We start from the raw sequence: 230686 nt of genomic DNA, 5'->3' as shown, positions 1-230686 counted from the left end.
TAGGGGAATCTCGGTTGATTTCTTTTCCTAAGGGTACTTAGATGTTTCAGTTCCCCTCGTTTGCCTCATACAGCTATGTATTCACTGTATGATACCGCCGAAGCGGTGGGTTTCCCCATTCGGACATTTGTGGATCAAAGCATTTTGTCGGCTCCCCACAACTTTTCGCAGACTTACACGTCCTTCATCGCCTCTAACTGCCTAGGCATCCACCGTATACGCTTAGTCACTTAACCATACAACCCCAAATAACCTTTAATATTTGACGTATAGACGTTACTCATAACCGAAGTTATCAGTATATCTACTCTGCATGCGTGACAAGTATTCATTTTCAAATCAGATAGAGTAACCTCTTAAAGAGTTCTCTTAGTTTTGATTACTTTTATCAGCTTTCCATATTGTTAAAGAACATGTGTTTGCGTTTGCACGCATTCACGTAGGGTTTAAAAAACCCTAATCAATAAATACTGAATCAGTACACATTGATTAAGGCTAATCTTTTCTACTAAAACCGAGTCTCCTATGCCGCTGCAATCTTTTCTAATCAAGGCATGTAGTGAGGACGTTTAGCCTGCTAAACGACGAATTACATAACGCAGAGTAGGAAAGATTTGGTAGGCTTGGGCAGACTTGAACTGCCGACCTCACCCTTATCAGGGGTGCGCTCTAACCAGCTGAGCTACAAGCCTATTATTGCGCAAGCAATTTGGTGGAGCTAAGCAGGATCGAACTGCTGACCTCCTGCGTGCAAGGCAGGCGCTCTCCCAGCTGAGCTATAGCCCCTCTTAAATCGACATCAGTCTTTTTAAAGAGTCTCTCGGTTCTTCTTTACTAACAACAAAACAATCTGTGTGAACACTCAGCCTGATGAGGCCTAACCTAATAGTAAGGAGGTGATCCAACCCCAGGTTCCCCTAGGGTTACCTTGTTACGACTTCACCCCAGTCATGAATCACAAAGTGGTAACCGTCCTCCCGAAGGTTAAACTAGCTACTTCTTTTGCAACCCACTCCCATGGTGTGACGGGCGGTGTGTACAAGGCCCGGGAACGTATTCACCGCAACATTCTGATTTGCGATTACTAGCGATTCCGACTTCATGGAGTCGAGTTGCAGACTCCAATCCGGACTACGACGAGCTTTAAGGGATCCGCTTACTCTCGCAAGTTTGCTTCCCTCTGTACTCGCCATTGTAGCACGTGTGTAGCCCTACTCGTAAGGGCCATGATGACTTGACGTCGTCCCCACCTTCCTCCGGTTTGTCACCGGCAGTCTCCTTAGAGTGCCCAACTTAAGGCTGGCAACTAAGGACAGGGGTTGCGCTCGTTGCGGGACTTAACCCAACATCTCACGACACGAGCTGACGACAGCCATGCAGCACCTGTATCTAGATTCCCGAAGGCACCAATTCATCTCTGAAAAGTTTCTAGTATGTCAAGAGTAGGTAAGGTTCTTCGCGTTGCATCGAATTAAACCACATGCTCCACCGCTTGTGCGGGCCCCCGTCAATTCATTTGAGTTTTAACCTTGCGGCCGTACTCCCCAGGCGGTCTACTTATCGCGTTAGCTTCGCTACTCACGGATTAAATCCACAAACAGCTAGTAGACAGCGTTTACGGTGTGGACTACCAGGGTATCTAATCCTGTTCGCTACCCACACTTTCGCACATGAGCGTCAGTTACTGACCAGGGAGTCGCCTTCGCCACTGATGTTCCTCCAGATATCTACGCATTTCACCGCTACACCTGGAATTCCACTCCCCTCTCCAAAACTCTAGCCTGCCAGTTCTAAATGCAATTCCCAGGTTGAGCCCAGGGCTTTCACATCTAGCTTAACAAACCGCCTGCGTGCGCTTTACGCCCAGTAATTCCGATTAACGCTCGGACCCTCCGTATTACCGCGGCTGCTGGCACGGAGTTAGCCGGTCCTTCTTCTGTTGCTAACGTCACAGCTAACGGGTATTAACCGTTAACCTTTCCTCACAACTGAAAGTGCTTTACAACCCGAAGGCCTTCTTCACACACGCGGCATGGCTGCATCAGGGTTTCCCCCATTGTGCAATATTCCCCACTGCTGCCTCCCGTAGGAGTCTGGACCGTGTCTCAGTTCCAGTGTGGCTGATCTTCCTCTCAGAACAGCTAGAGATCGTCGCCTTGGTGAGCCTTTACCTCACCAACAAGCTAATCTCGCTTAGGCTACTCTTTGCGCGGGAGCCGAAGCCCCCTTTGGTCCGAAGACGTTATGCGGTATTAGCTATCGTTTCCAATAGTTATCCCCCACACAAAGGCATATTCCTAAGTATTACTCACCCGTCCGCCACTCGTCATCTTCTAGCAAGCTAGAAATGTTACCGTTCGACTTGCATGTGTTAGGCCTGCCGCCAGCGTTCAATCTGAGCCATGATCAAACTCTTCAATTAAATATTTATCGAACATGAATTTTTTTTGGTAGACACTCATCAAGTGAGTGCCCACACAGATTGTCTTGTTATTAATTGTTAAAGAACAGTGCTACCGAAGTAGCGTGCTTCCTTGGAAGCGGCTTAAGATTCTGTCCGTGGACCCTTTTAAGCGGGAGGCGTATAATACGCTCTCAAGTTTCGATGTCAAGGCGTTATTTTTATTTAATTTTAAATCAATTTTTGACGTGGATCACAAACTGAAAAACCAAACTAAACCGCCTTACATCACGCTGATTAAAGTCTTCATAAAAGGCTTAAATCACCTGGTGAAAACCAGTGTCGGGCAGCTGTTTTAGCGGCTGTCCCGAAGCGAGAGGCGCATTATAGAGATCCCTTTTTTGATCGCAAGTGTTTATTTCAAAAAAATGTTCAACTGCTGATTAATCAACCAATATGTTTAGAATAAGGTCTATCTGGTGCTTTTTACACCGGATCAATTGATTTGAAATTATCAAAAGCCGATCGAATAAGATCTGTCAGCTGTAGATTATGCTTTTTAGTACGCTGCTTTACTTAGCAAACATTACTTAACAAACATTTTGTTTGGTAAACACAAACGTCGCGACAGTCATAGATATCGTTCTATATCTGTTATCTATCGCTATTTTAGGAACTAAAATAGCAACTTAAGCTCTTTTATCTATATAGCTGTGAAAGATCCACCAGTAACAATCTTGATTGAAGATTAAAGATTAGTAATCACCACAAATCACTAACACGACTGCGCCGGCCCGGTGTGGCCGCGAATTCGCATACGCACTGACGGTATCAATGAGCATCCGATATCCCACAAAAGACCATACATATTCCCGCTTCTACATTAGCGCTCTTGCACTTGTCACTCGCTCTAACTTGCCTGCTATTCGCCGTCATAGGTTAGAGCGAATAACTTAGCACTATATTTAGTTATCCCATTTAGCTATTCCGATGATATGTGAATCGCAACAACTTCATCAGAAATACTTGCTAAAAATCATAACGTTACAATCAGAAGAGTAGCGGAAGGTTATAGATAAGTGCTGGGTATAGAGTATTAACGTCGATTAACGCAGCATTTACACATTGAGTTTTAGTAAGTAGCAGCCGCCGCGCTTACTAAGATACAAAAGGAGCTCACATGAAAACTTTCTTACTTTTACATATCGCTTTACTTTGCGCATTGGGTTACGTCAGTCAAAGTATATTTTTTGGAACACTGGGTGACATTTTGTTTACGGTTGCTAGCGTAATATGCATACCGATCGTGAGTGCCTATGCACTGAAGTGCTACTTTAGTTTTACCGCAATACGCCAACGTAATCACAAGTTGCAATAAACAATTGGGGCTTCACCTTACGTTCTTATTTTGCTTTTCATCTCACTGATTAAAAACCTATTTTTGTGACCCTGTCTTTATTCAGGGTAAGCGAGGGAATGCTCTCTGGCTAAACTTTCGAGTCAATTGATTAAGCGCGCTATTTATAGCGCGTTTTTGTATGACGGGTATTTAACATGCAAAAAATCTCATCGTGAATCGTCATTAATTGTTTTGTCCCCCCGTGTCGCAAAATAATTTAACCATTAAAAAACAGATACTTACAAACAGAAGGTTAGCAGAAGGTATTAGAGACTTTAGTTTAATACAGTGTCCCCACTATAAATCAACGAGAACAGTTGAAAGGACACTCAATGCCGGATGCAAACCAACCAAAAAACAAAAACGTAAATAGCTCATCATTGTTAGAAGCGCTCTCTTTACCATTACTCAATGAAAAAATGCATGCCTTTAGCAAAATGGTTAACGTCATTGCTGAAGCGATATTTATCGTTAATGGAGATGGCGTAATCGAGGTAATAAACCCTTTAGCAGCCAAGTTTTTCGGCGCCCCCCAAGAAGCACTAATAGGGCAAAAGTGGTTTCAGTTTTTACATGAGCGTTATCGTGAGCAATATGAATATTTGTTTATCAATTGGAATAAAACCTCAGGCCTACCGTTAAATCATGGTCCTAAAGAGGTACTGATCAACCGACACGATAATACTTGGTTAGAGGCAGATTTATCAGTGTCATGCCTGCCAACATCCTTAACGGCTTCAACTCCTTTGTTCGTCGGTGTTATGCATAACCTGACCAAACATAAAAGTGAATACAGCGAGCTAAGACGACTTGCCTCGACAGATCACTTAACTGGGCTCGCAAACCGCCACAATCTCGAAAAAACATTACAAAAGAGTTGGCTAGATTGCGTTAATACCGAACAAGCCATTAGTCTTATTCTTATCGATGTAGATTATTTCAAATTGTTCAACGACCAATTTGGACACGTCAATGGCGATAAGTGTCTGCAGAAGATAGCCAGAACGATTGAGCAGTGCCTACCGTCAAATGACAGTTTAGCGGCGCGCTATGGTGGTGAAGAGTTTGCAGTCATTTTGCCGCGCTTACGCTCTGTTAGTGCTGAAATAGTAGCAAAAGACATTCAACAGCAAATAAACACTCTAAATTTTAGCGATTTGGGTCTACCGTCCAGCTTTAGAGTCAGTGTGAGCCAAGGAATTGCCACCGAGCTAGGAGGGCAATTTCGCACATCCGAAGCTCTCATTTGCGCTTCGGATACCGCATTGTATCGAGCAAAATCTGACGGACGTAATCGCATTAGCATTAGCCCTTAGTATTCTCAACATGAGGTAGTCTTGTGATACTAAACGCACGCTTGGTGGCCAGAAGAATAAGTAAGCACAGCAACGTCACCATCGCACTGATGCTAAATAGCCAGTTAGGCGGCATAAGCTCAATGGTTCCACCCGCGGCAAACCCAGCGAATAGCATCCCCACGGCAAAAGCGTTTTGATACAAAGTGGCGCCGAAGGTCGGTTCGTTGGGCAACAAATGCTGTAATAGATTAACCCCTAATCCAGCCATTAAGCCGTACATCAGCGCCTTTAGTACCTGAATCAAGAATAAATAAGTCATGCTTTGGTTAAGTGGAAGCAATAAAAAGAACGCGATACCGCTAACGCTCGCAATGATGAATAACTGAAAATACGTAAAGCGAGACAATAGATTTACACAACGAACAATTAACACAATTTCAGCAATAGCGGCACACATAAAGAGCGTACCTACCAAACTGACAGGCAGTGCTTGTTCCACAAAATAAACTGGCAAGATATGTTGGTATAAATTTATCGCAAAACTGAGCAATGCGAAAAACAGTACGGGAGGTAAGAGGCGCAGGTACAGCCCTAAACGATTTTTTACTTTCGTTTTTGGGGCTAACAAGCCTTTGTTTTTTATTACACCGAGTTGTCCCCTAGGCTGATGTATTTCTGCGTCTGATTGAATTGTTTTTTCATTTGAGGCGGGTAAAGTACAAAACATCAAAGTAAGCAAGGGCATGACTAAGGCCAGAGCATATAAAAACACAGAGAAACCAAATTCCTCGACCGTGTAAAACGCCATACTCGGACAAACAACCCAAGCGGCACTGACTGTCGCCATTACCCTCGCGTTGACCCGCTTAATCTGTGTTTTACGAAAATAACGAAATGCTAGGCCCATTAACAAGGCTGTTGATGCATGAAAAGGGGCAAATACGCCAAGCATCACCACACATACAACCAGATAATTTTGCGTGTTAGCCAGCACAACCAATGCACCTGCAGCTAAAAAACTAATCCCTAATAGCCAATGTTTATGCTTACCAACTTGCTCCACAATACGCGCAATGAGAAACGCGTACATAATGCTGCTCAACGCATACCCCCCCAGTAGCGTGCTTAGTTGAGTAGCAGTAGTATCTAAATAACGATATGCATATAAAGACAGAACAGGCATCAGACTCGCCATAATGCAGGCATTTAAAAAACCCGCTAGATAGTAGCGGCTGTCTTTATCCACTAAGCTCATGCCATTTTATATCCTCTTATTGTGGTTTAATGATGACAATAAAATATTTCTCGAAGTTCGGTTATTAAGCAATCAATAAAATGTTCACGCTTTAAAATTAGATTCTACCTACATTCTAGTTAGCTTATAACATATTGTTTATTATGATTTTTAATTAGAAAATTTACGCTAACATAGGCATTGTCGGCAATACATTAGAATGAAAACAAACTATTCAGGCTGTAATGCGTAAAAATTTGAATCTTGAATCCAATACAAAACCATTCATTGGAATATTCGTGTAATAAAAACTGTCGCCGATAGGTCTCTTGGCACAGAATCATTTTAAAAGGAAAAACCATGTCGATTTTACCGCACAGCTTGTTTGTTAGCGCGAGCTTAGCGATGGCATTCACTGTGAGCGCCCAAGAACAGAGTCGCCCTGCTCAAGTTGGTACTGAGGCAAATACCAGTAATGAACAAGATAATAACCTTGAACACGTCACTGTCACTGGCTCTGCCCAACCTACTTTAATCATGTCACCTAAAAATGCAGTGATCGACGGCCCGTTCGGTAAAGACAAAAACTTAACGGAAATAGCCCGCACCTTAACGTCTATTTCCAGCGACATGTTAGAACAGCTATCTATTGATGACTTACAAGACGTACTCACCTTAGTGCCCAACACGTATTCAGCCAGTGGCTTTGGTGCGCCTAGTCTACCAACCATCCGCGGCCAATTAGGCGAATTATTTCAACAGGGTATGCGTCGTCAAGCAGGCAACAATGGTTTTGGGATCCCGTTGTCGTTTAACAGCGTTGGGCAAATTGATGTAGTGAAAGGCGCGCCTTCGGTCATACTTGGCACCACCCAGCGTAATGGGGGCTTTGTTAATTTAAATAACAAGACCGCAACCCTGTCAGGAACAGATTTAAAGCTGCAAGCTAGCGCAGGTAGTTGGGAGCACTATCGTGGTCAAGTTGACGTAAATACCACAATCGAAGAAGGTAGAAGCGGTATTAGGGTCAGTGCTGAATACATTGACAACAACAGTTACTACGACTTTACCGAATTTCAAAGCGAGGATTTATTCATTGCCTATAAAATTCTGCCAGATGATAAATCTAGCTGGGATATTAGCTTTGAATACTACGATGTGGAGTTTACAGATAACGCTGGCATTAACCGCCCTACACAGAATCTAATCGACAACAGTTTATATATTACTGGTCAAGGCGTGCAGCCAAATGGCTCACAAGTGCCGGGCGCTTTTGCCGTGGTGTCCCCTACCGGCGAAGTGCGTATTCCTCGCAGCACAGTGCTTACCGACCCAGACAACATAAATAATGCACAGACTTACGTATTTCATAGTACCTACGAGCGTCAGCTAAATGCTGTGCATACTCTGACTAACCGCAGTTACTTTCAATATTTAGATCGTGAAGAAATCGCACAAAACAGCTTTGTTGAAATCATCGATGGGGCGAAAACCGCGCAAAATCGGCTTGAGCTGACTTCAGCTTGGTCTGGCGATCAGCAAACCACCTGGGGAATAGACCTAAGGTACAACGACGTACTCGGCTATAGTCAGTTTACGACAGAAGCTGACTTACCTATCGATTTGCTTGGCAGCATAGAGCAAAGACGTATTCCTCTGACTGAAGCCCAACAGGCGCGCTTAGTCGAACTTCGCCCTGGGGTTTTCGTGTCACCGGGCGCTAACTACGACATCGATGGCGATGGTAACAACGACTTTTCATTGTCCGACACCACAGATTCAACCACGTGGCAAACGGGTTTATTTGCCGAACAAGACAGTGACTGGACCAGCCGATTTAGCACCACTGTTGGCTTACGTGCTGACCACTATGACGTGACCGCACGGGATGCGTTACCACCACAAGGTCAGGTGGCGGCAGAAGACAGCTTCAGCAAATGGTTATACTCCGGCTCAGCCAGCGCCCGCTTTAAAATCAATAACGATATCGTGACCTATGCTACGTATAGCTACAGTGAAGCGACCTCTAACAGCATGGGCGGCGGAACAGTATTAGGCGCTGAGAATAAAATAAACCCTCTGAATTTTGCCACTGAAAACGAGTTATACGAATTGGGTGTGAAGTTCTCACCTGTAGGCTCTCCTTGGTACGCCGATGCATCTGTATTTGAGCAATCCCGTAGCTTGCGTAATCGCGATGGCAGTAACACGGGCATTATCGCCAAAGGCTTTGAAGCGCAAGTTTTTTATCAAGGCAGTAGTTTGTGGGCCAATCTTGGTTACAGCTACTTAGATGCCCGTTACGACGACTCAGCCAGCGCACAAGACTCACAACAAGTGGCTGACGCATTTGATAATTCGCGCCCCGACATTATTCAAGGCACAGGTATCGGTGCGCCTAATTTTGCTGGCTTTGCGCCCTCAAATGAGCGCGTGCAAGGTATACCACAACAAACGGTTTCAGCCAGTGCTGGCTATCAAATATGGGATAACTGGGATGTATCTGGCTCGGCCATTTACAGTAAAAGTTACCCTCTAGATTACCTTGCCACTGTGTTAATCCGTGATCAAATTACCATTAATATTAATACCAATGTTGCCCTAACCGATCAGTCAAGCTTGCGCCTTGAAATACGCAACCTGACCGATGAAAACAACTGGCGCCCCGTATTTGAGGGCGGTTATTTTGGCTCAACCTTGGTTTTCCCTGAACTACCACGCAATGTTCAGTTAACTTACACCTACAACTTTAAGGCCTAGCTCCTAAGGATTCACCTCAAAATGAATAGTAAACGTGCAATATTAGTCATCGTCATTGCTGCGCTCATCGCCAGCTTTTTTGTCTTTGACCTGAATCAATACCTCACACTTGAGAGCCTTAAAAACAATCAGCAAGATCTTGCGCAATATATTGAAGCGAACTGGTTGGTCGCATTTGTTGGCTACTTGGCCATTTATGCTGCAGCCACCGCCTTGAGTGTACCTGGGGCAGCTATTCTTACATTAGGCGCAGGTGCCTTATTCGGCTTCGGCTGGGGCTTATTATTAGCTTCATTCGCTTCAAGCATTGGTGCAACGTTGGCCTTCTTAGCGTCGCGTTTCTTATTGCGGGATTGGGTAAAAAGTACCTTCTCGAAAAAGCTAGAATCTATCGATAAAGGCATCGAAAAAGACGGTGCATTCTACTTATTGAGCTTACGTTTAGTGCCTATCTTCCCGTTTTTTATCATCAACCTAGTGATGGGTGTGACGGGTATAAAAACATGGACTTATTACTGGGTTAGCCAACTAGGCATGTTGATTGGCACTGCCGTTTATGTGAATGCAGGTACTCAATTAGTCGAAATCAACCAGTTGTCAGACATTATCTCAACGGATTTAATCCTTTCGTTTGTCCTGTTAGGCATATTCCCGATTTTGGCTAAGTTTATTTTAAGTGCGCTGCAACAACGCCGTGTTTACAAAGGCTGGAAAAAACCCAAGAAATTCGATCGTAACCTAGTGGTTATCGGTGCAGGTTCGGCTGGTTTGGTAACGGCTTATATTGCCGCGGCCATTAAATCTAAAGTGACCTTGGTTGAGCGTCATAAAATGGGCGGCGACTGTTTGAATACGGGTTGCGTGCCTTCTAAAAGTATATTGCACGCCAGTAAGCTAGCGCATATTCATCACACTTCGCAAAATGCGGGTGTCACCTATGATGCCCCAAAAATTGATTTTAAAGCGGTCATGAACAAGGTTCACAGCGTGATTAAATCCATTGAGCCGCACGATTCTGTTGAGCGTTATGAATCGCTGGGAGTGAATGTCGCCATAGGTAATGCTACCATCGTGTCGCCTTGGCAGGTGGATATTCAAACCGAGAACGGTGTTGAATCATTAACCACGCGCAACATTGTTATTGCCACAGGCGCCCGTGCATTTGTACCAGATATTCCAGGTTTGAAAGACATCGACTATTTAACCGCTGATAACCTTTGGGAAATCACCGAGCAGCCTAAACGTATGATAGTACTAGGCGGCGGCCCAATTGGTTGCGAACTGTCTCAAGCATTTGGTCGTTTAGGCACCCATGTCACGCAAATCGAACGCGGCGACCAAGTATTGAGCAAAGAAGACCCAGATGCAGCGAAGCACTTACAAATTCAACTCGAAAAAGACGGCATCGACTTGCGCCTGAACACCAGCGCCATGGCAGTTGAAACCACCAGCGAAGGCAATGTGTTGGTGGTTGAGTTTGAAGGTAAAGAAGAGCGTATCCCGTTCGATAAGATATTGGTGGCTGTGGGTCGCCAAGCGAACCTAACGGGCTTCGGTTTAGAAAAACTTGGTATCGAGACTGACCGTACTGTTATCACCAATGACTTTTTACAAACCAAGTACCCAAATATTTTGGCGGCAGGCGATGTCGCCGGGCCTTATCAGTTTACTCACACCGCCAGTCACCAAGCTTGGTATGCAGCGGTCAACGCGTTATTTAGACCCTTTAAAATATTTAAGGTGGACTACAGTGTTATTCCTTGGGCAACCTTTGCGGAGCCAGAAATTGCCACGGTAGGGTTAAATGAAATGTCTGCTAAGCAACAAGGCATCGAAGTAGAGGTCACACGTTACGATATTGGCGGTCTTGACCGTGCATTAGCTGACGATCATGCACGGGGTTTTGTTAAAGTGCTCACTAAGCCTGGTAAAGATAAGATTTTGGGTGCCACCATAGTCGGTGCCAATGCGGGTGAATTACTGGCAGAGTTCGTTTTAGCCATGAAACACGGCCTTGGTTTAAACAAGATTTTGGGGACTATCCATATTTACCCGACTATGGCTGAAGCGAATAAAAACGTCGCAGGGAACTGGAAGAAAGATCACGCACCGCAAAAAGTACTCGACTTCCTTGAACGCTTCCACACGTGGCGTCGCAAGTAAGGCATCGATTGCTTAGAAGTTACTTATAAGATAACGGGCGTGCTGCAATTATTAGCGTACGCTCCGTAATTTAAATAAATCTAACGGGGAAGTGTATGCATACTCCATCAAACCAAGTTACACGTTTGATTCGATATACCCTAACGGCAGGTAGTTTGCTACTTGCCTCATTTTCGTTCGTGTTACACGCTGCAGAATTCGATCACAGCTATGCTAATTTTGATCAACTATTAACCCAAGTAGTGCAAACGTCTGACGATAAGAAGCAAACCCGAGTGGACTATCAACGATTATCAGTACAAAAAGATACTTTGCACATATCGTTAAATGCATTTTCTGCTGTCAGTAAAAGCCAGTTTGACGGATGGGATAAGCAGCAACAACTGAGCTTTCTAATCAATGCATATAATGGTTTTACCCTGAAGCTGATTGTCGATAACTGGGAAGAGTTTAAGCAAGGGGATGCTGACTCAATTCGCGACCTAGGTAGTTTATTCACCACTCCGTGGGAAAAGAAGTTCTTCACTTTGTTTAATGAAAAACACAACTTAGACGATATCGAACACGAAATGGTGCGTAAATGGTTCAAAGAGCCACGTATTCATGCCGCCCTAGTTTGTGCGGCTGTTTCATGCCCACCACTGCGTAATGAGGCTTTTGTGCCCAGCGAGTTAACAGCTCAGCTTGATAGTCAAATGCAACTGTTTTTAGCAGACAATAGCCGCAATGAGATAAAGGTACATGGCCAAAAGGGTGAAGCGTCTTTATCGTCAATATTTAAATGGTATCGCAGCGACTTTGAAAAAGGCGACCAGGGTTTCAATTCATTATTCGATTTGCTCAATGACTACAGCGATGCACTCGTCGAGGGTGACAGTAATCCACAAGAGCAGCGCAATCTAATCAAGAGCGCTGACTACCCTATTACTTTCAAGGATTACGACTGGCGTTTAAATGATGTGGCTAACTTCTAAATTGACGCGCTTTTTTACCCACCTTAAAGTACCTGTTGGGGCCAAGATAGTACTGCTATTGGCAGCCTTGGCAGCGCCATCTGTGGCGATAGGAAATGACGCGTTAAACGACCTTAAGGGTAATCAAGCTAGCCCGCGCGAAAGCAGCAAGCAGTGGCAGCAAACCTTAGCCACTGCCCGCGGCGAAACAGTGTACTTTTATGCTTGGGGTGGCTCAAAACCCGTCAATAACTATTTACGCTGGGCAGCCCGGGAAATTGCCAGTCGCTATCAGGTACGTTTGCGTCACGTTAAAGTAGCCGATATCAGCGAAGCGGTTAGTAGGTTAAAAGCAGAAGATGGCAGCAAAAGTGCTATCGATTTGCTGTGGATAAATGGTGAAAACTTTAGCTACCTAAAAGAACAAGAATTGTTATTAGGGGGGCTGACAAACGCCGTCCCCAATAGTGCACTGCTGGCTACTGAGCAGCTGTCGTTGGGCAACGACTTTGGTGTCCCTATGGATGGCTTCGAAATACCTTGGGGCGTAGGGCAATTCAATATTATTGCCAATGAAAACGCCTTTGCTCAGATAAGCATTACCCCAGCTGATATTCTTAGCGCAGCGAAGCAACAACCCGGCCGCATGAGTTACCCGCGCCCGCCTGAATTTCATGGCACTACTTTTTTGAAACAGCTTTTAGTGGCGCTTAGTCATAATGATAAACGTTTATTCGAGCTTGCTACACCTGAATCCCAGCAGCAGTTGCTGCCTGCATTATGGGATTACCTTGATAAACTGCACCCACTATTATGGCAAAAAGGCAGTGCATTCCCTAGCTCAAACACAGAGCAACTGGCACTTTTTCAACAAGATCAACAGACAATCGCCGTTAGTTTTAACCCCAATCAAATAAGCAAAGAGCAAGATGAAATGCGCATTCCTCAATCTGCAAAACGCGTGTACTTTGCGGGCGGCGCTATTACTAACAGCCATAACCTTGCCATTCCCAAAGGGGCGCAAAGTCCAGCAGGCGCGAAAGTGGTGATCCATTTTCTATTGAGCGAGTTAGCCCAAGAGCGCAAGCTTAATGGTACCTGGGGGGACCCTGCAGTCATAACGCCATTACTGGATAAAGCCTCAACATTACCCTCTCAGCAAGAGTTACACAGTTCTTGGCAACAAATCATTGAAGATACATGGCAACAACGATACGGCGCTTAACCCTTGTTGTTGGCTGGCTGCTTGTTGCATTAGTCGCAGGGCTGCCCGTTTTTGGTATCGTGCTGGGCTTATGGCTCTCGCCGCCAATTTCATGGGAGCACGTTAGCGTATTTTTTGATTACAACGGCCTCCTGTCATCAGTTTTAAGTTCTCTGCTGCTTTCATTGCTCGCGCCGATCATTGCGCTGTATGTGGCATTTACCGTATACAGCCAGTATCGTTTTAACCCCCGCTGGCAAGCCTTAGAGCAACGCCTCGCCCCTTTGCTGTCACTCCCTCATTTAGCGGTAGCTCTAGGCATAGTCTACCTCTTTAGTTCAGGGGGAATGTTGTGGAGTGCACTTTGGGAGCTCGCTGGGAGCACACCACCTGAGTGGCTTGGCGTTGGACGTAAAAGTATGTTGACCATGTTAATTGCTATCAGCATAAAAGAAGTGCCCTTCTTTTTATTTATATTCAGCGCTCTGGGTCGCCAGTTGGCGATTAAAGATTGGTTACTGCAAGGTCGAGCACTTGGCTACAGTGAAAGTGCCAGTTGGTGGTTGTTGGTGTTCCCTACCGTATTGAAGCAGTCTCGGTTGGCCTTGCTTGCAGCGATGGCTTTTACCTTGTCGGTACTGGACATTAGCCTACTGATTGGCCCCAATATTCCCGAACTTTACGCGGTCGTATTATATAACTGGCAAACTGGCTTCACCGCAGCTGAGCAAGCAATGGCCTTTCTTGGCAATCTGCTTTTATTGGTCATGCTTGGCGTGTTGGTCGCGGCTATTTATATTCATGAATGGTTCGCCACAAAGCGAATTCGCACGCTTGCCATTATGGCCAACCCATTGAAAATCACTCGCTTTGCTCGGGTATTCACTGCGTGGTTGGGGCTTTTTAGTTTATTAACCTTAGCGATATTACTCACCTTTTTACTTTGGTCCCTAGGCTGGAATACGCAAAATCCCTTTAACGCAACGAGTTGGTCTACCGCGTTATGGCAAGATGAATGGTTTTTCATGCAAGCGCCATTGCTGAACAGCTTAAACATTGCTTTTTTTAGCAGTATTGTGGGTGTCGCAATGACCTTAATTGCCCTAGAGCTTCAGCGACAAAGCAAACGCTATTTACCCGATTATGTGTGGTTACTGGCAATACTATTGCCCCAGCTAAGCATGGTGTACGGGTGGCAAATTGCTCACACCGATATGAGCGCGAGTTACAATACGGCTTGGATAGTCCTCTCACATTTACCCTTCACCTTTGCTTACAGCTACTTAGTGCTTCGCGGGCCGTTTCAAAGTCTGGATCGGCATTATGAGTTGGTTGCTGCCAGTTTCGGCTATTCCTATTGGCAACGTTGGTGGCAAGTACGTTTCATGTTGCTTCGCCCTGCTCTGATAAGCGCATTAGCCATCGCGTTTTCGGTCAGTGTTGCGCAATACATTCCCACCCTAATGATGGGAGCCGGGCGAGTATCCACCATCACCACTGAGGCAGTCGCAATTGCTTCAGGAAACGAGCAGAGCATCACGGCGGTCTACCTGTTAGTGCAAGCTTTACTGCCGTTTGTAGCCTTTTTCATCGCCAGTGTGCTGGCTCAACGTCTTCGAGGAAGTTTCGATGCTGCGCATCAATAATTGCCAAATAAACACTGTTAGTGGGCAGATTTCCTTGCCCGATATAACACTCGAGCAAGGTGAGTTACTGGTACTTACTGGCCCAAGCGGTATGGGCAAGTCGACATTTTTGCACTGGTTGTTAGGTGATAAGATTCAGCATGCCAACATCAGTGGTGAAATTATCCTGAACGAACAAGCGATTAACGACCTGAACGTTGAGCAGCGGGGCATCGGTTTATTAATGCAAGACGTGCATCTTTTTCCCCATTTGAATGTGGTAGACAATATCTGCTTTGCACTGCCCACAGCGGTTCAAAATCAGCAAGGTAAAAAACAGAATAAACAGCAGCGCCGTAAAACCGCAATAAATATGCTCGATAAGATTGAGCTGGGTTATGTGGCTGAACATTTCAGCGATCAATTAAGTGGTGGCGAGCGCTCTCGCGTTGGCTTGGTGCGTGCGCTGGCAAATCAACCACAAGCCTTATTGATGGATGAACCCTTCGCTGCACTTGACCCAAACACGAATGCTAAGGTAAGTCAGTGGGCATTTGAGCAATTGCAACAGCAAGGAGTGCCTAGCATCATGGTGAGTCACGATATCGACAATATTCCTGCTCATGCTCAACATATAGATTTAGGGGCCTATTTTCAAAGCGCATCACACGCTAAAAGCGACTAATAACGTATACTCGGCTCTATGGGTCTGCCCTCTAGCGGCCCATAAACATAAGGTAAAGCATGCTAGACCCTATTTTAAATAAACTGTTGAAAAAGCCTCTGTGCAGTGCGGCCAAACAATTAATCAAACGCGGAGCAACCGCCGATTCGGTGACAGTAGCCGGCTTTGTTATTGGCATACTTGCGGTGCCGGCCATTATTTATGGTCAATATGTATTGGCGTTGTGCTTGATCTTACTAAATCGCCTTGGCGACGGATTAGACGGCGCAATCGCCAGAGAGACATCCCCTTCAGACGCAGGGGGCTTTTTGGATATCACCTTAGATTTCATATTCTACTCAGCCATTGTGTTCGCTTTTGTCTGCGCCAACCCGGTGGACAACGCCATAGCTGGCAGCTTTTTGATGCTGTCATTTATGGGCACAGGTGGCAGCTTTTTGGCCTTTGCCATTATGGCCAGCAAACATGGCATCGACAGCCCTAACTACCCACAGAAAAGCTTGCACTACATGGGCGGTTTAGCAGAAGGCTTTGAAACCATTCTAGTGCTGTGCTTATTTTGCTTATTCCCGAGTCAATTTGTATTGATAGCATCGGTATTTGCGGCAATCTGCTGGCTTACCGCGATCATTCGAATTTGGGTGGGTTATCACACCTTAGTGGCCACTAAAGACAGCTAGCTCTTTTTAGCGGCGCTCTTTTTGGCGACGCTCTTTTTGGCAACGCTCTTTTTCAGGTGTGTGTCTAAATGGCATCATGAGTACGGTACCGATGCCCGTATTATTACTTTCTTTGTCGTACTCATTTAAGCCAATCGTTAAGCCGTCATCACCGGCTTTAGCTTCGCGTGTGTAGCTGTGGAATAGTCGATCCCAAATAGACAAACAAAAACCAAAATTACTATCGGTTTCCTTTACTACCTGGCTATGATGAATCCGATGCATGGCTTGAGTCACAATCACCTTTCGCAACGGCGTTTCCAACCAGTTGGGCAGCTTTATGTTGCTGTGATTAAAAATAGCACTGGCATTAAGCACAATCTCAAAAATTAAAATGGCTATGACCGGCACACCTAATAAAAGGATACCAAGTCCCTTAACCGATAAACTCAAGGCTATTTCGATAGGGTGAAAACGTAAGCCTGTTGATGCATCGAGATGGGGGTCAGCATGATGTACCCGATGTAAACGCCACAACAATGGCACCCGATGAAAAACGCGGTGCTGCCAATAAATCAGGCAATCAAGGGCGATAACCGCTAAGGTAACAGCCGCCCATTCAGGCACAGGCAATATATTCAATACGCCGAATTGCCGCTCATCGGCATAAATTGCCACGACAGCTAGGCCTGCTGGTGCCAATAACCTGCCGGTTAGCGCGCCGCAAAGAACCAAGAAAAAATTACTCGACCAGCGTTTGTAGCGCGCGACAGGTGACACCCGATTTGGCAATAGTGCTTCCCAAATCATCATGACGGCCAACACTAATATAAAGGTGCCCATCCGCAACCAGGCTTCATTTTGCATACTTATCCACTTTAATATTTATTAGAAAGTTAAGTCCAAAAACTGTTACTGATAGTATTAGGTTGTTCATATATCATGAGTTCATAAATTTACGGTACTATAATAACAACGGAGAACACCCTATGAAGACCTTGGTTAGCTTAGTTAGCTTCCTGGCTATTTTGCTTGTCGCCCTTCCTGGCCCCCTTTACAAATTTGGTATACTCGAGTTAGGCACTGCTTTTGCTGCATTACGCTTCGGTGTATACGCCGGTATCGCTGCATTAGTTTTGATCCTAATCCAGATTATTTTTATGCGTAAAAATATTAGCTGGGCAGGTGTTGCTGTGTCAGCGGTGTTGGCATTAATCGCTGTAGGTTTACCTATGAGCATGATGAGTAAAGCGAAATCAGTCCCACCAATTCATGATATTTCTACAGATTTGGTGAACCCACCTAAGTTTGTAGCAATTGTTGCTTTGCGTGCAGACGCGCCTAACCCGGTCGAGTATGCAGGTGAAGAAACTGCTAAACAGCAGCGTGACGCTTACCCAGAACTGACAACGCAAAAATATAGCCAAAGCACCGAACAGTTGTTTGATGCAACACAAGCTGCGATCAATGATTTGGGTTGGGAATTAGTCAACTCAGACAAATCACTAGGGCTTGTTGAAGCAACAGATACCACTGGCTGGTTCGGTTTTAAAGATGACGTTGTTGTACGTATTCGTACCACAGGCGAAGAAAGCTTCCTTGATGTACGCAGTAAATCCCGTGTAGGTAAAAGCGATTTGGGTAAAAATGCTGAGCGTATTCACTCGCTAATCGATGCTATAAACAGCAAGCTTTAATTCTTGCCCTCTCATCTGCAGACGCATGATAATGCAAGATGATAAAAAAACGCTCAGCGATGTGTTTTCATCGCTGAGCGTTTGTACAACTTAACAATATTTCGAAGCAGTTTAGTTACCAAGTAAACCTTTCATCACATTATTCAGAATTTGCTTCTGTGCTTCAGTGGCATTTTGGCACTCTTCGGTTTTCACTTCTTCACCTTTCATGAGTTTCTCAGTGCACGTTGCGAGTACTTCGCTTAACAGTTCAGGATCATCGACTAAATCCTCTACTGACGGTGTACCGCAAGCGGAAAGACCGCACACTAAAGGCAGTATCAACATATATTTTTTCATTTTTTCTTCCTTAAATTCCCGATGATTAAAACGCTGTACGTTCGGGTTTAACGCCAGCTTAGGTTCACAACTAATTGAAAAATCGAGCGTTACATATCCCTTAACAATTCTTCACGTTTAGATACTAAAAAAACATCTAAAAAATTACAACGTTTTCTATTGAAAATCAGCTGCTTAACATCATCTATTAAGCGCAGGACAGAAGTAGTTTTTATTGTCTGATTAGATGTCTCTAATCCACTACTTTTGTTGCTCACTCAGTTAATTTTTATTAAGGAATTTCAATGAAAGCTTCAAAAATTGCTTTATTAGCAGCGACCGTTATTTCCGTTCCTACTGCTTACGCAGCCTCTCCTGACTTCAACTATGTTGAAGGCGGTTATGCAAAGATTGATGTAGACAACAGCGACTACGAGCCAGATGGCTTCAAAGTTTCTGGTTCTGCATTGGTAGGTAAAAATGTTTTTGTGAATGGCTCGTACACAGACACCTCTGATGAAATCAACAACAGTGATATTGACTTTAACCAGCTTAGTTTAGGTATTGGTTATCGTATGGCAGCATCAAGTAATACGGATGTATACGGTGTTGTCAGTTATGAAGAAGCTGAACTAGAAGATTATGATGAAAATGGATACGGCTTAACAGCGGGCATTCGCTCACGTGTAACACCAAATATCGAATTAGATGGCGGCGTATCCTATATCGATTTAGACGACGATGATGATACGTACCTTAATTTAGGCGCCAGTTACTACTTCACTCCCGAAGCAGCGGTGAGCGTGTCTTATCGTACGTCCGATGACAACGATATTATGGGTGTCTCTGCTCGTTATTCATTCTAATTAGAGGACTTTTTCTTTCTGACGTCACAGCGACAGGGATCCTGTCGCTGTTTAAATCAGTACAACTGGCTATACAGAGGCTTAGAAATTCTCTAACACGTAATCTGGCAATTCGTCTTCTGATGGCAATGGCATCGGTACACCTTTATCATCAATCGCAACAAATTTAAATTGTCCTTGGGTGACCTTCTCTCGCAAACCAATTCTATCGCGTCTTACCCATGCTTCAACGTTGATCACCATAGATGTGCGCCCTAACTTAACAACCCGAGTATACAAACCTAGAATATCCCCGACGTGCACAGGGCGGATAAAACTCATGCTCTCTACTGACACTGTGACTACGCGCCCTTGAGCTCGTTGCCCAGCACATATGCCTGCCGCAATATCCATTTGGGATAATACCCAGCCACCAAATATATCCCCAGCTGCATTCGTATCAGCTGGCATAGCGAGAGTTCGAGTGGTGAGTTTACCGAGAGCCTGTTCTTCTTGCGCTTCTTCTTGCATTTCGCTGCCTGTATCAAGATTTAATGGGGATTTTAGTCAGATTGTAGCATTAAATTACGGTTCAATTTGATACCAAAGAGCGGCATTTTTCAACGGTGTGCGTGCAGGCAATAAAGGGTTTGGTAAATCAATCACAATTCGCTCAGACAAATTAGATTTATCAATTAACCATTGATTGTGCTTTTCAAACATCAGGTCAAAGGAGCCATCTTCAATGGCGATTTGTAAACCACGCTCTATGTCTGCAGCAAGTTCCTTATTATTCGGATTAACGAAATAATAAAGCGCAGCGGGATAACGCAGCAATAAGCGTTTCTCCACTGCAAGGTTGTATTGAGGTCTAGCATCTAATTCACTCCAGATTTCGATAAGCGAACGCGGGAAAAAATCGAATCGCTCACCGTCTAACATCACAAACAGGCGCTCATACATAGAAGACGACATCACATCTATCCCGCTGCTGTTCATAATATAGGTGTCTGGCCAATCGTGTACTTGCCCTGCAGTGAATTTTTGTAAACCAGCTAAACTATTGATCTGCTCAAATCGTCTCTCGTTTCCGGCATGAACCAAAAATAAACGCCAACCAATTAAGCCTTTATAAATAGGAATTCTAACGGGCTCGAAAGCCTCTTCTCGCTCTTTGCTGGTCATGGTCCACACAATATCAGGCGCATTTTGAGAACCGACCATACGTAATGCTCTGCTTTGGTTCATTAACCCTTTGCTCGGTTTCAATCTATAAGGTTTGCCCAATTTGCTTATCGCTAGCTCTAATAACCGCACAGGGTAAATAGGACGATGATCATCTACTGACAGTGGCTTAGGGTACAAAATGGTTGTTTCGGGTTCGGCGAGTGCATCACCATCAAAAAATAATAAGAGTACACACTGCACAGCCATACACAGCAATTTCTTATTCAGCGTGTAAAACAAACAAAGCCTTTCTAGGTAATTAAATATAGCCATTGATAGTAAGGGGATCGTAAAAAACATCGTAGTGTTTATTCCCTGATTACGCAGTACGTTTGCGGCTAATAAAGCCTAAGAAGCAGAATAAATAGTACATATAACAACCACAAACCTTGAGAATACACTACTTTTTAATTTAGTCGTTTTAATCGAAATATCAACTTCATGACTATGAGTAATTATCTATTGGTGATAATGGATTAACCCTCAAAGTGGCAATGCCAGTTAGTGGGATTCGGTACTAATGATACTTAGTACATTGGTTTAGATTCCGATACAGAGCCACCAATGGATGAAAGTAAGGCTTAGAAGATAAAAAGGTATATCACACAAGAAGAAACATCACCGTGTATGAGATTTATTGTCAGATTTTATAATCCTTCCATCATGCATTAGGGTCGGTACGACACCATTGAGATCAAACCTAAATATTTAGGGGTAATACATCCTTTTGAGTGATGTCTAACTCGCAGCTAGTCCAAGGTATTTTCTTTTTATTCAAGATGGTACCCCTGATTAGTCAGTTGGACACCCGGCCTGGTACGCAGGTAAACAGTTGGGCGCCAGTACTGCTTTATTAACAGGAATTACATACCCGATGGTGATACCTGAATAAGCAGTAATCCTACCTGTGTTCCTAATTTGCCAAGGTACCTTTTTTCTCGATTATGCATTCTTTCGGCGTTTTCATATTTTTGTCTGAAATGATCACTCCGGTGTTTGCTGCAAAGGTATCCCAGCGGGCGATCATTTCTTGCAACTTTTTAGGGTTATCTCCCGCCAAGTCATGAGTTTCACCTAGGTCTTCATCGAGGTTAAACAGTTGCCACTTTCCATGCTCATAGGGCGCTGGCAGCCTGACTAATTTCCACTGATTATACTGTAGCCCTTGCCTGCCATGCACACTGAATCCGTACACTTCATCTTTGTGTACAAAATCTTGTTCGCCATATAAATAAGGTAAAATCGATTTGCCAACAATAGGTAATACCTTTTGGCCTTTGTATTCTGAACCTGGCAATTCAGCCCCCGCGACGTCCAAAAATGTAGGGAGTAAATCCATCACTGATGCGAACTCGGTTAAAGTCTGAGCTTCGGTTTGACTGCGGTTCTCTGCTTGGCCTTGGTTATTAGGCAGGTGGATAATGGCAGGTACGCGAATGCCGCCCTCTGTGACCATGCCTTTATGTAAACTAAAGGGGGTATTGCTCACTTGAGCCCATGCACCGCCGTAAGAAACGAAAGAGCCGGCTGCACCCATATTCTGCAAACTGTTATCGAACGTTTCTTGCACGTACTTCGCTTCCTCTGCTAGCCCCTGCTCGGGACGAGCGTCAGCGCCGTTATCTGAGATAAACACTATTAAAGTATTGTCATACTGGCCTATGTCTTTTAAGTGCTGTATCACTCGGCCAATGTTTTCATCTAGGGCATCCACCATGCCTGCGTATATTTCCATCATACGGGCTTGCTTTCCTTGCTCTTCAGTTGAGAGTTGCTGCCACTTGGCGTAGCAAGCATTGCCCTCACTGTGGGTAGCGTGCTCATCAATTAGGCCTAAATCCGCTAACCTAGCTAGTCTCGCGTCTTTAATTTCCTCGTAACCAATGGAGTACTTACCTTGGTATTTATCACTGTATTTCTTATCTACCTGTAAAGGCCAGTGGGGTGCCGTGTAAGCGAGGTAACCAAAGAAGGGTTGGTCTTTGTTTGTTACCGCTGAATCGATATATTGAATTGCTTTGTCGCTGTAAAAGCGGGTTGAATAAAAATCGTCAGGTAAGGTGACTGCTTTACCATTTTCCCGATACGGGGTTTTGGCCATAAAAGGGAAAAGGCCTCTATCAGAATAGTGATCGCCAGCGCCAGGCAACATGGCGAAAGAGTTGTCAAAGCCGTGACTGTCTGGTCCTTGACCATCTAACATCCCAAGGTGCCACTTACCTGCCATGAATGTGCGATAACCTGCATCTTGAAGTAGCGCAGGTAATGGGGCGACTCGATCATTTAAGTAGCCTTCGTAGCCGGGTTTATCGCGCTGATTATCCGCGACCCACTCAGCCATAGCGCCGAGACCAGCTAAATGATTATAAGTGCCCGACATCAGCATTGATCGCGTTGGTGAACAGGTGGGAGCAACGTGAAAATTAGTCAACTTGCTGCCACCATCTTTCGCCAGCTTATCTAAATTAGGCGTGGCGATTTCTCCTCCAAAACTTCCGAGATCCGAGTACCCTAAATCGTCTGCCACAATCAATAGAATGTTAGGTCTGTTTACGCTTCTTTGATTTTGTTGCTGTGCTTGCTGTTCATTACAAATTCCAAACACTGAATAGACTGCGCTTGCTAGTAAAACCGTATTGAGCAGCTTTGTGGCAGCAAAGCGGTTTGAAATAGAGCTATTCACAAATAATTACCTCGTGATAGATAGCAGGATAGCCCCGCCCAAAGTGTTGCAATAATGTAAACGGTACGCTGTTTTCTAATTTTGACAATACAGCTGTTTCGCTATACAAAACAGACAAGTTAAATAAAGTATGAACAAAGAGAAAGGTGCCTAATAGATTTTAGTTTATTGTTTTTTAAACACGTTCTTGTTTGCTTTTATGCAGACGGGGTATAAAAACAAAAATGAAATCATCAGCAAGCAGCCGGCTGTGATCCCGACACTGATCAAGCCAAAAGCATTTACCACTGAGCTCAGTATGAGCGGTCCCAGACCTGAGCCAATCGAAATAGCCCCAGGCCCCAAGGCTGCCAACCTACCAGTATCATCAAGCTGGCCTAACACGCCGAATTGCAATGGCTCAATAAACATAATAAGGGGTGTAAATAACGCCACAGCCACAAGATAAATAAAGGTAGTTTGCATTAGTGAAAGGATTATCGTTAGCCCCACTATCAGGGTGTAGGCAGGCAACAATAGCACCAAATTATCTTTACAGCGGCCTATTAACCAAATCAACAAAAATGGCGCAACAATGGCAATACACCACCCCCATCCTAGCGATGTTGCGATCACATTTAAAGCCGCTCCGTGCCAATATCCTAAACGCTCAATGAACGTTTGCGTACCCGACAATGCCACACCAAAAAGTATAAGCGCGATGAATGCATACGTCCCCGCTCGCGTGAGCGGCGTGGCGCGCGCAGAAGAAGATGCCTGCCTAGCCTGCAGCGTAAAATCGGGCAAGCCAAAGTAAATGAAAGCTAAAGCCAACGTATCCACCACGACAAACAGAACAAACACCCCTGCATGACCAAACAATGGAACTACCAGCGCCCCAACAAAAAGAAACACCACGGCGAAAATGGCAAGCGTGGCATTATAAAATGCAAAGGTTTTTTCTGTTCTACGGCTCAAAGCGGCACATGCGCCAGCAGCCGCTAATAAATGGCCTTGAGCGAATCCTGAAGCCCCCCGCAGCACGATAAGCTCTGAGAATGAGGACGACACTAGGGTAGCAGCATTAAGCAACAACTCGCTAGCTATCGCCGCCAGTACGATCCGCCGACAGCTGGTTCGCGCTCCTATAATGGTAAACGAAAACGCCCCAAGGGCAGTTGTGGTCAGTTGGATTGAGGCGATACTGCCAAGCGACAACGTTTGCGCAGAAAAATCACTCACGAACGCTCCCATCACCAAGGGCATCATGGGCAGGAAGAACAAGCCAGCAACATGACAAGATATCATCGCAGTCATCGCCGCTCTTGATGAAAAGGCTGCTGCATCTACAATATGCGAGGCTCTCATGACTTAAAGCAAATCAAGAACGTTGCATCGGGTCAAACCGAAATGACGCGTTGGGTAAACTTTTTAACTCCGTTGAAATCGCATTTGCGGTACGTTTTAAACACCTTACCGCTTCGGCTTCTTTTTCTGGCGTCATACGCGTCGCAGGCATCACCATACATACGGCAGCAACGGGTTTGCTTAACCGGTCAAAAACCGGCACCCCAATAGCATAAATACCGAGGTGTAATTCTTGGTTATCAGTAGCATAGCCTTGGCGATTAAACGTCTCCAAGCGCCTTAGCAATTCACTCTTTGAGGTCAACGTGTTTTTTGTCAGGACCTCAAATTCATAATCGAGCATTTTGATGACTTGCTCACAATGCATAAATGACAAGATAGCTTTAGCGCCTGCAGGAGCATGCAGGGGTAGTATTTCAGCTTGAGCCATAGACACCCGTAAGGGATCTCTGCTTTCAGCAAAATAACAGGCTATCGTGCCCGTCCCACTCCACACTTCGAGGGAAATAGACTCGTTGGTGCTGTCTCGCAATCGATCAATATAGGGGGATGAAACCTCGACAAAATGCTGAATCGACTGGCTCACGCGCGACAGGCCAAGCCGATACGCCAATGGCCCTAGGGAGTACTTTCTGCTCTGGTCATTATGAGCAAATAGACCATATTCCACTAAAGTAGATAAAATCCGCGATGTGGTCGCTTTATGAAACCCTGTTAGCTTACTGATCTCCCCAGTACTCAACTCATGATTAGTATTGGTAAAGGTTATGAGGATCTCTAATGACTTCTCGATGGCATTTAATTTATCTTTCTTAATGCTCTTTTTCACTTGTCGACTCTGTACATGTGCTGCCTGCGCAGGTTTGAGAGGGTGTCGCTTGTGCCGGCCTAAACTTAATCCCTTGGGGAACAATATCACACGCCGTATTAGCAAACAGGACTACCGTGGCTACAAGCACTCGGTTCACTTGTCTAATGTACCTACGAATTGGGTAAATGTGCATTAAAAAATTCCTTTTGGTTAGCCCCAGGACGTGGTGGGCAGCATCGCCTTATCTGGCGTTAAAGTAATGGCATCCACTGGGCAACTTAAGCGACACAAATGACAAATTTGGCAATCTTGTTGATAAGCAATAAACGCCTGCCCCGATTCAGGATCCATTCTTATCACGTCAGTTGGGCACGCTTGAACGCACTTTTCACACCCTATACAGCCATGTATTTTTTCAATTGGCATAACTTCACACCTCTTCTATTTTTATGGTTAACATATTTGACTAATCGTTCACTACTCATCGGCGGGTAAACTGTGGATTATTAGCGAGGAAATCCATTTCTCCTGGGAACTCCCGAGGATAGTTTTCCCGGTAACTTTTGCTCTGGTCCGGCTTCCACGATTCAGGCAACATGTGCTTGCCCATCAACATTCCGTCTTTTTGTTTTTGTACCGTCACCCAGCAATGCCAGTCGTTATCATTCCTAGCTGGAAAATCTTCTCGAAAATGCGTGCCACGGCTTTCCTCTCTATATAAGCCAGTACGCAATTTCATTTCCGCATTCAACAACATGCTTTTAACCTCATGGGCCATACGCAGCTCGTGGCCATCTCTGGCAATCATCTTGGGTATACATTGGGTACGTAAGAATTCGATTGAAGCCAGCGCGCCATCTAATCTGCGCGGTTCTTTGATATACAAAATATGTATCGGGGTCATGGTGTTTTGCAGTGTCGCGGTTATCCATTCAGGGCTGTAACCTTGTTCGACATTACGCGGAGCCCACATTTCGGCTAACTTGGCTTGAATTTGTTGTTGGCTGATTTTCGGACGCCTCGCTAAAGATTTTACGTATTTCACTGCATTTCGAGCGGCTATTCGCCCCTGAATAGCAGAACCGTAAGAGGAAAATCCTCGCCCTGGGTATAGTGAACCACACAGCATCGAGCCCAATGCATCACCAGCAGCATACAAACCTTCAACACTATCAGCTGCTCCGCTGTAATCGGAACAGAAAACACCTTCACTTTTATGCACGCCCATACCTGCAGTCGCCCCACCCACTCGGTGGCCAAAGCCGGCGTCTTCACCCGCACCTTCAGGCGGCCCACCTAAGTCCAATATTAAATCTGGCTGTGTTAAGTAACCCTTTCCTAAATATTTACGGTTGTCTTTTACTATGAGCGATTCAGGCCTTGGGCCGTCTTTTGGTGGGGGTGGCTCCCCACCAGGGCCCACGCCTAATTGGCGGTTTACCCCATTTTGATAAACACCTAACGCACTGCCAAGGGTTAAGCCCCCGTCTAGCTTATCTGGCGGGCCTACCATTACGTACGCCCCTTTAACACTTTGTGCCCAGCGCCAGCCCTCATAGGCAGCGGCAGGGGCAAAGGCGAACGTAGGGTGTGTGTCATTGTATTCTTTACCAACAATTTTGGCCCCAGCATTAAACGCGAGCGCATCGCCATCAAAGGTTTGCCCCCAAATTGGAAACCCTGGGCTTTTATAGGAACCTGCACCTGTGCAAAGCAATACTGCGTCAGCTCTGAGCACCACCGCTTTTGACGGCTCAGCAGTATCGTCGTAAGTGAAACCCACGGCACCACACACTTTGCCCCCATCTTCTTGCAGCAAACTCGTTATCATGGTGCGTTCGACAAGTGATACTCCTGCGTCTTCTAATTCTTTACGAAACACCACTGAGCCACGCTCAAATGGTCGCGTATTGTGGGCTCCCATTTCATGCAAGATATTAAAGATATCTAGTGACTCGTCCATAAAGATGTCTAACCATTTTCGGTCGTTAACATATTCGGTGTTCATGGCCATGTTTTGTTGCCATTCGTCTCTGTCATAAATGTCTGGGTCGAAGGGGCGGCTATCGGATGCCCATGGTGACATGCCTGACCAGCCCACCACGCCTTTATCCACCATCACAACACTTAGTCCTTGTTTGCGAGCTTCTAGCGCGGCAAAGGTGCCAGCAAAACCGCTCCCTATCACAATCAAGTCGGCTTTGCGTACCGGCTCTGTGGTAGAGGCTTCCACCCTCGCGCCGGTGTTGACAATAAAAGGCGCAGCTAAGGCCGCTGCCGTATATGCCCCTGCTCTTAAAACATCACGCCGGGTGACGCCTTCTTTAATTTTTTCTGATGCACTTTCATTTTGATTGACACTTTTACTGCTGCTTTTCTGGTATTTGATATCTTTTTCATCAGTCATAAGATAGACCTTCTACTTTTCGCTATGCATTAAACACTAAGGTTTTTCGGTATCTGTAGTCCCTTATCAGAACCCCAACTGTTCATATAGAATTCGCGATTGCGGTATCTCAAGCTGCTGCAACGTCCTCTCAACGGCTTTAACCATTGGCTGGGGGCCACAAATGTAATAGTCCCAATTTTGGGTGTTGTAGCCCTGCCCAGTCGCTTCGATTACACTTTGGTTAATAAAGCCTTTATGCCCTTGAAAACCAGTTGGGGGGAAGTCATCTGGCGCGTCATTAAGTACTAAGGTCGTTACTAGGTTCATGTTTTTTGTCATGTCGATAAGCTCATCCAAAAACATCATTTGCGCCATATTGCGGTTACCATAGATCAACCGAATAGGTCGGGTATCGCCGCGATCATTAAGGCCACGCAATATTCCAATGATAGGGCCGATGCCTGCGCCACCAGCGAGCAACACTATGCCTTGGGCATTTCTAGCGTTTAAGGTAAATACACCGTGAGGTCCATCAACCCATACACGCTGACCAAACTGTAATTTTCCTAATTGCTTGGTGTAATCCCCTAGGTTACGAATAACGAAGCTTAGTTCCGGTAGCGAGCGAGGGCTTGATGCAATTGAAAACGGATGTTCATTGCGCTTAAACGCACTCCCTGAAGTGTTGATCCATACAAACTGGCCTGCATCAAACTCAAATTGAAAATCAGCATCTTTTTTAATGGTCAAGTACCAGTCATCGGCGCTGCCTTTTTGACAGTCGACTACAGTGAAAGGTCTTTTCGATACAGAGCGAGGACGAATGAAATAGACATAACCCACCACGCTAACAGCGACTGCGCAAAGGGCAATCCATAACACGTCAAACCATAAGTTATATCTGCCATGTCGCCCAACCGTGACTGCATGATGGGTAGCTAAAATAATAACGGCTACAAACCCCACACTATGAGTGTAGCGCCAAGCCTCGTAAGACAAGCCAACTTTGTTCTTTTTAATCGCCATCAACACCAACACAATCAGCAATGACCAAGCATATACGCCCGTAGCAGACTCGGCGCTGGTGAACATGATCCACAAATTGTCCAAAGCAAAAGATGGCGCAACAATAAAGCGCGGTAATCCAATCAAAAAAGGATGTAGGAAAAACAAAATTGCGAGGTATTCACCTGCCTTATTGTGCACGCGCATGGAGTTATCGACACCGATTCGGCTGTTGATAGCATCTACTCGGCCATTAAGTAAGGTAAATTGACACAACATCATAGCCATACCGCTGATGCTGAGTAAGGTAACGAGCTCTTCATACCAACCACGGATTTGCAGCCCCTCAATGTACGACAATGCCCATGGGGCAAGAATTAATATGATGTAAATCGCCACCAATGAGTAAAAACTCATAGGTGAGCGTTTTACTGCAGGTAGCTGCCCTACAGCCCTTGATAAAAGTTTGCTGTTCATTTGAATACCTATTTTCAAAGGTGTTTTTAACATCGGATTTGGCAATTTATTAAGGCGAGCACAGTCCTAAAGGTAAATAGACTGTAACCCGCTAGCGCAATGAAACGCCCGCTAAACCTAATTCATGCCGAGCTAGAAACGCGCGCCGACTGTGACCCCATACGTTCTAGGCGCCCCCACGTTCACCGTACGACAACCACAGGTAAATGGCGGGTTGATCACCTGACCCGTCACGTAGTCTTCGTTGGTTAGGTTTTTAGCCCACAGATCGATGTAGTATTTCTCGGTGTCATAACGTACGCGCGCGTTGAACAAGCTATAAGCTTCTTGCATGTCTAGGTCCGTGTTTGCACGGTCGAAGTAAGTGTCTGAACGGTATGACCAATCAACTCGAGTAATTAGGTCGCCCTCACCTATGGTTTTTACATATTCTGCGCCCATGTGGCCGGTCCATTCAGGGGCGTAGTTCAAGCGATTACCGGAAAAGTCAGTTGGCGGGATATCAATAGAATACTCATCGTATGTGGCATCCAAATAGCCTACTGAGCCATCAAACTTAACATTATCTGTGGGCTCAATTTTGAGCTCCAGCTCAACACCTTGGATCGTTGACTGGGCTGCGTTATCGGTAACCGGCCCGGTTGCTAACAGTCGAAACACCTGTAAGTCTTCATAGTCATAACGAAAAGCCGTTAAGTTGAGTATCATCTTGTTATTGAAGAACTTGTTCTTCGAGCCTATTTCAATCGCGTTAACAAACTCAGGCTCGTAAGGCACTTGCTCACCTTCATCTGTAACCTCACCACCGTTGAGATCATAACCTCCCGATTTATAACCATGGGCATAGCTAGCAAATAACAAATTGTCTGGGCTCAGTTCATAATCAGTACTGATACGATACGTCGGTTCGGTAAAAGAAGTGGTCCCGCTGTCAGGCCCTAATGGCCCGATATCACCGCTCAAAAACTGAACATTGTTAGTAATATCGACCTGGCCGCCTATTTCCCTGGATTGTGTTTTTTCGTCGCGGGTGTAGCGTAGCCCGCCTGTTACCGACCACTCATCATTTAACTCATAAGAAAGCTGAGCAAATAACGCTGTTGAATCAACCTCATGGCTGGCAATACGTAACTGTGTTATGCCGCCCCCTCCAGCGACAGCCCCTTCGCCTAATTGTGTATCGATAGGCACTAGCCCAGAAGGGGTAATGACTTCAAAGCGCTCGGTTAATTCTTCATGGTAATAGTAGGCACCTAATATCCATTGAAAAGGGCCAAGAGTTTGAGAAATTAAATTGAATTCTTGGCTGTATTGTTTAGCCATGTTGTTACGGTTACGAGTTTCAAGGGGTAACTCTGAGCTGTCCGCATCTACTAATATCTGATTATCATTGGTTTGATAAGAGGTAATAGATTTAAGCAATAAGGTGTCGGAAAGATTGATGCTAGCATCAAAATCAATCCCCTGAATTAAGGTATCAGTAAACTCAGGAGCATCTTTTCTGACTTCGTGAAGATCTGTAGGTAATGGTAAAACTGAGTCTCCTGTCGCCGTGGTCGCCAATCCAAATGCGTCCGCTAATACAGCACCACCGACTCCTGCACTAGACACCCCAATTAGATACGCCGAGGGATAGCCGTTTTCTGTGTTTATATCCGTGCCTAAATATTGCGAACCTGGGCCTGCGCCTCCAGTTTTTGAGTAGTAGCCTCTAAGTAAATATTCATCCCCAGAGTCGGCTAAATAAAGTAGCTGTGCGCGACCGCTCTGGCTGTCTTTATCGTCCACATCTCGGCCGCCTTCATATAAATTTTTAATATAACCATCGTGACTCTCTGACAGCATAGTTATGCGCGAATACAGGTTGTCACTCAAGGGCACATTGATTACGCCGCGTACGCGCGCTTCGTTGTAGTTGCCGTAGGTTAAATCAGCTGAGCCTTCAAGCTCGTCAGTTGGCTTTTTAGTAATGATATTGACAGAGCCACCCGTGGCATTTCGTCCATATAGAGTGCCCTGCGGACCGCGCAACACTTCTAGTCTGTCTACATCAAATACGTCAGCGGCAGCCGCTGAATTTCGCCCAACGTAAATGCCGTCAATGTGCAGCGCAACGCCGGGGTCTCCGCCACCGACTAAGGTTTCAGTACCGACACCACGCAATGTAACGCGCGCCACGTTTTGCCCAGCTGATTGCACCGAGAAATTTAGATTGGGTGTAGACTCTTGAATGCCCGTAAGCGATGAAGCACCTTTGATATCAAGTTGTTGCTGCGAAAAAGCGGTGACTGAAAGTGGAATATCTTGCACGCTCTCAGACCGCTTAGTCGCAGAAACCATTATCACTTCAATGCCTTGTGACTCTTCTGTTTCAGTTATTTCTTGTTTAGTATCCGTGCTTTTTTCTTGCGCATTAAGGGATAAAGGATTAAAAACGCTGGCTATAGATGTAGCTAACAATAATAATTTAAATTGGGCTTTCACCGTGTGTTCTCCTTGGATTTTATTATTAAGTTGAAGATCAATTTTTTATTCATTCTTAAAATAGCGTCCAAGTGACTCACCCAATTTGGCGCTACCGTTTTCCTCAACCAAAAAAATTACAGCTGAGTTACATAAAATTCACAAACGGACATTACGCTGGCTTCAACCGCCAATCAATACACTCGTTTCGTATTGTGAAACAGTCGAGTGTTTAATTTTTTCTGTGAAACGTTTATTAGTGAAGAAAAATGAAACCGCACAGTTTTATGTGTGAAGGAGTTTGTTGAAGCACCTGAGTGATTAAGGATATTGTCTTATAGTCCGATAGGAAGTTAATTGACGTTGGGATTTATGGCGGCAAATTTTTGGATAAGAACAAATGGAAATGTAGTAAAAATAGACAATCTAGGTCAGTGGTCAGAACAAACAGCTCTAAAATTCGAAAGGGAGATACACAAAGTCATTCCTAATATTGAGAGTGATAAATTTGCCAAACTACTATGATTTGAACATTGAGAGATCAGCATGCCATCGGTTGAATCTAAAGTAAAACGTGTCATTGGTTGGTGTGTAAGCCAAGGGATATGCGCCGCTGCAGAAGCACTCAGTACCAATGTACTTAAAGAGTACTTACTCAACAAATCAGTTTAGACGGTAAAAAACGATGTTGTTATACGACGCTTCAACAACAAAAAAGATGCGTCATTATGGTTGGCTAAAATGGGTTAGTAACAAAGGCATCTCAGCTAACCCAATTTTAAACATCGCTTGAAAACATCAAACCACCTGCCCTGCCACAAAACCTGACGACCAAGCCCATTGGAAGTTATAGCCCCCTAACCAGCCTGTAACGTCCATGACTTCGCCGATGAAGTACAGGCCTTTCACATCTTTAGCTTCCATGGTTTTTGATGATAGAGAATCGGTGTCTACGCCGCCGAGCGTAACTTCTGCGGTGCGATAGCCTTCAGTGCCATTGGGTTTTAACTGCCATTGATGAAAGGCTTGTGCAACGTCATTTAGGCTCTTACCTTGGTACTGTTTTAGGGGCTTATTCTCAATGCTTAAGTACGGCAGCACAGTTTGTACATAACGTTTGGGGTAAAACGCCGCTAGGGCATTACTAAGCAGCACATCCGGCTGACTTTGTTGAGCTTTTTGCAGCTCCTCATGCAGGTCGCCGTTGGGGTACAAGTCGAAATCTACGGCTTGGCCTGGCTCCCAAAAAGAGGATATTTGCAGCACGGCTGGGCCACTTAAGCCTCTGTGGGTAAATAAGATATTTTCATTAAAGCTAGAGTCATTACAACTAGCGCTAGCATCAAGGGAAATACCGCTTAGCTCGGCGAGTACACTCTTATCTTGTTCATGCAACGTGAACGGCACCAAGCCAGCGCGAGTCGGTTTAACGGCTAAACCAAATTGCTCAGCGACTTTGTATCCAAAAGGACTGGCACCCAGCTTCGGCATAGAAAGTCCGCCGGTGGCAATAACCAGCGATTCACATTGGTATTCACCTTTACTGGTTTGCAAGGTAAAGCCAGCATCTGTTTTATCGATTTGCAGCACATCACATTGATTGGTGACTGTCGCGCCTGCTTTATCACACTCGCTCAATAGCATGTTGAGAATGTCTTTAGCGCTGTCATCACAAAACAACTGACCCAAGGTTTTTTCATGGTAGGCAATGCCGTATTCGGCCACCAGACTGATAAAATCCCATTGAGTATATTGGCTCAAGGCTGATTTACAGAAGTGCTTGTTATCACAAAGAAAGTTCTCATGGGAGGCATACATATTGGTGAAGTTACAGCGACCACCGCCAGACATTAGAATTTTGCCACCGATGCGCTTAGCATGGTCGAGTACTGCCACACTACGCCCACGTTTGCCCGCTTGCGCTGCGCAAAATAAACCTGCGGCACCTGCACCTATGACGACTACGTCTACTTTCTTCACGTTACTGCCTGTTATTTTAGGGGATGTATTTCGCGCGGAGTATAAAGAATTTTGCTTTAAAAACCCAAATTAATGCTAAGTTGAACACTTTGTCATTTCCGGTTTTAGCCCGCCTAAGGAGTCTCATTGACTGACCCTCGATCTAACAAACGTACCTTTATCGATTTGAGCCATCGCATATACGACGGCTTAATCACGTACAAAGGTTTACCTGCGCCCATTATGTGCGACTACCTAAGCCGCGAAGAATCGAAAAAGGTTTACGGTGATGACTATCAAGTGCAAATCGGCAAAATCGAAATGGTTAGTAATACCGGCACCTATATCGACACACCTTTTCATTTTGCCGCTGATGGTGACGACCTTGCACAAGTGTCGTTAGCGCTGTTGGCTGATTTACCCACCGTGGTGATTGATGCAAAAGATAACATCGAGATTGGCCTGCACTTTTTCAAAGAGACAGATGTGGCAGATAAGGCCGTGCTTATTAATACCAATTGGAGCAAGCATTGGAACAGCGAGCAATACTTTGAAAACCATGCTTATTTGACTGAAGAAGCTGCGCAGTGGCTACTTGATAACGGCGCCAAATTGGTGGGCATTGATTCACACAATATTGATGATACCCGCGGCCGAAAACGCCCAGTACACAGCTTGCTATTGGCGAATAACGTACTGATTTGCGAGCACCTTACCAATTTGGATAAAGTGCCCACCCAGGGTGCACGTTTTTATGCGGTGCCGCCTAAAATAACCGGTGTCGGCACCTTTCCTGTTAGGGCATTTGTGCAAATTGAAAAGAGTAATAACTAACCTTTCTGCAGTGCCTCTATGCGTTTGTCCAGCGGAGGGTGGCTGGAAAACAACTTTTGCACCTTGCCTGCACTAATGGCAAACGCAGCCATTTCCTCTGGCATGGGCGGCGCATCTTGGTTTTGCTTTAAACGCTTAAGTGCAGCAATCATATTGTTGCGCCCCGCGATACTTGCACCGCCAGCATCGGCTCTAAATTCACGGTAACGTGAAAACCACATTACGATCATCGATGCTAAGATGCCGAGTATTACTTGGCTGATAATCGACACTATCCAAAACGCTGGCCCGTGACCCCGTTCGACTTTAAACACGACTCGGTCTACCACATGGCCGATAACCCGCGACAAAAACACCACAAAGGTATTCAGCACGCCCTGGATTAGGGTCATGGTTACCATATCGCCGTTGGCAACATGGCTAATTTCGTGAGCTAGCACAGCTTCAACTTCGCTTTGGGTCATGTTTTCAAGTAAGCCGGTACTGACTGCCACTAATGCATTGTTTTTGTTCCACCCAGTGGCAAAGGCATTGGGGCTTGCGTGCACGAATATACCCACCTCAGGCATGCCGATATTCGCTTGTTCTGCTTGGCGCTCAACCGTGCGTAGTAACCAACGTTCAGTGTCATTTTCAGGATGCTCAAGCACATGCACATTCATACTGCGCTTGGCCATAAACTTTGAGATTAACAAGGAGATGATCGAGCCACTAAAGCCAATAACGGCCGAGTAAACAAGCAGAGCCTGCAAGTCTAAATCAACCCCGTTTTGTGCTAACAAACCTTGAAAACCAAACAGGCTAAAGACCAAACTAATCAATACCATAACGGCAATGTTAGTGGCTAAAAACATTAGTATTCGAAACATATTTCACACTCCAAATTAGAATGCTTAATATGTGGCCAATGCTTGCGTAGCGCAATAGCAAAGGTGCGCAGTTTCAATATTTATTAAAAAATATGGCTTCGTTAGACAGAGCTACATTGACCCTGCATTGGAAAGCGAGGAATCGAAGAATGTGCTGCTAAAGATTGAGTCGCCTTACCACTTGCTTTAAACCCTGTGAGCTCAGCATCAATGAGAGCTTTCACCTTGTGTAGTGCAGGGCGCATAATAATATTCAACGGGATCGTGCTAGTTGCTTTTGGGGACTGATAAATTGTTACACCACAGAATTCGGGGCGAGAAAAAACCAGTTTAGCACTGTAATTGTTGAGCACCGCGTAATCACAACGGCCCTTTGCCAACATCGAACCCAGCGTAACTTTACTAGAGGATTCAAAACGGACCAATCTCCCAGCGTCGATTGAGGCTTGTAAACCAGTATAAACATACCCTTGTTGGGTACACACACGCTTACTATCAACGACAGCGAAGTCAAAATTGTCATCAAACGGCGTGAGACTATATAAAAAGGTCTTATGCTGAATAATCGGTATGCTGGTAATGACCTTGTTAGGCTCAGATACCCAGCCCACATTCGCAAGATATAAATCGACTTTACCTTCTTTTACAAATGTTTCACTTCGCTGTTGGTTTGAATCCACGAAGGTAACGTCTACTCGTTCTCGACGTTTTAAATTTGCAAAAAAGTCCGGCACGATCCCTTTATACGTTTGTGAAGGGTCGTCGTAATATAAATAGGGAAAAGAACCGGGAGTGTTGACCGCAAAGGTAAGTTCATAGAGTTCGGTAGCTTTCGCCAACTTCGCGTTAAGCGGTAACACAAGAAGTATTATGGCAAGTCTACACAAGCGCACTAGCGTCAAACGAAACTCCTTTACTAAGCGACTTTAAGTCAACGAGTATGAGTATTTCACGCCTGTGGGTCAACTTTGTTAATCTGGTGATTAGAGGCAGTGGACACCTGCACCCAAATGCATGAGTGCAGTACTCAGAGTTAGTCTTTTGCAGGCATATCCTGCAGTAGCTTGATAATAGTGCGGTTATTATTTAATTCCGCCAGTTCGACCAAGTAATCTTTCTCAAGACTTTGCATCGGCCCATTGGGCAGTAACTCTTTCACGGTTTGCTCTTCGCCATTGGCAATCGCGGTTTTTAAAGCGGCAAAGTGCGCGATACCATGTTCATTTTGATCCTGTTTATGAGATGTCATCATGTGTCCTCCATCAAGAATTCACCTCTAACCTAACAGTTCAACCTTGGCGGGATCAACCAGACCTCACAATTTGTAACCTTTGAGTTTGCATTATCATACTGAATACAGCGGCAGATAAAAAAGCTGATTGGAGGTGAACTAGAGTGCCGGTTTGTCGCCGTAGACAGATTATGAATAAGTAGAAAGCGTGGCAACACAGACAACTGTCACCAGTAGCAGGTGACAGTTGTGCCGTAAAAAATACATATCCGATTGAAATACCCACACCCGCCACTTATTTTGCGCTAGGAGCAAGCTTGCGCTTGGTGGGTTATATCTTCTTTTTGTTGCTCCGCTTGTTCAAATCGGCTGATCAATGCACTTCTGATCCAAAGTGTTGCTATAGCTAGAACAACCCCTTTAGCCGCCATACTTGCGCCGGCATCATCGGGCAGCAAGAACAAGTTACGACTACCAATGAAATAAATACCTAACGCAATGGCGGTAGGCCAAGCACTGACTGTATTTATTGCTAATCCCGCTAACACGTAACTCAGGCCTACGGATAACAGCGGCATGTAAATAAAAGCACTTAGTAAGGGAGAGTTCGGGTTAATGTAACCAAAAAGGCTTAAAGGCATGGCACACAGTCCAATCAACAGACCTACAAAGATTGGAGCCTTATGGATCCCGACCAAATTGGATAGCTCTTGAAAGATAACTCCTCTCCAGCAAGCCTCGAAGGGAAACACAACTAAAATAGCCATTAGCACCCCAACAACAGTGATCGTAAGACACAAGTTAAAGGCAAAGAAAGCGTAGGATTGAGGCTCGTTACCTAACAACAACGCGACATTAGTTATGTGGATTTGTTGGCGTACTGTATCTAAAAAATACACTTGATCGTTTAGATGTCCCAGTCGCCCAAAATACAAAGAGCCTTGCTCTGCGAACAATAATACGAAGCCAGTAAAAATACCTATCCCCATCCATTTAATATCGATACGTTTCACACTGTTTAGCATCAAGTGAATGCATTTTTTTCCACTTAATAAACACGCCAATAAGGGGATCCACATTAAGCTCACTATTAGCACTCCCCCAAAGCTAATAATGTCGATATAGGCAAATAAACATTGCACTGAGATACTGGTGAAAAAAATAACGGCAATAAGAAAGTTAAACTTTTTTATGGTGAGTTGCATGTACGCCTCCTTAGCTTGCTAAAGCATCGAATTGTTGCCAATTGATTTGGCGGTGAATATTCAATAAAGGCACTTGAATCGTATCAACGGCTTCTTCCCAAGTTTTCCCCGTTGTCGTTAACGCGTGGTATTGATCATAGTAAAAGCCAACTTTGCCGTCTGCTTGGCATTGTTGCTCGATAAAACGCAGAGAAAAGGTGAGGATATACTCTATATCTAAACGCCGAATATCTGGTATTTGCTCTTCTAAAGTCTTGAGCACCGTCAGTGCTAATGGCAAGTTGTAATCATTAAGCAGTCTAACCAACTGTCCTGAAGCATATGCTGCGAAGTAAGATAATGAGGGGCCTCTTGCCCATATGCTATCTATATGGGTCGCGGCGAGTCTAAATGTCATGCCCGCCACAAGCATTGTGTGGTAATGCTTGACCCACGTTTGAAATTCATCACTGGTTTCACTTAGCTTTTCGAAACCTTCTGGCTCACCTGGGCCCGGTACTATAGTGTGATCTATTAAATTCTTGTCTACCAAGTCTAATGCATACTGTAAATGCCAACGCTTGCAAAGTCCTGTCAAAATCAAACACATCAATAACTCTAACGCCAAATCTAAATTATTATTTGCCATATAGCGCACGAAAAGAGCTTCTAGAGCTTGTAACTGAAGGTGTCCGTACGTAGGCTCAAGCCCAAGAAAGTCATGATTGACCTTCATACCAGTCAAGTAAAAAATATTATGCGTTAAAGCATAAGCTTGCGCTTCATCACATTGAATCGGATCTGGCAGACGATTCATGTTGGTCAACCTATTCACCTCTTCAACTGAATACGGCATTTCAGATAACCCATACATTTTTGCGAAAAACAGGTTATCCATCAGTCGAAAAGGGGGGAGTTCTATAGATCGTAAATGAGTAGATAGGTAAGTATCTTCGAAATAAGCATCTAGTTTTTCAGTACTTTTGCCCAAGCTGTTTGCCACAGCGACAGGGAATGCATAAAGACCATATGTGGAGAGATTCCGCCTAGCTAAATCCAGGTAGTCGTTGCAAGAGATGGTTTCCCAATAGCTCTCAACTAATGCTGTTGGTGATCCAAATGCTTCATATTGTGCGGCTACATATATGTACAAGCCAGCTTCGCCGAACGCTTTACGGCGATAATCAGTCCCTTTGGGGCAGTCAGCGACTAGCGGTTGGAAGCATGACAAGTTTCTATCTACCCAGTTATCAATTTTATTAATTCTTTTTTCTAAGTATTTTAACGTCGTACTACTTTCTGCAAAATTTTGATTATTCATGATAGTCATTCCTTATTTAAGTTCGTTAATAGTAATCAAAGACAACATTAAGCGAACTGTAAGATCTATCAGTTAACCTCAATTAAACACTAAAAATAATAACCTGATACTTTTTACAGTTTCCCAAATCAAAAAAACAAACAATTATTACCCCATCAATTTCAGGGGAAACAAAATGAATAAATTGAAAAGTGAATCATTTAGGAAAGACATAGAAAACAAAATTAAAAACATAGACATTTGGATAGATGAAAATAAAGAATATTTTGATTTATATAGAATTTCAGATAGTGAAACTACATTTTTACATAGAAAGTCATTTTGCGAATATTCTCTGTATTTACTAGTGTGTAATAACCATACAATTAAATCAAAAAGCAAAATCGTTGAAAAACAATTCTTTGATCAACTGAAAGATGAAAAATTTCTTCAATTAGCTAAAGCAAATCGCGAACTTTTCCTCGCCTTTGGATTACCCATTGCAGTCGCGAAGCACCTTGGGGTTAACAACACAGAACACGAAAACTATTTTACGGACGAGCTTTATTCACAACATGCACGTTCGTTGGAGTTAGTGCCCTTTCGTATGATGGATTATATTTTTGCTACGCAGATCCACGGCGACTTAGCACATATATTCCCAGTAAAAAGTCTATATGCCATGTCAAACTTCACCCGTTTACCCGACCCTATTCACACTGATGAGTCCCAGGCATACGCTTTAACGCATAACGTGTTTTATCTGACCGGCATGCGCAAATGCCATGACTTTTTAGATGTTGGGCTGCGTTTCGACCATGGGATTGCCGGCTCTCTAGAGGCCCTGCTAATAAAATATATTGCAAAGCAAGATCTCGACGTATCGCTAGAGTTACTTGCGTCCCTCGCCTTAACTGGGCATTGCAAAGAATGGCATTTGGACTTGGTTTTTTGTGAAATCGCCAAGGTGATACAAAACGACACAATCATTCCAGGTCCGGTAGGGCGAATGGGTGATGATGTTAAGCAGCGCCACGGAGAAAAGTTCCAAACGTGGGCTAAAAATTATCACACCATGCTGGTCGCAGCGATGTGCTTGCGAATTATTTATGATCAATTAGACGACATTTTTGTTGACGCGGATCCTGTCGATTTAAAGCTCATATATTCCCTGGGTCACTCCCTAAGATTAGCCGACGAGTACAACCTTCCCCTTCTACTGACCGTTCTCAAATCACTTGAAACTGATCGTGAAGCAATTGAGACAGTCGGTTTGGGCCATGTCATTGATAACACAATTCAATTTGTTAATTCACAACGGAATGAGCGCGGCTCTATTGGCTATTTTCATGACGAAAAAATGAAGAATAAAAGTAACTGCTTCGAAACTTCAGTCCACAACACGATTAAAAAGATTGATGACTGTATCGACTGGAAGAAACTAGCAATTGCTTAAAAAATTGGATAGCTAACGCACTTATTTGCGTTAGTCATTCATAACTTGTTATCGCAACAAAAATTAGTTCGTTCGATAACGTATATAAAACGAAAGGAGAAACACCATGCAACTTAACTTCGCAACCCAAGGCGTAAATTTCATCGCATTCACTGGCTATGCACTGGTATATGACGCGCAAGAACTAGGTGACTTAACTGCCGCAGTAAACACCGATCTTATGAACGTACTCGCTGACAAAGTGGACCCTGCATTACTTGATGCAGCGACACATGCAGCCAATAGCATTAACGACATCGCTAGCAACGTATCAGTTAGCTAATCACACACTAAAAAAGGAGAAACACCATGCAACTTAACTTCGCAACGCAAGGCGTAAATTTCATCGCATTCACTGGCTATGCACTGGTATATGACGCACAAGAACTAGGTGACTTAACTGCCGCAGTAAACACCGATCTTATGAATGTACTCGCTGACAAAGTGGACCCTGCATTACTTGATGCAGCGACACAAGCAGCCAATAGCATTAACGACCTCGCTAGCAACGTATCTGTTAGCTAATCACACACTAAAAAAGGAGAAACACCATGCAACTTAACTTCGCAACCCAAGGCGTAAATTTCATCGCATTCACTGGCTATGCACTGGTATATGACGCGCAAGAACTAGGTGACTTAACTGCCGCAGTAAACACCGATCTTATGAATGTACTCGCTGACAAAGTGGACCCTGCATTACTTGATGCAGCGACACATGCAGCCAATAGCATTAACGACCTCGCTAGCAACGTATCTGTTAGCTAATAACACACTAAAAAAGGAGAAACACCATGCAACTTAACTTCGCAACCCAAGGCGTAAATTTCATCGCATTCACTGACTATGCGCTGGTATATGACGCGCAAGAACTAGGTGACTTAACTGCTGCAGTAAACACCGACCTTATGAACGTACTCGCTGACAAAGTGGACCCTGCATTACTTGATGCAGCGACACAAGTAGCCAATAGCATTAACGACATCGCTAGCAACGTATCTGTTAGCTAATCACACACTAAAAAAGGAGAAACACCATGCAACTTAACTTCGCAACCCAAGGCGTAAATTTCATCGCATTTACTGACTATGCGCTGGTATATGACGCAAAAGAACTAGGTGACTTAACTGCTGCAGTAAACACCGACCTTATGAACGTACTCGCTGACAAAGTGGACCCTGCATTACTTGATGCAGCGACACATGCAGCCAATAGCATTAACGACATCGCTAGCAAAGTTTCTGTTAGCTAATAAGTGACCTGGCGGTGCAAGCCGCCCTTAATTTAAAAAGGATTCTTTATGAAAGGCTCGGCATTTTCAGTAAACGGTGTACACTTTTATTCAATGACAAACTATTACTTCATTGTAAAAACAGATGAAGTAGAAAATATAACAGCGATTGCAAACTCCGATTTGTTAAATCAACTCTATGACAAAATCGATCCGCAAATTATGGATGCTGCTACACAAGCTTCTGATTTGATTAGTTCAAGTACTTTGGCTTAGCATATACGGCGCCAGTGGTAATTTGAATCCTGGCGCAGTCTTTCACTCATCATCACGCTTATTTTCCCCACCGAATGTATATCAGCAAACGATAATTTTTAATATTTCGTGCCACCTCAATTTTGAAACACATATCAGCACCCTGACTTATCATCATTCGCTAAAGGCTGAAGGCTGAAGGCTGAAGGCTGAAAAAGTAAACGCTCACTTACTAAAAAAACCACAGTTACTTCAATGATATAGGCGTACCTAACTCAGTCACCTTTTTGTATGCAGTAGCTTATGTTCATGAAGTCGAGCTTCGCTTGCGCAGCTGTAGATTAGTTAAAATAGCCTAGGGAACTGCATTAACCTGTTTAAAATGACAATACAAGCGCTTAACAGGATACAGACAACACTGTTCACCTATCCCTTTTTATAAGGCATAAGAGCGTTTGAGAAATGATCTAAAACACCATTTCAATAGATTATATTTATTAAGATATTTGATATCTATTTCGGGGAAAATGAGAAAACAGTTGGGAAGTAAAAAAGATGAATGTTCGGGCGACGTACAAAAAACGAGCGCCCAATAGTATAGGAATATATTGTTAATGAATAGGATTAATATTTAAATTGTTGTCCACTTTAACCCATAGGGCGACAGATTTCTCTACCCCAATTTGCATCGCCTGACCATCTCCCATTCTGCGCATATTTACGCCCAAATACCGAAGAATTCGCTCACAGGCCGTGGTGGTTACCAGTACATAATCTGTAATGCCATTTTTAATCGCAAATGAATAAAATGAACTTACTAAAGCAGCTGTATCTTCGCTTGCGACTCGAGCAGATTTCCCTGTTCTATTTTTACTAATAGCAAAGCGACTTATTTCCCAAATATTTTTTTCCTCAGGTGCTAACTCCCCTCTCAATAACTCTGGGAATATATCTTTTAGCATATAACTTTTTGTTGTTGGTATTGCACGCCATCCACCAACAATATCATCGCTCTCATTCAACATAGCAATATAACTTGGCTGCTGGTTATCAAAAAAGTCTTTTTCCAAGCCTTTATCAGATTCGACATCCCAACCTAATCGCCCTTTAAAGACTTCAGATCTTAATTTGAACATATCATTAATTAACTCTGGATTACGTCCAAATTCATTATTGTTTTTATCTATTACTTTTATTTGTCTCATTGCGTTGAACCTAGTTTAGTTAACTTGCAACTAAGCATATTCAACGAAATTCAATAAATTCAGCTATCACATTTTACAGTAGGGTTTTAATCATTGTCCCTAGCCTAATTCCAATAATTTTCTCCTGTAGTATCTGACAGTATTTTTATAAAACACCGTCAGATCTAACAGGATATATAAAAATTTAAAGCAGCTAAAATATCGAAATGGAGTTAAGTGGATACCGCAATGAACAACAATATTTTTGCCTTACGTTCTCGCTGTTTGTCGTTAGTAATAGATAAAGCAGCGTCTATTTCACATTATTGTGGCGCAGCTTGGTTATTTTGTCTTAAGGGCAAGATACTAAAGCTTCAAGGAAGCACTCAGCTGGAATCTGAAGCTCTGCTACTGAGTCAGATAAAGGCAAGTGGTGCCGGGGCAGACCTTTACTTGTCCTTGCCTCCAAATGCTTTGATTAAGGATAGTAACGCACTGGTTAAAAGTGCCACCGACGCAGGTATCGTCAACATTCTGTATCCGCGTATACCTGCTCATTTTAGGTTTAGTGACAATCATAAAACCAATTTTCTTTCTAATAATATCAACGTTATTGCTATCAACAATGCCTTGATGGATCTCGGGACGGTTATAACCATGCAGACCAACGAACAAAAGAAAAGGCCTTGGATAAGTTGTATCACGTGTGCTGATCTGTCGGGCAGAAAAGCGGATTTCTCTACGTTTGATGGGGATATAGAAGCGATCAACTATATAAAAAGGTTGGTTGGCAATATGGAGTTTGTAGCTGAAGAGCCCGGTTGTTTGCCATTCAATGTCAGCAACACAAAAAATAATGCTAACCAAGCTGTTCAACATCACACTGTCAATAGTTTACTGGACGTGAAGAAACTTTTAGCACACGCGTGCGAACATAAGATGACCTGTGGACTGATCATTGTTCACACTGATTTAGCTAAAGAAATGATCGTGAGTGGCCTCGTCGACGAAATGATTTATTATCTATGCTTACACCAGACCGAACTCGAAAATACTCAACCGATAAACTTACTGAATAACGATTGGAAAATATCCAGCAGCTATCACTTCAGTAAGGGGATAAGGTTTAACGCTCGTCCTGAATCTGATATGACTAAACAACAATTTAACAGTGAGCATCGTTTATACCTAAATTAGATATTTGGTTTAATAATGCCCTTCTTAATCGCTAGCGCGACAGCATGCTGTCGATTAATAGCGCCTAGCTTGGTGTTTGAGTTACCTAAGTGAAATAAAACTGTTCGCTCAGAAACATTTATTATCTGCGAAATTTCCCAGGCAGTTTTACCTTCACAAGCCCAAAACAGGCATTCAAGTTCTCTTTTCGTTAGCTCCCGTCTATCTGTTTCGTCGCTTGCACTTATCTCAAGCAGAACGTATCGCTCGAATAAGTGCGTTGCAAATGTGTGGCAAAACATCTGAGCGTTATCTAATACTCTATTCGCATCGGAACGTTCATCTATCGCTACACTGAATACGGCGATATTCTCAGAAGTAGATCGAATAGGGATGCTTAGCCCATTGTACAAGCCATATGCCGCTGCTTTTTCGAAAACGAGCAAACCTTTAGTAGAAGAAAAGTCTTGGTACTCAACGAGTTTGTCCCAGCGGATAGGAGATTGCTTTTCAAAGATGTATTTAACAACAGGGTCGTTTTGTTGTTCACTTTCCTTAAAGTAAAACTCGAGCCATTTCTCTGGATAATTCGAAATAACTCTAATCGTCGGTGAGTATGAGGATGTTTGCCCGATGACGCCCAATAAATAAAACGGGATATCAATTAGCTGACAGAACCTTTCGCAAGTTTCCTTTAGAGCATCAATTGAGCTACTTTCGTCTACACTTTCTAGTAATTCGTAGAATTCTTCGACTTGCATCATCCCTTCCTTGCTGGAAATGTTTTTAGATTTTAGTCACGAAGAGTGCATTTGCGTCATTAAGCATGTAGCACTCGTTCATTTAATAACCAAGCTAGCAAAAAATGGTAAGTAAAACTACCAAAAGATCACACTATTAATCTGCAAACCTGTCAAAAGTAACAAGTAGGAAGTAGCACATAAGCTCCTACAATAGGGGTTCTGTAACCTACAGAGGTCACGCAATATGTTAAACGCAAGGTTTCCAAAAAAACAAGTTCAGCTGGAAATACAAAAATTAAGCAAGTCGTACGACGAAAATCAAACAGCGCTCAATAACATAAGCTTAACGTTAACTCCTGGCATAATTGGATTAGTCGGATCAAACGGTGCCGGCAAATCGACTCTGCTTAAGTTAATTGCGCAGTTGGAGCGTCCCAGCTCTGGCAGCATCCAATTAAATGGCCAAGATGTGGCAGATTGCCCGCACTTAATCAGGCAACGATTAGGCCTGCTCCCGCAACACTTTGCTGTCTATGAAAATTTAACGGCAAAACAATTTTTGCAGTATTTAGCCGCGGTTAAACAGGTGGCCAGAACGCATGTAGAGCAAGATATCTCTGAATTGTTACATGCGCTCAACTTACATGAATTTGAAAACCAAAAAATTTCAACGTTTTCAGGTGGCATGCGTCAACGAATCGGTATCGCACAAGCGCTGCTTGGAGCACCCGACATACTGATTTTTGATGAGCCTACCGTTGGGTTAGACCCCCATGAACGAGTTGCCTTTCGCAGCCTGCTAAAGAAATTAGCCAAAGACAAAATTATTATTTTATCTAGCCATATCATTTCTGACCTCGCCTCGATATCAGATAATATCTTAGTACTCGCTAGGGGAGAGGTTTGTGCCTTCAACACACCTGAAAATTTACTTCAGCATATGAAGGGAAAGGTGTGGGACATCATGGTGGAAAACTCAGAAGTGAGGCAAATTGAGACCCTGTTTAAAGTTTGTGATACACAATCTTTTGACGAGAAAACGCGATTAAGGGTTATTCACGACACTCCCCCTAATGAATGTGCCAGTTCTATCGCCCCCAATTTAGAAGACGCGTATCTATTTTTTACAGCCCCTTGCCCTTTGCAGGAGCACTAAAATGAACTGGTATTTCTGGCGAATTGTTCGATTAGACTTATACAACAGGATCCACAAAACTAACTGGTGGTTAGCTTGTCTTTGCATGATAGCAACGACATTGTTTCTTTTTCCTGATGCGAGCGCTGGATACGCCGTCTTAGATATTAATGGCTATCGGGGAATATACAATTCGGCGTGGATGGGGGAGTCGGTAGCATTAGTCAGTTCTTCGTTCCTGCTGCTGTTTGGGTATTACTTACTATCAGGTATTGTTGCCCAAGAAAAAACATCTCAAATGCAAAGCTTACTACTCTCTTCTTCCTTCACCATCAATCAGTACTTAAGCACTAAGTTTGTAGTCAATGTTTTACTGCTAAATATCATTGGCACTTTGATGATAGCAGCTGCCATGTTGCAACAGTTAATCGCTCAAGAGCAAACTACCATATATGTTACTGCGTACCTCTTGCCCTACCTAGTGCTCATACTCCCAGTCACTATTTTGGCAAGTTGCTTTGCATTATTATTTGATATTCTCCCTGAAAAAATACGTAAATATAGCAACCTAATCTACTTTTTCGTTTGGGCGTCACTCAGTACTTTAAATATTTTTGGATTATCCGCTCACAGCGAATTTACCCGGCAAATGGAGCAAGCCGCCCCCTCACTAACCGCAGGGCAAGCCCAACATATATCGATAGGAATATCGAAGCTGAATCGCATTCAAGAAACATTTGATTGGCAAGGGGTCAATTATGACACCTTTGTTTTCATACCCGTTATTTTACAGCTATTATCAGGCTTAGTAGTTTTCGCAATCACGTTGAAGCTAGCAAATGGTTCGTGTCACCTGCTATATCAGAGTAAATCAACTCGTTCCACCACAGGTTCTACTTCGAAAAAAACGTCATCAAGTTCCTTCGCGCTCACTAATTATCTCTTTACTCTAAATACACGTTACCCACTGTTAAGCGCGGAATTAGGGATGCTGAGCACTCTTTTAAACCGCCGCTTTTGGGTGATTGCTACGTGCTTATTTTCAGTTTCTTTATTGGTTTCACTCGATACTCTACGCGCAGTCATATTAGCTATTATCTGGCTCCTTCCTGTGGTCACAGTTTGCCAATTAAGTATATGCGATGAGCGCTCTGACACCGTGGGGCTTTTATCAGCCTACCGAAATCAACTCACCTTAAAGCTGACACGAGTGCTTGGGGCAAGCATATTTACAGGCCTATGTTGCTTGGGTGCGTTAATCAGGTTTGCAATAGAAGGGGATTTTATTGCGGTACTTCATCTTCTGGGATACTGCTTACTACTCCCATTGGGATCAGTCACGAGCAGCATGATTTTACATTCGCAAAAGATGTTTCAATTGATTTTTTTGTTCTGCTGGATAACCAGTGTGGTCAACCACGCCCCTTATAGTGATCTGATTGGTGTGACAGCCAGCAGTCAAGGCTTTAGCACGACATGGATGGCTAATTTAACCCTATTTATCCTGCTCATTGGATATCATGCCAATCCTTTTACCATGCGATGCAACTTCTTGTATGGAAAAAGCAAAAAAGCAGTGGTTGAAGAGGTAAGAAGCGGTGCTAATTAGATTAAATTCTATTGCACCGCGCCAATTACCTAGCTGAATTTAGCCGTTTAATGCCGCCAACATAGTCTGCGCGTCACTGACTTCAAACTTGCCAGGGGCTTCGATGTTTAGTGCCTTAACGACACCGTTTTCCACTAGCATAGAATAACGGCCAGAGCGTAAGCCACCGAAGGTGCCTGTGTCTTTAGCAAGGCCAATGGCTTGGCTAAACGCAGCACCGCCATCAGCGAGCATAGTCACGTTCTCTGCGTTTTGTGACTTGCCCCAGGCTTCCATCACAAATGCATCGTTCACCGATAAACAGATAATGCTATCAACGCCTTTTGCCGCTAGTTTGTCAGCCAAAGCAATATAGCCTGGCAAATGGGTATTCGAACAAGTTGGTGTAAATGCGCCAGGAACAGCAAACAACACCACTTTCTTATCCGCAAATAAGTCAACGGTTGTGGGGTTACTAGCTTCGCCATTTTCGCGCAAGCTAAAAGTCACTTCGGGTAAGGTATCGCCAACGTTGATCATAATATTTCCTTGGTTAAATGAGTAATAGACATGACATTACTTAGGTTGCAGCAAATCCCACTTGTTGCCAAAACAGTCTTGGAATATTGCCACTGTGGCGTAGGGCTCATCTCTTGGCTCTTCTAAAAAGACCACTTCGCGTTGCAGCATGTTTTGATAATCACGGTGAAAGTCATCCGTTTGCAGGAAAAACGACACACTACCACCTGTTTGATTGCCCACCCATTGCTGCTGGTTAACAGCCGCTTTCATCAGCACTAAAGCGGCACCTATTTGGCCAGCATCATTGTTTGGAGCAATCCGCACCCAGCGAGAATCTGGGCCGTTTTTAATATCCTCAAGCAAAGTGAAACCCAATGACTGGGTGTAAAACTCAATGCCTTTATCGTAATCGTCGACCAATACACTTACGTTACATACGCTTTGTTGCATGTTATTCCTTTTAAGTAAAACCCAATAAATGAGGAACAGCGGTTTCGGCGCTAATTAATCAGATATACATCAAAGCGATTCGCCTTGCCTTGCATTTCGATATGGGGCTTTTGCTGTGCTAAAAAAGGGGCACCGGCTGGGCGTTTTACCACCACGCGCTTTTTGGCTAACGCGAGTGCGGGGGCGAGCAGCCCATCGGCGTCTTCGTCAGGACCAAGCAATTGCTGAAAAAGGCGCATTTCTTTTTTCACTGCAGCACTTTTTTTACGATGCGGGAACATAGGGTCAAGGTACACCACATCGGGAGCAAGATTTGCTGGTTCGTTACACCAGTTCGCCATTAAATCAACGGCGATGCCATGATGTAAGCGCATTCGTTGGGGCAGCCAAGCACTTAGCTCTGCACTGTGGTGTGCTCGCTCAAGTCCATCTGCTAACAAGGCGGCTACCACTGGGGAGCGCTCAATCATATCAACCCTGCAGCCTAGGCTTGCGAGCACGAACGCATCTCGCCCAAGGCCTGCTGTGGCATCTAAAACTCTCCATTCGCTCTGCCCTTTTAAACCAACCGCTTTGGCGACGGCTTCTTTTTTACCACCACCGTGCAGTCGCCTAAACGTCAGGGCGTCAGAGGCAAAGTCCACTAGTACCTCGCCTACTTTTGGCTCATCTAATTGCTTTAACGCTAAATGCGCTTCGCTTTGCATCAACACTAAGCCATGTCTGACATTACCATCGAAGTTCAATTGCCACACAGATGCTAAGTTTTTAGCTTTTTCAACAAGTTCGGGGCTGGCGTTTTCTGGCACAGTGACTACAGGAGCCATCTTTACAGGTGCTGTGGCTGGCGATTTTGCAACGGTATGTGTCACCGCGTTGATGTAAGAATTATCAGGCATGACCAAAATGCTCTTTGTGACCTAACCAGCGATTAATAATGGCTTGTGCATTTGCAGGATGTTGTTCCCATAATTTTACAGACAAGGTTTGTACCTGAGGAATAAGCTCGGCGTCACGCACCAAATCGGCGATACGCAAGTCAGCCAAGCCGGTTTGCTTGGTACCCAACAGTTCACCTGGGCCACGTATCTCTAAATCTTGTTGGGCAATATAAAAACCATCATGGGATTCACGCAGCACAGCTAATCGCTTTGCTGCCGTCTTTGACAAAGGGCTTTGATACATCAACACGCAGTGGCTTTCTACTGAGCCTCGCCCAACTCGCCCGCGAAGTTGATGTAATTGCGCTAAACCTAAACGTTCTGGGTTTTCGATGATCATCAAACTGGCGTTGGGCACATCGACCCCGACCTCGATTACGGTGGTAGCCACCAATAAGTCCATCTCGCCGTCTTTAAATTGCTGCATTAAACGCTGCTTTTCATCGGCTTTAAGGCGCCCGTGCACTAAACCAACCTTTAGTTCAGGCAAGGCTGTTGCTAAGGCAATAGCGGTTTCTTCTGCCGCTTGAGACTGCAACACTTCTGATTCTTCAATCAGGGTGCATACCCAATAGGTTTGCCTGCCTTGCTCTACAGTCGCCAAGCGCACCCGTTCAACCACTTCTATGCGTCTCGTTTCGGGCAATACCACAGTGGTAATAGGCCTGCGTCCGGGCGGTAGCTCGTCGATTACCGAAGTGTCTAGATCTGCATAGGCTGTCATCGCTAGTGTGCGTGGAATGGGCGTTGCAGTCATGATCAACTGATGAGGAAACGCCCCCTGCTGCACGCCTTTTTCACGCAATGCCAAGCGCTGATGCACCCCGAATCTGTGTTGCTCGTCCACAATGACCAGTGCCAAGGATTGGTATTGTACGGTCTCTTGAAACACAGCGTGAGTGCCTACCAGTAACTGCAGCTTGCCGCTGGCTAAATTTTCTAGGGTTTCGTTACGAGCTTTACCTTTTAACTTACCGGCCAGCCAGCCGACCTCGATACCTAGGGGAGCAAACCAACCTTGAAAATTGTTCATATGTTGTTCTGCCAGCAGCTCAGTAGGCGCCATCATAACCACTTGGTAGCCTGCACTGATCGCTGATAGCGCAGCCATGGCAGCGACCAGTGTTTTACCTGACCCTACGTCCCCTTGCACTAAACGCATCATGGGGGTTGGGCGCTGCATATCGTGTTGAATGTCGTTGATAACACGTTGCTGGGCACCCGTTAAATCAAATGGCAAGCTATCGAGTAGCTGTTTCAGCAGGGGCTCACTTGGGGTGATAGCAAAGCCTTTTTGCAACTGACTTTGCTGGCGTACTTTAAGCACACTTAAGTGATGGGCCAATAGCTCTTCTAGCGCTAAGCGCTGCTGAGCGGGGTGCTTACCTTCCTCAAGTAAAGCCAGCGTCACATCAGGAGGAGGCCTGTGTACTAAATGTAAAGCTTCAATTAAACCGACTTGCTGCTGATAAACATCCTCAGGTAGCAATTCAGCTAAACCGCCTTTATCAAGCAATGTGAGGGCTTGCTCGGTCAAATTACGCAAGGTAATTTGTTTGACGCCCTCAGTAGAGGGATAAACTGGCGTTAAAGATTCAGCCAACTGGGCGTTGGAATCTGCACTAATGGTTTTATATTCTGGGTGCATGATCTCTAGGCCATATTTGCCCGCACGTACCTCACCGAAACAACGAATGCGTGTACCGTTTTCTAAGCTGTTTTTTTGCGCCGCTGAAAAATGAAAAAAGCGTAATGTGATGGTGCCTGTGCCGTCGCTGATCCGCACTATTAGCATGCGTTTACGGCCAAACTGCACATCGCTAGACATGACTTCGCCTTCGACACTGGTATGCAAATGCGGCATTAGCTCAGCGATGGGATAAATGCGGGTCCGATCTTCATAACGATGGGGCAAGTGAAATAACAAGTCCTGCACTGATTGCAGGCCAAGCTTAACCAACTTTTCAGCGACTTTGCTGCCAACCCCTTTTAGCTGGGTGACTGGCGTCTGGGCTAGCCCTAACATCGAGAGTCCGAACCTTGCGCGAGCCGATTAGGGAAAGTGATTAAAAGCACAATAGATAACAAAGAAATAGCCGCCTGCCCTTCAAGTAAATCAGATACAAAATATCACTGAGTTGTTTATTATACTTCACGATTTACTCAATCGGGGCAAGAACTTAACACCATTTGTGCCTATCTTTACTCCGCATTTCGCGCATCGAGTGTTAAAGCGAATACTTAGCCGCTTGATAAAGGAATTCAGGCGATAATCGTTGTTTGTAGTCAGGGTTCACGTAACTGAATTTGATCACCCCCTGTTCATCTAGAATAAACACAGCTGGTGCTGGTAATACACCCCGCCCTGCTTCAGCTGATGCATTTAACTCTATGCCTTTCTTTTCTTTGTACTGAGCGGTTTTGTCTTCAGGCACATAATAACCAATACCAAAACCGCGTATGGTCTCTAGCTTGCTATCAGAAAGTAACTGTACGGTAAATTTGCTTTGCAGTTTTTGAGCTTGCAGTTGCGCTGGCGTTTCAGGGGATATCGCTAATATTTGATAACCCAAATCATCCAGAGATTTTTCAATGTCTTTCAGTCCAGCCAACTGACGATTACAGTAAGGACACCAGCCACCACGATAAAAAATTAACACAGTGGGCTTTTGCATAGTGATGGCTTTCAAGCTGACTGGCGCGCCATCAGCGGTTTGCAATTTGGTGTTCGGGGCAAAATGGCCGACTAGCAATGGGGTGACATCTTGGGCATCTTCAGCAATGGTAGTGCGCTCAAACGCTAACACAGTCGAGGAAAGAACAGCGAGTAAAAGAAGTAAACAACCGATTGTCGCTTTTACGTTAGTCATCATTTTGAAATCCTTTGTCGGGGTAACAATCGCGTGTACTTAACGATTACCTCTATGGCTTTTCTCGTATTCTATCTCGCTAATGGCTTCTTGTTCTAGTTGGCGCATCGCTTTTGCGGTGGTTTGCATTTTCTGCCACCAGCTTGCATCAGCCACTATGTTACCGCCTTCATCAATATGTGGGTAATCGAGGCCTTTGTTTCGACACACGTTTGATAATACAGGAAATCCGCCTTCAAATAGAACACGCTGACACTCTTCTTCGCTCAGTTGAAGGCTGTTGTACATACCAGCCACTTCTCGCTGACGCTGAGCTTCGTATAACACCACAGCAGCAGCCACCGAAACGTTCAATGACTGCACCATACCGACCATGGGAATGACGATGTTTTTGTCAGCTACGGCAATCGCTTCTTCGGTAGCACCGTGCTTCTCTTGGCCAAGAATAATGGCCGTGGGCTGGGTGTAGTCTATGTCCCTGAAATCCACTGAATCATCAGATAAATGAGTGACCAACACTTGCATGTTTTGTTGTTTTAACACGCTGACAGCATCGCCAATACTGGTGTGCATCTCGGTTTTAACCCAATGCTCTGACCCCATAGCGGTGCCTTTGCGTATCTTGGTTTTTTGATCCCATACGCCATGAATACGGTTGATCCCCACTGCGTCACAGCTGCGCAAAACAGCAGATACATTGTGTGGTTTATGAACTTGTTCTAAACAAACCGTTAAGGATGGCTGGCGGGTACTTAATAACTTACGAATGCGCTGATAACGCTCTACTGACATGGGGGCTATAGCAGTCATGGTTTATATTCTTTTTCTTATTGATGTTATATAGCCCTGTTGCCCGCGACGAAGCGTGCCGAGTAGGCTAGCATCTTTTGATCAGCGCACGGCCATTTGGACTCCCCGTGCGCAATGCGGCGCTACAACGCCAACTGTATTTTAGGGTGAATGTTGCTGTAGGTAATACCTGATATTACTCAGGTAATTCCATCACACCATCGATTTCAATTTGAGCACCTTTAGGCAATTCTTTCACGCCGATAGCAGCGCGCGCAGGGTAAGGTTGCTTGAAATGCTTGCTCATGATTTCGTTCACAGTAGCGAAGTTAGATAAATCCGTTAAGAAGATATTCACTTTAGCCAAATCGTTGGTGCTACCACCTGCTGCTTGGCAAACGGCTTGAACATTTTTAAATACTTGTTCAGCTTGCTCGGCGAAATCGTCAGAGATCATTTCCATGGTTTCCGCCACAAGAGGGATTTGCCCAGACAAATACACAGTAGTGCCAGATTTAATCGCTTGGCTGTAAGTACCAATAGCTTGTGGAGCCTTGTCAGTATGAATAACAGACTTAGACATAATATGCTTACCTTTTAAAGTTTATACGTTAGGTGATTTATTCTGCTTAGATTGGCTGTGCCTTGAAACCCTTTGAACTTCGGGCATGATGCGAATTTTTCGCATGACATCAGCGAGCTGAATACGATCTGTGATGGTCAGTTCTATATCAATGTAATAGATACCGCTTTCTTTTTCTTCGGTTTGTAAACCGACGATATTAGAGCCACACGAAGCCACATTATTGGTTAAATTGGCGAGCGTCCCTTGATGATTTATTAATTCGATTCGTAGCGCAGCTTTAAATTCACCTTGAGGTTCATCATCCCACTTCATAACAAGCACCCGCTGGGGCTCTTCTTTACTCAGTTTACGAATGTTACTGCAACCCGCTTGGTGAATCATCATGCCGCGACCTGGGCTAAGCACAGCCACAATTTCATCCCCTGGGATGGGGTGACAACAGCGTGAATAAGATACCAATAGCCCTTCAGTGCCTCGAATAGCAACGTTGCGACCACTGTCTGGAATTTCTGCCGCTTCACCGAGTAAACGCCTAGCGACGATGGCGCTGAGTTCATTGCCTAGGCCGATATCCGCCACCAAAGCGTTAAAATCAGCGTGTTTTGTTTCCTCTACCACTCGGTCGATGTCCGCTTGCGGAATTTCATCTAATTTGGTTTTACCCAGCGCATGGCGTAATAAACGATTTCCCATGCTGAATGCTTCTTCGGAGCGCTGATGTTTTAGGTAATGGCGAATATGCGAGCGCGCTCTAGCACTGACCACAAAGTTCAGCCAACTTGCGTTGGGCTTCGCTCTTGGTGAGGTAATGATTTCGACGGTCTGGCCGTTTTCAAGTGGTTTACTTAACGAGTATGTACGTCTTTCGACTTTCACCCCAACGCAGGTATTGCCTACACCGGTGTGCACTGCATAAGCAAAGTCAACCGCGGTTGCGCCGAGCGGAAGTTCAATGATGCGCCCATCTGGGGTAAACACGTAAATCTCATCTGGGAATAAATCAGTTTTTACGTTTTCGATAAATTCAAACGAAGAGCTAGCACTTTGTTGTAACTCAATAAGTGACTGCATCCATTTACGGGCGCGCACTTGTGCTGTGGTATCGCTGGACTCCGAATCGTCTTTGTACATCCAATGCGCAGCCACTCCGATATCGGCCATTTTGTCCATTTCGGCGGTGCGAATCTGAATTTCTACTGGAATACCGTGAGGGCCAATCAAAGACGTATGCAATGACTGATAACCATTGGTACGCGGTATAGCCACGTAATCTTTAAAGCGCCCTTCAATGGGTTTATACAAGCCATGCATAGCGCCCAGCGCTCGATAGCAATTATCAGCACTGTCAACCACTACGCGAAATGCATAGATATCCATGACTTCGTTGAACATCAACTCTTTGTTTTTCATCTTGCGATAAATTGAGTACAGGTGTTTTTCACGGCCAATGGTCAACGCGTTCATGCCGAATGCCGCTAAGCGGGTTTCCACTTCTTTATGAATATTTTCGATAATTTCTTTACGATTACCCCTCGCCTGTTTAACCGCTGCTTTCAATGCGCGGTGGCGCATGGGATACATAGCCTGAAACCCTAAATCTTCAAGCTCATTTTTGATATCGTGGATACCCAAACGGTGGGCAATAGGCGAGTAAATTTCGAGTGTTTCACGGGCAATACGACGACGTTTGTCAGGACGTAATGAACCGAGGGTGCGCATGTTGTGTGTGCGGTCTGCTAGCTTGATCAAGATAACGCGAATATCTTGCACCATAGCCATGAGCATCTTACGAAAGTTCTCGATTTGTGCTTCTTGCTTACTACTAAAATGAATCTTTTCGAGCTTACTAACGCCCTCGACTAACTCACCAACCGTCTCACCAAACTGTTCGCTCAGGGATTCTTTGTTGTGATGGGTGTCTTCGATGACATCGTGCAGCAATGCAGCCATTAGCGTTTCATGGTCAAGACGCATGTCCGCCAAAATGCCAGCCACGGCTACGGGGTGAGTAATGTATGGGTCGCCACTGGAACGCATCTGCCCATCATGGGCTTCTTGGGCTACCACAAACGCACGTTGAGTTTCCGCTACCTTGTCCGGTGGGAGGTAGGCCTCAAGCTTTTGTTTTAAACCCTCAAAAAGATACAAGTGCTGTTAGTCTCAAACGGTGAAAAGTTTAAGGATACGGTGAAATGGGCGCTAAGCCAACGGCTAAAACATCAATTTGATGTTCTGCCGCTAGGATCAGGCTTTTCTTCGGTGAGTGTCCGCGGACTTATGCCCTAGGACTACTGTTCTTGAAGGATATTTGCTACAGACTCAAACTGAGCTTGGTCTTGTGCATGTTGGTCACGCAAGTTTTCTGCATCTAGAGTAGATGCGGTTACGTGACCTTCTTCGATTTCACGTAATGCTACAACTGTAGGCTTATCAGTACCTACTGATACATGTGCAACTTTACCTTCAATCGCAAGTTGTCTTGCGCGGCGTGCTGCGACTAAAACCAAATCAAACCGATTGCCAATTTTATCTACGGCATCTTCAACTGTTACGCGAGCCATTTTGATCTCCGTCGTGTAGCTATGTTTTAAAAAAGGTCGCATAGTGTACTTGCAAACCTGTCATTAGCAAAGATCTTTCACGATCTAAGCGTTGAATTTTTGTGCTAGTCGCTTGCCAGTAAATTTTCAAACAAACTTTGGTGACGCATAACCTGCTTTTCTTTGCGTAAACGGCGACTCGAGACAATCGCGTCCAGCTCTGCTAATGCAGCAGTAAAGTCGTCGTTGACCACAATATAATCAAACTCATGGTAGTGCGATATCTCTGAGACCGCTTTGTTCATACGATCTTGAATCACCTCAGGGGTGTCTTGGCCTCTTTCGGTCAAACGGCGCATTAATTCCTCTCGTGAAGGCGGAGCAACGAAAATCGTCGCGGTGTCAGGGATTTGTGCTTTGACTTGGCGCGCGCCTTGCCAATCAATATCCAAAAACACATCTATCCCCTTGCGCAAGGTTTGCTCAATGACCACTTTAGAGGTGCCATAATAATTGCCAAATACTTCTGCCCATTCGAAGAATTCATCTTGAGTGATCAGCTCTTGAAATACCTTTCGGCTGACAAAATGATAATGTACACCGTCTATTTCACCCGGGCGCGGTGCTCGCGTGGTGTGTGAAACCGAGACCTGCATTTCATTGTTATGAATTTCTGTCGCATCATGGTTTTGCAGTAACGCTTTGATTAAGCTAGATTTACCTGCCCCTGAAGGCGCGGCAAGTATAAATAAATTTCCGAGTGATTGTGGCATAGAAGATTTTCAGTCAAGTAAGTAGATAAAGTGAGTGTTGAGATTTCTATGCAATGTTAGCATATTCCCTTTGTAATGGTGCTAATGCATCAAAACTGTTCACAAAAGGTGACGCAATAATGAACGACAGCCAATATCACCAACTCATCGACGACCTACTAATTAACTTAGAAGAGATGCTCGATGATGTAGAAGCCGATATCGATTACGAATCCGCTAGCAGTATCCTTACCCTGATTTTTGTTAATGGCAGTAAGATCATCATCAACAAACAGCCACCGTTGCACCAGCTGTGGGTAGCCACCAAATTTAACGGCCATCATTTTAACTACCAAGATGGTTTGTGGATTGACGAGCGCACCGGCGTTGAGTTTTGGCAATTCATGAATGATGCAGCTAGCAAGCAAGCCGAAGTGCCAGTGTCTTTTCCGCGACCGACCGAATAAGCATTAATTAAAAACGTATTAGAACGAACCAAAGAGTGGTAACCCTATGAGTGATAACAATTTAGAGTATGTAGAAGTGAACCCAAGCCAACCCCACAGTGCCGTGGTGATTTGGTTACACGGCCTAGGGGATTCTGGTAATGGCTTCGCGCCAATCGTGCCCGAACTAAAAATACCCGACGCCTTGCCTATTCGCTTTGTATTCCCTCATGCTCCTGTGCGTCCTATTACGGTAAACAACAACATGGAAATGCGTGCTTGGTACGACATCGCTAGCTTAGATTTTAACCACAGAGCAGATCGCGTAGGTGTTGAAGAGTCCGCTAAGCAAGTGGAAGCACTAATCGATGCTGAAATTGCCAATGGCACACCAGCTGAGCGCATTGTATTGGCAGGCTTTTCACAAGGCGGCGTGATTGCGCTGCACTTGGGCACGCGCATCAATAAGAAGCTCGCTGGCATCATGGCGTTATCAACCTACATGTGTGAACCCGAAACCCTTGCCAGTGAAGCGAGCGATGCCAATAAAAGCACGCCTATTTTAATGGCTCATGGTCAGCAAGATAATGTGGTGCCTGTGTTTATGGGTAACGCTGCGTACAAAGTGTTAGAAGAAAACGGTTATCCTGTCACTTGGCAAGATTACCCTATGCAACACAGCGTGTGTTTGGAAGAAATTAATCATATCTCTGCTTGGTTACAAGCACGTTTTAGCTAGTTCAATTGGTTCCTTATTGCGTTCTTGTTGCGCTCTTATTTCGCTCTTATTGCGCTATCCCAAAGCAGAACTGCTTTGGGATAGAAATGTGATGAAATAAAATTCCTGTGCCCTCGGTTTTATTAGATAAGCCCTTTATCTAATATGTAGCATCAGCTACCACAGGAATTATCATGACCATCAATCCCTTTGTCATTGCCCACCGCACAGCGAAGATTACCGTCCTCTTCATCATGCTTAGTGTTAGTCATTTTGCCTTTGCACAAGACCCCATCGAAACAGGCTTTTTTAATAATAAAGCAATTTACGGTTACGATACGGTCGCTTACTTCACTTCGAATAAAGCAGTAAAAGGCGACGGTGCATTTACCACACAGTGGCGCGGAGCCGACTGGTTTTTTAGCTCGCAAGCACATTTAGATTTATTTAAAAATGAACCTGAAAAATACGCCCCGCAATACGGTGGTTACTGCGCCTATGCGATGGCCACGGGTGATTTTGTTGGGATAGATGAAGACGCTTTCGTTATTGATAATGGTAAGCTTTACTTAAACTACAGTGCCAGCGTGCAACAAAAATGGCTGGCGAATAAAGCCCAATATATTGAGCAAGCCGATGCCCAGTACCTTATGCAATACCCCGCAAGCAAGTAATCTTGATAGCGAAAAGATACGTTCGTGATGCAAATTAACCTGATCCCTTTGGGCGAAGAACACAGCGTAGATATTTCTGCGCTGGCCATGAGGTCAAAGGCTTATTGGGGATATTCGCCGGCATTTATGCAGCAGTGCGCGCACGAACTGACTTATTCTGCACAACAAATCGCCCACAACGATTTTCACTTTGTTGGGGCGTTTTCCTCTTTTATCAATCAAAACTCATCACCCTTAGGCTTCTATGCACTTCAGCGTATTTCCCGTGAAGAAGCAGAATTATTGGCGTTGTTTGTTTGCCCAACTCAAATTGGTTGCGGTTTAGGGCAAGCGTTACTGCAACATGCAATAAGTGCGGCAAAATCACAGCATTTCACTTCGCTCGTGATCTACAGCGACCCAAATGCCGCCGCCTTCTATGCAAAAAATGGCGCTAGACGAGTAGGCACGCAGCCTTCAGGTAGTATCGCAGGCCGTGAGCTACCGGTTTACCAGATACAGTTGTAACGAGCTCTTAGGCTGATTTGATCTGTGAGTACTTCATGGCATTCAACATCTATTTTTATGTGTTATGTGTAGTTTGGCGTGCGGTATTGCGCTTTTTTCAGCAAAACTAGGGCTTTGCCTACTCAAAGTGAGCGTAAATTCTGATAATATCGCGGTATAAACTCGTCCGTTAACAGTGAATTTTTCATGTCAGATCGCGTTATTCGAATTGCTACGCGCAAAAGTGCTTTAGCCATGTGGCAAGCAGAATATGTTCAAGCCAAATTACTTGAAGCTCATCCCCAACTTAAGGTGGAATTGGTGCCTATGTCGACACAGGGCGACCGGATTTTGGATACGCCATTAGCCAAAATTGGCGGCAAAGGCCTGTTTATTAAAGAGCTCGAAGTCGCCATGAGCGAAGGCCGCGCAGATATAGCGGTGCATTCAATGAAGGACGTACCCGTTGATTTCCCAGCAGGCTTTGGCTTGCATTGCATATGCGAACGGGAAAACCCCTATGACGCATTTGTATCAAACACCTATGCCAGCATCGAAGAATTGCCGCAAGGCGCAATAGTCGGTACTTCAAGTTTGCGCCGTCAGTGCCAGATTCGCAGCGCCCGCCCAGATTTAACCATTCGTGACCTGCGCGGTAACGTTAACACGCGTTTAGCCAAATTAGATGACGGCCAATACGATGCCATTATTCTGGCCGCTGCTGGCTTGATCCGCCTTGAAATGCAAGATCGCATCAAAACCTATATCGAACCTACTGTGTCCCTGCCCGCTGTTGGCCAAGGTGCTGTAGGCATTGAATGTCGTAACGATGACGCTGAGCTAATCGAATTACTCAAGCCGCTAAATCACAGCGACACCGAATCACGCGTTAAAGCCGAACGCGCCATGAACGCCAAATTAAATGGCGGGTGCCAAGTGCCTATCGGCAGTTATGCCGTCTTAAACGGTGACGAACTGTATCTACGTGGATTAGTCGGCTCACCCGATGGCAGCGTACTTTTGCAGGCTGAGAAACGTGGCAATGTGAATGATGCGCTTAGCATCGGCGTTGATGTGGCTGAGCAATTGCTTGAAAAAGGCGCGGGTGACATTCTTCAGGCACTATATAAAGATTAAACCATGACTGTGCTGATATTCCGCCCAGAGCAAAAATGCGCCCCAAGCGCAGCGCGCTTTATTACTGCGGGTTTACCTGCGGTTGGCGTCGGCCTGATTAGTACACAAGCCAGTCAAGAAGCTCTGAGCTCATTGCCGAGCGCACTTGGCTCTCTATCCTCTGGTGACGGTATTATTGTAACCAGTACGGTAGTCAGTCAACTATTGGCGCAGCAGCGCATTGAACTACCAAATTCAGCGACAATTTTTGCCGTTGGTAGCAGTACTGCCCAAGGTCTACGGGCACAAGGTTACGACGTGACTGTGCCTCTCGTGCCTACCACCGAAGGCTTGTTAGCGCTCTCCCCCCTAAAAGAAATCGCTGGGCATACAGTCGTGATTTTAAAAGGCCAAGGCGGCCGTGAAGATTTAGCCCAACAACTTACCCAGCGCGGCGCTACTGTTTTGCTAGCAGATATTTATCAAAGGATAAAAATTGCCACGCCTAAAGCCACACAAGAGTGGCAAGCAGAGCAGATTAGATGCATCATTGCTACCAGTGGTGAAATAATAGATACGGCGTTTGAGCATTTCGATGCTAAGTGGCTACAATCTTTACCTTGGATTGTGGTAAGCCCACGAACTGAACAAATTGCCGTAAAACAAGGTATAAAGACAATATTTGTCAGCGATGACGCTAGCGACCAGGCACTTATTCGCCGTGCCAAGGAATTTTTGGAGCATTAAATGGCAAACCAATCAGATACAAATAATTCATCAGGCGGCAAGCCAAAGAGCGACACGCCTCAAAATAAGCCAGAACAACCGAAAGATAAGTCCAGTAGCGCACCTTCAAATGCGCCCTCGAGTCCAGCAACGAGCACAGCGTCCACAGCGGTAATAACACCTGCTGCGCCAAAAGCGGAGTCGGCTGATCATGGCACGAAAAAGAATCCTACAGCTCCTTTGAAAAGCGACAACAACGTGAAAAAAACGACCAGTGCAAGCGATAGTTCGGGTACACCTAGTGCCACTTCCCCCACCAAAAATCAAAAAAATCAGAAGCCGGCCAAAACCGGTGTTTTGTGGTTTGTTACTATCGTCAATCTGCTGATTTTATTATTGATTGTGGCCGGTGCTTATTGGGGCTGGACACAGTGGGAGCAGCAAAAGCAGACTCAACAGTCGACCCAAAGTGAGCAACAAGACATTCTAACGCGCCAAGCGCAGCAAAATCTGTCTATTACTGATGAAGTGAAAGAGCAAAATAGTCGTCTTGAATCACAGCTACGTAGTGTCAACAAAGAGCTACAAAGCGCTCTTGAAGAGGCGGAGGCTGCGAACAATCAATCTCAGGCCAATAAGCAGATGCTAAGCAGTATCGCCGGTCGTCGCCCTGCTGATTGGTTACTTGCTGAAGCAGACTTTTTAGTCCGCATGGCGGGTCGTAAGTTGTGGTTAGAGCATGACCTAAAGACCGCGATAGCCATGCTGCAGTCAGCTGATAGTCGCCTACAAGACTTAGACGACCCAAGCTTATTGCCCGTACGAGAACGCTTAGCGAATGACATTCAAACTTTGGCTCAAGTCAATCCTGTGTCGTTATCGTCTATCGCATTGCAAATCAGTGCGCTGCTGTCCCAAGTTGACCAGTTACCACTTAATACCTTCGAACGCCCTGATATCGCGCCCCAAGGCGGTGAGGACGTGTCCGATTCTGTCGATGATTGGAAAGCCAACTTATCTCGCGCATGGGCAGCATTCACCAAAGACTTCTTTAGCTATAAAAAGAAGGAAATCGAAGTTCAGCCTTACATGTCAGCACAGCAACAATGGCTGGCGACTGAGCAACTAAAGCTTTCTTTGCTACAAGCCCAAAGCGCCGTGTTGAAAGAGAGTGTTGAGCTTTATCAACAGTCATTGCAAAACGCGCAACGGGTGCTAGACGAAAGCTTCGCTGTTGACGAGAGCGCAGTAGTGCAATTTGACCAACGTATTGAAGAATTGGCTGAAACCGATATTGAGCGCGTCTATCCAAGTCAGTTTAATGCAGCCCCGGCGCTGCAAGACATCATTCAGCAACGTATCGACAATGTCTTCGTTAACGGAGCTAGCCAACCATGATAAGAATTTTAATGGTCTTCGTGGCCTTGCTTATTGCCGTGTTGGTTGGCTCTTTAATATTCGACGACAAGGGCTATGTATTTATTGATTTCGCTGGCTACGTTGTTGAAATGAACGTGTTTTCCATGGCGATAATGACGATCCTGGTTATCGTAGGTTTGCTACTTTTTTCATGGTTAATCAAAAAGTTAATCATGATCATCTCAGGCTCAAAAAACTGGCTAGGCAACTGGGGTTCACGTAAAAAGAAACGCGCATTCACCAATGGACTTATCGCATTGGCCGAGCAAAACTTCCTTGAAGCTCGCAAGCAACTTGCCAGTATCGAGCAAGAAGATTTCGATGGCTTAAACTTGCTTGCTGCCGCCGAAGCAGAGCTACAACTGCAAAACCCAGCAGGTGCGCAAGAATACTGGCGCTTAGCCACGTCTTACCCTAAGTCAGCCTTTGCTGCCCGGTTATGTCTGGTACGCGATCACTTGCAAAATCAGCACCCAGTCAAAGCCCTCGACATTTTGGATGAGCTCGACGACAAACAAAAACGCCAACGTTCAGTCCTGACTCTGCGAGCACAAGCATTGGTTCAAGCGGGTAAATGGCAAGAATTAAAAGACCGCTTACCCTCTTGGAAAAAAGCCCTAGGCGAACATTACGAACACTATATGCAGTTAGCATCAAAAGGTAACTTTGCCGAAATCGCCAGTAAAGAGGGGGCAAACCAGCTGAAAGAAAATTGGCATTCACTGCCTAAGTCGACAAGACGCGACCCTGCTTTACAAGCAGCGTACGTTAAGCAGCTCATTGACCAAGGTATGCATATCGATGCCGAAGCAGCACTGGGCGAGTATCATAAAAACAAACCCCATCCTATGTTGTTACCTCTTTATAAAGAGTTAAAACTGTCTCAGCCAACCACGTCGCTGAAACAGCTAGAACAATGGTTAAAAGCAGACGACATGAATGTCGAGCTACTCTCGACCTTAGGTGCAGTTGCCTATAACGCCAAGGATTTTAGTTTGGCCGAAAAAGCCTTAAGCAAAGCCATTAAGCTGGGTAATCGTCAGCAAGACATATTGCTGTTAGCAAAGATAAAAGAATCGCAACAAGACAATCAGCAAGCCTTGGCTCTTTACAAACAAAGCTTGGCCCAACCCAATGAACTGACTAAAGCGGAATAAGATGCGACATATTATTACAAAAGCGAAATGGCTACTGACCATTTCGCTTTTTTTTGTAATCAGTACAGGCCTGCAAGCCGAAACAGATCGCACCTCTCCAGCGTTTGAACTTATCGTGCTAGGCGACAGTGGCGGCATACAAGACGGAAACTTGAGCGCCTTTTTGCTGCGCTCTGTCACCGAGCCTAACTATGTGGCATTAGATGCAGGCACCTTGGTCAATGGGATAAATCAAAGCGTTGAGCATGGCGCGTTCGACGAATTGGCCATAGTGGATGATGATAAGTGGGGTAAAGCGGGTAGCATTTTGCGTCATCATGTTAAAGGTTACTTAATAAGCCATGCTCATCTCGATCACATCAATGGCATGCTAGTGGCATCTCCAGAGGACAGCAAAAAAAGCATTTACGCGATTCCCTCAGTGAACACCATGATCGGTGAAACCTACTTTAACGGCAAAGCTTGGGCTAATTTTAGCGACCGAGGTATTCCTCCTATGCTAAGCAAATACCAAGTAGTGGACTTGCTACCAGGCAAAAAAGCAGCAATCGCCGACACTGCGCTAAATGTCACTGCTTTTAGCTTGAGCCACCCAGTAGAGTCCAGCGCGTTTGTGATTGAGCACGGGGACGATATATTCGTTTACTTCGGTGACACCGGCCCAGACATAGTGGAAAAACAAGGTAAGTTAGACGCCATCTGGACATATCTCGCTAAACAGATAAAGCACAAAAAGCTGCGAGGCATGATTATCGAAACCTCGTTTGAAAATGACCGCCCCCATAACTTATTGTTTGGCCATTTAACGCCCGAGTTGCTGATGAATGAGCTCGAGAGCTTCGCCGCTAAAATAGGTGGTGAAAAACCCCTTAAGGGTCTGAATGTGGTGATCAGCCATATCAAATATACTTTGGCAAAAAACGTCGACCCTAGGGCTAACATCAAACAACAACTGGATGAAGCAAACAACTTAGGCCTTAACATCATTATTCCACAGCAAGGTCAGAAGCTGCAGTTTTAGCCTAAATGAGTAAGTGATGATGGCCCCACAAAAAAGCGTATTGAATACAATTCAATACGCTTTTTTGATATTCGTATATGACCTCAGGCTACAAGCAGAGCTCGCGCAAGGGAATGGTTGCTGCACCAATTGAAACAGGGTGCTTCTCTATGCCCGATACCACAATTTTAGGCATCGGGCGCTTCGCACCTCGGCGAAATTGTGCATACACGTCGATACGCGGAATGACCATTTCAGCCAACTCTTTAGGGATATGCCCGCCGATGATAATCGCTTCTGCATCCAATAAAGCAGAGCAACAGGTGGCGACTAAATCAAACGAATCTTGCACCTTGAAAATCCATTCTTCTACACCTGGCCAGTTCGGATCAAACTCTTCATGCAAGTTATAAATGGAGCTGAATTTCACACCATTTTTCTTCAAGATCCGCTTCAGTAATTCTAAATTGGGATGAGCGTAAATTTTTGATGGCAACATATCGCCCAACTCACCGGCATTACCATAGGTGCCTCGCAGCACCTCCGTGTTGGTCACAACGCCGCCACCAAAAGCTGATGAAACAAATAAGTAAACAAAGTTCTTATATTGGCGACCCACGCCCGCTACACCCTCACCTGCGGCCGCGCCTGTGCCGTCATTCACCACCCAAGTAGGCAATGTAAAGTGACTTGAGATAATCTGCACAATATCCACTTGTGACCATTCTTCAAGCATATGGTGGGTGTTCATTTTGCCATCCATGGAGCTAAAGAAACCTGAAATTCCAACCCCAATTCCTAGTACGCGCGACTCATCGAGTTTACAGCGCGCACTTAGTTCAGCGATAAGTTGTTCCGTCGCCTCAAGCACATGTGCAATGCTCATGTCGTCCATTTCGCGGAACTCTGTGGCCATGACATTGCCGGCAAAGTCCATCACCGCCACACCAACAGCATCTAATAATATCGATACGCCAAAGGTGCAGGCATAGTCAGGGTTTAGCTCAATGCCAAAACCCGGTTTACCTTTAGGATTAGGGATCATCTCTTCGGTTTGACGCAGCACCTTTGATTGGGTCAGGCCTTTTAATAAGCGGGATACGGTTTGCTGAGGAATTTTGGTGGCAGACACCAATTGGCTCTGGGTGACACGCTGTTCCCAAAAGACAATTTTGATAATATCGCGCTCAATATCTTGGAAAAGCTTACTGCCTTTTCCGAGTTTAAAACCAGAACGCAAATATTGACTGTTGTCGATTGAGAACATAAGTAATACATCTACCTTAAAATTGCTATAGCCTATTTGAAAGCTCAAATAAGAACAAGCAGTGTTATTTTTAAAGCGTTATATTTCAATGCCTAAGATAAGTAAAGCCCCCTAGTTAGGGCGCTTAGTGTCAGCATCTAACTAATTTACACTCAGGCTATTCGATAATAATCGCTCTAAAGTCATTAACGTTGGTGTTCGTTGGACCGGTAATAACCAAATCGTCGATGGCCCCGAAAAATTTATGGCTGTTATGCGAGGCTAATAACTCAGCAGCACTGACGCCCGCAGCAGCTGCACGATTTAAGGTAGAGCTATCAATGTACGCACCTGCAACATCCTTACTGCCATCCACACCGTCAGTGTCGCAGGCCATAGCAGATATCCCCTCAATGCCGTCAAGCTCTAGTGCTAATGCCATCAAATACTCTTGATTAGGCCCACCGTCGCCATACTCTTTGCCAACGGTAACCGTTAGCTCACCGCCTGAAAATAACATCACTCGCTCGCCATTCGCTCTGCATGCTAATGCTTGCTGAGCATGAGCTTTAGCCACGTCACGAGCTTCCCCTTGAATTTCGTACCCGAGCACTTTGGTTTGCCAACCTTGTTGCTGTGCTACCGCAATGGCGGCATCAATTGCATGCTGAGCGTTGGCCACAATATGATACTCACTCGGCGCGCTATGTTTTGGCGCCACTTCAGGTTTAGCCAAGTAGTTGGCAATACTGCCTACCGGTGTCCAATGGTATTTTTGCAAGATAGCGGCCGCTTGTGCCTTGGTTGAAGGGTCTGAAATGGTTGGGCCAGAAGCGATATCCGCCGCGTTGTCACCCACCACGTCCGAGATCATCAAGGTTACGTGTTTTGATTTCGCCGCTTGGGCGAGCCTGCCACCTTTAACCAAAGACAGCTGTTTACGCACTGTGTTTATTTCATCAATGCTGGCACCGCTGCGCAGTAAAAACTGATTTAGTTGCTGCTTATCCGCGAACGGTACGTCATCCACAGGTAAACACATCAATGACGAGCCGCCACCAGAAATCAGAAACAAAATCGGGGTTGTCGCGGGTGTCTCGCGCACTAAATCGAGTAACGCTTTACCTGCCACCAAGCTGTTATTATCTGGTGTGGGATGATTTGCCGTGAGCACTTCAATTTTTCCCGTGTCACCTGCACTTTCATATCCGTAGCGGGTCACAACCGCGCCGTAGCACTTGTCACCTAACACTCGATAGGTTTCGGCGGCCATTTCAGCTGCAGCTTTACCCGCCCCCACAACACAAATGCCATTGCTTGTATCAAGCTTGCTTAACTGCTCGGCCATGCAAGCACTGGGCTTACAGGCCGCAACAGCGGTGTTGAATAACTCGAGTAGAAAAGCGTGATATTTCATTCTTTAACCTTAAACAAACGCGGTGGGGATATATAAACAAAAGGCGATCATAGCAGCGAACATACCCAGTAACAGGACGATGTCTTTGGTGGTCAAAATTGACAGAGACACGGGCGCAGCTGCGGCTTCTTCTTCGCTTGGCTGGTAAGTAAAAGGTTTGACTTTGCTCATCATCATTGCCATCACAATCGTGACGACGAAGCCGATAAAGTTCCACCAGAACCAGAAGATTTCAGGCGCTATCATCGAGATAAGCAAGTTAAATAGCACCCCGCTAATAAGCCCAATGTTAACGTGTAAACCTGACGTGCTTTTGGTTAACACTGCTAACAAGAACACGGCAAGAATTGGCCCGTAGAACAAAGAGCCGACCTTGTTAATCGCCTCAATAATCGTTGGCGCGATGTTGCCAGCATAAAGAGATAGCACCAAAGTAATCGCGCCCCACACTAAGCCCATGTATTTAGCCAATTTCAAGTAGCCGCCTTGGCTCAATTCTTTATTGGTTATACGGCAGTAATCTTCTATGGTGACCGCAGACAGCGAGTTAATTGCGGAGCTGAGCGATGACATAGCGGCAGCCAATATTGCGACAACCAATAAGCCGATAAGTCCATGAGGTAAGTAATTTAAAATGAACATCGGCATCATCCAATCCGGATTATCCGTCGGGATCTTAGCCATAAAGCTAGGCTCAGTCATGGCTAAAGTGCCCACAATCAAACCCGAGAAACAATACAAAATTGTGATAGGAAAACGAATAACGCCATTGGCTAAAATCATATAGCGCAGGTTGTCAGGATCTTTTGCTGACAACGCACGCTGGGCTTGGGTTTGGTCACAGCCATAATATGACGCGTAAAGTACCACACCACCGAATATCATTGGCCAGAAGCCAAAACCGTCGCCGCTAAAGCCGAACGAATCAAACTTAACCGCTTGCAGGCGATCTGCATCAACATTGGCAACAAATGAATCCACGCCACCTAGGTAATACAAGCCGTACCCGATACAGGCCACAGTGCCTAAGATGATGATAACCATTTGAATGGCATCGCCGTAGACCACCGCTTTCATACCGCCTTGCAGCGAATAAAGCACGGTAATGACACCGGTTAATAGAATGGCTTGCCATGCTTCGATACCCATGGTGCCTTGCAGAATAAGCGATACGGCGTAAATCATAATACCGGTCGCAAAGGCCCGGCTAAACTGAAACACGATACTGATCAACACACGAGTGGAGCGACCAAAGCGCATTTCTAAATAATCGTAAATACTGACAATGCCAGCGCGGTAAAGCTTGGGCAGAATAGTCGCCAGAATAAGGATCATGGCCAAAGGCACACCTAATTCGTACGACAGCCACTGCATGCCGCCACCTTCACGTAATCCCACAAAGGCGGGAGCAGAGATAAAACTAATTGCTGATAACTGAGTGGCCATGACCGACAACGCCAAGGGTTTCCAACCTAGACTTTTCCCACCCAGAAAATAGTCACTTTTATTTGTCTGTTCTCGCAACATAAATCCCATGACTAACAAAGCCACCAAATACAATGCAACAACCAAAAAATCTAGAGTATTCATAATTTTATTCACATATCTGCACGAACGTAAACCATACCGCTGGTGCTACTAAATTGAAAGAACGGTGAATAGTTGCTCACTGAGATACCTTTCAGTGAGCAAGCTATTCAACCTAAATGGCGCAAGGAAGCGCCAGTACACACAAACTTACTTTAGAAATCATATCGTGCTGTTAAGCTCACTCTGCGTGGTAGCACTGGGCGGCCCACGAAGAACTCGCCACCCGACACTTGGCTGTTACCTTGACGAGGTGAGCCTTCGGTAATGCCGTCAGTGTCGAACAAGTTCCACACACTGACGCCGACACGAATTTGCTGATCGTTATTTAGCTCCCAAGAATAACCGGCACTTAAGGTCGCAATAGTGTGGCTATCCAGTTCGACTGAGTTATCGTCGTTCGCGTAAGCATCACCGAAGTAACTCAAACCTAAGCGCGCATCAACAAAGCCATTGTTATAAGAAACCGCAAGATTACCCGAGAACTCAGGCTGTCTTCTTGGTTGCTTACCTACGTTACCGCCTTCGCTAAATTCAGCGTCTTGATAGGTCACGTTACCTTCAAGGATCACTTCGTCTGTCATATTCCAGCGAGTAATCACTTCAGCGCCTGTGGTTTCCGTTGATTGCTGCTTCACCACTTCTAGTAATCCGCCTGAGCCATCATTTTCGAAGTCCACTGAACGGCGATTATCCAAGTTCGCTATGAACAATGACGCATCTATGTATAAATCTTCTGGGAAATACTTAAAACCAATCGCGCCCAGGGTAATATCTTCGCCCTCGTAGCTTTGTGGCTCACCGTTTTCGTTAAACGTGATACTTCTGATTTGCGGGAAGAAATAACCGGTTGACGCATTCGCGTATAGGTTCAGGTCTTGATCATCCATTTTGTACAACACAGCCGCCGAGAATGCCGCTTCGGTTGTAGCCACTTCACCGTAAGTAAAACGCCCGTTACCTGTGGTGTTAACTTGTAAGTTCGGTGCTAATGATGGGTCGTCATTTACCACAACCACTTCACTGCCTTCAGATTTAGTTGTCCCTTCAGCACGTTCAACACGCATACCGACGTCGAGTGCCCATTGGTCATTTTCCATCTGGTCCGTTACGTAAAACGCCATACGCTTACTGGTTAAATCTTTATTGGTGTAACTTGTGCCTGGCCCGACAATACCGTTTTTCGAATATTGCACTGTATCACCCGCTTCATTGGTGAAAGACAAGTCAACCAAGCGCGCGCTGTCGCCATTGCTAAAATCGGCTAAATAGCTGGAGATAATGTTGTAATCCATCTGCGATGAGTTGATGAAGAAGGTACCGATATTCACGGTATGGTCGAATCCGCCTGCCTCTATGTCACCTGTTAAGTTGAATTCAGTACTGAAGAAATCACCGTCGCGCTGGCGATCTAATAAGCGGTTACCGAATAACAAGTAATCTTCTGGTAACGCATTGCCGGTTTCAGACCATGTATAGTTAGCGCTGCCTAGTGAGCTTAAAACGTCACCGTTTGCGGTGCGACCTAGGTTATTCGCGTAACCTTCTTGCGTCTCTGGCGTGTTGGCAATGCCGTCGCCATCCAAGAATAGGTTGAACTGGTGGTCATAGCTGGCGACTTTTGCCTTACCCGCTAAGCGCCAGTTGTCAGTTAACTCTTTCTCAAAATCAACACCGAATGAACCACCCTCTGTGAGCACACCATTTCGAATAGGTGATTCATAGGTGCCATCGGCTGTGTCGTAACGTAAATCGGCTGCGGCAACGGTTTGTGCCACATAGACGGTTTCGCCATCATTACCGGTTAAACGCTCGCGGCTGTCACCTTCAAGGGGTAAAGGAAGGAAAAACTGCACTTGGTCATCAATCATTTGACCGTGGAAGGTAATATGGCCATCGTCGAATTCTTTACGAATGTTACCTCTAAGCTGGTAACCCTTGGTTTCTAAGCCTGTTTCTAACGGGCCTTCATCGTAACGATAGAAACCAGAGATCGCGTAATACAAGTTTTCATCACTGGATAACGCGCCGCTATTATAGAAGTCTGTTCTAACTCGGCCTTCTTCGGCGATTTCGACCTGCACTGTGGTTTCTGGATCGTCACTGCCCGTACGCGAAATATAGTTGATAATGCCGGCCACTGAACCTGGGCCAAACAAGTTAGACACACCACCACCCACGTACTCGACTCTTTCTATGCCGATGTCAGGACGGTAGTAAACATCTTGTGCTGACGATGTCATGCCAGATTGGAATGCCGGCATGCCGTCGTAATTAAGGGGAGTAAACTGAAATTGACCACCAGAAGGTAAACCACGAACGAATGCGTTGGTTGCGACTTCACCCCCGCCCCCCTCTACTTTAATACCGGGAACACTCATGAGTATGTCAGCTTGACTCGAAAACCCTGTGTTGGCGATTTGGTCTTTACCAATCAAGGTCGTTTTGGCTGGGGTGTCTGCTTCAGTACGTGCAACACTAGAACCGGTAACAATAATATTTTCATACTCATCATTGTCAGGGGTTTCCGTATTTGCTTCTTGGGCCATTAATGGGGTGGCAAAAAGTATCGAAACTGCACAGGCAATAGGTGTCATTTTCATGGTGTTCTCCAACTCTTTTTAAGATGGTCAATGTCAATGGTGTGTATTCGTCACTTATTCGTTATTAATGTGGCGAACGTTCATTTAATGTTATTAATTTGTTACTTCAAAACGGATTAAAACACACGAAAAAAACATTTACAACCCATAATGAGTGCTTTAAGATTCAATTATCGTCTGATAACCCAAAAAGAGCACCCGTTATGACTACCAACGTTAATAAAGTACATTCTTTAGAGACTGCAGCATTAATTAAGAAAGCCCAAGAGACGCTAGTTGCCAATGACTTAGGTGGCTACACCGTACCAACACACGGTCTATACCCTTTTCAATGGAACTGGGACTCCGCTATTACTGCATTAGGTTGGAAGCATTTCGACGAACCACGTGCTTGGCAAGAAATCGAAGTTTTGTTCGACGGCCAGTGGGATAACGGCATGGTGCCGCACATACTATTTCATCAAGACTCCACCACGTACTTTCCTGGTCCAGACATTTGGGGCTCTGACAAACGCGTGAAAAGTACTTCTATTTCCCAGCCGCCGGTGGTGGCCACTGTCATGAAAGACATGTTAGATACGGCGGACGATAAAGCCTTTGCTTTGAGTAAAGTTGAGTCACTGTTTTCGAGCTTAGTGGACTATCACTTATGGTGGTATAACGAGCGTGACCCGCTAAATACTGGCTTAGTGGTAAGCTACCACCCGTGGGAATCAGGCATGGACAACAGCCCAGCATGGGATGAAGCCTTGCACGATGTACCTTGCGTAGATTGGGCCTACGAGCGCCGCGACTTAGGTCATGTCAACTCAGCCCAGCGCCCCCATAAAAGCGAATATGACCGCTTCTTGTTCTTGGTCGACTTCTTTAAAAAGCACAAATTCGACAGCAAAGTGATCTTCAATGAGTGCCCCTATAAAGTGAACGACATCGGTATCATTTCGATATTGCACAGAGGCAGTAAAGATATACTCGCTTTGGGTGAAACCTTAGGTATTAAAGACGAGCGCTTAGACGTTATCGCTCAACGTATTGCCCTCACTGAAAGTGCCATTAATACCCTGTGGTGTCCTGAAGCAGAATACTTCTATTGCCGAAACGTACTCACTGACACCCTATGTAAAGTGCGTACCTCTGCCGGGATGTTAACCGTGTTTGCAGGTTTGGCTGATGCCAAGCAAAAAGACATTTTGAACAGCAAAGCCAAACAATGGAACGAAACCAGCCAGTATTGTATGGCGTCAACTCACCCCGAAGAAAGCCGCTACGAACCTCAGCGTTACTGGCGCGGGCCTATCTGGTTACACATTAACTGGATGATCGCTCTGGGCTTTGAAGCTGAAGGTTACCAACAAACCGCAGATAAATTACGCAATGACTGCCGTGCCCTCGTTGACTTGTCAGGCTATTACGAATACTTCAACCCTGAAACAGGCGAAGGTTGTGGCGGTAAAGACTTTTCATGGACAGCCGCCATCGCCTTGCATTGGTTACTGTAAGGTAGCAAGCAGATGAATATCACGAATAACGCCCCATCGTTTCATGCTCCAGCGTTTTTGGTTGAGCATATTAATGACACGCTTAAATTTTATGAAACTAACGTAGACGACCCCCATGGCGGTTTTTACCAAAACTTTTTAGACAATGGCGAGGTGTTCGACAAAGGCACTCGTCACTTAGTCAGCTCAACCCGTTTTGTGTTTAATTACGCCCGTGCGTACCAAGAATTTCGCACTCCGAAATACCTTGAGCGGGTCAAGTCAGGTATCGAATTCATTCGTAATGCCCATTATGTACCTGAAACGGGTGGCTATAATTGGTTATTAACTGTGCAAAGCGGTGACGTGACGGTGCAAGACCAAACCAATCACTGCTATGGTTTCGCGTTTGTGATCCTGGCCTACAGCTGGGCGCTGCGGGTGGGTGTTATAGAAGCTCGCGAGTACCTGAACGAAACATGGAATACCATGGAGCAACACTTCTGGGATGCACAAGCCGGTTTATACAAAGACCAATGCAACGCCGATTTTAGCGTGTGCGATAGCTACCGCGGGCAAAATGCCAACATGCACACCTGTGAAGCGTTGATAGCAGCGTATGAAGCCAGCGGTGAGCGCCACTTTCTTGATCGCGCCATCGCCCTAGCAGATAAAATGACCAACCAACAAGCTGCCCTTATGGGTGGTTTGATTTGGGAACATTACAACCTCAACTGGCAAGTGGACCTTGAATACAACAAAGACGATCCGAAAAACCTGTTTCGTCCTTGGGGTTTTCAACCGGGCCACCAAACAGAATGGTCAAAGCTATTGTTGTTTATCGCTAGGCACGACCCGCAGCCTTGGTTAGTCGAGCGCGCTAAAGCCTTGTTCGATGAATCACTTGCTGTCGCATGGGACAAAGAGCACGGCGGGATATTCTATGGGTTCGCCCCAGATATGAGTATTTGTGATAACGAAAAATACTTTTGGGTTCAGGCTGAATCTATGTGCTGCGCCGCATATTTGTACCACCATACTGGTGACGCTACCTACGCGGATTGGTACAACAAAATTTGGCAATACTCGTGGCAGCATATGGTTGATCACCAATACGGCGCTTGGTTCAGGATACTGACCCACGACAACCAAAAAATTGATCAGCTGAAAAGCCCAATCGGTAAAACCGACTACCACACCATGGGTGCTTGCTACGACGTACTCGAACTAGTGCGCCGCCACCCAATGGCGTAAATAACACCACGCTTAGCTGTCGCAACGCTTGTAAACACAATAAGCAATGCCAGCCCGGCAAAAAGGTAACAGGTAGTACTAGCCTGCATGAAACACTGTGTCCCCCTTGGTTTCATGCGGGCTTTTTATTGTTTGCTTGTCAGTGCAATGACTCGCCTGCACATAACATTGGTATTAACCAGCGAACTTATCCCAAGGCCCTCTGATGGCTAGGGTTCTGGTAGGTGAATACAAATTAACAAACAAGACTGAACCATCAGGCGAGAAACACGCTCCAGCCAATTCGGTTTGCATATGTAAACGCGCAAAATCGTATGCTTCACCTTTCGGGGTAACACCGCGTAAGTGGTTTTCTACCACGTCAGTATATTGGTCTTCGCACACCAAAAGATGGCCGTAAGGCGTAACGGTCAGGTTATCGCCGAAGTTGTACAACGATTCATCCTCGCTTTGTAAGAACAACTGCAACCTGCCCGGCGCATCAGCCTCTTGTGGCTGGCCCTCGAAAGCCGATGGCTGATAGCGCATAATCTGCCCCAACTGCTTGCTACCGCCATTGGTGCAGCAAAAATACAATTCGTTGTCTCCCCAGTGGATCCCCTCACCACGAGCAAACAAAGCGGCCCCGTCTTTATAACCTCGAGCACGCAAGTCGTCTTCAGGGCTTTCGGGGTTATCTAAGTTTACCCAATGGGCATCTACCCATTCTTGTAGCGGCATCTGCTGAGCTTCCCAATTGCGCGTATCGTAACCTTGGCTGCCTTTAACGCCGTTAGTACCGTTGAGCACTAGAGCTTGCAGTTGGCCGCCTTGGTCGAGCTGCCCGCGCTGATGAGGGATAAATCGATAGAACAAACTGTCGCCGCGATCCTCTGTCAAATACACAATCCCCGTGCGTGGGTCTACCGCAGCGGCTTCATGGTTAAAGCGCCCCATGGCGGTTAACGGCTTTGGCTCAATTAAGCCGTTTGCCGTGGCTGGCACTTCAAAAATATAACCATGGGACTTGGCGACACCTACACCTGCTTTAAGCACTGACTCTTCACAGGTTAACCACGTATTCCAAGGGGTCGCACCACCTGCGCAATTACGCACCGTGCCAACCAAGGTTAAAAACTGCTCTTCAAGGGTTTGGGTTTTCAGGTTGTACACCAATTTACTGGTACCCCCAGGTAGCGCCACGCCATTATCGGTCTGATCATAAGCCATGGTGCTCTTATGCTGCTGAATGCTCTGCTCAGCTTTGATTAAGTCGCGTGGATGCAACTCATGGTTACGAATAAGCGCCACGCGCTCTTCGTCCAATGGGAAACAGCCCATGCCGTCGGCTCTATCCGGCACGGTGAAACCATCAGACATTTTTTCACCTAACTGAGAAATAACCTGATAATTAAAGCCAGCTGGCAAATCCAAAACCTGTTTGGGATCAGCCAATAACGGGCCAAACCCATGCGTACTGGCTAATGCAGAAGCCGCGTTCACTTTTCCAAAATAACTTGCCGTTAAACCACCAAACGCCAATGCACTTGCACCCAAAGTAAACTGTCTTCTTGTTACCATAATCTTGCCTAAACCGTTGAAATGAAATCAAACACAAAATGTTATGTTATCACATAATATTATTTGAATTGTTCGTTAATGCTGTTAAAGCGTGATTATAAAAGGCAAATACCACAGCAATATGACAACGTGGTTTTATTACCAAGGCACGATAAAAGACAAAAATTGGCTGTGAGCAAACATCCCCAACAATAAAACCAAATAACAGTGGAAAATACGCTGTATTTCATTAGAATCAGCGCTCACAAAATGAAGCACCCGTAGCTCAGCTGGGTAAGCGCCAGTCGGCGCAGCCGATGAGAAGTGATTTAACATCACGTCGAGAGGAGCGAACGGAAGTACAGGATGTACGCGCTGGGGGAATATCATCATGGACGTGTTTACGCCATAGTAAAAAGAGTCACCCCAAGCTTTATATTGAGAATAGCAGTACCGATACAACATGTATCAATCAGCAAAATATGCACCCGTAGCTCAGCTGGATAGAGCGTTGCCCTCCGGAGGCAAAGGTCACAGGTTCGACTCCTGTCGGGTGCACCATTTTTAAAGGGCTGCAGGCCTAATCCAAAAAAGCAAAATCTCAAAAAACCATTCCATGTAGCAAATATGTAGCTAATTGAATATTTAGATACCACGTAGATTCAATGTGAATAATGTACAATTGCATGCTTTTATGTTAGTAGTTATAGTATAACTTTAAGGTTCATCGTCCGCATATTCGAATAGTCACTAATTAATATTTGAGGGAATTTAAATGAGCATAGATACACTTTCTGAAATTCGGAACTCAGTTTATGCAAGTAAATACTTGTCTCGTGCCGCTTTACTTGTGAAAAATAATAAGTATCCGTTCAGAGACGAAGAAAATGTTTTTCGATTTACTGAAAATTATTTAAAAGAAGCTATTGAAGGAAAAAAATACTTTAGCAAAGAGAAAGTAGACTATTCACATTTAGCTAGCCTGCAACCCGCCAGAGATTTAAATAGTGTTTCTGATCTCGAGAGTTTCATAAAAAGTGCTTCTGGCAACAAGAACAATAAAGACTTTATTCTTGAATTATTGAATCTTTCTTATGACGTTTTAAAAGAAAAACATAATCACTCTGAGATTGGTCAAGATAAAGCTGAGTTGGCTTCTAAATTTTTAAAAGCTTTAGCAGATATACAGAGTTCAAAAGCCGACGAAAAACTTTTCGACACAAATACAGACAGGCGAACGGAATACAATCTAGCAATTTAAGAGATAAAATATGGAAGTTTTTAGTAATGCGATTCGAAACATAAAATTGCAGTTACAGGAGGTAAATAGCTTATTGACCCAATGTGAAGCCGCAACATATTATTTAACACAAAAAATATTTATAGATAAACTTAGGGAAGATTTAGAAGAGTGTTATTTAGATCTTGAAGATATAGGGGTAATGATTTCAGATTGCCCCGATTTATATCCAATTAATGATGTATATCCTCAAATTTGTTCTTTACAAAAACAGGTCGCCTTAATTAGTAATAGAACAAATATAGTTAGGAGTTCTCGATTTGAACTAATACCTTGGAGTGCTATTGGTATGATTCACTCCTTAAAAAATATTATTGCTCCTGCTGAAGAATTAGTTGTAACGTCTTCTACCCTATCAACCTATAGAATATGGAAACCAATTAAATCAGATGGCGCACAAAAATCAGATACTATCTCGATACTAGAAATACCATATCTTTACAGACGAAATGCATTTTTGCATATTTTAGTTGCTCATGAACTGTTTCATCTTAGAGCTGATGATTTTTTAGCTTCAATAAGGGAGCAAGCCTTAAACTCAATAAGAGAATGTTGGGATGAACTGATACAACAAAAAAAGCACTCTAACATATCGGTAAAAAGTGACAGCGAGGTCGAACTAGATAACACGCTATTGTTTAATCACACCTCAGAGCAAAAGAGTAAAAAGAAAGAAGATGATAAAGAACGTATTGTTAATAAAACTGTTGAAATATTTAATTCAACATTAAAAGAGATATTATGTGATATTGGTTGTTTTGCTATTTTTGGTCCTTCAGCATTTCTTGCTTTACACCAATTGAATGAACTCAATACAGATCGAAGTATAAATATAAATTCTGACAACTATCATCCTCCATTCGAACAAAGGATGCGAATATTAATTCATCTGATGGAATCACATCCATTGTTTTCTGCAAGTTTAAACGAACTTAAAGAGAAAATTAATGATGATGCGCGCATAAGTCAAATAGGTTTAAGATTTTTTGACAAATTAAATTCTGGTATAAAAGAAATTAAAACTGAACGCAAAGTTGATTCTACGCAGTCATTATATTATTACATATTACATATTTCAAAAAGTGAAGTAGATAAATTTATAGATAAAGCTTGCGACTTTGTGACTGGAGTAATTGATCATACTGAAGAATCATGGATTGGAAAGCAAACTGAAATTTCCGACCATATTTACAATTTTTCTAAGTTTTCACCATCAGGATTCAAAAAAAACGCTTCAGACTTTTCTATGAGTCCGTCTTCAAATGGAGCATTGGGTTTAGCTGCTTGGATCAATAACTTGGGAAGAGATTTTTTACCTGATAAAGAAGAGGATCTAAATGTATTTCTAACTGATTGCAATATTCTTTTTAAATCATGGGATGATGCTGAAGTTATAAAGGAGTGGCCAGTCAATGGTACTGACTAAAGAAATAATCAAAAGAGACCTTAAAGCTGATAACGACTTTTGGATAACACCGTTACTTAGTGAAGAACAATTTCAACCAGCGTCTCTAGATGTGCGGCTAGGTAAAGAATTTATTATCTTTAAGAAATCAAGGAAGCAATGTATTGATTTAACCCTAGTGGATAGTAAGTTGAATAACAAGCTCATACACGAATTTCAGGAAAGAATTAGACTTAGTATTAATTCACCTTTTACTCTGCATCCGGGAGAGTTAATTCTAGCTTCAACACTTGAATACCTGTCTTTACCCAATAATATTTTTGCCAGCGTTGAGGGAAAATCAACTTTAGGCCGTCTAGGATTAATTATTGCTACAGCAACGGCCGTATCGCCTGGTTTTAAGGGCTGCATTACTTTAGAGATAGTCAATCAAGGTGAAATTCCAGTTGTTGTATCTCCGGGTCAATTAATTGGGCAAATTATTTTTATGCGCACCGAGGGTACCGCAACGTATAGAGGCCGATACCACTATCCAGTTGGCCCCCAATTCCCCAAAATATAGGAATTTCATAAGTATGACCAATTTTGAAAATATCGAAAATCTTAGCTTAAATGATTTGGAAATTGAACTGCTTGACCAAATCCCCTTTAAAGCAAGAGCAGAAATTTTAATTAATAACGACAGAACTATTATTGAATCTCCATTGAATGGTCGGGACGTTGAAGGCCTTTTTTCATTCGAGCAAAGAAAAGAAATATCAATTAAATTAAAACGTTATATCCGCTCTTTAATTGATGATTTGAATGTGAGTTTCAAACAAAAAATTTGCATTGAGCTAGACTTTTGCAAACGACTAGCAGCCCTAGAAAAGGATAGATTAGAGCTTTTTTCCATGTTATTTGATTTACTTACCGCAATCTTTACTTCTTTTCCTATTGCAACGCTAACTTATCTAGCTTGGTACTTGTTAAAGTCAGGTATGCATAAATATATTTGTTCTTGTCCTTAGTACAGTTATTTAAAGTAATCCAAACAGAACCAAAAATACATATACACCTAACCCACCTATACCACCTGTCCCAATTTTGATATAGGTGGTACAGGTGTGATAGGTCTAATCGGAATTGAAAATTTCATCTTTTTCATGACCCAATAGCCTTGCAAAACTGGTCTGCATTTCAGAACGTGATGGAAACTCATACATAGCATCACGTCCATGTTTACCATGCCTATCGATTCCCATCCGCTGAACCAGCTTACCGATAGAACTGCGCACTTTGGGTATTACAACCGGATAACCATTATCTTCTAGCCATATACGACAATTATTTACTAAATCTTTTGTGCTTAGCCTAACAGCGCCGCCAAATGGACGGTCATTGCTTAACTCAGCGCGAAAGAATTGTTGGTAAGGTGAAAGGTTTTGAAGTTTTTCGTCTAGTAGTGCTTGTGTAACCGGAGCTCTTCTAGAGTCAAAGCCGTTTAAATCGTATTGCGACAAATAATGAAGCAGACAATTAGCCCCTCCTTCATTAATCCACTTCCACAAATTATCAAAATACTCTTTGTGCTGTGCATATTTAGCAGATGGTTCAAGGACAAGGAAGCGTCGCTCCCTTCCCCCCGCTTTTAAAACTTGATCATGATTGCTGGCAAAAATAAATCGCGTATAACTTGGCATGTGTATAGCGTCAATTCCCTTTCTCTCTAGACAAACACGCGGTTCAGTAATTAATTACATAGACACCCATCTTTAGATTCGTATAAAAAACTCTTCTGCTCAGAAGGGGGGAAGACCCCTCAACAAGCATTAAAGTACTTTTCATTTGAACGATTAGGGATTTCTACTGGTATATTAAGCGTGGAAGGAGAAAATCCAGCGCAAGGTCAATTTTCAGGCAAGGGATTAGGCTACAAGATATGCATGATATGTAATGTTCGAAATTGATTTATGCGCGCCTTAATAACTCTCTCGCTTTGGTCATTCCCCGCAGCCGTTGATGATGAGTGTGGCGTTTAAATACATTCATCATTTGCTCAGCGCCAGCAGCGTAGCAGAAGTGTTTTTCGAACTCCGTGGTTAAGGTTAACCATTGAGCAGAGTCTAATCCCAATCGTTGAAGAATAGGACTGTGGATATTATCGATATGACCGGCCTTATCATCACGAATGCATCGGCCTGTCGTGTCTACCAATTCACAATAGTCTTTGAGTGAGTAAGCGATACCTCGAGGCATATTTTCACGATGATTTCCTACAAAGGGCATTAAAGCACTCGGTTGCTCTCGTTTATTTTTAATCGCCTGCGCACGTTTTTCGATACTGGTGTGCTTTGACGTTTCGGGTGTTTTTGCCATTTTTGCACGAATGGGGTTTAAATCTACATAGGCCATGCACGCCAGTACGGCACTTTCATCTAATAAGGCCTGAGATTTAAATCGCCCCTCCCACTAATTTATCAGGAGTAAATTAGAACAGCTTTAGCTGGCCCGAAGGGAGAGCGCCAAGGATGGCGGCGAATAAAAACGCCCGGTGCAGCCATCCTCTTTGTTAGCTTCACGAGCAATATACTCATTCAAATCACGCATAAACCAGCTTATGTCGTACAAACGTTGCCGATAGGTTTCAACGGTCTCATCAAAGGTGATTAGCTCTCCTTGGCTCAGCGTATCGCCGTTCATAAACTTCTGAGTCAGCAAAGTGCCTCTATGTAGTTTGTGATAACGCCTCAACACTTCATCGGTACCGAAGCCAATGGCCAAGGCTTTATCGACACAAAGCACCACGTGAGTCTGCTTCAGGCATCCTGCCTTACGCCCTTCGGGCCAGCTAAAGCTGTTGTAAAATGTTCCCGACATTTTCACTGATTATTCATGACCCCATAAGCACAAATACGGTAGCCGCGCTATCGATGGCAAATACCATAGATAAAAATGACAAACGTTCTTCCACCCAACCACGGCGATGCTCGTAACTCTGGCCAGAATGCGCATCGACTCCGCACAAAAAAGACTGCCGCACACGGCGGGAAACACAATGACAAATTTATCGGGAATAAAATTTGAACAGCTTTAGCTGGCTTCGAAGAAGTGAACGACATGGATGTTGTGAATAAAATAGGGCGTATCGATTAAACTGATTTGGCTTTTTCGAGGTTGAGGCATAATCCATCTACCTGACTAAATGAAACACCAATCAAGTCTAGTTAAGCCCTGAAAATTGACCATTTTTATCATGGGTGTCATTATATCGCTTGCGTTCGGCTAAAACGTCGGGAACATTTATTTCAATGCCATCGTTCCAAGAAACAAATCGTGTCCTAGGGAAGCGGCAGTTTCTGGTAAGCGTGATGATTTACTTGGCCTGAAAGAAAACGTAATCGTTTGTCGACTAACTCCAGCTAGCACTGGTTTCTCTTCTCACCAAGAACGTCATGCTAGACGTGATATTGAAGAGGAGGTTGAAGTAACAGTAAATGCTGACGAGGCAGAACAAGCTTTAGCAGATGCATTACACGCTGAAGCAGGATGAGCTAAATTTTTAAATGTAATTAAAAAAAACGCCTTCTTGGCACTTTTATTGTATGTAAGAAAACATAAAACCAATTTGGGGACTTCCTAAATATAAGGATGTATTCATGAAAATATTGTCAGTAGTATTGCCAATTGCTCTGCTTTTTTCTTCCAGTTGCTTTCCTAAGACCGTACTCGATGGACAATTGTCAGATTCTATAACCTTAGAGTCTGGAAGCCGTGGGGCCATACTATTTTCGAGTGTCCAGCTTGAATCGGATGAGCCCAGTTATACGGGAGCTAGATTTCATGTGGTCAGCTTTAGTGATTCTGTTTCACTTACAATTATTGAGAGCGATGACATATCGACAAATTTAGAAGAGGTGCACTATCAAGGAAAGTCTGTTGCTGAGGTTATAACCTCAGTGGATCAGCACTTTATTATCCAATTTTATGAAAACTCGGATCTCAATATAGTCAATAGTCTGATTCAGGCCATAGGTGTTAGCACGGATGAAGAACAGACTAGTTACCAATTTAACTACTACTTTGTTAGTGAAAACAAGCGAAAAATCTACCCTACAATTAGTGAATTTGATTATTCTAAAAATGAGGCCGTTTCCGCTTCTCTAAGTAATTTGGAAGAGACCCTTGGCGTACCAATTACTACTCCAGTTCTAGTTACAGATTTAGACAATGACCTAAAAAATGACTTTTTGGTAGCTGATACCTACTTTGATAATGGGATTGAGTGGTTCGTACTTGACTCTGAATCGGCACTGAAATTAAAGGCGGAGGATACTACATTCGATCTCGTTCCAAGTATTGTGACAGCTATTTTACAGCCAATGACTATGGCAGATTTGGACGGAGATCGTGATCTAGACATGGTTTTAGCCTATCAAGACAATAGTTTTTGCGAAGGCAATGAGGATTATGAGTACAGTAGTTGCCATATGTACGTCAAAAATGAGGGAACAGTTAATGAGCCGGTTTATGATTTTGACAATGCTAAACCGTTAAGCGAATTAGGAGCGATGTGTGATACGTTTACGGATTTTTCTATTATCGAATTTGTTGATCTAGATAATGACGGAGATATCGATATTGCTTGTGGCAGCAATGATGACCCTGGATGGTTGTACGAATTTTACGTCAATGTCGGGGATAAAAACACCCCTATATTTGAAGCGCAATATAACCCGTTTATCGAAATCAATTTGTTAGAATCGGTCATTCCTAGTTTTGTCGATGCAGACTTAGACGGAGACCTCGACGTCTTTGTAGGGAAAGTGGATGGAAAAAGCATCATTTATGAAAGCTCCGTCAATGATGCTGGTGAAGTGGTATTAGCAGAATCTAACTTAACATTACTTGGCCTTGAAGAAGGTAATGGGCGATTTGCTGATTGGGACAATGACGGAGATCTTGATTATTACATTTCCGGCTTTTACGAATCTCCAGACGTGTCTTATTTTGAAAACCTTGCTTATCAAGAAGTCCAAATTACGCTCGAACAATCAGAAGAACGAGTCGGTGGAGCGATGTCCTTTACATTACTCTCGACTCTTTTTTTAACAGTACTTACACTTTTAAGAAGAAACAGATTGAGAAACCCTATTTCAAAATGCCTGTAGGTAGGGCTGTTGTTGCAAAGTACAGTTTATTGCGCAAATCTTTCTTATACGCTTTGGGGTTAGTTTTAACACGGCTCAACTAAGTGTTTGAACCCTCTTGGATTTGTGCAATTGGAAATGTCTGATCTTCCCCTAACTCTGTAGACACTTTTTACTGGGTGAGTAAGGCGAAAGCGGCCGTTAGCACAGGTGAGTTAAACAGCCTGACGACGTTAATGACGACCTATCAAATCAAATACCTCTACCAGAGCCCCATATTTAGTACCCCAACTTGCCCGAATAAACGACTTAGCACCCGATAGGTAAAAACCTGTGTTACGTTCAACTGAGACGTCGGGAACGTTTTAGGACATGCGTAGCATGGTCGCGAAGCGACGACCGCCATGGATGGTGGAAGCAATCCCGCTAGAAATAGCACTTATAAGTGCTTTTCTCAATGTAGCACTTTGAAGGAGCCGCCAAACCCTCACCTAGTCACTTACATCACCAAACACATCCTTATACTGCTCTCGCAACTCCACCTTTCTGACTTTCCCTGTGCCTGTAACCGGTAGGGTTTCGCAGATAAAAATGGCTTTGGGGACTTCGAATTGCCCTAGCTGGGCTTTGCAGTGCGCTTCGATAAGAGCAAGGTCAGCTTCACTGAAGGTTGTGCTGATAATGCAGGCACACACGGCTTCGCCCCAATGGGGGTGGCTCACGCCGAAAGCGGCTGCGCGCTCGATACCCTCTAGTAATTCCAAGGCTTGCTCTACCTTTTGTGATGAGACATTTTCGCCACCGGATTTTATTGTGTCTTTGATGCGATCAATAAACAGCAGTTGGCCTTGGTTATCGATTAAGCCGATATCCCCCGTGTGATGCCAGCCGAATTTGCCCGCCTCTGCCGTGGCTTGCTCGTTCTTATAATAGCCACGCATAACTTGTGGCCCGCGCCATACGATCTCCCCTGCTTCGCCGTTTGGCAGCTCGTTGCCTTGCTTATCAATAATCGCTTGCTCACCAGTGCACACCGGCACGCCCCAATAATTACCTTCGCTAAATTCGGTTGGAGTTTTATCTCGATACATACAGGCAACAGGGGCGAACTCGGTTTGCCCGCTGCCCAAATGCATCTGGCAACCAAAGACTTTGCGCACTTTTTCTAGGCTTTTACTATTCATAGCAGCCATGGAATACACCCCTAATTTGAAATGTTGAAAGTCGCGCTGTTCAACATTCGGCGTGGCGAGCAGTGCATGCCACATCATGGGCATAAACACGGCGGTTTCGATTTTTTCCTGCTCAAGGCTGCCCACAATAACGTTAGGGTCAAATGCAGCGTGCAGCACAGTACAGCCCCCGCGCATCATGACTGGGTGTAGCACAGCCAAGGCCGCACAATGAAACAACGGCAGCACCAACAACATCCGGTTATAGCGATTTAGCTCAAGCTCAATGACACCGGTTAACGCCGCTATGGTCAGGGCCAGATGGGATGACTCAACCGCTTTAGGCCGTGATGTGGTGCCCGAGGTGTAGATCATGTGGGCCGTATCTCTGTCCTCAATAATACGATCATTAATCTCTTGCTCACTTTGATTATCAAGCAGCGCTTCTAAGCTGTAATCAGATTTGCCCTTGGTATTGCCCATTTGCACGGTCAGCTTGATGTGTGGATTACCTTGGGTGCTGGCGTGCACTAGCTCGGTAAACATCGCTTCGTAAATAACCGCTGAGGTTTCGCTGTGTTCAAGGTTGTAGCGCACATCGTCCACGCCTTGCATAAAGTTAATGGGTACAGCAATGACACCAAGTTTGTAGCAGGCAAAGTACACGGTGAGCATGTCGCGCTGATTAGTGGAGAATAACGCTAATTTATCCCCTTGTTTAACGCCCTTTTCGATCAAGCCGTGGGCCAACTGATTCACCCGTTTGTTTAGCTCGTTATAACTGGTTGCTCGGCGCATTCCTTCCGGAAAATCCACAATAGCGTGCTGCTCGCCACTGTCTCTGCTGCGCTTACGAAGCAGGTCACCTAAGGCAACGCGCTCTATCAGGTTTCTATTCAATGCGTGGTTATTCATCTTCACATCCTTCGTTGATATTGTGCTGCGCGTTAGCGCAAAACCTTGGGCGGCGCTGAGCGATGAAAGCCGTCCCACGTTGTGCTGTTAACAGGTGCGGTTTGGCCAAGTGGTGCAAGTGCAGGGGCTGAGCCCATACTGGCTGCGCCGTCCACCCACATAGATTGGCCACTGATAAAGTTGGCTCCAGGGCTCATTAAAAAACAAATCAGCGCAGAGATTTCTGCTTCGCTAGCAATACGCCCTAGGGGGACTGCATATTTTAGATTGTTTATCGCGGCCTGCATCTCTTGGGGGTAGGTATCAAGGCCAGAAGAGGCCACCCAACCCGGTGCCACCGTATTCACTCGCACGCCATATCGGCCCCATTCCCACGCGGCCGTTTTAGTGAGGTTTTCGACACCTGCGCGGGCAGCACCAGAGTGCCCCATACCCGGCATGCCGTTTTTGTTATCCGCGGTGATATTGACTATGCTGCCGCCATGGGCTTTGAAGTGCTGTTTGAACAGCTCTCTGGCCATCAAAAAGCCGCCCACAAGGTTGGTTTGCACCACACTTTCAAAGCCTTTTTTGCTGATGGCCTCTAGTGGCGCGCGAAATTGCCCTCCAGCAATATTCAACAAGCCATGCACATGCTCATGGGCTTTTAAAATGGCGCTTACAGTGGTGATGACCTGCTCTTCATCGCGGATATCCAGAGCGAAATAGTCTGCACTTCCGCCATCATCGATGATCTCATTACTGGTGCGCTGCAATTTTTCTAGATTGCGCCCAAGCAGAACTACGCTCGCCCCTAAACTTGCCAATTCATGGGCGGTGCAGCGACCAATTCCACTGCCGCCGCCCGTGACGACGTATGTTTGCCCAGCAAAGCTGTTTGCCCTTAAGCAAGATTGATAGCCCATGGCTTTCCCCTCAATTCGCAGCTGTTCATAGTCAAGCGCGTCAATTTCGCTATCTTCTTAGCACGCGAACTCATCACATGTCTTCCCAGCTTTTTGGCACCCTAACCGGCATCGACAACAACATTTGCGCGGCTGCCTTGCCTTGGGTATCGGTTCTGAGTGACGCGGTGCCGCCACCGCCCAGCGCTTGGGTCATAAAGAAGTTAAACCCGTTTATGCCTGGCACGTTATAGCGCAAGACGTGCCCTTCAATTTGATGGGCAAAGTAGATCGCGACAGCCTGCTCAGTCACTTGTTGGTAGAGCACAGGTAAGAATTTCGCCTCTCGCGCCATAAGCCCAATATTGACGTTATCGCCTTTATCGCCGCTACGGGCATAAGCCAATTTAACCAGCGGCACGCTAGTTAGCGACTCACTGCTTGCAGCATCAGAGCTTGTAACGTCAGCTTTAATAGCATCTGGCGAAAATTGCGCAGCCTCGATAGAGGCAGATGACTCAGGAGTCAGGTAGCATTGGGTGAAAAGCACGGTTTTGTTTAATTGCACCGTAACCGGTACGTCTGACTTATCAATCAGCGTTGAATGTACGCGAATCAATGGTTGCGGTTTGGGCCGCCCAGCCCCAAAACCACTCATGCCCGGCGCTGCTGAGGTGGCTAAATAGGCAATTTCACTGGCGGCAAAGTGCAATGCCACCTTGTTATCGTGATGCAAACCAAACTTGGCAATGACCTCCCGAGTATTTTGGGCTTTTGCGTGGGGGCCGTAGGTATCTTCTGCACCCATAATTTCGATACTGGTGCGCCGATAACCGCTTAACCCTTTTGCAGCAAAGGCTCGCTCGGTGCGCTTCACAAGGGCATTTATATTGACTCTGGCTTTGTCTGCTGCTCGCTCGCCCCCCATAAAGAAAGAGCTTATCAACTTGTAGCCATCAACGTAGGTAGCGCACACCTTATACTGATTACCCGGCGCTCGCCCCTTTGCTCCTGAAACGCTGACCCTATCTTTGCCTGTTTGGGTCAGGGTGATATTGCTAAAGTCACAGGCGACATCTGGCAATAAATAGTTCGCTGGGTCGCCTATTTCATACAAAACCTGCTCGCCAATCGTGGCCTCAGTCACCATGCCACCAGTGTTTGGCACTATGCCTACCTCGAACGCCCCGTTGGCGCTCACTTGGGCAATAGGGTAGCTCATGCTGGAAAAGTCAGGCACCAAATGCCAGTCAGTGAAGTTACCGCCGGTGCATTGGGCGCCGCACTCTAAAATATGCCCCGCCAATGCGCCTTGGGCCAGTTTGTCGTAATCGTTTTCTTGCCAATTAAACTCGTGCATAAGCGGCCCTATCACTAAGGCACTGTCGACTACGCGCCCGGTTACCACCACATCTGCACCAGCCGCTAAGGCGTCAGCGATGGGGCGCGCACCTAAATAGGCGTTCATGCTGGCTAAGCGCTCGGGTAGAGGCTGCCCAGTTTGCATTTCTGCAAGGTCGTCGCTATTCAGATTGGGGCGATTGGCGGATAGGTCATCACCGTATACCCCTGCAATATTCAAGCTGATATCAAGCTCGCTGCATAACTGCTCAAGTGCCCTTATGCAGCTCGGTACATTCATACCACCGGCATTGGCGATCACTTTTATGCCCTTTAGGGCGCAATCGGCCAGCACGTCTTTCATCGCCACGGTGACGAAATCCACGGCGTAGCCGTAATCGCTGTTTTTGGCTTTGGCTTGAGACAAAATAGCCATAGTGACTTCGGCTAAATAATCAAATACCAAGTAGTCAATATTGCCATCGTCCACCAGCTGGCGAGCCGATAGTTGACTGTCGCCATAAAAGGCCGATGCACCGCCAATTCTTACTGTTTTGTTGCTCATAAACGTCCTTGATTACGCATCGCTGTGCGTATCGTCGTTGCTACTGATACTGACCAATAGCTGTTTAGATTTCACCTGCTGGCCCGTTGTTGCGCGCACCTCAGTGACGCGCCCCGTGCTCAGCGCCTTTAACTGATGCTCCATTTTCATGGCTTCCATGACGACCATAAGTTGCCCGGTTTCAACGGCATCTCCCTCTTTTACTAATACGTCGATTATCACTCCGTCCATGACAGCGTTGATTTCGCCACTTGCGTTTTGCTCACTCACATTTGCTGGCTGCTGGGTGATATCGTCGATTCGGTAATGGCCGCTGCCATCATCTAAAAAGAGTGTTGTGTCTTGCTGCGCATAGCTAAAACCTTGGCGAATGTCCTCTTCAATCACCACCGCTTGATTCGCCCCATGACTTACTAAGGTAAGTTCGGTCTCTTGGGTCTCACTTTTAACTAAGTATCGGTCCGCCTGTTTGTGTATTTGCACTGCATAGATGTGCTCATTGATTTTCAGGGTGAAGTGATACACCTGAGGTGCTGCACTGCTCCAAGTAGGCTGGTCAAATGAAGCGTGCTGACCAAATAAAGGGTGCTGAAAGTAAATCATGGCGGCTCTGGCTAGCGTGCCTATCGCGGGAGCCGTATTTTGGGTACTGGCATGCTCGGTAAAATGTTGCTCAATAAAGGCTGTTGTCGTCTCGGCGTTTATAAATGCGGGGTGGCGCAGTACATTAAGCAAGAAAGCTTTGTTGGTGTTCACGCCCACTAGCTGAATGTCTTCAATGCCACTGGCGAGTCGCCGTGCGGCGGTTGCCCGGTCTGGCCCATAGGCGATGACTTTCGCCAACATGGGATCGTAATGAGCACTGACGGTATCACCGGTATTGATGCCGTGATCGACACGAATGCCTTCGCGTTCAGGGTATTGCCATACAAGAATATTGCCCGTTTGGGGCATAAAGCGTTGCCGAGGGTCTTCCGCGTATAACCGCACTTCTATGGCGTGTCCGTTGAAGTTAACCTCTTGTTGCGTTAGCGGCAGCGCTTCACCCGCAGCTACCCGCAGTTGCCACTCCACTAAGTCCAGTCCTGTGATAAGTTCAGTCACCGGATGCTCCACTTGTAAGCGAGTATTCATTTCTAAAAAGTAGAAGTTTTTGTCACTATCAACCAAGAACTCTACCGTGCCTGCGCCTTGATAGCCGCACGCTTTGGCTGCACTCACAGCCGCTTGCCCCATGCGTTCCCGTAATTCTTCATCAACAAAGGGCGATGGCGCTTCTTCAACCACTTTTTGATGACGACGCTGTATCGAACAGTCACGTTCACCTAAATAAACGGTATTGCCGTGACTATCAGCAAATATTTGAATTTCGATATGCCGAGGGGCCAAAACCGCGCGTTCAAGAATTAATTCACCGCTACCGAACGCGCTAAGTGCTTCAGAGCGTGCGGTTTTTATCTGCGCCGCTAACTCACCTTGCTCAGTGACCAAACGCATACCGCGCCCGCCACCACCAGCAGAGGCTTTAACCATGATAGGAAAGCCCACATCTGCTGCCTTTTTAACCAGCACTTGGTCGCTTTGTTCTGCACCTTGATAGCCAGGAATACACGGCACGCCGGCGTCTAACATGGCTACCTTTGATAGCCGCTTGCTGCCCATCAATTCAATGGCCGAGGCATCAGGGCCGATAAACTGAATCCCCGCGGCATCACAGGCCCGTGCAAACGCTGGGTTTTCAGATAAAAAACCATAACCAGGGTGAATAGCATCGGCTTGGGTTTTGTGCGCTGCCGCAATAATGTTGTCGATCATCAGATACGACTCGGACACACTGGCAGGGCCAACACACACCGCTTGATCGGCGGCGAGTACATGAGCAGCGTCTTTGTCTGCCTCGCTATACACAGCCACGGTGCGATACCCCATTTGGCGAGCCGTGCGAATAACCCTCAAGGCAATTTCGCCGCGATTGGCGATCAGTATTTTGTGAAACTGATTTTGCTTTTTAAGCCCATGGGATTGGGTTGCACCAGCTTGTGTATCGCTATTTTGAATGTTTATCATTTGCTCAGTACTCATGTATGCCTGCCTCTATTCACACCTGCTTTATTTACAGCAGGCCTACTCACACCAGCTTGGTTTGCGTTTTTGCATAAAGGCTTGAGTGCCCTCTTTACCTTCATCAGACGCTAAGGCTTGGGTAAATACATCCGCGGCTTCATCCAATAGGGTGTCTAGTGCGATCGTTCCCACCTTCAGCATGAGGGCTTTGGTATTGGCATTCGCCTTTGGCGCGCCGCGCCGGACGTGTTTGAGCACCTCATTGAGCTGGGCTTGCAGCGCCTCTTGTGTCTCACAAACAAAATGCACAATACCCAAGGCTTGGCTCTGGTCTGCCCCTACTCGCTCGCCCAATAACGCCAGACGCCGTGCTTGGGTTAGGCCGATACGCGTGACGACAAAAGGAGCGATTTGTGCGGGTACAACACCCAGCCCAGTTTCAGGCATGGCAAAAAAAGCACTTTGATGGGCGATAGCAATATCAGACACGCACGCCAAGCCAAATCCGCCGCCTAACACAGCGCCTTCAAGCTGGGTAACAACCACTTGGGGCGCCTGATTTACTTGGGCGACCATGCGCCCGAAGCTGCGGTTGAAATGCCAAATAGCCTGTTGCTTATCTTGTTCACTGGCCGCGTCGCTGTGCATATCTGAAATATCACCGCCCGCACAGAAATTGCCTTCGCTACCGCGAATAACCACTGCACGCACCGAGCTGTCTTCGGCTATATCGCTAAATACCGCCATAACGTCATTGACTAAGGCCAAATTCATCGCGTTTTTCTTGTGTGGCCGATTAAAGGTAATGGTTAACACCCCTTGAGCAAGGCTGACTAAAATTTCTCGGTACTGCTTTTGGCTTACATTCGACATTTCTTTATCTCTATTGGGTTATCTCTATTGCGTTATTCGTGACTAGCTCAGATTAAGGCGGTGCCCCATCAGGTATTTTTGTCGCTAGAAACGAGGCACACCAAACTGGCTGGTATTAACCTTTCGCGCTTGGCCTTCACGGCAAATATCCAGCACGAAAGCCAATATTTCTCGGGTGTCTCTTGGGTCGATAATGCCGTCATCCCACAAGCGAGCTGAATTAGCCAATGCGCCGGATTTGGCTTGCATCACTTCTACCGTGCGCTTTTCAAGCGCGTCCAGTTTGTCTGTGTCGATAGCATTAGCGCGAGCCATTTTGGCGCTGGCTACCGTTCTAAGAACACTACCTGCTTGGGCTGGCCCCATAACGGCCACCACCGAGCGGGGCCAGGCAAACATAAAGTGAGGCTCGATACCACGGCCTGCCATAGCGTAATTGCCGGCGCCGTATGAGCCGCCCAGCACAAGGCTGATTTTAGGCACACTGCTATTAGTGACCGCTTGAATAAGCTTGGCGCCATGCTTAATGATCCCAGCACGCTCAGATTCAGTTCCCACCAAAAACCCCGTGGTGTTATGCAAAAAAACAATCGGCGAGCCCGACTGTTCACATAATTGTATAAATTGCGCTGCTTTGGCTGCGCCGTGAGCAGTGATAGGCGCATTATTACCAATCACGCCGCATACCATGCCGTGCAATCTCATATGCCCACACACGGTTCCCATGTCGTACTCGGCTTTAAAATCGAGAAAGTCTGAGCCATCGGCAATGCGTGCAATCACTTCTCGCACGTCGTAAGGCGTCTTTGCTTCTTTTGGGACAATGCCCAACAGCTGCTCCTTGTCGTGCAAAGGCTCTTGGTACTGATTTACTGCCTGAGGGTGGGCACTGTCATTCCAGTTCAAACTGGCGGTGATCTCACGCACAATGCGAATACCATCTGCGTCATTTTTAGCTTGATAGTCGGCAACACCGGAAATTTCGCTGTGCATTTGTGAGCCGCCAATTTCTTCGTCCGTGGCAATTTCACCCGTCGCCGCTTTTAGCAATGGCGGACCCGCCAAGTACACAGTGGACTGGCCTTTGATCATCACCACATAATCCGACAGCCCTGGTTGGTAGGCGCCGCCAGCTGTTGCGCTACCGTGCACCAAAGTAATTTGCGGGATACCCGCCGCTGACAGCTTAGCCTGCATGGCAAAAGCCGCGCCTGAGAACCCAAACCAATCTCCCAATGAGGTTAAGTCGCCACCACCACTTTGGGCTAAGGCAATCACGGGCAATTTGTTTTGCAACGCCATTTGGTACATGCGCAGGCGCTTGTGGCTGCCAAGTTGAGTAATGCTGCCACCTTTGGTTAAGTAATCATCAATCATGACGATACAGCGCGCGCCAGAAACATAGCCAATGCCAGCGATGACGCCGCCACCAGCAGCAGAACCGTCGGTATCCCCTTCTTGCATGTAACCACATAAGCTCGATAATTCTAAAAAGGGCGCGCCGGGGTCAAGTAGTCTTGATAACCGCTCTCTGGGGGGGATAAGCCCGCGCTTAATGTAGCGAGGGGCTTTTTCGTCGGCCAACTGAATAACACGCTTTTCAATCGCTCTGATCTCTAAGACCGCTTCGTGCATGACGAGGGTGTTTTGCTTAAAAGACTCACCGTGCTCATCAAGCTGGGTGTGAAATAGGGCCATGTGACCAATCCTTATTTAATAAGTGAGAACGTGACGTGGTGGGCATTGCGAGACGCCTATTTAGACTTGATTATTTAAGAACGCTGGGTGCGCTACTGCGCCGCGATACTCTTCTTTGAGCTGCTCAACTAACTCAGCCATAGGCAACACGTGCTTGATACCTGCTATACCGTGCCCTGCGCTCCAAAAATCTTTCCACGCGTTGCTTTCGCCTAGATCTAAGTCCACATGAGTTTTGGCGGTAAAGTTGGCTAAATCGACCCCTGCGCGAGCGATAGAGGGTTTTAAAAAGTTACACTTAACCCCGGTGAAGGTATCGGTGTAGATAAGATCGCTTATCTGTGAGTCCACCAGCATGGACTTATAATCTGGGTCTACTTCTGCCTCTTCTGTGGCGATAAAGCGGGTGCCCATATAGCTAAAATCAGCCCCGAGAATTTCGGCAGCGCGCACTCCCATGCCGTCATTGATTGCCCCGGCAAGCGCTAGTGGCCCATTCCAAAATTCACGGATCTCTCGCACCAAGGCAAATGGGTTTATTTCTCCGGCATGGCCACCCGCGCCAGCGGTGACTATGATGATGCCGTCAACACCGGCCTGAATGGCTTTTTTGGCATGGTCAGCGCGAATAACATCATGGAAAACCAAGCCGCCCCATTGGTGAACCTCTGCAACGACGTCTGCGGGGTTACCTTGACTGGTGATCACAAAAGGCACTTGGTGCTTCTTAACCACCGCGCGATCACTTTCTAACCGCGTATTTGAGGGGTGCACGACTAAATTAACCGCAAAAGGTGCAACAGGCTTTTGGGGGTTTGCCGCGGCATATTCGGCAAGTTCACTGCTGATCTGCGTGAGCCATGTATCAAGCAAATCTTGGGTTCGTGTATTAAAGGTGGGGAACGACCCCACTATGCCATTTTTGCAGGCACTGATAACGAGCTTCGGGCTAGACACCAAGAACATCGGCGCGCAAATCACGGGTAAGCTCAGTTTATTGTTAAATAAGGCGGGTATCGCCATGTTACTTATCCTTTGTTAATCCTGTATGCATCGAGGGACGATAGCGCGGGCGCGCTAGCTCATCATCAGAGCCGCTAGCGCATGCCAACACTTGTCATAGGGCGATTATCGGCGCTTAGGGAATATGTCCATGTGCTTGGCGATAATGCCCAGCATCATTTCGTCACTGCCCCCGGCGATAGATAAAATGCGCGTGTCGCGATAGGCTCTGGCAACAGGGTTGTCCCACATAAAACCCATACCGCCCCAGTACTGCAGGCAGGAGTCGGTAACTTCACGCCATAAACGGCCGCTTTTGAGTTTGGCCATCGATGCAAGGTAGGTGGCATCTTCACCATCGATATGCTGCTGGCAGGCACGCCATGTTAATGCGCGAAGGGCTTCAACTTCGGTTTGCAATTCAGCTAACTTAAAATGCACGACTTGGTTGTTCAGTACGGGCTGGCCGAAAGTGTGGCGCTCTTTGCACCACCCAATGGTGTCTTGGATCATGCGCTCCATTCCTTTGTGCGCGCTTGCGGCGGCGTACATTCGCTCTTCTTGGAATTGCATCATTTGCATGGTGAAGCCCTTGTTTTCTTCACCGATACGATTACGTTTGGGCACCCTTACATTGTTGAAAAATATTTGCCCCGTGTCGCTGGCACGCATGCCTAACTTATTTAAGGGCTTAGAGATTTCAATGCCGGGCGTATTCAGCGGCACAACAATAAGGGATTTATTGGCATGCACATTACCGTCACTGGTATTGGCCAACAGGCAAATCCAATCAGCTTGTGTGGCATTGGTTATCCACATTTTGCTGCCGTTAATGACGTAATCATCGCCGTCACTTTTTGCTGTGGTTTTCAAACCTGCCACATCAGAGCCTGCACCAGGCTCACTGACCCCAATACACGCCACCATGTCACCGGCAACAGCAGGGGCTAAAAATTCACGCTTGAGTTCGTCGCTACCAAAACGCGCTAAAGCTGGAGTGGCCATATCGGTTTGCACACCAATAGCCATGGGAAGCGAGCCACCATAGGCGCGACCTAATTCTTCAGCAAACACTAAGTTATAGCTGTAATCTAGCCCAGAGCCACCGTACGCCTCGGGTTTATGAATGCCCAGTAGCCCTAAGTCTCCCATCTTCTTAAACAGGGTGTGCAAAGGTGCGATACCGGCGCTTTCCCATTCTTCAATGAAGGGATCCATTTCATTGTCGACAAAGTTTTTGACTGTTTTTCTAAGGGCATCGTGCTCTTCGCTAAGCTGCATTGTTCTCTCCAGATTCAACATCATTGTCCCTATCTTAAAGATGTAAAAATTCTGTTAACAGCGTGACTCAGGTCATTTAACTGGTCATTCGGGCCAATTTTGTAAATAATGCCAAATAAACAGGAGAAAACATGCTCAAGCACGTGACATTGTTTGCCAGCGAAAATGCAATGGGACTCAGCTTAGGCCTGACTCATGATGTGTTAGCGTTTGCATCTACCTTGCAGCAGCGCTTACTCGGTCAGGCGATTGAGATATCTTTGGTAACCGTAGATGGCAAGCCCACGTCTACATTCAGTGGATTGGCCATTACACCTGACTGCGCATTGGATGAAGTTCAAGACACAGATTTGATTATTCTGCACAGTATATGGGGAGAGGTCGACACGCTACTGAGTAAACAAGCAGCGCTTTACCCTAGGCTTCGCACTTGGCACGAGCAAGGCAAACCTATAATGGCGGCAGCCACCGGCGCTTACTTTTTAGCAGAAGCAGGGTTATTGAACGATCGAATAAGTACCACCCACTGGCATAAGCAAGCAGACTTCGCTAAGCGATATCCCAAAGTTGATGTCAGAGCCGAACGCTTCATCACAGCCACGGGAGAGCTCTACTGTTCAGCAGGCATGAATGCAGGACTTGAAATACTGGTTTACTTGATTTCTAAACTCTCATCGTCGTTGGTGGGTGAGGCAGTAGAGCACGCATTTCTTGTAGACTTTCGAACCGGTTATGCTGGCGAATTCACCTCAATCAGCCATCAAACTTATCATCAAGACGATGAAATACTGTCGATTCAGCAATGGCTAGAAATGCACTTCATGAGCTCAATTTTGATTGAGCAATTAGCAAGTAAAGTGAATATGAGCCCCAGAACGTTTAAACGGCGGTTCAAAGAAGCCACAGGTGAAACGCCGCTGGGTTATATTCAGCAATTGCGCATTGAGCAAGGCAAAGAGCACCTTAAACATAGCGATAAAAGCATCGAAGAGATTTCATGGGCCGTCGGCTATCAAGATGCAGGACACTTCAACCGCTTGTTTAAACGAAAATATCGTAAGAATGCTTCCGCCTGGCGTCAACAATACCGCTCTTATTGAGCTTTTTTATACCATCGCTGCTGTCAGGCGAACTTGATTGCCGCTTCGCTCTAGCACAAGCCTACGTCGATTCAGGCTGACTCACCTGACGGTCTTCATTTCCTGCCAGAGTTATCTGCCGGTGCCCTCTCGCCAACAAATACGCAGCGTACAGGGCAAGCGGAATATTGATTTGCAAGGCTGCAATGGTAAAGGCTGCAGCGCCAGCCTTGGCTGTGTAAGCTGCGATGAATATGAGCAGTGAGAACGCCAGTGCATGTTTGAGCCTAGCGACCCATAGCTGCACGTTTTGCTGGCGCGTCGCTACTACGAGGGCAGCGACCAAGCCGAGCCAAATGAAGAGGTCGATTCGCACGTGCACAAACAAATTGAGCAGCGCGCTCACGCTAAGTATCAGCGGTGTGCCCCACACCAGTGTTGGCCACCACAGGTTAATCACATCGGTAGTTTTGCGTTTTCTCAGCCAAATATTGATACCCGTGGCCGATACCACGGTTAACATCATACCGAGTACAAAATACAATAACTTGCTTGCGATGCCAGCAAATTCACCAAAATGCAGGCGATACATTGAAAAGATAATTTGTTTGGCAAGACCACCATCACGGTATCCGGCGGTTTCTAAGAAATTACCCTGAATATCAAAACGATAATTCTCAGAGTAAATCAACCGACCAGGTTGTTTCACGTACGCTTCGATAAATTGTCCCGGCGTATTTGGCTCGTGAATGGTAAGAAATAACGGCGTACCTTCAGGATTATGCTGCTCAATATACTCCATGGCGCGGCCTATCTGTGGTCTTTGTAAGGGTTGCTCTAAAGCTGGCTCAGGGGTGAACAACTCATCCAAAACCGCCTGATTATCCCCTGCATAAAATGCTTGCGACACCAGCCCAATCAACACAGTGGCCAAGCCGAAATAGGCACCTGTTACGCCAATCATTATGTGAAAAGGCGCTGCCCACACACTGAAGCGATTATGCAAATCAATGTTTTCTTGCAGCCCAGTGCCGCCGCGGCGAAAGCGAAAGGCGTCTTTAATGATACGAGGATGGGCAAGAAAGCCAGACAAAATTAGCGCACACAACAGTGCACCAAACGCACTAACGAGGATCATGCCGAAGCTTTTGGGTAGATGCAGATACAAGTGCAAATCTACCAGCATTTTAGTCCAGTGAGACTGCTCTACTTCACCTAATGAGCCATCAGGATTAACGAAATGCGCGATATGGTCGTTCTCGACCACCACCCTTGGGATACCCGAACCTGGAAAGACCACATACATGTGCTCAGTTTCTTCGGGGTAGGTTTCAACAAAATTGTCATACGCTTTTTCGATGACGGCAATATCAACCTTGCCTGTTTCAGGGATTTGCGGTTGCTCCCAGCGCTCAAGCTCTTGATGGAACACTGCTAAAGTACCGGATAAACAAATTATGTACATAAACGCGCTAACAAATAGCCCCAACCAAGCATGGGCAGAGAGCGACCGTTTACTGAGAGACGGGGTGTTTACTAGTTTTTTTTGAGGATCTACTTTTGAATTTTTCATGGCTTAAACAAATAAATAAAGGCTGGAGGCAAGCGATACAAATATACTAAATATCAGAGGGTTGCGTTTGTTCTCGCAGGACAAATGCCAGAATGACAAGCCCGACCAAACCAATGGCAAAATGATAACCCCTGTTACGAGCTGAGTTGGCCGCTCTAAAGGCAGTATATCTAGTGAGGCAATCACTAACAGGCTGCTAACCACCATCAGTAAAACAAGATGATAGAGAATATATCCGCTATTTTTCGCGAGCTTATTTGCATTGAATTGTATCGATTTGTCAGCTTTTACAATGTGCTTGCTAGGCATTTGTGTTTTTTGCTCACGTAGTATGCCTAGCCACACGTAAAGCGCGGGTAACCCGAGTGCAAACACGACGCCGTATTCTGTGCCTAGCGCCACGATCAATAATGGCAAAGTGGCTAATAAGCAACCCCATCCAGCTAGTGCGTAGCGAGTAGAGTGTTGCTTCCAGCTCATATAAAGTACATAGCAGCCTAATAAGCCCAGCGCTATGGCGAGTAACAGTATCATTGGTATTCCCGTGGTTTTTATTATGTGTAAATTGTGAGCGATAGATTGCCTCTTTAACGTCGCCTCGTAATGCACAAGTGCGCTACAGCTTACGTAAAGAAGGCTAAATCACTAATGAAACTGATGCAGGCACACTCATTACCGCACTTTTTCCTTTGAAAGGCTTTTTAAGCGCGGGTAGCAAGGTGCTTTGCAAATACCCAATAAAAAGATAATGATAATGATTACCATTAATGCTGTAAAGCGAATTCGACGTGACATTAATTTAGCTCTTACTGGTGCTCTTTCGTTATCACGCACACCCACAACGCGTGGCAAAATGTGACGGCCTATTAGCAGCCACTCTCAATAAGTACTTAATAGACTTGCCCTCAATCACAAACTTGGGAACTTGGTTATCAGCCAGGCTTCCTTCGCTGAGTGGACAACCGCGTTCTTCTTTGTCTCAGTGCTTTACCGATATCTTTTCACTGATTTTTTATTTACTTGCAAGCACCTCTACTACCAAATATCTCTGCGTTATTAAAAGCATGCTTCACGATTTCACACGCAATAATAAAAACAGCAGACTAAACATGCGAATGCAAATAGTTATCATATAGAATAGAATTTGTGTATGATCCCCGCGTTCTTCATCCACTCACCGTTAAAACATACATATAAACAAGGAAAACTAATGAAGCTGTACAACCTATTTAGCTTGTCTTTATTCACCCTCGCCATGCAAGCTCAGGCGCAAGAAGCGACAGATGCCACTGAAGTCAAGCAAGCAGATGCAGAGGTTGAACACTTACTTATTTCCGGTGTACGTCAAGATAGGATCAGCGGGGGTGCGACCGGTCTAACAATGAATATAAGCGAAACGCCTCAATCGATTAGCGTTATCACGTCAGACTTGATGGACAATTTCGCCGCCTTTAACATTAACGATGCTCTACGGTTAGCCACAGGCGTGACAGTAGAAGCCTGGGAAACCAACCGTACTAATTACTCCTCTCGTGGCTTTGAAATCAAAAACACCCAAATTGACGGTGTGGGTTTACCGAATGACTGGGGCATAGTGACAGGGGCCATTGACGCCTACGGTTACGAAAGTATTGAAGTTATTCGTGGTGCCAATGGTTTGCTGACGGGTGTAGGTAACGCATCGGGCACAATCAACTATGTACGCAAACGCCCCACGAATGAAACAGGCGGCGAAGTCAGTGTTATCGCTGGCTCCTATGATTTCAAACGTATTCAAGCCGACTACAACACCCTGCTCACAGAAGATGGACGCTGGGCTGCCCGGTTTGTGGTGGCTGGCGAGGACACCAACTCCCATTTAGATGGATTATCAGATAACTTAGGTTATTTCTACGGCGTGGTTGATGGTCAGCTAACGGATCACTCTACTCTTACTGTCGGGATATCTCATCAAGACGCCAATACTGATGGCAATTTGTGGGGCGGCTTGGTATTCAATTATACAGACGGTACCCAAGCTGAGTGGGACGACAGCGATTCCACCACACAAGACTGGACCATGTGGGACACCCAAAATACTAACGCCTTTGTAGAGTTCACCAGTCAACTCAGTGACAATTGGCGTCTTGATGTGAACTATCACAAACGCTATTTCGAAGAACAAGATAAGCTGTTTTATGCCTATGGCACCATCGACAAAGAGACGAACTTAGGACTTTTAGGTTATCCCGGTCGTTATGACTCAGATATCGATTCCGATTTACTTGAAGTAAAAACATCAGGTTTTTTTAGTGCATTTGGCTTTGAACATGAAGCGACATTTGGTGTTAGCTATGCCCAAAGTACGGACACTATGTTTAACTACGCAGCCGATTTTACCGAAGCCGCATGGGGTGCATTACCAGCATTTCCTTATGCCCTTGACGCTATCGCCGAGCCTGATTGGCAAGAGCGCACACTGTATTCAGAAATTAAGCAAAACCTAACCCGCGTATTCGGCTCAACCAAAATTACATTAAGTGATAGCCTGTTTATGATTGCCGGTGTAAATGCCATTGATTTTGAGCGAAGTGGCGATAACAGTGGTACCACTATCGATAATAGCGAAAGTGAGCTAAGTCCATATGTCGGCTTTACCTATGCCATAACAGAAGACATCAATGCCTACGCTAGTTACTCAGATATCTACCAGCCCCAAGAACAGTATGATTTATCGGGGCAATACCTTGACCCAACTAAGGGCAAGAATACCGAAGCTGGTATTAAAGTTCAGTGGCTAGATGAGAGCCTACTAACTACGTTTGCTTATTTTACCGCGGAGCAAGAAAACCTAGCCTCATATGCAGGTATCAATCCTGATAACGGGCAATATTACTACAACGGCATTGATGTTGACTCAAAAGGCTTTGAGATTGAAATGACAGGTCAGCTCACAGACGATCTCAGTGTGATTTTGGGCTATACCGCCATTGAAATTGAAGACGACCAAGGTGCTGATGCCAATACTTGGGCACCTCGTGACTACGTTAATTTCTCATTGAATTACACAGTGCCCGTAGTGCCAAGCCTAACAGTCGGTGTCAGTGGTCGCTGGCAATCAGAAACCAAAAACACTGATTACAACGTCACCCAAGACAGCTACTTTTTGCTAAACGCCTATGCCAGTTACGACATTACCAATGACCTCAGCGTTAGAGCGAATTTGAATAATATCACTGACGAAAAATACCTTAGCAGCCTGCACAGCTCGTTTTTCTATGCCGCGCCTATTAACGGCACAGTCAGCGTGACCTACAGCTTCTAATCCCACTGCTTCCCACCCTGTCCAGGGTGAGAAGCTGCGTTATTGATAGCGCAGCGATAAACAAAAAGTGAGCAAGAAAAAGGGCAAATTATATTTGCCCTTTTTGGTTTTAACGTCCTTAGCTAATCACCAACCAGTGCAAAAACATAGTGGCCGTGTTCGTTGATATCTCGGGTGACTTCACCCTCGAAATACAAATAGTTGAGGTGCGCCAGCGCTTCGGCAATAGCAAAGAACATATTGTGTTCATTCAATTCCCGCTTAAACAACACAGGTAAGCATTCTTTGATGGTTTTACCTTGTGCGCAAAACGCTTTTAAGTTGGCGAGATGCTCATGGTGATGCTCAGCCAGCTCATCAACCCGCTTATGCAATCCAACGAAAGGTTGTTTATGTGATGGCAGCACGAGCGCATCAGTGGGTAACGTTTTAAACTGCGGTAGCGTGTCTAAGTACATCTTTAAAGCATTAGCGTTTGGCTCAGTGCTGTACACCCCAATATTTGGGGTGATGATAGGTAGTACGTGATCCCCTGATATCAACACATTCGTTGTGGGGTTAAACAAACACACATGCTCTGGCGAATGTCCGCGGCCAATCAATACTTGCCATTGATGCTGGCCAATGGTCAGCTCGTCGCCCTCTTGTAGACGCTCATGATGTAACGGAATGGGGCGAATAACCTGCCCGACTCCTTTGTTCGTTTTACGGTTTTCACTGGCGGTTGCTACGTATTCAGGCGACATACCACAGCGTACTAAGTACTCATCGTCTTGCCAGTCTGATGCTCCTCGACTGCCGGCACTCATAGCTCGGCCAACAAAATATTCTGAGTGGCTCATATACAATGGCGCGCGATATTTATCAACCAAATAACCCGCCATGCCGATGTGATCTGGGTGCATGTGGGTCACAATGACCTTGGTCAAAGGCACATCCAATTTACTCAGTAAGCTATCCCATAGCTCTTGTGTTTTGCTAACCCCAAAGCCAGTATCGATGAGCGCGTAGCCTTTATCCCCCGTGACCGGATCATGGTCTTCTATCAAGTATAAGTTGATATGATCCAGCTCAAAGGGCAACGGCATGCGCAACCACAAAATACCCGGTGATACCTGCTGCCACTCACCTGGTTCTGGTGGTTGCACATCAATAAAGTCGATAGTCATTGGGCGTACTCCACAATTTATATCACCCTATTACAATCAACTTTGATCTAGATCACCACGCACAACGATGAATCAATAACTATTAAAGCCTTGAATAGCACACTGGCGATTAATTGTTAAAATAAGCCAGCGCTTCGCTCGCTTAACCATGCAAACACTTATCTTTATAAGCATTTATTTTTGCAAGCATTACAGGCGAACCCGCTGTAGCATTCATCGCAATTGGATTAGCAACGGAGATCTCGTAATGAAGTTTTTAGTTTTTTTGGGCACTGTTCGCGATAGCACGCCTCCGCGCCCTGCCCGCTTGGGTCTTCGTGTCGCTAAAGCCTGCATGGCGTGTTTAGATGCGCGTTTTCATGAGCATAAGTTTGAATTGATTGATGCGCTGGATTACCCACTTGAGCCGGTCTTCAAACCCCATTTTGCTTACGCTAAAAACAAAGCGCCCCCAGAGCTGAATACGCTAGCAGAAAAGATAGCCGCCGCAGATGGCTTTATTATGTAATACCAACTCCATTAAATAATTAGCCACTCAGCGAAAATTTAAAGGGACTTAATTAAGGCGCTTGAATGAAGTAATAGTGGTTCTCTTTCGAGTTCGAGCAACGCAGAGTAAGTCCCTTTAAAATTCGCCCAAAGGGAATTCCCCAGCGGGTTTTGTACTGCGTTCTCGGTATTTGAAAGGGAACAACCATTACTGTACACCGACGCCTTGTTCAAAACCGGCTGGATGAATTCTGAGGGGGTAATTATTTAGTGGAATTGGTATAGGCCCTGAGTACAACCATTCCATGAGTCCAGCTTTGGCCAACTTGCTTAATCACTTTGGCAGTTCGTTGTTTTCTTATAAGCCTAGCGCCATCGTCACCTACTCTGCTGGGCAATGGGGCGGCATGCGCGCAGCCGTGGGCATGCGTACGTTTTTATCCGAGCTAGGCTGCCTGCCCGTTTCAGCGATGATCCACGTTCCTAAAGCCCAAGAGGTGTTCACTGAAGATGGCGCACCACAGACAGGTGAAGATCAAAGGTCATGGTTTGATTATTTTAGCCGTACATTTACGCAATTAGCTTGGTGGGCACAGGCGACTAAAACACACGGTGAAACAGTCAACCCACATGAAATGCTTAAGACATTTAACACCACACCTGCACAAAGAAATGCGCCTTAGGCGCATTCAGTGATGATATGAGTGACACAGTCGTGTTGAGCAATGTCACATATTCTTTGAATGTTAACCAGATAGACTCGATTGCAGCGCTTTTTTATAGGCTTCAAATGCGGGAATGGCTGAGGTGACAATGGATGCTAGCGTAATAATCATGGCGATTTGCAGGGTTTCCCACGATAGCAAGTTAGCACTTAAGAATAAGCCATAATGGGCGGCCAGTTTATCGCTAAACAGCGCGATAGATCCGCTGACGAGCGATACCGCACTGGCAATGGCGATGACCACCAGCATCAGTGCTTCTAATAACACCAAGCCAAAAATAACGCTCGGGCCTGCGCCTAATGTGCGTAGCACGGCTATTTCCCCTTTGCGCTCATTCATGGATGCCAGCAACATGGTCGACAAACCAAACAAAGATGACAGCAGCACCAGCACGCTAATGACCCTAAGTACGTTCTCAACGGTTCCCATCATTTGCCACAACTCTGCGAGTGCCACTCCAGGTAAAACCGCCATCAAGCGGTCATCTTGGTAATTGTTTAAATCTCGCTGTAAGTTAAAGGTGCCAAACTTGGTTTTTAAGCCCAATATCACCGCAGTGACGCTATCAGGCTGTATCTTTTGTGCTTCTTCGCCATCGAGAATTTTCGCTAACTGAGACGGGGGTAAATGTATGGCTTCTATGGCGGGCAAAGTTACGTGCACGGTTTTATCAACTGGCGTGCCGGTAGGTTTTAAAATGCCACTGATCACAAACGGGCTATGATCATGGTGACTAAAACTGGTATGGCCGATCCCATGGGCAACAATGATTTTATCTCCCACTTGGTAACCTAGCGTTTTGGCGACATCCGCGCCAATCACGGTGTCGAACATACCAGCAAATGGCTTACCTGCTGTGAACCCAAGCGATTTTTTATCACCAAACTGATAATGCGTGAAATAGTCACCATTGGTGCCCAGCACCCTAAAACCGCGGTGAGAATCTCCTAAAGAAATGGGAATGGCCCACGCTACCTGCTGATCGTTTTTGAGCATTTCGTAACTTTGGTAGTCTATGTTGCTGGTGGGATCACCCATACGAAATACAGAATATAGAAGTAGGTTGAGTTGGCCGCTTGGTGCGCCAACGATAAGATCAGCCCCGGAAATGGTGCGATTAAAACTGGTTTTAGCTTGCTGGCGAATATGCTCAACGCTTAACAGCACGCTGATACTAATCAACAAAGATAGAAAGGTCAGAATGACTGATTTTTTGCGGCTACATAAGCTGCTCCAAGCGAGAGAAATCAACATGCAGCATTCCCCTTGCCCTGACACAAACTGGGCATATCAACACTGGTGCTAAAAAAACGCTTTAATGACATATCATGACTAACGAAGACCAAGCTCGCGCCCGCGGTTTCACACATATTCAGTAGAATATCCATAAACGCATCTCGTGCTGAGGCATCTAGCGCCGAGGTGGGCTCGTCTACCAGTAACAACTCAGGCTGATTTATCAACGCTCTGGCAATGGCCACCCGCTGCTGTTGACCCACGCTCAGGGTATTGGCAGGTTTATGCATCACATCTGCAGGCAAATTTAACTTTGCCAACAAGCCGCTAACCGACTCTTCTATGTGTTTATCACGCTTGGCAGCAAAGTAATTGGCTAGCTGAATGTTCTTTAGCACGCTTAAGTAAGGCACCAAATTGAACTGCTGAAACACCACGCCGATATGGCGTGCCCGAAAAGCGTCTCTGCGCCTTGCCGATAAACTAGAGAAAGGCTGACCTAATAGTTCGATGCTACCTTCTGTTGGGGTAAGTACCCCAGATAGCAAATTCAATAAGGTCGTTTTACCCGAGCCGGAATCACCGTGCAGGAATACGCGCTCCCCTTGAGCGAGCTGCCAATGAGGAATACTCAATACCGTTTCATTGCTCGATTTGCCGTAGCTATGCCGAACGCCTTTAAGATTAATCGCCAGAGGGGCTTTGTTTTTAATATTGTCGGCGCTTTTGCCTTTTGCTGCACTTTCGTCGCTTACTGAGCTGCGGGCGCTTTCTGCGGTCTCTCTGCTTTCTACGCTGTGGCCGCTTCCTGTGCTGTGGGCGCTTCCTGTGCTGTGGGCACTATCATCTGTATTCACTGCTTTCATAAGTCCGTCTTTGGCGCTCTCTTAAACTATAAACTTAACTATTGATATGTTATAACATTTACATCAAATCAAGACGATGCAATTTTGCAAGCAAAGATGTAAGAAATGAAGATACAAATTTTAAGTTCATGGGTCACGTTATTAATCTTTAACTTTGTTTTGCTTAGTACAGCAAACGCCGCACAATCCACTGGAAGCTATCAAGAAATTGAATGGATAGCCTTGATGCCTAAAGACGATCTTGAAGCATTGATGAACCCGCCTGAATACCTGTCGGGTATCGAAGATGGCTCCGAGCAAGACTCGGTAGAGGCGCTTGGGCAACAAGAAGGTGTTGACAAAAATACTAAGCGCTTCCAAAAAGCCTTGAGTTCTACCCGCGTTATTAACACCTACGAAAATAAACCGATTCGTATCCCTGGGTTTATCGTGCCTTTAGCGTCTGATGAATCCCAAAACATCACTGAGTTTTTCATTGTGCCTTATTTTGGCGCTTGCTTACATATGCCGCCACCACCGCCTAACCAAATTATTCATAGTAAAGCTGAGCAAGGTATAAAACTAGGCAGCCTGTACGACCCGTTTTGGTTTGAAGGCACGCTCGTCATTGATACCACAGAAAATGAACTAGGCACTTCAGCTTATCGCCTTAAACTGAATAAAGCCTATCCTTTCGAGGAGGAATAAATGCAAACTCAACATTCTTTAACCACTTCATTTATGGCCTTTATCGGGTCTGTAACAGATAGCATGCTAACAGCGCCAAGAGCATATCCTTTGCTAAGAAAACGGTCAGTTATTAGCTTATTGGTGTTGAGCAGCGTATCGATTCAAGCAAACGCTTGTCAGTTTCACGGTGGCCGTAACTTTGGAATTTTCCCTTCGTTTCACCCGCTGCAAGACATGCTTTCGCAGGAAAAAGTCAGCCTACCTATTTCTGTTAGCCACCCTAGATCAATCGATACACCTGCTAACACAGATGCAACGCTCAATATTCAATACGACATTCCTGATGGTTATCAAAATGTGGTGATTACCTTTTCAGGTAGCGAGAACGTTCGTTTTTTAGAAGGGGTGCAAATGCCAGTCCGCGGGGTCTCAGGCAGTTATCCATTAAAATATCAAGTCAGCAAGCCGGGTAACCACAAGATATCGCTACATATTAATGCGTTAGAAAAAGACGAGCCGATTAGTTTTCAGCAAAACATCCAAGTAAGCGCGATATAAAAATAAGGTCTGATGAAAGAAGTAAAGTAAGAAAACATATGTGCTACGCCAAAGGAGCCCTAGGATTTCGAGGAGTTCCCCCTCAATGAGCAGTAAAATTAAAGTGACTGCTATTTTGCTGCTCTTTTTTGGAGCGGGTATCTTGCTAACCAAACTGCCGGAACGCAATTGGTCGATGCAATTAAGTAAACTGTTTTCCAGCTCTGTGCTGTACGTTAGCCCTGATACTGAATTGCGCGAACGCTTAGCTAACGATGAAATAACCCCTTTAGGCTGGGGAGAACTGTTACCCAAGTCAGACAAAGAAGTGCTGGCAAAATATCAATCAAGTAGCGACAAGTCGCTGAGCGAACAAGTAACCCTTTCTTTGCAAGCTACCACCAACCAGCGCTACCAATCAGCCTTATACTCCACTAACGTGGTCGAAGACGCCATAGGTAAAGCGGTCAGTATTTCAGGTTATATGGTACCTATCGACTTGAACGAAGACAGAAGCGTTAAACGCTTTTTTTTGGTGCCTTACTACGGCGCATGCATTCACTACCCGCCACCCCCGCCGAATCAGATGATTTATGTGGATTTGATCGACGGCTTTTCAAAGATCATGATGAGCCAAGCCTTTACCCTCACCGGCGTATTAGAAAAAGGCTTGTTTGAAGATCATCAAGGCACATCGGCATACATTCTAAACGTGTCACAAATTGAAAAGTTTAACGAGCAACCCGACGAATATCGCACGCACTAGATGCACTTCTATTGACTACTTTAGAAAAAGTGACACCGCACAGTGGTCGCTCAACATGGCCTCTTCATCCATGTTTTTATACCTGTGCACATGGGCGGATGCCGCTATTAATGTGCTTTGCATGCCTCCTAGCAAAATATGATCAATCGGCTCAGGGTAACGAGGATGACAACCACGTAATGCTTGTGTGGCGATATCAATACCGTATTCATCACTGGTTAGTCTGCTAGCTAAGTAGTTGTTTTCACTTGCCAATCTATGATTGAAGTCACCGAGCACCATGTAAGGCACCCCCAACGTTTGGTGAGCTGCAAGCCATTCTTCTAACACGGGAACTTGCTGAGCGAGCGTCTGACATGCAGCTTTATCGCTCGTTGCGTAATCATCTACAAAACAGCCGCTTTTTAAGTGTACATTTAATATATCGGTCGGGCCTAACGGTGTGTCTACCGTCACGGCTAAGCCAAAGCGTAACCCTATTTTTTGCAATCCTAGCTGGGCATTTTGCTGTACTTGAAGAATTGAAATGCCTTTTTTAATCGCAAACGCTACTTTTTGCTGAGTGGAGGTAAACCCGCTTTCTCTGCACTCGTAAGCAGGGCTGTCAGCTCTGGCCGAAAGCACCAACGTCCAATCACTTTCGGGAAAAACTAAACGCAGCGCCTCCCTTGATGCCACTTCTTGTAAGGCGATTACACTGGCACCTAACCCAGCGATATACGCTTTTATTGCCGCGATATCTTCGCTTGTTCTTGGTTTACACCCTGCGTTGCTGGGATATGCAAAATGCTCTGTATTCCACGTGACCACCTTGAAACCATCCATACCAGAGGTGTTTTCACTGCCTTGCGCTGCCCCAATGTCGACATCTTGAGCTACAACGCGTGGGCTTGCCGGCGCTATAGGTGGCTGTTTAGCGAGACGGGGGGAAACAATCTGGCTTTGCATGACACAGCCACTGCTCATCGCAACCAAAGTGCCCAAACAAACTGCTTTACATAGTGTCTTCATCGGCGTTGTCCTTGAAATCGATGGCCACTGCATTGTGTGCGTGTAAGCTTTCTTGGTGCTCCACTTTGAACCAATAATCGAGTACATTTTCCTTGCGCTCAAGGGCGCGTTTCAATCGTCTTGCAGCGTCTTCGCAAAACATCAAATTCTCAGCATTTAATTTGGCAAATGCTTGCTCGTCTTGGCGTTTTACCGCGGTTTGCACTGGCGTGCCAATTGTTGTTTCAAGCAATGTGATGAGTTCAGGCAAGTTAGGCAGCGCATCCCCATCTAGCGTGAGTTTGATGTAGGCATAAGAACGTTGACTGTGTGGAGTAGCAACGGCGCCTGTTTTAGACGTTATCCACTGGGTTAGCTCGCTTTTAGATATCATCTCATCGTCAAATCGCTGGGAGATAGCATCACTTAGCGCTTGTTGAGCCAAGGCAGATGAGCACGGGCACGTACTTGAATAAGCAATGGTTAACGATAAAACCGTACGCGCTACCCCTTTAACCAACTGAGTCGATATGCCAATAGGATAACTCTGATAACCAAACTCATTGCTTAGCAACGCCTTTTTACGAAGCGTTAGCGCAAAGTCTAAGTTTACCTTAGCCCCTTGGCTGAGCCCCTGTTGCGATAAAATTAGCTCATTCAACAAGGCTGTAAGGCTAGTGCTGCTTAGTAACTCTGTACCCAAAATGTCATTCAATTTTAAGAATAAACGCGACATATGAATGCCTTTCGCGTCGCTTTTATCCAAACTGACATACACATCGGTTTTCGCGTTCACATATGCTGGCACCTCACCTGACATTGGTACTTGAATAGGCACGGTTATGCCTTCCATGCCAACCCATTTAAGCGGTGCGGCTGATGCCACGTTTTCGCTGGATGTAATATCCGGTAATGTCATACCCATATACTGCGCAGTTCCCTTACTCGTTGACTAGTACATTGACTAGCCCGATTAAAAATGAATGAAAAAATGAACGATAAATGGTTGCCTGTTATCGTTCGAACAATTGACCTTCTACTGGCGATAATGCAATAAAACCCGCATTGAGAAAGCGCCTTAGGCTTATGAAATAAAGTCCAAGGTCAATAATAGGCGCTTCTCATTCGCTTCATTAGGTGGTGAGCGATGCACTAGGCCTGCGCCTTCATTTCCTTCCCAGCCTTCCCCCTTAAGCAGTGCCACGTCGCCTACTGCCAGCGCTTGAATCGCGTTTGGCTCAGCATACAAACCTGATTGATCATCTGGCATGCCGTTATTACCCGTGCCTAATTTAGTGCGATCAACCTTATCGTGGGGGAGCCACTGGGTACCTGTGCCACTAAAGGTGGTGACTAACCGACACGGCACCCAATCCACATGGAAGCGAGGACACATGGCTTGTTCCAACACTTTTAGACGCAATCCAACCCGCTTTAAGTCAAACAAACAGCAGAACATATCCACCAATGACGCGATGTTGTCAGTAAACTCATCGTTGAAGCCACGTGGAGTTAATAACTCGTTGATATCTTCGATAATAGCGTTAGCACGAATGCTCTTCTCGAGATTCAGGCGCGGATTTTCCTCTATGCAATGTGCTACATGAGCGAGCAATTCTTCGCTAAGTGAACGCTGCCACACAACCAAATTGTGCGTGTCTTGGTAAATATCGGTCAGAACAGTGAACTCGTCACTGTGCGAGTGAGTCATTTCAGACATTAAGGCGTTAGTGCGTTGCCCAGCAGTGACGTGTTCTTGGTCGTGCAGTGGAGTAGCGATGCTCATGCTTCGTTCTCCCACGCTGGAAAAGGATCAGCCAGCGTTTTCCAATGCGCCTTTCCTTGCAGCAGGGCGTCATCTGTTAACAAGCATTCGTCTAACGCGTTAGTGATCGCCGCTTCGTCCAGGTTCTGACCAATGAACACGAGCTCTTGACGCATGTCACCAAAGGGCTCTTCCCATAACGCGTCGATCGACTCAAGGTATTCCTCGTCGGTGGGCCATTGCGCCTTAGGTACGGCTTTCCAAAATAAGCCTCCAAAACCATAGCGGGCAATGCCACCAGCTTGATTCCATTGTCCTGCAAATTCAGGGCGGGAGGCTAACCAAAAATAGCCTTTAGAGCGCAACAACTTGCCGTAACCTTTGGTGTTATGCAAAAAGTCATAGAACTTCTGGGGATAAAATGGCCGCCTAGCCGTGTAACTGAAGCTTTGGATACCATACTCTTCTGTTTCTGGGTTATGCTCACCGCGCATTTCTTGTAACCAACCTGGTGCTTGTTGCGCCTGCTCAAAATCGAATAGTTCAGTTCCGATGATATCGGCGATGTTCACCTGGCCGTTTGCAATGGGGATGATTCGCGCTCGGGTATTTAGGTTTTTCAAGATGGCGTTTAGGCGCTCAACTTCTGTGCTATCAATTAAGTCAGTTTTTGACACCAGTAACACATCAGCAAACTCCACTTGCTCAATGAGTAGGTCGGCGACACTGCGTTCGTCCTCTTCCCCTAAGCTTTCGTCGGTTTGTGATAAATACTCTGCCTCGTCATAATCTTTGAGAAAATTAACGCCATCGACCACGGTTACCATGGTGTCCAGCGTGGCAACATCTGACAGCGATACACCATCTTCATCGGCAAAGGTAAAAGTTTCGGCTACCGGTAGTGGCTCTGAAATACCGGTGGATTCAATCACTAGATAATCAAATTTCCCTGAGTTGGCAAGTTTGCCCACCTCAATCAGCAAGTCTTCTCTGAGGGTGCAACAAATACAGCCGTTGCTCATTTCTACCAGTTTTTCATCGTTTCGATTAAGTGTGATCTCATTTTTTAACAATGAGCCATCAATATTAATTTCACTCATATCGTTGACAATAACCGCCACTTTTTTGCCTTGTCGATTATTCAGTACATGGCTGAGCACCGTGGTTTTACCTGCCCCTAAAAAGCCTGAAAGTACTGTAACCGGCAGTTTTCGATGAGCGTTTCCTGAGCTGTTTTGCACTGGCTCTTGCATTGAATCTTGCATTGATTTAGTCCTGTTTAAGAATGTCTACTTGGTTGCATTGGCGACGTAAGTGATAATTAAGCAAGTGCCCATAAGCGATTATGCTGGTACCAATCACGGTTAAAATCACTTCGCCGTACCTGCCCAGGGTGGCGTGCCCCAATAAAGTCGCAGCGATTAAAAGCGCCAACCCTGTTAAGCAAATCGCTAACACTTTGTTGCTTCGGTGATGAAAATAGCCAATAAAAAGCGCCACCGAGCTGATGGGTACAACCGCGTACATCATCCAGCGATGAAATAACTCGTCATTAAAAGCCAGCACACCAGAGAGCGGTGGCAGTAGTATTAAAACAAAGGGTAAGAAAAGGCAGTGAACCATACACAGTAGCGACAGCCCCACTGCCGCTTTATCGCTCACGTGTTGTAACTTAGTCATAAAGGTCTCACGATAGGTTTTGATTGCTCGTCGATTTGCATTTTGCACACACGCTATAAAGTTCCACTTGTGATCCGACGGATGAAAAACCAACACTTTTTGCCTGCTGTGTAAGGGTACTTATCACCTCATCTGGTAGCTCGACTTCTTCGATGTGCTGGCATGATTTGCAAATCATGTAGAGAGGTGGATGATGATGACAGGCTCCCAATGAATGATTGCAAACAACGTACTTGTTGATAGATTGCAGTCGGTGCACTAAGTGTACCGACTCTAAAAAGTCCAATATGCGATAAACAGACATCGTCATAATTTTAGGCTTAATGATTTGGTTGTATTGCTCAGTTATTTCATAGGCCGACAATGGCTTATTAACCTCAATTAGCACTTCAAGCATGTGTTGGCGGGTGTCAGTCAAACGACTGCCCGCTTTCTCACATACCCCTTTAGCAATTTTGAAATAATCTTCTGTCGCTACAGCACCCATACTCACCACTCCAAATTAGGGTTTTCTGGGTTTAAGACGGCAGTTCCCTGCCCAGCGTCGGTTATCCACTGGGCTTGAATACGACCTAGGGACGGCAACCACTGAAACAGGGGTACGGATAATTTTTTATGACTTGTGTCGCAAGCAAAGTGGTATTCAACCTCTACATCTTGGTGCTCTGCGTGTTTCAGCCGATCTGAGGGCTTTTTACCCGCTGAAGGCCCTTTACCCGCTGAAAGCTCTTCATCCGCTAAAAGGTCTTCATCGTGATTGTCAGCATGGTGGTTTTCACTGGAGCTATGTTCCTCGTGGGCATGGTGATCGTTATAACGCTTATCTTCATGCAAATCTTTGTTGCCACCACTTTCGTGATCGTCGGATAAAGAATGCTCGCTCAAAGAGTGCGTTACCTCACTTAATGTGCAGTGTTCACCTAAATCGACTACAGCGTCATTTTTATCTAGCCGTTGAATGAGTGAATGTAAGATCTTTTCTTGCTGTGCATTCTCAGGAGCATGTTCGAAGCCAAGTACATCGGCAGCAGGCAAAATAAATTGCACGTGCCAGTCGCTGTTTTCTTGTGAAACAAACAACTGTCCCTGACCATGCTGATGCACTTGGGCTGTCGTTGAAAAACAACAGTTCATTAGGGCTGTGAGCATTGTTATGCGTTTGATCATGGCTTGTATCTCCTTCCTTATAAATGCAAAACCCTTTACTGCTGGCTCTACTTAATGACGCGTCTATCGACTTAATTTAAAGATTAATTCGGCGCTGGCTTGCCCTAAAGGCATTCGATGAATTCACTTATTATTTGGTTTTGCGCCCTTTCAATTGGTTACAATATAACATAACATTTGATAAATGATACAATATAACATCACACGGGAACATAAAATGAATAGGATATCTCCTCTAGCAGCCCTAATAAGCGTGCTATTGCCAGCCAGTGTTTTAGCGCAAACCATTGAAGGCACAGTAGTTAATAATGATGGCCGAGCGGTTGCTGGAGCAACGGTAGAAGTAGAAGGTGTCGGCATTGAAACTATCACCGACCAAGAAGGCCGTTTTACGTTCACAGAGTTAACGCAAGGTAAGAACGAGCTACATATTTCTTCACCGGGCTTTGCCCATCTACATCAAGATATTTCGGTGCCAGAACAAGGCACGAGGCAAATAGAATTTATTCTGCAGCGCTCGCCTATCGAAGTAATTGACGTATACGCCACACCCATTCATATGTCGGTGATGGAATCAGCGTCTCCTGTGAGTGTGTTATCAGGCGAAACCTTGCGCCGTCAACAAGCCTCGACATTGGGTGACAGTTTAGAAAAGCTTCCTGGGGTGCAATCAAACTTTCATGGAGGTGTCGCAAGTACCCCTATCATCCGTGGTCTAAGCGGCCCCCGGGTGCTGATCTCACAGAACGGTTTAGACGTCAGTGATGTATCAAGAGTTGGGCCGGACCACTCGGTAGCAAGTGAAGCGTCGACATCTCAACAAATTGAAGTGCTGCGCGGTCCTGCCACATTATTTTACGGTAGTGGTGCTGTTGGTGGCGTAGTTAACGTAGTCGACGGTCGAGTACCTAGTGACAACACCACTCGCGGCGAATGGTTACTCGAAACCAGCTCGGTTGATGATAAAAAGCTTGGCTCATTTAACGTGACCACTGGCTATGAGTCATTTGGGTTTTACGCCGATGGCTATTGGCGAGAATCAAATGATTATGACGTTCCGGTGGCACCAGATGCTGACTCAAACGAGCCCCAAGAGCACGTGGTTAAGAACAGTTCAGAAAAATCTGATGGCATCACCTTAGGTGCTAGCTACCTAATGGACCAAGGATACATAGGTGTGGCCGTTGAGCAATTTAACCGCGAGTATGGCATACCCGGGCATTCGCACGGAGGCGAAGACGAAAGCGTTTACGCTGATTTAGAACAAACCCGCGTACAGCTTTTAGGTGAGTTAAACCTTGATAACGAATGGCTCAGCAAGATTAACTTACGCGGCGGTTTTACCGACTATGAACACGCGGAAATAGAAGAAGGCGCTGTTGGCACTTTATTCGAAAACGAAACACATGAGCTAAAGCTCGACTTTATTCATACCCCATTTGCTGATTGGAACGGTGGGCTCAGTATTCATTACAAAAACAGTGATGTTGCTGCTCAAGGCGAAGAAGCATTTACGCCGCCCTCAGAAGCGCAAACCATTGCTTTAGCCATCATGGAAGAAAAACACTTTGGTGACGTGTTATTGCAATTTGGTGCCCGCATTGAGCGTGTCACTATTGATGCAAATAACGTGTTGTTGCCAACGCTTGAAGCGCACGCCCACGACGACGAAGCTGAAGAAGATGAGCACGATCATGACCACGAGCATGAAGAAGAAGCCTCTGTCACACGCGTTTTCGAGCTAGATCACGAATTTACTCCAGTGAGCTTATCCGCGGGCTTAGTGTGGGACTTTACACCGGGTTACAACCTAGGATTGTCAATTTCACGCTCTGAACGTGCCCCTTCTGCAGCTGAACTGTTGTCCTTCGGCGCGCATATTGGTACGGGTACCTATGAAGTGGGCGCACTTTTCGCCTTAAATGACGAAGGTTCAAGTATCGGCCTCACCTCAAAAGATATCGATCTTGAAACCGCCAACAATATCGATCTCACATTACGTAAAACCCAAGGAGACATTGGGTTCGTATTCAACGCGTTCTACAACCAAGTGGACAATTATTACTACCAAACAGCCACGGGTTTGTTTGCCGAAAGCGGCCACGATCATGAACACGAGCATGAAGAAAGCGGTGTCGAAGAAGACGAGCATGCAGACGAATTACCGGTTTATATTTTTCAAACTGATGACGTCATTTTACATGGGTTTGAGGCACAAATAGCCTGGCAAGCAACCGATGAATTCAAAGCAACCTTGTTCTCAGATTACGTGCGCGCACGTTTAAAAGACGGTGGAGACTTACCCCGTACGCCACCACTGCGCTTTGGTACACAATTTAGTTATCAAACTGCACATTTGAGTGCGCATTTAGATATCACCCGCTACCAAGAACAAGATCGTGTTTCATCTGACGAAACCAGCACCAGTGGCTACACCTTGATCGATGCGAGTGTGTCTTATTACCTACCTGTTTTTAGTCACGATATTGCCGTTTTTCTTAAAGGCAATAACCTGACTGACACTGAGGCCAGAGTTCACACCTCATTCTTAAAAGACATTGCACCACGTCCGGGACGCAGCATTTCTGTTGGCATCAGAGGCAACTTCTAGCTCAAAACTCAATTACATAAAAAGGAATATACAATGACTATCACACATAAATTTAATCTTCTCGCCGTGGCGATTGGCGCAATACTTCTCACAGGTTGTGGTGACGCAGAAACCACCCTCATCGAAAAGGATCCAATAGAAGTACCTAATGATGACCATGACGATGATCATGACCACGACGACAATGATGAGTTTCTAATTGATTCAATGGGGCGTATTGCGGTGCTTTCTGGCGAAAGTAACGTAGCCAGTATTTTTGATTTAGACGACAGTGAACTATTAGACACCTTCAGCCTAATTCACACCTCAAACACCCTAACTTCATCTGCAGACTATCGTTTCGCTGTTATCGCTAGCCGAAGCGAAGACTATGTTGGCTTTATCGACGGTGGTATGTGGCAAGAAGATCACACCGCGCATTTGCACGATTATGAGCAAAGCCCTGCCATGAGCGACTTTGAGGTCGCCGGAAGCCGTCCTACGCATATTTTAAGTCATGATGGTCAATTGGCGGTGTTTTTTGACGGTGACGCGGATGCAGGAACACCAGCATCAGTGAAAGTTGCCACAGATACGCAAATAAGCAGTGAAACAGATCCACTGCCAACGCTAGATTACACCGTGAATATGCATGGCGTAGCCGAAGCTCGAGGGGAATATCTGCTCGCTACCATTCGCCGTGATGACGCTGAAAGCACCTCTGCTGCGAAAATTCTACCGGACCAAGTAGGCGTCTATCACTTGCATGACGACGAGTATGAGCAAGAACAGGTACTTGACGTATTGTGCCCTGACTTACACGGGGCTGCACAAAACGAAGATTACGTTGCATTTGGTTGTACTGATGGAGTACTTGTGGCCCATGAGCATGACGGCGAATACGAAGCAGAAAAAATCGCCAATATCGATATACTAGATGGCCTACGCATTGGTACGTTATACGGCCATGAAGAAAGCGAATCACTGATTGGTGTCGCATCTGGTCACGGCGGCGGTGAAGCTACGCTAATCGCTGTAAACCCATCACAAGGCACCATGGAAGAGCTCGAGTGGCAGCCTGAAAGCCCAGCGGATCCTGTATCCTATGCATTCTCTCATGAAGGCGATGCCTTTTTAGTCCTCGACAGCGAAGGCTATTTGAATGTGCTAGAAGCCCATGAAGAAGACGGGGGGCAGCACTGGGAACTACACGCGCGTTTAGATATCACTGAAGAGGATGTATCCACCATGCCAGAAGGCATGTCGTTTAGCATGACAGTAGCGCAAAATGGTCATTACGTGTATATCGCAGATCCTATTGCACAGCATATCCTACAAATTGACCTTGAAACGTTAACCATCACAAGTGACATCGAACTCGATTTTGCCCCTGACAGCATCACTTGGTTAGGAATAGCAGAGGCCGACCACGATGAGCATGACCACGATTAATAAGTAACGAGGAAAATCACAGCGCAGCTAAACGTTAGCTGCGCTACTGGTGTACATTGCAAGGCACTTCTTTGATGCTTGCACGCAACGTCATTCATTTTGAACCTAGAACCTTACATCTGCTGTCTATGCCCCATGGCGCTGCTAGCTTGTGCGCTATACGCAATATGCAATACGCAATATGCAAATCAATCGCTTAGCACTTGAGCGGTCACTCGCAGTTATCTTTTTTATTTTACGATTGAACCAAACTGACGATTTTCAGTGATTTTTTTTCATATTTTTGACTTTTAAGATCTCACTTGTGCATGTGGTACTATAAAAACACAAGTTGGAACAAGCTGTTGCGCCTCAGCGTATTTAAAGCAGCGACAGAAAAAGGTAAACAGATTGAATCCTATCGCTTCTTCTAAACATCTGAATAAAATTGTTTTTCTTGGGGCATCAAGCGTGATTGTCGCTTTACTCCTTTTTGCGTTGATCTCCCCTGAATTTGCAGACCAAACCTTTTCACAGGTGCAATCTACTATCGTTGATAACGGCAGTTGGTTTTATGTATTGACCGTGGCGAGCATTTTGATGTTTGTGTTGTACTTGGCGGTATCACGCCATAGCCAGGTCAAACTTGGGCCAGACCATTCAGAGCCTGACTATTCCTTTATTTCTTGGCTTTCCATGTTGTTTGCTGCGGGTATGGGCATAGGGTTGATGTTTTTCGGCGTGGCTGAGCCATTGATGCACTTTTTAGCCCCACCCACGGCACCCCCCAGCACCATTGAGGCTGCGCGTGAAGCGATGAAAATGACGTTCTTCCATTGGGGACTGCATGCTTGGGCCATATACGCTGTAGTCGCGCTCATTCTAGCCTATTTCAGTTACCGCCACGATTTACCTCTGACCTTACGTTCAGCCCTGTACCCTATTATTGGTGAGAAAATTTATGGCTGGCGGGGGAATGTAGTCGATATTTTTGCCGTCATCAGTACTATTTTTGGTGTCGCCACGTCTTTGGGCTTAGGGGTCACGCAAATTAGCTCAGGTCTTAATTACTTGTTTGGCTTTCCGGTGTCAGAAGGCTATCAACTACTATTAATTTCTGCCATTACGGGTTTGGCGATTGTGTCTGTTGTCAGTGGTTTAGATAAGGGAATACGTATGTTATCTGAACTCAATATGCTTCTGGCTGTGGGCTTATTGTTGTTTATTTTATTGGTCGGCCCGACGGTGTTTTTGCTACAAGCGATGCTGCAAAATACTGGCGCATACCTGTCTGATTTAGTGCGTAATACCTTTAACTTATTTGCTTATGATAAGAAAGATTGGTTAGGCGGTTGGACCATATTTTACTGGGGTTGGTGGTTAGCATGGGCACCGTTTGTAGGGGTGTTTATCGCGCGAATTTCCAAGGGCCGTACTATCCGCGAATTCCTGATTGGCGTGCTGTTGATCCCCTCAATGTTTACGCTCGCTTGGATGACCATTTTCGGTAACAGCGCGATTGAGTTAGTACTGAATCAGGGCAGCACAGAGCTGGTCAAATTAGCCACAGATAACACGCCGGTGGCGCTGTTCTTATTCCTTGAGCACTTTCCTTGGTCTAACGTGATATCCGGTGTAGCAGTGCTGATGATTGTGGTGTTCTTCGTGACCTCTTGCGATTCAGGCGCAATGGTGGTGGATATGTTGTGCTCGAACGGCCAAAATGACACCCCAGTGTGGCAACGTATTTACTGGGCGGGAGGCGTTGGTTTAGTGGCGGCTATTTTGTCAATGGCTGGCGGCTTGAGTGCCTTGCAAACCATGACCATTGCTAGCGCTTTGCCGTTTGCGGTGATATTAATCATTGCTATGTATGGCTTAATCAAAGCCTTGCGGGTAGAGGAGTTTAAGCGCGCAAGTATGACCTTGCATGCCCCTTCTGGACAAATTAATGCGGGCAACGACAGCTGGAAAGAGCGTTTGCAAACCATCGTCGACTTCCCAAATAAAACAACTGTAGAGCGTTTTGTTGAGCAAACGGTTAAACAGGCATTTGATTCGGTGGCCCAAGAGTTAACCCTTAAACATATCGAAGCAGAGATCAGCCAATCAACAGAATCCGTGACACTAACCGTTAAACATGGCGAAGACGCCGAGTTTATTTATGCGGTATACCCAACTATTCACCACATGCCTGAGTATAGCCAATCAAGTGATTCGCAAGCAGAGGACTCAGCTGACGAGAATACTTATTATCGGGCCGACGTACATTTAAGTGAAGGTGGGCAAAACTACGACATCATGGGCTGGTCTAAAGTCGCGGTTATCAACGATATTATCGACCAGTATCATCGCCATCTGCACTTTTTGCATTTAGCGGGATAGGCCGTATAGGCCCAAGGGCTCATTTAAGCCTTTAGGGCGCAAAAACAGCATTGTCAGATTGCAAAAAACCGACTTCTTAGTCGGTTTTTTTATACCTCCACCAAATTCATTAAATTCAACTCCAACAAATAAATACTCAGTGGCTAACTATTTTCTGAAATGAGTCTAAACCGTTTTAGTCGAGTCATGAAATTAGCTGTATTTTTTTGCCTTTGGCGCAGTGCAGGATTGCCTTTCGGTGATAGAGCAAGAGATCATGATTTTCTGTGAATGCCTGTTTTTGTCATTTACCTTCTCTAGTAATAGCTTGGCGGCTTCTTTGCCTATGATGTAGGGCTCCTGTTTGATAACGGTCACAGGGACTTTGAAAAACTCTGCCATGGGGATATCGTCGAACCCAATTAGGGATACGTCATCGGGTATAGTGATGTTTTCTTGATTTAAGTGCGTTAATAGTTCGGTGGTAATGGCCAAGTGTTGGGTAAAAAAAGCAGTGGGCGCGGCGGCTGACTCAAGCACACTCTTTGGTGAGTGATCAAAGCCTGTTTCTCGTTGCCAGTACTGGATTAACGCAGGATCTTGAACAATGTCGTATTTTTTAAGGGCTGCGACATAGCCTGAGTAGCGCTCGTTTCTGGATTTCACATTCTTAAAATCTTGAGTCATAAAGCAAATGCGCTTATGACCCAGTTTGATTAAGTATTCGGTGGCATCAAAAGCGGCTTGTCGATAATCAGACAGGATCAAATTTTTCTCACTGCCATCATGCTCCAATTGAAAATGCACTATGGGCATGCCCTTGTCTATATACTCAGATATTAACGTATTATTCTGTCCCGACGAGGCAATAATGATCCCATCGACGCGCATCTGGTATAACGCTTCAAGCGATTTTGCTTCGGTTTCAGGGTCAAAATCTGTGTTGTAAATTAACGCGTTGTAATCACACCCTTTGCAAAAGTCATCTACTCCTCGGATCGTTCTGCTGGTATCAAAGCCGGTAATATCACGCACGATCACCCCAATAGTCTTGGTCTTATCAGCTTTTAAGTTTCTCGCGATCGGATTCGGTACATAGTCCAATTCTTTGATTGCGGCGCGAATGCGTATTTGGGTCTCCTTCGACATATAGTCAAATCGGCCATTAAGGTATTGAGATACGGTACTTTTTGAGACGGAAGCAAGCTGAGCAACGTCGATAAGTTTTACTTTTGCCATTGTTTGATTTTTCAGCACATGAGGTAGCTTGGTGTGTTGACATACTGCGGGATTATGCTAATTTGTTCAACTAAACCGGTTTAGTAGGTGTTTTGCTAAACATTTCGGAGCATTTTTGCCACACACAGAGCGTGTCAGCATTGCTATGTGGGGCAAATCGTTAGCAGCTCATGCGAAGATGATGATAAGAGGATGTCAGTTGAAAATTACCCAAGTGAAGGTGTTTGTTTGCAGCCCAGGCCGAAACTTCGTTACCGTTAAAGTGATCACCGACGAGGGGATATTCGGCTTAGGCGATGCAACGCTTAACGGCCGTGAAATGGCGGTCGTTGCGTATCTTGAAGAGCATGTTGCGCCTTGTTTAGTTGGTCGAAATGCCCACGATATTGAAGACATCTGGCAGTATTTATACAGAGGTGTTTACTGGCGCAAAGGCGCTGTGAACATGGCAGCTATTGCTGCGATTGATATGGCCCTGTGGGATATCAAAGGCAAAGCCGCAAATATGCCAGTTTATCAATTACTTGGTGGTAGAAGCCGCCGAGGCGTAACCTTATATGCCCATGCCAGTGGTGAAACGATTGACGATACCCTAGACAAAACCGCAGAGCATATTGCCCAAGGCTTCAAGGCTGTGCGCCTACAATGCGCAGTGCCAGGGTTGAATGTGACGTATGGCGTACTTGGCGATAAGGCCGATTACTTTGAGTTGCAAGGCAGCAGGCCGTTACCCCCAGAAGAAGATTGGTCGACGCAAAAATACTTCAACATGGTAGTGGATTTGTTTAAACAAGCTAGAGAGCGCTTTGGTAACGACGTGCATTTATTACATGATGTGCACAGCCGCTTGACGCCTATTGAATCTGCGCGTTTAGGCAAATTACTTGAGCCGTACAATTTGCTATTTTTGGAAGATGCGTCGATCGCTGAAAACCAAGACAGCTACAAAATCATACGCCAACACACCACCACTCCACTGGCGATTGGTGAAACCTATAACACCATTTGGGACTGCAAAGACCTGATTCAAAATCAGCTGATTGATTACATTCGTGTAGCAGCGACCCACGCTGGTGGTATTACTCCCCTTCGCCGCATTGCCGACTTCGCCAGTATTTATAACGTAAAAACCGCCCCTCACGGCGCACCAGACCTCTCTCCTGTGTGTTTTGCTGCCCACATGCATTTAAATTTGTGGGCACCCAATTTTGGTATTCAAGAATTTGTTGGTTTTGGCAATGCGCACTCCAGGCGGATTTTTAAACACACAGTAGAAGTGAAAGACGGTTTGGCAAACGTCAGCGAGGCCCCAGGCCTTGGAATAGATTTTGACGAACAAGCCGCGAAAGAATATCCCTATAAACGCTCGTATTTGCCGGTCAGCAGGTTGGAAGATGGCACTGTATGGAATTGGTAATTCAGCATGTTTAATTATGAATTTAGTCTTTGATAAGTAGAGATAAATAGCATGAGTAAAAGCATAAAAGTATTAATACAAGGTACAGGTTTCGCTGGGCAAGGCCACGCAGATGCGTTTAGGTCGGTCGGCGCTGAGGTGGTGGGTATTGTCGGCAGAACGCAAAGCGTTGTCGAACAAGTCGCTAAAGACATGGATATTCCTTTTGCTGGCACAAATTGGCAGGAGGCACTGGCTGAATGTAAGCCTGATGTGGTGTCTATTGCCACGCCAGGTGGGGCTCATGAGGAAGCGATTACCCAAGCCATTGAGTTTGGATGCCACGTGTTTAGCGATAAGCCTTTGACCGCGACTGGCGAGTCCGCTAAAAAGCTACATGAATTAGCGCTTGAGAAGAACGTAAAAACAGCTTTCGCGGCCAGTTTTAGGTACATGCCTGATGTCATATACGCTAAGCGAATTGTGGCGGCGGGAGCCATAGGCGAGCCACTAGAAGTGGAGTGTATTTCGCACTTCAATTTAGAGCGAGATATTCCCTTTGGATGGTCGCATCGTAAGGAAGACGGCGGCGGGCGTTTGAATAATAACTTTACCCATAAGCTTTCGATTGTCACTTCAATCATCGGTGAAAAAATACTGTCGGTAATGGGCGAGGTGCGTGATGACTTAGGGCGAGCACCAATAGTGGAAGGTGTGCACAACTTCAAAAAGCGCCGTGATTATATTCCTGACGATCTCAATGACCCCGCTTTAAAATGGGGAGAATCAAATGTGGAATGGTCATATACGGTGCTAGCGAAACTCGAAAGCGCATTGGCCGAAAAGCCGGTATCTGTGTTGTTCAAGCATGGCGGTTTGCATCCGCGTTTCAATGAAGATCATATTGTTATTTATGGCAGCAAGGGCGCTATTTACATCAAAGGTCATTATGGCAGCGGCCCTTTGTATTTTTACGACTGTAATAACCATTGGACGCGGTTGCCGTTACCGGATGATATCGTCGAAAACACCCCACAGGGCGAAGGCGATACAGAGCGTAATTGGCGCTACCTTATTCGCGAGTTAGTTAAAGATATTCGAGGGGAAAAGGTACTTCCCTATCAAACGTTTAAAGAAGGTGCTCAATATCAACAACTAATTGATATTATTCGTAAAAATGATAATTGGGTTGACGTTAGTCATCTTCAATAAAAGGCCTTTTCATGTTTTATGAATACTTGGTTATCGCTGGCTACTTTTTATTGATCCTGGGCATTGGTTTTGCCTTTAAGAATATGGCGAAAAACTCCACCAGTGATTACTTTCGTGGTGGTGGTCGCATGTTGTGGTGGATGGTTGGCTCGACGGCGTTTATGGCGCAATTTTCCGCATGGACATTCACAGGGGCTGCGGGCAAGGCTTTTACCGACGGCTTTGCAATTAGCTTGGTATTTTTCGCCAATACCATTGCTTATTTTTGTGGCTGGGCGTATTTCTCGGCACGCTTTCGCCAGATGCGGGTTGATACCCCAACAGAAGGTATTAAACGGCGTTTCGGTAGCCAAAACGAGCAATTCTTTTCTTGGGCGTTAATCGTTTTTAGTTTTATCAACGCAGGTGTGTGGCTAAACGCATTAGGCGTATTCGCCAGCGCCGTGTTTGAAGCGGACATTACCTTAACCATAATCGTGACCGGGTTAACCGTGGTGTTCGTATCGGTGCTGTCTGGTGCTTGGGGCGTTGTGGCATCTGACTTTGTGCAAACCCTTATCGTAGCGGTTATCTCGGTGGCGTGTGCCATCGTTGCCCTCGTGATGGTGGGCGGCCCAGTCGAACTGGTAGAAAACTTTCCAACCGATTTTGTGATGGGCCCTGATATGAACTACGGGGTAATTTTAGTCGGTACCTTTATCTTCTTTTTGGCCAAGCAAATGATCACCATCATGAACATGCATGACGCCTTTCGATTTTTAAACGCAAAGGACTCAGACAATGCCCGCAAAGCCGCACTGCTGGCCATGGTATTGATGGGAATTGGCAGCATAGTGTGGTTCATACCGCCTTGGGCGTCAGCGATTTTATACCCTGATGCGGCGGCGTCATACCCTGAATTAGGCAACAAAGCGGCCGATGCGGTGTATTTGGTGTTTACCCGAAACGCTATGCCGATGGGTACTGTTGGTTTGTTACTCGCAGGGTTATTTGCTGCAACAATGTCGTCGATGGACTCGGCATTGAATAAAAACGCCGGTATTTTTGTGCGCAGTATTTACCAACCCTTTTTGCTTAAAAAGAAAAAGAACGTAGGTGACAAACAACTGCTAACGGTCAGTCGTTGGGTGAGCTTCATCAGCGGCATTCTGGTCATTGTGGTGGCACTGTTCTTTAAGTCATTGAAAGAACTAAGCCTGTTTGAGCTGATGATGAGTGTATCGGTAATGGTCCAAGTGCCGTTACTCGTACCATTAATCTTCGGCTTGTTCGTAAGGAAAACGCCGAACTGGGCACCTTGGGTAACGGTGATAATCGGTATGCTGGTATCGTATTTAACGGCCAACGTATTCACCCCACAAGTATTTGCCAATTGGATAGGCTTAGAGCAAGCCTTTACGCGCCGGGAATCAATCGACGTTAATTTGATGATTACCATCGCCGCGCACTTAGTGATCACCGCAGGGTTCTTTTGTTCAACTTCGTTTTTCTACCAAGAGGAACGAGACGAGCATAAAGAAGGAACAGATCGCTTCTTTACCGATCTAGAGACGCCTGTCATTGCCGACTTCGAACAAGACGAATACGACAAACAACAACGCCACAAATTGGGCTCCATGGTGATGTTTATGGGAGGCGGTATGGTCGTAATGATGTTGATACCCAACCCGATGTGGGGTCGCATGGTATTCGGCTTGTGTGCGATAACCATTTTAGTAATGGGTTATTTGTTAAGAAATAGCGCTAAGCCAAAGCGTGATTCGCTTCAGGCAGAAAAGGGGTAATCAATGTTCAGCTTAACAACAAAACATCTTGCATCCATGCTGGTCATAGCAAGTGTTGCAACAAGCGTAGGCTGCAACACGCGCGGTGATAGCAATGTACACACTGCTCAAAAAGCAATGGAGACCAGCCCAACATTAGTTACCCTTACTCATGGGGTTGATGAGTCAGCGGGCGAGCTTCCAGCGTATATTGTGAAAATAGCCAACGCGACTTTCTATCTTGAAAAGCAAGGTGGCGGGCTGTCGAGCCTGCTTGACGCTGATGGTGTCGATTGGATTGGCTTTAATAACATTGAAGGCACTGGTTGGAAGGGTGAGTATCGGGGTTTTCCAAACGCCGTACATAAACAAGATGGTAGTTATTTTCACGCCATGAATGCAGGGACAGACCCCTCTACCTCAAAAGTAACCATTGAAACCGCTGAGCACGTTCAAATTGTTTTCACTTCAAGCAATGCAAAATGGCAAGGCCAGTGGGACTTTTACCCAGACAGATGCGATTTTACCATGACAAAAGTGAGCGAAGGTTATCACTATTGGGTGCAGTACGAAGGCGTCCCCGGCGGACTCATGAATGAAAGCGATTTTTGGTATAACTCAGCAGATGACCAGCCACACCCGATCAACGAATCATTCAAGGGCGATTTACCCACCCCAGAATGGTTTGCCTTTGGTGATGAAAAATCACCGCGCATGTTGTATTTGTTACACCACGAAGATGAAGTTCAGCCTGGTCATAAGCAAGCAGATAAGATGCAGTTAAAGGATAAGCCGCTAGAAGATAGCCACTCTGATGATTACGTGAGTCGCCCTTATATGACGGTGCTGGGTTTTGGCCGCAGCAATAAAGACAAGTTCCTTAATACCCCACAACGCTTTTCAATTGGGTTTGTTGAATCGACCCATTACGCAGATCTTGATGAAGCCGTTAAAAATCTAGTCGCCAAGTAAACCAGGGGGTTAGCACTGAACTGATAATGCAAAGAACGGTGTTAAAAATACACCCTATTTTGACTGTTGTATTTATTTTTAAGCGAGCTATCATCGAGTACATACGTCGAGGAAATCATGTTTAAGAATAGCAACATCAACTTCATAAAGAGTAACCTACTCACCTTACCAAATTAAGCCGAGCGTAGTCCTTACGCTCGGCAGCTGTCCCTTTTTGTTTGTTTTTAGTCATCAGTTCGGTTGGATAATTTGCCGTGCTTATGCGTATTTTAAAATCGTTTAAAACCTTACTTTGTCCACCTGACTTTATGCTGCAAGACGCAGACTCACGGATTTTATTAAATCCTATGGCGCTATCTTCGCTGTTAAATCGCTTAGCGTTTTGTGACGGCAAAGGCGCAAAGAAAAACAAAAGTAGCCAGACAACGTAAGGGGCTTAATCGAGTTTTTTTAGTTAACACGAAGAAAAGAGATTATGGAAAAACAACCAGACATTATTATTTCTACTGCCGATTTGGCAGAACTTGAATACCAACTTGAGCGCTCTAAATTGCCCGATGATGCTATCCGGGCGATCGAAAACGAGTTAGACCGAGCAACCATAGTGGCGTGTAAAGACCTACCAGAAAATGTGGTCGCCATTGGTAGCCAGGTCACGTTTAAGATTTTAGATAGTCAAAAAGTATTTACCAAAGCCTTATGCTTACCCCATGACAGCGTAAAGTTTGAAGACAGCATTTCAGTCTTCGCGCCGATAGGCTCGGCGTTGATTGGTCTTAGCACAGGCCAATGCATTAAATGGCAAACCCAGCGCGGACAGCAGTCTGTGGAAATTATCAAGGTAGAAAGTAGAAAGCGCTAGAGAGCTCAACCGACATAAGCAAAGCAAAATAAAGAGGGTAATGAATGACATATATTCAACAAACAATAACGGATTTGAAGCTCAGTACTCCGGCGCAGTCTGAGTTTTATCAGGCAGTTGAAGAGGTGTTGCATTCGCTGGAACCACTGCTAGAAAAGAACCAATACTATCAACAGCAAGCCATTATCCAGCGCATAGTGGAGCCCGAGCGCCAAATTATGTTCCGTGTTCCTTGGGTGGATGACAATGGCGATATTCAAGTCAATAAAGGCTATCGGGTTGAATTTAATTCTGCGTTAGGCCCTTATAAGGGGGGGTTACGTTTTCACCCGACTGTAAACGCAGGCATTATAAAATTTCTCGGCTTCGAGCAAATATTCAAAAATGCATTAACAGGGTTGCCTATCGGTGGCGCTAAAGGTGGGTCTAATTTTGATCCCAAGGGTCGGTCTGACGCCGAGATCATGCGCTTTTGCCAGTCTTTTATGAGTGAGCTTTATCGCCACATAGGGCCCACTTGTGATGTTCCTGCCGGGGATATAGGAGTGGGTGCGAGGGAAATTGGCTATCTGTTTGGCCAATACAAACGCTTAACAGGTCGATACGAGGGCGTAATGACCGGTAAAAGTCTGCTGTGGGGCGGCTCATTAGTGCGAAAAGAGGCGACTGGCTTTGGCGCCGTATATTTTGCGGATTATATGCTTGAAGAGCGCGGCGATAATTTGCAAGGCAAGCGTTGTTTAGTTTCAGGGGCGGGCAACGTCGCTATTTATGCTATGGAAAAACTGTATCAACTAGGCGCTACACCGATAAGTTGTAGTGACTCTTCTGGCACGCTTTTTCATGACAGCGGAATAGATCTAAAATTAATCAAACGACTGAAAGAAGGCCGTCGCTGCGATTTGCTAGAGTACCTTAAAACCTATCCTGAGGCCCAGCATACAGCTGTTACTGATTATCCTCTTGACGGTCACGCAGTGTGGCGCTATCAAGCTGATGCAGCTTTTCCTTGTGCTACCCAAAATGAACTGACGCTCCAAGATGCTCAAGCGTTAATAGAAAACGGCTGCCAGTTGGTCAGCGAAGGGGCGAACATGCCCTCGACCAACGATGCAGTTGATATATTTTTAAATGCAGGCATTGCCTATGGTCCAAGTAAGGCCGCGAATGCTGGAGGTGTCGCTACCAGTCAGTTAGAAATGGCGCAAAACGCCAGTATGCAAACTTGGCGTTTTGAGCAGGTGGATCAAAGACTCAAACAGATCATGAAAAATATATTTATCGCGGCGAGTGAAACGGCCAAAGAATTTGGTGAAGATGGAAACCTAGTATTAGGCGCTAATATTGCCGGGTTTCGTCGCGTGGCTGATGCGATGATTGAGCAAGGGGTGATTTAAAAGAAACCTCAAAATAGTTGACTTTATCAACCACATGTTTATCATCCACGTTTCGAATTTCAATTATGGATCTAACGGACTGTGGGTAGACATCATGCATAAAACCTTGAAGAAAATTTTGCTTGTGGCCGCAATGGTCACACTCGTCGGCGGCACGTTTACTGGCATTATGACGTATTCAAACATTGGCTTTAGTGACGATTTTTCACGCCAGTGGACATTCTCGTTTATGCAGGCGGTGTGCGTGATTTTCCCTATGGGAGTGCTTATCATGTGGACAATGCACAAGGTCGTTGAGGCTTTTTTCGGGCGGTTATCGAGCTTACATAAAAATCTGATTTTTGGTTTTGGTATGGCGCTTAGCATGGAGGCCGTCATGGCGCTGAGTACAACGTATCGCAATATCGGCTTGGGCGACTGGCAACAATTTAGCCAAGCCTTTCTCGCTAGTTACTTGATGGTGCTGCCTGTTGCCTTGGTCCTTTCCCCCATTATGACCTTGTTAATAAAGCCTAAGATGGAAGCATTTTTAGCCAGCTAAAGATGCTGCGACCTGCTCTGACTGTGACCAAACAGCGATTACCTGATAGATAATGTATGCGCTCTAAGTGTTTTCTGAATAAATGGATGGTCTAAGACGGCGTTTATTTTAAGGAGCGCGAGCTCTTCACGAAACACATTAATACGTGTGGTAAGGGCTTTTAATTCCGCTTGAAATGCATCGGCTTCTCGATTGTTGAGCATAAAAAAATCGCTGGAGCCAAATTCAAACTGCCGCTGTTCTTGTTCAAAGAGCTTGCGTGATAAGACGACCTGCTTGGTTTGCATATCATGCAAGCGCTTGGCATAGGACAGATTCACCAGACGTTCTTGTCGTTTTGCATCAATTGATTGACGTAATGCGTTTGTTTTTGATTCCAGAGCGTAGATTTCATACTGAGTTCTACTCTTTTTGGCTTTGGCTTGCGTGCGGTCAAAAGGGACTGAAAAATACAAGCCTATCTTGGCCTCAGTGTCTTGCAAAGACGTAGGGCCTGAGCCTATGTCTCGCGCCACTTTGGCTTCGATATCGAGCTTAGGCAAAAGTGCCACCTGTGCCAAACGCATTTTTTGCTTGAGAGCTTGCATCTCTAGGGCTTTCGCCGCCAGAGCCGGGTGGTTATCTACATCACTGCTTTTTACCGCCAAATTAAATGACGCAGGCCAGGTGATTTTCGCTGCACTTTTAGGCGCTTGGCTCTGCTCATCGAATGCTTCGCCACTGTGCATGTAATAACGCAATTTCTGCATATTAGCGCGTACTTTGCGCTCAGCGGCAAGCAAGGACGATTGACGCTCTAGTAATCGGGTTTCAAACTCTAACAACTCAAATTCAGCCACATCGCCTTCTGCGACGCGGGTTTTTATGCCCTCTTGGCGATTAACGCTGACCGCGACTAACTGCTCGATTTTGTTGAAGTAACTAACGGCTTCTACCCAATCCAAGTAGGCCAATATGGCCGAGTAGTAAAACTCACTTTGGGCAAGTTTGGCTTCTTCGCTCCACATTTTATACTTGAGGCGAGCGCTGGCCATGGCGGTGCGTTTCTTGTCGGTGTCGCGGCCTTGTAGCAATGACAGCTTCACGCCCAATGAGGCTTCACCGCCGGATAGGGTCGCGTACTCTTGTTCGTACACAGGGAAATCGCCGTCAGAAATACGGTATTCAGAAAAGATTTCCGCGTTGTATGCTTCAAGAGGCTTAGAGAACTTTTGACTTGCCTGCAAACCATCATAATAACCGGCGACGCGCGAAAAGCTGTTGTGTTCAAGTTTTGCGTCATAAGCACCATCCGCGTATTGAATGTCAGCACCGTACTGCCCTGTGGTGGCATCAATTGCGAGAATTTCTGGATGGTTATTGGCCACAGACGACAAGTATTGTTGCAAGGTAAATGCCGCTGATGACGCAGAAAAGCCGAGTAAAACTAAAGCACTTATCAGAACCCCATACATCAGGTTGAGCTCTCACTGGTTTCTCGCGAACGCACGGGAGGGAAGTTGTTTAATTGTCGCCATAACTCGTACCCTAACCTGACTTCCTCTAAGAGGATCCACGCCCTGACACGGCTCCCCAAACGTGCGCTTTCGTGTTCTGGCCAAGCCACTGTTGTATTCACAGGGGCAATCCACACAGTGAACATACCGAACTGGTCAGCGACCGGTTCAACGAACGACACCACACCCTCAAAGGTGCCGACTGACATGCCGGGCCAGCCACTAAATTGGAATGTTGGCCAACCTTCGAACTGGATACGTACTTTTTTGCCTTTGGTGGCTAATGCTGCGTCGAGACCATTAATTTTAATACTAATTTGGCGTTCAATATTCGCCGGAACAAACCAGCCTAAAATACTACCAGCCGTCACATAAGTCGCACTGCCGCCAGATTGGAGCCTAACGACTGTGCCGTCCATTGGTGCATACTTAGTACGCGTCTCTTGACGGGCCAATGTCATCTTAAGGGTATCAAGATCTTCTTCTGTTTTTGATGCTTCGGCCTTTAGCTTTTCAAGCGCAATTTCGACGGCTTCAACTTCTTTTTGCGAGACTAGCCCTTCTTTGAGTAACTTCTTTTGTCTTGATAAGTTACTAAGAGCATTTTGCACAGATAATTTGTTTGAAACGTAGCGCTGATTTGCGGCTACTTGTTGCGAACGCAGCTTTTCTAAACGGTCTGAATCTACATCGACCAAAGTGACGATAGGTTCGCCTTTTTTAACGTTGTCGCCTTCTCTAACGTGCCAGGTTTCAATTTGGCCATTGAGCAGAGCTGATATGGGCTGGATACGGTACAAAGGATCGGGGGAATTTACTGAGCCCGTACCGTAGGCGGTTTGCACCCAAGGGGTAAAGGTAAGCAATAATACTGCTGCGATGACTAAGGTTACGACCAGCCAGATAATGGTTGTATGGGTTTTAGGGACTTTCAAGCTTTTCAGCGTTTTCATGGCCCCCATGAAATCAGTATGGGCGTTACTCATGTTCTGCCTCCTGACTTGTATTTACATTGGGCTGGGGCTCTTTTTTGCTTTCTAACTCAATAATGCCATTAAAAAATGCCGGCGTTGGTGCATTCGAAAAATACAATACGGTTAGATCTGTTCTTTCTATCACGCCTAAAATACGCTCTCGTCTGATGGTCGGGATCGCATCGAAATGCTGGTTGATGACCAGCACTTTTGGCTTAGAAAGCATCACCACGACTAACTTTAGTAAGATAAATTCAAGTGGCTGCAAAGGTGTGCCTACCGACGAAATTGGCGTTTTGAGCTTTAGCGGCAACGAACTGATCACATCCGCTAAGCCGACTCTTTCTATGGTGGCGTTTATCTCACTGGTGGTTACATCGGGAACACACATGTGTATGTATTCTTCGATAGTACATTCGATAATTAATGAGCGGTCTAATACAAATACGGCTTGGCGTAAATCGTAGGTGTCGTAATCAGACAAGTCGCTATTATCAAGATTTATCCACCCAGAAGAGGGAACCTCATAGCGTTTGAGTAAGTTAACTATGCTGCGCTGGGTCCAATTGGTCTGAGTAGAGACAAAGTATTTATCCCCTTGTGCGATTTGTTTGTCGATAAGGCATGATTCGCTTTTACGCTTAATAATCACCTTATTGAAATCAAGTGCGCCGCCAGCTGGCGCAGGTTTGGATGTTTGTTCTAACGCCTCTTGAGGTATGTTGATAGCGCCGCCAATTTTGTCTGCGGTGCCATATAGCTCGTAATACAACTTTAAATAATGACTGAAGTTAGACAGCCCTAAGAATACTGCGGCCATAATCAACTCTGCGGCAACCAATTGCCCGATGGACAACTGACCAATAATGACCAACCAACCACCTAAACCAAGCAAAGCCGAGCTTGCCAGTGCGTAAAGCACCAGAAACATAACGACTTGTTTAAAGGTGAATGAGAAGTGGCGAGAGTGATTATCCACATACTCTGAAACGTAGCGCTCGGTTTTTTTGCCTGCATAATCAAATTGCGAAGACGATTTTAAAAAGTCGTTTGCTGATGCTAAGTTACTCAACCATTTCGCAGTCGTGTACTTAGACTCAGATAGGCGCACCGCTGTAACCTTTGCTTGAGTTGACCAGAGTCGCCAGATTGCATACATAATTAAAATGACGCACAAGTTGAATGCCAGCAGAAATGGGTGATAAAAAGAAACCAGAGTAAAACCGACAATCATCTGCAAGATCAATGCGATACCATCAACCATCAAACTAGGGACGTTCTTTTGCAATGTCATGATGTCGAAATAACGATGGGTGATTGATGTGTTTTGGCTGCCCTCAAAGTAGCTATGGGGAGCCAAGATAGTGCGCAAGCTTAGATCAGCGACTAAGCGTGCATAGATGCGCCGTTCATAATACTCCATCACCCGCATGCGTAGCGCTGCGAAACACCCCGACAGCAGCAAAGTACTAAACAACACGATGGCAAGGGTAATGACCGCGCGCGTTGAAGCGATATTGGCTATGGTGTTGATCAAGGTTTGTACGGCGATTGGCACAGCTAATGTCAATAGGCCAATCACTACGCTATAAGCGATGACGACAGCGAAAAAAGAACGTTCTGGTTTTAACAGCGCAAACAAGGTTTGGCGCAAGTTAACTAGGTCAATATTTTTGGAGGACATTTTTGGCTCGTCTTTTATGGCGTCAATACACGGTCAATTTCAATGTTGTTAACTTTATAAAAACTGAGCTACCACAGGAAAACTCTACAGTGAAAGGTAACTTGTACCCAATTCACGCTGGATAGCTTACTGATTTATTCGCAAAATTAAAATCGATTATCGCTGCTGAGCATATAAAACTGATTGATATTTAACGCGCTTTTACGTGAAAAACAGTAATTTGGCTCATTTATAGATATACAAATTCTATCGTGGGCACTGAGCGCTAATTTGCGCGGATGATGAATACTGCATACGCCGCTGTTACTGTCATTGCTGCTGATACATTTGAGTCGCTAAAAAAGCAAAGCTGGATCGTAAGCTGTACTATTTCCAACCTTGTTGCCATTGGCCGCTGTTTTTTAATTCCTGCCAATCTATAGAGGTAGCGCGTTTTGTCATCACAGCTTCAATGCAGCAGATTAGCACTGCACCTTCTTCATCAAACTCTACTTCAGAGACAATGAAGTGCTTTTCTTTGTTCTGGGGCCTTACCGCCGTCCATTTGCTGTTGAGTAACTTTTTAGGGTTAATTTGATGCATACACGGCCTTTAACTAAGCATGTAATTAGGCAATGAGCGACGACGTTAATAACTCATCAATCTCTGCTTTGAGCTCTTTATCTTCGATTTTATTGGCACTGATTTTCGCAGCCTGTAAGTTCTTAATTGCCTCACCTGTGCGATTCAACTCTATTTGCAGTTTCGCCATCGAATAGGCGATAGATGACATATGGTCTTTCGAGTTTATCGCCGTAGCCTTGTCTAACGCTTTTTGGTAAATAAGCACTGCATCGCTTAGATCTTCGGTGAAATCGGCCAGTGTTTCCCACTGCTCAGGGTGATCTTTATTGGTATTTTGATGCTCAAGGCAAAGTGCTTTCAACTCATCGTAAAGACGATCAAACGCCTTCTGGTCGTTCTTGTTAGCAGCCGTCATCAACTTTTCAGATAGGCCATAAACCGCTTTATATATTTTGGTATTAATCATCACGCAACCCTTTTAAACATCATCAAGCGACGAAGAGCTCTTCGCAGCGCATTGTATGCCAGCAAAGATAACATGAAACATGGAATTCATATTGAGATTAGTAAAGTCAGAAGTGCAAAGACCATTTGCACTTCCCAGTGAATTACTGGACACCAATGGTTATCAACGCTGCCCCTTTGTTCGCTGGCGGCGCGTTTTGAAGCATCAACACCACACCGCGGTTTGGCGCCCGAAGCTCAGCGATAGGTTCACCAAAGTAATCGCGCACTATCCCTAGTAGCGCCCCTTGCTGTACAAATTCGCCAATTTCACACTTAGACTCAAAAAAGCCTTTTACTGGGGTTTCTACTTCGACAAGTTGTTCGTAAATAGTTTGACCTTCTGAAGCAGGTAAGGTGCTAGGAAGCATGTCGATACCCGCAATTAGACGGCGCAGTGCATCAAGATATGCCAGCACGTCTACTTCTTCGTTATGGCCACGATCACCTATCTCTAGCGTCAGGCCGGGCTTGCCACGTGTCATTGCTGTATTCGGGTAACTAATTGAATTGGCGGGATCTCTTGGGCGGTCACCGTATAAAATGATATGACGCATGCCGGAGGCTTTGGCCCAGGCCAGAGTGCGAGCATCTAGTGCATTATCACCCACGAAGGGCGCGTATATATGCGGCCATAGTTGCTGATATGCGCTCCCTGAATGCAAGTCAGCAAGATAGTCACTACTGCCGATGATCTCTTCTGTTAAAAAATGCGCAAGACGCTCTGTATCAGAACCTTTGGCGTTGCCAGGAAACTCCCGATTTAGATTCTTTTTGTCATTTGGATGCAGAGCGCTTAGGCCGTATTGGTGAAGCGCAGGCAAATTTGCCGCATGCACAAGAATAAGCGTTCCTTTGAGTACAGCTGGGTCAACCTCTGAGCGCAAGCGTTGTAGGGCTGTGATTGCTGGGAATTCGTCGCCATGGGTTCCGGCAGAAAAGGTCAAGACCGGGCCTGAGTCAACCCCATGGAAAACGGTGATCGGGACCTGCATATCAGTATCCGTAACGTTGGCAAAAAATGAACGCTGCTCACCTGCAGGAATGCTGTTGCCTGCTAATTCGAAGGGCGAGCGAGCAGCATTTGCTAGGGTGGTGATAAAGCACATAATAATCATTAAATAGCGGGATCGTAGATGCATCGTTTTTCCAGTTAGGTCATGAAGATCAAGAGATTGGGTTTACACATCACATGCCATTGAATTGTATATGAAAGACCTAGCTTCCAGAAGACCAGAGTTGAAGATCGCGGATAGCGAGAATATTACTGAGCGGAGCATGTTTGATGCGCTCGTTGTAAACCTAGTGGTAGCTGCAGGCAAATGATTGAGCGAAGCGCATGCTAACTAAAAAGATAACACGGCGAGGCTGCGCTTGATGCTCGCAGCCAGAAAGCTAGCGAAAACTACATTTGCACGTTAACGCTTTGCAAGTACTGCATATTACTTAACTCAAGCAATGACAGGCCCCGCGTTGCTTGTTCAACAGCCATTTTACTCCAACCTGAGTCGGCATGTTTACGCGCTATTCCAAAATAATAAGCGGCGCGTTGAACACGCAATTTGGTATTACGGTCTGACAGGTCATATTGCATGCCGGTCAATTTTGCCTCTAACTGCTGTAGCTCAACAGGCATCACCGACATTGCTGCGGAATTTTGGGTGGAAACACTCTCATCAGCCTGCGCATTCAATAAAAAGCCACCAGCGGCTAAAGTGATTACTGTGGTCAATGACAATAAGGTTTTCATGGTTTCTCTCTTTAAAATTAATAGTTAAACAAGACCTTAGGTCTTGTGCTAAAACAGTATTTGCAATATCGATACCCTTTAAAGCCAAAAAGCTATATAAGGAGTTCACCAATTAAAAATCTGTTTTGAATCATAAAGATAAAGAAAAATAAACGACTGCCTCACTGCTTATCTTACCTATTATTAATCATCAATAGGCCTGTATCTTCCTGAAAAATTGAGAGTTTTTTACACACGTCAGATAAAAACTACTGACGGTGTAATGAATTGTTTTCTATGCCTTGTTGCTACATAAAATAAGCTCCCATCTCTAAGGCGCAGAAAGTAACACAACCTAAAATGGTTAACGATTAGACAATGTATGTAGAAGCCTAAGAAGGTCGCTGTTACCGACTCCAGTATATTGAGATATGCGTGGTGTGTTTTGGGGACACTGTCGTAGAACGGTTAACGCGCTTCCCTGACTACGCAGCAACGTATCAATCTCGGTGCTATCAATGCCGATTTCGCCGAGCCATGCCATAACACGTAGATGCCCACAACGGATCAGCAGTCTGATGGATTTAACTACATTGGATGAGACGTTTGTTGAGCCGGCTTGTTTAAATCAGGCTTTCCCTAAATGGTTTGCACCAGTCTTTGAATGTAAATAGAAGGCCCTGTCCATTAGTCTAATATCGCTTTGCCATTGAAGAAGCGTGAGTTGCTTGAACTTGCATAGGGCTCGTTTCATGAATGAGATGGCAGATGGCAGATGGCAGATGGCAGATGGCAGATGGCAGATGGCAGATGGCAGATGGCACGGATACTGTTAGCTCAACTCACAAAATGCAAACTTTAGTCTACTAACTCAATCCCTAATGCTGCTAACAACCCCAACGCCTCAACGCGAGAAAAGCGTGCCTTATCTACACGATTTTGCCTTAAATCTATTTGATAACCCTGGGCTTGGGTGAAATCAGCTGAAGTCAAAGTCGTATTATGAAAGCGGCTTTGATCTAGCTCACTGCCTACAAAACGCGCTTTACGCAAACTGGCTTGGGTAAAGTCGACATCATGCACTTTGCAATCAATAAGCTGTATAGCCCCCAGAGCCAAGCCAAAAAAAGAGCCGGAGTTGAGTATGCAGTCTTTAAATTTTGGCGGGTTTCCCAAATGACTAGTCCAATCTGCTTGCGTCCAGTCAACTGCCAATAATTTACAGCGAATAAAAATGGCACTGTGAAACTGGCTATTGTTCAATGCCAGCAGCGACAAATCACAATCGACAAATTCACATTCATCAAATACACAAAAGCGCCATTGCCCTTCCCTCAAATCAAGCTTTTCGAACCTGCACTGTTCGAACCTTATGCTCTCCCAGCAAGCTTCACTGGCTAAAGGGTGTTGATGACCAATCTCGTCATCGTAATATTCAATGCCCAATACGTTACCTATTTCGGTTAAATACTTCTGTTAATTGGCCCCTTGGTGGGTAGGCCGTAGCTCGTTAAATTGCTGTGCACTAAGCAATTGAAAAAACTCGTCTAAGTCATGCCCAGTATCGACGCTACCTGCAAACCAAGGATGCAGTTTTAATAATATGTTGATGTGATTAATCTCTTCACCGTAAAGCCGTGTCTGCACTGGCCGATTTGCATCACGCAAGGCTTGTGCTAGCTGTTGTTGATTGAATTCACCCACTGCGTTGTCACCCATTGCATGTAATAGCAACATGGGTGGCTCGTCGCCATCAACATGGCTAGTGGCTTTCATTGTGTGAAAATTCTCTTCACCGAAGGTGGCAATGTATTCTGGTGAATCTGGGGTAAATGCATAAGGCCCAGCTATGCCTGCAAAGCCGCTGATATCCCCCACAGTTATGCCAACGTCAGTCAAATAGTGTTTGTCCGTCATCAATAGCGCGCCGGTGTGTGCCCCAGCTGAATGCCCTGCAAGATAAATTTGTTGCGGGTTACCGTTATAGCGGGAAATATTCTCTTTTACCCAAGCAAGTGTTTTTGCGCCATCTTCAATGAACTGGGGGAAGTGCCCTTCAGGATATTTAATATAGTCAGGAATAACGACTGTGTAGCCGCGTGCAACAAAGGCATGAGCGACGAAATAATACATAGACTTGTTTCCCCAATTCCAACCTCCACCGTGAATAAATACGATAACCGGTGCCACAGGGTGCGAATTGTCACTGGGGTACACATCTAATGTTTGCCATGGCTCATCGCCAAAGGCAATATCATGATTGACTGTGATGGGGTCAATCAGCTTGAGTGTGTTATTGAAAATAGCTAAGCCTGTGCTTCGACTGTCTTGTAATAAACACACCCCAAGCCAGAGCAATAGCCCAACAACCACTACCAGTAGCATCACAAATATTTTGCGCATGTTATTATTATTCTTTGTTTTGACCTACATCGAGTATAAAGACAATTTTTATGATGAAAACTCAAAACCGAATAATACAGACAAAAAGCCCTCGAATACGGCGAGGCATTCGAGGGCTTGAAAAGCATTTTTTGTCCACAGGTGTTCACAAACAAACACCTGACGTCATGACATCAGCTTACTTTAGTATTTCAACCAATTCGCTTAAATCTTTTACGATATAGTCTGGCTCTTGTGCCAACGGATAAAGCGCTTTGCCTGGGCGCGCAACAAAAGCGGTTTGTAACCCTGCCGCTTTAGCACCAGCGACATCCCAACCGTGGGCAGCAACCATTAGCGCCTCTTCAGGTTTAATATTCAGTTGTTCAAGTGCCCATGCATATGAACGCAGATCAGGTTTGTAAACTTTAATGTCTTCAATGCTCATGCGCTTATCGAAATAATCCGTTAAACCCGCATTTTTGAACTGGGTCTCAACACCTTTGTTAGACGAGTTGGTCAAACTGACAATTTTGAATCCTTGCGCTTTAAGGGCAGTCAACCCCGCTTTAACATCAGGGTGAGCGGGCAGAGATAGTAAGGGCGTTTTAATCGCGGTTACGGCTTGCTCTTCGGTAATGTCGATATTGTTGTTTTGCGCCACCATCATTAACGCCGCTACGCCAATTTTACCAAAGTCTTGGTAGTCACCGGTTACTGTGGTCACTAGCGAATGATGCAACATGGTTGAAAACCATAAAGTTGTTAGCTCTTCTTGACCATCTAAGGCCTTACCGACTGAGGTGCGCATGGTTTCTAAATCGAGAAGGGTTTCGTTTACATCGAAAATAATAACTTTAGGTTTTGGGGCCGCATGAGCCATAAAGTTCGCTCCTAATAGTGAAAAGAAAAGAAAGGTTAGCGTGATCAACCGCGTTCGTTTTGCGAAAGGCACAAATAAGTGCATAAATAAGGGCATAAATGGGTACTCTGCTTAGTTATCAAGTGTGGTTAAAATTTTCAAGACCTCAGATGGCTCTGAGCGCTTAGTGTAATCTTCAGATACGAACGCATACACAATTTGGCCGCTTTGATTGATGACATACGTTGCAGGCATGGGCAAATTGAAGGTGTCATCACCATTAAAAGCGGGAAGATCTACTCCTGAATGCGAATAAATTGGCCGTAAGCGCTCGTCTAGGCTAAATACCAGACCGTAGTCATTCGTCACATTGTTGCCCACATCTGACAATACAGCGTAAGACAACTCGTTTTTATCTTTGGTGGTGAGTGAGTTATCTGGCGTTTCGGGGGACACTGCCACCAACTGCGCCCCTAAATCTTCGATGCGTTCCAGCACTTCTTCAAATGCTCGAAGCTCGTAGTTGCAATAAGGACACCAACCACCGCGATAGAAATTTAACACCACGGGCCCGTGGGCCAGCATTTCAGCTAAGGTGACGAGCTTACCATGCACATTTGGCAAACTAAAATCAGGCGCGTAATCCCCCACTTGTAAAGCATCAGAAGAAATATCCGTTGCCATCAAATCACTGGTGGCTAGGGCCATAACGTTTAATACGTCCTTGGGCGCGGTGGCATTTTTCTGTTTTTCGTATTCGGCTATTTGCGCCTGTAGCGACATGATTATCTCCTGCTTAAAATACGGCGTTAACTATGTATGGGTAAGATATGGGGTTAGACAAATTAAAACCTAGCAGGTAAAACCGAAAGCATGGTTTAATATTTTCGAATCAGTAAACGTCGGCCCCACTTTATGTACACAATCAACGAATTAGAAACCTTTATTGCCATAGTAGAAAACAAAGGAGTGGTTTCTGCGGCCAGCGCTTTAAACATATCCCCTGCCACAGTCAGCCACAGGCTGTCTAAACTTGAACGCATTCTGGGCACGGTTTTAATATTTAGAGATAGTCGTAATGTGCGCCCTTCCGCCGAAGGGGAAGAGTTTTATCAACGTGTGGGAGATATTTTAGCTGCCCTGTATGATGCCGAGTTTGCCATTGGCGCCAGAGACAGTGCGATCAGTGGACGATTGCGGGTGACACTGCCACCTTGGATATTTTCGATTTATATCCTGCCTAACCTCGTCAAGTTTGAGCAGCAATACCCTGACGTTATTTTAGATTTTCTGGTGACCGATCAGTTCGTCAATGTAGTGGACGATGCCCAAGACGTTGCGATTCGGGTGGGCACCTTAGCAAACTCAGGATTACTGGCGCGTAAAATAGTTAACAACAAGCGGATCTTATGTGCTTCGCCCCATTACCTAGCACAACACCCACCTATTTCTGACGTACAAGCGCTCACCGAGCACCGTTTTGTCGCCCTGCCATGGCAAAAGCAGCTTAAACTTTTACATAATGATGGCAGCGTATTTGCCTTGAATACTAAAACTCGGTTTACGATTTCTAATTCTGACAATATGACCCAAGCGCTGCGTGCGGGTCACGGCATTGGCATAAAATCAGAAATTGCGATTAAGCGCTGCATCCAAGAGGGGAAATTAGTAGAAGTATTGCCCAACGTACTTGCTTCGCCAGAGGCTCCAGTCTGGTTTTTACGCCCGCAAAATAGTTTAGCGACCCGTAAAGCCGAAGCCTTCTTCGAATTTGTAAAACAGGCTTTTAGCCAATGCTAGGCCCGCAATATGTCCTGAAATACCTGTAGTACGGTGAAAAACAAATAAAAAAATACCAAGGAATGGCCTTGGTATTATTGAATTTCCCTGCTTTTAAACGCGCACATTGAGATGCGCCCTTGAAGTCATTTATCGTTAATAAAGCAGACTATACACCTTACGGCGATATTGAGATTTAAGAGGCTCACCATCTGGCAGCGCGTTGATCATATCTAGCATTAATTTTTTAGCATCTTGAAAGTTCAGGTCTTTTAACAATACAGAGTGCATTAAACCCAATGCTTCTTCGATCTGATTGGCTTGACGCAATTGTACTGCTAATTTTACTTTTAAATCTAAGTTGTCTGGGTCGCTTTCCAGTGCTTGCTGCAAAGCAATAATTTCGGGGGACTCAGCGGCTTGCTCGGCCAATTCAATTTTACCTAAAATAGCACGGTAATATCCGTCTTGATCCACCAAGCCAATGGTCGCTAATAATTCCTTGGCTTGATTCACCTGGCCTACTTCTACTTGGCAATCCGCCAATAGCAACTTAATATCAGCGCGGTTAGGGTCCAAATCGAACGCCTGCTTTACAAGGGTAAACGCTTCTTGGTAATTAGCTTGCTCTGCCATGGCTGTGGCTTGGGCAAATAATTCGTCTTGAGGCTTAGGCAAGTGTTTATCTAACATGGCTTGAATATTCGCTTCACTTTCAACACCGGCGAAGCCGTCAACAGGTTGGCCATCTTTAATCAACATAACCGTAGGCAAGTTTTGCACGCCAAATTGCGCCGTAATATCTGGCTGTGCCTGACAATCCACTCGAGCATGCAATAGATTTTCACCTTGTTTGCTCGCAATCGCTTGCAATACTGGCGCTAGTTGCTCACTAGGCTCATAACCTTGGGCCCAAAACTCAACCATAACCAATTTGGTGGCGGATTCTTGTAAGATGACTTGCTGAAAATTCTCAATGGTAATATCTACGCTATTTTGCATGTTAAATCTCTTATGCTGATGATGAACAAATGGTGGGGTCGTTTACGCCAAACTCAAGCCGTTTTCTGCCTTTGAAAAAAGCAAGACTGTCGCCTATTAGACAATCTCCCCATTATTGTCCGTGCTAACGTCTAGTTTATTAGAACACATAGTGAAGGGGAAACCCCATGTCCAAGAAATACCAAAGCTTTGCTGATTTTTATCCTTATTACCTGAGTGAACATCAAGACACGGTTTGCCGTCGCTTACACTTTGTAGGTTCAAGCTTGATTATATTTACCATTATATACGCAGTGCTAAATGCTCAATTTGCCCTGCTGTGGCTTATCCCTGTATTAGGCTATGGTTTCGCTTGGGTCGGGCACTTCTTTTACGAACACAATAGACCAGCCACCTTTACCTACCCTTTTTATAGCTTCCTAGGAGACTGGGTGATGTTTAAAGACATGCTCACGGGAAAAATTAAGTTCTAGTTTGTTTTCGATCCTCTCTCAGTCTTATCTTGCTTCTGTTAACACCCCCTCTTAACCCCAGTAATGGTAGGGTTTCTGTGTAACATCCCTGCCAGTTCGGCTACATTTAATTTACACAGCTGCTCAGATATCACCCAGCATAAAGTGAGGACATGTGAAATTTGCTATGTTCTATAAGTGTCAAGCCCAAAACGTCAAAAAAACTGACAATTTGTTCAAAATATAGCCTTTTCAAGTCTGTAAAAAAACCGTAAACTTGCCGCCCTTTTTTGCAAACCGGACAGTTTTTGCGCGATTTCGCGTTTTGAATTATGCAGATTGGTCCTTACAAGCTTGAAAACAATTTGATTCTGGCGCCTATGGCAGGTGTGACAGATAGGCCTTTCCGGCAATTATGCAAACGCATGGGTGCAGGTTTGGTGGTATCTGAAATGCTGTCGTCTAATCCTGATGTATGGCGGTCAAGTAAATCCAAGCAACGTATGGATCATGTAGGCGAAAAAGGGATCCGCGCGGTTCAGATTGCTGGCGCTGATCCATTATTAATGGCTCAAGCGGCACAGTTTAACGTGGATAACGGTGCCCAAATTGTTGATATTAACATGGGGTGTCCGGCTAAGAAGGTAAATAAGAAGTTGGCGGGCTCTGCGTTATTGCAAGATCCACAATTGGTTGAGCGAATAGTTCAATCTGTGGTCGAAGCGGTGCAGGTTCCGGTAACGTTAAAAATACGCACAGGTTGGAATACGGACAATCGCAACGGGGTGCAAATTGCAAAGATCGCCGAACAAAACGGCATTCAGTCTTTAGCAGTTCATGGTCGCACCCGGGCCTGTATGTACAAAGGTAACGCTGAGTACGACACCATTAAAGCCATTAAACAGGCTGTGTCGATACCCGTCGTTGCCAATGGTGATATTACCTGCGTGCACAGTGCAAAACACGTGTTGGAATACACCAATGCAGATGCGTTGATGATAGGCCGAGGTGCCCAAGGTAACCCTTGGATATTTCGCCAAATTCAACATTTTCTGCAAACTGGCGAAATACTGCCTTCGCCCCCATTAGGTGAAGTGCGCGACGTATTATTAGCGCACGTAGCCAATGTTCACCAATTTTACGGTGAATTTAAGGGAGCGCGGATAGCTCGCAAACATGTGGGTTGGTATTTAGCGGAACATGACCGTGAGCGGCAATTCCGAGCCAGGTTCAATGCGATTGATGATGCTGCAGAGCAACTTGATTCATTGGCACATTATTTTGACCACTTGGCAGGCGAACCTACGACTCATCTCGTATCACCTGCTGCCTAACGATGACTAACTAAAGAGCAAGATTGTATATGTTCGAGCAAAATGTAACTTCTCCTTTTACCACTACGGTAACGACTCCTTCACAAACACAGGCGCAGAAGCCTTTACGTGACTCTGTAAAACAAGCAGTGAATAAGTACCTTAAGCAACTAGACAACACAGATATCGAAAATTTGTACGAACTAGTAATGGCCGAAGTTGAAGCGCCAATGTTAGAAGAAATCATGACTTTCACCCGCGGAAACCAAACTCGCGCGTCAATCATGTTAGGCATCAACCGTGGCACGCTACGCAAGAAGCTTAAACAGTACGGCATGAACTAAGTAAAAAAATGAAAGAGCACCCTAGGGTGCTCTTTTTGTATGCGCTATACTTCGCGCCCCTAGCATCATTGTTAATCCTTTTTAGAAGATAAACACACTATGACGACTCAAAAACCTATTCGCCGCGCTTTATTAAGCGTTTCTGACAAAACTGGCATTGTAGAATTTGCCACTTTCTTAGCCGAGCAAGGCGTTGAGCTTTTATCGACCGGTGGTACAGCCAAATTATTAGCAGACCACGGGCTAACCGTTATCGAAGCATCTGCTTATACTGGTCATCCTGAAATCATGGACGGCCGTGTAAAAACCCTGCATCCCAAAATTCACGGCGGCATTCTTGCGCGTCGCGGCCAAGATGAAGCAGTGATGGCTGAAAACAACATTCAACCTATCGATTTAGTTGTGGTGAATCTTTATCCTTTTGCTGCCACCGTTGCCAATGACGACTGCAGCCTTGAAGATGCGATTGAAAACATCGATATCGGCGGCCCAACTATGGTGCGCGCAGCAGCCAAAAACCATAATGACGTAACGATAGTCGTCAACGCCAAAGACTACGCCCGTGTTTCCGAGCAGATGCTAGCCAATAATGGCTCAGTAACGGCCAATACGCGTTTCGATTTAGCTATCGCCGCATTTGAACACACCGCCGAATATGACGGCATGATCGCCAACTACTTCGGCACCATGATCGAATCTGATAGCTGCACTGATGAGTGTTCAGACGCCTGTGCTGATGATTGCGGCCATGTACACAGTGCATTCCCCCGTACATTCAATGTACAAATGAGTAAAAAGCAAGATTTACGCTACGGCGAAAACAGCCATCAAGACGCTGCATTCTACGTAGAAAACAACGTTCAAGAAGCGTCTGTTTCGACCGCTACTCAGTTACAAGGCAAAGAGCTGTCGTTCAATAACATCGCTGACACCGACTCTGCATTAGAGTGCGTGAAGGAATTCGCAGAGCCTGCGTGCGTTATCGTTAAGCATGCTAACCCCTGCGGAGTAGCCCTGGGCGAGAACATACTTGAAGCCTACAACCGCGCTTACCAAACAGACCCTACCTCTGCATTCGGCGGCATCATTGCGTTTAACCGTGAATTAGATGGCCCAACGGCGCAAGCTATTGTCGACCGCCAGTTCGTAGAAGTGATCATTGCTCCTAGCGTTAACGATGAAGCCGTTGCCATCGTTGCGGCTAAAAAGAATGTTCGCCTTTTAGCCTGCGGTGATTGGCAAGGCCAGTTAACTGACGGTTACGACTTCAAACGTGTCAACGGCGGTTTGTTAGTGCAAGAGCGTGATTTTGGCATGGTTGACATGGAAGACTTAACGGTTGTCACCAAAGTGCAACCGACCGAGCAGCAGTTAAAAGACTTAATGTTTACCTGGAAAGTCGCTAAATACGTTAAATCTAACGCGATTGTATATTGCAAAAACAGCATGACGATCGGTGTAGGCGCAGGCCAAATGAGCCGAGTTTACTCAGCCAAAATCGCGGGTATTAAAGCGGCTGATGAAGGTTTGCAAGTAGAAGGTTCGGTAATGGCTTCTGACGCGTTCTTCCCGTTCCGTGACGGTATTGATGCCGCCGCAGCAGCTGGGATCAGCGCTGTCATTCAGCCCGGAGGTTCTATGCGTGATAATGAAGTTATCGCCGCAGCGGATGAACATGGTATCGCTATGGTATTCACTGGTATGCGTCACTTCCGCCATTAATTGTCTGCATTAATCGCAAGCGAAGCGCGGTGTTTACTCCATCGCTCTTCGCTGATTTGAGCAGATTTACGGCTTAGGTTTAAGCTACTTGATATTTAGTGTTGCGTAAAAAAACGCTACACTAGGTCCGTTTAAAGACTCATTACAGGATTTGCTCATGTTTAAGCGCGCTACGCAGTTAGTTTGTTCTATTACGTTCTTAGCTTCTTCTTTTGCTCAAGCTGATGCCCTTATCGATGCTCTAGCCGATGAAGGACGCCCTACCGAACAACGTTTACGTGACGAATACCGTCATCCGCAGCAAACTCTTCGCTTCTTTGAAGTTCAGGAAGACATGGCTGTAGCCGAGATTTCACCTGGTGGTGGTTGGTACAGTAATATTCTTGCTCCGCTATTAAAGGAAAAGGGCCAGTTTTACGCTGCACACTTTTATGTGGATGAGAACACCAACGAGTTTTATAAAAAATCTCGTGAACAATTTGAGCAGAAAATAACTGCATTAAAAAGCTATCAAAACGTTAAGGTCACCACCTTTCATCCAATGAAAGCCACTGATTTTGCGCCAGCTGAATCCCTTGACCGCGTGCTCACCTTTCGCAATATTCATAACTGGTACATGCAAGACGGTGATGAAGGCGTAGAAAACGCCTTTAAAGCTTTTTACAAAGCTTTAAAGGTCGGCGGTGTGCTTGGTGTGGTTGAGCATAGCTTACGCGAATCACAAAGCAGCGCGTTGCAACAAAGCTCCGGCTACATGAAGCAGTCATATGTTATCGCTCTTGCTGAAAAAGCTGGATTTACCCTAGCAGGTAAAAGTGAAATCAACGCCAATAAATTAGATAGCGGCGAACACGAAAAAGGCGTGTGGACCTTACCCCCGAGCTTACGTTTAGGCGAGAAGGACGAAGGTAAGTACCTGAAGATTGGCGAGAGCAATCGTATGACCTTAAAGTTCGTAAAATAAACCTGTATTAGGCTAGCGATTAGCCATTCAAAACGCCGCCTTATTGAGCGGCGTTTTGATAAATAGCCCTATTTGTTAACCCATTTTCTAAAGCGGATCTCATGAAAGTATTGATAATTGGCGGCGGTGGCCGCGAGCATGCTCTAGCTTATAAAGCAGCACAATCAAACGGTGTAAGCCAAGTTTATGTTGCCCCAGGTAATGCAGGAACGGCCCTTGAGCCAAAACTCGAGAATGTTGCCATCGACGTTGAAGATATCAGCGCGCTGGTCACTTTTGCCAAACAAAATGCGATTGCTTTAACCATAGTGGGCCCAGAAGTACCACTTGTGTTGGGCGTGGTAGATGCATTTCAAGCCGAAGGTTTAGCGATTTTCGGCCCAAGTAAAGCCGCTGCGCAGCTTGAAGGTTCAAAGGCATTCACTAAAGATTTTTTAGCGCGTCATAAGATCCCTACAGCTGAATATCAAAATTTCACTGAGATTGAGCCCGCCTTAGCCTATTTGCAACAAACAGGCGCTCCTATCGTGATAAAAGCTGATGGCCTAGCCGCTGGCAAGGGTGTGATTGTCGCGATGACCTTAGATGAAGCCGAAGATGCGGTGCGCGATATGCTGGCGGGAAATGCCTTTGGCGAAGCAGGCAGTCGTGTTGTCATTGAAGAGTTCTTGGACGGTGAAGAAGCGAGCTTTATTGTCATGGTTGACGGCAAAAATGTATTACCTTTTGCCACCAGCCAAGATCACAAACGTGTGGGCAATGGCGACACAGGGCCAAACACAGGTGGTATGGGCGCGTATTCACCAGCCCCGGTGGTGACCGATGAAATTCACCGACGCGTGATGGATGAAGTGATCTACCCTACGGTACAAGGTATGGCAAGCGAAGGTAACGATTACCACGGCTTCTTATATGCGGGCTTGATGATCATGGCCGATGGCACACCTAAGGTGATTGAATATAACTGCCGCTTTGGGGATCCTGAAACACAGCCCATCATGATGCGCTTGCAGTCTGACCTCGTTGAGTTAGTGCAGCTTGCCGTTGACGGTAAGTTAGACCAAGCCACTGCCAAGTTTGACCCTAGAGCTGCTGTAGGCGTGGTACTCGCCGCAGGTGGTTATCCGCAAGCTTATAAAAAAGGCGACGTGATTTCTGGTTTAAACCAAAATGAAAGCGACGTAGCTAAGGTTTTTCACGCTGGTACGAAAGATGTCAACGGTAATGTAACGACAAACGGTGGGCGCGTATTGTGCGCAACAGCCTTAGGTGAAAGCGTCACTGAGGCACAACAACGTGCTTATGAACTGGCCAAGAGCATCAGCTGGAATGGCATGTTCTATCGTGACGACATTGCTTATCGCGCCATTGCTCGTGAGCAATAAAGATTAGGGTTTAAAATCTGAAAGCGACACTAGAAAGCGCCAACATGGCGCTTTTTTTATGTACTTTAAATGAGCCTTATTATACCAACGCCATTTTCAAAATCCGCTGGGGGAATTCTCACAGGGCACGTATTTATTGGAAGGGGTATGACTAACTCACAAGCCGGTTGCGGCCCTGTTTCTTAGCTTGATAAAGACACCGGTCGGCTTGCTCCACCAGAAATTCAGGGTGATTAAAGGTGTGGTCGTTAATGTCATGGAGCTTCAGTGTTGCCGCACCGACACTCACAGTGACCTTACCATTAACAGTAGACGCCTTGTTTTTTATATCTAGCGCTTCAATATTGCGTAATATCATTTCAGCTATTTTTTGCGCGCCTACTTTATCGGTGAAAGGTAACAGTACTAGGAACTCTTCGCCGCCATAGCGCCCCATAGCATCACTCTCACGCTGCAAACTCGCTTCAATGGTAGTGGCAACCTTCTTTAAACATTCGTCACCCGCTACATGACCATAGGTATCATTAAATCCCTTGAAAAAATCAATATCAATCATTAGCACTGACAGCTCATGTTGCCCTCGAATAGCTGCGTACCAAAACCGGTTGTAGGTGGTGTCGAGCTGCATGCGGTTAGGTACGCCAGTCAGCCCGTCGGTACAGGAGATAAGCGCCAGCGTACGAAGCTTAGCCGATACCTGCATATGATTTCGGATCTTGATGTTGAGCATGGCAATATCGGTTGGCAGCTCAACGAAGTCTAATGCACCCGCTTCTAGTCCAGATAAAATCAAGGATTTGGGCGTATCTTTACCATACAAGATAAGCGGAATATCTATGGTTAGGGGGTGCTGTTTCAAACGAGTACAAATGAGAAGCCAGTCGCTGTCACGGGGAGATACTCTGATCAATACTAAGTCGATAGGTGCATTTAGCGCTAACTTGAGTACCTCTTCATTGTCATTACACACGAGCAAATGGAATGATGTTGAAAATTGGCGGGTGAGTGCTTTTAACATTTCGCCGGGGTTATCTACCACCAGCAACGTTTGTTTTAGAACATTTGCACTCTCTGGATTTTGCATTGCGGCTCTGGGTTTTGGTCAGCTAGGTGCTTAACTCGCAAATTGCCACAGCACCTAATCGACATGAAAGACGCTTCATTGTTCAATAATCAAACAGCAGTTTCAATACCCTCCTGCTGTTTTTGCATGAGTATTTTTTTTAGCAGAGTATTTTCCTCAACTAAACGCTCAACAAGCTCCGATTCATTGGACTCAGGCTTGTCTACTTTTTCGAACCAGTTAAAGTATGCATTCTTATTGTGCTTATCCATCATAATACCTCTTACTACATTTATAATTTTTGAGCATTGTCACGTCAGATGCTACAGCGCGTGCAATGATTTATTCGCTAACTTTTAACTTGCTCACCACTTTTTCTACATCGATGGCCTCTTGAGCGATATCAACCGCTCGTTGCTTTTCAGCGTCATTTTTCACCTGCCCTTGCAACACGACCACACCTTTGGTGCTATTTACGTCAATTTCGGTGCTGCTGATATCCGGTGCCGCCAGTAGACGGGTTTTGACTACAGTAGCGACTTTGTTATCGGTTAGCTTAGCCTGCACTTCGCTGTCTTCATTCTTTCCCGGTGAGAACACCGTAAGCATGTTTTCTACCCCAGTCACACCCTCAACGCCAATGACTAATTCTTGCGCCAAGGCTTTATCTAAGTCTGTTTCCACCTTACCTCGTAGGGTCACCGAGCCATTGTCAACGTCCGTATCAATGCCAGTTGCATCCAAGTTGCCATTTAGCAACAAGGTGGCTTCTACGTAACCATCAATCCAACCATCAAGCGCACTGGCTTTCCAGTAGTTACCGGCTGAGGCGCCAACACTGGCGGTACTGAAGATGGCAATCAGGGTTATGCTTTGTAATATCTTTTTCATCGCTGCCTCACACATTTGCATTAGACCTTCAAAACATAGCTAATGCGATAATGATGCCAAGAGTAAAACTCTGATTTGTTTATTAAAAACAGGCATTTTCAAGCATTAGCGCCGCTAGCAGCTCCTCTTGGCAAGCCAAAACAGGCCGAATATTAGAGTCCAAAATGGCGCTCATGTTAATGACTACTTATGCCGCTTATGTTGTTTAAATGCCAACACACTGAAGAGCACGACAAACGCGACGCACAATAAAAAAATCACTTTTGCAATACTGGCTGCGACGCCAATCACTCCACCAAAACCAAAAACGGCCGCTATTACGCCAAGCACAAAAAATGTTAGGGCCCAAGTCAACATACACACTTCCTTTAAAACGGATAAACGAAGGAGTTAATGCTCCTTCGGCTGGGTGTAGTAAGCGACATACGTGCCAACATCTGAACTTGTCCATAAGCCCTGCCCTGTGGTGCTCAACTATTCTTCGTTCCCCTTATCCTTGTAGGTTTTGCAGTGGGCTACGAAAAAATTACACATTGTATAATTGCTCCGTCCTAGGCTGTGCTTTCACTTGAATCACAGTAGGAACAACGTCCCCAAACCAAGAAATGCCACAAACCCTACAATATCTGTGACCGTCGTTAGAATCACTGATCCCGATAACGCTGGGTCGATGTTGAACTTGTTTAACACCATAGGCACCACGACTCCAGCCGCTGCGGCGGCAATGATATTTAATAAAATCGCTAAGCAAATCACCAATCCGAGCATTGCGTCTGAAAACCAAAAATACGCGATACAGCCAATCACCAATGCCCACACCACACCGTTTAAGCCCCCGACACTCAACTCTTTCTTAAGTAAGGCTTTCACGTTAGAGCCAGTGACTTGCCCTAAGGCAAGGCCGCGTATCATTAAAGTCAGGGTTTGGCTGCCTGCTATGCCCCCCATACTCGCCACAATGGGCATGAGAACCGCTAGCGCCACCACCTGTTGCAATGTTGCCTCGAACATCCCGATAAAACCTGAGGCTAAAAATGCCGTCAGTAGGTTGATACCTAACCAAACCGCTCGGTTCTTTGCGCTCTTAGGTACCGACGAGAACAAATCTTCGTCTTCATCCATACCTGCCGTCGCCATAATTTGGCGCTCATAAAATTCATTCAGTAGCTCACTCGCGGTGGAAATGTCTAAACGACCCAGCACTTTGTTTTGTTCATCCACAACCGGCAATGAAGCAAAGCCGGAACGTTGAACCATCAAGGATGCCGTGGTTAGCTCGTCACTCGCGTTGATGGTATCGAATACCTCTTCTGATAAATCCACCAAGGGCACATGCTCGGGTAGCCCCATGACGTTGGTTAACTTTACGGCTTCTGAAAATTGACCTGCACGGTTAACCAAGAAGATGGTGTCAGCATGGGTTGGTACATCTCGGCGAATCAAACGCAGTGCATCGCGTACTTTGGCGTTTAAAGGCAGCACGAGTGGGTCTTGGCTAAGCCAGTGGCCAATTTCATCGTCACTAAATTGGCTCGCGTCAGTGAAATACTGGCGCTGTTGCTTATCCATGGCATCCAGCGCTTTATCAACCAACGCATTGGGCAATGAATCTGACAATTCGAGTAATTGCTCAGCGTCCACCTCAAAGAAAATGGCTTCCCACTCACTTACATCAGTGGCGGCAATTAACGTCTCGCGAGGATCCCCGCGCATGGCAACCAGCACATCGAGTCGACGTCGTTTGGGTATTCCTTCCCACACTTTTAGGCGCTGTTCTAGGGGTAAAGACTCTAACAGTAATGCCACATCATCGGTGTCTTGGGCCGCTACAAGCGCCACTACATTATCTTGTTCACCGCGCTCTGGAGCCGATACAACTTCTTCAATCAACTCGGGTAATAATTCAGCCATGGTGATTCCTATCCAAAATGCGCTAGATAATGATGATATGAAAATACAAAATATGAAAAACAATAGATAACGACACACTTATCATCAGTAGACGTAACACTATCGAAAAAAGTCACAATTTTTATGACATGAGACTGCCCCAGATGATTTGAACGACTCATAATGACCGTTATCGGTAGGTTATTGAATAAATTACGCGCCAATCCAGTACAGTTACTGAGGTAAAAATGCTAGCCCGTTCGAAACATAATTAGTTTTTCTGTAAGTTACTCGGGCTTTGACTCTTCTTTGTCATCAAGAGTAAATTGATAATATAAGTTCAGCTCGCTGTTTAAACTGCTCACCGCTTCCAGATACAGTTTTGGCAATAGCTGGTAACGCAGAGCAACTTCTGAAACAGAGTCAAACACCCCTACACCGTAGCGAATTTGCACACCAGGCGCGATATAACCAGAAACCGAAAGCTTGGTTTCGTCTCCCGTACCACTGGTATTTAAAGCGAGATCTTCTACGCCCAGTTTGCGCCCGATATTAGTCACTTTGTTTTCACTTTTACCTAAACCAAACCCGATTAACGCGCTGGCCAGTGCCCCGTCGCTTGAGGATTCATCAGTACTATTGATTGCAGTGCCGCGCAACAGATACGAAAGCGCCTCTGGCTGCTCCATACTTGGATCTGAAAATACGCTGACTTGAGGCTCTGACGCGCTGCCTTGAATTCGCAAGCCTGCAATCACATCATCCGCGGTTTTGTTAGGATCTCGAATTGCCTCCACCGCAAGATATGGGCTATCTATCGGGCCGCTAAATTGAATTTCTCCTTCTCGTATCACCAAATCTTGGCCATAAGCTTGGTAGCGACCATTGACCAAATTCAGCTCACCGTTAGCATTAAGGACTTCGCCAGCTTGCGTTAATAACAATGCGCCTTCTAAGTCTGAGGTCAAACCGAATGCATCCACTTTGACGTCATTATTTTTGTCTGGGTCAATGTTAATTTGTAGAGATAAATCCAGCGGTAAACTGTTTTCTTTAGCGACTTGCTCATGATTCACCAACACCACATCACTAGAAGGTGATAAAGCACTGGGTGGCAACTCCCTCACCTTAATACGGGCGTAGGGTAAAGTGACTTCTCCTTTAACCGATAATCCTGCTTCCCCAAATTGCACATTGATGTCAGGCGATAACTTAGCCCTGACGATATTCTGATAGTCGATTTCCATTTCATCTCCCTTAACGTTCACTGTCGCGCTAGGGGTATCTTGCCAACTGAACTCACCGTCTATTTGGCCCTCTCCGTTGCCCAGTTGGAATGGCCCGCTCAGCGTCGCCGCCTGCCCAGTAAACGTAATAACTTGCTCAACCTGATGAATACGCGATGGCAGCATTGAGCCCGCGAGGGCACCTTCAACTAACGTTACCTCTCCTTTGATTAATGGCGCGGTTAAGTTTCCGCCGAGCTCTATTTGGCCATCGATACGCCCAGCGAGTTCAGTCAATTGCGGTACAAATTGGGCTGCAGCACCTAGGGTAATATTGCTTAACGTTAGCTGACCAGAAAGCGGCTTGTCTTGGTCATTTAATTGCAAGTCAACATTTGAGTGCACCTCGCCTAATTGCTTACTTTGCAGTGTCAACTGCGTAACTACATGCTGAGGTGGGTCATTTTTACCTGCGGTTTTAGCGTCCACTTTATCGACTATGGTGTTAACACGCATGTCAAGCACATCTAACTCAAGGGGTGTACTCGCCCCCTCTACCGTCCAGGTTGAGGGCGTTAAACTGATATTAGCTTCAATAATAGGCAGTTTTTTTGTGTCCCAATCGCCTTTAGCCACTAAGTTTACTTTGGCATCGGTATCTATCTTTTGCAGTTGCGCTAAGTTAGCGCTTAGCAATGGAGCTAAGGGTAAGTCGTCAATCGCCAGATCAAACTGGGCACCAGTGGCTGCATACTCAGCAAGGCGAATGCACACGCGAGCATCGTTATCAGATAAACAGAGTGGCGCGACACGATATTCATCAGTCGCCCAATTAGCGGATATGCTAGGCCCCTCATCCTCTAAACCAAATTGGCCTGCATCTGAGGCAAAGGTAAGTACATCTAGCGCGCCATCCCAATGGCTATCCAACAGACTTCCGTGCAATTTAGTCACGACGTCAGCCATGTTGCTATTAAGCGATAAACTCAGTTGGTGATCCTGTGCATCACCGTTCAAAGCCACATTTAAATTCGCTATTCTTTGCTGGCTAATAACGCTATTGCTAAGTTGCAATTCGATGTTGGCTTGTTTCTGAGCATCCCAAATAACCTGCCCTTTGGTCGCGAGTTGTGCGATACGCATATCGGGTATATCGATGTTATCAGCAGAGCCACTAAAGTTGGCCTCAGGGGCAGAGATTGTGCCATCTATTTGCGCTTCAAACTTTGCCCTGCCAGCAAATGAGGGATACAACTGAGATAAGTCTTGCGCGTCGACAGTCAATTGCGCCTGTACGTCTTCAAAGGCCTCTAATGAACCGACAAGGGTGATTTGATTGTCACCTGTTTTAACCAACAATTCGGGGATTTCAAGCCCTTCTTGTGAGTCAAAGTTCGCTTCGCCAGAAGCACTTAACTGATAATCTAACCATTTGCCAGATGCAACAAGATCACGCATCTGGGCCAGTATGTTTTGGCCATCATATTGCCCGTCAAGGCTAAGCTCGCCTTGTATATTAGCGTCCAGTTTGGGCCAAAAGCGTTGGGGTTGAATATCAGTAAACTGAAGCTGACTTTGCCATTTTGCTAAGGTATCTAGGGTGGCATTTCCTGACGCCTGTATTTGCCCCCCAAGGGTATCGATGGCCAATCGAGTAAGCTGCACTTGGCGATTGTTGCCCGCAGCGCGCACGGTCAATGTCGATTGGGGGACTGAAGCGCCTTTGAGGGCGGTATCTAAGGCCAATTTATACTGGTTAATATCTCCAGACAGCGTCAGCTGGCCTTCTTCAATCAGTAATTGTGGTTGCTTTATCGGCCACTCGACTGGCTGCCAATTGACCTCAAGAGCAAGAGGTAATTGCTTTGACTGCAAATCAGCGCTAGCACTGGCCGTTAAGTCAACTAAGCCGGTGGTATTGAGCTTAAGTTCGCTGTGCTGCAAATTCCCCTTGAGATTCAGCTTAGCGTTCATAGGATATGGGCTATTGGTAGTAGTATTGAACAACAACGTTGCTTGGTGCTGCCATTGCTTACCCAGGGTAGCGGTTAAGTCTGCCTCCCCTAAGCTAGAGCTTAGCTGCAACTTTTTCACCGTGAGTAATTTAGGGGTAATATTGATGGTTGCTCGCAGCTTCGTGATATCAATAAGCGACGCTTTGCCTTGAGAAACCACTAGGTCATCCAGCGCCAAATTATTTCCGCGCATAACAATTGGAAACACAATAGCCGGCAGCGTTATCGGCGTGTATTGCCAATTGGCGATTGTTTGCAAGTCTAACAGTTGATTATCAGTGGACTTCGCTTCAGGGCTGGCCTCAGGTAACTCAACGCGAATACCATTAACTGCCAAGTGGTCGATGTGCAAAGTACGGAACATGCTGAGCTCACTGGATACAGACCGTATTGTTACACCTACTGTATTGACCACGTCGATTCGAATGTTACGCACGTCTAAATGATCCACGGATACCGGCAATGGCAGCGTGATACGCCCTAACGGTTCAGTACTTTCGGGCTCAGACGATTCGCTAGGGGTGACGTTAACGCCAATACTTTGCGCCCTAAGCTCAGATAGGCATGCTTGCATCGTAGCCACGCAAGACCAATTAACATCGACGGCTAGTTTTTTGATCTGCAAGCTTAAATCTGGCGTCGAGAATACTAACCTTTTGAGCGACAGCTCAGAAAGCAAACTGCCTGAATCGTAATCGATGTCCAACCCGTCTACACTGCTATCAGCGATGGACAGCACGCCTCTTGTACCCCAAGGCGATGCAATTACAGCGATTAACAAAACCAAAACGCAAAGGAATATGCCTAAATATTTCAATAGCCTCATAATGCAGGCCCCATGGAAAAATGAAAGCGCCATGTGGTTTCTTCCACACTGTTACCTCGCGCAAAATAAAAACGTATTGGTCCAACAGGTGAAACCCAGCTAGCGCCTAAGCCAACACCGGTGGCGAGATCTTTAAATGGTTTATCACTTGCATTACCCACATCCGTAAAAACAGCTAAGCGCCAATCGGTTGCCACTGGGTAGGAATACTCGATACTCGCCACACTCAAATATTGCCCGCCGGTTAATTCATCGTCTTCTTCTGGCGACAATGTATTTAGGGCAAATCCTCGTACGCTTTGATCTCCCCCTGCGAAATAGCGCAAACTCGATGGCACTTGAGAGAAGTCATTGGTCGCAATAGCCCCCAATTCTGCCCGAGCGAATAAGCGATGTTTTCCATAGGAACGCAACCATTTAGATTGCAAACTGATACGCACCAAATCGATATCAGAAACCACCTCTTGGGTGGCGCCCTCTAGGGTGTATTGCTGTTTATCCCCCCAATTGAGGTCTAACCCACCGCGCGTTCTTCGCCGGCTCACAGTGACACCGGGCAACAATAACGTGGTGGTTTGTTCATCTTCAGTTCCCTGAGTGAATTTTTCTTGTTCTAAACGTAAGAATCCAATACGTTTCCAATCGTTATCAGGCTCGCCCCAATGGCGCTGAATGGCCAGAGTAATCACTTCACTTTGCGTATCATTGTCATTTTCGGCTTTAAGACCCGCTTGATAACTCAAATAATTATTCAGTGGGTCCTCAAGCGGCACTTTGTACTTCACACTGATGTTTTGCTCTGGGCTTGAGATAAATGCGTCAGCTGACAAACTATGCCCCTTGCTGTTAACCCAAGGGCGCTGCCATTTAAATCGAAGGCTGGGGCCAGTATCCGTAGAAATACCTCCGCCTATGTTAAATGTGTCTCTGGGCTTGGCGCTGGCAATCAATTCAATGGGTACTTCACCGCCTTGTGCTTTACTGACGAGCGGACGCGCCACAACTTGTTGAAAATAGCCTGTGAGTTTTAAATTTTGGTTAAATTCCGCTAGTTTATCTGCGTGGTAAGGCTCACCTTCTTTAAAGGTCGATACTTCTTGGATAAGGACTTGCGCTTTGTCGTCTTCTGGAATGAGCAGCTTACCGAAGGCATACCGCTTACCTGCAGCAAAGACTAAGTGAATACTTGCCGAGTAAGCATCGAAGTCGATACGAATTTCTTGGGTGGTAAATTTCGCATCAAAATAGCCGCGCACTTGTGCCATAGACAACAGCTTGCTTTTTAGGCTTTCATACTGACTTTGCTCTAAGAACGTACCTTCTTTAAGCTGGGCTTTATCAATAACGCCTTGCAATACCGTGTCTGGCTTTTCAGATCCAACTAGCTCTATTTGACGCTGACTAATTTTTACACGCGTGCCAGCTCGTACTGAGAGGTATAACTCGCTGCACTCTTGGTCTTTTGATAAACGTATACTTAAGGTTTCAAGCTGATAATAGCCAATTGCTTGAGCCGCTTTAATTACCGCTTCTTTAACAGTTTGGCGATAGTTTGGCGTAAGCTCACACCCCACTGGGGCACCAATGATGCCAATATGTGTCTCAATATTCTCTTCTAAACGACTGTCATCTGCTCCTTCAATATCAACCGACATCGCCAAAACGTGAGGGGCAACAAGCACGAGAAGTGCGATCAACCAAGAAAAAGATAATTGAACCGTCCGTAAAGTGAACACTGTGACCTCTTTGATTAGATAGCGAGAAGAGCGCTGTAACCCCACTTTACCTATCGGATATGAAAACAATCGATAACTAAGCAAGTTTTATGACAATAGTAAGCACGAGACATCATCTCTTTATTAGGGGGCACTATCATCGATATTATTTTTCTCATCAAGTTCATTCTGAATTGATAAAACGTTACCGCTGCGCCTAGCGGCAAACCACATTGTCATAAAATCTTTAATCAGTTTTTGTTCTATTTCTATGGCACGTTCCGTTGGACAAAAAATCGCGACTGTCACAACTGAATCGCCTACATCCGAAGTGGAAACGTTAATATGAGGATCTGGGCCAGCAATTTTTACATCCAGGCGCCGTTCAATCGTTTGACTGTACCGATAGGCAACATCTTTAAAATCCGCACAATATAACTCTGCTTTTGCCTGTAGCTGATCAATAAACAAATAGGGATTAACGCTCTGGTCCCGTGTGATATTAAAATGGTGCGTCGCGTAACGCTTTAAAAAATTTAGGTTTTTTATCGTGTTCGTGATCATCGCATTGTTAGGAATAAACAATGTTTTACCTGTGTATTCGTACTTATGAATGTCTACTTCTAATAGCGTACTTTTCATCCAGTCAGTTTCAGATACCTCACCAACGATTTCCCCTACTTGCACCCAATCCCCGATGCGAAAAGGACGGGTAGAGGCCAAATAGAAAAAACCAATCACACATTGAATAAACTCGCGAGTAGCAAGAACAATAGCCACCGCAAATGCCGCAATAGAAAGTGCGAAGTTTTGTAACTCTCCTGCCCACAAACTGAGAAGTAAAAACAACATCACAAAATTGATAAAATTCTTGATATTGTTGACCAAATCTCGCTTGTCTTTACCTTTGCTGATAGCGCGATTGCGCACAGTTTTCACCAAAGCGTATTTCACGCCTAAAATGAAGAATGCGAGCAGGATAGTTAACACGACCTTGTTGCTAAACAGGGCGTTGAGGAAAAGCGAGAGGTGCTCTAAAACAGGTGGAAAATCTATACTCATTTACGGCTTCATACTTGTTGGCTATTCGAATGGGCTGAATCGAGTATCAACTCAAGCTAAGATGTCATTGTTTAAAACAGGCATGCCAAGCTAAGTGTTGATATAAGTCCTATTTTAGCATGCTTAACAGTGGCGAATGAGTCAGAAGTAAGATTATTTTTTACGTATTTGCGGCATTTTCTTTTCTGGTCTATCGGTAAACTTACCCACTGTTTTCCACTTCGCTCTGGGGTTGATGATACTAGGGCGAGTTAGAATGAGATTGTTTGGATAAACGATAATTTCTCGGTCTTCGGTGATGAGCTTAGTATTGAATAAGTTGATCTCAGTGATAAAGCCCTCCACATAGTTATCAGCATCCAATACGCGAATAAAATTACCTCGGCGGAATGACGTTTGAAATAACAGCAGAAAGTAAGCTGTTATGTTACTCAGCAAAGACCAACTCGCGAAGAATGCCACACCGGTCAATGTAATGAGAGACGTAGAAATCACCAGTAAGCCACTAAAATCTATGCCCCAAGCGATGAGTATTATCGCGAAAGTGAGAATGCCGACTACCAGTCGAATGATGTGATAGGCCCGCAGTACCTCAGGTGACTTTAAATTACTTTCATCTATTTTCTTTTCTATCCTGGGCAATGTCCATTTAGTGACTAAAACATACACAAATAGCATTACCAGAGTCCAAATAAGGCTCCCCATATAGAGCTGGGCCCAATCTAAAATTTTATCAGCCCACTGTGTCTTTAACATCTAAAACGATTCCAATGATATGGCGCTGAAGAATTTACAACACGCCTAACAGCTCAATAGTTGACTGGCAATTTAATGTAAATGCCTATGTTAGTCGATAAAAAGAATATCCAAAGCAGCAGTTGATATTGATTTAGCCTGTCTCATCGTTACGGTTAGCACTTTTGAGTTATAAAATAACCTACTAAGTTGGCGAATTTAACGCAATTTTGCGATCCCAAGTGCTTTTTAAAGGTGCATGTGTAATATTAAATTGTGCAAAAAAAGACGCTAAATAATAGGAATCAAGTTCTCATGAACAAGGGACGTACGATTGACACCAAGCAAACACGCTGGATAACTGGTTTCTTCCTGCTCATGTTTTCATTAGTTATTGATATCGCCAGCGCCACACAAGAAATACAGTTTAAGGTCGTTGATCAAATGGGCAACCCTATTGCTAATGCCGTTGTGAGTGCGAACGGAGAACCCACTGATGATATCGCTAACATTGCTGTGATGGATCAAATCAATTCGCAGTTTTCTCCTCATGTTCTGGTTATTCAAAAAAATCAGGCGGTGCGCTTTCCGAACAGTGATGACATTCGTCACCATATTTACAGCTTTTCTGAGCCTAAGCCTTTTGAGATACGACTTTATAAGGGCGAACATTCAACGCCTATTACATTTGATAAGTCTGGCGTCGTGGTACTGGGCTGCAATATTCACGACCAGATGCTTGGCTACATCTATGTAGCTGAAAATGAAGTTACCGCCATCACAGACCAAGATGGCATTGCAAGGCTGCGCACACAAGCAACTGAGTTTACTTTTTGGCATGCTAACTTGTCTGCCAGTAATTCAGAGCGTGTGAAGAAGTCATTCGCCCGAGAAAATGCCCAGAATAATGAAAGCACTAATCGTACAAGCAATAGAGTAAGTGAAATGAAAACAGTGACCTTGACTCTTTTAGAGAACAAAAAAACAGAAGTGAAACGCCGCAAGTTTTCGCGCAAATTTTCCTCTAGGGAGCAGTAATTGGCCACTAGAAAGCTAAACCAAAGCATATTCCGCCTTGTTGTAGGTTTGGTTGTACTCACCGCCACCATGATACTCATCAATGTATGGACCTCAACGAGCAAGCACGCACAAAGCCAATTAAACAGTGACCTTGAAGTCGCCCAAAACGTTTTTGAGCAAGTATTAGAGAGTCGGGAGGATGTGCTTTACAACTCAGCAAGTGTATTGACTGCTGATTTCGGCTTCAAACAAGCCGTTGCTTCAGGCGATATTCCTACGATCAACAGCGCATTGTATAACCATGGCGGGCGGATCACCGCCGATTTGATGGCGCTAGTTTCTCTCGGCGGCAACAACATCACCAGCGTTCCGAATATTCTGCCGACAGAAACTCCCTTTCCTTATTCAAAAATAATACAAAATGCCTTACTAAACGGTGGTGCTGCGGCGCTGCTACTTATCGATAACAAGTTGTACCAAGTAATGATGCTGACTATCGATGCGCCGACCCCGATTGCCGTCGCCGTCATTGGATTTGAGATAGACCATGGATGGGCGCAACAGCTCAAAGATGTCACTCAGTTGGATACCACCATACAAGTGCAAGCGGATGGAGAAAATAACCTCACCATCAGTACCTTGCACAGTGAAATGTTAGAGGTAGCTTTAGCAGAGCAGGGACAGACTTTGTCTTGGCTTTCACTGACGTTGTTTAACGATGCACCTTTTGTATCTCGGCAGTTTTTGTTGGAGGAAGAAGGCGATTTTAAAGTAATGATTACGCTGTCGAATGATCTTCATCGTCTATTTGCCGATTTTAACGCTTTGCAGCTGAATATCTTGTTCATAGCGTTACTAGCAATTATTTTGGCGTTATGTTTTGCAGCGTTATTTTCCCGTAAAGTCGCTAAACCATTGGTTGCGCTTGCGGATACAGCCCAGCGCATTTCTACCGGTGACTACAATAAGACAATCGTTGCTCACTCTAACTCGACCGAAGTAACAAACTTAGCCCAGGCATTGGAATCAATGCAATCTAACATTCGCCATCGTGAAGAAAAAATAAGCTATCAAGCACAGCACGATATACTGACTGGTTTGAATAATCGCTACAATATGGAAGCGCTACTTTGCGCTAAATTCAAAGAAAACAAACCCTTTCAGGTGTTAGGCATTAACGTGTTTGGTTTTCGAAGTATTAACGACGTCTTTGGTTATCACAATGGCGATATTTGCCTGCAAATACTTGCCAATCGACTACTCGAACATGGTGGGATAGGTGCTAGATTAGCAGGTGGGGAGCTACTTTGGGTGCCTGATGAGCACCTCTCACAAAAACAGGTCGTACAATTTATAAATAGCTTAGAGCAACCCATTGATACGGGTGATTCATCCATTATGGCCAAGTTATCCATAGGCATGCTGAATTGCCCAAATGACGCGACCAATGCCGAAGAGCTTTTCAGGCGTATCAATATCGCACTCGATGAAACGAAACTGTCAGATCAGCCAATACTTGCCTACCAACCGGAGTTTGAACATCGTTATCTTCGCCGCCTATCAATTATTGCCGAGCTTAAAACTGCTTTGCAAGAGCAGCAAGATGAGTTGAGCCTTTTTTATCAACCTAAGTTAGATTTAGACACAGGTAAAGTCACTAAGGTAGAAGCCTTGATTCGTTGGAACAATGCCATACTGGGCTTTGTTTCCCCTGAAGATTTTATCAGCGTTGCCGAGCAAGCTGGGTTTATAGGAAAAATTACTGACTGGGTTATCAATCAAGCCATAAAAGACGCGGTTGCCCTCAGAAATGCTGGTATTGAGATGAGTATCGCCATCAATCTATCAGCGAAAGACGTGATGGATCAGGCCTTATTGCCTCATATATCCTCGCTCATGGAGGCAAGCCAATTAAGCAGTAAAGCTTTGAGTTTTGAGATGACAGAGAGTGATTTGGTGCAAGAGCCTGCAAAAGCAATTCAACAGTTGCAAGCGTTTAGAGATAAAGGCTTTGAGATAGCGATTGATGATTTCGGCACCGGTTACTCATCCATGGCGTATTTACAATATTTGCCTGTCACTACTTTAAAAGTGGACAAAAGCTTTGTCCTATCTCTTGATTCTCAGCAAGGTGACCAAAAAATCGTGCAAACCGTTATCGATTTAGCCCACAGCTTCGGTTTGAATGTGGTGGCCGAAGGCATAGAAAGTCAAGCGACACTCCTTTTGTTGAAGAAATGGGGTTGCGAGTTTGCTCAAGGGTATTACATGTGTAAACCCATCCCATTCGACGACTTAATCACTTGGCATAACACCCACCAATTAACTAACTGGTTTGAAAAAGATGCTACATAAAATAGGGTTCAGATATGCTAGCGCATTCCTACTTTACCTTCTCAGCAACGTCACTTATTCCCAAGAAGGCAAACTCATAGGAACCGCAGGTTTAGTGCAATTAGAAGGCAGCGGTGGCGGTGGTATTGTTCCATGGGCAACGCTATCTGGGTACGATAGTCGAGATGAAGTATCTTTTAGTGCGCTTATGACGCAAGTAAATATGGATGATTATCGCTTAAATGTACTGGGGTTAAGCGCGTCTTTTTACGACCGTGTTGAAGTCAGTGTCGCTCAACACCGATTCGATCTAAAAGAGGCGGGGGTCGATATTAAGCAAAATATATACGGCGTTAAGTATCGCGCTTATGGAGACGTCGTATATTCTCGCTTGCCACAAATAAGCGTGGGAATTCAACATAAAGTGCTTGAGGACGAAGGCATTGCTAATGCCGTTGGTGCCAATAAAACCAACGAGGGTACGGATTTTTACATTGCAGCGACTAAAGTTCATTTAGGCGCACTTGCGGGTTACAACACGGTGTGGAATCTTACCGCTAGAGCTACCAAAGCTAACGAAATGGGATTATTAGGTTTCGGCGGCGCCAACAACGATGACTATGAAGTGATGTTAGAAGCGTCTGTGGGTATCTTGTTTTCTCGCAACCTTGCGGTAGGTATTGAATATCGACAAAAACCAGACAATTTAGGCTTAGGTGAAGATGATTGGAAAGACATTTTTATTACCTACATTCCTAGCAAGCATTTCAGTGTGACCTTGGCGTGGGCTGACTTAGGCTCAATAGCCGGCGCACACGGTCAAGACGGCGTCTACCTTTCTCTTAATGGACAACTTTAATGAATGCTATCAAACCATTATTTGTATTATTCCTAATATCGCTTGCTTTCGGGATAAGTGCCTGCGCATCAAATGCGCAACCATCAGTATATGCTCAGATGGGCGGCCAGCCAAAGGTAGAAGAAGTAGTAGACAATTTCATTACAGAAATCGAATTCGATCCGGTTATTTTCGAATATTTTACGGATACAGATGTTGACCGCTTCAGAGAAAAGCTGGTTGAACATGTATGCCACCTTACCGGAGGGCATTGTGAATACACGGGCGACACTATGGCCCGTGTTCATGCAGGCATGAACATCACTGAAACCGATTTTAATCGAGGGGTCGATTTGTTTATAAACGCAATGAACAAGGCACAAATACCTCACCCTATACAGAACAAGGTTTTGGCAATACTGGCTAAGACTCGCAAAGAGATGATTTACTTGTAACCCTGAGTACTAACTGTATACATTTTTATAGCAAAGTTTTGAAAACGCAGACGTAACGGTCAAAGGCAAAGGGGCGCAAACATACCTAGCTAGAACCCTTACTGAATTACCCGACTAAATAGGTCCCCGTGCCGGAGGCAATATGTTGACCTTTTTCATTATGTAACTCCATTCTACATACAGCTACCCTTCTTCCCCTGCGAATAACGCTAGCAGTTGCTATGAATTCTTCCCCCTTACCTGGGCGCAAGTAATCTACTCGCATATCAATGGTACCGTTGTTGGCCAAAGTATTTTTGAACTCTTCCACCTCTTCAGGCTTAAGCTGCTTTATTCCATACATAAGAGCAACCACACTGCCTACTGTATCGAGAATGGCAGCGGTTGCGCCCCCGTGCAAAATTTTATGTACCGGGTTACCCATAAGCATGTTGCTCCAAGGCATACGTATTTGCACTTCATGATCAGCTAAGGTTTCAATTTGAAATCCCAGCGCTTGGTTAAAGGGCATACTGGATTGAAAAAACTCGATGACGAATTCAGCCAGCTGCTCTGGCGTTAAGCTTTTGTTATCGCTCATATAATCTTCCTTATTGCGGCGAAGATCCCAATGTGACGAAGTTTTTAGTTATTGGCAAGTGATGTATGGTGTAAAAACACGTAAAATGCGCGCAGAATTTTTGTTTTAGAGCCTGATTTTTGTCCAAAATGCCCCCCGCTACAAGCGCTATCAACAGCGCCCAATCCGTTTTGAAAACGGTTTTCGGTTATGATGAATTTCGTGACGGTCAGCGCGACGTTATCGAAAAGATATTACAAGGTCACGATGTCTTAGTCCTTATGCCTACGGGAGGAGGGAAATCACTTTGTTACCAAATACCAGCTTTGGTGCTTGAGGGGTTAACCATTGTTGTCTCACCTCTTATCGCTCTTATGAAAGACCAAGTAGACGCTCTTGTCGCATCAGGGGTCAGTGCGGCTTATATTAATTCAAACCTCAGCAGCGAAGAAATACACAATGTTTATCGCGGCATGCAAGATGGTCATTACAAACTCATTTATGTCGCCCCTGAGCGCTTGATGCAATTTGATTTTATTCAGCGCTTACATAGTCTAGAACTCGCCCTTTTTGCCGTTGATGAAGCCCACTGCGTTTCACACTGGGGTCACGACTTTCGTAAAGAGTACCGTCGGCTAGGTCAATTAAAACAACAGTTTCCTACTGTTCCAGTGGTGGGGCTGACCGCTACGGCAGATATCACAACGCGCAGTGATATCTTGCAGCAACTCGCCCTACAGGATCCGTTCATTTTTAAGGGCAGCTTTGACAGGCCTAATATCCGTTACAACCAATTGTTCAAATACAAAGCGACTGATCAGGTGATTCAGTACGTAAAACAACAAGAAGGTAGCGGCATCATATACTGTAACAGCCGCAAGAAAGTTGATGATTTGAGTATTGCTCTTGCCAGACAAGGTATCAACTGTGCCGGTTACCATGCCGGCCTTGAAGGCCCGATACGAGACAAAATCCAACGGGACTTTATTCAAGATAACATCGACATCATTGTGGCCACTGTCGCATTTGGTATGGGGATCAATAAATCCAATGTGCGCTTTGTAGTTCATTTCGATTTGCCACGTAGCGTGGAAGCCTATTACCAAGAAACAGGGCGCGCCGGGCGAGACGGTATGCCGGCAGAAGCATTACTTTTGTTTGATGAAAAAGATGCTGCACGGATACGCCAATGGATTGGTATGGGTGATAACCCCGAACGTCTAGATATCGAATTGCAAAAATTTGCCGCTATGGAGGCGTTCGCAGAGGCTCAGACCTGTAGGCGACAAGTCTTACTCAATTACTTTTCCGAGTACTCTGCCCATGACTGCGGTAACTGTGATATTTGCCTCGATCCGCCGAAGCGATTCGATGGGACTGTGCCGGCGCAGATGGTGCTGTCGTGTATTTATCGTTTGGGACAGAATGTCGCCAGCCAATATGTCATTGATGTATTACGTGGCAAAAAGCTCAAACGCATTGTTGAGCAAGGTCATGATAGCCTCAGTACGTTTGCTATTGGTAAAGATAAGTCTGATGCGCACTGGCACAATATAATTAATCAGCTGATCCATAAAGGTTTTCTGCGCATCGACATTACACAAAGCGCCGTGCTTAAACTAACTGAGGAAGCCAGGGGTGTCCTCGCAGGTAAATTAGAACTGGCGTTAGCGGTGCCGCGTCTGACAATTGATTCAGGTAAAAAATCAAAGCTCAAAGAGATGAACTACGATCGTAAATTGTTTGCCAAGTTAAAGCATTTACGAAAGTCCATTGCGCAAAGGGAAGATGTGCCGCCATTCGTCGTTTTCAGCGACGCAACTCTGGCAGACATGGCCGATAAGCTGCCCCAGTCCAAAACCGACTTTTTAGAGGTCAATGGGGTTGGTCAAACCAAGCTAGACCGTTATGGCAGCGAGTTTCTAGCTGCAATATCTGCTTATTCGCAAGATTTGTAGTGCTAAAATAGTCGATACTTTGGCGAACAAAAATACTTTTTTATAACCGTACTTTCATCGTTAACCACATACCTTACCGCGTTATCTTACCTTTACTAACAGGGGTAATTTGGCGCATACTAGCCACCTGTTCTTGAGGATAAATGTACCTTCTGTGAAAGCCGTTTCAGCAAAAAATAAAGATCAAAAAGTCGAAAAACTTAAAGTTCCTCCGCATTCCATTGAAGCAGAGCAATCTGTGCTGGGCAGTATGTTGATCGCACCTGACTCCTGGGATAAAGTCGCTGAACTTGTCACCGAGGAAGACTTTTACAACCGCTCCCATCAGGTCATTTATGGCGCGATTCTGCGCTTATTGAAAAACAACCATCCAATCGATTTAATCACTGTTTCAGAAGATTTAGAGAATCTAGACGAGCTTGAAGAAGCAGGCGGTTTCGCTTATTTAGGCGAGTTAGCGAAAAATACGCCAAGTGCTGCTAACGTCACGGCCTATGCCAATATTATAAAAGAGCGCGCCGTCGTTAGAGAGCTAATTGGTGTGGCTCACGATATCGCCGATGTTGGTTATAATCCCGAAGGCCGAAATAGCGGCGAATTACTCGATATGGCGGAAAGTCGAGTTTTTGAAATTGCGGAAAAGCGAACCGCAAAAAACGAAGGTCCACGAGGCATTGAGTCCGTACTAACAAAAACCATTGACCGCCTTGAAGAGTTAGTTAAAAACAATAAAGAAGTGACTGGTGTCTCTACCGGATACACTGATTTAGATAAGAAAACCAGTGGGTTACAACCTTCAGATTTGATAATAGTTGCCGCGCGTCCTTCCATGGGTAAAACCACGTTCGCTATGAACTTGTGTGAAAACGCTATGTTATTGGAAGAAAAGCCAGTTTTGGTATTCAGCTTAGAGATGCCCGCCGAACAGATCATGATGCGTATGCTTGCCTCACTGAGCCGCGTAGATCAAACCAAAATTCGTACCGCTCAATTAGATGATGAAGATTGGGCCCGCATGTCTAACACTATGGCCATGCTCAAAGACAAAGATAACTTATACGTCGATGACTCATCCGGTCTGACACCAATGGAAGTGCGTACGCGTGCGCGTAAATTGGCGCGCGATCGCGGTGGTATTAGCCTGATTATGATCGATTACCTGCAATTGATGCAGGTGCCGGGCTTGAGTGATAACCGTACTTTAGAAATCGCCGAAATTTCTCGCTCGTTAAAGTCTCTAGCAAAAGAGCTCGAAGTGCCGGTCGTTGCACTTTCGCAGCTAAACCGTGGACTAGAGCAGCGTTCAGATAAACGCCCCATTAACTCGGATTTGAGGGAATCAGGGTCTATTGAGCAAGATGCCGATTTGATCATGTTTATTTATCGAGACGAAGTGTATAACGAAGGCAGTGAGGACAAAGGCGTGGCTGAGATCATTATTGGTAAACAGCGTAACGGCCCTATCGGTACATCAAGACTTACCTTCCAAGGTCAGTTTTCTCGATTTGACAATTATGCTGGGCCGCCCAGGGACGACGAGTATTAATCTGCTGCATCCAATATAGCTATGCGACTGAATCGCAGACATAAAAAAGGAGGTGAATATCACCTCCTTTTTTTGTGCTCGAAACGCTTATAGAACGAACTAATTACTTAGTTAGTTTCTCGCGCTTAGAAGCACTAACGCGCGCTACGATGCGACGGTTAATTTTGTTAGCTTCTTTAGCTGTAGGTGCGTCAAGCAATTTGCTTTCACCGAAACCAACCGCTGTGATGCGAGCAGGTTTGATGTCGTAATCTTCAATCAATACCATACGTACCGCTTTCGCACGCTCTTCAGACAACCACTGGTTGTAGTCGCTTTCACCAGGAGCTGACGCGTAACCTTCGATTACAGTATCAGTTGAAGGGAAGCGCTTCATGAATGCTGCGAAGTCACGGATGTCGCTGTTCGCACGGTTTGCAATTTCTGCACTGTTGTTAGCGAACAAAATGCGTAAGGTTTCTTCAACTTCAACTTCAGTAAAAATGCTACACCCCGTTGCATCTACTTGGTCTGTTGAAGGCGTGTTTGCACACTTATCTTTGCTATCTACAACGCCATCGTTGTCTGAATCAGATTCAGTCATTGCAGCAGCAAGTGCACAGCCCATAGCGTCAACTTTAACGCCAGGTGCAGTACCAGGACATTTGTCCATGCTGTTGTTTACGCCGTCGTTATCAGAATCGCGAGTCACTGGAGTAGATGTTGTACCGAAGCTATATGCCAAACCAATTTTTGCGCTTACGTCATTGTATGCTTCACCGAAATCGTGATACGCAGCGATTTCGGTAATAACACGCCATTTGTCATTGATAGCCCAGTGCTTACCAATACCAACATTAGCTAAGCGAGAACTATCAGCTAAATCAAGGTGTTTGACACCTGCGAACACATACATTAAGTCGTCAGGTAAAAAGTACATGGCGTCGACACCAAAGCGGTTACCAGACTCGTCGCCTAGGCCATTAGTTTGGTCAATGTTTAAGTGTGACCATTCTAATCTTGCAGCCCACTGAGGCTTGAAGCGAAAGCCTAGCTCGGCACCAAAGCCAACACCGTCATCATAAAATGTAGGCGCGCCATCTAGCTCACCATCAGTTTTATAATATTCACCGAAACCACCTACCCATTTGTCGCCTACCGGCGCAGATTGTGCGAAAGCGCCACTGGTAAAAGCAAGTAAGATACCCATGGCTGTCATGGTTTTTTTCATAATAAACGTCCTTAATGTAATGTGTTAATCATTCGATATAACGACCGACTTAACGTCGATATATATTCTGATTCAGTGTGTAAAATATTTATTGGCCGGTAATTGTTGCAATCACGCTACGCTCACCACCATGATTTCTATGCTCTCCCAAATATATTCCTTGCCATGTACCCAGTGCTAACCTTCCGTTTTGTATAGGAATGGTAATGTTGCTACCAAATACACTGGCTTTAATATGTGCTGGCATATCATCCGAACCTTCATAGTTATGCAGGTAATATGCCGCATTCTCTGGAATAGCTTGATTAATGTGACTCTCTAGGTCTGACCTGACTGTTGGGTCTGCATTTTCATTAATCGTCAAACTGGCACTTGTATGCTGAATAAACAGATGCAGAATGCCAATATTTACCGTCGTTAAAACTTCTAACTGCTTCCCTATTTCATCTGTGATGAGATGAAATCCTCTAGGTTTAGCACGAAGGCTTAACTGAAATTGTTGCCAAATCGGTAAACTATTTGTCAAAACACATCTCTAAATACACTTTGCCGTGTTCATTAGCGAATGGCATGATCAATTTACGACCAGATGCCGTGTGACTTAGTGTATGATTTTTACCGAAAACTACAACCGGTGTTGCCATACCAAAATTGTAACCAAGTTTAGCTAATTCGTTTTTTGCACCACCACAAATCATATTGGTGATTTCACCAACCATATCGGCCACGTCTTCATTGACCGATTCTAGTTGCTCTCCGAGCATATTATGCATAACTTTAAGCGCAATGCTGGTTTCAAAAGTAATTGACAGTGACCCTTTTACATCGTCACCAACCATACCAATTAAACCTGACACATCACCTTTCGCCGCAGAATCCGTTTTCTTCTGTGGCTTGCCTGGCACCAACTCTAATTGCGCCATGGTACTGAGAACGTTGCGTAAAGCGGCAATGAACGGATTTATAAACTCTGCATTCATTTTTGCCATACTTCCTGTTGATTACTAAGTATCTGCACTGCCTTGAACATTATTGGCATGCTGTACACAAACCATGCGCCTCAATAGTTTGTTTTGAAACCTTAAACCCATGGGACTCAGCATGCTTGACTAAGGTATCTTGCAACCCTTCAGACTGAATTTCTTTAACCAAACCACAATTGTCACAGATTAAAAACTGCACTGGATGGCTACAACCAAAATGATGGCAAGCAACAAATGCGTTGGTCGACTCCAATCGGTGGATCAGACCGAACTCAAGCAAAAAATCTAAAGTACGGTAAACAGTCGCAGGCTTGGCATTCGTTTCCGTTTCTTTCAATGTATCAAGCAAGTCATAGGCGCCAACAGCCCCTTCTTTTTCTAACAACAGGGCGTACACTGTTTCTCTTAAATGGGTAAAACGTGCACCTTTTTGCTCACAATATTGACGTGCTTTTTCTACTTGCGATCCAATACTCATCTTTATGCTGCAGGCCTTCCAGTTAATCAAGCTGTCCTTTAAACGTAAAAGAATAGCGCTCAATCAGAGTTATCTGATTATTTTAGCGAAGTATATCACTCATCTAATAGGGTTTGTATGAATAGTAGCTTGATTTACTTCATAAAGTTGAGGAATTAGTACGCATAATGAGTATCATTGTGGACAAGCATTTCTTAACGAAAGCTGAACCAATCCGTTTTAGGCGCAAAATGATAAATCGCTAAGATGTCATTCTTGCATTCTCTCCTACAAAAACGTTCATCGTGTAGGTAGCAGTATCATTTTAGTGCCGATGAATAAGTGGTAAAAATCTATGATCAAACAAAATGTAAACATTAATGTTGATACCCCAAGCATCTGGTTTATTTTCAGCGCCGAAAAACTGTTAGTGCCTACAAAGCAGCCTGGTCCAATTATCGAAACATGGAAAAAGCTAGAATTTGCTCACGCATATGAAGAGCAAGTTGTGCAGGTAGGGGAGCATAATGGACAAGTTTGCTATCTCGTCGATATGGGCAATGAACTCATCGAACAAGCGGGATTACAACTAAGTCACCTCAGATCGTTATTGCTTCATGATGAAATGGATATATTTTCTGTGGCAGCCAGAGCTTGGCAAGTTGCTCTATTTTTGCGTACTCATAGGTTTTGCGGCCAATGTGGCTCTACCATGCAGAAAATAGATTGGGAAATGGCCATGCACTGTCATCGCTGTCATCACAGATGTTATCCAAGAATATCGCCCTGCATTATTGTTGCTATTCGCCATGAAGACAAAATTCTACTAGCACAAGGCAAACCCCAGAAAGAGCGCAATATGTTTTCAACATTGGCTGGTTTTGTTGAAAGCGGAGAAACCTTAGAGGACGCTGTTCACAGGGAAGTATTTGAAGAAGTGGGTGTCGCGATCAAAAATATCAGATACATGTCTAGCCAACCTTGGCCTTTTCCACATTCATTGATGGTCGGCTTCTTAGCAGACTTTGATAGCGGCGATATCAATGTGGATGGGCACGAGATCATCGAAGCCCACTGGTTTAAGTTTGACGAGTTGCCAAATATACCACCGAAGTTTTCTATTGCCGGGCAATTAATCGAACGCACGATTGAAGAAATTTGCCAAAACTGAAAAAAACACCAAGCATAAAAAACCCCACTTTGAGTGGGGTTCGAATATTTTAGCGTCTAAGTCTCGTTTTTTCGAGCTTCTTATTGTTAGTTTGCTTTCGCAACATTGTTATAACAGAGTTTCTGGTTATGTTGCAAGTTTTTACAAAATTTAGGTTGATTTCGCTTCTACCTTAAGATTAACAGGGTACAATGTCGGCTTTTTTGGCCTAGGACTGGCGCACTACTTTCACAGATGTATAGAGGAAATTCATGAATTCGTTAAAAAACGATCGTTATCTACGCGCTTTACTTCGCCAACCAGTCGATGTCACCCCTGTGTGGATGATGCGCCAAGCAGGCCGTTATTTGCCTGAGTATAAAGCAACGCGCGCGCAAGCCGGTGATTTCATGTCATTGTGTAAAAATGCAGAGTTGGCATGCGAGGTGACGCTACAACCTCTTCGTCGCTTTGATTTAGACGCCGCTATACTGTTTTCTGACATACTCACTATCCCAGATGCAATGGGCTTAGGATTGTATTTCGAGCAAGGGGAAGGCCCGAAATTCTCTAAACCAATTACATCTATGGCGGACATCCAAAATCTACCCGCACCGGATCCTGAGCAAGAACTGCAATATGTGATGAATGCAGTGCGTACCATTCGTAAAAACTTGCAAGGTGAAGTACCACTTATTGGTTTCTCTGGCAGCCCCTGGACGCTAGCCACTTACATGATTGAGGGCGGTTCCAGCAAGGCGTTTACTAAGATTAAAAAGATGGCGTTTAGCGATCCTCAAGCGCTGCATTTATTACTCGATAAACTCGCTGACTCTGTCATTTTATATCTTAATGCTCAAATCGATGCTGGCGCTCAATCCGTCATGGTGTTTGATACTTGGGGCGGTGTATTATCGCCTCGCGACTATCAAGACTTTTCACTGCAATATATGCATAAAATTGTTGATGGGTTAACCCGTGAAAATGATGGGCGTAAAGTACCTGTCACCTTATTCACCAAAAACGCTGGTATGTGGTTAGAGTCCATAGCCGCGACGGGTTGTGATGGAGTAGGCTTAGATTGGACTATCGATATCGACAACGCTAAAGCCCGCGTGGGTGATAAGGTTGCTTTACAAGGTAATATGGACCCATCCATGCTTTATGCCGCACCAGAGCGGATAGAGCAAGAAGTACAGAAAATACTAGCAGGATTCGGTGAAGGCCCAGGGCACGTGTTTAATTTAGGGCACGGCATTCATTTAGATGTTCCCCCCGAAAACGCTAAAGTATTTGTCGACGCAGTGCATAAATACAGTGCTCAGTATCACAAAGGCTAAACATTAGTTACCAGTACATCTAATAAAAAGGCAGCGAATTCGCTGCCTTTTTGCTATCTGCTATTGGCCAATATTTATTTATAAATCTCATTCAAATAAGCAGCAATTCGAATACCTGCCATTTTTAGGCGCTGCTTCGCTTGCGGTAAATGATGGTATAAGTAATCCCAAGATATCGTTTCTTGCGAAGGGTAAATCTCGTCGCGAATTTTCACACTTTCTGCTATCCAAACTTTAGGATCAGTTGTGTTCCAGTCATTTATATCCTGCGCGCTAATTTTGCGATTCAATATTGCTGTCCACTCGGTATAAGAAAGCTGACGCTGATCAAGAAGCTCACTATCCCACACTCTGTGCAAGTTAGAATCCTGCCAAAAAAAGTTCACTTTAAAATCATTACCGCCACGGTCAGTGCCATTTCCAGCATGCAAAGGCTGATGCAAATCTCCGATTATATGCACGATAAAGCGTAGTGCGAGTTGCTTTTCTGCTTTGCTGGTCTGGCTGCTGGTTAAATTTGCCGTAAACATTTTTAAAGCCGATACGCCATCCCCCTGCTCAGGTGCACCGACATCTGCATAAGTCTGACCTTTAGGAATAGTCACATAGTGAAACGGACCTGCTTTTTTCTGCCAAAAATCATCTGGGCTTGAGCGCATTTCATCGGGGTAAGTCGAGGCTTCGGCCAAGTCTTCAGTTGGTAGCAAAGCACTGATAGCCGCTTGAGCCTGTGGCGTGAGATGTTGCTGCGCAATTGCACCTGTTACTCGATGTCCTATTTGCCCCCAAGCCAACACATTGACGCTGAACGAAGCCATAAGAAGGCCAACTATAAATTTATACATGAATGAAAAGTCCTAAAATTTTACTTATACGAAGACAGAGTATTAATAATTGTGTACTTCTACTGTGACAGTTTTTGTAATAGCCGCTGGTGTATACCACCAAATCCACCATTACTCATAATCAACACGTGATCGCCAGGCTGAACGTAAGACAAAATAGACTTTTCTAATATGTTCAAGTCATTGTGCAGTGATGCCGTTACCTCACTTTGCGCCAATAGCGCATCCATTGACCAACTAAGGTTACTTGGCTCATAAATGAAAACTTGGTCCGCCGCAGACCAAGACTTCGCGAGTGTTTGCTTATGTACACCCATCTTCATTGTGTTTGAGCGAGGCTCAAGCACCGCTAAAATACGGGCATCGCCTACTTTTGCTCGCAGTCCTTCCAGGGTTGTAGCAATAGCGGTGGGATGATGTGCGAAATCATCGTACACCGTGATGCCATTGACAGTGCCTAATATCTCCATACGTCGTTTGGCATTCACAAAACTGCCTAACGCCTCAATAGCCACTTCAGGTAACACACCTGCGTGACGAGCAGCAATAATGGCCATCATGGCATTTTGTACATTGTGCAGGCCTAACAGCGACCATTTCACCCTACCAAAGGACTTACCCTTATAGATCACATCAAACTCACCGCCATCTGCAGAGCCGTTTTCTGCTTTCCAATCGCTACCCACAAATTGCACTGGCGACCAACAACCTTTATCTAGCACTTGTGTAATCTGGTTATCTGTCTTTGGCGCAATCACCAATCCGTTTCCGGGTATCATTCGGATAAGATGATGAAACTGCTTTTGAATATCTGCGATGCTATCAAATATATCAGCGTGGTCGAACTCGATATTGTTAATCACTAGCGTACGAGGACGATAGTGAACAAACTTCGAACGTTTATCGAAAAAGGCACTGTCGTATTCATCTGCTTCGATAACAAAAAACGGCGTTTCACCCAAACGAGCAGAAATATCAAAATTCTGTGGAATACCACCAATCAAAAAACCAGGTGACATTCCCGCAGATTCTAATATCCACGCCAACATACTTGATGTGCTGGTTTTGCCATGGGTACCTGAGACCGCTAATACCCAGCGGTCTTTAAGAACATTTTCCAATAACCATTGCGGGCCACTAGTATAGGGAATTCCTCTGTTGAGTACGTATTCAACTGCAAGATTGCCCCTAGAAAGCGCGTTGCCGATCACCACCATGTCAGGCTGTGGATCAAACTGGTCTTCACCGAAACCTTGGGTTAGCTCAATGCCTAGTGCCTCGAGCTGCGTACTCATTGGCGGGTAAACATTATTATCAGAACCGGTAACCTTATGACCCATCGCTTTAGCTATTGCCGCAATGCCGCCCATAAACGTCCCGCAAATACCTAAAATATGTAGATGCATATAATCTTTTCTGGGATAAATAGGGAGGTAGATTACCAGATTCCTATGCCGGTTCGCACTGACAAGATGACAAATTCATCAACAAGTCTACAAACAGGATTATTCGGTGCTGAGTTTTGCGAAAAATCCAGTTACACTGGTCTTTACGTACTTAGCGAGCATAAAAACAACAATATTCGCCGGTATTTCTGTCCCTACAATCATGATAAAAGGTCAAAATAACACATGAAAAGACTCAACTCGCAACTGCAAGAAGACGGCGCTCCGATGGAGCTCATCCTGCTACTGAGAACACTTTTAGCAGGGTGCAAAGAGATATCATTTAGGGTCAGCCAAGGGGCGTTAGCTGGAGTGTTAGGCTCAACACTAAGTGAAAACGTACAAGGCGAAACACAGAAGAAACTGGATGTTATCTCCAATCAAATTTTAAAAGACATACTCAGTGAATCTGGCTATGTAAAAGCCATATCATCTGAAGAAGAAGACGACGTAGTGGCTTGTAATCCCAACGGGAACTATTTAGTCAGTTTCGATCCCCTTGATGGCTCATCAAACACGGATATCAACAGCTTGATCGGTACGATATTTTCCATTACCCACGCTCCGCAGTGGATGGATGCCGATGATCCATCAGCATTTCTACAGCCAGGTACGCAGATCGTCGCTGCTGGCTATGTGCTATACGGCCCAAGCGCTATGCTCGCACTTAGCACAGGTCGTGGTACGCATTTATACACGCTTGATAAAACCCACGGTGGTTTTTTGTTAACTCAAAAAAATATTCAAGTGCCTGCACAAACCTCTGAGTTTGCTATCAATGCGTCTAATCAGCGCCACTGGGAAGACCCGGTACAAAATTACATTGGCGATCTAATTGCCGGTGAAGACGGTCCTAGAGAAAAAGATTTTAACATGCGCTGGGTAGCCGCCATGGTAGGCGATATTCACCGGGTACTTAGCCGAGGCGGCATTTTCATGTACCCATTTGATAGACGTAACCCTGAAATGCCAGGGAAATTACGTTTGCTATACGAAGCAAACCCAATGGCTTTTTTGATGGAGCAGGCCGGCGGCTTAGCCTCTACAGGACAAGGGCGAATACTAGAAGTCATGCCCACTGAGATTCACCAACGAGTACCTGTCATTTTAGGCTCTAAGGAAGAAGTAGAGACCTGTTTGAGCTATTACAAGGCTTAAGCCTCGCTCAAACTGACTTGCAATAGTTGGTATATATAAAAAAGGCGCTTTTAAGCGCCTTTTTTATATTTGTTACGTATCCTCGCGACAACACTAGAATTTGACAGGATAATAGCCTTGCGCATCTTTCTTACCAAAAAATTGCGCCGCTTGATGCACTTCTTCCGGTAGATTTTCATCTGGTTTAAAGCGGCCATTGATGCGAAATGCCAAGTCACTAGGAATATGCGCAACGGCACTTAACCCAAAGCTATTCGGCTCATTAATCGTCATCACCACTTCTTTGTTTTCACACTTTAGGTTGGCTTCAAAATTACCCAACTCTATATCTTGCTGAGTGCCCTGTACTTTCGCTTTAAGCCATAAACCTTGGCCAGTTAGTACTTGGCATTGCTCGGTATAATCCAACTCCTGCAGGGATATTTTGAAACGCCCACTGGCATTCACTGGAATAGGCAAAGGCAAACTAGTAATCACTAAACGAGTAGGTAAGAAAACTTGAACATCTTCACCTTGCACATGTCCGTTAGATATCGCCACATGACCTTTAACAGAGATATCGTCCACTTCGCGAATATTACCTGCATCGACATCGATGGCGGCCGTGCCAGTGAGTAACGGCCAAAATGCCAATTGCCATTTAACATCTCGTATGGGTAAACCCTGTAACGTGACGGTATCTGCTTGTCCATTCCAAATGGTGCCTGAGACTCCGCTGACGGTAATATCAGGTGGTAACTGCACCTTTGCAATCACGTGTACTGCGGGGAGTTTAGCAATCAAAAAAACAACATAAATAATCAGGCAAGCTATTACCCATTTCACAACTAACTTCATGATTTACCTAATTTCAAACGACGAATTTTGACTTGTCCTGGAGCATCGGCTTCAGCAATATCTAAATCCAAAATGCTGACTCCCATCTCCTCAAGCGACTTAAGCCAATCTAGCACTCCGTTAAACGGTGCCTGATCAACCCACACTTGCAGCTCATCACCTTGCGGCTGCATGCGCGCAATAGGAATATTAGCGTTCGCAGCAGTCTGATTTGCCGCTTGGGCGAGTGAACCGTTAAATCCTGCGCTTACTCCTTTAGCCGCGCGTAACTGTATTGCACGATTGGCACTTTTCTGAACCCAGCTTAATAATGATTTTTGCGAATCAAGCGCCTTTTGATCTCGTTCGATCGCTTGGTTCAACGGAGACCACACCAACCAATAAAACATTCCAACGACCACCACCACGGCTGAAATAAGCACCAAGCGCTGTTCTCGTTCGGTCAATTGACTGAATTTTTGCTTAAGGGTATTCATCTTAACTCCTTACCAACAATGAGCCGTAAACCAGATCGTTGCGGTTATTGATGGCGCCCTGCTCTACTTCAAAACCTTGCGCTTCGGCTAAACGCTTGAACAGCTCTAAAGACTCGAAGTTAGCTGCCATCGCTTGCATACGTAGTTCTCTTCTTGATGCATCGAACTTTACGCTAGAGGGCTTTACTTGGCTTTTAGCAAAGGCATTTGCAAGCTGGTCCATCATCACCAGCATAGATGAGCCACCTGTGCCTTGCTCAAGCGCGGCTAACTTGGCGCGCATAGTTGCACGAACATCACGATAAGCCCCTGCGTTTGGGAAGGCTCGCGTAAATTCCGCCTTTATCTGACTGGAAACCAGCGCTCTTTCGCTACTTAATTGCTGCTGTAAAGCAACCTTGTCAATCAACGTTGTGCACAGCGCGACAATGGCCAATACCGCGGCTAAACGCCATTTCTTGAACTCCCCGCCTTGCTTTTTGCGCGATTTAAATTCACCTTGCAGCAAGTTGAACTGCGTTGTTTGTGAACCACTTGCCAGTATTTTCATCGGCATATCAACGTGCTGCTCTTGCAGCAGCACGTTATTTAATTCTTGCGAAGACAAACGACTGAAGTTGTCCAGCGACAAGGGAATTGGTTGCTGCTTTGCGTGATGGTTAATGGCCTGAACCAACCAGTTTTTCTCACCTTGAATACCCGCCCACTGGTCTTGTCGGATAAGTAACTGCTCACCCAATTCGAGCACTGCCCAGCCAGATGTAGGTTCAGGCACGGCCAAAATGTCTGGCACAATTCGCTCACAATGCAAACCTGCATCAGCCAATTGAGTTCGCCACGCTTGCAGTCGTATTTTACTCACCACAGCAACTGCTTGTTGGTTATCTTTACGCCCACCGAGCGCGAAAAACTGGCTGTCAATATCGCCGCTGATTTCATCCTCAAGCATAAACGGGATAGCCGATAGTGCTTTGCGCCCGGCTTTACTAGGAAGCGTGACCCATTTGAGTAATACATCGCTAGTCGGTACCAGTGCTGTGATGGGACGTTGCCCCGCTCGGTCTTTTAAAGACGATAAATGCGCTACACCGGGAAGTTCACCGCTGGCTATGACGTCATCCTCATTGGAAGAGCAGACAATCCAATGGATAACATCGTCATCATTCGAACCCAATCTAACTATTAACTGTTCCATTATGCTAGCCTGCTTTGGTCAATACACATTTCGTTGTCCCCACTGTTCACTGCCGGTGGATTTTCATTTTTAGCGTTTATCATTGTATGCCAAACTCTCTTCGCAGTATGCTCACGTTCTGGCTGTCATCTACGGTGAATACGGTGACCATGGAAAATGTGGCGTTATTATACGTAGTCTTCACCTTCAATAAGAAGTGCTGCGTGGTGACATCAAACCAATCTTCTCTCTCGGTAGGCATGTTTAAAGCTGACACCGTATTCACGGCCAAAAAGTCATCTTTGGTTTTATAACCATCATTTGGGCGATTGGAGATGACATCTTGTGCACCTGACTCATCTAACCCCGTTAAAGCAGCTAATACCACCACGCTGTCTTCATTTACCGTGTTCACATTGATTTTTAATTGATCATCACCTGGTATCACACAAACCTGCTCTAAAATATCGTCTAACCATGCGTTACTGACGCCATTCACTAACCGTAATTCTGATTTATGCGCCATTAAACTGTTTGCCGCAAGATAGGGAAACTGACGAGATTCATACTCGCTATCTTCTGCGCCCTGTTGACTCATCTGGCTGTCCGCATCGAGCCAGTCGACGAGCGAATCACTAAAGGTATCAATGTCATAGGTACTGATATCGGCATTAATGTTGGTCATTAAACGCTTAAAGGCCAGCTGACGCTCGCTGACACCTGAATTTGAATCAGAGCCTGTACTGTTTTGCGCACTTGCTTGTAGGCTATTAATATTAAAACAGCTCTGCATATCAAATAGCTGAGCTTGTATTCCCCCACCTTCAAGTGGGTAAACGAAAGGCTCTGACCACTGCTGGTCTAGATGAATCACTCCGTCGCTATTCTCAAGTAGGAACTTTATCGACTTTTGCGCGTATTGTTCAGCCCCCATGGCATACCAGTAAGCTTGGTTATTGTCCTTGATATTCGATGCGCGTTTTACTTGTAGCTGTAACCTTGAGCCCATTTGCGTTGCTAATACACTTACTAGGGCAACAATCAGCAATACAATAATCAGCGCGACGCCTTTTTGGTGCTTTACAGTTGCAACGCTCAACCTCATGAACTCGCGCCTGATAACAAAAACTCACGGCGAATTAGCCCAAAGTCTTGACTGGTAATTTCTATGGCGACAGCCTTAGGCAAAACCTCATCGCTGTAATCATCTTGCCACGCAGAGTCGCCCTCCTCATCCTCATCAACCGGTATAAAATACACTTTAAAATCATCAATGTTCTCGAGTAGCACTTTCACTTTGGGCTCGTAGCCAATAACATTATCCACATAGTTGCCGTACAAACGCTGTAATTGGCGCTCCTGCACCCGAAAACCCACACCTTGTAATGTGCTACGAGGCAAGCGTAGCTGCGGATTATGCCAGCCGCCATGCACAAAAACTAACCCGTCATGATAGCTGTCTAACACCCCGTCACCACCTAGCATGACGCGCCCATTCGCTTCGCCCTCCACTCTAACGGGACGCGCAACAGCCTGTAATATATCACGCTCAAGTGTCAGCATTGCTCGCTGCAATGTTTGTAGTTTCTCAAAACGTTCCGTGGAGAGCTCATCGCTATCGATTACGCTTGTCAGTACACCTGTGCTGGCGATACCAATTAAGGTAAAAATCGCCATGGCAATAAGAATCTCTAACAAGGTGAAGCCGTGCTCTGCCCTACGCTTTACTGAAGCGTTTAAACATCCTGCAGGTGAAACAAGTTGGTAAGTAGGGGCGAGAGCTGGCTTACACATCATCATCTCGCTTAGCTACAAAGGTCACCACAGATGTGATTGGCGCAGATAACTTCGCGTCAAGGGCAACGCTCACCTCCACCGACATAAGCTCGCTATCATTCGTTTTGATGACTTTTTGCTGCCAATACCATGTGCGGTCTGCCATGGTTTGCTCCCCTTTGGCATTATCTTTTGGGGGCCACTGGCTCGATAACTGTAGTTGTGTCAGGCGATTATTCGCCACCCAAGTAGCAAAGGTAATTTCTTCAATTTGGCCAATACTGCCCAGGTGATCACTCGCGGCCTTCATTATCGCGGTGGCTGTCATGGCAAAGATCACTAAGGCAACCATCACCTCTAGCAGTGTCATACCCTTTTGATGGCAGCCTCCGGCAAGTGACCTCATAAATTTTCCAACGGCCCTTCTACCGCAACCGGCAGAGAATCTTGTACATTTACTCGAAAATAACTGGCAGCTTCAGACGAAAAATCAGGCTCAAAGGAAAATGCCAGTGAAAACGGGGTGATATCACCGCTGGACAATAAAAACACTTGAGGAGGCGGCAATTTTTTCTCTTCTTCATCACCGATACTTATTTCATCATCACTGAAAGACAATTCAGCATCGATAGATGACTCATTAAACAAGCTGTCGTCAGTATCCCAAGGCAGATCGTTTAACGCTAATTCAAAGGTGAACTCATCAGGCAAGGTATGCGCTTCAAAGGTTTTATCACCAGATATAAGCTGCCAGTTTTGCTCCTCATCCAACATCACAAAGCTGTATTGGCTTTTGTCTTCATCTACATACAAACCAAGCTGTTGTTGGTTCAGCACTGCGTAATCTGAGGCCATACTAAACACGACTTGAAAGCGTTGTACTTGCTGTTTAAGCCTGTCTTGCCCACTTTGACCACTGATATTGAACACCACAGTGCCCGCCAAAAGCCCCATGATAACTAACACCAACATCACCTCTAATAAGGTGAAACCACGTTGTATGCGAGTCATAATGCTGTTCGTTTTGTATGAAGCTGTCTGGGCACCTGCAAGCTAGCCTAAATAGTCATTAAGGTTCCAGTTACCAATATCATCATCAGTGCCGGCTTCGCCATCAGGTCCATTTGAGAAAATATCAATCACCCCGACTTCCCCTGGGCTAATTAGCTGATAGGGATTGCCCCAAGGGTCCTCAGGTAAACGCTTGATGAATCCACCGTCTTGATAATTACGAGGAATGGGATCGATGGTAGGAATGGTAACTAGGGCATCAAGGCCTTGTTCACTGGTAGGAAACACGTTATTACGCAGCTTGTACATTTCTAGTGCGCTTTCAAGCTGCTGAATATCCACTGCCGCTTTTTTCAGTTGCGCTTGTTCTTGATTACCTAAAATAGACGGGGCGATCATCGATGCCATAATGCCGATAATTAGTAGAACGACCATGACTTCAATCAAGCTAAAGCCGCGCTGTGTACGTTGTAACGTTTTCATTAAAGATTCACCATGTTGTTTAAAGCTAAAATAGGTTGCAGGATGGCCATTACGATAAACAGCACAATACCCGCCATAGAGACAATTAAAAGAGGCTCGAACACTTTCAAAGATACCCCAACCAAGGATTCAAACTCTCTGTCTTGGTTGTCCGCTGCGCGCCCTAACATTTGCGTCAGCTCACCACTACGCTCCCCCGATGCAATCATATGCATCATCATGGGTGGAAACATTTTGGTACGCTCTAGAGCCGCACGCAGGCTTGAACCTTCTTTTACATTGACTGATGCACCTTTGACCTCGTCTCGAATGTACAAGTTCGCCAACACATCACTGGAAATTTTCATGCTCTCAAGTAAAGGCACCGAGCTAGAGGTCAGAATACTTAATGTTCGAGCAAAGCGTGCAGTATTTAACCCTTTAGAGACCTTTCCCAATAAGGGTAAACCTAGAATAAAATGATGGTAGCGTTTTTTCATCGCAGGTTGTTGCAGCACGCGACTTAGAACAACAGCCGCCAATGCAAAAATCACAATCAATAGTAAACCGTAGTTTTGCATCCATTCACTGACGCTGATCAGCACCTTAGTAATGGTGGGCAAATCTTGCCCCATGTGATCAAATTGGCCGACAATTTTCGGCACCACCACGGTGAGTAATAAGATCACTATTCCCATGGCAAAAAACATCATAAGCGTAGGGTAAACCATGGCTTGGGTTATTTGGCTGCGGGTTTGTTGACGCTTCTCAGTGTAATCCGCTAAGCGATTAAGCACCGTATCTAAGTGGCCAGACTTTTCACCCGCTGCGACCATAGCTCTGAACAGCTCATCAAATACGTGAGGGAATTCCGCCATGGCATCCGCTAAGTTGTATCCCTCTACCACTTTACTGCGTACCGCCATCATCATGTTTTTCTGGCGAGGTTTTTCAGATTGCTGCGCCACAGCCATTAACGCTTCTTCAATGGGCAAAGAGGACTCTACCAAAGTCGCTAACTGACGCGTTAACAAGGCTAAATCAGAGGCAGAAATTTTCGGTTTGAACAATGAAAACTGTTTGGCGGACTGGCGCTCCTTTTCCGCGACTTGTTCGACTTCTAGCGGAATAAGTTGCTTTTCACGCAGTTGCTGACGTATTTGGCGAGCATTGTCACCTTCTAGTACGCCACTTTTATTTTTACCGCTTTTATCAATCGCTTTATATGCAAACGCTGCCATTCTAGTCTTCTCGCGTTACACGCAGGACTTCTTCTAGTGAAGTTTCTCCGCTCAAGACTTTTCGACAACCATCATCACGAATGCTAGGCGTATTTTGACGTATGTATTTTTCAATAGCTTGCTCGCCGTGACCGTTATGGATCAGCTCGCGTATGCCTTCATCGACAATCAATAATTCGTGAATACCGGTACGCCCGCGATAACCAGTATGGTTGCACGCCGCGCAACCTTTAGGTCGACACACCTGATGACTGGCTTCGCTGCCAATAGCCACACCTAAAATACTGCACTCTTGGGCGCTAGGTTCGTGGGTGGTTTTACATTGTGGGCACAAGGTTCTTACTAAGCGCTGTGATAAAACAGCCAATAAACTAGACGACAACAAGAATGGCTCTATGCCCATATCTTCCAAGCGCGTAATCGCCCCTGCAGCGGTATTGGTATGCAGTGTCGACATCACCAAATGGCCTGTTAAACTGGCTTGCACACCAATTTGCGCGGTTTCTAAGTCTCGGATTTCCCCAACCATAACCACATCAGGATCCTGACGTAAAATCGCCCTCAAGCCTCGTGCGAATGTCATGTCGACTTTAGCATTGACTTGGGTTTGCCCTATGCCTTGTAAATCAAATTCTATTGGGTCTTCAACGGTAAGAATATTACGATCTTTTGAGTTGATTTCGCTTAATCCCGCATACAAGGTTGTGGATTTACCAGAACCTGTAGGGCCAGTCACCAAAATAATGCCATGGGGCTTACGAATAAGACCGGAGAAATGCCCGCGGTTAACTTTGGTCATCCCTAGATCTTCAAGATTTAAGCGTACATTATTCTTATCAAGCAAACGCAGCACCACGCGCTCACCGTGGCTTGATGGCATGGTCGATACCCGCACATCAACCGCTCGACCGGCAATGCGTAAGGTAATGCGTCCATCTTGGGGAACACGCTTCTCGGCAATGTCCATTTTCGACATAACCTTAATACGAGACACCAACATTGAAGCCATCTTACGATTCGGTTTTAAAATTTCTCGTAATACACCGTCAACCCTAAAGCGCACCAACAACTGGGTTTCAAAGGTTTCAATATGAATATCAGATGCGCCTTCTTTGATGGCTTCGCCCAACATGGCGTTAATCAATTTGATGATCGGTGCATCATCTTCACTTTCTAACAAGTCTTCTGTGTCAGGTAACTCTTCGGCAAGCGCAAATAAATCACTTTCATTGCCAATATCTTCCATTAGCTGTTTAGCCGCTGACGAGTCGCGCTGAAATGCGCTGGTCAGTAACGTTTCAAACTGGCCGCTTTCAATTTCTCGCAATTGAAAAGGCTGCCCCAAAAAGCGCCTGACTTCAGCAAAAATAGCAAAGTCTGTCTCATTGGTATGATAAAGCAGTGCAGGCGTTTCCGCGGTTTCTAGCAGCACTTTATGGCGCTTAGCGAAACTGAACGCAAGCTGCTTGTGTTCAGCATCTTCTATGGGGGCATCTACATCTGTGCCCGCAGCAACGAGGGCCTGCTCTTCGGCTTCCACAGTACTTATTGATTCTGTGATCGTTGAATCAGAGCTCATGGCTACTCATCATCCTTTTGCTGCGCGGCTTTTTCAGATTGCGCTCTTTTTTCCATATACTCGCCATAGGAAGGCGGCAAAGCTAAGCCATCGTCCCATTCTGGTAACGCTGGGTTTTCAGAAAATGGCATTAACGGGATGCCCTCTGACTGGCGCTTAAGCTGTTCAGCGCGAATGTAATTGTACTTTTTACGACTAATATCGCTGGCTGTTACCCCATCGCGAATAATCGTAGGACGAATAAACACCATCAAATTACGTTTAGATTTACTGGTAGTAGTCGACTTAAACAAGTTTCCAAGATAAGGGATATCACCCAAAATAGGCACCTTAGACACGCTCTCTTGCACATCATCATCAATTAATCCACCCAGTACAATCGTGCCTCCATCGTCCACTATAACGGTGGTTTTGATCTCACGTTTGTTGATCAGAATATCCACTGAGGTTGCGCCGCTAATACTTGATACCTCTTGCTCTATAAGCAGTTGTACTGCGTTACCTTCGTTGATTTGTGGGGTAACTTTAAGCTTAATACCTATTTCTTGACGCTCTACAGACTGAAATGGGTTGGTGTTATTCGAACCGGTTGTGGAGCCTGTGATAATCGGTACTTCTTGACCCACAATAAAAAAGGCCTCTTCATTATCAAGGGTCGTTAAATGCGGGGTAGACAGTACGTTCGAGTTAGTATCTGTGCTCACCGCTTGCAGCACTGCGCCCCAACCATCTTTTACTGCCCCCACCAAGAAACCATTTACGCCACCAAGCAGTGAAGCAAGGGCGGTGTAGTCTCCTTCTGTTGTTTCATCAAATGAGTACGGGTCGCCATCATCATCAAAACCAACTGTGGTTGTCGTTGTATCTTCTGCTTGTTCTGCGGCAACGGCTAATGAGCCAATACCTACCACGTTACCATTGCTAAACTGCTGCGCACCGTATTTTTCACTTGCCCATTGCACACCAACCGTGGTGCCGTCGCCTTCAAACACTTCCACGATTATCGCTTCCACTTGTACTTGTGCGCGGCGGATATCTAGTTGGCGGATAACGTCTTCTAATGAACGCATCATATCTGGCTGGGCGGTGATAACGAGGGCATTGGAATCTTCGTGGGCTTCAATACTGATATCACGCGCCGCTTTACTGGTTGATTTCGCAGCACCTTGCTCTTCGGCTTGAATGCTGGCACTAACCCCTTGCAATACTTTGACTAGTTCTTCTGCTTTGGAATATTTAAGGAAGATAACTCGCGTGTTACCGCTGGTTTCTAATTCCTGGTCCATGCGTTCAATCAGATTCACGATACGCTGGCGCGCTTTGATATCACCACTGACCATAATACTGTTTGTTCTGTCATCAGCCACTACGCGAGGAGCATCTTTGCCACTTGCGCTGGCTTTACCCGTGGTTTTATTAATGCTCTCGATGATGCGTACTAACTCTGTGGCCGAGGCGAATTTTAGCTTCACGATTTCCACTTCTTCATCGCCGGCTTTATCTACCCGCTCAATGATTTCCACCAACCTATTTACCACTGCAGCTCGCCCCGTTAGCATCATTACGTTTGATGCATCATGGCTAACGACATTGCCGCCGCCTGCTTGGTCATTTAGTTGACGCAAAATAGGAGCAAGTTCACGTACCGGTACGTTATACACTGGCATTACCCGGGTAATCATTTCATCCCCGTCAAACGGTGTGCCCTCAACAACGGGCAAGTTTGATGTTTTTGCGTCTTTTGAACGTACCACTTTGACTATACCCGTCGGCATTTCAACCACGGCATAGCCATACACTTGCAATACGTTTAAAAAGAATTGGTAATACTGTTCCTCGTTTAACAGATCGTAACTGCGAACAGATATCTTGCCGCGCACATTGGGGTCAACAATGATGGTCTTTTTGAGGTTTTTACCCACAATATTAATGAATTCACCGATATCAGTATTTTTAAAGTTAGGTGAGTATTCGTTGGCTGCTACAAAAGTTGACGCAGAGAAAAATGCGGCCCCAATAATAAGGCACAAGCTGGGTAAAATATTACGGCTTGTTCGCTGGATAAAATTCATTCTAGTTATTCCTGTTCCGCATCGGGTAATTCTAAAAACAAGGTCAGCAAATCGTTGTCTCGGCTGACGGTAATTTGTAAGGATTGCGCACCGCGCAATTCGCCCATGGCCTCAACAGCTTGCTGAGGATCGGTTAAATTCAAACCATTGATATCAGTAATGACATCACCATTTTGCAAACCTGCCGCTTTAAACAGTGCAGGCTTTTTACCTGGACTGACGCGATAGCCTTGTAACTCACCATCGGCGCTATGGGGAGCGACCGAGATAAACTCAGTAAAATTAGCAGGTTGCTGCTGAAGCATACGCGTGGCATCTATCACGTCATCAGATAAAGTAATCACGTTATCTTGTATCGGCGAGGGAGAAATTGCAGGTGCAGGACGACGAGGGGTAATCGTGCGTTTTTTATTGGCTTCATCAAAATCAACACCATCTAACATAAGGGTCTCATTTACCACACCATTACGGATAATGACTCGGTCACGAAACACTTCACGTAACGTAGCATTGGTGCCAATGATCTTTTCGCCTAGGCCGTAGGTGTCTTGACTACCTCGGTTTTCAATAATAGCGGCACCTTGCTCTTGCACTGAGCTGGTGACTACACCAGTCAGTGTCAGGTTTAATTTTGTTTCAGGTGCATCAGTAACGGTTTGCTCAGCCACAGGAGAGGCTTGAAAATCGCCAAATAAATTAAGTCGTTTTACGGCGTTTAAATTGAGAGTGGAATTATTGCCTGAGGCTATCGGGGCAAGACGCGTTAATGGCGCATCATTATGTGCCAATTCGCTTTTGGGCCATAAGCGCCAGGTCAACTCGGCTAAATAGGCTAATAAGAAAATCACTAATACCGCCACAACAACGCGATTTATCAGCTGCTGGTACTTAATTAAGCTTAGCCACAAGTGATTGAAATTATAGTTAGTGATAGTTCTTTTCTCGTTGTTGAATCTTATAAATCATCGTCTGAGCAATACTCAGACGAGCATAAACTAAATGCTTCACCAAGGGAGCTGCACCCCATTTTCATCAAAAAAATGACCAGTATCCGCTATGGTTAACCGCTCAATTAAGGTAACTATTTTTCGCGACGCATTTTGTACTGTACTTGTTGCATCTTGTCCACCCATATCAGTTTGAACCCAACCTGGGCTTAGCGCGCAAATAACTTGCTGGCTGGCCTGATGCTGGATTGCAAAACGACGCGTAAACATATTCAACGCCGCCTTACTCATGGCGTAAGCGTCTAACGGTGCTTGAGCAAACTTGTCACTTTGGGCGATAGAGGCAACCCCTGAGGATAACTGAATAACGCGCGCTTGTGAGGTTAACGTATCGTGCAATGCTTGGCACATTAAGCTGGGCGCCACGCTGTTAACCAGAAAATTATTCATAAAGGCTGTCTGCGTCCATTCACCTAGGGGTTCGTTGGCGCTCACACCGGCATTATTAATCAGCACATCAATTTTGAACTGACCTTGCACACGCTCTGCCAACTGCTCGATTGACGCCTGTGAATGAAGATCAGCGTGCATGATGTGCATCCTATCTTCATTTTGCGCTTTTAACGCGAGTAAGTCTGTTTGATCAGCACTTGCACGGCAGACGCCGATAACCACATCCCCTTGTGAAAAATATTGCTGGCATAGCCCTAAACCCAAACCACGGTTAGCGCCTGTGACAAGCACAGTTTTCATCGGTTAAATTTTCCTTTTAGGGGCTGTGGGCGTAACATAAACCACTTATATTTTATTATTATTTTTAAATTTCTTTCCACCAATGATAACGAGTCGCCATCGGGGTCACAACTCTATTAAGCATTCGTTACGAAAATATTACATATCGGCCACTCTTTATGCCAAACAACATGCAAAACAGCAAAAATTCTTTTACAGAACAAAGTGTTCGCTTAGATAAATGGCTTTGGGCTGCGCGCTTTTTTAAAACACGTGCTCTCGCCAGAGAAGCGGTGATGTCAGGCAAGGTCAGTTACAATGGCCAACGGTGTAAACCTAGCAAGGCGGTAGAGCTCAAAGTTACAATAAAAGTTCCCCAAGGATACGATGTAAAAGAGATCATCGTGGTAGAATTAGCCGAACATCGTCGTTCTGCTCCGTTAGCCCAGCGGATGTTCGAGGAAACCCCGGAAAGCCTCGCACAACGTGAAAAAAATGCTGAGATGCGAAAGTTAAGTGCTTTTCATAGCCCCAAGCCTGATCAGCGCCCTGACAAGAAACAACGCCGACAAATTATCCAACTTAAACACCAGTAATCAGCGAAAAGCTGCTACATAGAGAAATTATTATGTCTTTTGACCAATTGCATCGTTACCTTTTCAATCAAGCTCATGTGCGTGGTGAGCTCGTTAGATTAGAAAACAGCTACCAATCTATTTTGGATTCTTACGCTTACCCACCCGTCATCCAGAAACTACTTGGTGAATTAATGGCAGCCACATCACTACTGACTGCCACATTGAAATTTGAAGGGGATATTGCCCTGCAATTACAAAGCGATGGCCCGGTAAACTACGCCGTTATCAACGGTACTCATGATCAGCAGTTACGTGGCGTAGCGCGATGGGATGAGTCGTTGGCTGAATTACCTACTGACTTTAGTCAGCTGTTTACAAAAGGTATTTTAGTGATCACTATCACCCCTGAAGACGGTGAGCGTTATCAAGGAATGGTGGCGTTAGATAAACCGACCTTAGCAGAATGCATTGAGAGCTATTTTCAACAATCAGAGCAACTTGCGACCAAAGTCATTTTGCGCACCCAACAGACGGATAGCGGCGCAAAGGCCTGTGGCATGTTCTTGCAAATTTTGCCCACCAGCAGTCAGGCGACAGCAACCACCGACACCGGATTCGAGCATTTAGCGAAGCTGACTGAAACCATTAAAAATGAAGAACTGTTTAGCTTACCCGCTGAAGATATTCTTTATCGCCTTTACCATCAGGAAGAGATTGAAGTTTACCCGCCAGCTGACATTATTTTTAAATGCAGTTGCAGCCGAGAACGTAGCGCGAATGCATTAGCTGCAGTGGAAAAAGCGGAATTATTGGATATTGTTGCCACTGAAGGCGCTATCAAAATGAACTGCCAATATTGTCATCGTGAGTATCGCTTTGATGAAATTGACGTACACGCAATTCACGCGGGCACGTTTGCGATGGACACTCAAAACGACCAATAATTGCAAGCCCAAGCAATCAGGCTTACATGCGTAAACCCTACTTGCCCTTGTTCGTTAAGGGCAAGTGTGAGGAATAAAAATACTGGCGATCAAACCACCTTCAGGGTGGTTTTTTAATGTCACTTCGCCGCTGTGCATATCGACAATTCGCTTGATAATGGCAAGCCCTAACCCTGAGCCCAAACTGCCTCTGGCCTTATCGCCTTGAGTGAAAGGTTTGAACAAACCTTCGATTTGCGTATCAGGAATACCTGGGCCGAAATCTCGGATCGAGAAAAACAGCAAATTACGCGCCTTATCGTAACCAGAGCGAATTTCAATGTCTTCGCTACCATAGCGAAAAGCATTTTCAATCAGATTATCTAACACCCGCTTAAGCGCGACCCTGCGCATACAAGCGGTAGGGATAGGTTTTAGGTGTAAGTGGATATTGTGGTGCTCTTCAATGTTACGTACTTGAACTGCATCACGGATAAGATCGTTGACGTCCACGCCAACCATGCTTTCTTGTTGATCTTGACGCACATAATTAATGAACTGATCAATAATTTCGTTCATGTCTTCAATGTCGTTCACTATGCCCTCTTTTAGCCAATCTTGGGCTTCAGGGAGCATTTCGGTGGCTAAACGAATGCGGGTCAAGGGTGTGCGTAAATCATGAGAGATACCGGCCGTTAACAGCGCCCTGTCATCTTCAAGTTGCTTTATTCCCTTTGCCATTTGATTAAATGCCTGAGTAACAGCCATCAATTCAGTTGAGCCTTGCGCTTCGAGCGGCGGCGGTATATTTCCTCGCCCTACTTCAATAGCCGCATGTTGCAAGGCTTGCAATGGTTTATTCAGCCTGCGCACGAATATCCAACCGCCGGCGACACTCAAAATACCGATCACCAGCAAGTAAATGGTCAATGGCGAAATGTCCGACTCACCGTGGCTTAGCATGGGAATAGTGACCCAGACGCTAGGATCTTGTGGCGGTTTAACCCAGACCAAATACGGATTCCCCTGAGTAATACGTACTTCCGCTTCGCCGCCGAGTTTCAAACTCATTTGGCGCGACAAATAAGGATAATAAATCGCCTGCTCTACCCCTTCCTCTTGCGCTTTTTCATTACTCAATAAGCGCATACCAGTCGCGGCAAAAAAGCGTTTATGCAGCTCGGGATCTTTATGGTCGATTTCTTCGATAAAGACGAGGTTGATCTGGGTGGCCAACAAGTTATTGATTTGCTGGTAACTGGGGCGGATGAAGTAGTAGGTCACAGACAGATACGATACCACTTGATTGATCAGCAACAACATACCAATCAGCAGTACCGTTTGCCCGAAAGCACTTTTAGGAAGGAATCTCACGTTCTATTAACTACGCTAGCGACGGCTAGGCTCCACCACCGTCTGGTACAAAAACGTAACCTAGGCCCCATACGGTCTGAATATAACGCGGGTTTGCAGGGTCTTCTTCAAGCATGCGGCGTAAACGAGATACTTGCACGTCGATGCTACGCTCGAGTGCACTGTAATCACGGCCACGCGCTAAGTTCATTAATTTATCCCGCGATAACGGCTCGCGAGGATGAGTGACCAAAGATTTAAGCACAGCGAACTCGCCACTGGTCAATGTCATTGGCGTACCTTCACTCGACATTTCACGCGTGCCCAAATTCAATTTGAACTTGCCAAACTCAACAATTTGCTCAGCGTGAGACGGCGCACCAGGTGCTTCAACGACTTTTCGGCGTAACACCGCTTTCACCCGAGCCAATAACTCACGAGGGTTGAAGGGCTTGGGTAAATAATCATCTGCGCCCATTTCAAGACCGATAATACGATCAACTTCATCGCCTTTGGCCGTTAGCATCACAATAGGAATTTCATTTTCTTTTTGACGTAAGCGGCGGCAAATAGACAAGCCATCTTCCCCAGGCAACATCAAATCAAGTACCATCAAATGGAAATTCTCACGTTCTAGCATGCGATCCATTTGTTCTGCATTGGCAGCCGCTCGCACCTGATAACCCTGCTCAACCAAATAGCGTTCAAGCAAGCTGCGTAAACGCATATCATCGTCTACTACTAAAATTTTTGTGGTTTCTTGTCCCATTATCGGATCCCTTTATCACAGTACAGCCACTATAAGGTAAAGCGCTGAAATTCCAAAGCATCCTCTGGATTTGCAGCATTTTGGTTTGTTACAAAGTTTGTCCCGTGACGCACGTCACATCAGCCATGTAGCGATGTAGCGATGTAGCGATGTAGTGTTACATTTTTAGTCGTGACGCAATCCGTTAGTTTATTTGAACTGCTCAACCTAGCAAAACAATCTATGTGAAAAAAACACCACGTACTAACTCGCGTTGACACACGCCTAGCTCGCTTTCGCACAAGGCAAACCCTGTCTTATGCAACGCCAGTATTTATAACTAAATAAGAATAGCGCTTGACCCTAACTAGCCGCTTGCATTTAAATGGTACTCATTTTTTCCATCAAGAAACCTACATGTCTGTAAAACACCCAATTATTGCAATCACTGGTTCTTCTGGGGCTGGCACCACTTCAACCACCAATGCGATCCGCCATATCTTTCGTAATTTGTCGGTGAATGCTGCTGTTGTGGCTGGCGATAGCTTTCACCGTTTTACACGCCCAGAGATGGAAGTCGAAATTCGTAAAGCCCAAGAACAAGGGCGACACATTAGCTATTTTGGCCCCAAAGCCAATGATTTCGTGATGCTCGAACAATTGTTCAGTGAATATGCTGAAACGGGTAAAGGCAAACACCGCCACTATTTGCATTCGTTTGACGAAGCGGTTCCGTTTAATCAAATGCCCGGTACCTTTACGCCGTGGCAAGAACTGCCAACCAATACCGACGTGTTATTTTATGAAGGCTTACATGGTGGCGTAGTCACGGAAGAGGCCGACGTTGCAACCCACGTAGACTTATTGGTCGGCATGGTGCCCATCGTAAATTTAGAATGGATCCAGAAAATAGTGCGCGATACTGCAGAGCGTGGGCATTCACGAGAAGCCGTCATGAGCAGCATAGTGCGCAGCCTAGACGATTACTTTCAATATATTACACCGCAGTTTTCTCGTACCCATGTAAATTTTCAACGTGTACCAACAGTTGATACTTCAAACCCCTTTAGCGCCCGGGAAATTCCCAGCCAAGACGAGAGCTTTGTTGTTGTGCGTTTTCGCCGAGAAATGAAAACCGTTAATTACCCCTACTTACTGCAGATGATCGACGGTGCTTTTATGTCTCGTATCAACACCTTAGTGGTGCCAGGTGGTAAAATGGGCTTGGCCATGGAGCTCATCCTCACGCCTTTATTAGAAGAGATCCTCGACAAAAAACGCCGAGCGGGTTTTCAAATGGACTGGGTCTCAGATAAATAATCCATTGAGCAATTAACATGGTATAACGCAACCTTATTCATTTAGTTGCCCTACAGGCAAACCAAAATCAGGTCGTACGTTATGCCCCACCCTTTTGCCCAAGTCGATTTGCCAGCCAGTTTTATTGAATTGCTCAGCAGCCTAATGCGCAGCCCCAGTGTGGTCGGCGCAGAGCATTCATTTTTTCGCGTGTTGCAACGCGAATTAGAAGAACGAGGTGCAAAAGTGACTTGGTATGAAGGCTTGCTTGTGGCTCAGGGCAACGCCCCGGATAGCATAATGTTTTCGGCGCATATTGACCGCCATGGTTTAGTCTGCACTGGCCCAAATGAATTCCAGTACGCTGCTTTTGTGGCGGGTGCTCGCTCTGACTTGCTGGGCAACTCTGTCAGCGAGAGCTTGATGCGTAAAATAGTCGACCGTTTCGATGATGAATCGGTTTATGCTTACGAGCCTTGGTCCGGTGCATATCGTGGGCGCGGCACCATCAAAGGAGCCTATATCTGTGAGAATCGCAATAACCTAATTTTTGAAGTCGATGGCTTAGAACACGTTGTCGCGGGCACACCTGTGGCGTTTACTGACAAACTCAGCATTACAGATCAAGCGCTAGTAGGCCAACTCGATAATATATTGACCACAGCTGCTCTTGTGCATTTATTCGAAGGTGGATTCCAAGGAACCGCTTTTTTTACAGCTCAAGAAGAAGCCGGAAAAAGTTGGCGTTATTTATTGGAATGGTTCAGACGTTTCGGCGGCTCGACTAATCAGTTAATTGTCGTTGATACCAGCCCCTACCCGGATTTACCTAGTGCAGCACAGCAGAACCTTATATTGCGCCACAAAGACGCCAATGCTGTGTTTAACCCGCGTTTAACCGAACGTTTGATGGCTGAATGTCAAAATTTGGGCCTGAGTTATCAATTTAAAGACACCTACGTAGAAGCGCAAAATGCTAAGCTCATCGCCAATGGCGACGCTCCTTATTCCCTCGGTGCCACGGAGTTAGGCCGAATAATCTCTGCTTCTAATGGCCTGGTAGACGGCACAACCTTACAAATTCCATCTTCGGGCTACCACACCATGCAGGAGTCCGCGCCATTGTCTTCTGTTGCAGGCTTTTTGCGTATGCTAGCGGTACTGGCGAAAGAATAAACAGCGACAAGAATCATGAGATAACGCAGCAACTAGATAGCCACGTCTTATGACGTGGCTAATATGTTATTTGCCAAGGATTGGCTTAGATTTTTTCTACTTTTTGATAACCTTCATTTGTCAGCTCGTTGTTTACACATTCAAGCAAAAACGTATTTAGGTTTTGTCCGCCTGTACCGTCTTCTTCAGCAATGTCATTACAATACTGTTTTAACTCTGCAATCAATGCTGCATCGGCAACGTCGCCTTCATCAGCAACCGCACCGAACAATGTCAGTGATAACATCAATCCTAGTAAAAATTTCATAAATTCCTCACCAAAATAAGGATGCCTTACGGCGATAGAAACGCTTATTTCTTGCAGCAATTTTTGTCTGCAATCGGCGGATTTTTACGCCCAATTTCAAATCTCGTCAAGAAAATTTAACCTTGATATTGAAAATAATTAAAAGCTCAAATAGTGACTTTTAAAATCATAATTTTCAATAACTTAGATTTACTTTAACACCGCCTAATATAGTCAGATTCTGTCGCAGTTTAACGACATATTAGCCACTTAATCACGGCTTTCAAAAGGTGTCACTAGCAAGTAACACTTTTTTGCACTTTGCTAAGCAATATAGGCACCTTTTTTGGGCCTATAGCGGTATACTTAGCCCAACACTCAAACTCTACTATTTTTCATGCTGACCAAAAAATCCATTACTTATCTCGTATTGGCGACCACAGCCATATTCATTGCAGTGCAAGGTTACCGCGTGTGGTTGCTCAATAGTGTTAAATTCATCAGTTTTGATAGCCGCTTAAAAGAAATTTCCGGTATTGAGTTCGATAAAAGGCAGCGTTTGTGGGCAATCAATGATGGCGGAGATGAGCCGCGCTTGTATCAACTTGGCGATACAGGTGACATCGTCCGTAGCATCAAAATCACTAATGCCAAAAATTCTGACTGGGAAGACATGACCCAGGACTATTTTGGCCACTTTTTTATTGGTGATTTTGGCAACAACCACAATGATCGCGAATGGTTAACCATCTACAAAATTGAAAATCCTATCGACATAAAAGGAGATACCACCACTGCCGAAATCATTAAGTTTACCTACCCCAAATTCAAGGCCATAAAAGGTGAAAAACCGCGTAAAAATGTACATTACGATGTTGAAGCCTTTATCTATTTTAAGCGCAATTTGTATCTGTTCACCAAAAATCGTACGAGCCCTTTTGACGGGAAAACACGCATTTACAAAATTGGGGATCACGCAGCGAATTTTGACGCAGAATACATTAATGAATTTTCGACCTGTACCATCATAAAAGAACTGTGCTGGGTGACGTCAGCTGCGCTTAGCCCAGACCGCACCAAACTGGTATTGCTCGATTCAGAGCGTTTGTGGTTGTTCGAAAATTGGAAAGGCGATGACTTCTTTTCTGGCGACGCTTATCAAATTGATTTAGGCATAGTCACGCAAAAGGAAGCCGTGACATTTGCTGCTGACAACAATACCATTATTTTCACTGACGAGGTCTTTAATGGCATTGGTGGTAATGGTTACAGTATCCAATTGGACAAAGCGAAGAAAATTCCCGTTAGAAAACAAATGAAGAAGTCAATCAAAGTTAAACCCAAACTTAAGCCTGTAGTGCCAACGCCTAAACTGGACACCCCCGCGGTTCCTCCGTCGTCACCAGCGCAGTCTCCTGAGGGAGCGCCTGCTAAATTAACCCCAACAACAGAGCCTGAACCGGCAATTCCCCGTCAATCGTAAACCGTTATTCAGTCACATGTAGGGGCATCTTTTGCCCTTCTAACCCACCTCAATTTGCCTTTTTTAAGAAATATCCATTGTTTGACCAGTAGAACAAAATCGTGTTTTTTCCGTGATACTTTCGGGATATTTACCTCGCAATATTGATTGTGCATTAACACAAATTCACTATTGAGGAACGATCATGAAGCGCACAACTATTCTATCTGCGGCAGCAATGCTAGCGTTATCAAGCCAACAAAGCTTGGCCGCCGACATCAGTGTCGAAGTACAAAATTTAACCCACGGTTTATATTTCACTCCCATAGCGGCAGTTGTTCATACCCCAGATGTCAGCTTGTTTGAAGTAGGCGAAGCCGCCAGTACAGAATTACAGATGATGGCTGAGGGCGGCAGCATCGACGGAATCACCACAGTCGCTACCGCTGCTAGTGCTGACATGATTGCCAACCCTGCAGGCGGATTACTTGCCCCAACAATGAGTGCCTCTGGGGATGTTATGACCACAGACGGTAACGTCATGTTGTCTGTGGTGGCCATGGTTTTACCTTCTAACGATGGCTTCGTGGGGCTCGATAATTGGGAAATCCCAACCGAAGCAGGCACTTATACTGTATTTCTAAATGCATATGATGCGGGTACAGAAGCCAATGACGAACTACGCGGCAGCGGCGCACCAGGTATGCCAGGCATGCCTGTTCCACCACCGTTAGACCCGTTACTTGGCACGGGCGGTAGCGGAGTAGCTGGTGCCGATACCAATGCTACTGTGCATATTCACCGCGGTAACATTGGTGACGATTCAATGACCGATGGCACCAGCGATGTAAACAATAGCGTGCACCGTTGGTTGAACCCGGTCGCAAAAGTAACAGTAACCGTCAGATAAGGAGACTGTTATGCCAAATTTAATCAAACATTATAAGAAAGCACTTCTACTGGCGCTGCCCTTAGCATTGAGCGCCTGTGGCGACGACACCAAAGAAGTGATTGTTGAAGTTGAAGTCCCCGCACCGGTGCCTACGCCCGTTGACGTGAGCTACGATGTAACGGTTATCAACCTAACCAACGGACAACCTGTATCACCTCCCGCGATTGTTCTTCACGCCGATGGCAATTTATGGGCAGTAGGTCAGGTACCTTCTGTTGAGTTAGAGCGAATCGCAGAAGTCGGCGACTCTGAGTCATTCCTCACCCTAGGGATGACAAGTGCCGGTGGCGAAGGCCCAATTATGCCTGGCGACCAGCAAACTATCAGTGTCACCATCCAAGACATCACTGATGCTAAGTTGACTATCGCGGCAATGCTAGGCAATACCAATGATGCATTTACCGGCTTAAATGCATGGGATTTGTCTCAATTGGAGGTAGGTGACAGCTGGACAAGCAACCGCCCTGCATATGATGCAGGCACTGAGAAAAACACCGAAAGTGCAGCAACTGTGCCAGGCCCAGCTGCAAGCGGTGAAGGCTTTAACCCTACCCGTGATGACACTGGCTTTATCTCCATGCATCCAGGTGTGGTTAGTGTTGACGATGGCTTAAGTACCTCAGCTTTAACGGTTGAACACAAGTTCGACAACCCTGTCATTCGAGTGCGCATTACGCGAACGGAATAACAAAAATAACGTGAGGAGATAGGTGTTTAAAATAAAAAGCGCTGATCGAATGAAAGATAAGCGCTTTTTTATCGCTCTATATGTTTTTAAATAGTGGTACTCCCTATGACAGATAGCATCCTCATTGTTGAAGACGACCTTGATATAGCCAACCTAATGCGGGTTAATTTACTCGAACTTGGTGTTGAAATAGATCATCAAGTCGACGGCGAAACTGCGCTACACCAAGCACTAAGTAACGAGTATGACGTTATTTTACTAGACGTCATGCTACCCAACATGAGCGGCTTAGATATTTGTCGTAAAATTCGTGATGAACGCCCGATGCAAATCATCATCATGCTGACCTCAAAAAACTCTGAAACCGATAGGGTATTGGGATTAGAGTTAGGCGCAGATGATTACATGACAAAGCCGTTCAGCGTGCGTGAGCTACAAGCCAGGGTGCGTTCACAGTTACGCAAAGTGCACGCTTTGCGCCAGTCTCACGTACCGTCACAGCAACCTGATGAAGCGTTAAATACAGGTGATTTACGAATAGACCAAAAAACCCATCAGGTGTTTTTAGCAGAGCAAGAACTGGTACTAACCGCCACCGAGTTTGAACTACTGCATCATCTCGCCAGCCACCCTGGCCAAGTGTTCAGCCGAAGCCAATTATTAGAATCGGTATGGGGTTATCACCACAGCGGCTATGAGCATACCGTCAACTCTCATATCAATCGACTGCGGGCCAAGCTGGAAAACGATGCCACCTCTCCTAAAATTGTGCAAACCGTCTGGGGCGTGGGCTACAAATTTAATCCTCAAGGGGTATCAGGCTAATGAAAATCTGCTTCTATCAACGTTTAGCAATTTCACTGGTGGCGGTATTTATGCTGGTCATGATTGCCTGCTTTTACTCCACTAATGAATTGCAAAAACTAACCCAACAAGAAGCAGAACAAAAACTACACATAGGCTTGGCCGAGCACCTAGTGCGCGACAACCCACTGTTAAAAGAAGGCGTATATGACTATGACGCGTTAGGAAACCTCTTCCATTCTCTGATGATACTGGGGCCAAACTTTGAGTTTTACTACCTGGACCCGCAAGGGAAAATACTCACCTATTCGGCGAAACCTGGCAAAGTAAAAGCCACATCAGTGGATATTGCCCCGATTAAGCATTTGATTGGCGACAATCGGAGCTTTCCTGTTGAAGGAGATGATCCTAGGCAACTTGGGCGTCATAAAATTTTCTCCGCTGCACCTGTCTATAACGATGACAAACTACAAGGTTATTTGTATGTCATCATTGGCGGCGAGCGTTATGACTCCATTCTGGCGAGTTTAAAGAACAGCCAAAGCATGCGTGAAATTGCTATATTCTTGGTGGTCGGTTTAATGCTGTTGCTAATCGCATTGCTGGTCATGTTCAAGTATTTTACCACGCCATTGAGGCGCCTAAGTGACGACATGGAAAAGGTGCGTGAAGCTGATTTTCATCGTGAACAGGTACCCCGGGATTTAGCCGTGTGGAATAAAAACAGCCACAACGAAGTTGACCGACTCGGCTGTGCATTCACCGATATGCTGACGCATATCGATCACCAGTTCGAACAGCTAAGTAAAATAGACACCCAGCGTCGTGTACTTTTAGCCGATTTATCCCATGATTTGCGCACACCGCTGGCCAGTTTGCAGGGTTATATTGAAACCCTAGCGTTAAATGGTGAGAGCTTATCCAAACAAGACCGAGAGCATTTCGTTGATGTGTCCCTTAAAAATGCTAAAAACCTTAAACACCTTATTGACCAAATATTCGAGCTCGCTTATTTAGAAGGCGGGCAAGTCACCTTGCATCAAGAGCCATTCCCTCTTGGGGAGCTACTTCATGATGTGGCGGCCAAGTTCGCCTTAGAAGCGCAAAGCAAAAACATAAAGATCCGCGTCATCCCTAATCATTTCGAGTATCACGTGTTTGCAGACATAGGTAAATTGGAAAGGGTGCTGACCAACCTAATCGCAAACGCCATTCGCCATACCCCTGAACAAGGCAAAATAGATTTAGCTGTTGCGATACACAACGACAAACTCAGGGTGGATATTCGCGATACTGGCGTTGGTATCAGTGACAAAGAAATCGCTTTTATTTTTGATGCGCGATACCAAGCAAGTAACACCGAAAAAGACACCTGCAGCCACGCTGGTTTAGGCTTAGCCATTTGTCAAAAACTAATGGCGCTGCTCAATTCAGACTTAACGGTTGAAAGCAAACTGGGCAAAGGCACCTGCTTTAGCTTTGAGTTAACGCTGGTAAACAGCCATGCATTAGCCCATTAGGGTGAGGGATCAATTTGCTATATCATATGCCGCTTGTTTCGTTTTAGAGCGTTTTTATGTTGCATACACTCCTTATTGCCTTCGCATTAGTCCTGATCCTCGAAGGCATCGGCCCTATGTTGTTTCCAAATAAATGGCGGAATTACCTGCAACAAATGTTAGAACAGCCTGTAAATCAATTACGTAGCGTCGGTGGCGTGCTTGTGACTATAGGTGCCGTCAGCCTGTTTTTCCTGATATAAAAATTAAGCGCATTTTTGTATTCAGATGCCGCTTGAAATTTGATAGGATCCCCGCCTAATTTTCTGACACTTCTCTAATCCATGGCTAAAAATGTAGTGGTACTCGGAACCCAATGGGGTGATGAGGGTAAAGGTAAGGTTGTAGATCTTTTAACTGATAAAGCAACCTATGTTGTTCGTTATCAAGGTGGACACAACGCAGGACATACACTGGTCATTGACGGCGAAAAAACCGTTTTGCACCTCATTCCTTCTGGTATTTTACGTGAAAACGTAACCTGTGTTATCGGCAACGGTGTTGTCCTTAGCCCTGAAGCATTGCTGAAAGAAAGCGCGATGCTTGAAGAGCGCGGCGTACCGGTAAAGGAGCGCTTGCGTATCAGTGAGGCTTGCCCACTTATTCTCCCCTTTCACGTCGAGCTTGATTTAGCCCGTGAAAAAGCCCGTGGCGACAAGCCAATCGGCACCACTGGTCGCGGTATTGGGCCGGCATACGAAGACAAAGTCTCTCGTCGTGGCTTGCGAGTGGGTGACTTGTTTAATCCTACCGATTTCGCTGTAAAGCTAAAAGAAGTGCTTGAGTATCATAACTTTATGCTGACCAACTATTATAAAGTTGAGCCAGTAAGCTATGAGAAAACACTGGCTGATGCATTGGCCGTGGCTGACATATTAAAAGCCATGGTGGTTGATGTAACTGACGTATTGGATCGCGCCCGTAAACGAGGTGACGAAATCATGTTCGAAGGCGCTCAAGGCACCTTGCTTGATATTGATCACGGTACTTACCCTTATGTCACCTCAAGCAATACTACTGTGGGTGGCGTTGCAACAGGGGCAGGCTTTGGCCCGCTACATTTAGACTATGTGCTAGGTATTGTTAAAGCTTACACGACGCGTGTAGGTTCTGGCCCGTTCCCAACGGAATTAGGTTGTGATGTAGGCCAGCATTTGGGCATTAAAGGTCATGAATTCGGCGCAACCACTGGGCGTAAACGTCGCACGGGTTGGTTCGATGCTGTTGCCATGAAACGCGCAGTGCAAATTAACTCTATTACTGGCTTTTGCTTAACCAAACTAGATGTACTGGATGGCTTAGAAACCTTAAGCATATGTACTGGTTACAAGCATGCAGATGGCACAGTAAAAGATGTACCGCCTATGGCTGCTGATGATTATGAACTCATCACCCCTGTGTATGAAGAAATGCCGGGCTGGAGTGAAAACTCTTTCGGTGTGACCGAGTATGATAATTTGCCACAAGCGGCTAAAAACTATATCAAACGCCTAGAAGAGTTAACGGGCGTACCCATTGATATTATCTCAACGGGCCCTGACCGCAACGAAACCATCGTTCTGCGTCACCCATTTGAGGTGTAATAGCCAATTGTTATATTCTGAAAGCCGCTTTTAAGCGGCTTTTTTTATGCCTGGGCGGTTGCCATAGCTTCACCAGCGCGTTTTCGTTAGTACATTGCTCACTTACAGCCAAAAGGAAACACCATGTCAGTTATGCCTTTTCATTTAGCCATACCCGTTACCAGCTTGGTGGCAAGTAAAGCCTTTTACGGTGAGTTATTAGGTTGCGAGCAAGGTCGCTCTTCAGAGCAATGGATAGATTGGAATTTCTTTGGCCATCAATTAGTCACACATTTGGTTGCCGCAATGCCGAGCCATCCCGCACCCAATAAGGTAGATAACAAGGCCGTACCTGTGCCGCATTTCGGGGTTGTGCTTAAGATGAAAGATTGGCAAAACTTAGCTCATCGTCTGCAAGCCGCTGAGGTGAGTTTTGTGATTGAACCCTATGTGCGTTTTAAAGGGCAACCTGGTGAGCAGGCCACACTTTTTCTACTCGACCCATGTGGCAATGCTCTGGAATTTAAAGCATTTAACGATATTGCTCAGCTGTTCGCCGGTTGATCAGAAACCTTAGCAGTGTTGATTTGTTGGATAGTTTTAGCTTCCTGAGCCGGTTCTGAGGTTAACTCGGCCATGGTCTCTGCATAGTTACTGTGATAACGCCCGGGTTTATGATTCACCGCAAGTATTACGTTGGTCGTCACCATACCTGCCAATGAAATGGCCAATAAAATCGGGTTCATAATGAATAACGCCCCGACCACAATCAGGCTATCTACCACCAGTTGAAACGTGCCAGCGCGAATGCCTCTACTGCCTTGTAAATAAAACGCTAAGATACCCAAGCCGCCTAAACTGGATTTGTGCCGGAATAAAATCAGCATGCCCATACCAATTAGCATTCCCCCCACAACGGCACCAAAAACCGGCTGAATGTCACTCAAGGATATAAACAAGTGCATGTTTTCCACCAGCAAAGACACCAGTGAAATGGTCACAAAGGTATTCAAGGTAAAGCGCCAGCCTAACTGTTTCAGCGCAATGTAATAAAACGGCAAGTTCACAAGAAAAAACAGTAAACCAAAATTAACCGGCACAAATTGGCTCAGCAGTAGCGCAATACCTGCCGTACCACCAATCAATAAACCTAACGCTTTAAAGATGGCTAAACCTAAGCTAACGAAGACCGTACCGCTTAAGATGGCCAGTACATCTTCGTAAAATCGATGTGTTGAGGAATGCATACTTGAATTTCTCCTGGATTCTTCCAGTGTCTAAACGTGTTTCAAACTCGTTACTGGATATATTTTGAGCAAGTCCATGCTTTCGAGGGGCGGCATTGTACAGTAAAAATACTCCCTCACAAGCCTTATCGCCCCTCAGGTTAATGTGATGTAAATTATTGATATTACTTGTAAAAAGGTATTAATATTCAGAAGGTTTAGCCACATATTTGTGAGTAAATGATCTGGGGCGTTTATAAGCGCAAAACCAACGATTGATTAAATATATTTGTTTCAATTTTGCACTATGCGTACCTGCTGCTTGGCGATATGCTAGGGATCCACTTTTTTAAGCAGTCTAATGACTCAGGAGACCCAGTGTCGATTTGTGTGCCACAAGGAATTATTTCGCTAGATAACATTTTACCCGATGAACCCTTACTGATGATGGGGGCAGGTCCGGTACCTATTCCGGCCAAAGTAGCGGCGGCGAATGGCATAGTGATCAACCATCTCGGCGACACCATGGCGCAAATTATCGAACAAGTTAAAGTCATGTCGCGCTATGTTTTTCAAACTGAAAACGGCTTGATTTTAGGCGTCGCAGGCCCGGGTTCAGCTGCTATGGAAATGGCAGTAGCGAATTTAGTTCGCCCTAGCGATAAAGTGCTTAGCATCTGTAACGGTTTTTTTAGTAGCCGCTTAGCTGAAATGGCTGGGCGTTTACAAGCTGATGTGATCAAGATCCTGATCGACGAGCGTCAGGCGGCGAGTGCCGAAGCCATCGAACAGCATATCATTCGTACCCAACCCAACGTATTGACCATAGTGCAGGGCGAAACCTCAAATACCGTGCATAATGCCGAGATAGAGCAGATTTGCCGCGTAGCCAAAAAGCATAACTGTATGGTCATTGTCGATGCAGTTTGCACACTGAGCACAATGGCATTAGACATGGACGATTGGGGTATCGATGCTGTGATCACTGGCGGCCAAAAAGGCTTGTCGTGTATTCCTGGCATATCCTTAGTGGGTTTTTCAGAGAAAGCGTGGGCCTTTATTGAATCACGCACCGACCAACTGCGACACTGGTGCCTTGACGCCAAGCTAGGCCACCAATTCTGGTACAAAAAGTCTTATCACTACACCGCGCCCGTATCTGGTATTTTAGCTATTCATGAAGCGCTACGTTTGGTGTGCACAGAAACCTTACCGGTGCGATTTGCCCGCCATGAACGTTGTTCAAAAGCGCTGCAAGCAGCAGTCGAAGGCATGGGGTTAGAATTATACGTGGAGCCACATGCGCGTCTTGCATCAGTGGTGGGGATCAGTTTACCGCAAAACATCGTCGGCAAAGATGTACTAAGTACGATGTCAAACCGCTATCGAGTTGAGATATCCGGCTCGTTTGGACCGAATATAGTGCGCATAGGGCAAATGGGTGAACAGTGCCGTACTCATAACTTGTTCCGCACCATTCATGCACTAGGCTCTGCCTTTATCGATTTAGGTCACAAATTAGATTTGCCTACCGGTATGGCCGCACTCGAAAGCACTCTAGACAATATGCGTTAGAAAAATGACGCGTTAACGATATGACCCGTTAACAACACCCTCTAACGGGTAGGTGCAAAGCGATGCGCTGTTGCTTTGCACCTCCTCTTAAAAGCCTCCCTCTGCGGCTCTCAACTGATGTAAATTCATCTATGCTTAAATAGACAAAGGGAGTGTTAATTTTGACTGTCATTTTGCTGTGCCTCCCTTGTGTTAAAACGGACTCATTAACAATGCTATTAGGCGAAAATAAAGGAGAACAGTATGTCTAAGCTGATACTTTCACTGGATGGCGGCGGTATTCGCGGCGCAGCCACAACGCAATTTTTAACCCATGTCGAAAAAGCCCTTCAAGAAAAACATCAAAAATCCCTACGAGATTGCGTGGATTTTTATGCGGGTACCAGTACGGGAAGCCTTATTGCTTTAGCACTCGCCACCACCGACATGGACATACAAGATATTAATAAGCTGTATAGCTACACGAATGCGAAAAAAATCTTTGTCGAAAACCGCGGTGCATTTGAATTAGACGGCATCAACGCGCCTAAATATGAAGCCAAGGGTAAAACTGACATTCTTAAAAAGTCCCTCGGTCAGGCAAAAATAAAAGATGTGCCCGAGGGGAAGCATATACTTGCTATAACCTATGGTGTCGAGAAACATCGCCCGCACGTGATTAAATCAACCCGTAGCGAATTTCAAAACTTACTTTCGTATCAAGTGGCTGATGCTTCAAGCGCAGGGCCAACCTATTTTCCCACCCAAGTCATGAACCTCCCCCCGGATAACGAACAAACATGGTTAATTGATGGCGGCGTAGTAGCAAACAACCCAACCATGTGTGCTATTGCCGAAGCATGCCGGTTATGGCCAGATGCCAATAGACGCGTGCTGTCGATAGGTACCGGTACCCAAACACGCAAAATTAATGGACCTGATTCGCGTAATTGGGGAGCACTACAATGGATGCTAAAAGGCTGCATTATTGATGTGTTATCAGATGAAAAAGTCGTCGCCTATCAGGCAATAACTATCACTCCACCTGGAAGTTATATCCGCGTTAACGCTGAAATGCGCACTCAACCCGGTTTAGCCAAAGCCCCCGATGATGCCATGGATGACATTAGCCAAACCAATATTAAGCGCTTAAAAGGCATGGGGGATTTTTGGTATAGCCAGTATGGTGAAGCCGTGGTCGAGCTGCTTAACAATAGTTATGACGGGCCCTCCCTCGACAGGATTGATGCAAATACGGGGCAGCCCATTCAATACAAACCAGGGTGAGGATTATTTGGCTTGCGCCACTAACAACCCGCGCATACGTTGCAATTCTTGTTTGCGCTGCTCATCCACTTCTGGGTAATGCATATCCAATGATTCGAAGGTTTCGACTATGGTTTTGGCGATGATCAGGCGTGCGTTACGCTTGTCATCCGCTGGGATCACATACCAAGGGGCCTCTTTGCTGCTAGTGGAGCCAATACAATCTTCGTAGGCGTGCATATACTGCGGCCAAAACTCCCGCTCTTGAATATCGGCATCGCTGAATTTCCAGTTTTTATCTGGGTTATCAATACGGGCTAGAAAGCGCTTGCGCTGCTCTTCTTTAGACAAATGCAAAAAGAACTTAATGATGCGCGTACCATTTCGCGTCAAGTGCTGCTCTAAATCATTGATCGAGCGGAAACGTTCGCGCCATATATGCTCTTTGTGCATTGCTTCATCAGGGATGTGTTGGCTGTGCAAAATTTCAGGATGCACACGGGCAATTAGCACTTCTTCATAGTATGAGCGATTGAAAATCCCGATACGTCCTCGCTCCGGTAACGCTAGGTTCGAACGCCACAAAAAATCGTGCTCTAGCTCATTCTGACTAGGGTGTTTGAAGCTATGTACTTGGCAACCTTGAGGGTTAATACCCGACATGACATGACGAATTGAGCTGTCTTTACCCGCTGCGTCCATGGCCTGAAAAATGATCAACACCGAATGCTCATTAGCAGCGTATAACATGCGCTGCAAATCACTCATTTTACCGATTTGCTTTTTGAGCTTCTGTTTATAATGCACTTTGGACGTATACAAAGGGGCAACAGCGGTGGGTCGCTGGCTCAAATCACATAACTCCCCCTGGGGTGCTTTAAAATCTCTTGGGTTAACTTTCATTTTTTCCCTTATTTATCAGCATCTATCAGCATCGAATTACCTTATACCAACGCCATCGAATAATTAGCCACTCAGCGAGAATTTAAAGGAGTTGGTATTAATATCGTCCTTACCTTGTGCCCTATAAAGAGCCGTGTCAATTAGATAGACCAAAGAAAATAAGCTCACTAGCCTATTCCAAAAGGACGCTAACGATGACGTTAAGAAGAAATGAGAGAAAGGCTTAAAGAAGAGGGTGAAAGCGAAGCACGCGATTAAAGTTTGAGAAAAATTACCACGGAATATTTCACAGAGAACCAAAAAGCTGGGTGTTGCACCCAGCTCAAGAGCATAAGGCGGGTAATATCCGCCCTAAGTTAAGCACTTATAAAGATAAGTCACTGGTGATAATCGCATCGGAATAACTTTGGTAGGCTGCTTCAAGCTGCTTCGCCACTGGGTCAGGGAACGAGTGGAAGTCACCGCTTTCAAGTGCAGCAACAATGGCTTGTGCTACTACAGTTGCATCAGGCGCACCTTCGAAGCCTGCTGAATCCCCCATTTCTGTACCAATTGGCCCTGGGTGTACGCTTAATACACGAATACCTTTATCAGCCCACTTGTCTTTTAAGCCTTGGGTGATCGAATACGCAGCTGCTTTAGATGCACAATAAGTGGCAATGTCTCCAAAGGTTTTGATTGATGCGATAGAATTCAACTGAACCAATACGCCTTTATTGCGCTCTAGTGTTTCAGCGAATGCATTGGCAACGCGCATCAAACCAAACACGTTCACGTTAATTTGCTCCATCAATGACTCTTCTGCATTTTCAGCCAGAGGTGAAGTCACGTGCATAATACCGGCGTTATTAACCAAAATTTCAACGTCGCTGGCTTGAGTAGCCAAACGCTGAATTGATGCGGTATCGGCTACATCGGCAGTCAATGTGACAACTTTATCAGCGTATTGCGCTTCGATGTCTTTGGTTGATTCTGGGTTGCGTACCGCTAAATAAACCTTAGTTGCCCCATTTTCGATAAGTGAATCGACGATTGCTTTACCAATTCCGCGATTTGCGCCTGTGACGAGTGCTACTTTACCTTGAATTGAATCAGTCATTGTTTGCTCCTGTTGATGTACTAAGTACTTTAAAAAGTATTTAAAAAAATATTTAAAGTTGTACCGATCGGTAACGTTGATTAATGTTATACCGATCGGTAACATACGTCAAATAGATCCCTAGATTCATTTTTGCGAGGTTCATAGCGATGAGTGGTAAACGTACTTTTGACGATGAAAAGGCACTTGAGTCAGCTATGGGCGTCTTTTGGAAGAAAGGCTACGCTGGTGCGTCTTTGGCTGAACTTACCCAAAGTATGGGGATCAATAAGCCCAGCATGTATCGCACATTCGGTAACAAAGAAGCCTTGTTCTTAAAAGCGACGCAAAGATACATCGAACAAAATGCCATGCCGCACTTTGTTTATCTGCATCAGGCCGGCGTGTCGTTAGATAAGCGCATAAAAAACTATATGGTGTCTGTGGTCAGCGAGCAATGCACCCCGAGCGATCCAAAAGGGTGTTACATATTCTTGTGCCAATCTGAAATTGCCGGTGGCGATATCCCTGAGCTTCCCAGTAATTTGTTGATTGAGGCGGGCAATAAAATTCAAGAAGAATTAATCAATATTTTCACCACGGACCCAGAAGCAATCGCCCTTGGCTTAGACACTCGCGCAGCCAGTATCGCTTTATGTATCATTACGACACTTAGAGGCACGGCCTCAATGGCAAGAGCTGGCGTTACATTAAGTGAGTTAGAAGACGTAATCGAACATAGTCTACGCGGCATCGGGCTCGTATCTTAACGACCCGCTTAAGAGGGATTAGGCTGGTCACTAACCAACAGCCGATCAGAAGGGAGAAAGCTACCCTTCCTTCATTTTTAATAGATCTTACTCTGGCGTTACATTTCAACACAGTTATCCCAAGCATTGCCTCTAATGCAGCTTGAATTGTAGTTCTTATGGGCAGATAGTTAAGCTTCAAAATAACGGCTGGCACAGGCTTACATTGCTCATCTACCGGAGAAGATCCATGTCACATATCGACCCTAAACACATCCCACAACAAGCCTTTGATTGGTATGACGAATACGCCCATGGCGACATGGACAGACGAACATTTATGTCGCGTTTGGCCTCATTGTCAGTCGCGGGATTGAGCATAGGCACGCTAAGCGGTGCATTGACCCCCAATTACGCCTTAGCCGAGCAAGTGTCATTCAACGATGAAGCGATTACTGCCAGCTACCAAAAATTTGATTCGCCCGAAGGACACGGCATAGGCCAAGGTTATTTAGTGGTGCCAAGTGATATGCTCAAGCCCGCACCAGCGGTGTTAGTGGTGCATGAAAACCGCGGCTTGAACCCTTATATAAAAGACGTTGCACGCAGATTAGCGAAAGAAGGGTTTATTGCGTTTGCCCCAGATGCATTATTCCCTCTGGGCGGTTACCCTGGAAATGACGATGAGGGCAAAAAAATGCAGCGCAGTATGGAGCGTGAAAAAATTGAAAATGACTTTATTGCAGCGGCCAAATTTATTAAGCAACACGAAAAAACGACGGATAAAATAGGCGTAGTAGGTTTTTGTTTTGGCGGTTACATCAGTAACTTTTTAGCAGCTAAAATACCTGACGTTATTAGCGCTGCGGTTCCGTTTTATGGGACCCCGGCCGCTGACAACTTAGTCAGCCAAGTCAAAGGCCCGCTTCTACTCAACTTTGCAGAAAACGATAGTCGCGTCAACGCGAGTTGGCCTGATTATGAAGCTGTACTTAAAGCCAATAATGTCACCTATAACGCCCATATTTATCCAAACACCCAACATGGTTTTCACAATGACTCCACCAGCCGCTATAGCCCTGAAGCAGCAGAGCTTGCTTGGTCTCGCACGGTAGATTTCTTTAAGACACATCTTACTTAGCCGATAAGTTCTGCGTTATGTGACAAGACGGTGCACCATGGAGTGCGCTGTGTTTCTCGCTCGTTAGTGATCCAGTTTTGTAATGTAATTTTTACTTGCCATCAAGAACAAACGAGAGAATTTTCAACAGGTTAATTTCCAATATTACTGACACACCTTACAAAATCGAGTTATAACACCTTGTTTTTATTGGGCGTTATTTTCACCGGTTGAGAAATACGATTAGGCACAGCCCATGCTTTAGCGATGAAACGAAGCGCGTTTAGTTGTTAATTGCAAAGGTGTGCACATGAGTAAAATTCGAATTGCGTTGATAGGCGGAGGCCCTAGTGCTCTGACTATTATTAAAAAATTACTTTCCAACGAACTAGGTCAAGAACAAAGCCAAGGGGCAAGCCGATTTAGTATTGATATTTTTGAGCGTAATTCTTCCTTAGGCAAAGGAATGCCATACAGCGAAGAAGGCGCATCGACTGAGCACATTACTAATATATCTTCAGACGAATTAGCCCCATTTGATGAGACATTAGCCCAGTGGTTAGGTAAGCAAAGTCACGCTTACCTCGCACGCCACGACATCGATAAAGCCAATTTACATGTCAAACATGTTATCCCGAGGCTTCTCTTTGGCGACTATCTAAACGCTCAGTTTGACGCGCTTATACGCAAGGGTGCGAGCAATGGCCTAAATATTAATCTGCATGTAAACAGTGAAGTTTTAGATATCAAGCCCAGCACAAACAGTCAAACCAGCGATGTACATACCGTGTCTGGGTGGATAAAAGGATTCCATAAAGTCATTATCTGTACTGGTCATGCATGGCCGCGCAGGAACGAAGGAAATGTCGCTGGCTATTTTGACTCGCCTTACCCGCCCATTAAATTGCAACATAAATACAATCACGCTGTGGCGTTAAAAGGCAGTTCGCTGACGGCGATTGATGCAATTCGTACTCTAAGTAAAGCCAATGGGCACTTTTATCACGACCAAGAGAAGCTAAAATTCAAACGAGCACAGGACGTGCCTGATTTTAAAATAGTGATGCACTCACTGGATGGTTTATTACCTAACATACGCTTTCATTTAGACGATCCATTAGTGTCTGAAGAAGGCATGCTCACCGAGCAACAAATCGCTGAGCATAGGGCTGAAAACGACGGTTTTTTGAGCCTAGATTTCACCTTCGAGCATAATTTCAAGAAGGTGCTTGCAAAGCGTGACAACACTTTCTACCAGAAAATAGCTAATAAGAACTTAGAGCAATTCACCGACTGGATGCTTGAATCGAGAAAGGCTTTCGACCCGTTTACCCTGTTTAAAATTGAATGTATTCAGGCTGAGCAATCCATCAAACATGAGCAAACCCTGCAATGGAAGGAAGTTCTTGCCTTGCTCAGTTTCACCATAAACCACCCGGCCAAATACCTCTCTGGCGAAGATACACTTCGCTTACAGCAAAAATTACTGCCCTTGATAGGCTTAATGATAGCCAATATTCCCCAAGCCTCGGCGGTACAACTCTTAGCGTTATACGAAAGCAAAGCGCTTGAGGTTATCTCTGTTGATACGAACAGCAACGTGCAAATAGAAGGCGATCATTGTTTTACGTATCACTATGAAAATAGTGCGAAGCAATCAGTCACAGAGCCATATCAGATTTTTGTTGATTGCACCGGGCAGAAGCATTTACCCATGGCTGACTTCCCCTTTACCTCAATGTTTGATGCCGAACCAGTACTGCCCGCTTGCGTACGCTTCAAAGAGAAAGCGCAAGGGCAAAAACAGCAGCGTGTTGATCGAGACAATGTCAGCATAGGTGCAGACGGTGAGTACTACTTGACACTAAAAGGCTTTGCAATAAACGATGCTTACCAGCCCATTTTAGCCACTGGCAAACCAAGCGAGCGCTATTTTTTGATGGCGGTGCCATTTATCAGTGGTTTTAATCCAGACTATTCAGGCTTCGATTTTTGCGAACAGGTGTCCACTATCATAGTGGAAAAGCTCTGCGCTGAACTGCCTCAACACTAGGCTAGTTAACGGTGTAATCCACGGTATTTAGACAATGAAATCACAAAGTACAGAAGCACCAAGGGCTAGGAAAGTACTAACCAACATTCGCTGCCGTGGTACTCACTAGGTTTATGTCGTCCATTGAAGCGACGCGCATGTGGGTTTGGTAGTAGTACTTGTTACTGCGCTTACCGTTTGAACTAAACCAAATCTTCACTTGAACGAGTTGCCCTTTTACCAGAACGCGCTTTTTCAAGAAGTAAGCTTCAGGCGACATTTCATGCTTTTTTTCAAACTCGGTAGCGATTTCAGGTGAGAGCACAATTGTGATATTTCTTGGGTCGCGGTAATCGTACTCGGTATTTAAAAACACCCGCCCCTCAAGACGACCTGTTGCTTTCACTTTGAAAACACCCCCTGTCTCAAAAGATTTTGGGTAAATAACAGCGGCCAAGTTGCGATACGCCATGGTATCTGTGGTTGCGCTCTCGCCGCCAAATTGCGCAGGTTGTCGCAGTGAATTACCGCTATTTTGAGAAGTACTGCTGCAACCCGCCAACAATAGTATTAACAATGCTGTCCATAATCTCATATCTTCATCCCTAATCATTAGTGCACAAAAAGCACCCGTCAAACTTTATCGAAACGTGAAAGTGAACTCCACCATCATGTCTTGCTGAGCGACTCGTCTGTCTCTATCGTCTCGACTTTCGTATTCAATGGCTCTTCAGGCTCTTCACTTTCTAAGCCCATTTCGACCACTTCTTGAGTGGTGTTTCGCATATTTACAAACGGCTCATAATGCTCTCGCGCGACATCGTGGAAGCGAATACGATATAAGGTCCAGCAAGCCAAAATTGACAGCGCCACACCCGACACTACAAACAGTGCCATATGGGTATACCCCAACAAAAAAGAAACAGTAAGGGGCCCAAGAATACTGCCGACGCTATTCATCATCAGCACCCCACTGCCCACTTCCATAATGGATAGGTCTGTATTGTCATTGGCATGAGCTAAGCACAGGGAATAAAGCGGAAAGCTCAAACCGCCTAACAAAAACATGGTCACATAAATCACTTCAGGCGTGCGGCTATCAAGCATAATAGCTGCAATACTGGTTAATACCGCAACAACGGCCAAACCGGTTATCACATAGCGCCTGTCTATCCGGTCAGATAAGCGACCGACGGGCAATTGCAATGCTGTGCCGCCTAATATCGTCACCGCCATAAACACACCCACTTGCCCTGCACTCAACTGATTAGCATCCGCTATCACTGGCCCTAACGCCCAAAAACCACCGGTCACTAGCCCACCAAAAAACGCTCCCACCATGGCCACTTGCGATACAGCAAATAAGCGCCTAAAGCTGAAGCTGACAGCCGGAATAGGCTGCGGAGCAGCCCGCCTAGTTAGCCCCACGGGTACAATACCCAATACCAGTAATGCAGCCGCCAACATAAATAAGCCAGCATAACCAAGCTCAAAGCCCACCAATAACTGCCCCACGCAGATAGCTGAAAGCGAGATCACGGTATACACAGAAAGTACGCTACCTCGGTGCTCGATACTCGTCTTATCATTAAGCCAGCTTTCAATGACCATATAAATGCCCGCAATGCCCCAGCCAATAAGACAGCGGGCAATGAGCCAAAGTGCAAAATGATCAACTAAACCAATAAACAGCAGTGAAGCCGTAAAAAGTGCAATTAGTACGGTAAACACCCGTATATGTCCGACCCGGGCTACTAGACGGGGAACCGTTAAACAACCCAGCACAAAACCAAGAAAGTAGCTTGAGCCAATATAACCAATTAAATCCGGCTCCCACCCTAAACTTATTGCATAAAGAGGCACGATTGTAAGTTGCAGGCCATGGCCAACGAGCAAAATAGCGGCTGAAAACAACAAGGAAAACATAGACTGTAGCAAGGTCGGCATAGCGCGATCCAATTCGAAAATTTAGCTTAAGCCACCGACAGTGACAGGTACAAACACGGGCTCAAACAAGCTAAAGCAAAGTTGAGAGCGTTGAAATATTGAAGATCCACATAGTGGTGGTTTCGGCATATGAAGTCCAGAATGAATTGATTGATTGGCTAGGCTTTATCAACATTGAGGAGCAAACTTGCCTCTAGTGCCCATAAAAGTTGATAGCATTTTAATTTATCTCGAATTTAAATAATAAGTGCGCACCCATTTTAGCTTGACCTTCCAGTGGCAAGAACCTTTAGAATTGCCCAAATCTTTATTAGCTGATTCAAGAAGTTTATATGCCCTCCCGCGCCATTTTTAGTACATTTGTTTTGTCCGTTATCGTTGCTCCACTCACTCAAGCCCAAGAGTTGAAACCAATCGTTTATACGACTAACGCACCACTAGCCCATCCCAACCAAACACCAGAGCAATACGCTCAGGAAATGAAAACCACAGAAAAAAAGAAAGACACCCATAATAACGATCTTAATATTGAGGCTCACTCAGACGAACATGAGCATACCGAACAGGTTGAAAAAATTGTTGTTCAAGCCACACGCTCAGGGCGCATCGCCGATGACCAGCCTATACGTGTGGAACTTATCGACAGAGAAGAAATAGAAGAAAAAGCAGCCATGCGCCCGGGTAATATCTCAATGCTGGTCGCAGAAACAGGTGGCGTTCGAGTCCAAACCACGTCCCCTGCCCTTGGCAGTGCAAACATTCGGCTGCAAGGTCTGTACGGTCGTTATACTCAGTTGCTGGCAGACGGTTTACCCCTGTACGGTAACCAAGCATCATCCATTGGCTTACTACAAATTCCTCCGACTGATCTTGGCCGGGTTGAAATTATCAAGGGCTCCGCATCTTCCTTATATGGTGGCTCAGCATTAGGTGGGGTAATTAACCTCGTATCTCGAACGCCGGGAGATTCGCTCAACGGCGAAGCCTTACTCAATGTAACCACGCGCAATGGGCAAGACCTAACCTCGTATGTGGAAAGCCCCCTAAGTGACGATGTGAAAGGCTCTCTTACAGTAGGCGCTCATCATCAAAACAAGGAAGACATAGACGATGATGGTTGGATAGATCTGCCCAGTTACGAGCGCTACACTGCCCGCCCTCGATTGTTTTGGGAAGGTGAAAACGGTGAATCACTTTACGCGACGGCAGGTTTTATGACCGAGCAGCGCGAAGGCGGCACCATGCCTGGGGCAGTCGTTGCTGACGGCAACCCCTATGAACAAACCCAAGACTCCCAGCGTATTGATGGCGGCTTGGTGTTCAATATGCCGATGCTCGATACGCTGACCCTCAATGCCAGAGCCTCTGCTATGGTGCAAGATCACGACCATACTTATGGTGTTCTGGCAGAAGACGACAAACATGAAAGCTACTTATTAGAAAGCAGTATTGCCGGTTATAGCGGTGCTGCTGACTGGCTAGTGGGCTTAGCTTACCAAACAGAACAGTTCACCTCTGAGACCTATAACGAATTCGATTATACCTACGAAGTACCCGGCATATTTACTCAGTTAGATTATGAATGGAATGAGCAACTGACTACTTCAGTAAGCGCCCGTTTAGATGAGCACAGTGAATACGGCACGCAATTCAGCCCTAGAATATCGATGTTATATCGCCCTGGTGATTTAACCATAAGGGGTTCATATGGTCAGGGTTATTTTGCCCCGACACCTTTTGTTGAAGAGATTGAAGCCGCTGGCTTATCACGCCTCGAGCCCTTACAAAACTTGGAAGAAGAGCAGGCCGAAACCGCATCACTGGATGTAACCTATCGATTCGAGAGCATCGAAGCGAGTGTGACAGCATTTGGCTCTAATGTTGAAAACGTGACTGAGTTACAAGCCTTTTCATCGAACAACACAAATGAACTCGACAGAGTAAGACTCATAAACGCCGAAGGCGAAACTCAGATCCGCGGCTCAGAAGTATTAATAAGATATTACTGGCGCGACGTAAAACTGACCGCAAGCTACCTATACCTAGATGCAACGGAAGTTTCACCGGACAACAGCGGTAGAAGAGAGATTGCGCTCACTCCAAGGCATTCCGCAGGTTTTGTTGCCATGTGGGAGCAACACGGAAACTTCAGGGTCGGCTTTGAAGCCTACTACACCGGCCCGCAAAGGCTGAACGACAACCCGTACATAGACGAATCGAATCCCTATTGGCACTTAGGCCTCATGGGGGAAATCACGGTAGGCAGAGCCAGCTGGTTTATTAATTTAGAAAACCTGTTAGATGTAAAACAAACCGACGAGCACCCGCTGTTACTTCCATCCAGAGCAGCAAGCGGCCAATGGACCACAGACATCTGGTCAAGAAACGACGGCTTTATTGCTAATGCCGGCGTTAGAGTGAAGTTCGGTAGCTAGTTATTTTTGAAACAGCATTAACTTGTCAGTATGTTAATGCTGTTTCCCCCCTTCTGATCTCGTTGACGCATTTCTATTCGCTTCGCGAACATTGTGGCCGCAGACCATAAATAAGCAAAGCGTATGCTTTTGGGCCGAAGCCATAAAAAAAGGCGCCTATCTGGCGCCCTTCTCAATACTGAATCAAAACACGCGTTATACGCGCTCGAACACAGTGGCAATACCCTGGCCTAAACCAATACACATGGTCGCTAAGCCGATGGATTTATCGTTCGCTTCCATTAGGTTGATCAAGGTCGTAGAGATACGTGAACCAGAGCAGCCTAGCGGATGCCCTAGCGCAATCGCGCCACCATTGAGGTTTACTTTGTCTTCGTAAGTATCCAACCAACCCAGCTGCTTAATACATGACAAGGCTTGTGCTGCGAATGCTTCGTTAAACTCAGCTAATTCGATGTCAGCCATTGTCATGCCGGCACGTTTAAGGGCTTTTTGCGTCGCAGGAACTGGGCCAAAGCCCATGATAGCGGCATCACAACCGGCAACCGCCATAGCACGAATTTTTGCACGTGGGGTTAAACCGAGTGCTTTGGCTTTATCAGCAGACATAATCAACATGGCTGATGCGCCATCTGATAACGCTGAAGATGTACCGGCCGTTACAGTGCCGTTGACTGGGTCGAATACTGGGCGCAAGCCAGACATACTTTCAGTGGTTGAGTCAGGACGAATAGTTTCATCTGCATCAATCAGTTTTAGTATACCGTCAGCGTCATGGCCTTCAGTGGCGACGATTTCATTCCAGCGACCTTCAACAGCTGCCGCATGAGCTTTTTGGTGCGAACGTGCGCCGAATGCATCTTGCATTTCACGGGAGATACCGTTTTGACGTCCCAGCAATTCAGCGGTCATGCCCATGCTGCCTGAGGCTCGAGCTGCGGTTTTAGCAATGCCTGGGTGAAAGTCGATGTTGAAGTCCATGGGTACGTGGCCCATGTGCTCTACACCACCAATCATGTACACATCACCGCGGCCACTCATGATGCCGCTTGTTGCATCATGCAAAGCTTGCATAGATGAGCCACATAAACGGTTAACCGTTACGGCAGCCACACTGCGTGGAATGTCAGTTAATAACTGCGCATTACGAGCGATGTTGAACCCCTGCTCTTTGGTTTGTTGTACACAACCCCAAATGATGTCTTCAATCTCGTTTGGATCAAGATTAGGGTTACGTTCTATCAGCTTACTCATTAAGTGCGCTGATAACGTTTCAGCACGTACATTGCGGAAAATACCGCCTTTCGAGCGCCCCATTGGGGTACGAATACAATCGACTACTACGACTTCTTTCATGTTCTTGTCCTCTGGTGCAATTTAGGCTGATTGAGAAAAATAAGATTTACCTGAAGCGGCCATTTCGCGCACGCCGTCAGAAATCTGATAAATCGGACCTAAATCCGCGTATTTGTCGGCTAGAGCTACAAAGTTAGCCAAGCCCATGGTTTCGATGTAACGGAACACCCCGCCTCTAAAGGGAGGGAAGCCCAAGCCGTACAACAAGGCCATGTCAGCTTCTGCTGCACTGCCTACTATGCCTTCCTCTAAACAACGAATCGCTTCGTTTGCCATTGGGATCATGACTCGTGCAATGATTTCATCCGCGTCGAAGTCACGCTTGTCGGCGCAATGTGGTGCAAACAATTCGTACGCTTCATCAGCGGCTTTCTTCGCTGGGCGACCGCGCTTGTCTAGGCTGAAGTTGTAGAAACCTTTGCCGTTTTTCTGCCCTAAACGCTCAGATTTGTACAACAAGGTAACCGGATCGTTGTCAATTTTCTGCATACGCTCTGGAATGCCATCGGCCATGACGCTTGATGCGTGATCGGCGGTGTCCATGCCTACTACGTCAAGTAAATAAGCTGGGCCCATAGGCCAACCGAAGATTTTCTCCATGACTTTGTCTACTGCTACAAAGTCAGCGCCGTCCATAACCAATTTGCTAAAGCCCGCGAAGTAAGGGAACAACACTCGGTTTACCAAGAAACCAGGGCAATCGTTAACCACAATCGGGGTTTTACCCATTTTCAGGGTGGCTGCAACCACAGTGGCAATGGTCGCATCAGTGGTTTTTTCACCGCGAATGATCTCAACTAATGGCATTTTGTGCACTGGGTTAAAGAAGTGCATGCCGCAGAAGCGCTCAGGCTTTTCTAGGCTCTCTGCTAATTGGTTAATTGAAATCGTTGAAGTGTTAGAACAAATCACTGTGTCATCAGACACATTTTGCTCTGTCTCTTTAAGCACTATACCTTTGACTTTCGGGTTCTCAACAACCGCTTCAATAACCAAATCAACGTCTTTTATCGCTGAGTATTCAAGGGTCGGTACGATGTTATTCAAAGTGTTGGACATAACAGCAGGGGTCACTTTACCGCGCTGCATACCTTTACCTAAAATTTTCGCCGCTTCATTCAAACCAAGATCCAATGCGTCCTGGTTAATGTCTTTCATGATAACCGGCGTGCCTTTCACAGCTGACTGGTATGCAATACCGCCGCCCATGATACCTGCACCTAATACGGCCGTTTGCTTAACGTCTTTGGTTGAGGCTTTGGCTTGTTTTTTACCTTTGCTTTTCACTAACTGATCCGCAAGGAAGATACCCACTTGGGCCTTCGCTGCATCGCTTTTCGCTAGTTTGGTGAATCCTTGGTTTTCCAGCTCTAATGCACCAGCGCGGTCTAAACGGGCTGCGTTAGCAACGGTATCAACCATGGCATGAGGTGCTGGGTAATGCTTACCCGCTTGGGCGAATACCATGGCTTTGGCTGTTGAGAAGCTCATCATGGATTCATTTTTGTTCAGTTTAAGAGGCGCTTTCTTTTGGGCGCGACGTGCTTCCCAACCGAATTTCCCGTCGATAGCGTCTTGCAACATGCTAAGGGCAGCGTCACGCAATTTTTCAGGCGCAACTACGGCATCAACTGCGCCTTCAGCTAGCGCTTTGGCCGCTTTGCGGTCACGGCCTGTGGTCATCCACTCTAGCGCATTATCAGCGCCGATTAAGCGAGGTAAACGTACTGTGCCACCAAAACCAGGCATAAGGCCCAATTTCACTTCAGGCAAGCCAATGGCTGCTGTGGTGTCTGCAACACGCAGGTCACAGGCTAACGTCATTTCACAACCCCCACCTAGCGCAAAGCCATTAATAGCCGAAATCGTCGGGAAAGGTAAGTCTTCGAATCTATCGAACACCTGAGACGTTTTCGCTACCCAAGTTAATACTTCTTCAGCAGGCATATCGAATAAGCCAGTAAATTCAGTAATGTCAGCACCCACGATAAAGGTCGACTTATTCGAGCGCACCAAGACCCCTTTTACATCTGACTGACTTTTAAGGGCTTGAGTCGCTTCGTCAAGCTCGCTAACCGTTTGGCGATCGAATTTATTCACCGAACCTTGAGCATCGAATACAAGCTCTGCAATGCCGTTTGGCAACAGCGTTACGTTGAGGCTTTTGCCTTCATATATCATTATTTTCTCCTTTGGCTTTGGCCAGGATTGAGGGTATTAAACTGTATGACTGTTTAGATTTCGATCACCGACTTTCCGCTGCTGTCAGTGCAATCGTGAAGCAACGATTTGGTTAATATCTTAATATCAAAACAACAACTAATTTATAACAATTATCAAATTGGGGTACGTTGCCATAATTCAACTGGTCATGCCAGTTAAATATGTTGAAACTTAGGTTGTCCCTTAGCCCTGATTGCAGATATCTTATGGAAGTTATTTAACCAACGAATGAGGCAGGGTTATTCTGCGTATTCTCCATATTCTGTTGCTACTGCTGGTATGCTTTTCGTCTCAAGCAACGACAACTCTTTCTTCAGCAGAGCAAAAACTACAACATCAGCGTGAAATCTTCGTCGAAGCAGAATCATTGGCTAACAACCCACAAAGCGCTGATTACCAAAGGCTGGTTGCGCAATTAGTAGACTATCCTTTGCTACCGTATGTCCAGTTGAAAGCATTGATGAACAACATCAATAGAAAAAATGGTCCAGAAATAGAAGCCTTCTTAGGGAAATATGAAAATACCCCGCTGGACCGCTCATTACGCAAAAAATGGCTGCAATATTTGGCCAAGTCGCAACGCAAAACGGAATTTTTGGCCGCGTATACTAATATCGGCAACGCCCAACTAGCGTGTAAAAACATTGAATATCGCTTGTCAGACCCTGCTGAGCGCAAAGTCGCGTTAACCGAAGTACCCAGATTATGGATTGTGGGTCAGTCACAACCCAAGGAATGTGACTATGTATTTCGTGAATGGAAAAAAGAAGGTTTACTCACCAAAGACATGGTTTGGCAGCGCTTAGTACTTGCTGCCACTAGCGGCAAACACACGCTGGTGCCTTATTTACAAAAATTGCTACCAGAAAACGAACGCTATCTAGCTGACTTGTGGCTAGCAGTGCGCCGCGACGCTAGCTACGTGAGCCGTAGCTCGAAATTTCCTCACAAGTTAGTCAGCAAAGAAACCCAAATACTGATTTACGGTTTAAAGCGCCTAGCGTTTAGTCAGCCTGATTTAGCCTTAAAAAGCTGGTACGCGCTAGAGAAACGGTTTGCTTTTAGCGCTCCCCAGCGCAAGGCGATGACCGAGCGCTTCGCTATTGCTTTGGCGGTTGCTGATCACCCGCAAGCTGATTTGTGGCTTGATAAAGCCAGTGCAGATTCCACCGACATCGAATTATTTCGCTGGCATTTGGCCCACGTATTACGCCTTGGCAACTGGCAACATGCGCTCGAATTAATTGAATCAGCCCCGTCTGGCATCACCCAAGATTTAGCCTTTCAATATTGGCTTGGCCGCACTTACGAGCAGTTAGAGGCCGGTGATTTAGCACAACAGACCTTTAATAAATTAGCGGATCAACGTCACTACTACGGCTTTATGGCCAGCGGTAAACTGGCTAAGCAGCCTAGCTTGCATGACAAAACCTTAAATTTTAGCCCTGAGCAATTATTGGAGGTTGCCAATATGCCTCAAGCCAAACGCGCCTATGAGTTTTTGCAACTTGACCGAAGCTTGAGTGCAAGGCGCGAATGGTACGACTTACAACAAGGGTTAAACGAACAACAAAGTTTGATGGCGGCCGTACTGGCAGACAGCTGGAAGTGGCATGACCAAGCGATATTCACTTTTGCCCGAGTAGGCTATTTAGACGATTTGGAGCGACGCTTTCCAATCGCCTTTGATAAAAGCTTAATCAACAGCGCCAACAAAAACCAAGTCGACCCCGCATGGGCCTTTGCTATTGTGCGCCGCGAAAGCTCGTTTATGCCTGATGCTAATTCACACGCGGGCGCCCGGGGGCTGATGCAACTTATGCCAGGCACGGCTAACTACTTAGCCAAAAAGAAAGTGGGCGGCAGCAGCCTATTTGACCCTGAGCAGAACGTGGCTTTTGGCACCCAATACATGCGCTACCTAATGGATAAAATGGACAATAATCCGGTACTCGCTACGGCCTCTTATAATGCCGGATGGCGCAAAGTATTGGATTGGTTACCCGAGCGCGATGCCGTACCCATGGATATCTGGGTGGAAACGATTCCTTACAAAGAAACCCGTAACTATGTTAAAGCCGTAATGGCTTATAAACAAATATACGCCCAGCGCTTAGGCCAACCCAGTCAGGTGTTTAAAGAGTTGGTGGACATGCAGATAGCCCCTATACAGCAATAACTTTTAGTTACCTCAAGTAACCCTAGCTAGCGCGGTGATCCTGGGTTGTGGTAACGTAAAAGGATGAAACACCCAAGGGCAATGGACAACAAAAAATGCAGCAGCTAGCCGAACTTTATCCGCAACACATATCAGAATTACAGTCCCGCACCAAAGAAGCGTTATCGCGCGAGGGTATTGATGGCTTAATTATTCATTCTGGCCAAGCCAAACGCATGTTCTTGGATGACAACAATTATCCCTTTAAATGTAACCCGCAATTTAAAGCATGGTTACCGGTCATCGATAATCCTAATTGTTGGCTGATCGTAAACGGCAGTGACAAGCCCAAACTGATTTTTTATCGCCCTAAAGACTTCTGGCATAAAGTCCCCCCCGAGCCTAACGATTTTTGGGTTGAACAGTTCGATGTCGTGCTGCTCACTCAGGCTGATGCCGTTGAGAAACACTTACCTTATGACAGAAGCCGTTTCGCTTACATCGGTGAATATATTGAAGTGGCTAAAGCATTGGGCTTTGATTTAGTGAACCCTGATAGGGTATTAAACTATCTGCATTACCAGCGCGCTTATAAAACAGACTATGAATTAGTGTGTATGCGTCAAGCCAACGCATTGGCGGTGGCCGGGCACAACGCGGCAGCCGCGGCTTTCAAGGCCGGTAAAAGTGAGTTCGATATCAATCAAGCCTATTTAGCTGCTGTGCGTCAAAGCGATAACCAGGTGCCGTATAACAATATTGTGGCATTAAATGAGAACAGCGCGATATTGCATTACATGGAGCAAGACGTTGTTGCCCCAAGTGAGTCACGCTCGTTTTTGATTGATGCTGGTGCTAGTTTTCATGGTTATGCGGCAGATATCACCCGCACCTATTGCAACGGGAGTATCCCCAATAGCAGTCACTTTGCTGAATTAATTAACGGCATGCATCAGGTCACATTAAGCTTAGCGGATTCATTGAAGCCAGGTGTGCCATACAGCGACATACACATTGCCGCACACGCGCAAGTTGCCCAATTGCTGCATCAGTTTGACATTGTTAATCTGTCTCCCGACGATATTTTGGCCGAGCAAATAGTCAGTACCTTTTTCCCCCATGGAATAGGACATTTCTTGGGTTTACAGGTTCACGATGTGGCTGGCCATGTAGCGGATGATCGCGGCACGCCTAATCCGCCGCCCGCTGAGCACCCATTTTTGCGCACGACCCGTATGATTGAAGCGCGCCAAGTGTTTACCATAGAGCCTGGTTTGTACTTTATTGATAGCTTACTAGCGGATTTAAAAAGCACAGAGAAATCTAAATTCATTAACTGGGATGTTGTTGATACGTTTAGGCCTTTCGGCGGTATTCGCATTGAAGACAATATTATTGTGCATCGTGATAAAAACGAAAATATGACCCGAGACTTAGGCTTAAACTAGGCTCGCGACTGGAGCTTGTGTAGCGACTTGCCCCTTGCGTTAACTTGACATAAAAACAGAATTCAAAAATAAAAAAACTAACATAAGTAACATCAACGCTAGCGCCCACAGGGCATTTAAATAGGAAGAGATATATGGACGTTCTACTCAGTTATTTACTCTCAGTGCAAACATTGCTTTTAGTGTTTGTGATCGTGCTGCTCAAGTCTTCTATCAAATTTGTACCGCAAAACCGCGCTTACGTGATCGAACGTTTTGGTAAATATCAATCTACCAAGGAAGCAGGCCTAAATTTTATTGTGCCCTTCATCGACCAAGTGGCTGCAGATCGTTCACTCAAAGAAAAAGCCGTAGATGTACCCGAGCAAAGCGCGATCACTAAAGATAATATTTCCCTGTCGGTAGACGGCGTATTGTATTTTCGAGTGCTTGACCCGTATAAAGCCACGTACGGTATTGATGACTATGTGTTTGCGGTAACGCAATTGGCGCAAACCACCATGCGTTCTGAGCTGGGTAAAATGGAGCTAGATAAAACCTTTGAAGAGCGCGACATCCTAAACACCAATATTGTTGCGTCTATCAATGAAGCATCAGGCCCTTGGGGCATTCAAGTGCTGCGCTATGAAATTAAAGATATTGTGCCGCCGCTATCCGTTATGGAAGCCATGGAAGCCCAGATGAAAGCGGAGCGAGTAAAACGCGCCCAGATACTCGAATCAGAAGGTGACAGGCAAGCTGCCATCAATCGCGCTGAAGGTGAAAAGGCCTCAGTAGTACTCGCCGCCGAAGCGGATAAATCAGAAGCCGTATTGCGCGCTGAAGGTGAAGCAAAAGCGATTGTTGCGGTTGCTGCAGCGCAGGCTGAGGCGCTACGCCAAGTCGGTGAGGCCGCTGCAACGGAAGAAGGCCAAAAAGCCATTCAGCTGGACTTAGCCACGAAAGCCATTGAGGCCAAAGAGGCAATTGCCAAAGAATCATCCGTGGTGTTACTGCCAGATAGCGGCACTGATATCGCAGGCGTTGTGGCACAAGCCACCACCATTATTAACTCACTAAATCGAGCAAAACATGATGTGGCTAAGCGATAATTTAGGCATAGGCTTAATCAGCCTTGGCCTTTTGCTGTTAGCAATTGAAATTCTGGTGCTGGGGTTTTCCACTTTTGTGCTGTTTTTTGTGGGCTGTGCTGCCGTTATAACGGGCATTTTAATTCAATTTGGTATTGTGGCGGATACCGCCCTCAACGCGACCTTGTTTGTGTCGTTGATTACAGCAGTGCTCGCGGTATTTTTATGGAAACCCCTTAAAAATATGCAAAAAGACGTGGATCCCAAAAAAGCCAGTAATGACCTGATTGGCCACAGCTTTATACTTGCCACAGACACCAGCGCTGAACAACCGGCGATTTACCACTTTTCGGGGATAGATTGGCGCTTAGTCAGCGAGCACCCCATCACCAGCGGCACCAAAGTTGAGGTCATTGCTGTGGATGTAGGGCAATTTACTATTGCCCCCTGCGCCTAGGCGCTCGGCATTCAGTGCAAGGCTTTACCGCTTATGCTTTGCCCTTGCTTGCATCCATCGCGATGTAATTGGGCAAAGCCTCGATACGAGATAACCACGCCTGCACATTAGGGTACCGCGACAAATCAAATCCTCCTTCATGCGCGACATGTGTATAGCCATACAAGCTAACATCAGCCGCCGTGACACTCTGACCCGTTAAAAATGGTGTATGGGTTAACTGTGACTCCATGACAGCTAGCGCCTTGTGCCCACCCGCTTGCTTAGCTTCATACTCGGCTTTTTTACTCTCGGGCAAGCCTAGATATTTAGCAATAAAGCGCGCTACAGCAATATAAGGTTCATGGCTGTATTGTTCGAAAAACTGCCATTGCTGCACTTTGGCTAAAGCAAAGACGTCGCTTGGGAGTAAGTCACTGCCATTGGCCAAATAATTAATAATGGCGTTTGATTCCCATAAATGACGACCATCATCCAAAGCAAGCAAGGGGATTTTTCCATTGGGGTTCTTGGCTAAAAAAGCGTGGGCATTGGTGTCGCCGGCCAATATATCAACATGGATCCACTCGTGCTCAATATTCAATAACGCGCACATCAATTTCACTTTGTAGCAATTGCCAGATTGTGCATCCGCATAAATTTTCATCTTTAATTACCTTACACTTAATCAAAAATTGGGGCTGATAAAACTGGCTTTATACTCACCTTTAACGCTTGTAATTCTTTGCATAAATCCATATAAACAAACAAGAATATTAAACTTATGACCACAAGCGAAATGCGAAAGTAACCCACAATAGAGAAGAATGCACCTATGGCTGATCAACGCCCTTTGTTTAAACACATTAGAAATCACGATGCCTTGTTCTCTGAATTAGCTCTGTTGCGCAGTGAATATGTCACGCAATTAGGTTTGAACCATCATGAGTTTCACAAAACCCCTAAGTTCATTACCCCTGATGGGCGCCGCTTAACCATTGAACCAGAGCGCAGCATAGTCGTGCCGAATGTAGACGTGCTGAGAGGCGTTAAAAGCCAGCTTGAAAAAAGCATTGCGGGCTTTCATATTATCCCCAAAAGTGAAATTGGTTTTCGTTACCCGACCGCCGCAATTGCTGGCAGCGATGCGCCTTTTATCAAACGCTTTCGCTCTGAATTTTTTCATAAAGACGGTGAAAATCGCGACATTTGCCGCCCTATTAACTTGTCATACGGTATTAAAAGCCGCGGTAAAGCGGACAATCGTCAAGAATATGAAGTGTGGGTACAAGACGCGCATCTCGCCCAAGACCCGTCCCATTTATTTATCGATAAATACGGTGAGGACTTGCCTGATGAAGTACGCCAGTTCGCGTTAGAAGAGCCTGTTGTGCATGGTTGGATGGGCGTAAAGCGCGCGGCGTTTGAAGCCATTTACTATGTTCCCAGCCGCTTTGGCGATATCGCTGTGTGCGTGGGCTTATCCGTTGATGCTTACAATATCGGCGCGCGCCCTGATTTAGCTTATTCGGCGGAAATAGGCAGTTCAATTGCCAAGGGTAATGCTGAATTAGAATGGGAAGTAATGGGTTATTACGCCCCTATTGGCCAAGCCTTCGAACACGACCAAATTTGGCATGCCATCGATAGCACCATTGCTGCGATTGCAACGCCTTTAGAAAACACCTATCAAAACGATTTAATCGCCACTAATGAGAGTAAAACCGAGCGTATTTTAAGTACTGTTGCAGCGGTTGGCTCAACACCTAAGCAAATTGCCGCATGGAATTTAAAACCGTGGGAATTTTTAGAAACCAGCAGCGAACATCGTAAAAAAGCGCACGATCCAAGTCGTAGCGTAAATTTGCTAGGGCGCTTGAATCGTCTATTCTATCAAGACACGCAACCTTTGCCGTCGCTGAATAAAATTCACGACTTAATCGCCTAGGAACCGCGTGATTCAATATTGAGGGGAACCGTCCCTTCAATATTTGTGTACATCAATTTTAGATAAACTCATTAAGGATGATGAACATGAAAATGCTTTTTTTCATCACTTTGTTGTTTGCTCAATCATTACTAAGCAAAGAGTGGCCATACCCCCAAGATACCCCCCAAACTAAACCTATCAACATAGGTACAGCCAGCGATAGACCGTACGATATTTCACGCTTAATCCTGGCGCGAGGGCCATATAACGCCTCTCTTAATCCCCAAGGTACGATTGCCGCATATATGAGTGATGTTAGTGGTGCTCCGCAACTTTGGTTAATCCACATAAAAGATAAAAAAGTGACTCAATTAACCTTCGGTAATGGCATTACACATTATCTATGGCACCCCAATGGCAAAGAGCTCATTTATGGTGCAGACAACAACGGTGATGAGCGAGAAGCTTTCAATTTGATATCTATTGACGGCCTGCATGAAAAAATTGTGCTTCCCTTTACTGACGCCTACCGAGTTCCTGGGTGGTTTGATACCAGCGGGCGTCACTTTGCGTATTCATCAACTGAGCGCAACGGCCGAGACTTTGATATTTATGTTGTCGATTTTAATGCCCAGAGCAATAAGCTAACACCCCGTCTCATGTATCAAGCGGAGTATTTCTTTAGACCTCATCAATGGCAGCCGAACGGCGAACATCTTATTGTCACAGAAGCCGTAGGTGAAGACGGGGCGAATGTATATTTGCTTAACAACAGTAATGGCAAAATGTCCTCCGTATTCAAACCTCAGATACCTTCAAGTTATGGCAATTTTGTTTGGTCAGCCTCAGGTGAATCATTTTATTTTACGTCAAATGAAGGACAAGAGATGAATGCGTTACGCCAGTACGACTTGAGCTCTGCTACTGAGCGCACTTTATTTAGTGGTGATTACGATATTGAAAATGTACAGGTTTGTAAGCAAGGCACGTATTTGGTGTGGACAACGAATGAGAATGGCTTTGACAAGCTGCATATTTACCATTTACAACGTGATAACCAACAACAAATACCCTTACCCCAAGGGGTATACTCCCTTTCTTGCGCTGAACAAGGTAAAGATTTATTAGTCCGTATAACCGGCCCCGCTACGCCGGGGAGTCTGTATTTGGTAGATTTAACCAATCAGCAAACTGAACTGTTACTCGCACCTAACATGGCGGGTGTCGATAATGCAGAGATGTTATCTCCCATTGCAGTCAGTATGCCAGCACGGGACGGCGTAACCATTTTCGGATTATTATACTTACCAATAAGCAAACAAGACACCTCGCCTCCCATAATCTTCAACGTGCATGGCGGGCCAGCTTCACAATCTCGCGCCAGTTGGAAACCAGCTATCCAGTACTTACTCGGCAAAGGCGTAGCAGTACTCGATATAAACGTGCGAGGCTCGACTGGATTTGGAAAAACTTATGCTCAATTGGATAACCAAGAAAAGCGCTTAGATAGCGTACGTGATTTAGTGGATGCCTTGGCTTGGTTTAAAAAAGAAGGAACAGTCAACGTAGATCGCTCCGCGGTTATGGGTCGCTCGTACGGTGGTTACATGGTTAATGCCGTAATGGGGGCGTATCCTGATGCCTTCTCTGCGGGTATATCCATCGTTGGTGTCGCTGATTGGGTCACCGCATTGAAAACTGCATCACCTGCGTTGAAAGCCTCAGACAGGATTGAATATGGTGATATAAACGAGACACGTTGGCAGAAGTTTTATGCAGAAAACTCACCCATTAATACGGTGCATAAAATCAACGCACCGATGTTTTACGAGCATGGTGTTAATGACCCAAGAGATCCTGTTGCGGAATCAGACATTATGGTAAAAACGTTGAGAGAAAAGGGGTTGCCCGTTACCTATCTGCGCTTTCCAGATGAAGGGCATGGAATATCCAAAGTAGTCAATCAAGTTACTTTTTATCAGCAACTTGCCGACTTTTTACAAGTTCACTTAATTGATTAAAACAAAGGGCAACCACATTGCTGTGATTGCCCTTTATTTTTAATATCCGCTATTCATACCAAATGGCGTTGATACTAATCGCCAGCGACCTGCATGTTATCAATTAAGATAGAGCCAGTTTGAATGCTGCCGCGGCGTTCTATTTCTGAACCCACAGCAACGATATTTTTCAACATATCGGCCAGATTCCCCGCGATGGTGATTTCGTGCACTGGATATTGAATCACACCATTCTCGACCCAGAATCCCGCCGCACCGCGGCTATAATCGCCCGTGACCACGTTCACTCCTTGGCCCATCAATTCAGTGACTAACAACCCCGTACCAAGCTCAGCTAACATTTGCTTATCGCTTTGCCCCGTAGGCTTAATGAGCCAGTTGTGAATACCGCCAGCATGGCCAGTGGTTTGCATTTTCATCTTACGGGCAGAGTAACTGGTTAACAGGTATTGATTAAGGATACCGTCAGTGACGATCTCACTGTCTTTAGTACGCACACCTTCATGATCAAACGCTGAACTGGCTAAACCACGCATGATAAAAGGGCGTTCGCTGATGCTAAACCAGCTAGGCAGCACTTGCTCACCGAGTTTATCCACTAAAAATG

205 protein-coding genes, 3 tRNA genes, 2 rRNA genes and 5 pseudogenes (2 of these 215 cut by a window edge) are annotated in these 230686 nt (G+C 45.4%); 98 read left to right on the top strand and 117 right to left on the bottom strand.

The window, feature by feature from the left end; genetic code table 11:
• From PATL_RS02050 to PATL_RS02035, 4 genes are all read right to left on the bottom strand, one after another.
• Positions 1-236 (bottom strand): 23S ribosomal RNA (locus PATL_RS02050); it reaches 2649 nt to the left of the window's first position.
• Between the two features lie 379 nt (positions 237-615).
• Positions 616-692, bottom strand: a tRNA-Ile gene (locus tag PATL_RS02045).
• A gap of 18 nt (positions 693-710) precedes the next feature.
• A tRNA-Ala gene (locus tag PATL_RS02040) sits at positions 711-786 on the bottom strand.
• 103 nt (positions 787-889) lie between these two features.
• Positions 890-2422: ribosomal RNA gene (locus PATL_RS02035) — 16S ribosomal RNA — on the bottom strand.
• Together the 16S and 23S rRNA genes with 2 tRNA genes alongside form the textbook arrangement of a ribosomal RNA operon.
• A gap of 1159 nt (positions 2423-3581) precedes the next feature.
• On the opposite strand from PATL_RS02035, the gene PATL_RS02025 reads away from it, so the two are divergent.
• Both PATL_RS02025 and PATL_RS02020 read left to right on the top strand, forming a co-directional pair.
• Positions 3582-3779: a hypothetical protein gene (locus PATL_RS02025; RefSeq protein ID WP_041713174.1), complete on the top strand. Its 198-nt coding sequence runs from the start codon at positions 3582-3584 to the stop codon at positions 3777-3779.
• Between the two features lie 353 nt (positions 3780-4132).
• Positions 4133-5116: a GGDEF domain-containing protein gene (locus PATL_RS02020; RefSeq protein WP_011573325.1), complete on the top strand. Its 984-nt coding sequence runs from the start codon at positions 4133-4135 to the stop codon at positions 5114-5116.
• On the opposite strand, the gene PATL_RS02015 is transcribed toward PATL_RS02020, so the two are convergent.
• Positions 5106-6353 (bottom strand): MFS transporter, encoded by a 1248-nt coding sequence (locus PATL_RS02015; protein WP_011573324.1) that lies wholly within the window; start codon positions 6351-6353, stop codon positions 5106-5108. The two genes, PATL_RS02020 and PATL_RS02015, sit on opposite strands and share 11 nt — an antisense overlap.
• A gap of 339 nt (positions 6354-6692) precedes the next feature.
• On the opposite strand from PATL_RS02015, the gene PATL_RS02010 reads away from it, so the two are divergent.
• The 7 genes from PATL_RS02010 (at position 6693) to PATL_RS01980 (ending at position 16402) form a co-directional block, all read left to right on the top strand.
• Positions 6693-9092 (top strand): TonB-dependent receptor, encoded by a 2400-nt coding sequence (locus tag PATL_RS02010; protein WP_011573323.1) that lies wholly within the window; start codon positions 6693-6695, stop codon positions 9090-9092.
• Between the two features lie 21 nt (positions 9093-9113).
• The gene (locus tag PATL_RS02005; RefSeq protein WP_011573322.1) at positions 9114-11255 is read left to right on the top strand and encodes an FAD-dependent oxidoreductase; all 2142 of its coding nucleotides are present in this window, start codon (positions 9114-9116) and stop codon (positions 11253-11255) included.
• 95 nt (positions 11256-11350) lie between these two features.
• Positions 11351-12229: a DUF547 domain-containing protein gene (locus tag PATL_RS02000; protein WP_011573321.1), complete on the top strand. Its 879-nt coding sequence runs from the start codon at positions 11351-11353 to the stop codon at positions 12227-12229.
• Positions 12230-12275: 46 nt separating this feature from the next.
• Positions 12276-13433: an ABC transporter substrate-binding protein gene (locus PATL_RS01995; protein ID WP_157043434.1), complete on the top strand. Its 1158-nt coding sequence runs from the start codon at positions 12276-12278 to the stop codon at positions 13431-13433.
• Complete coding sequence (locus PATL_RS01990) at positions 13409-15058, top strand: ABC transporter permease (protein WP_011573319.1); 1650 nt, start codon at positions 13409-13411, stop codon at positions 15056-15058. Before PATL_RS01995 ends, PATL_RS01990 begins: the two co-directional genes overlap by 25 nt.
• The gene (locus PATL_RS01985) at positions 15042-15722 is read left to right on the top strand and encodes an ATP-binding cassette domain-containing protein (RefSeq protein WP_011573318.1); all 681 of its coding nucleotides are present in this window, start codon (positions 15042-15044) and stop codon (positions 15720-15722) included. Before PATL_RS01990 ends, PATL_RS01985 begins: the two co-directional genes overlap by 17 nt.
• A 59-nt stretch (positions 15723-15781) precedes the next feature.
• Positions 15782-16402 carry a CDP-alcohol phosphatidyltransferase family protein gene (locus PATL_RS01980; protein WP_011573317.1) on the top strand — a complete coding sequence of 207 codons (621 nt, stop codon included), beginning with the start codon at positions 15782-15784 and terminating at the stop codon, positions 16400-16402.
• A 6-nt stretch (positions 16403-16408) separates the two neighbouring features.
• Here PATL_RS01980 and PATL_RS01975 read toward each other — a convergent pair whose 3' ends face one another.
• Positions 16409-17248: a sterol desaturase family protein gene (locus tag PATL_RS01975; protein ID WP_011573316.1), complete on the bottom strand. Its 840-nt coding sequence runs from the start codon at positions 17246-17248 to the stop codon at positions 16409-16411.
• 122 nt (positions 17249-17370) lie between these two features.
• Here PATL_RS01975 and PATL_RS01970 point away from each other — a divergent pair, with 122 nt between their 5' ends.
• The gene (locus PATL_RS01970) at positions 17371-18078 is read left to right on the top strand and encodes a DUF1499 domain-containing protein (protein WP_011573315.1); all 708 of its coding nucleotides are present in this window, start codon (positions 17371-17373) and stop codon (positions 18076-18078) included.
• A gap of 111 nt (positions 18079-18189) precedes the next feature.
• Here PATL_RS01970 and PATL_RS01965 read toward each other — a convergent pair whose 3' ends face one another.
• Positions 18190-18417, bottom strand: coding sequence for an EexN family lipoprotein (locus PATL_RS01965; protein ID WP_011573314.1), 228 nt, complete (start codon positions 18415-18417; stop codon positions 18190-18192).
• Between the two features lie 284 nt (positions 18418-18701).
• Between PATL_RS01965 and PATL_RS01960 the strand changes: the two genes are divergently transcribed.
• A complete protein-coding gene (locus PATL_RS01960) occupies positions 18702-19262 on the top strand; it encodes a porin family protein (RefSeq protein WP_011573313.1) in 561 nt (186 codons plus the stop codon).
• A gap of 81 nt (positions 19263-19343) precedes the next feature.
• Here PATL_RS01960 and PATL_RS01955 read toward each other — a convergent pair whose 3' ends face one another.
• From PATL_RS01955 to PATL_RS01920, 9 genes are all read right to left on the bottom strand, one after another.
• Complete coding sequence (locus tag PATL_RS01955; protein ID WP_011573312.1) at positions 19344-19772, bottom strand: acyl-CoA thioesterase; 429 nt, start codon at positions 19770-19772, stop codon at positions 19344-19346.
• Between the two features lie 54 nt (positions 19773-19826).
• The gene (locus PATL_RS01950) at positions 19827-20675 is read right to left on the bottom strand and encodes a hypothetical protein (RefSeq protein WP_086003946.1); all 849 of its coding nucleotides are present in this window, start codon (positions 20673-20675) and stop codon (positions 19827-19829) included.
• A gap of 706 nt (positions 20676-21381) precedes the next feature.
• On the bottom strand, positions 21382-23151 hold the full coding sequence (locus PATL_RS01945; RefSeq protein WP_081429915.1) for an arylsulfatase: 1770 nt from the start codon (positions 23149-23151) through the stop codon (positions 21382-21384).
• 165 nt (positions 23152-23316) lie between these two features.
• Positions 23317-24447, bottom strand: coding sequence for an MFS transporter (locus PATL_RS01940; RefSeq protein WP_232283278.1), 1131 nt, complete (start codon positions 24445-24447; stop codon positions 23317-23319).
• A gap of 64 nt (positions 24448-24511) precedes the next feature.
• Positions 24512-25327 (bottom strand): IclR family transcriptional regulator, encoded by an 816-nt coding sequence (locus tag PATL_RS01935; RefSeq protein WP_157043384.1) that lies wholly within the window; start codon positions 25325-25327, stop codon positions 24512-24514.
• A 192-nt stretch (positions 25328-25519) separates the two neighbouring features.
• A complete protein-coding gene (locus PATL_RS22310; protein WP_011573307.1) occupies positions 25520-25735 on the bottom strand; it encodes a 4Fe-4S dicluster domain-containing protein in 216 nt (71 codons plus the stop codon).
• A 55-nt stretch (positions 25736-25790) separates the two neighbouring features.
• Positions 25791-27716 carry an FAD-dependent oxidoreductase gene (locus PATL_RS01930; protein WP_011573306.1) on the bottom strand — a complete coding sequence of 642 codons (1926 nt, stop codon included), beginning with the start codon at positions 27714-27716 and terminating at the stop codon, positions 25791-25793.
• A gap of 66 nt (positions 27717-27782) precedes the next feature.
• Positions 27783-29180, bottom strand: coding sequence for a ferredoxin reductase family protein (locus PATL_RS01925; protein WP_011573305.1), 1398 nt, complete (start codon positions 29178-29180; stop codon positions 27783-27785).
• 132 nt (positions 29181-29312) lie between these two features.
• Positions 29313-31664 (bottom strand): TonB-dependent receptor, encoded by a 2352-nt coding sequence (locus tag PATL_RS01920; RefSeq protein ID WP_011573304.1) that lies wholly within the window; start codon positions 31662-31664, stop codon positions 29313-29315.
• Positions 31665-32189: 525 nt separating this feature from the next.
• Between PATL_RS01920 and PATL_RS23020 the strand changes: the two genes are divergently transcribed.
• Positions 32190-32315 carry a hypothetical protein gene (locus tag PATL_RS23020; protein WP_301547047.1) on the top strand — a complete coding sequence of 42 codons (126 nt, stop codon included), beginning with the start codon at positions 32190-32192 and terminating at the stop codon, positions 32313-32315.
• Between the two features lie 126 nt (positions 32316-32441).
• Here PATL_RS23020 and PATL_RS01910 read toward each other — a convergent pair whose 3' ends face one another.
• A complete protein-coding gene (locus tag PATL_RS01910) occupies positions 32442-33623 on the bottom strand; it encodes an NAD(P)/FAD-dependent oxidoreductase (RefSeq protein WP_011573303.1) in 1182 nt (393 codons plus the stop codon).
• A 126-nt stretch (positions 33624-33749) separates the two neighbouring features.
• Between PATL_RS01910 and PATL_RS01905 the strand changes: the two genes are divergently transcribed.
• A complete protein-coding gene (locus tag PATL_RS01905; protein WP_011573302.1) occupies positions 33750-34436 on the top strand; it encodes a cyclase family protein in 687 nt (228 codons plus the stop codon).
• On the opposite strand, the gene htpX is transcribed toward PATL_RS01905, so the two are convergent.
• From htpX to PATL_RS01880, 5 genes are all read right to left on the bottom strand, one after another.
• Positions 34433-35305 (bottom strand): protease HtpX, encoded by an 873-nt coding sequence (htpX, locus tag PATL_RS01900; protein ID WP_011573301.1) that lies wholly within the window; start codon positions 35303-35305, stop codon positions 34433-34435. The two genes, PATL_RS01905 and htpX, sit on opposite strands and share 4 nt — an antisense overlap.
• A gap of 101 nt (positions 35306-35406) precedes the next feature.
• Entirely contained in the window at positions 35407-36198 is a 792-nt protein-coding gene (locus PATL_RS01895; protein ID WP_232283319.1) for a substrate-binding periplasmic protein, read from the bottom strand.
• 140 nt (positions 36199-36338) lie between these two features.
• Positions 36339-36554, bottom strand: a complete 216-nt coding sequence (locus PATL_RS01890) for a hypothetical protein (protein ID WP_041714181.1) — start codon at positions 36552-36554, stop codon at positions 36339-36341.
• 287 nt (positions 36555-36841) lie between these two features.
• Positions 36842-37741 (bottom strand): hypothetical protein, encoded by a 900-nt coding sequence (locus tag PATL_RS01885; protein ID WP_011573298.1) that lies wholly within the window; start codon positions 37739-37741, stop codon positions 36842-36844.
• Positions 37742-37751: 10 nt separating this feature from the next.
• A complete protein-coding gene (locus PATL_RS01880; protein WP_011573297.1) occupies positions 37752-39041 on the bottom strand; it encodes a DUF6895 family protein in 1290 nt (429 codons plus the stop codon).
• 175 nt (positions 39042-39216) lie between these two features.
• Here PATL_RS01880 and PATL_RS01875 point away from each other — a divergent pair, with 175 nt between their 5' ends.
• The 7 genes from PATL_RS01875 to PATL_RS01845 all read left to right on the top strand — a co-directional run bounded on the left by PATL_RS01875 (position 39217) and on the right by PATL_RS01845 (position 42021).
• Positions 39217-40476: a DUF6895 family protein gene (locus PATL_RS01875; protein WP_011573296.1), complete on the top strand. Its 1260-nt coding sequence runs from the start codon at positions 39217-39219 to the stop codon at positions 40474-40476.
• 106 nt (positions 40477-40582) lie between these two features.
• Complete coding sequence (locus PATL_RS01870) at positions 40583-40798, top strand: hypothetical protein (protein ID WP_011573295.1); 216 nt, start codon at positions 40583-40585, stop codon at positions 40796-40798.
• Positions 40799-40824: 26 nt separating this feature from the next.
• On the top strand, positions 40825-41040 hold the full coding sequence (locus tag PATL_RS01865; protein WP_011573294.1) for a hypothetical protein: 216 nt from the start codon (positions 40825-40827) through the stop codon (positions 41038-41040).
• 26 nt (positions 41041-41066) lie between these two features.
• Positions 41067-41282, top strand: coding sequence for a hypothetical protein (locus tag PATL_RS01860; protein ID WP_011573293.1), 216 nt, complete (start codon positions 41067-41069; stop codon positions 41280-41282).
• Positions 41283-41308: 26 nt separating this feature from the next.
• Positions 41309-41524: a hypothetical protein gene (locus PATL_RS01855; RefSeq protein WP_011573292.1), complete on the top strand. Its 216-nt coding sequence runs from the start codon at positions 41309-41311 to the stop codon at positions 41522-41524.
• Positions 41525-41550: 26 nt separating this feature from the next.
• Positions 41551-41766 carry a hypothetical protein gene (locus PATL_RS01850; RefSeq protein ID WP_011573291.1) on the top strand — a complete coding sequence of 72 codons (216 nt, stop codon included), beginning with the start codon at positions 41551-41553 and terminating at the stop codon, positions 41764-41766.
• 48 nt (positions 41767-41814) lie between these two features.
• Positions 41815-42021, top strand: coding sequence for a hypothetical protein (locus tag PATL_RS01845; RefSeq protein ID WP_011573290.1), 207 nt, complete (start codon positions 41815-41817; stop codon positions 42019-42021).
• A gap of 590 nt (positions 42022-42611) precedes the next feature.
• Here the strand turns inward: PATL_RS01845 and PATL_RS01840 are convergent.
• The gene (locus tag PATL_RS01840; RefSeq protein WP_011573289.1) at positions 42612-43205 is read right to left on the bottom strand and encodes an acyl-homoserine-lactone synthase; all 594 of its coding nucleotides are present in this window, start codon (positions 43203-43205) and stop codon (positions 42612-42614) included.
• A gap of 228 nt (positions 43206-43433) precedes the next feature.
• Here PATL_RS01840 and PATL_RS01835 point away from each other — a divergent pair, with 228 nt between their 5' ends.
• On the top strand, positions 43434-44381 hold the full coding sequence (locus PATL_RS01835; RefSeq protein ID WP_041714180.1) for a hypothetical protein: 948 nt from the start codon (positions 43434-43436) through the stop codon (positions 44379-44381).
• Here PATL_RS01835 and PATL_RS01830 read toward each other — a convergent pair.
• Complete coding sequence (locus tag PATL_RS01830) at positions 44378-45124, bottom strand: helix-turn-helix transcriptional regulator (protein ID WP_011573287.1); 747 nt, start codon at positions 45122-45124, stop codon at positions 44378-44380. The two genes, PATL_RS01835 and PATL_RS01830, sit on opposite strands and share 4 nt — an antisense overlap.
• A 223-nt stretch (positions 45125-45347) precedes the next feature.
• Between PATL_RS01830 and PATL_RS01825 the strand changes: the two genes are divergently transcribed.
• Together PATL_RS01825 and PATL_RS01820 are read left to right on the top strand one after the other, a co-directional pair.
• The gene (locus tag PATL_RS01825; RefSeq protein WP_011573286.1) at positions 45348-46259 is read left to right on the top strand and encodes an ATP-binding cassette domain-containing protein; all 912 of its coding nucleotides are present in this window, start codon (positions 45348-45350) and stop codon (positions 46257-46259) included.
• 1 nt (position 46260) lies between these two features.
• On the top strand, positions 46261-47847 hold the full coding sequence (locus PATL_RS01820) for a hypothetical protein (RefSeq protein WP_011573285.1): 1587 nt from the start codon (positions 46261-46263) through the stop codon (positions 47845-47847).
• 39 nt (positions 47848-47886) lie between these two features.
• Here PATL_RS01820 and PATL_RS01815 read toward each other — a convergent pair whose 3' ends face one another.
• From PATL_RS01815 to gmk, 10 genes are all read right to left on the bottom strand, one after another.
• Entirely contained in the window at positions 47887-48366 is a 480-nt protein-coding gene (locus PATL_RS01815) for a peroxiredoxin (protein ID WP_011573284.1), read from the bottom strand.
• Between the two features lie 36 nt (positions 48367-48402).
• Positions 48403-48798 (bottom strand): VOC family protein, encoded by a 396-nt coding sequence (locus PATL_RS01810; RefSeq protein ID WP_011573283.1) that lies wholly within the window; start codon positions 48796-48798, stop codon positions 48403-48405.
• Between the two features lie 50 nt (positions 48799-48848).
• Complete coding sequence (locus tag PATL_RS01805) at positions 48849-49697, bottom strand: class I SAM-dependent methyltransferase (protein ID WP_011573282.1); 849 nt, start codon at positions 49695-49697, stop codon at positions 48849-48851.
• Entirely contained in the window at positions 49690-51765 is a 2076-nt protein-coding gene (gene recG / locus PATL_RS01800) for an ATP-dependent DNA helicase RecG (RefSeq protein WP_011573281.1), read from the bottom strand. The genes PATL_RS01805 and recG overlap by 8 nt, the downstream gene beginning before the upstream one ends.
• Before the next feature lie 202 nt (positions 51766-51967).
• On the bottom strand, positions 51968-52612 hold the full coding sequence (locus PATL_RS01795) for a peroxiredoxin-like family protein (RefSeq protein ID WP_011573280.1): 645 nt from the start codon (positions 52610-52612) through the stop codon (positions 51968-51970).
• 36 nt (positions 52613-52648) lie between these two features.
• Positions 52649-53401 carry a tRNA (guanosine(18)-2'-O)-methyltransferase TrmH gene (trmH, locus tag PATL_RS01790; protein WP_011573279.1) on the bottom strand — a complete coding sequence of 251 codons (753 nt, stop codon included), beginning with the start codon at positions 53399-53401 and terminating at the stop codon, positions 52649-52651.
• A gap of 193 nt (positions 53402-53594) precedes the next feature.
• On the bottom strand, positions 53595-53981 hold the full coding sequence (locus PATL_RS01785; protein ID WP_006994679.1) for a RidA family protein: 387 nt from the start codon (positions 53979-53981) through the stop codon (positions 53595-53597).
• Positions 53982-54002: 21 nt separating this feature from the next.
• Positions 54003-56132 (bottom strand): bifunctional GTP diphosphokinase/guanosine-3',5'-bis pyrophosphate 3'-pyrophosphohydrolase, encoded by a 2130-nt coding sequence (spoT, locus tag PATL_RS01780; RefSeq protein ID WP_011573278.1) that lies wholly within the window; start codon positions 56130-56132, stop codon positions 54003-54005.
• Between the two features lie 140 nt (positions 56133-56272).
• Positions 56273-56545: a DNA-directed RNA polymerase subunit omega gene (rpoZ, locus tag PATL_RS01775; RefSeq protein WP_011573277.1), complete on the bottom strand. Its 273-nt coding sequence runs from the start codon at positions 56543-56545 to the stop codon at positions 56273-56275.
• Between the two features lie 104 nt (positions 56546-56649).
• Positions 56650-57297 carry a guanylate kinase gene (gene gmk / locus PATL_RS01770; protein WP_011573276.1) on the bottom strand — a complete coding sequence of 216 codons (648 nt, stop codon included), beginning with the start codon at positions 57295-57297 and terminating at the stop codon, positions 56650-56652.
• A gap of 119 nt (positions 57298-57416) precedes the next feature.
• Here gmk and cyaY point away from each other — a divergent pair, with 119 nt between their 5' ends.
• The 9 genes from cyaY (at position 57417) to PATL_RS01725 (ending at position 65039) form a co-directional block, all read left to right on the top strand.
• A complete protein-coding gene (cyaY, locus tag PATL_RS01765; RefSeq protein ID WP_011573275.1) occupies positions 57417-57743 on the top strand; it encodes an iron donor protein CyaY in 327 nt (108 codons plus the stop codon).
• Positions 57744-57789: 46 nt separating this feature from the next.
• Positions 57790-58461, top strand: a complete 672-nt coding sequence (locus tag PATL_RS01760) for an alpha/beta hydrolase (protein WP_011573274.1) — start codon at positions 57790-57792, stop codon at positions 58459-58461.
• Positions 58462-58634: 173 nt separating this feature from the next.
• Positions 58635-59114 carry a YHS domain-containing (seleno)protein gene (locus PATL_RS01755; RefSeq protein ID WP_011573273.1) on the top strand — a complete coding sequence of 160 codons (480 nt, stop codon included), beginning with the start codon at positions 58635-58637 and terminating at the stop codon, positions 59112-59114.
• Between the two features lie 27 nt (positions 59115-59141).
• Positions 59142-59621, top strand: coding sequence for a GNAT family N-acetyltransferase (locus PATL_RS01750; protein ID WP_011573272.1), 480 nt, complete (start codon positions 59142-59144; stop codon positions 59619-59621).
• Between the two features lie 186 nt (positions 59622-59807).
• Entirely contained in the window at positions 59808-60737 is a 930-nt protein-coding gene (hemC, locus tag PATL_RS01745; RefSeq protein WP_011573271.1) for a hydroxymethylbilane synthase, read from the top strand.
• Between the two features lie 3 nt (positions 60738-60740).
• Complete coding sequence (locus PATL_RS01740) at positions 60741-61463, top strand: uroporphyrinogen-III synthase (protein WP_011573270.1); 723 nt, start codon at positions 60741-60743, stop codon at positions 61461-61463.
• A complete protein-coding gene (locus tag PATL_RS01735; protein ID WP_011573269.1) occupies positions 61464-62840 on the top strand; it encodes a uroporphyrinogen-III C-methyltransferase in 1377 nt (458 codons plus the stop codon). It begins immediately after the preceding gene.
• Entirely contained in the window at positions 62837-64018 is a 1182-nt protein-coding gene (locus PATL_RS01730; protein ID WP_011573268.1) for a heme biosynthesis HemY N-terminal domain-containing protein, read from the top strand. Before PATL_RS01735 ends, PATL_RS01730 begins: the two co-directional genes overlap by 4 nt.
• A gap of 1 nt (position 64019) precedes the next feature.
• Complete coding sequence (locus tag PATL_RS01725; protein WP_011573267.1) at positions 64020-65039, top strand: MBL fold metallo-hydrolase; 1020 nt, start codon at positions 64020-64022, stop codon at positions 65037-65039.
• 88 nt (positions 65040-65127) lie between these two features.
• Here the strand turns inward: PATL_RS01725 and PATL_RS01720 are convergent, their stop codons facing one another.
• The 4 genes from PATL_RS01720 to PATL_RS01705 all read right to left on the bottom strand — a co-directional run bounded on the left by PATL_RS01720 (position 65128) and on the right by PATL_RS01705 (position 71871).
• Positions 65128-66285: an ROK family transcriptional regulator gene (locus PATL_RS01720; protein WP_041713163.1), complete on the bottom strand. Its 1158-nt coding sequence runs from the start codon at positions 66283-66285 to the stop codon at positions 65128-65130.
• Positions 66286-66442: 157 nt separating this feature from the next.
• The gene (locus PATL_RS01715; protein WP_011573265.1) at positions 66443-67681 is read right to left on the bottom strand and encodes a glycerate kinase type-2 family protein; all 1239 of its coding nucleotides are present in this window, start codon (positions 67679-67681) and stop codon (positions 66443-66445) included.
• A gap of 9 nt (positions 67682-67690) precedes the next feature.
• Positions 67691-69271 carry a sodium:solute symporter gene (locus tag PATL_RS01710; protein ID WP_011573264.1) on the bottom strand — a complete coding sequence of 527 codons (1581 nt, stop codon included), beginning with the start codon at positions 69269-69271 and terminating at the stop codon, positions 67691-67693.
• Between the two features lie 152 nt (positions 69272-69423).
• The gene (locus tag PATL_RS01705; RefSeq protein ID WP_011573263.1) at positions 69424-71871 is read right to left on the bottom strand and encodes a TonB-dependent receptor; all 2448 of its coding nucleotides are present in this window, start codon (positions 71869-71871) and stop codon (positions 69424-69426) included.
• Between the two features lie 203 nt (positions 71872-72074).
• On the opposite strand from PATL_RS01705, the gene PATL_RS01700 reads away from it, so the two are divergent.
• Together PATL_RS01700 and PATL_RS01695 are read left to right on the top strand one after the other, a co-directional pair.
• Positions 72075-73370, top strand: coding sequence for an MGH1-like glycoside hydrolase domain-containing protein (locus PATL_RS01700; RefSeq protein WP_011573262.1), 1296 nt, complete (start codon positions 72075-72077; stop codon positions 73368-73370).
• Between the two features lie 18 nt (positions 73371-73388).
• Entirely contained in the window at positions 73389-74603 is a 1215-nt protein-coding gene (locus PATL_RS01695) for an AGE family epimerase/isomerase (protein WP_081429962.1), read from the top strand.
• 174 nt (positions 74604-74777) lie between these two features.
• Here the strand turns inward: PATL_RS01695 and PATL_RS01690 are convergent, their stop codons facing one another.
• Both PATL_RS01690 and PATL_RS01685 read right to left on the bottom strand, forming a co-directional pair.
• Complete coding sequence (locus PATL_RS01690) at positions 74778-76163, bottom strand: alkaline phosphatase PhoX (protein WP_011573260.1); 1386 nt, start codon at positions 76161-76163, stop codon at positions 74778-74780.
• Between the two features lie 138 nt (positions 76164-76301).
• Positions 76302-76535: a hypothetical protein gene (locus PATL_RS01685; protein WP_041713159.1), complete on the bottom strand. Its 234-nt coding sequence runs from the start codon at positions 76533-76535 to the stop codon at positions 76302-76304.
• 91 nt (positions 76536-76626) lie between these two features.
• On the opposite strand from PATL_RS01685, the gene PATL_RS01680 reads away from it, so the two are divergent.
• The 5 genes from PATL_RS01680 to PATL_RS01660 all read left to right on the top strand — a co-directional run bounded on the left by PATL_RS01680 (position 76627) and on the right by PATL_RS01660 (position 79857).
• Positions 76627-76703, top strand: a tRNA-Arg gene (locus PATL_RS01680).
• A gap of 214 nt (positions 76704-76917) precedes the next feature.
• Positions 76918-77403, top strand: a complete 486-nt coding sequence (locus PATL_RS01675) for a hypothetical protein (RefSeq protein WP_011573258.1) — start codon at positions 76918-76920, stop codon at positions 77401-77403.
• A 10-nt stretch (positions 77404-77413) separates the two neighbouring features.
• Complete coding sequence (locus PATL_RS01670) at positions 77414-78868, top strand: hypothetical protein (RefSeq protein WP_011573257.1); 1455 nt, start codon at positions 77414-77416, stop codon at positions 78866-78868.
• The gene (gene dcd, locus PATL_RS01665; RefSeq protein WP_011573256.1) at positions 78855-79409 is read left to right on the top strand and encodes a dCTP deaminase; all 555 of its coding nucleotides are present in this window, start codon (positions 78855-78857) and stop codon (positions 79407-79409) included. Before PATL_RS01670 ends, dcd begins: the two co-directional genes overlap by 14 nt.
• A 13-nt stretch (positions 79410-79422) precedes the next feature.
• A complete protein-coding gene (locus PATL_RS01660) occupies positions 79423-79857 on the top strand; it encodes a hypothetical protein (RefSeq protein ID WP_011573255.1) in 435 nt (144 codons plus the stop codon).
• Positions 79858-79962: 105 nt separating this feature from the next.
• Here the strand turns inward: PATL_RS01660 and PATL_RS01655 are convergent, their stop codons facing one another.
• The 3 genes and pseudogenes from PATL_RS01655 to PATL_RS23065 form a co-directional block, all read right to left on the bottom strand.
• On the bottom strand, positions 79963-80529 hold the full coding sequence (locus tag PATL_RS01655) for a hypothetical protein (protein WP_011573254.1): 567 nt from the start codon (positions 80527-80529) through the stop codon (positions 79963-79965).
• Positions 80530-80797: 268 nt separating this feature from the next.
• Positions 80798-81640, bottom strand: a pseudogene (locus PATL_RS22860) (transposase); the annotation flags it as partial.
• Between the two features lie 74 nt (positions 81641-81714).
• A pseudogene (locus PATL_RS23065) lies at positions 81715-82012 on the bottom strand (hypothetical protein); the annotation flags it as partial.
• A 107-nt stretch (positions 82013-82119) separates the two neighbouring features.
• On the opposite strand from PATL_RS23065, the pseudogene PATL_RS22855 reads away from it, so the two are divergent.
• Positions 82120-82379, top strand: a pseudogene (locus tag PATL_RS22855) (hypothetical protein); the annotation flags it as partial.
• 106 nt (positions 82380-82485) lie between these two features.
• A complete protein-coding gene (locus tag PATL_RS01645) occupies positions 82486-83997 on the top strand; it encodes an FG-GAP repeat domain-containing protein (RefSeq protein WP_011573253.1) in 1512 nt (503 codons plus the stop codon).
• A gap of 470 nt (positions 83998-84467) precedes the next feature.
• Here the strand turns inward: PATL_RS01645 and PATL_RS01640 are convergent, their stop codons facing one another.
• The 8 genes from PATL_RS01640 to PATL_RS01605 form a co-directional block, all read right to left on the bottom strand.
• A complete protein-coding gene (locus PATL_RS01640) occupies positions 84468-86063 on the bottom strand; it encodes a class I adenylate-forming enzyme family protein (RefSeq protein WP_011573252.1) in 1596 nt (531 codons plus the stop codon).
• Positions 86064-86095: 32 nt separating this feature from the next.
• Entirely contained in the window at positions 86096-86968 is an 873-nt protein-coding gene (locus PATL_RS01635; protein WP_011573251.1) for an SDR family oxidoreductase, read from the bottom strand.
• A gap of 73 nt (positions 86969-87041) precedes the next feature.
• On the bottom strand, positions 87042-88853 hold the full coding sequence (locus PATL_RS01630) for an acyclic terpene utilization AtuA family protein (RefSeq protein WP_011573250.1): 1812 nt from the start codon (positions 88851-88853) through the stop codon (positions 87042-87044).
• Positions 88854-88865: 12 nt separating this feature from the next.
• Entirely contained in the window at positions 88866-90935 is a 2070-nt protein-coding gene (locus tag PATL_RS01625) for an acetyl/propionyl/methylcrotonyl-CoA carboxylase subunit alpha (RefSeq protein ID WP_011573249.1), read from the bottom strand.
• 42 nt (positions 90936-90977) lie between these two features.
• Positions 90978-91790, bottom strand: coding sequence for an enoyl-CoA hydratase/isomerase family protein (locus PATL_RS01620; RefSeq protein WP_011573248.1), 813 nt, complete (start codon positions 91788-91790; stop codon positions 90978-90980).
• A gap of 84 nt (positions 91791-91874) precedes the next feature.
• Positions 91875-93488, bottom strand: a complete 1614-nt coding sequence (locus tag PATL_RS01615; RefSeq protein WP_011573247.1) for an acyl-CoA carboxylase subunit beta — start codon at positions 93486-93488, stop codon at positions 91875-91877.
• A gap of 60 nt (positions 93489-93548) precedes the next feature.
• Entirely contained in the window at positions 93549-94511 is a 963-nt protein-coding gene (locus PATL_RS01610) for an NAD(P)H-dependent flavin oxidoreductase (RefSeq protein ID WP_011573246.1), read from the bottom strand.
• Between the two features lie 105 nt (positions 94512-94616).
• On the bottom strand, positions 94617-95771 hold the full coding sequence (locus tag PATL_RS01605) for an acyl-CoA dehydrogenase family protein (RefSeq protein WP_041713156.1): 1155 nt from the start codon (positions 95769-95771) through the stop codon (positions 94617-94619).
• A gap of 131 nt (positions 95772-95902) precedes the next feature.
• Between PATL_RS01605 and PATL_RS01600 the strand changes: the two genes are divergently transcribed.
• Positions 95903-96871 carry a GlxA family transcriptional regulator gene (locus PATL_RS01600; RefSeq protein ID WP_011573244.1) on the top strand — a complete coding sequence of 323 codons (969 nt, stop codon included), beginning with the start codon at positions 95903-95905 and terminating at the stop codon, positions 96869-96871.
• Between the two features lie 61 nt (positions 96872-96932).
• On the opposite strand, the gene PATL_RS01595 is transcribed toward PATL_RS01600, so the two are convergent.
• Positions 96933-98423, bottom strand: coding sequence for a PepSY-associated TM helix domain-containing protein (locus tag PATL_RS01595; protein ID WP_011573243.1), 1491 nt, complete (start codon positions 98421-98423; stop codon positions 96933-96935).
• 3 nt (positions 98424-98426) lie between these two features.
• Positions 98427-98957 (bottom strand): hypothetical protein, encoded by a 531-nt coding sequence (locus PATL_RS01590; RefSeq protein ID WP_041713154.1) that lies wholly within the window; start codon positions 98955-98957, stop codon positions 98427-98429.
• Between the two features lie 676 nt (positions 98958-99633).
• Here PATL_RS01590 and PATL_RS01585 point away from each other — a divergent pair.
• Complete coding sequence (locus PATL_RS01585) at positions 99634-101727, top strand: TonB-dependent siderophore receptor (protein ID WP_011573241.1); 2094 nt, start codon at positions 99634-99636, stop codon at positions 101725-101727.
• A 122-nt stretch (positions 101728-101849) separates the two neighbouring features.
• On the opposite strand, the gene PATL_RS01580 is transcribed toward PATL_RS01585, so the two are convergent.
• A complete protein-coding gene (locus PATL_RS01580; RefSeq protein WP_011573240.1) occupies positions 101850-102896 on the bottom strand; it encodes an MBL fold metallo-hydrolase in 1047 nt (348 codons plus the stop codon).
• 247 nt (positions 102897-103143) lie between these two features.
• Here PATL_RS01580 and PATL_RS01575 point away from each other — a divergent pair.
• Positions 103144-103401, top strand: a pseudogene (locus tag PATL_RS01575) (NAD(P)H-dependent oxidoreductase); the annotation flags it as partial.
• Between the two features lie 271 nt (positions 103402-103672).
• Positions 103673-104068 (top strand): annotated as a pseudogene (locus PATL_RS01570) (NADPH-dependent FMN reductase); the annotation flags it as partial.
• 63 nt (positions 104069-104131) lie between these two features.
• Here the strand turns inward: PATL_RS01570 and PATL_RS01565 are convergent.
• Positions 104132-105364: an ABC transporter permease gene (locus PATL_RS01565; protein WP_011573237.1), complete on the bottom strand. Its 1233-nt coding sequence runs from the start codon at positions 105362-105364 to the stop codon at positions 104132-104134.
• Positions 105358-106212 carry an ABC transporter ATP-binding protein gene (locus PATL_RS01560; protein WP_011573236.1) on the bottom strand — a complete coding sequence of 285 codons (855 nt, stop codon included), beginning with the start codon at positions 106210-106212 and terminating at the stop codon, positions 105358-105360. Before PATL_RS01560 ends, PATL_RS01565 begins: the two co-directional genes overlap by 7 nt.
• Before the next feature lie 105 nt (positions 106213-106317).
• Between PATL_RS01560 and PATL_RS01555 the strand changes: the two genes are divergently transcribed.
• The 3 genes from PATL_RS01555 (at position 106318) to PATL_RS01545 (ending at position 108184) form a co-directional block, all read left to right on the top strand.
• Complete coding sequence (locus tag PATL_RS01555) at positions 106318-106899, top strand: DUF3299 domain-containing protein (RefSeq protein WP_011573235.1); 582 nt, start codon at positions 106318-106320, stop codon at positions 106897-106899.
• Positions 106900-107439 (top strand): hypothetical protein, encoded by a 540-nt coding sequence (locus PATL_RS01550; RefSeq protein ID WP_011573234.1) that lies wholly within the window; start codon positions 106900-106902, stop codon positions 107437-107439.
• Positions 107440-107524: 85 nt separating this feature from the next.
• A complete protein-coding gene (locus tag PATL_RS01545) occupies positions 107525-108184 on the top strand; it encodes a DUF3299 domain-containing protein (protein WP_011573233.1) in 660 nt (219 codons plus the stop codon).
• 15 nt (positions 108185-108199) lie between these two features.
• Here the strand turns inward: PATL_RS01545 and PATL_RS01540 are convergent, their stop codons facing one another.
• The 7 genes from PATL_RS01540 to PATL_RS01510 form a co-directional block, all read right to left on the bottom strand.
• Complete coding sequence (locus PATL_RS01540; RefSeq protein ID WP_011573232.1) at positions 108200-109195, bottom strand: endonuclease/exonuclease/phosphatase family protein; 996 nt, start codon at positions 109193-109195, stop codon at positions 108200-108202.
• Positions 109179-110099, bottom strand: coding sequence for a GTP cyclohydrolase FolE2 (gene folE2, locus PATL_RS01535; protein WP_011573231.1), 921 nt, complete (start codon positions 110097-110099; stop codon positions 109179-109181). The genes PATL_RS01540 and folE2 overlap by 17 nt, the downstream gene beginning before the upstream one ends.
• Positions 110100-110258: 159 nt before the next feature.
• Positions 110259-110960: a DUF1826 domain-containing protein gene (locus PATL_RS01530; RefSeq protein ID WP_011573230.1), complete on the bottom strand. Its 702-nt coding sequence runs from the start codon at positions 110958-110960 to the stop codon at positions 110259-110261.
• Positions 110957-112204 carry a zinc metallochaperone GTPase ZigA gene (gene zigA, locus PATL_RS01525; protein WP_011573229.1) on the bottom strand — a complete coding sequence of 416 codons (1248 nt, stop codon included), beginning with the start codon at positions 112202-112204 and terminating at the stop codon, positions 110957-110959. The genes PATL_RS01530 and zigA overlap by 4 nt, the downstream gene beginning before the upstream one ends.
• A 4-nt stretch (positions 112205-112208) precedes the next feature.
• Complete coding sequence (locus tag PATL_RS01520; RefSeq protein WP_011573228.1) at positions 112209-112619, bottom strand: MerC domain-containing protein; 411 nt, start codon at positions 112617-112619, stop codon at positions 112209-112211.
• A gap of 7 nt (positions 112620-112626) precedes the next feature.
• Positions 112627-113106, bottom strand: a complete 480-nt coding sequence (locus tag PATL_RS01515; protein ID WP_011573227.1) for a Fur family transcriptional regulator — start codon at positions 113104-113106, stop codon at positions 112627-112629.
• Between the two features lie 2 nt (positions 113107-113108).
• Entirely contained in the window at positions 113109-113786 is a 678-nt protein-coding gene (locus tag PATL_RS01510; RefSeq protein ID WP_011573226.1) for a ZrgA family zinc uptake protein, read from the bottom strand.
• Between the two features lie 217 nt (positions 113787-114003).
• Between PATL_RS01510 and PATL_RS01505 the strand changes: the two genes are divergently transcribed.
• The 3 genes from PATL_RS01505 (at position 114004) to PATL_RS01495 (ending at position 120192) form a co-directional block, all read left to right on the top strand.
• A complete protein-coding gene (locus PATL_RS01505) occupies positions 114004-116397 on the top strand; it encodes a TonB-dependent receptor (protein WP_011573225.1) in 2394 nt (797 codons plus the stop codon).
• Between the two features lie 33 nt (positions 116398-116430).
• Positions 116431-117828, top strand: a complete 1398-nt coding sequence (locus PATL_RS01500; protein ID WP_011573224.1) for a hypothetical protein — start codon at positions 116431-116433, stop codon at positions 117826-117828.
• A gap of 390 nt (positions 117829-118218) precedes the next feature.
• Positions 118219-120192 (top strand): BCCT family transporter, encoded by a 1974-nt coding sequence (locus PATL_RS01495; RefSeq protein WP_041713148.1) that lies wholly within the window; start codon positions 118219-118221, stop codon positions 120190-120192.
• 192 nt (positions 120193-120384) lie between these two features.
• Here the strand turns inward: PATL_RS01495 and PATL_RS01490 are convergent, their stop codons facing one another.
• Entirely contained in the window at positions 120385-121410 is a 1026-nt protein-coding gene (locus tag PATL_RS01490) for a LacI family DNA-binding transcriptional regulator (RefSeq protein ID WP_011573222.1), read from the bottom strand.
• Between the two features lie 199 nt (positions 121411-121609).
• Between PATL_RS01490 and manD the strand changes: the two genes are divergently transcribed.
• The 7 genes from manD (at position 121610) to PATL_RS01455 (ending at position 129553) form a co-directional block, all read left to right on the top strand.
• Positions 121610-122827: a D-mannonate dehydratase ManD gene (gene manD, locus PATL_RS01485; RefSeq protein ID WP_041714173.1), complete on the top strand. Its 1218-nt coding sequence runs from the start codon at positions 121610-121612 to the stop codon at positions 122825-122827.
• A gap of 51 nt (positions 122828-122878) precedes the next feature.
• Positions 122879-124018, top strand: coding sequence for a Gfo/Idh/MocA family protein (locus PATL_RS01480; protein WP_011573220.1), 1140 nt, complete (start codon positions 122879-122881; stop codon positions 124016-124018).
• Between the two features lie 11 nt (positions 124019-124029).
• Positions 124030-125802 (top strand): sodium:solute symporter family protein, encoded by a 1773-nt coding sequence (locus tag PATL_RS01475; protein ID WP_011573219.1) that lies wholly within the window; start codon positions 124030-124032, stop codon positions 125800-125802.
• 3 nt (positions 125803-125805) lie between these two features.
• On the top strand, positions 125806-126753 hold the full coding sequence (locus PATL_RS01470; protein ID WP_011573218.1) for a hypothetical protein: 948 nt from the start codon (positions 125806-125808) through the stop codon (positions 126751-126753).
• A 475-nt stretch (positions 126754-127228) separates the two neighbouring features.
• Positions 127229-127615 carry a GreA/GreB family elongation factor gene (locus PATL_RS01465; RefSeq protein ID WP_011573217.1) on the top strand — a complete coding sequence of 129 codons (387 nt, stop codon included), beginning with the start codon at positions 127229-127231 and terminating at the stop codon, positions 127613-127615.
• A 44-nt stretch (positions 127616-127659) separates the two neighbouring features.
• Positions 127660-129012 (top strand): NADP-specific glutamate dehydrogenase, encoded by a 1353-nt coding sequence (gene gdhA / locus PATL_RS01460; RefSeq protein ID WP_011573216.1) that lies wholly within the window; start codon positions 127660-127662, stop codon positions 129010-129012.
• A gap of 94 nt (positions 129013-129106) precedes the next feature.
• A complete protein-coding gene (locus PATL_RS01455) occupies positions 129107-129553 on the top strand; it encodes a DUF2798 domain-containing protein (RefSeq protein WP_011573215.1) in 447 nt (148 codons plus the stop codon).
• Positions 129554-129591: 38 nt separating this feature from the next.
• On the opposite strand, the gene PATL_RS01450 is transcribed toward PATL_RS01455, so the two are convergent.
• The 11 genes from PATL_RS01450 to PATL_RS01400 all read right to left on the bottom strand — a co-directional run bounded on the left by PATL_RS01450 (position 129592) and on the right by PATL_RS01400 (position 140531).
• On the bottom strand, positions 129592-131007 hold the full coding sequence (locus PATL_RS01450) for a TolC family protein (protein ID WP_011573214.1): 1416 nt from the start codon (positions 131005-131007) through the stop codon (positions 129592-129594).
• On the bottom strand, positions 131007-132035 hold the full coding sequence (locus PATL_RS01445) for an efflux RND transporter periplasmic adaptor subunit (RefSeq protein ID WP_011573213.1): 1029 nt from the start codon (positions 132033-132035) through the stop codon (positions 131007-131009). The genes PATL_RS01450 and PATL_RS01445 overlap by 1 nt, the downstream gene beginning before the upstream one ends.
• Positions 132028-133707 carry an ABC transporter transmembrane domain-containing protein gene (locus PATL_RS01440; RefSeq protein ID WP_011573212.1) on the bottom strand — a complete coding sequence of 560 codons (1680 nt, stop codon included), beginning with the start codon at positions 133705-133707 and terminating at the stop codon, positions 132028-132030. Before PATL_RS01440 ends, PATL_RS01445 begins: the two co-directional genes overlap by 8 nt.
• 366 nt (positions 133708-134073) lie before the next feature.
• Positions 134074-134289: a TIGR02450 family Trp-rich protein gene (locus tag PATL_RS01435; RefSeq protein ID WP_011573211.1), complete on the bottom strand. Its 216-nt coding sequence runs from the start codon at positions 134287-134289 to the stop codon at positions 134074-134076.
• A gap of 25 nt (positions 134290-134314) precedes the next feature.
• On the bottom strand, positions 134315-134737 hold the full coding sequence (locus PATL_RS01430; RefSeq protein WP_011573210.1) for a hypothetical protein: 423 nt from the start codon (positions 134735-134737) through the stop codon (positions 134315-134317).
• 142 nt (positions 134738-134879) lie between these two features.
• Positions 134880-135917: a succinylglutamate desuccinylase/aspartoacylase family protein gene (locus PATL_RS01425; protein WP_011573209.1), complete on the bottom strand. Its 1038-nt coding sequence runs from the start codon at positions 135915-135917 to the stop codon at positions 134880-134882.
• 263 nt (positions 135918-136180) lie between these two features.
• Positions 136181-136525: a hypothetical protein gene (locus PATL_RS01420; RefSeq protein ID WP_011573208.1), complete on the bottom strand. Its 345-nt coding sequence runs from the start codon at positions 136523-136525 to the stop codon at positions 136181-136183.
• An 837-nt stretch (positions 136526-137362) separates the two neighbouring features.
• The gene (locus tag PATL_RS01415; protein ID WP_011573207.1) at positions 137363-137950 is read right to left on the bottom strand and encodes a pentapeptide repeat-containing protein; all 588 of its coding nucleotides are present in this window, start codon (positions 137948-137950) and stop codon (positions 137363-137365) included.
• Positions 137951-137980: 30 nt separating this feature from the next.
• On the bottom strand, positions 137981-138907 hold the full coding sequence (locus PATL_RS01410) for an alpha/beta hydrolase (protein ID WP_011573206.1): 927 nt from the start codon (positions 138905-138907) through the stop codon (positions 137981-137983).
• A gap of 178 nt (positions 138908-139085) precedes the next feature.
• On the bottom strand, positions 139086-139769 hold the full coding sequence (locus tag PATL_RS01405; RefSeq protein WP_011573205.1) for a haloacid dehalogenase type II: 684 nt from the start codon (positions 139767-139769) through the stop codon (positions 139086-139088).
• Between the two features lie 111 nt (positions 139770-139880).
• On the bottom strand, positions 139881-140531 hold the full coding sequence (locus PATL_RS01400) for a peroxiredoxin-like family protein (RefSeq protein ID WP_011573204.1): 651 nt from the start codon (positions 140529-140531) through the stop codon (positions 139881-139883).
• A gap of 132 nt (positions 140532-140663) precedes the next feature.
• Between PATL_RS01400 and PATL_RS01395 the strand changes: the two genes are divergently transcribed.
• Positions 140664-141548, top strand: a complete 885-nt coding sequence (locus tag PATL_RS01395; RefSeq protein ID WP_011573203.1) for a LysR family transcriptional regulator — start codon at positions 140664-140666, stop codon at positions 141546-141548.
• A 135-nt stretch (positions 141549-141683) separates the two neighbouring features.
• Here PATL_RS01395 and PATL_RS01390 read toward each other — a convergent pair whose 3' ends face one another.
• The gene (locus PATL_RS01390; protein WP_011573202.1) at positions 141684-142529 is read right to left on the bottom strand and encodes a tetratricopeptide repeat protein; all 846 of its coding nucleotides are present in this window, start codon (positions 142527-142529) and stop codon (positions 141684-141686) included.
• A 167-nt stretch (positions 142530-142696) separates the two neighbouring features.
• On the opposite strand from PATL_RS01390, the gene PATL_RS01385 reads away from it, so the two are divergent.
• The 6 genes from PATL_RS01385 (at position 142697) to purD (ending at position 148709) form a co-directional block, all read left to right on the top strand.
• Positions 142697-143002, top strand: coding sequence for a DUF962 domain-containing protein (locus PATL_RS01385; RefSeq protein WP_011573201.1), 306 nt, complete (start codon positions 142697-142699; stop codon positions 143000-143002).
• 311 nt (positions 143003-143313) lie between these two features.
• A complete protein-coding gene (gene dusB, locus PATL_RS01380; RefSeq protein WP_011573200.1) occupies positions 143314-144315 on the top strand; it encodes a tRNA dihydrouridine synthase DusB in 1002 nt (333 codons plus the stop codon).
• A 29-nt stretch (positions 144316-144344) separates the two neighbouring features.
• On the top strand, positions 144345-144638 hold the full coding sequence (fis, locus tag PATL_RS01375) for a DNA-binding transcriptional regulator Fis (RefSeq protein ID WP_006991173.1): 294 nt from the start codon (positions 144345-144347) through the stop codon (positions 144636-144638).
• Positions 144639-144737: 99 nt separating this feature from the next.
• Entirely contained in the window at positions 144738-146360 is a 1623-nt protein-coding gene (purH, locus tag PATL_RS01370; RefSeq protein WP_011573199.1) for a bifunctional phosphoribosylaminoimidazolecarboxamide formyltransferase/IMP cyclohydrolase, read from the top strand.
• A gap of 157 nt (positions 146361-146517) precedes the next feature.
• Positions 146518-147324: a class I SAM-dependent methyltransferase gene (locus tag PATL_RS01365; RefSeq protein WP_011573198.1), complete on the top strand. Its 807-nt coding sequence runs from the start codon at positions 146518-146520 to the stop codon at positions 147322-147324.
• Positions 147325-147425: 101 nt separating this feature from the next.
• Entirely contained in the window at positions 147426-148709 is a 1284-nt protein-coding gene (gene purD / locus PATL_RS01360) for a phosphoribosylamine--glycine ligase (RefSeq protein WP_011573197.1), read from the top strand.
• A 151-nt stretch (positions 148710-148860) separates the two neighbouring features.
• On the opposite strand, the gene PATL_RS01355 is transcribed toward purD, so the two are convergent.
• The 9 genes from PATL_RS01355 to PATL_RS01320 form a co-directional block, all read right to left on the bottom strand.
• Positions 148861-149793 (bottom strand): GGDEF domain-containing protein, encoded by a 933-nt coding sequence (locus tag PATL_RS01355; RefSeq protein ID WP_011573196.1) that lies wholly within the window; start codon positions 149791-149793, stop codon positions 148861-148863.
• Positions 149794-149882: 89 nt separating this feature from the next.
• Positions 149883-150047 carry a hypothetical protein gene (locus PATL_RS22605; protein ID WP_157043382.1) on the bottom strand — a complete coding sequence of 55 codons (165 nt, stop codon included), beginning with the start codon at positions 150045-150047 and terminating at the stop codon, positions 149883-149885.
• A gap of 67 nt (positions 150048-150114) precedes the next feature.
• Complete coding sequence (locus tag PATL_RS01350; protein WP_041714172.1) at positions 150115-150663, bottom strand: BON domain-containing protein; 549 nt, start codon at positions 150661-150663, stop codon at positions 150115-150117.
• A gap of 183 nt (positions 150664-150846) precedes the next feature.
• Entirely contained in the window at positions 150847-151020 is a 174-nt protein-coding gene (locus tag PATL_RS22300) for a DUF1328 domain-containing protein (protein ID WP_041713142.1), read from the bottom strand.
• A 216-nt stretch (positions 151021-151236) separates the two neighbouring features.
• On the bottom strand, positions 151237-152574 hold the full coding sequence (locus tag PATL_RS01340; RefSeq protein ID WP_011573193.1) for a magnesium transporter: 1338 nt from the start codon (positions 152572-152574) through the stop codon (positions 151237-151239).
• 266 nt (positions 152575-152840) lie between these two features.
• Positions 152841-156533: an autotransporter assembly complex protein TamB gene (locus PATL_RS01335; protein ID WP_198136268.1), complete on the bottom strand. Its 3693-nt coding sequence runs from the start codon at positions 156531-156533 to the stop codon at positions 152841-152843.
• Positions 156534-156616: 83 nt separating this feature from the next.
• Positions 156617-158356: an autotransporter assembly complex protein TamA gene (locus PATL_RS01330; RefSeq protein WP_011573191.1), complete on the bottom strand. Its 1740-nt coding sequence runs from the start codon at positions 158354-158356 to the stop codon at positions 156617-156619.
• A gap of 123 nt (positions 158357-158479) precedes the next feature.
• On the bottom strand, positions 158480-159397 hold the full coding sequence (locus PATL_RS01325; protein ID WP_011573190.1) for a mechanosensitive ion channel family protein: 918 nt from the start codon (positions 159395-159397) through the stop codon (positions 158480-158482).
• 153 nt (positions 159398-159550) lie between these two features.
• Positions 159551-160153, bottom strand: a complete 603-nt coding sequence (locus PATL_RS01320; RefSeq protein ID WP_011573189.1) for a mechanosensitive ion channel domain-containing protein — start codon at positions 160151-160153, stop codon at positions 159551-159553.
• A 294-nt stretch (positions 160154-160447) separates the two neighbouring features.
• On the opposite strand from PATL_RS01320, the gene PATL_RS01315 reads away from it, so the two are divergent.
• From PATL_RS01315 to PATL_RS01300, 4 genes are read left to right on the top strand one after another with little or no spacing between them, the layout of a single operon-like run.
• Positions 160448-161170 (top strand): methylamine utilization protein, encoded by a 723-nt coding sequence (locus tag PATL_RS01315; RefSeq protein WP_011573188.1) that lies wholly within the window; start codon positions 160448-160450, stop codon positions 161168-161170.
• A complete protein-coding gene (locus tag PATL_RS01310) occupies positions 161171-163507 on the top strand; it encodes a putative bifunctional diguanylate cyclase/phosphodiesterase (RefSeq protein WP_011573187.1) in 2337 nt (778 codons plus the stop codon).
• Positions 163497-164345 (top strand): DUF3034 family protein, encoded by an 849-nt coding sequence (locus PATL_RS01305; protein WP_011573186.1) that lies wholly within the window; start codon positions 163497-163499, stop codon positions 164343-164345. The genes PATL_RS01310 and PATL_RS01305 overlap by 11 nt, the downstream gene beginning before the upstream one ends.
• Positions 164345-164779: a group I truncated hemoglobin gene (locus PATL_RS01300; protein ID WP_011573185.1), complete on the top strand. Its 435-nt coding sequence runs from the start codon at positions 164345-164347 to the stop codon at positions 164777-164779. The genes PATL_RS01305 and PATL_RS01300 overlap by 1 nt, the downstream gene beginning before the upstream one ends.
• 106 nt (positions 164780-164885) lie before the next feature.
• On the opposite strand, the gene PATL_RS01295 is transcribed toward PATL_RS01300, so the two are convergent.
• Positions 164886-165359 carry a thioesterase family protein gene (locus PATL_RS01295; protein WP_011573184.1) on the bottom strand — a complete coding sequence of 158 codons (474 nt, stop codon included), beginning with the start codon at positions 165357-165359 and terminating at the stop codon, positions 164886-164888.
• Positions 165360-165487: 128 nt separating this feature from the next.
• Here PATL_RS01295 and recQ point away from each other — a divergent pair, with 128 nt between their 5' ends.
• Both recQ and dnaB read left to right on the top strand, forming a co-directional pair.
• Complete coding sequence (recQ, locus tag PATL_RS01290) at positions 165488-167296, top strand: DNA helicase RecQ (RefSeq protein ID WP_011573183.1); 1809 nt, start codon at positions 165488-165490, stop codon at positions 167294-167296.
• 154 nt (positions 167297-167450) lie between these two features.
• Positions 167451-168842, top strand: coding sequence for a replicative DNA helicase (gene dnaB / locus PATL_RS01285; RefSeq protein WP_006993007.1), 1392 nt, complete (start codon positions 167451-167453; stop codon positions 168840-168842).
• Positions 168843-168945: 103 nt separating this feature from the next.
• On the opposite strand, the gene PATL_RS01280 is transcribed toward dnaB, so the two are convergent.
• The 4 genes from PATL_RS01280 to PATL_RS01265 form a co-directional block, all read right to left on the bottom strand.
• Positions 168946-170052 carry an OmpA family protein gene (locus PATL_RS01280; RefSeq protein ID WP_011573181.1) on the bottom strand — a complete coding sequence of 369 codons (1107 nt, stop codon included), beginning with the start codon at positions 170050-170052 and terminating at the stop codon, positions 168946-168948.
• Positions 170053-170140: 88 nt separating this feature from the next.
• Complete coding sequence (locus tag PATL_RS01275; RefSeq protein ID WP_011573180.1) at positions 170141-170578, bottom strand: secondary thiamine-phosphate synthase enzyme YjbQ; 438 nt, start codon at positions 170576-170578, stop codon at positions 170141-170143.
• Complete coding sequence (locus tag PATL_RS01270) at positions 170568-171032, bottom strand: chemotaxis protein CheX (protein ID WP_006993004.1); 465 nt, start codon at positions 171030-171032, stop codon at positions 170568-170570. Before PATL_RS01270 ends, PATL_RS01275 begins: the two co-directional genes overlap by 11 nt.
• 49 nt (positions 171033-171081) lie before the next feature.
• On the bottom strand, positions 171082-171513 hold the full coding sequence (locus PATL_RS01265; RefSeq protein ID WP_006993003.1) for a transcriptional repressor: 432 nt from the start codon (positions 171511-171513) through the stop codon (positions 171082-171084).
• 334 nt (positions 171514-171847) lie between these two features.
• On the opposite strand from PATL_RS01265, the gene nudC reads away from it, so the two are divergent.
• Together nudC and hemE are read left to right on the top strand one after the other, a co-directional pair.
• Positions 171848-172663, top strand: coding sequence for an NAD(+) diphosphatase (nudC, locus tag PATL_RS01260; protein ID WP_011573179.1), 816 nt, complete (start codon positions 171848-171850; stop codon positions 172661-172663).
• A 251-nt stretch (positions 172664-172914) separates the two neighbouring features.
• The gene (hemE, locus tag PATL_RS01255; protein ID WP_011573178.1) at positions 172915-173982 is read left to right on the top strand and encodes a uroporphyrinogen decarboxylase; all 1068 of its coding nucleotides are present in this window, start codon (positions 172915-172917) and stop codon (positions 173980-173982) included.
• 74 nt (positions 173983-174056) lie between these two features.
• On the opposite strand, the gene PATL_RS01250 is transcribed toward hemE, so the two are convergent.
• Complete coding sequence (locus PATL_RS01250) at positions 174057-174827, bottom strand: S1/P1 nuclease (RefSeq protein ID WP_011573177.1); 771 nt, start codon at positions 174825-174827, stop codon at positions 174057-174059.
• Between the two features lie 59 nt (positions 174828-174886).
• Complete coding sequence (gene mpl, locus PATL_RS01245; protein WP_011573176.1) at positions 174887-176233, bottom strand: UDP-N-acetylmuramate:L-alanyl-gamma-D-glutamyl-meso-diaminopimelate ligase; 1347 nt, start codon at positions 176231-176233, stop codon at positions 174887-174889.
• A gap of 225 nt (positions 176234-176458) precedes the next feature.
• Here mpl and PATL_RS01240 point away from each other — a divergent pair, with 225 nt between their 5' ends.
• Complete coding sequence (locus PATL_RS01240) at positions 176459-177430, top strand: class 1 fructose-bisphosphatase (RefSeq protein ID WP_006992291.1); 972 nt, start codon at positions 176459-176461, stop codon at positions 177428-177430.
• A 93-nt stretch (positions 177431-177523) separates the two neighbouring features.
• Here PATL_RS01240 and PATL_RS01235 read toward each other — a convergent pair whose 3' ends face one another.
• The 13 genes from PATL_RS01235 to PATL_RS01175 all read right to left on the bottom strand — a co-directional run bounded on the left by PATL_RS01235 (position 177524) and on the right by PATL_RS01175 (position 189758).
• Positions 177524-178267, bottom strand: coding sequence for a type II secretion system protein N (locus PATL_RS01235; RefSeq protein ID WP_011573175.1), 744 nt, complete (start codon positions 178265-178267; stop codon positions 177524-177526).
• On the bottom strand, positions 178264-178743 hold the full coding sequence (gspM, locus tag PATL_RS01230) for a type II secretion system protein GspM (RefSeq protein ID WP_011573174.1): 480 nt from the start codon (positions 178741-178743) through the stop codon (positions 178264-178266). The genes PATL_RS01235 and gspM overlap by 4 nt, the downstream gene beginning before the upstream one ends.
• 1 nt (position 178744) lies before the next feature.
• Positions 178745-179938: a type II secretion system protein GspL gene (gene gspL / locus PATL_RS01225; RefSeq protein WP_011573173.1), complete on the bottom strand. Its 1194-nt coding sequence runs from the start codon at positions 179936-179938 to the stop codon at positions 178745-178747.
• A 79-nt stretch (positions 179939-180017) separates the two neighbouring features.
• Entirely contained in the window at positions 180018-181022 is a 1005-nt protein-coding gene (gspK, locus tag PATL_RS01220) for a type II secretion system minor pseudopilin GspK (protein WP_011573172.1), read from the bottom strand.
• A complete protein-coding gene (gspJ, locus tag PATL_RS01215) occupies positions 181019-181711 on the bottom strand; it encodes a type II secretion system minor pseudopilin GspJ (protein WP_157043433.1) in 693 nt (230 codons plus the stop codon). The genes gspK and gspJ overlap by 4 nt, the downstream gene beginning before the upstream one ends.
• On the bottom strand, positions 181704-182099 hold the full coding sequence (gspI, locus tag PATL_RS01210; RefSeq protein WP_011573170.1) for a type II secretion system minor pseudopilin GspI: 396 nt from the start codon (positions 182097-182099) through the stop codon (positions 181704-181706). The genes gspJ and gspI overlap by 8 nt, the downstream gene beginning before the upstream one ends.
• Positions 182096-182704 carry a type II secretion system minor pseudopilin GspH gene (gspH, locus tag PATL_RS01205; protein ID WP_011573169.1) on the bottom strand — a complete coding sequence of 203 codons (609 nt, stop codon included), beginning with the start codon at positions 182702-182704 and terminating at the stop codon, positions 182096-182098. Before gspH ends, gspI begins: the two co-directional genes overlap by 4 nt.
• 42 nt (positions 182705-182746) lie before the next feature.
• A complete protein-coding gene (gspG, locus tag PATL_RS01200) occupies positions 182747-183187 on the bottom strand; it encodes a type II secretion system major pseudopilin GspG (RefSeq protein WP_006992299.1) in 441 nt (146 codons plus the stop codon).
• Positions 183187-184407 (bottom strand): type II secretion system inner membrane protein GspF, encoded by a 1221-nt coding sequence (gene gspF / locus PATL_RS01195; RefSeq protein WP_011573168.1) that lies wholly within the window; start codon positions 184405-184407, stop codon positions 183187-183189. Before gspF ends, gspG begins: the two co-directional genes overlap by 1 nt.
• Position 184408: 1 nt before the next feature.
• Entirely contained in the window at positions 184409-185986 is a 1578-nt protein-coding gene (gspE, locus tag PATL_RS01190; protein WP_011573167.1) for a type II secretion system ATPase GspE, read from the bottom strand.
• Between the two features lie 2 nt (positions 185987-185988).
• Positions 185989-188058 (bottom strand): type II secretion system secretin GspD, encoded by a 2070-nt coding sequence (gene gspD / locus PATL_RS01185; RefSeq protein ID WP_011573166.1) that lies wholly within the window; start codon positions 188056-188058, stop codon positions 185989-185991.
• Positions 188059-188063: 5 nt separating this feature from the next.
• Positions 188064-188966 carry a type II secretion system protein GspC gene (gene gspC, locus PATL_RS01180; RefSeq protein ID WP_041713135.1) on the bottom strand — a complete coding sequence of 301 codons (903 nt, stop codon included), beginning with the start codon at positions 188964-188966 and terminating at the stop codon, positions 188064-188066.
• Between the two features lie 96 nt (positions 188967-189062).
• Positions 189063-189758 carry an SDR family oxidoreductase gene (locus tag PATL_RS01175; protein WP_011573164.1) on the bottom strand — a complete coding sequence of 232 codons (696 nt, stop codon included), beginning with the start codon at positions 189756-189758 and terminating at the stop codon, positions 189063-189065.
• Between the two features lie 158 nt (positions 189759-189916).
• On the opposite strand from PATL_RS01175, the gene hslR reads away from it, so the two are divergent.
• Together hslR and hslO are read left to right on the top strand one after the other, a co-directional pair.
• Entirely contained in the window at positions 189917-190333 is a 417-nt protein-coding gene (gene hslR / locus PATL_RS01170; protein WP_011573163.1) for a ribosome-associated heat shock protein Hsp15, read from the top strand.
• Between the two features lie 32 nt (positions 190334-190365).
• A complete protein-coding gene (hslO, locus tag PATL_RS01165) occupies positions 190366-191259 on the top strand; it encodes an Hsp33 family molecular chaperone HslO (protein ID WP_011573162.1) in 894 nt (297 codons plus the stop codon).
• Between the two features lie 54 nt (positions 191260-191313).
• Here hslO and envZ read toward each other — a convergent pair whose 3' ends face one another.
• Positions 191314-192612 carry a two-component system sensor histidine kinase EnvZ gene (envZ, locus tag PATL_RS01160; RefSeq protein ID WP_011573161.1) on the bottom strand — a complete coding sequence of 433 codons (1299 nt, stop codon included), beginning with the start codon at positions 192610-192612 and terminating at the stop codon, positions 191314-191316.
• Between the two features lie 25 nt (positions 192613-192637).
• A complete protein-coding gene (gene ompR / locus PATL_RS01155) occupies positions 192638-193360 on the bottom strand; it encodes an osmolarity response regulator transcription factor OmpR (RefSeq protein WP_007983803.1) in 723 nt (240 codons plus the stop codon).
• A 396-nt stretch (positions 193361-193756) separates the two neighbouring features.
• Between ompR and PATL_RS01150 the strand changes: the two genes are divergently transcribed.
• Together PATL_RS01150 and PATL_RS01145 are read left to right on the top strand one after the other, a co-directional pair.
• The gene (locus PATL_RS01150; RefSeq protein WP_011573160.1) at positions 193757-194659 is read left to right on the top strand and encodes a phosphoribulokinase; all 903 of its coding nucleotides are present in this window, start codon (positions 193757-193759) and stop codon (positions 194657-194659) included.
• Between the two features lie 81 nt (positions 194660-194740).
• Positions 194741-195814, top strand: coding sequence for a peptidase M42 (locus tag PATL_RS01145; RefSeq protein WP_011573159.1), 1074 nt, complete (start codon positions 194741-194743; stop codon positions 195812-195814).
• An 85-nt stretch (positions 195815-195899) separates the two neighbouring features.
• On the opposite strand, the gene PATL_RS01140 is transcribed toward PATL_RS01145, so the two are convergent.
• Positions 195900-196121, bottom strand: coding sequence for a hypothetical protein (locus tag PATL_RS01140; protein WP_011573158.1), 222 nt, complete (start codon positions 196119-196121; stop codon positions 195900-195902).
• A 376-nt stretch (positions 196122-196497) separates the two neighbouring features.
• Between PATL_RS01140 and PATL_RS01135 the strand changes: the two genes are divergently transcribed.
• The 8 genes from PATL_RS01135 to PATL_RS01100 all read left to right on the top strand — a co-directional run bounded on the left by PATL_RS01135 (position 196498) and on the right by PATL_RS01100 (position 203691).
• Positions 196498-197583: a hypothetical protein gene (locus tag PATL_RS01135; protein WP_011573157.1), complete on the top strand. Its 1086-nt coding sequence runs from the start codon at positions 196498-196500 to the stop codon at positions 197581-197583.
• A 184-nt stretch (positions 197584-197767) separates the two neighbouring features.
• Positions 197768-198472 carry a spondin domain-containing protein gene (locus tag PATL_RS01130; RefSeq protein ID WP_011573156.1) on the top strand — a complete coding sequence of 235 codons (705 nt, stop codon included), beginning with the start codon at positions 197768-197770 and terminating at the stop codon, positions 198470-198472.
• A gap of 10 nt (positions 198473-198482) precedes the next feature.
• On the top strand, positions 198483-199202 hold the full coding sequence (locus tag PATL_RS01125; RefSeq protein ID WP_011573155.1) for a spondin domain-containing protein: 720 nt from the start codon (positions 198483-198485) through the stop codon (positions 199200-199202).
• 105 nt (positions 199203-199307) lie between these two features.
• Positions 199308-200027 (top strand): response regulator transcription factor, encoded by a 720-nt coding sequence (locus PATL_RS01120; RefSeq protein WP_011573154.1) that lies wholly within the window; start codon positions 199308-199310, stop codon positions 200025-200027.
• Positions 200027-201526: a sensor histidine kinase gene (locus PATL_RS01115; RefSeq protein WP_011573153.1), complete on the top strand. Its 1500-nt coding sequence runs from the start codon at positions 200027-200029 to the stop codon at positions 201524-201526. The genes PATL_RS01120 and PATL_RS01115 overlap by 1 nt, the downstream gene beginning before the upstream one ends.
• Positions 201527-201582: 56 nt before the next feature.
• On the top strand, positions 201583-201768 hold the full coding sequence (locus PATL_RS01110) for a DUF2065 domain-containing protein (RefSeq protein WP_011573152.1): 186 nt from the start codon (positions 201583-201585) through the stop codon (positions 201766-201768).
• 81 nt (positions 201769-201849) lie between these two features.
• Positions 201850-203148: an adenylosuccinate synthase gene (locus PATL_RS01105; protein ID WP_011573151.1), complete on the top strand. Its 1299-nt coding sequence runs from the start codon at positions 201850-201852 to the stop codon at positions 203146-203148.
• A gap of 123 nt (positions 203149-203271) precedes the next feature.
• Entirely contained in the window at positions 203272-203691 is a 420-nt protein-coding gene (locus PATL_RS01100; protein ID WP_011573150.1) for a VOC family protein, read from the top strand.
• Here the strand turns inward: PATL_RS01100 and PATL_RS01095 are convergent.
• A complete protein-coding gene (locus PATL_RS01095; RefSeq protein WP_011573149.1) occupies positions 203673-204374 on the bottom strand; it encodes a YitT family protein in 702 nt (233 codons plus the stop codon). The genes PATL_RS01100 and PATL_RS01095 overlap by 19 nt on opposite strands.
• A gap of 357 nt (positions 204375-204731) precedes the next feature.
• Here PATL_RS01095 and PATL_RS01090 point away from each other — a divergent pair, with 357 nt between their 5' ends.
• Both PATL_RS01090 and PATL_RS01085 read left to right on the top strand, forming a co-directional pair.
• Positions 204732-205928, top strand: a complete 1197-nt coding sequence (locus PATL_RS01090) for a pyridoxal-phosphate-dependent aminotransferase family protein (protein ID WP_041713131.1) — start codon at positions 204732-204734, stop codon at positions 205926-205928.
• Between the two features lie 243 nt (positions 205929-206171).
• Positions 206172-207194, top strand: a complete 1023-nt coding sequence (locus PATL_RS01085; RefSeq protein ID WP_011573147.1) for a patatin-like phospholipase family protein — start codon at positions 206172-206174, stop codon at positions 207192-207194.
• 3 nt (positions 207195-207197) lie between these two features.
• Here the strand turns inward: PATL_RS01085 and PATL_RS01080 are convergent, their stop codons facing one another.
• Both PATL_RS01080 and PATL_RS01075 read right to left on the bottom strand, forming a co-directional pair.
• Entirely contained in the window at positions 207198-208076 is an 879-nt protein-coding gene (locus PATL_RS01080) for an ADP-polyphosphate phosphotransferase (protein WP_011573146.1), read from the bottom strand.
• Positions 208077-208440: 364 nt separating this feature from the next.
• Positions 208441-209175 (bottom strand): SDR family oxidoreductase, encoded by a 735-nt coding sequence (locus PATL_RS01075; protein WP_011573145.1) that lies wholly within the window; start codon positions 209173-209175, stop codon positions 208441-208443.
• A gap of 149 nt (positions 209176-209324) precedes the next feature.
• On the opposite strand from PATL_RS01075, the gene PATL_RS01070 reads away from it, so the two are divergent.
• From PATL_RS01070 to PATL_RS01060, 3 genes are all read left to right on the top strand, one after another.
• Positions 209325-209924, top strand: coding sequence for a TetR/AcrR family transcriptional regulator (locus PATL_RS01070; protein ID WP_011573144.1), 600 nt, complete (start codon positions 209325-209327; stop codon positions 209922-209924).
• A 229-nt stretch (positions 209925-210153) separates the two neighbouring features.
• The gene (locus PATL_RS01065) at positions 210154-211044 is read left to right on the top strand and encodes a dienelactone hydrolase family protein (protein ID WP_011573143.1); all 891 of its coding nucleotides are present in this window, start codon (positions 210154-210156) and stop codon (positions 211042-211044) included.
• Between the two features lie 289 nt (positions 211045-211333).
• A complete protein-coding gene (locus PATL_RS01060) occupies positions 211334-213076 on the top strand; it encodes an FAD/NAD(P)-binding protein (protein WP_011573142.1) in 1743 nt (580 codons plus the stop codon).
• Between the two features lie 76 nt (positions 213077-213152).
• Here PATL_RS01060 and PATL_RS01055 read toward each other — a convergent pair whose 3' ends face one another.
• Together PATL_RS01055 and PATL_RS01050 are read right to left on the bottom strand one after the other, a co-directional pair.
• Positions 213153-213650, bottom strand: coding sequence for a hypothetical protein (locus PATL_RS01055; protein ID WP_011573141.1), 498 nt, complete (start codon positions 213648-213650; stop codon positions 213153-213155).
• A 74-nt stretch (positions 213651-213724) separates the two neighbouring features.
• Positions 213725-215002, bottom strand: a complete 1278-nt coding sequence (locus PATL_RS01050; RefSeq protein ID WP_011573140.1) for an MFS transporter — start codon at positions 215000-215002, stop codon at positions 213725-213727.
• 479 nt (positions 215003-215481) lie between these two features.
• Here PATL_RS01050 and PATL_RS01045 point away from each other — a divergent pair, with 479 nt between their 5' ends.
• Complete coding sequence (locus tag PATL_RS01045) at positions 215482-217437, top strand: TonB-dependent receptor plug domain-containing protein (RefSeq protein WP_232283317.1); 1956 nt, start codon at positions 215482-215484, stop codon at positions 217435-217437.
• A 195-nt stretch (positions 217438-217632) separates the two neighbouring features.
• On the opposite strand, the gene fadA is transcribed toward PATL_RS01045, so the two are convergent.
• Together fadA and fadB are read right to left on the bottom strand one after the other, a co-directional pair.
• Positions 217633-218793, bottom strand: coding sequence for an acetyl-CoA C-acyltransferase FadA (gene fadA / locus PATL_RS01040; RefSeq protein WP_011573138.1), 1161 nt, complete (start codon positions 218791-218793; stop codon positions 217633-217635).
• Positions 218794-218814: 21 nt separating this feature from the next.
• On the bottom strand, positions 218815-220974 hold the full coding sequence (gene fadB, locus PATL_RS01035) for a fatty acid oxidation complex subunit alpha FadB (RefSeq protein ID WP_011573137.1): 2160 nt from the start codon (positions 220972-220974) through the stop codon (positions 218815-218817).
• Between the two features lie 409 nt (positions 220975-221383).
• Here fadB and PATL_RS01030 point away from each other — a divergent pair, with 409 nt between their 5' ends.
• The 4 genes from PATL_RS01030 (at position 221384) to PATL_RS01015 (ending at position 226149) form a co-directional block, all read left to right on the top strand.
• A complete protein-coding gene (locus PATL_RS01030; RefSeq protein WP_232283277.1) occupies positions 221384-223195 on the top strand; it encodes a lytic transglycosylase domain-containing protein in 1812 nt (603 codons plus the stop codon).
• Between the two features lie 95 nt (positions 223196-223290).
• The gene (pepQ, locus tag PATL_RS01025) at positions 223291-224622 is read left to right on the top strand and encodes a Xaa-Pro dipeptidase (protein WP_011573135.1); all 1332 of its coding nucleotides are present in this window, start codon (positions 223291-223293) and stop codon (positions 224620-224622) included.
• A gap of 134 nt (positions 224623-224756) precedes the next feature.
• Complete coding sequence (locus PATL_RS01020) at positions 224757-225713, top strand: SPFH domain-containing protein (RefSeq protein ID WP_006992346.1); 957 nt, start codon at positions 224757-224759, stop codon at positions 225711-225713.
• Positions 225697-226149, top strand: coding sequence for an NfeD family protein (locus PATL_RS01015; protein ID WP_041714167.1), 453 nt, complete (start codon positions 225697-225699; stop codon positions 226147-226149). The genes PATL_RS01020 and PATL_RS01015 overlap by 17 nt, the downstream gene beginning before the upstream one ends.
• 31 nt (positions 226150-226180) lie before the next feature.
• Here PATL_RS01015 and PATL_RS01010 read toward each other — a convergent pair whose 3' ends face one another.
• Positions 226181-226795, bottom strand: a complete 615-nt coding sequence (locus PATL_RS01010; protein WP_011573133.1) for a glutathione S-transferase family protein — start codon at positions 226793-226795, stop codon at positions 226181-226183.
• A 168-nt stretch (positions 226796-226963) separates the two neighbouring features.
• Here PATL_RS01010 and PATL_RS01005 point away from each other — a divergent pair, with 168 nt between their 5' ends.
• Together PATL_RS01005 and PATL_RS01000 are read left to right on the top strand one after the other, a co-directional pair.
• Positions 226964-228076, top strand: a complete 1113-nt coding sequence (locus tag PATL_RS01005) for a hypothetical protein (protein ID WP_011573132.1) — start codon at positions 226964-226966, stop codon at positions 228074-228076.
• 86 nt (positions 228077-228162) lie between these two features.
• Positions 228163-230079: a S9 family peptidase gene (locus PATL_RS01000; RefSeq protein ID WP_011573131.1), complete on the top strand. Its 1917-nt coding sequence runs from the start codon at positions 228163-228165 to the stop codon at positions 230077-230079.
• 74 nt (positions 230080-230153) lie between these two features.
• On the opposite strand, the gene pmbA is transcribed toward PATL_RS01000, so the two are convergent.
• Positions 230154-230686, bottom strand: the 3' portion of a protein-coding gene (gene pmbA / locus PATL_RS00995; RefSeq protein ID WP_011573130.1) for a metalloprotease PmbA. The gene runs 793 nt beyond the window's last position; the window shows 533 of its 1326 coding nt (coding positions 794-1326); its start codon lies beyond the right edge, outside the window — the gene reads right to left on this strand; the stop codon is at positions 230154-230156.

The organism is Paraglaciecola sp. T6c (genome assembly GCF_000014225.1).
GTDB classification, from domain to species: Bacteria; Pseudomonadota; Gammaproteobacteria; order Enterobacterales; family Alteromonadaceae; genus Paraglaciecola; species Paraglaciecola atlantica_A.
Note: the sequence above shows the minus strand (reverse complement) of the source record. Positions and strands in the feature narration are given on the sequence as shown.

Coding starts and splice junctions, on each gene's coding strand:
- PATL_RS02025 (WP_041713174.1), top strand. CDS start 3,582: ATGAAAACTTTCTTACTTTTACATATCGCTTTACTTTGCGCATTGGGT.
- PATL_RS02020 (WP_011573325.1), top strand. CDS start 4,133: ATGCCGGATGCAAACCAACCAAAAAACAAAAACGTAAATAGCTCATCA.
- PATL_RS02015 (WP_011573324.1), bottom strand. CDS start 6,353: ATGAGCTTAGTGGATAAAGACAGCCGCTACTATCTAGCGGGTTTTTTA.
- PATL_RS02010 (WP_011573323.1), top strand. CDS start 6,693: ATGTCGATTTTACCGCACAGCTTGTTTGTTAGCGCGAGCTTAGCGATG.
- PATL_RS02005 (WP_011573322.1), top strand. CDS start 9,114: ATGAATAGTAAACGTGCAATATTAGTCATCGTCATTGCTGCGCTCATC.
- PATL_RS02000 (WP_011573321.1), top strand. CDS start 11,351: ATGCATACTCCATCAAACCAAGTTACACGTTTGATTCGATATACCCTA.
- PATL_RS01990 (WP_011573319.1), top strand. CDS start 13,409: ATGGCAACAACGATACGGCGCTTAACCCTTGTTGTTGGCTGGCTGCTT.
- PATL_RS01985 (WP_011573318.1), top strand. CDS start 15,042: ATGCTGCGCATCAATAATTGCCAAATAAACACTGTTAGTGGGCAGATT.
- PATL_RS01980 (WP_011573317.1), top strand. CDS start 15,782: ATGCTAGACCCTATTTTAAATAAACTGTTGAAAAAGCCTCTGTGCAGT.
- PATL_RS01975 (WP_011573316.1), bottom strand. CDS start 17,248: ATGCAAAATGAAGCCTGGTTGCGGATGGGCACCTTTATATTAGTGTTG.
- PATL_RS01970 (WP_011573315.1), top strand. CDS start 17,371: ATGAAGACCTTGGTTAGCTTAGTTAGCTTCCTGGCTATTTTGCTTGTC.
- PATL_RS01965 (WP_011573314.1), bottom strand. CDS start 18,417: ATGAAAAAATATATGTTGATACTGCCTTTAGTGTGCGGTCTTTCCGCT.
- PATL_RS01960 (WP_011573313.1), top strand. CDS start 18,702: ATGAAAGCTTCAAAAATTGCTTTATTAGCAGCGACCGTTATTTCCGTT.
- PATL_RS01955 (WP_011573312.1), bottom strand. CDS start 19,772: ATGCAAGAAGAAGCGCAAGAAGAACAGGCTCTCGGTAAACTCACCACT.
- PATL_RS01950 (WP_086003946.1), bottom strand. CDS start 20,675: ATGGCTGTGCAGTGTGTACTCTTATTATTTTTTGATGGTGATGCACTC.
- PATL_RS01940 (WP_232283278.1), bottom strand. CDS start 24,447: ATGACTGCGATGATATCTTGTCATGTTGCTGGCTTGTTCTTCCTGCCC.
- PATL_RS22310 (WP_011573307.1), bottom strand. CDS start 25,735: ATGCCAATTGAAAAAATACATGGCTGTATAGGGTGTGAAAAGTGCGTT.
- PATL_RS01930 (WP_011573306.1), bottom strand. CDS start 27,716: ATGACTGATGAAAAAGATATCAAATACCAGAAAAGCAGCAGTAAAAGT.
- PATL_RS01925 (WP_011573305.1), bottom strand. CDS start 29,180: ATGAACAGCAAACTTTTATCAAGGGCTGTAGGGCAGCTACCTGCAGTA.
- PATL_RS23020 (WP_301547047.1), top strand. CDS start 32,190: ATGCCATCGGTTGAATCTAAAGTAAAACGTGTCATTGGTTGGTGTGTA.
- htpX (WP_011573301.1), bottom strand. CDS start 35,305: ATGTTTCGAATACTAATGTTTTTAGCCACTAACATTGCCGTTATGGTA.
- PATL_RS01890 (WP_041714181.1), bottom strand. CDS start 36,554: ATGACATCTCATAAACAGGATCAAAATGAACATGGTATCGCGCACTTT.
- PATL_RS01885 (WP_011573298.1), bottom strand. CDS start 37,741: ATGCAACTCACCATAAAAAAGTTTAACTTTCTTATTGCCGTTATTTTT.
- PATL_RS01880 (WP_011573297.1), bottom strand. CDS start 39,041: ATGAATAATCAAAATTTTGCAGAAAGTAGTACGACGTTAAAATACTTA.
- PATL_RS01875 (WP_011573296.1), top strand. CDS start 39,217: ATGAATAAATTGAAAAGTGAATCATTTAGGAAAGACATAGAAAACAAA.
- PATL_RS01870 (WP_011573295.1), top strand. CDS start 40,583: ATGCAACTTAACTTCGCAACCCAAGGCGTAAATTTCATCGCATTCACT.
- PATL_RS01865 (WP_011573294.1), top strand. CDS start 40,825: ATGCAACTTAACTTCGCAACGCAAGGCGTAAATTTCATCGCATTCACT.
- PATL_RS01860 (WP_011573293.1), top strand. CDS start 41,067: ATGCAACTTAACTTCGCAACCCAAGGCGTAAATTTCATCGCATTCACT.
- PATL_RS01855 (WP_011573292.1), top strand. CDS start 41,309: ATGCAACTTAACTTCGCAACCCAAGGCGTAAATTTCATCGCATTCACT.
- PATL_RS01850 (WP_011573291.1), top strand. CDS start 41,551: ATGCAACTTAACTTCGCAACCCAAGGCGTAAATTTCATCGCATTTACT.
- PATL_RS01845 (WP_011573290.1), top strand. CDS start 41,815: ATGAAAGGCTCGGCATTTTCAGTAAACGGTGTACACTTTTATTCAATG.
- PATL_RS01840 (WP_011573289.1), bottom strand. CDS start 43,205: ATGAGACAAATAAAAGTAATAGATAAAAACAATAATGAATTTGGACGT.
- PATL_RS01835 (WP_041714180.1), top strand. CDS start 43,434: ATGAACAACAATATTTTTGCCTTACGTTCTCGCTGTTTGTCGTTAGTA.
- PATL_RS01830 (WP_011573287.1), bottom strand. CDS start 45,124: ATGATGCAAGTCGAAGAATTCTACGAATTACTAGAAAGTGTAGACGAA.
- PATL_RS01825 (WP_011573286.1), top strand. CDS start 45,348: ATGTTAAACGCAAGGTTTCCAAAAAAACAAGTTCAGCTGGAAATACAA.
- PATL_RS01820 (WP_011573285.1), top strand. CDS start 46,261: ATGAACTGGTATTTCTGGCGAATTGTTCGATTAGACTTATACAACAGG.
- PATL_RS01815 (WP_011573284.1), bottom strand. CDS start 48,366: ATGATCAACGTTGGCGATACCTTACCCGAAGTGACTTTTAGCTTGCGC.
- PATL_RS01810 (WP_011573283.1), bottom strand. CDS start 48,798: ATGCAACAAAGCGTATGTAACGTAAGTGTATTGGTCGACGATTACGAT.
- PATL_RS01805 (WP_011573282.1), bottom strand. CDS start 49,697: ATGCCTGATAATTCTTACATCAACGCGGTGACACATACCGTTGCAAAA.
- recG (WP_011573281.1), bottom strand. CDS start 51,765: ATGTTAGGGCTAGCCCAGACGCCAGTCACCCAGCTAAAAGGGGTTGGC.
- PATL_RS01795 (WP_011573280.1), bottom strand. CDS start 52,612: ATGATGACTAACGTAAAAGCGACAATCGGTTGTTTACTTCTTTTACTC.
- trmH (WP_011573279.1), bottom strand. CDS start 53,401: ATGTCAGTAGAGCGTTATCAGCGCATTCGTAAGTTATTAAGTACCCGC.
- PATL_RS01785 (WP_006994679.1), bottom strand. CDS start 53,981: ATGTCTAAGTCTGTTATTCATACTGACAAGGCTCCACAAGCTATTGGT.
- rpoZ (WP_011573277.1), bottom strand. CDS start 56,545: ATGGCTCGCGTAACAGTTGAAGATGCCGTAGATAAAATTGGCAATCGG.
- gmk (WP_011573276.1), bottom strand. CDS start 57,297: ATGCCACAATCACTCGGAAATTTATTTATACTTGCCGCGCCTTCAGGG.
- cyaY (WP_011573275.1), top strand. CDS start 57,417: ATGAACGACAGCCAATATCACCAACTCATCGACGACCTACTAATTAAC.
- PATL_RS01760 (WP_011573274.1), top strand. CDS start 57,790: ATGAGTGATAACAATTTAGAGTATGTAGAAGTGAACCCAAGCCAACCC.
- PATL_RS01755 (WP_011573273.1), top strand. CDS start 58,635: ATGACCATCAATCCCTTTGTCATTGCCCACCGCACAGCGAAGATTACC.
- PATL_RS01750 (WP_011573272.1), top strand. CDS start 59,142: ATGCAAATTAACCTGATCCCTTTGGGCGAAGAACACAGCGTAGATATT.
- hemC (WP_011573271.1), top strand. CDS start 59,808: ATGTCAGATCGCGTTATTCGAATTGCTACGCGCAAAAGTGCTTTAGCC.
- PATL_RS01740 (WP_011573270.1), top strand. CDS start 60,741: ATGACTGTGCTGATATTCCGCCCAGAGCAAAAATGCGCCCCAAGCGCA.
- PATL_RS01735 (WP_011573269.1), top strand. CDS start 61,464: ATGGCAAACCAATCAGATACAAATAATTCATCAGGCGGCAAGCCAAAG.
- PATL_RS01730 (WP_011573268.1), top strand. CDS start 62,837: ATGATAAGAATTTTAATGGTCTTCGTGGCCTTGCTTATTGCCGTGTTG.
- PATL_RS01725 (WP_011573267.1), top strand. CDS start 64,020: ATGCGACATATTATTACAAAAGCGAAATGGCTACTGACCATTTCGCTT.
- PATL_RS01720 (WP_041713163.1), bottom strand. CDS start 66,285: ATGTTCTCAATCGACAACAGTCAATATTTGCGTTCTGGTTTTAAACTC.
- PATL_RS01715 (WP_011573265.1), bottom strand. CDS start 67,681: ATGAAATATCACGCTTTTCTACTCGAGTTATTCAACACCGCTGTTGCG.
- PATL_RS01710 (WP_011573264.1), bottom strand. CDS start 69,271: ATGAATACTCTAGATTTTTTGGTTGTTGCATTGTATTTGGTGGCTTTG.
- PATL_RS01705 (WP_011573263.1), bottom strand. CDS start 71,871: ATGAAAATGACACCTATTGCCTGTGCAGTTTCGATACTTTTTGCCACC.
- PATL_RS01700 (WP_011573262.1), top strand. CDS start 72,075: ATGACTACCAACGTTAATAAAGTACATTCTTTAGAGACTGCAGCATTA.
- PATL_RS01690 (WP_011573260.1), bottom strand. CDS start 76,163: ATGGTAACAAGAAGACAGTTTACTTTGGGTGCAAGTGCATTGGCGTTT.
- PATL_RS01685 (WP_041713159.1), bottom strand. CDS start 76,535: ATGATGATATTCCCCCAGCGCGTACATCCTGTACTTCCGTTCGCTCCT.
- PATL_RS01675 (WP_011573258.1), top strand. CDS start 76,918: ATGAGCATAGATACACTTTCTGAAATTCGGAACTCAGTTTATGCAAGT.
- PATL_RS01670 (WP_011573257.1), top strand. CDS start 77,414: ATGGAAGTTTTTAGTAATGCGATTCGAAACATAAAATTGCAGTTACAG.
- dcd (WP_011573256.1), top strand. CDS start 78,855: ATGGTACTGACTAAAGAAATAATCAAAAGAGACCTTAAAGCTGATAAC.
- PATL_RS01660 (WP_011573255.1), top strand. CDS start 79,423: ATGACCAATTTTGAAAATATCGAAAATCTTAGCTTAAATGATTTGGAA.
- PATL_RS01655 (WP_011573254.1), bottom strand. CDS start 80,529: ATGCCAAGTTATACGCGATTTATTTTTGCCAGCAATCATGATCAAGTT.
- PATL_RS01645 (WP_011573253.1), top strand. CDS start 82,486: ATGAAAATATTGTCAGTAGTATTGCCAATTGCTCTGCTTTTTTCTTCC.
- PATL_RS01640 (WP_011573252.1), bottom strand. CDS start 86,063: ATGAATAACCACGCATTGAATAGAAACCTGATAGAGCGCGTTGCCTTA.
- PATL_RS01635 (WP_011573251.1), bottom strand. CDS start 86,968: ATGGGCTATCAATCTTGCTTAAGGGCAAACAGCTTTGCTGGGCAAACA.
- PATL_RS01630 (WP_011573250.1), bottom strand. CDS start 88,853: ATGAGCAACAAAACAGTAAGAATTGGCGGTGCATCGGCCTTTTATGGC.
- PATL_RS01625 (WP_011573249.1), bottom strand. CDS start 90,935: ATGAGTACTGAGCAAATGATAAACATTCAAAATAGCGATACACAAGCT.
- PATL_RS01620 (WP_011573248.1), bottom strand. CDS start 91,790: ATGTCGAATGTAAGCCAAAAGCAGTACCGAGAAATTTTAGTCAGCCTT.
- PATL_RS01615 (WP_011573247.1), bottom strand. CDS start 93,488: ATGGCCCTATTTCACACCCAGCTTGATGAGCACGGTGAGTCTTTTAAG.
- PATL_RS01610 (WP_011573246.1), bottom strand. CDS start 94,511: ATGGCGATACCCGCCTTATTTAACAATAAACTGAGCTTACCCGTGATT.
- PATL_RS01605 (WP_041713156.1), bottom strand. CDS start 95,771: ATGCAGCTTAGCGAAGAGCACGATGCCCTTAGAAAAACAGTCAAAAAC.
- PATL_RS01600 (WP_011573244.1), top strand. CDS start 95,903: ATGCTCAAGCACGTGACATTGTTTGCCAGCGAAAATGCAATGGGACTC.
- PATL_RS01595 (WP_011573243.1), bottom strand. CDS start 98,423: ATGAAAAATTCAAAAGTAGATCCTCAAAAAAAACTAGTAAACACCCCG.
- PATL_RS01590 (WP_041713154.1), bottom strand. CDS start 98,957: ATGATACTGTTACTCGCCATAGCGCTGGGCTTATTAGGCTGCTATGTA.
- PATL_RS01585 (WP_011573241.1), top strand. CDS start 99,634: ATGAAGCTGTACAACCTATTTAGCTTGTCTTTATTCACCCTCGCCATG.
- PATL_RS01580 (WP_011573240.1), bottom strand. CDS start 102,896: ATGACTATCGACTTTATTGATGTGCAACCACCAGAACCAGGTGAGTGG.
- PATL_RS01565 (WP_011573237.1), bottom strand. CDS start 105,364: ATGTTGATTTCTCTCGCTTGGAGCAGCTTATGTAGCCGCAAAAAATCA.
- PATL_RS01560 (WP_011573236.1), bottom strand. CDS start 106,212: ATGAAAGCAGTGAATACAGATGATAGTGCCCACAGCACAGGAAGCGCC.
- PATL_RS01555 (WP_011573235.1), top strand. CDS start 106,318: ATGAAGATACAAATTTTAAGTTCATGGGTCACGTTATTAATCTTTAAC.
- PATL_RS01550 (WP_011573234.1), top strand. CDS start 106,900: ATGCAAACTCAACATTCTTTAACCACTTCATTTATGGCCTTTATCGGG.
- PATL_RS01545 (WP_011573233.1), top strand. CDS start 107,525: ATGAGCAGTAAAATTAAAGTGACTGCTATTTTGCTGCTCTTTTTTGGA.
- PATL_RS01540 (WP_011573232.1), bottom strand. CDS start 109,195: ATGAAGACACTATGTAAAGCAGTTTGTTTGGGCACTTTGGTTGCGATG.
- folE2 (WP_011573231.1), bottom strand. CDS start 110,099: ATGGGTATGACATTACCGGATATTACATCCAGCGAAAACGTGGCATCA.
- PATL_RS01530 (WP_011573230.1), bottom strand. CDS start 110,960: ATGAGCATCGCTACTCCACTGCACGACCAAGAACACGTCACTGCTGGG.
- zigA (WP_011573229.1), bottom strand. CDS start 112,204: ATGCAAGATTCAATGCAAGAGCCAGTGCAAAACAGCTCAGGAAACGCT.
- PATL_RS01520 (WP_011573228.1), bottom strand. CDS start 112,619: ATGACTAAGTTACAACACGTGAGCGATAAAGCGGCAGTGGGGCTGTCG.
- PATL_RS01515 (WP_011573227.1), bottom strand. CDS start 113,106: ATGGGTGCTGTAGCGACAGAAGATTATTTCAAAATTGCTAAAGGGGTA.
- PATL_RS01510 (WP_011573226.1), bottom strand. CDS start 113,786: ATGATCAAACGCATAACAATGCTCACAGCCCTAATGAACTGTTGTTTT.
- PATL_RS01505 (WP_011573225.1), top strand. CDS start 114,004: ATGAATAGGATATCTCCTCTAGCAGCCCTAATAAGCGTGCTATTGCCA.
- PATL_RS01500 (WP_011573224.1), top strand. CDS start 116,431: ATGACTATCACACATAAATTTAATCTTCTCGCCGTGGCGATTGGCGCA.
- PATL_RS01490 (WP_011573222.1), bottom strand. CDS start 121,410: ATGGCAAAAGTAAAACTTATCGACGTTGCTCAGCTTGCTTCCGTCTCA.
- PATL_RS01480 (WP_011573220.1), top strand. CDS start 122,879: ATGAGTAAAAGCATAAAAGTATTAATACAAGGTACAGGTTTCGCTGGG.
- PATL_RS01475 (WP_011573219.1), top strand. CDS start 124,030: ATGTTTTATGAATACTTGGTTATCGCTGGCTACTTTTTATTGATCCTG.
- PATL_RS01470 (WP_011573218.1), top strand. CDS start 125,806: ATGTTCAGCTTAACAACAAAACATCTTGCATCCATGCTGGTCATAGCA.
- PATL_RS01465 (WP_011573217.1), top strand. CDS start 127,229: ATGGAAAAACAACCAGACATTATTATTTCTACTGCCGATTTGGCAGAA.
- gdhA (WP_011573216.1), top strand. CDS start 127,660: ATGACATATATTCAACAAACAATAACGGATTTGAAGCTCAGTACTCCG.
- PATL_RS01455 (WP_011573215.1), top strand. CDS start 129,107: ATGCATAAAACCTTGAAGAAAATTTTGCTTGTGGCCGCAATGGTCACA.
- PATL_RS01450 (WP_011573214.1), bottom strand. CDS start 131,007: ATGTATGGGGTTCTGATAAGTGCTTTAGTTTTACTCGGCTTTTCTGCG.
- PATL_RS01445 (WP_011573213.1), bottom strand. CDS start 132,035: ATGAGTAACGCCCATACTGATTTCATGGGGGCCATGAAAACGCTGAAA.
- PATL_RS01440 (WP_011573212.1), bottom strand. CDS start 133,707: ATGTCCTCCAAAAATATTGACCTAGTTAACTTGCGCCAAACCTTGTTT.
- PATL_RS01435 (WP_011573211.1), bottom strand. CDS start 134,289: ATGCATCAAATTAACCCTAAAAAGTTACTCAACAGCAAATGGACGGCG.
- PATL_RS01430 (WP_011573210.1), bottom strand. CDS start 134,737: ATGATTAATACCAAAATATATAAAGCGGTTTATGGCCTATCTGAAAAG.
- PATL_RS01425 (WP_011573209.1), bottom strand. CDS start 135,917: ATGCATCTACGATCCCGCTATTTAATGATTATTATGTGCTTTATCACC.
- PATL_RS01420 (WP_011573208.1), bottom strand. CDS start 136,525: ATGAAAACCTTATTGTCATTGACCACAGTAATCACTTTAGCCGCTGGT.
- PATL_RS01410 (WP_011573206.1), bottom strand. CDS start 138,907: ATGCGCAAAATATTTGTGATGCTACTGGTAGTGGTTGTTGGGCTATTG.
- PATL_RS01405 (WP_011573205.1), bottom strand. CDS start 139,769: ATGGCTCATGCGGCCCCAAAACCTAAAGTTATTATTTTCGATGTAAAC.
- PATL_RS01400 (WP_011573204.1), bottom strand. CDS start 140,531: ATGTCGCTACAGGCGCAAATAGCCGAATACGAAAAACAGAAAAATGCC.
- PATL_RS01395 (WP_011573203.1), top strand. CDS start 140,664: ATGTACACAATCAACGAATTAGAAACCTTTATTGCCATAGTAGAAAAC.
- PATL_RS01390 (WP_011573202.1), bottom strand. CDS start 142,529: ATGCAAAATAGCGTAGATATTACCATTGAGAATTTTCAGCAAGTCATC.
- PATL_RS01385 (WP_011573201.1), top strand. CDS start 142,697: ATGTCCAAGAAATACCAAAGCTTTGCTGATTTTTATCCTTATTACCTG.
- dusB (WP_011573200.1), top strand. CDS start 143,314: ATGCAGATTGGTCCTTACAAGCTTGAAAACAATTTGATTCTGGCGCCT.
- fis (WP_006991173.1), top strand. CDS start 144,345: ATGTTCGAGCAAAATGTAACTTCTCCTTTTACCACTACGGTAACGACT.
- purH (WP_011573199.1), top strand. CDS start 144,738: ATGACGACTCAAAAACCTATTCGCCGCGCTTTATTAAGCGTTTCTGAC.
- PATL_RS01365 (WP_011573198.1), top strand. CDS start 146,518: ATGTTTAAGCGCGCTACGCAGTTAGTTTGTTCTATTACGTTCTTAGCT.
- purD (WP_011573197.1), top strand. CDS start 147,426: ATGAAAGTATTGATAATTGGCGGCGGTGGCCGCGAGCATGCTCTAGCT.
- PATL_RS01355 (WP_011573196.1), bottom strand. CDS start 149,793: ATGCAAAATCCAGAGAGTGCAAATGTTCTAAAACAAACGTTGCTGGTG.
- PATL_RS22605 (WP_157043382.1), bottom strand. CDS start 150,047: ATGATGGATAAGCACAATAAGAATGCATACTTTAACTGGTTCGAAAAA.
- PATL_RS01350 (WP_041714172.1), bottom strand. CDS start 150,663: ATGAAAAAGATATTACAAAGCATAACCCTGATTGCCATCTTCAGTACC.
- PATL_RS22300 (WP_041713142.1), bottom strand. CDS start 151,020: ATGTTGACTTGGGCCCTAACATTTTTTGTGCTTGGCGTAATAGCGGCC.
- PATL_RS01340 (WP_011573193.1), bottom strand. CDS start 152,574: ATGGCTGAATTATTACCCGAGTTGATTGAAGAAGTTGTATCGGCTCCA.
- PATL_RS01325 (WP_011573190.1), bottom strand. CDS start 159,397: ATGAGTATAGATTTTCCACCTGTTTTAGAGCACCTCTCGCTTTTCCTC.
- PATL_RS01320 (WP_011573189.1), bottom strand. CDS start 160,153: ATGTTAAAGACACAGTGGGCTGATAAAATTTTAGATTGGGCCCAGCTC.
- PATL_RS01315 (WP_011573188.1), top strand. CDS start 160,448: ATGAACAAGGGACGTACGATTGACACCAAGCAAACACGCTGGATAACT.
- PATL_RS01305 (WP_011573186.1), top strand. CDS start 163,497: ATGCTACATAAAATAGGGTTCAGATATGCTAGCGCATTCCTACTTTAC.
- PATL_RS01300 (WP_011573185.1), top strand. CDS start 164,345: ATGAATGCTATCAAACCATTATTTGTATTATTCCTAATATCGCTTGCT.
- PATL_RS01295 (WP_011573184.1), bottom strand. CDS start 165,359: ATGAGCGATAACAAAAGCTTAACGCCAGAGCAGCTGGCTGAATTCGTC.
- recQ (WP_011573183.1), top strand. CDS start 165,488: ATGCCCCCCGCTACAAGCGCTATCAACAGCGCCCAATCCGTTTTGAAA.
- PATL_RS01280 (WP_011573181.1), bottom strand. CDS start 170,052: ATGAAAAAAACCATGACAGCCATGGGTATCTTACTTGCTTTTACCAGT.
- PATL_RS01270 (WP_006993004.1), bottom strand. CDS start 171,032: ATGAATGCAGAGTTTATAAATCCGTTCATTGCCGCTTTACGCAACGTT.
- PATL_RS01265 (WP_006993003.1), bottom strand. CDS start 171,513: ATGAGTATTGGATCGCAAGTAGAAAAAGCACGTCAATATTGTGAGCAA.
- nudC (WP_011573179.1), top strand. CDS start 171,848: ATGATCAAACAAAATGTAAACATTAATGTTGATACCCCAAGCATCTGG.
- hemE (WP_011573178.1), top strand. CDS start 172,915: ATGAATTCGTTAAAAAACGATCGTTATCTACGCGCTTTACTTCGCCAA.
- PATL_RS01250 (WP_011573177.1), bottom strand. CDS start 174,827: ATGTATAAATTTATAGTTGGCCTTCTTATGGCTTCGTTCAGCGTCAAT.
- mpl (WP_011573176.1), bottom strand. CDS start 176,233: ATGCATCTACATATTTTAGGTATTTGCGGGACGTTTATGGGCGGCATT.
- PATL_RS01240 (WP_006992291.1), top strand. CDS start 176,459: ATGAAAAGACTCAACTCGCAACTGCAAGAAGACGGCGCTCCGATGGAG.
- PATL_RS01235 (WP_011573175.1), bottom strand. CDS start 178,267: ATGAAGTTAGTTGTGAAATGGGTAATAGCTTGCCTGATTATTTATGTT.
- gspM (WP_011573174.1), bottom strand. CDS start 178,743: ATGAATACCCTTAAGCAAAAATTCAGTCAATTGACCGAACGAGAACAG.
- gspL (WP_011573173.1), bottom strand. CDS start 179,938: ATGGAACAGTTAATAGTTAGATTGGGTTCGAATGATGACGATGTTATC.
- gspK (WP_011573172.1), bottom strand. CDS start 181,022: ATGAGGTTGAGCGTTGCAACTGTAAAGCACCAAAAAGGCGTCGCGCTG.
- gspJ (WP_157043433.1), bottom strand. CDS start 181,711: ATGTGTAAGCCAGCTCTCGCCCCTACTTACCAACTTGTTTCACCTGCA.
- gspI (WP_011573170.1), bottom strand. CDS start 182,099: ATGAGGTCACTTGCCGGAGGCTGCCATCAAAAGGGTATGACACTGCTA.
- gspH (WP_011573169.1), bottom strand. CDS start 182,704: ATGACTCGCATACAACGTGGTTTCACCTTATTAGAGGTGATGTTGGTG.
- gspG (WP_006992299.1), bottom strand. CDS start 183,187: ATGAAAACGTTACAACGTACACAGCGCGGCTTTAGCTTGATTGAAGTC.
- gspF (WP_011573168.1), bottom strand. CDS start 184,407: ATGGCAGCGTTTGCATATAAAGCGATTGATAAAAGCGGTAAAAATAAA.
- gspE (WP_011573167.1), bottom strand. CDS start 185,986: ATGAGCTCTGATTCAACGATCACAGAATCAATAAGTACTGTGGAAGCC.
- gspD (WP_011573166.1), bottom strand. CDS start 188,058: ATGAATTTTATCCAGCGAACAAGCCGTAATATTTTACCCAGCTTGTGC.
- PATL_RS01175 (WP_011573164.1), bottom strand. CDS start 189,758: ATGAAAACTGTGCTTGTCACAGGCGCTAACCGTGGTTTGGGTTTAGGG.
- hslR (WP_011573163.1), top strand. CDS start 189,917: ATGCCAAACAACATGCAAAACAGCAAAAATTCTTTTACAGAACAAAGT.
- hslO (WP_011573162.1), top strand. CDS start 190,366: ATGTCTTTTGACCAATTGCATCGTTACCTTTTCAATCAAGCTCATGTG.
- ompR (WP_007983803.1), bottom strand. CDS start 193,360: ATGGGACAAGAAACCACAAAAATTTTAGTAGTAGACGATGATATGCGT.
- PATL_RS01150 (WP_011573160.1), top strand. CDS start 193,757: ATGTCTGTAAAACACCCAATTATTGCAATCACTGGTTCTTCTGGGGCT.
- PATL_RS01145 (WP_011573159.1), top strand. CDS start 194,741: ATGCCCCACCCTTTTGCCCAAGTCGATTTGCCAGCCAGTTTTATTGAA.
- PATL_RS01140 (WP_011573158.1), bottom strand. CDS start 196,121: ATGAAATTTTTACTAGGATTGATGTTATCACTGACATTGTTCGGTGCG.
- PATL_RS01135 (WP_011573157.1), top strand. CDS start 196,498: ATGCTGACCAAAAAATCCATTACTTATCTCGTATTGGCGACCACAGCC.
- PATL_RS01130 (WP_011573156.1), top strand. CDS start 197,768: ATGAAGCGCACAACTATTCTATCTGCGGCAGCAATGCTAGCGTTATCA.
- PATL_RS01125 (WP_011573155.1), top strand. CDS start 198,483: ATGCCAAATTTAATCAAACATTATAAGAAAGCACTTCTACTGGCGCTG.
- PATL_RS01120 (WP_011573154.1), top strand. CDS start 199,308: ATGACAGATAGCATCCTCATTGTTGAAGACGACCTTGATATAGCCAAC.
- PATL_RS01115 (WP_011573153.1), top strand. CDS start 200,027: ATGAAAATCTGCTTCTATCAACGTTTAGCAATTTCACTGGTGGCGGTA.
- PATL_RS01110 (WP_011573152.1), top strand. CDS start 201,583: ATGTTGCATACACTCCTTATTGCCTTCGCATTAGTCCTGATCCTCGAA.
- PATL_RS01105 (WP_011573151.1), top strand. CDS start 201,850: ATGGCTAAAAATGTAGTGGTACTCGGAACCCAATGGGGTGATGAGGGT.
- PATL_RS01100 (WP_011573150.1), top strand. CDS start 203,272: ATGTCAGTTATGCCTTTTCATTTAGCCATACCCGTTACCAGCTTGGTG.
- PATL_RS01095 (WP_011573149.1), bottom strand. CDS start 204,374: ATGCATTCCTCAACACATCGATTTTACGAAGATGTACTGGCCATCTTA.
- PATL_RS01085 (WP_011573147.1), top strand. CDS start 206,172: ATGTCTAAGCTGATACTTTCACTGGATGGCGGCGGTATTCGCGGCGCA.
- PATL_RS01080 (WP_011573146.1), bottom strand. CDS start 208,076: ATGAAAGTTAACCCAAGAGATTTTAAAGCACCCCAGGGGGAGTTATGT.
- PATL_RS01075 (WP_011573145.1), bottom strand. CDS start 209,175: ATGACTGATTCAATTCAAGGTAAAGTAGCACTCGTCACAGGCGCAAAT.
- PATL_RS01070 (WP_011573144.1), top strand. CDS start 209,325: ATGAGTGGTAAACGTACTTTTGACGATGAAAAGGCACTTGAGTCAGCT.
- PATL_RS01065 (WP_011573143.1), top strand. CDS start 210,154: ATGTCACATATCGACCCTAAACACATCCCACAACAAGCCTTTGATTGG.
- PATL_RS01060 (WP_011573142.1), top strand. CDS start 211,334: ATGAGTAAAATTCGAATTGCGTTGATAGGCGGAGGCCCTAGTGCTCTG.
- PATL_RS01055 (WP_011573141.1), bottom strand. CDS start 213,650: ATGAGATTATGGACAGCATTGTTAATACTATTGTTGGCGGGTTGCAGC.
- PATL_RS01050 (WP_011573140.1), bottom strand. CDS start 215,002: ATGCCGACCTTGCTACAGTCTATGTTTTCCTTGTTGTTTTCAGCCGCT.
- PATL_RS01045 (WP_232283317.1), top strand. CDS start 215,482: ATGAAAACCACAGAAAAAAAGAAAGACACCCATAATAACGATCTTAAT.
- fadA (WP_011573138.1), bottom strand. CDS start 218,793: ATGAAAGAAGTCGTAGTAGTCGATTGTATTCGTACCCCAATGGGGCGC.
- fadB (WP_011573137.1), bottom strand. CDS start 220,974: ATGATATATGAAGGCAAAAGCCTCAACGTAACGCTGTTGCCAAACGGC.
- pepQ (WP_011573135.1), top strand. CDS start 223,291: ATGCAGCAGCTAGCCGAACTTTATCCGCAACACATATCAGAATTACAG.
- PATL_RS01020 (WP_006992346.1), top strand. CDS start 224,757: ATGGACGTTCTACTCAGTTATTTACTCTCAGTGCAAACATTGCTTTTA.
- PATL_RS01015 (WP_041714167.1), top strand. CDS start 225,697: ATGTGGCTAAGCGATAATTTAGGCATAGGCTTAATCAGCCTTGGCCTT.
- PATL_RS01010 (WP_011573133.1), bottom strand. CDS start 226,795: ATGAAAATTTATGCGGATGCACAATCTGGCAATTGCTACAAAGTGAAA.
- PATL_RS01005 (WP_011573132.1), top strand. CDS start 226,964: ATGGCTGATCAACGCCCTTTGTTTAAACACATTAGAAATCACGATGCC.
- PATL_RS01000 (WP_011573131.1), top strand. CDS start 228,163: ATGAAAATGCTTTTTTTCATCACTTTGTTGTTTGCTCAATCATTACTA.